Origin of the sequence: Mycolicibacterium gilvum (genome assembly GCF_900454025.1) — a bacterium.
GTDB classification, from domain to species: domain Bacteria; phylum Actinomycetota; class Actinomycetes; order Mycobacteriales; family Mycobacteriaceae; genus Mycobacterium; species Mycobacterium gilvum.
Genome location: NZ_UGQM01000001.1, coordinates 2,697,730 through 2,928,415 on the forward strand (window position 1 = coordinate 2,697,730; position 230,686 = coordinate 2,928,415).

General features: G+C 68.0%; 217 protein-coding genes, 2 tRNA genes, 3 rRNA genes and 2 pseudogenes (2 of these 224 running past the window's edge). 154 read left to right on the plus strand and 70 right to left on the minus strand.

Features of this window, described 5'->3' with window-relative positions; genetic code table 11:
* Positions 1-1,324 carry the 5' portion of an HNH endonuclease signature motif containing protein gene (locus tag DYE23_RS12855; protein ID WP_115328950.1) on the minus strand. The gene continues 368 nt to the left of window position 1, outside the view, so the window shows 1,324 of its 1,692 coding nt (coding positions 1-1,324); its start codon is at positions 1,322-1,324; its stop codon lies beyond the left edge, outside the window.
* Between the two features lie 161 nt (positions 1,325-1,485).
* Between DYE23_RS12855 and DYE23_RS12860 the strand changes: the two genes are divergently transcribed.
* Entirely contained in the window at positions 1,486-1,890 is a 405-nt protein-coding gene (locus DYE23_RS12860) for a DUF6632 domain-containing protein (RefSeq protein ID WP_115327345.1), read from the plus strand.
* Here the strand turns inward: DYE23_RS12860 and pgl are convergent.
* Genes pgl through tkt form a run of 5 tightly spaced genes read right to left on the minus strand, consistent with a single transcriptional unit; the run spans position 1,858 to position 8,294 of the window.
* A complete protein-coding gene (gene pgl / locus DYE23_RS12865; RefSeq protein WP_011894551.1) occupies positions 1,858-2,589 on the minus strand; it encodes a 6-phosphogluconolactonase in 732 nt (243 codons plus the stop codon). The genes DYE23_RS12860 and pgl overlap by 33 nt on opposite strands.
* Positions 2,586-3,494: a glucose-6-phosphate dehydrogenase assembly protein OpcA gene (gene opcA, locus DYE23_RS12870; RefSeq protein WP_011894550.1), complete on the minus strand. Its 909-nt coding sequence runs from the start codon at positions 3,492-3,494 to the stop codon at positions 2,586-2,588. The genes pgl and opcA overlap by 4 nt, the downstream gene beginning before the upstream one ends.
* Positions 3,491-5,032, minus strand: coding sequence for a glucose-6-phosphate dehydrogenase (gene zwf / locus DYE23_RS12875; RefSeq protein WP_011894549.1), 1,542 nt, complete (start codon positions 5,030-5,032; stop codon positions 3,491-3,493). Before zwf ends, opcA begins: the two co-directional genes overlap by 4 nt.
* 42 nt (positions 5,033-5,074) lie before the next feature.
* On the minus strand, positions 5,075-6,190 hold the full coding sequence (gene tal / locus DYE23_RS12880) for a transaldolase (RefSeq protein ID WP_011894548.1): 1,116 nt from the start codon (positions 6,188-6,190) through the stop codon (positions 5,075-5,077).
* A gap of 10 nt (positions 6,191-6,200) precedes the next feature.
* Positions 6,201-8,294 carry a transketolase gene (gene tkt, locus DYE23_RS12885; RefSeq protein ID WP_011894547.1) on the minus strand — a complete coding sequence of 698 codons (2,094 nt, stop codon included), beginning with the start codon at positions 8,292-8,294 and terminating at the stop codon, positions 6,201-6,203.
* Positions 8,295-8,503: 209 nt separating this feature from the next.
* Here tkt and DYE23_RS12890 point away from each other — a divergent pair, with 209 nt between their 5' ends.
* Together DYE23_RS12890 and DYE23_RS12895 are read left to right on the plus strand one after the other, a co-directional pair.
* Positions 8,504-9,445, plus strand: a complete 942-nt coding sequence (locus DYE23_RS12890) for a heme o synthase (RefSeq protein ID WP_011894546.1) — start codon at positions 8,504-8,506, stop codon at positions 9,443-9,445.
* Positions 9,446-9,452: 7 nt separating this feature from the next.
* Positions 9,453-10,391 carry a DUF1254 domain-containing protein gene (locus tag DYE23_RS12895; RefSeq protein WP_013471833.1) on the plus strand — a complete coding sequence of 313 codons (939 nt, stop codon included), beginning with the start codon at positions 9,453-9,455 and terminating at the stop codon, positions 10,389-10,391.
* Here DYE23_RS12895 and DYE23_RS12900 read toward each other — a convergent pair.
* Positions 10,388-11,374, minus strand: coding sequence for a quinone oxidoreductase family protein (locus tag DYE23_RS12900; protein WP_172527767.1), 987 nt, complete (start codon positions 11,372-11,374; stop codon positions 10,388-10,390). The genes DYE23_RS12895 and DYE23_RS12900 overlap by 4 nt on opposite strands.
* Positions 11,375-11,411: 37 nt before the next feature.
* On the opposite strand from DYE23_RS12900, the gene DYE23_RS12905 reads away from it, so the two are divergent.
* Complete coding sequence (locus tag DYE23_RS12905; protein WP_115327347.1) at positions 11,412-12,350, plus strand: ATP-grasp domain-containing protein; 939 nt, start codon at positions 11,412-11,414, stop codon at positions 12,348-12,350.
* On the opposite strand, the gene DYE23_RS12910 is transcribed toward DYE23_RS12905, so the two are convergent.
* Both DYE23_RS12910 and DYE23_RS12915 read right to left on the minus strand, forming a co-directional pair.
* On the minus strand, positions 12,300-13,256 hold the full coding sequence (locus DYE23_RS12910; protein ID WP_011894541.1) for a COX15/CtaA family protein: 957 nt from the start codon (positions 13,254-13,256) through the stop codon (positions 12,300-12,302). The two genes, DYE23_RS12905 and DYE23_RS12910, sit on opposite strands and share 51 nt — an antisense overlap.
* Positions 13,257-13,281: 25 nt before the next feature.
* Positions 13,282-13,860: a TetR/AcrR family transcriptional regulator gene (locus tag DYE23_RS12915; protein ID WP_172527768.1), complete on the minus strand. Its 579-nt coding sequence runs from the start codon at positions 13,858-13,860 to the stop codon at positions 13,282-13,284.
* Positions 13,861-13,962: 102 nt separating this feature from the next.
* Here DYE23_RS12915 and DYE23_RS12920 point away from each other — a divergent pair, with 102 nt between their 5' ends.
* Positions 13,963-14,649 carry a hypothetical protein gene (locus DYE23_RS12920; RefSeq protein WP_013471829.1) on the plus strand — a complete coding sequence of 229 codons (687 nt, stop codon included), beginning with the start codon at positions 13,963-13,965 and terminating at the stop codon, positions 14,647-14,649.
* Here the strand turns inward: DYE23_RS12920 and DYE23_RS12925 are convergent.
* The 3 genes from DYE23_RS12925 to mptB are packed head-to-tail and all read right to left on the minus strand — an operon-like array spanning position 14,563 to position 17,950.
* Positions 14,563-15,342, minus strand: a complete 780-nt coding sequence (locus DYE23_RS12925) for an ABC transporter permease (RefSeq protein WP_099961411.1) — start codon at positions 15,340-15,342, stop codon at positions 14,563-14,565. The two genes, DYE23_RS12920 and DYE23_RS12925, sit on opposite strands and share 87 nt — an antisense overlap.
* Complete coding sequence (locus DYE23_RS12930; protein ID WP_011894537.1) at positions 15,339-16,298, minus strand: ABC transporter ATP-binding protein; 960 nt, start codon at positions 16,296-16,298, stop codon at positions 15,339-15,341. Before DYE23_RS12930 ends, DYE23_RS12925 begins: the two co-directional genes overlap by 4 nt.
* The gene (gene mptB / locus DYE23_RS12935; RefSeq protein ID WP_115327348.1) at positions 16,295-17,950 is read right to left on the minus strand and encodes a polyprenol phosphomannose-dependent alpha 1,6 mannosyltransferase MptB; all 1,656 of its coding nucleotides are present in this window, start codon (positions 17,948-17,950) and stop codon (positions 16,295-16,297) included. The genes DYE23_RS12930 and mptB overlap by 4 nt, the downstream gene beginning before the upstream one ends.
* 57 nt (positions 17,951-18,007) lie before the next feature.
* Here mptB and DYE23_RS12940 point away from each other — a divergent pair, with 57 nt between their 5' ends.
* The 13 genes from DYE23_RS12940 to DYE23_RS13000 all read left to right on the plus strand — a co-directional run bounded on the left by DYE23_RS12940 (position 18,008) and on the right by DYE23_RS13000 (position 29,523).
* Entirely contained in the window at positions 18,008-18,799 is a 792-nt protein-coding gene (locus DYE23_RS12940; RefSeq protein WP_115327349.1) for a helix-turn-helix transcriptional regulator, read from the plus strand.
* Between the two features lie 75 nt (positions 18,800-18,874).
* Entirely contained in the window at positions 18,875-20,314 is a 1,440-nt protein-coding gene (gene sufB, locus DYE23_RS12945; protein ID WP_011894534.1) for a Fe-S cluster assembly protein SufB, read from the plus strand.
* Positions 20,314-21,513 (plus strand): Fe-S cluster assembly protein SufD, encoded by a 1,200-nt coding sequence (gene sufD, locus DYE23_RS12950; protein ID WP_115327350.1) that lies wholly within the window; start codon positions 20,314-20,316, stop codon positions 21,511-21,513. Before sufB ends, sufD begins: the two co-directional genes overlap by 1 nt.
* Before the next feature lies 1 nt (position 21,514).
* On the plus strand, positions 21,515-22,285 hold the full coding sequence (gene sufC, locus DYE23_RS12955; protein WP_011894532.1) for a Fe-S cluster assembly ATPase SufC: 771 nt from the start codon (positions 21,515-21,517) through the stop codon (positions 22,283-22,285).
* 1 nt (position 22,286) lies between these two features.
* Positions 22,287-23,582: a cysteine desulfurase gene (locus DYE23_RS12960; RefSeq protein WP_115327351.1), complete on the plus strand. Its 1,296-nt coding sequence runs from the start codon at positions 22,287-22,289 to the stop codon at positions 23,580-23,582.
* Positions 23,582-24,049 (plus strand): Fe-S cluster assembly sulfur transfer protein SufU, encoded by a 468-nt coding sequence (gene sufU, locus DYE23_RS12965; protein ID WP_115327352.1) that lies wholly within the window; start codon positions 23,582-23,584, stop codon positions 24,047-24,049. The genes DYE23_RS12960 and sufU overlap by 1 nt, the downstream gene beginning before the upstream one ends.
* Positions 24,046-24,405 (plus strand): metal-sulfur cluster assembly factor, encoded by a 360-nt coding sequence (locus DYE23_RS12970; RefSeq protein WP_011894529.1) that lies wholly within the window; start codon positions 24,046-24,048, stop codon positions 24,403-24,405. The genes sufU and DYE23_RS12970 overlap by 4 nt, the downstream gene beginning before the upstream one ends.
* A 38-nt stretch (positions 24,406-24,443) precedes the next feature.
* Positions 24,444-24,806, plus strand: coding sequence for a PadR family transcriptional regulator (locus DYE23_RS12975; RefSeq protein WP_115327353.1), 363 nt, complete (start codon positions 24,444-24,446; stop codon positions 24,804-24,806).
* Positions 24,806-26,149 carry a permease prefix domain 1-containing protein gene (locus DYE23_RS12980; RefSeq protein WP_115328951.1) on the plus strand — a complete coding sequence of 448 codons (1,344 nt, stop codon included), beginning with the start codon at positions 24,806-24,808 and terminating at the stop codon, positions 26,147-26,149. The genes DYE23_RS12975 and DYE23_RS12980 overlap by 1 nt, the downstream gene beginning before the upstream one ends.
* A 66-nt stretch (positions 26,150-26,215) precedes the next feature.
* Entirely contained in the window at positions 26,216-26,578 is a 363-nt protein-coding gene (gene trxA, locus DYE23_RS12985; protein WP_115327354.1) for a thioredoxin, read from the plus strand.
* 36 nt (positions 26,579-26,614) lie between these two features.
* Complete coding sequence (locus DYE23_RS12990) at positions 26,615-27,475, plus strand: enoyl-CoA hydratase (protein WP_115327355.1); 861 nt, start codon at positions 26,615-26,617, stop codon at positions 27,473-27,475.
* A gap of 113 nt (positions 27,476-27,588) precedes the next feature.
* Positions 27,589-29,217: an ABC-F family ATP-binding cassette domain-containing protein gene (locus DYE23_RS12995; RefSeq protein ID WP_115327356.1), complete on the plus strand. Its 1,629-nt coding sequence runs from the start codon at positions 27,589-27,591 to the stop codon at positions 29,215-29,217.
* Positions 29,218-29,328: 111 nt separating this feature from the next.
* Positions 29,329-29,523, plus strand: a complete 195-nt coding sequence (locus DYE23_RS13000) for a helix-turn-helix domain-containing protein (protein ID WP_115327357.1) — start codon at positions 29,329-29,331, stop codon at positions 29,521-29,523.
* Here the strand turns inward: DYE23_RS13000 and DYE23_RS13005 are convergent.
* Positions 29,520-30,083 carry a TetR/AcrR family transcriptional regulator gene (locus tag DYE23_RS13005; RefSeq protein ID WP_011894523.1) on the minus strand — a complete coding sequence of 188 codons (564 nt, stop codon included), beginning with the start codon at positions 30,081-30,083 and terminating at the stop codon, positions 29,520-29,522. The genes DYE23_RS13000 and DYE23_RS13005 overlap by 4 nt on opposite strands.
* Before the next feature lie 31 nt (positions 30,084-30,114).
* A complete protein-coding gene (locus DYE23_RS13010) occupies positions 30,115-32,940 on the minus strand; it encodes an aconitate hydratase (protein ID WP_115327358.1) in 2,826 nt (941 codons plus the stop codon).
* 162 nt (positions 32,941-33,102) lie between these two features.
* On the opposite strand from DYE23_RS13010, the gene DYE23_RS13015 reads away from it, so the two are divergent.
* The 9 genes from DYE23_RS13015 to DYE23_RS13055 all read left to right on the plus strand — a co-directional run bounded on the left by DYE23_RS13015 (position 33,103) and on the right by DYE23_RS13055 (position 42,039).
* Entirely contained in the window at positions 33,103-33,696 is a 594-nt protein-coding gene (locus tag DYE23_RS13015; protein ID WP_013471825.1) for an Rv1476 family membrane protein, read from the plus strand.
* A gap of 218 nt (positions 33,697-33,914) precedes the next feature.
* Positions 33,915-35,354, plus strand: coding sequence for an NlpC/P60 family peptidoglycan endopeptidase RipA (gene ripA / locus DYE23_RS13020; RefSeq protein ID WP_011894520.1), 1,440 nt, complete (start codon positions 33,915-33,917; stop codon positions 35,352-35,354).
* Positions 35,355-35,365: 11 nt separating this feature from the next.
* Positions 35,366-36,052, plus strand: coding sequence for an NlpC/P60 family peptidoglycan endopeptidase RipB (gene ripB, locus DYE23_RS13025; protein WP_013471824.1), 687 nt, complete (start codon positions 35,366-35,368; stop codon positions 36,050-36,052).
* A 143-nt stretch (positions 36,053-36,195) separates the two neighbouring features.
* Positions 36,196-37,356, plus strand: a complete 1,161-nt coding sequence (gene moxR1, locus DYE23_RS13030; RefSeq protein WP_011894518.1) for a chaperone MoxR1 — start codon at positions 36,196-36,198, stop codon at positions 37,354-37,356.
* 49 nt (positions 37,357-37,405) lie between these two features.
* A complete protein-coding gene (locus DYE23_RS13035) occupies positions 37,406-38,311 on the plus strand; it encodes a DUF58 domain-containing protein (RefSeq protein ID WP_041800157.1) in 906 nt (301 codons plus the stop codon).
* Between the two features lie 59 nt (positions 38,312-38,370).
* Positions 38,371-39,378, plus strand: coding sequence for a VWA domain-containing protein (locus DYE23_RS13040; RefSeq protein WP_011894516.1), 1,008 nt, complete (start codon positions 38,371-38,373; stop codon positions 39,376-39,378).
* 48 nt (positions 39,379-39,426) lie between these two features.
* Positions 39,427-40,185: a 3-oxoacyl-ACP reductase FabG1 gene (fabG1, locus tag DYE23_RS13045; RefSeq protein ID WP_011894515.1), complete on the plus strand. Its 759-nt coding sequence runs from the start codon at positions 39,427-39,429 to the stop codon at positions 40,183-40,185.
* A gap of 18 nt (positions 40,186-40,203) precedes the next feature.
* Positions 40,204-41,010 carry an NADH-dependent enoyl-ACP reductase InhA gene (gene inhA, locus DYE23_RS13050; protein WP_011894514.1) on the plus strand — a complete coding sequence of 269 codons (807 nt, stop codon included), beginning with the start codon at positions 40,204-40,206 and terminating at the stop codon, positions 41,008-41,010.
* A 6-nt stretch (positions 41,011-41,016) separates the two neighbouring features.
* Complete coding sequence (locus DYE23_RS13055) at positions 41,017-42,039, plus strand: ferrochelatase (protein ID WP_011894513.1); 1,023 nt, start codon at positions 41,017-41,019, stop codon at positions 42,037-42,039.
* Position 42,040: 1 nt separating this feature from the next.
* On the opposite strand, the gene DYE23_RS13060 is transcribed toward DYE23_RS13055, so the two are convergent.
* Positions 42,041-42,910 (minus strand): Rv1486c family protein, encoded by an 870-nt coding sequence (locus DYE23_RS13060; RefSeq protein ID WP_011894512.1) that lies wholly within the window; start codon positions 42,908-42,910, stop codon positions 42,041-42,043.
* Positions 42,911-42,969: 59 nt separating this feature from the next.
* Here DYE23_RS13060 and DYE23_RS13065 point away from each other — a divergent pair, with 59 nt between their 5' ends.
* From DYE23_RS13065 to DYE23_RS13075, 3 genes are read left to right on the plus strand one after another with little or no spacing between them, the layout of a single operon-like run.
* Positions 42,970-43,404 carry an NfeD family protein gene (locus tag DYE23_RS13065; protein ID WP_011894511.1) on the plus strand — a complete coding sequence of 145 codons (435 nt, stop codon included), beginning with the start codon at positions 42,970-42,972 and terminating at the stop codon, positions 43,402-43,404.
* A gap of 38 nt (positions 43,405-43,442) precedes the next feature.
* Entirely contained in the window at positions 43,443-44,654 is a 1,212-nt protein-coding gene (locus tag DYE23_RS13070; protein ID WP_011894510.1) for an SPFH domain-containing protein, read from the plus strand.
* Entirely contained in the window at positions 44,651-45,007 is a 357-nt protein-coding gene (locus DYE23_RS13075) for a DoxX family protein (RefSeq protein WP_099961418.1), read from the plus strand. The genes DYE23_RS13070 and DYE23_RS13075 overlap by 4 nt, the downstream gene beginning before the upstream one ends.
* Before the next feature lie 156 nt (positions 45,008-45,163).
* Here the strand turns inward: DYE23_RS13075 and DYE23_RS13080 are convergent, their stop codons facing one another.
* Together DYE23_RS13080 and DYE23_RS13085 are read right to left on the minus strand one after the other, a co-directional pair.
* Positions 45,164-46,711 (minus strand): IS1182-like element ISMgi3 family transposase, encoded by a 1,548-nt coding sequence (locus DYE23_RS13080; protein WP_011892097.1) that lies wholly within the window; start codon positions 46,709-46,711, stop codon positions 45,164-45,166.
* 66 nt (positions 46,712-46,777) lie between these two features.
* Positions 46,778-47,491 carry a TVP38/TMEM64 family protein gene (locus DYE23_RS13085; protein ID WP_041787924.1) on the minus strand — a complete coding sequence of 238 codons (714 nt, stop codon included), beginning with the start codon at positions 47,489-47,491 and terminating at the stop codon, positions 46,778-46,780.
* A 104-nt stretch (positions 47,492-47,595) separates the two neighbouring features.
* Here DYE23_RS13085 and mutA point away from each other — a divergent pair, with 104 nt between their 5' ends.
* From mutA to lipL, 4 genes are read left to right on the plus strand one after another with little or no spacing between them, the layout of a single operon-like run.
* Positions 47,596-49,458, plus strand: a complete 1,863-nt coding sequence (gene mutA / locus DYE23_RS13090; protein ID WP_115327359.1) for a methylmalonyl-CoA mutase small subunit — start codon at positions 47,596-47,598, stop codon at positions 49,456-49,458.
* 1 nt (position 49,459) lies between these two features.
* Positions 49,460-51,718 carry a methylmalonyl-CoA mutase gene (scpA, locus tag DYE23_RS13095; protein ID WP_115327360.1) on the plus strand — a complete coding sequence of 753 codons (2,259 nt, stop codon included), beginning with the start codon at positions 49,460-49,462 and terminating at the stop codon, positions 51,716-51,718.
* Complete coding sequence (meaB, locus tag DYE23_RS13100; RefSeq protein ID WP_011894505.1) at positions 51,719-52,717, plus strand: methylmalonyl Co-A mutase-associated GTPase MeaB; 999 nt, start codon at positions 51,719-51,721, stop codon at positions 52,715-52,717.
* A gap of 51 nt (positions 52,718-52,768) precedes the next feature.
* Positions 52,769-54,061, plus strand: a complete 1,293-nt coding sequence (gene lipL / locus DYE23_RS13105) for an esterase/beta-lactamase LipL (protein ID WP_115327361.1) — start codon at positions 52,769-52,771, stop codon at positions 54,059-54,061.
* Positions 54,062-54,095: 34 nt separating this feature from the next.
* On the opposite strand, the gene DYE23_RS13110 is transcribed toward lipL, so the two are convergent.
* Entirely contained in the window at positions 54,096-54,830 is a 735-nt protein-coding gene (locus DYE23_RS13110) for a hypothetical protein (RefSeq protein ID WP_011894503.1), read from the minus strand.
* Positions 54,831-54,882: 52 nt separating this feature from the next.
* Positions 54,883-55,257 carry a hypothetical protein gene (locus tag DYE23_RS13115; RefSeq protein WP_013471818.1) on the minus strand — a complete coding sequence of 125 codons (375 nt, stop codon included), beginning with the start codon at positions 55,255-55,257 and terminating at the stop codon, positions 54,883-54,885.
* Positions 55,258-55,392: 135 nt separating this feature from the next.
* Between DYE23_RS13115 and DYE23_RS13120 the strand changes: the two genes are divergently transcribed.
* Entirely contained in the window at positions 55,393-56,001 is a 609-nt protein-coding gene (locus DYE23_RS13120; RefSeq protein ID WP_013471817.1) for a hypothetical protein, read from the plus strand.
* A 249-nt stretch (positions 56,002-56,250) separates the two neighbouring features.
* Entirely contained in the window at positions 56,251-59,358 is a 3,108-nt protein-coding gene (ileS, locus tag DYE23_RS13125) for an isoleucine--tRNA ligase (protein WP_115328952.1), read from the plus strand.
* 13 nt (positions 59,359-59,371) lie between these two features.
* Here the strand turns inward: ileS and DYE23_RS13130 are convergent, their stop codons facing one another.
* A complete protein-coding gene (locus tag DYE23_RS13130) occupies positions 59,372-59,605 on the minus strand; it encodes an RNA-binding S4 domain-containing protein (protein ID WP_013471815.1) in 234 nt (77 codons plus the stop codon).
* Positions 59,606-59,643: 38 nt separating this feature from the next.
* Between DYE23_RS13130 and DYE23_RS13135 the strand changes: the two genes are divergently transcribed.
* Positions 59,644-61,011, plus strand: a complete 1,368-nt coding sequence (locus DYE23_RS13135) for a DNA polymerase IV (protein ID WP_115327362.1) — start codon at positions 59,644-59,646, stop codon at positions 61,009-61,011.
* On the opposite strand, the gene DYE23_RS13140 is transcribed toward DYE23_RS13135, so the two are convergent.
* Positions 61,012-61,914, minus strand: coding sequence for an asparaginase (locus DYE23_RS13140; protein ID WP_115327363.1), 903 nt, complete (start codon positions 61,912-61,914; stop codon positions 61,012-61,014). It lies immediately after the preceding gene.
* Between the two features lie 33 nt (positions 61,915-61,947).
* Between DYE23_RS13140 and lspA the strand changes: the two genes are divergently transcribed.
* From lspA to dnaE, 5 genes are all read left to right on the plus strand, one after another.
* Positions 61,948-62,691 (plus strand): signal peptidase II, encoded by a 744-nt coding sequence (gene lspA, locus DYE23_RS13145; RefSeq protein ID WP_435404787.1) that lies wholly within the window; start codon positions 61,948-61,950, stop codon positions 62,689-62,691.
* Positions 62,688-63,617: an RluA family pseudouridine synthase gene (locus DYE23_RS13150; protein WP_011894496.1), complete on the plus strand. Its 930-nt coding sequence runs from the start codon at positions 62,688-62,690 to the stop codon at positions 63,615-63,617. The genes lspA and DYE23_RS13150 overlap by 4 nt, the downstream gene beginning before the upstream one ends.
* Entirely contained in the window at positions 63,614-64,504 is an 891-nt protein-coding gene (rarD, locus tag DYE23_RS13155) for an EamA family transporter RarD (RefSeq protein ID WP_011894495.1), read from the plus strand. Before DYE23_RS13150 ends, rarD begins: the two co-directional genes overlap by 4 nt.
* Positions 64,505-64,567: 63 nt before the next feature.
* Positions 64,568-65,254, plus strand: a complete 687-nt coding sequence (locus tag DYE23_RS13160; RefSeq protein WP_115327365.1) for a TetR/AcrR family transcriptional regulator — start codon at positions 64,568-64,570, stop codon at positions 65,252-65,254.
* Between the two features lie 72 nt (positions 65,255-65,326).
* The gene (dnaE, locus tag DYE23_RS13165) at positions 65,327-68,878 is read left to right on the plus strand and encodes a DNA polymerase III subunit alpha (RefSeq protein ID WP_115327366.1); all 3,552 of its coding nucleotides are present in this window, start codon (positions 65,327-65,329) and stop codon (positions 68,876-68,878) included.
* Positions 68,879-68,900: 22 nt separating this feature from the next.
* Here dnaE and DYE23_RS13170 read toward each other — a convergent pair whose 3' ends face one another.
* A complete protein-coding gene (locus tag DYE23_RS13170; protein ID WP_011894492.1) occupies positions 68,901-69,131 on the minus strand; it encodes a hypothetical protein in 231 nt (76 codons plus the stop codon).
* Positions 69,132-69,269: 138 nt separating this feature from the next.
* On the opposite strand from DYE23_RS13170, the gene ilvA reads away from it, so the two are divergent.
* A complete protein-coding gene (gene ilvA, locus DYE23_RS13175) occupies positions 69,270-70,559 on the plus strand; it encodes a threonine ammonia-lyase IlvA (protein WP_011894491.1) in 1,290 nt (429 codons plus the stop codon).
* Positions 70,560-70,562: 3 nt separating this feature from the next.
* On the opposite strand, the gene treZ is transcribed toward ilvA, so the two are convergent.
* From treZ to sucT, 4 genes are read right to left on the minus strand one after another with little or no spacing between them, the layout of a single operon-like run.
* Entirely contained in the window at positions 70,563-72,296 is a 1,734-nt protein-coding gene (gene treZ, locus DYE23_RS13180; protein WP_011894490.1) for a malto-oligosyltrehalose trehalohydrolase, read from the minus strand.
* Positions 72,296-74,584: a malto-oligosyltrehalose synthase gene (gene treY / locus DYE23_RS13185; protein ID WP_115328953.1), complete on the minus strand. Its 2,289-nt coding sequence runs from the start codon at positions 74,582-74,584 to the stop codon at positions 72,296-72,298. Before treY ends, treZ begins: the two co-directional genes overlap by 1 nt.
* 2 nt (positions 74,585-74,586) lie before the next feature.
* Entirely contained in the window at positions 74,587-76,734 is a 2,148-nt protein-coding gene (glgX, locus tag DYE23_RS13190; RefSeq protein WP_115328954.1) for a glycogen debranching protein GlgX, read from the minus strand.
* Positions 76,734-78,929 carry an acetyltransferase SucT gene (sucT, locus tag DYE23_RS13195; RefSeq protein WP_172527770.1) on the minus strand — a complete coding sequence of 732 codons (2,196 nt, stop codon included), beginning with the start codon at positions 78,927-78,929 and terminating at the stop codon, positions 76,734-76,736. Before sucT ends, glgX begins: the two co-directional genes overlap by 1 nt.
* A gap of 23 nt (positions 78,930-78,952) precedes the next feature.
* Here sucT and DYE23_RS13200 point away from each other — a divergent pair, with 23 nt between their 5' ends.
* From DYE23_RS13200 to DYE23_RS13215, 4 genes are read left to right on the plus strand one after another with little or no spacing between them, the layout of a single operon-like run.
* Entirely contained in the window at positions 78,953-80,254 is a 1,302-nt protein-coding gene (locus DYE23_RS13200; protein WP_115327367.1) for an adenosylmethionine--8-amino-7-oxononanoate transaminase, read from the plus strand.
* A 38-nt stretch (positions 80,255-80,292) separates the two neighbouring features.
* Positions 80,293-81,435, plus strand: coding sequence for an 8-amino-7-oxononanoate synthase (locus DYE23_RS13205; RefSeq protein WP_099961425.1), 1,143 nt, complete (start codon positions 80,293-80,295; stop codon positions 81,433-81,435).
* Positions 81,432-82,112 (plus strand): dethiobiotin synthase, encoded by a 681-nt coding sequence (bioD, locus tag DYE23_RS13210; RefSeq protein WP_115327368.1) that lies wholly within the window; start codon positions 81,432-81,434, stop codon positions 82,110-82,112. The genes DYE23_RS13205 and bioD overlap by 4 nt, the downstream gene beginning before the upstream one ends.
* Positions 82,112-82,636 carry a 2'-5' RNA ligase family protein gene (locus tag DYE23_RS13215; protein ID WP_115327369.1) on the plus strand — a complete coding sequence of 175 codons (525 nt, stop codon included), beginning with the start codon at positions 82,112-82,114 and terminating at the stop codon, positions 82,634-82,636. Before bioD ends, DYE23_RS13215 begins: the two co-directional genes overlap by 1 nt.
* A gap of 9 nt (positions 82,637-82,645) precedes the next feature.
* Here DYE23_RS13215 and DYE23_RS13220 read toward each other — a convergent pair whose 3' ends face one another.
* Positions 82,646-83,218, minus strand: coding sequence for a TetR family transcriptional regulator (locus DYE23_RS13220; RefSeq protein ID WP_115327370.1), 573 nt, complete (start codon positions 83,216-83,218; stop codon positions 82,646-82,648).
* A gap of 99 nt (positions 83,219-83,317) precedes the next feature.
* Between DYE23_RS13220 and bioB the strand changes: the two genes are divergently transcribed.
* The 3 genes from bioB to DYE23_RS13235 are packed head-to-tail and all read left to right on the plus strand — an operon-like array spanning position 83,318 to position 85,268.
* On the plus strand, positions 83,318-84,313 hold the full coding sequence (gene bioB, locus DYE23_RS13225) for a biotin synthase BioB (protein WP_013471805.1): 996 nt from the start codon (positions 83,318-83,320) through the stop codon (positions 84,311-84,313).
* Positions 84,314-84,342: 29 nt separating this feature from the next.
* Positions 84,343-84,579, plus strand: coding sequence for a biotin synthase auxiliary protein BsaP (gene bsaP / locus DYE23_RS13230; RefSeq protein WP_041800782.1), 237 nt, complete (start codon positions 84,343-84,345; stop codon positions 84,577-84,579).
* A gap of 8 nt (positions 84,580-84,587) precedes the next feature.
* Complete coding sequence (locus DYE23_RS13235) at positions 84,588-85,268, plus strand: DUF2567 domain-containing protein (RefSeq protein WP_115328956.1); 681 nt, start codon at positions 84,588-84,590, stop codon at positions 85,266-85,268.
* On the opposite strand, the gene DYE23_RS13240 is transcribed toward DYE23_RS13235, so the two are convergent.
* Together DYE23_RS13240 and DYE23_RS13245 are read right to left on the minus strand one after the other, a co-directional pair.
* Complete coding sequence (locus DYE23_RS13240; protein WP_011894478.1) at positions 85,204-86,556, minus strand: lipase family protein; 1,353 nt, start codon at positions 86,554-86,556, stop codon at positions 85,204-85,206. The genes DYE23_RS13235 and DYE23_RS13240 overlap by 65 nt on opposite strands.
* A gap of 42 nt (positions 86,557-86,598) precedes the next feature.
* Positions 86,599-87,276 (minus strand): NUDIX hydrolase, encoded by a 678-nt coding sequence (locus DYE23_RS13245; RefSeq protein ID WP_174905248.1) that lies wholly within the window; start codon positions 87,274-87,276, stop codon positions 86,599-86,601.
* Between the two features lie 74 nt (positions 87,277-87,350).
* Between DYE23_RS13245 and nadA the strand changes: the two genes are divergently transcribed.
* The 4 genes from nadA to DYE23_RS13265 are packed head-to-tail and all read left to right on the plus strand — an operon-like array spanning position 87,351 to position 91,260.
* Positions 87,351-88,394 (plus strand): quinolinate synthase NadA, encoded by a 1,044-nt coding sequence (nadA, locus tag DYE23_RS13250; protein WP_115327371.1) that lies wholly within the window; start codon positions 87,351-87,353, stop codon positions 88,392-88,394.
* The gene (locus DYE23_RS13255) at positions 88,391-89,950 is read left to right on the plus strand and encodes an L-aspartate oxidase (protein WP_115327372.1); all 1,560 of its coding nucleotides are present in this window, start codon (positions 88,391-88,393) and stop codon (positions 89,948-89,950) included. The genes nadA and DYE23_RS13255 overlap by 4 nt, the downstream gene beginning before the upstream one ends.
* Positions 89,950-90,807 (plus strand): carboxylating nicotinate-nucleotide diphosphorylase, encoded by an 858-nt coding sequence (nadC, locus tag DYE23_RS13260; protein WP_115328957.1) that lies wholly within the window; start codon positions 89,950-89,952, stop codon positions 90,805-90,807. The genes DYE23_RS13255 and nadC overlap by 1 nt, the downstream gene beginning before the upstream one ends.
* A gap of 3 nt (positions 90,808-90,810) precedes the next feature.
* Complete coding sequence (locus tag DYE23_RS13265; RefSeq protein ID WP_115327373.1) at positions 90,811-91,260, plus strand: hypothetical protein; 450 nt, start codon at positions 90,811-90,813, stop codon at positions 91,258-91,260.
* On the opposite strand, the gene DYE23_RS13270 is transcribed toward DYE23_RS13265, so the two are convergent.
* Both DYE23_RS13270 and DYE23_RS13275 read right to left on the minus strand, forming a co-directional pair.
* Positions 91,257-91,895: a LysE family transporter gene (locus tag DYE23_RS13270; protein WP_115327374.1), complete on the minus strand. Its 639-nt coding sequence runs from the start codon at positions 91,893-91,895 to the stop codon at positions 91,257-91,259. The genes DYE23_RS13265 and DYE23_RS13270 overlap by 4 nt on opposite strands.
* A gap of 23 nt (positions 91,896-91,918) precedes the next feature.
* Complete coding sequence (locus DYE23_RS13275; RefSeq protein WP_011894471.1) at positions 91,919-92,302, minus strand: nitroreductase family deazaflavin-dependent oxidoreductase; 384 nt, start codon at positions 92,300-92,302, stop codon at positions 91,919-91,921.
* A gap of 35 nt (positions 92,303-92,337) precedes the next feature.
* On the opposite strand from DYE23_RS13275, the gene hisD reads away from it, so the two are divergent.
* From hisD to hisI, 8 genes are read left to right on the plus strand one after another with little or no spacing between them, the layout of a single operon-like run.
* On the plus strand, positions 92,338-93,696 hold the full coding sequence (hisD, locus tag DYE23_RS13280) for a histidinol dehydrogenase (protein ID WP_013471797.1): 1,359 nt from the start codon (positions 92,338-92,340) through the stop codon (positions 93,694-93,696).
* Positions 93,693-94,826 (plus strand): histidinol-phosphate transaminase, encoded by a 1,134-nt coding sequence (locus tag DYE23_RS13285; RefSeq protein ID WP_115327375.1) that lies wholly within the window; start codon positions 93,693-93,695, stop codon positions 94,824-94,826. The genes hisD and DYE23_RS13285 overlap by 4 nt, the downstream gene beginning before the upstream one ends.
* A complete protein-coding gene (gene hisB / locus DYE23_RS13290; RefSeq protein WP_115327376.1) occupies positions 94,823-95,431 on the plus strand; it encodes an imidazoleglycerol-phosphate dehydratase HisB in 609 nt (202 codons plus the stop codon). The genes DYE23_RS13285 and hisB overlap by 4 nt, the downstream gene beginning before the upstream one ends.
* The gene (gene hisH / locus DYE23_RS13295) at positions 95,428-96,048 is read left to right on the plus strand and encodes an imidazole glycerol phosphate synthase subunit HisH (protein ID WP_115327377.1); all 621 of its coding nucleotides are present in this window, start codon (positions 95,428-95,430) and stop codon (positions 96,046-96,048) included. Before hisB ends, hisH begins: the two co-directional genes overlap by 4 nt.
* A gap of 5 nt (positions 96,049-96,053) precedes the next feature.
* Complete coding sequence (gene priA / locus DYE23_RS13300) at positions 96,054-96,809, plus strand: bifunctional 1-(5-phosphoribosyl)-5-((5-phosphoribosylamino)methylideneamino)imidazole-4-carboxamide isomerase/phosphoribosylanthranilate isomerase PriA (protein ID WP_013471796.1); 756 nt, start codon at positions 96,054-96,056, stop codon at positions 96,807-96,809.
* On the plus strand, positions 96,806-97,624 hold the full coding sequence (locus tag DYE23_RS13305) for an inositol monophosphatase family protein (RefSeq protein WP_011894465.1): 819 nt from the start codon (positions 96,806-96,808) through the stop codon (positions 97,622-97,624). Before priA ends, DYE23_RS13305 begins: the two co-directional genes overlap by 4 nt.
* Positions 97,621-98,406, plus strand: coding sequence for an imidazole glycerol phosphate synthase subunit HisF (gene hisF, locus DYE23_RS13310; protein ID WP_011894464.1), 786 nt, complete (start codon positions 97,621-97,623; stop codon positions 98,404-98,406). Before DYE23_RS13305 ends, hisF begins: the two co-directional genes overlap by 4 nt.
* Entirely contained in the window at positions 98,403-98,750 is a 348-nt protein-coding gene (gene hisI, locus DYE23_RS13315) for a phosphoribosyl-AMP cyclohydrolase (RefSeq protein WP_011894463.1), read from the plus strand. The genes hisF and hisI overlap by 4 nt, the downstream gene beginning before the upstream one ends.
* Before the next feature lie 89 nt (positions 98,751-98,839).
* Here the strand turns inward: hisI and DYE23_RS13320 are convergent, their stop codons facing one another.
* Together DYE23_RS13320 and DYE23_RS13325 are read right to left on the minus strand one after the other, a co-directional pair.
* Positions 98,840-99,634 (minus strand): ABC transporter ATP-binding protein, encoded by a 795-nt coding sequence (locus DYE23_RS13320; RefSeq protein WP_011894462.1) that lies wholly within the window; start codon positions 99,632-99,634, stop codon positions 98,840-98,842.
* Entirely contained in the window at positions 99,631-100,086 is a 456-nt protein-coding gene (locus DYE23_RS13325) for a peroxiredoxin (RefSeq protein ID WP_172527771.1), read from the minus strand. The genes DYE23_RS13320 and DYE23_RS13325 overlap by 4 nt, the downstream gene beginning before the upstream one ends.
* A 32-nt stretch (positions 100,087-100,118) precedes the next feature.
* Here DYE23_RS13325 and DYE23_RS13330 point away from each other — a divergent pair, with 32 nt between their 5' ends.
* The 13 genes from DYE23_RS13330 to DYE23_RS13390 all read left to right on the plus strand — a co-directional run bounded on the left by DYE23_RS13330 (position 100,119) and on the right by DYE23_RS13390 (position 118,531).
* Positions 100,119-101,645: an anthranilate synthase component I gene (locus DYE23_RS13330; protein WP_011894460.1), complete on the plus strand. Its 1,527-nt coding sequence runs from the start codon at positions 100,119-100,121 to the stop codon at positions 101,643-101,645.
* A complete protein-coding gene (locus DYE23_RS13335; RefSeq protein ID WP_115327378.1) occupies positions 101,642-102,223 on the plus strand; it encodes a TIGR02234 family membrane protein in 582 nt (193 codons plus the stop codon). Before DYE23_RS13330 ends, DYE23_RS13335 begins: the two co-directional genes overlap by 4 nt.
* Positions 102,224-102,295: 72 nt before the next feature.
* Complete coding sequence (gene trpC / locus DYE23_RS13340; RefSeq protein WP_011894458.1) at positions 102,296-103,114, plus strand: indole-3-glycerol phosphate synthase TrpC; 819 nt, start codon at positions 102,296-102,298, stop codon at positions 103,112-103,114.
* Positions 103,115-104,377: a tryptophan synthase subunit beta gene (gene trpB, locus DYE23_RS13345; protein ID WP_011894457.1), complete on the plus strand. Its 1,263-nt coding sequence runs from the start codon at positions 103,115-103,117 to the stop codon at positions 104,375-104,377.
* A complete protein-coding gene (gene trpA / locus DYE23_RS13350; protein ID WP_011894456.1) occupies positions 104,374-105,162 on the plus strand; it encodes a tryptophan synthase subunit alpha in 789 nt (262 codons plus the stop codon). Before trpB ends, trpA begins: the two co-directional genes overlap by 4 nt.
* The gene (lgt, locus tag DYE23_RS13355) at positions 105,159-107,681 is read left to right on the plus strand and encodes a prolipoprotein diacylglyceryl transferase (RefSeq protein ID WP_115327379.1); all 2,523 of its coding nucleotides are present in this window, start codon (positions 105,159-105,161) and stop codon (positions 107,679-107,681) included. Before trpA ends, lgt begins: the two co-directional genes overlap by 4 nt.
* Before the next feature lie 66 nt (positions 107,682-107,747).
* Entirely contained in the window at positions 107,748-109,172 is a 1,425-nt protein-coding gene (locus DYE23_RS13360; RefSeq protein ID WP_115327380.1) for an HNH endonuclease signature motif containing protein, read from the plus strand.
* Between the two features lie 27 nt (positions 109,173-109,199).
* On the plus strand, positions 109,200-109,685 hold the full coding sequence (locus DYE23_RS13365) for a TM2 domain-containing protein (RefSeq protein WP_011894453.1): 486 nt from the start codon (positions 109,200-109,202) through the stop codon (positions 109,683-109,685).
* A complete protein-coding gene (locus DYE23_RS13370) occupies positions 109,675-110,085 on the plus strand; it encodes a DUF2752 domain-containing protein (protein ID WP_115327381.1) in 411 nt (136 codons plus the stop codon). The genes DYE23_RS13365 and DYE23_RS13370 overlap by 11 nt, the downstream gene beginning before the upstream one ends.
* 77 nt (positions 110,086-110,162) lie before the next feature.
* Positions 110,163-114,707, plus strand: a complete 4,545-nt coding sequence (gene gltB / locus DYE23_RS13375; protein WP_115327382.1) for a glutamate synthase large subunit — start codon at positions 110,163-110,165, stop codon at positions 114,705-114,707.
* Complete coding sequence (locus DYE23_RS13380; protein WP_115327383.1) at positions 114,700-116,208, plus strand: glutamate synthase subunit beta; 1,509 nt, start codon at positions 114,700-114,702, stop codon at positions 116,206-116,208. Before gltB ends, DYE23_RS13380 begins: the two co-directional genes overlap by 8 nt.
* Before the next feature lie 27 nt (positions 116,209-116,235).
* On the plus strand, positions 116,236-117,654 hold the full coding sequence (gene pyk / locus DYE23_RS13385; protein WP_115327384.1) for a pyruvate kinase: 1,419 nt from the start codon (positions 116,236-116,238) through the stop codon (positions 117,652-117,654).
* A 16-nt stretch (positions 117,655-117,670) separates the two neighbouring features.
* Entirely contained in the window at positions 117,671-118,531 is an 861-nt protein-coding gene (locus DYE23_RS13390; protein WP_011894448.1) for an acyl-CoA thioesterase II, read from the plus strand.
* Between the two features lie 4 nt (positions 118,532-118,535).
* Here the strand turns inward: DYE23_RS13390 and DYE23_RS13395 are convergent, their stop codons facing one another.
* The 6 genes from DYE23_RS13395 to DYE23_RS13420 all read right to left on the minus strand — a co-directional run bounded on the left by DYE23_RS13395 (position 118,536) and on the right by DYE23_RS13420 (position 125,341).
* The gene (locus DYE23_RS13395; protein ID WP_011894447.1) at positions 118,536-119,033 is read right to left on the minus strand and encodes a DUF4190 domain-containing protein; all 498 of its coding nucleotides are present in this window, start codon (positions 119,031-119,033) and stop codon (positions 118,536-118,538) included.
* A complete protein-coding gene (locus DYE23_RS13400; RefSeq protein ID WP_115328958.1) occupies positions 119,030-120,514 on the minus strand; it encodes an ATP-binding cassette domain-containing protein in 1,485 nt (494 codons plus the stop codon). The genes DYE23_RS13395 and DYE23_RS13400 overlap by 4 nt, the downstream gene beginning before the upstream one ends.
* Positions 120,501-122,063 (minus strand): thiol reductant ABC exporter subunit CydD, encoded by a 1,563-nt coding sequence (cydD, locus tag DYE23_RS13405; protein WP_115327385.1) that lies wholly within the window; start codon positions 122,061-122,063, stop codon positions 120,501-120,503. The genes DYE23_RS13400 and cydD overlap by 14 nt, the downstream gene beginning before the upstream one ends.
* A 53-nt stretch (positions 122,064-122,116) precedes the next feature.
* Positions 122,117-123,157 carry a cytochrome d ubiquinol oxidase subunit II gene (gene cydB, locus DYE23_RS13410; protein ID WP_011894444.1) on the minus strand — a complete coding sequence of 347 codons (1,041 nt, stop codon included), beginning with the start codon at positions 123,155-123,157 and terminating at the stop codon, positions 122,117-122,119.
* A 9-nt stretch (positions 123,158-123,166) separates the two neighbouring features.
* A complete protein-coding gene (locus DYE23_RS13415) occupies positions 123,167-124,657 on the minus strand; it encodes a cytochrome ubiquinol oxidase subunit I (protein WP_011894443.1) in 1,491 nt (496 codons plus the stop codon).
* Positions 124,658-124,747: 90 nt separating this feature from the next.
* Entirely contained in the window at positions 124,748-125,341 is a 594-nt protein-coding gene (locus DYE23_RS13420; RefSeq protein WP_041787916.1) for an HdeD family acid-resistance protein, read from the minus strand.
* Positions 125,342-125,540: 199 nt separating this feature from the next.
* Between DYE23_RS13420 and DYE23_RS13425 the strand changes: the two genes are divergently transcribed.
* The 7 genes from DYE23_RS13425 to DYE23_RS13455 are packed head-to-tail and all read left to right on the plus strand — an operon-like array spanning position 125,541 to position 132,316.
* Positions 125,541-126,461 carry an ABC transporter substrate-binding protein gene (locus DYE23_RS13425; protein ID WP_011894441.1) on the plus strand — a complete coding sequence of 307 codons (921 nt, stop codon included), beginning with the start codon at positions 125,541-125,543 and terminating at the stop codon, positions 126,459-126,461.
* 11 nt (positions 126,462-126,472) lie between these two features.
* Positions 126,473-127,405, plus strand: a complete 933-nt coding sequence (locus DYE23_RS13430; RefSeq protein WP_011894440.1) for an amino acid ABC transporter permease — start codon at positions 126,473-126,475, stop codon at positions 127,403-127,405.
* Positions 127,402-128,184 (plus strand): amino acid ABC transporter ATP-binding protein, encoded by a 783-nt coding sequence (locus DYE23_RS13435; protein WP_011894439.1) that lies wholly within the window; start codon positions 127,402-127,404, stop codon positions 128,182-128,184. The genes DYE23_RS13430 and DYE23_RS13435 overlap by 4 nt, the downstream gene beginning before the upstream one ends.
* Before the next feature lie 20 nt (positions 128,185-128,204).
* Positions 128,205-129,296, plus strand: coding sequence for a MacS family sensor histidine kinase (gene macS / locus DYE23_RS13440; protein ID WP_013471784.1), 1,092 nt, complete (start codon positions 128,205-128,207; stop codon positions 129,294-129,296).
* Positions 129,272-129,925 carry a response regulator gene (locus DYE23_RS13445; RefSeq protein WP_115327386.1) on the plus strand — a complete coding sequence of 218 codons (654 nt, stop codon included), beginning with the start codon at positions 129,272-129,274 and terminating at the stop codon, positions 129,923-129,925. The genes macS and DYE23_RS13445 overlap by 25 nt, the downstream gene beginning before the upstream one ends.
* A 44-nt stretch (positions 129,926-129,969) precedes the next feature.
* Positions 129,970-131,775, plus strand: coding sequence for a DUF2339 domain-containing protein (locus DYE23_RS13450; protein ID WP_115328959.1), 1,806 nt, complete (start codon positions 129,970-129,972; stop codon positions 131,773-131,775).
* A 43-nt stretch (positions 131,776-131,818) separates the two neighbouring features.
* Complete coding sequence (locus DYE23_RS13455; protein WP_172527772.1) at positions 131,819-132,316, plus strand: Dps family protein; 498 nt, start codon at positions 131,819-131,821, stop codon at positions 132,314-132,316.
* On the opposite strand, the gene DYE23_RS13460 is transcribed toward DYE23_RS13455, so the two are convergent.
* Positions 132,291-133,565, minus strand: coding sequence for an adenylate/guanylate cyclase domain-containing protein (locus DYE23_RS13460; RefSeq protein WP_172527773.1), 1,275 nt, complete (start codon positions 133,563-133,565; stop codon positions 132,291-132,293). The two genes, DYE23_RS13455 and DYE23_RS13460, sit on opposite strands and share 26 nt — an antisense overlap.
* A gap of 26 nt (positions 133,566-133,591) precedes the next feature.
* A tRNA-Leu gene (locus tag DYE23_RS13465) sits at positions 133,592-133,665 on the minus strand.
* An 89-nt stretch (positions 133,666-133,754) separates the two neighbouring features.
* Between DYE23_RS13465 and DYE23_RS13470 the strand changes: the two genes are divergently transcribed.
* The 6 genes from DYE23_RS13470 (at position 133,755) to DYE23_RS13495 (ending at position 139,647) form a co-directional block, all read left to right on the plus strand.
* Complete coding sequence (locus tag DYE23_RS13470) at positions 133,755-134,396, plus strand: two-component system response regulator PdtaR (RefSeq protein WP_041788585.1); 642 nt, start codon at positions 133,755-133,757, stop codon at positions 134,394-134,396.
* 214 nt (positions 134,397-134,610) lie between these two features.
* On the plus strand, positions 134,611-135,822 hold the full coding sequence (locus DYE23_RS13475) for a branched-chain amino acid ABC transporter substrate-binding protein (protein WP_011894432.1): 1,212 nt from the start codon (positions 134,611-134,613) through the stop codon (positions 135,820-135,822).
* Between the two features lie 97 nt (positions 135,823-135,919).
* Positions 135,920-136,930 (plus strand): branched-chain amino acid ABC transporter permease, encoded by a 1,011-nt coding sequence (locus DYE23_RS13480; protein WP_011894431.1) that lies wholly within the window; start codon positions 135,920-135,922, stop codon positions 136,928-136,930.
* The gene (locus tag DYE23_RS13485) at positions 136,927-138,072 is read left to right on the plus strand and encodes a branched-chain amino acid ABC transporter permease (RefSeq protein WP_011894430.1); all 1,146 of its coding nucleotides are present in this window, start codon (positions 136,927-136,929) and stop codon (positions 138,070-138,072) included. Before DYE23_RS13480 ends, DYE23_RS13485 begins: the two co-directional genes overlap by 4 nt.
* On the plus strand, positions 138,069-138,920 hold the full coding sequence (locus tag DYE23_RS13490; RefSeq protein ID WP_115327388.1) for an ABC transporter ATP-binding protein: 852 nt from the start codon (positions 138,069-138,071) through the stop codon (positions 138,918-138,920). The genes DYE23_RS13485 and DYE23_RS13490 overlap by 4 nt, the downstream gene beginning before the upstream one ends.
* Complete coding sequence (locus DYE23_RS13495) at positions 138,904-139,647, plus strand: ABC transporter ATP-binding protein (RefSeq protein ID WP_013471780.1); 744 nt, start codon at positions 138,904-138,906, stop codon at positions 139,645-139,647. The genes DYE23_RS13490 and DYE23_RS13495 overlap by 17 nt, the downstream gene beginning before the upstream one ends.
* A 99-nt stretch (positions 139,648-139,746) precedes the next feature.
* Here DYE23_RS13495 and DYE23_RS13500 read toward each other — a convergent pair whose 3' ends face one another.
* The 4 genes from DYE23_RS13500 to DYE23_RS13515 form a co-directional block, all read right to left on the minus strand.
* Positions 139,747-139,974 (minus strand): DUF167 domain-containing protein, encoded by a 228-nt coding sequence (locus DYE23_RS13500; RefSeq protein WP_011894427.1) that lies wholly within the window; start codon positions 139,972-139,974, stop codon positions 139,747-139,749.
* A gap of 76 nt (positions 139,975-140,050) precedes the next feature.
* Positions 140,051-141,250 carry a lipid-transfer protein gene (locus DYE23_RS13505; protein ID WP_115327389.1) on the minus strand — a complete coding sequence of 400 codons (1,200 nt, stop codon included), beginning with the start codon at positions 141,248-141,250 and terminating at the stop codon, positions 140,051-140,053.
* Complete coding sequence (locus DYE23_RS13510) at positions 141,247-141,684, minus strand: Zn-ribbon domain-containing OB-fold protein (RefSeq protein ID WP_115327390.1); 438 nt, start codon at positions 141,682-141,684, stop codon at positions 141,247-141,249. Before DYE23_RS13510 ends, DYE23_RS13505 begins: the two co-directional genes overlap by 4 nt.
* Positions 141,685-141,745: 61 nt before the next feature.
* Positions 141,746-142,423 carry an alpha/beta fold hydrolase gene (locus tag DYE23_RS13515; RefSeq protein WP_013471777.1) on the minus strand — a complete coding sequence of 226 codons (678 nt, stop codon included), beginning with the start codon at positions 142,421-142,423 and terminating at the stop codon, positions 141,746-141,748.
* Between the two features lie 70 nt (positions 142,424-142,493).
* Between DYE23_RS13515 and DYE23_RS13520 the strand changes: the two genes are divergently transcribed.
* The 3 genes from DYE23_RS13520 (at position 142,494) to DYE23_RS13530 (ending at position 147,032) form a co-directional block, all read left to right on the plus strand.
* On the plus strand, positions 142,494-143,405 hold the full coding sequence (locus tag DYE23_RS13520; protein WP_011894423.1) for a LysR family transcriptional regulator: 912 nt from the start codon (positions 142,494-142,496) through the stop codon (positions 143,403-143,405).
* A 9-nt stretch (positions 143,406-143,414) separates the two neighbouring features.
* Positions 143,415-146,141, plus strand: coding sequence for a DNA polymerase I (gene polA / locus DYE23_RS13525; protein WP_115327391.1), 2,727 nt, complete (start codon positions 143,415-143,417; stop codon positions 146,139-146,141).
* 81 nt (positions 146,142-146,222) lie between these two features.
* Complete coding sequence (locus DYE23_RS13530; RefSeq protein ID WP_115327392.1) at positions 146,223-147,032, plus strand: acyl-CoA thioesterase; 810 nt, start codon at positions 146,223-146,225, stop codon at positions 147,030-147,032.
* Positions 147,033-147,036: 4 nt separating this feature from the next.
* On the opposite strand, the pseudogene DYE23_RS13535 reads toward DYE23_RS13530, so the two are convergent.
* Positions 147,037-148,235, minus strand: a pseudogene (locus tag DYE23_RS13535) (PrsW family intramembrane metalloprotease).
* Between the two features lie 153 nt (positions 148,236-148,388).
* Here DYE23_RS13535 and rpsA point away from each other — a divergent pair.
* The 3 genes from rpsA to coaE all read left to right on the plus strand — a co-directional run bounded on the left by rpsA (position 148,389) and on the right by coaE (position 152,432).
* Positions 148,389-149,834 carry a 30S ribosomal protein S1 gene (rpsA, locus tag DYE23_RS13540; RefSeq protein WP_011894419.1) on the plus strand — a complete coding sequence of 482 codons (1,446 nt, stop codon included), beginning with the start codon at positions 148,389-148,391 and terminating at the stop codon, positions 149,832-149,834.
* Between the two features lie 114 nt (positions 149,835-149,948).
* Positions 149,949-151,175 carry a zinc metallochaperone AztD gene (gene aztD, locus DYE23_RS13545; RefSeq protein WP_013471774.1) on the plus strand — a complete coding sequence of 409 codons (1,227 nt, stop codon included), beginning with the start codon at positions 149,949-149,951 and terminating at the stop codon, positions 151,173-151,175.
* Between the two features lie 24 nt (positions 151,176-151,199).
* Positions 151,200-152,432, plus strand: coding sequence for a dephospho-CoA kinase (coaE, locus tag DYE23_RS13550; RefSeq protein ID WP_115327393.1), 1,233 nt, complete (start codon positions 151,200-151,202; stop codon positions 152,430-152,432).
* On the opposite strand, the gene DYE23_RS13555 is transcribed toward coaE, so the two are convergent.
* Entirely contained in the window at positions 152,429-152,974 is a 546-nt protein-coding gene (locus tag DYE23_RS13555; protein WP_115327394.1) for a hypothetical protein, read from the minus strand. The two genes, coaE and DYE23_RS13555, sit on opposite strands and share 4 nt — an antisense overlap.
* Positions 152,975-152,983: 9 nt before the next feature.
* The gene (locus DYE23_RS13560; protein ID WP_178061081.1) at positions 152,984-153,490 is read right to left on the minus strand and encodes a ribonuclease FAU-1 family protein; all 507 of its coding nucleotides are present in this window, start codon (positions 153,488-153,490) and stop codon (positions 152,984-152,986) included.
* Positions 153,491-153,589: 99 nt separating this feature from the next.
* On the opposite strand from DYE23_RS13560, the gene uvrB reads away from it, so the two are divergent.
* A complete protein-coding gene (gene uvrB, locus DYE23_RS13565) occupies positions 153,590-155,749 on the plus strand; it encodes an excinuclease ABC subunit UvrB (protein WP_011894414.1) in 2,160 nt (719 codons plus the stop codon).
* Positions 155,750-155,873: 124 nt separating this feature from the next.
* Positions 155,874-155,944 (plus strand) — tRNA-Cys (locus DYE23_RS13570).
* 79 nt (positions 155,945-156,023) lie between these two features.
* On the opposite strand, the gene DYE23_RS13575 is transcribed toward DYE23_RS13570, so the two are convergent.
* Positions 156,024-156,500, minus strand: coding sequence for a hypothetical protein (locus DYE23_RS13575; RefSeq protein ID WP_115328962.1), 477 nt, complete (start codon positions 156,498-156,500; stop codon positions 156,024-156,026).
* A gap of 430 nt (positions 156,501-156,930) precedes the next feature.
* On the opposite strand from DYE23_RS13575, the gene DYE23_RS13580 reads away from it, so the two are divergent.
* The 4 genes from DYE23_RS13580 to DYE23_RS13595 all read left to right on the plus strand — a co-directional run bounded on the left by DYE23_RS13580 (position 156,931) and on the right by DYE23_RS13595 (position 159,258).
* Positions 156,931-157,257, plus strand: a complete 327-nt coding sequence (locus DYE23_RS13580; RefSeq protein ID WP_115327395.1) for a DMT family transporter — start codon at positions 156,931-156,933, stop codon at positions 157,255-157,257.
* Positions 157,254-157,577, plus strand: a complete 324-nt coding sequence (locus tag DYE23_RS13585; protein ID WP_011894411.1) for a DMT family transporter — start codon at positions 157,254-157,256, stop codon at positions 157,575-157,577. The genes DYE23_RS13580 and DYE23_RS13585 overlap by 4 nt, the downstream gene beginning before the upstream one ends.
* Before the next feature lie 183 nt (positions 157,578-157,760).
* Positions 157,761-158,399, plus strand: coding sequence for a cutinase family protein (locus tag DYE23_RS13590; RefSeq protein WP_011894410.1), 639 nt, complete (start codon positions 157,761-157,763; stop codon positions 158,397-158,399).
* A 415-nt stretch (positions 158,400-158,814) separates the two neighbouring features.
* The gene (locus tag DYE23_RS13595) at positions 158,815-159,258 is read left to right on the plus strand and encodes a universal stress protein (protein ID WP_011894409.1); all 444 of its coding nucleotides are present in this window, start codon (positions 158,815-158,817) and stop codon (positions 159,256-159,258) included.
* Positions 159,259-159,317: 59 nt separating this feature from the next.
* Here DYE23_RS13595 and DYE23_RS13600 read toward each other — a convergent pair whose 3' ends face one another.
* Complete coding sequence (locus tag DYE23_RS13600; protein ID WP_115327396.1) at positions 159,318-160,220, minus strand: fructose bisphosphate aldolase; 903 nt, start codon at positions 160,218-160,220, stop codon at positions 159,318-159,320.
* Positions 160,221-160,256: 36 nt separating this feature from the next.
* A pseudogene (locus DYE23_RS31395) lies at positions 160,257-160,442 on the minus strand (MBL fold metallo-hydrolase); the annotation flags it as partial.
* Between the two features lie 15 nt (positions 160,443-160,457).
* Here DYE23_RS31395 and DYE23_RS13610 point away from each other — a divergent pair.
* Entirely contained in the window at positions 160,458-161,894 is a 1,437-nt protein-coding gene (locus DYE23_RS13610) for a recombinase family protein (protein ID WP_115327397.1), read from the plus strand.
* A 5-nt stretch (positions 161,895-161,899) separates the two neighbouring features.
* Here DYE23_RS13610 and DYE23_RS30625 read toward each other — a convergent pair whose 3' ends face one another.
* A complete protein-coding gene (locus DYE23_RS30625) occupies positions 161,900-162,112 on the minus strand; it encodes a hypothetical protein (protein WP_147292283.1) in 213 nt (70 codons plus the stop codon).
* A gap of 227 nt (positions 162,113-162,339) precedes the next feature.
* Here DYE23_RS30625 and DYE23_RS13615 point away from each other — a divergent pair, with 227 nt between their 5' ends.
* The 13 genes from DYE23_RS13615 (at position 162,340) to DYE23_RS13670 (ending at position 168,999) form a co-directional block, all read left to right on the plus strand.
* Positions 162,340-162,612, plus strand: coding sequence for a hypothetical protein (locus DYE23_RS13615; protein WP_172527674.1), 273 nt, complete (start codon positions 162,340-162,342; stop codon positions 162,610-162,612).
* Complete coding sequence (locus DYE23_RS31940) at positions 162,612-162,881, plus strand: DUF6011 domain-containing protein (protein ID WP_353961808.1); 270 nt, start codon at positions 162,612-162,614, stop codon at positions 162,879-162,881. Before DYE23_RS13615 ends, DYE23_RS31940 begins: the two co-directional genes overlap by 1 nt.
* Entirely contained in the window at positions 162,878-163,609 is a 732-nt protein-coding gene (locus DYE23_RS13620; RefSeq protein WP_115327398.1) for a hypothetical protein, read from the plus strand. The genes DYE23_RS31940 and DYE23_RS13620 overlap by 4 nt, the downstream gene beginning before the upstream one ends.
* On the plus strand, positions 163,606-163,956 hold the full coding sequence (locus tag DYE23_RS13625) for a DUF2742 domain-containing protein (protein WP_115327399.1): 351 nt from the start codon (positions 163,606-163,608) through the stop codon (positions 163,954-163,956). Before DYE23_RS13620 ends, DYE23_RS13625 begins: the two co-directional genes overlap by 4 nt.
* The gene (locus DYE23_RS13630; protein WP_115327400.1) at positions 163,953-165,314 is read left to right on the plus strand and encodes a DUF3631 domain-containing protein; all 1,362 of its coding nucleotides are present in this window, start codon (positions 163,953-163,955) and stop codon (positions 165,312-165,314) included. The genes DYE23_RS13625 and DYE23_RS13630 overlap by 4 nt, the downstream gene beginning before the upstream one ends.
* Positions 165,311-165,586, plus strand: a complete 276-nt coding sequence (locus tag DYE23_RS13635; protein ID WP_115327401.1) for a hypothetical protein — start codon at positions 165,311-165,313, stop codon at positions 165,584-165,586. Before DYE23_RS13630 ends, DYE23_RS13635 begins: the two co-directional genes overlap by 4 nt.
* Positions 165,583-165,870: a hypothetical protein gene (locus DYE23_RS13640; RefSeq protein WP_115327402.1), complete on the plus strand. Its 288-nt coding sequence runs from the start codon at positions 165,583-165,585 to the stop codon at positions 165,868-165,870. Before DYE23_RS13635 ends, DYE23_RS13640 begins: the two co-directional genes overlap by 4 nt.
* A gap of 181 nt (positions 165,871-166,051) precedes the next feature.
* A complete protein-coding gene (locus tag DYE23_RS13645) occupies positions 166,052-166,288 on the plus strand; it encodes a hypothetical protein (RefSeq protein ID WP_115327403.1) in 237 nt (78 codons plus the stop codon).
* A complete protein-coding gene (locus tag DYE23_RS13650; protein WP_115327404.1) occupies positions 166,281-166,760 on the plus strand; it encodes a hypothetical protein in 480 nt (159 codons plus the stop codon). Before DYE23_RS13645 ends, DYE23_RS13650 begins: the two co-directional genes overlap by 8 nt.
* Positions 166,761-166,920: 160 nt before the next feature.
* Positions 166,921-167,769, plus strand: coding sequence for a phage major capsid protein (locus DYE23_RS13655; RefSeq protein ID WP_115327405.1), 849 nt, complete (start codon positions 166,921-166,923; stop codon positions 167,767-167,769).
* A gap of 123 nt (positions 167,770-167,892) precedes the next feature.
* On the plus strand, positions 167,893-168,078 hold the full coding sequence (locus DYE23_RS13660) for a hypothetical protein (protein ID WP_115327406.1): 186 nt from the start codon (positions 167,893-167,895) through the stop codon (positions 168,076-168,078).
* 148 nt (positions 168,079-168,226) lie between these two features.
* Entirely contained in the window at positions 168,227-168,586 is a 360-nt protein-coding gene (locus DYE23_RS13665; RefSeq protein ID WP_115327407.1) for a hypothetical protein, read from the plus strand.
* Positions 168,586-168,999, plus strand: coding sequence for a hypothetical protein (locus DYE23_RS13670; protein WP_115327408.1), 414 nt, complete (start codon positions 168,586-168,588; stop codon positions 168,997-168,999). Before DYE23_RS13665 ends, DYE23_RS13670 begins: the two co-directional genes overlap by 1 nt.
* Before the next feature lie 112 nt (positions 169,000-169,111).
* Here the strand turns inward: DYE23_RS13670 and DYE23_RS30630 are convergent, their stop codons facing one another.
* The 4 genes from DYE23_RS30630 to DYE23_RS13685 are packed head-to-tail and all read right to left on the minus strand — an operon-like array spanning position 169,112 to position 170,545.
* Positions 169,112-169,354, minus strand: coding sequence for a hypothetical protein (locus DYE23_RS30630; protein WP_147292281.1), 243 nt, complete (start codon positions 169,352-169,354; stop codon positions 169,112-169,114).
* Positions 169,351-169,563, minus strand: a complete 213-nt coding sequence (locus DYE23_RS13675; RefSeq protein ID WP_115327409.1) for a hypothetical protein — start codon at positions 169,561-169,563, stop codon at positions 169,351-169,353. Before DYE23_RS13675 ends, DYE23_RS30630 begins: the two co-directional genes overlap by 4 nt.
* Positions 169,560-169,811, minus strand: coding sequence for a hypothetical protein (locus tag DYE23_RS13680; protein WP_115327410.1), 252 nt, complete (start codon positions 169,809-169,811; stop codon positions 169,560-169,562). Before DYE23_RS13680 ends, DYE23_RS13675 begins: the two co-directional genes overlap by 4 nt.
* A gap of 56 nt (positions 169,812-169,867) precedes the next feature.
* Positions 169,868-170,545 (minus strand): MBL fold metallo-hydrolase, encoded by a 678-nt coding sequence (locus DYE23_RS13685; RefSeq protein WP_115327411.1) that lies wholly within the window; start codon positions 170,543-170,545, stop codon positions 169,868-169,870.
* Between the two features lie 175 nt (positions 170,546-170,720).
* On the opposite strand from DYE23_RS13685, the gene uvrA reads away from it, so the two are divergent.
* On the plus strand, positions 170,721-173,624 hold the full coding sequence (gene uvrA / locus DYE23_RS13690; RefSeq protein WP_115327412.1) for an excinuclease ABC subunit UvrA: 2,904 nt from the start codon (positions 170,721-170,723) through the stop codon (positions 173,622-173,624).
* Here the strand turns inward: uvrA and DYE23_RS13695 are convergent.
* The 5 genes from DYE23_RS13695 to DYE23_RS13715 all read right to left on the minus strand — a co-directional run bounded on the left by DYE23_RS13695 (position 173,614) and on the right by DYE23_RS13715 (position 180,328).
* Positions 173,614-174,840 (minus strand): winged helix DNA-binding domain-containing protein, encoded by a 1,227-nt coding sequence (locus tag DYE23_RS13695; protein ID WP_115327413.1) that lies wholly within the window; start codon positions 174,838-174,840, stop codon positions 173,614-173,616. The two genes, uvrA and DYE23_RS13695, sit on opposite strands and share 11 nt — an antisense overlap.
* Before the next feature lie 47 nt (positions 174,841-174,887).
* Complete coding sequence (locus DYE23_RS13700) at positions 174,888-175,184, minus strand: hypothetical protein (RefSeq protein WP_011894404.1); 297 nt, start codon at positions 175,182-175,184, stop codon at positions 174,888-174,890.
* 9 nt (positions 175,185-175,193) lie between these two features.
* Positions 175,194-176,534, minus strand: a complete 1,341-nt coding sequence (locus tag DYE23_RS13705; protein WP_115327414.1) for an alpha/beta hydrolase — start codon at positions 176,532-176,534, stop codon at positions 175,194-175,196.
* Between the two features lie 64 nt (positions 176,535-176,598).
* Complete coding sequence (lysX, locus tag DYE23_RS13710) at positions 176,599-179,904, minus strand: bifunctional lysylphosphatidylglycerol synthetase/lysine--tRNA ligase LysX (RefSeq protein WP_115327415.1); 3,306 nt, start codon at positions 179,902-179,904, stop codon at positions 176,599-176,601.
* A 61-nt stretch (positions 179,905-179,965) separates the two neighbouring features.
* Positions 179,966-180,328, minus strand: a complete 363-nt coding sequence (locus DYE23_RS13715) for a DUF1844 domain-containing protein (protein ID WP_011894401.1) — start codon at positions 180,326-180,328, stop codon at positions 179,966-179,968.
* A gap of 228 nt (positions 180,329-180,556) precedes the next feature.
* Here DYE23_RS13715 and infC point away from each other — a divergent pair, with 228 nt between their 5' ends.
* The 4 genes from infC to DYE23_RS13735 are packed head-to-tail and all read left to right on the plus strand — an operon-like array spanning position 180,557 to position 182,596.
* Positions 180,557-181,168, plus strand: coding sequence for a translation initiation factor IF-3 (infC, locus tag DYE23_RS13720; RefSeq protein ID WP_013471760.1), 612 nt, complete (start codon positions 180,557-180,559; stop codon positions 181,166-181,168).
* A 7-nt stretch (positions 181,169-181,175) separates the two neighbouring features.
* Complete coding sequence (rpmI, locus tag DYE23_RS13725; RefSeq protein ID WP_011894399.1) at positions 181,176-181,370, plus strand: 50S ribosomal protein L35; 195 nt, start codon at positions 181,176-181,178, stop codon at positions 181,368-181,370.
* A 54-nt stretch (positions 181,371-181,424) separates the two neighbouring features.
* The gene (gene rplT / locus DYE23_RS13730) at positions 181,425-181,814 is read left to right on the plus strand and encodes a 50S ribosomal protein L20 (RefSeq protein ID WP_011894398.1); all 390 of its coding nucleotides are present in this window, start codon (positions 181,425-181,427) and stop codon (positions 181,812-181,814) included.
* Between the two features lie 23 nt (positions 181,815-181,837).
* Positions 181,838-182,596 carry a TrmH family RNA methyltransferase gene (locus tag DYE23_RS13735; protein WP_099961445.1) on the plus strand — a complete coding sequence of 253 codons (759 nt, stop codon included), beginning with the start codon at positions 181,838-181,840 and terminating at the stop codon, positions 182,594-182,596.
* Here DYE23_RS13735 and DYE23_RS13740 read toward each other — a convergent pair.
* The 3 genes from DYE23_RS13740 to DYE23_RS13750 form a co-directional block, all read right to left on the minus strand.
* Positions 182,583-183,362, minus strand: a complete 780-nt coding sequence (locus DYE23_RS13740) for an SDR family NAD(P)-dependent oxidoreductase (protein ID WP_115327416.1) — start codon at positions 183,360-183,362, stop codon at positions 182,583-182,585. The two genes, DYE23_RS13735 and DYE23_RS13740, sit on opposite strands and share 14 nt — an antisense overlap.
* An 82-nt stretch (positions 183,363-183,444) precedes the next feature.
* On the minus strand, positions 183,445-184,686 hold the full coding sequence (locus tag DYE23_RS13745) for an acyl-CoA dehydrogenase family protein (protein WP_115327417.1): 1,242 nt from the start codon (positions 184,684-184,686) through the stop codon (positions 183,445-183,447).
* Between the two features lie 4 nt (positions 184,687-184,690).
* On the minus strand, positions 184,691-185,758 hold the full coding sequence (locus tag DYE23_RS13750; protein ID WP_099961447.1) for an oxygenase MpaB family protein: 1,068 nt from the start codon (positions 185,756-185,758) through the stop codon (positions 184,691-184,693).
* A 158-nt stretch (positions 185,759-185,916) separates the two neighbouring features.
* Between DYE23_RS13750 and DYE23_RS13755 the strand changes: the two genes are divergently transcribed.
* Positions 185,917-186,789: an adenylate/guanylate cyclase domain-containing protein gene (locus DYE23_RS13755; protein ID WP_013471755.1), complete on the plus strand. Its 873-nt coding sequence runs from the start codon at positions 185,917-185,919 to the stop codon at positions 186,787-186,789.
* A gap of 6 nt (positions 186,790-186,795) precedes the next feature.
* On the opposite strand, the gene DYE23_RS13760 is transcribed toward DYE23_RS13755, so the two are convergent.
* Entirely contained in the window at positions 186,796-187,683 is an 888-nt protein-coding gene (locus DYE23_RS13760) for a bestrophin family protein (RefSeq protein WP_115327419.1), read from the minus strand.
* Between the two features lie 135 nt (positions 187,684-187,818).
* Between DYE23_RS13760 and pheS the strand changes: the two genes are divergently transcribed.
* Positions 187,819-188,862 carry a phenylalanine--tRNA ligase subunit alpha gene (gene pheS / locus DYE23_RS13765; RefSeq protein ID WP_115327420.1) on the plus strand — a complete coding sequence of 348 codons (1,044 nt, stop codon included), beginning with the start codon at positions 187,819-187,821 and terminating at the stop codon, positions 188,860-188,862.
* Positions 188,862-191,360 carry a phenylalanine--tRNA ligase subunit beta gene (gene pheT / locus DYE23_RS13770; protein ID WP_115327421.1) on the plus strand — a complete coding sequence of 833 codons (2,499 nt, stop codon included), beginning with the start codon at positions 188,862-188,864 and terminating at the stop codon, positions 191,358-191,360. The genes pheS and pheT overlap by 1 nt, the downstream gene beginning before the upstream one ends.
* Here the strand turns inward: pheT and lhgO are convergent.
* Positions 191,348-192,568, minus strand: coding sequence for an L-2-hydroxyglutarate dehydrogenase (lhgO, locus tag DYE23_RS13775; RefSeq protein ID WP_115327422.1), 1,221 nt, complete (start codon positions 192,566-192,568; stop codon positions 191,348-191,350). The two genes, pheT and lhgO, sit on opposite strands and share 13 nt — an antisense overlap.
* Before the next feature lie 60 nt (positions 192,569-192,628).
* On the opposite strand from lhgO, the gene argC reads away from it, so the two are divergent.
* The 11 genes from argC to DYE23_RS13830 are packed head-to-tail and all read left to right on the plus strand — an operon-like array spanning position 192,629 to position 202,689.
* Positions 192,629-193,663 (plus strand): N-acetyl-gamma-glutamyl-phosphate reductase, encoded by a 1,035-nt coding sequence (gene argC / locus DYE23_RS13780; RefSeq protein ID WP_081437673.1) that lies wholly within the window; start codon positions 192,629-192,631, stop codon positions 193,661-193,663.
* Between the two features lie 5 nt (positions 193,664-193,668).
* Positions 193,669-194,856, plus strand: coding sequence for a bifunctional glutamate N-acetyltransferase/amino-acid acetyltransferase ArgJ (gene argJ / locus DYE23_RS13785; protein ID WP_115328963.1), 1,188 nt, complete (start codon positions 193,669-193,671; stop codon positions 194,854-194,856).
* Positions 194,853-195,725, plus strand: coding sequence for an acetylglutamate kinase (gene argB / locus DYE23_RS13790; protein ID WP_011894386.1), 873 nt, complete (start codon positions 194,853-194,855; stop codon positions 195,723-195,725). Before argJ ends, argB begins: the two co-directional genes overlap by 4 nt.
* The gene (locus DYE23_RS13795) at positions 195,722-196,909 is read left to right on the plus strand and encodes an acetylornithine transaminase (RefSeq protein ID WP_011894385.1); all 1,188 of its coding nucleotides are present in this window, start codon (positions 195,722-195,724) and stop codon (positions 196,907-196,909) included. Before argB ends, DYE23_RS13795 begins: the two co-directional genes overlap by 4 nt.
* Positions 196,906-197,829, plus strand: coding sequence for an ornithine carbamoyltransferase (gene argF, locus DYE23_RS13800; RefSeq protein WP_011894384.1), 924 nt, complete (start codon positions 196,906-196,908; stop codon positions 197,827-197,829). The genes DYE23_RS13795 and argF overlap by 4 nt, the downstream gene beginning before the upstream one ends.
* Positions 197,830-197,857: 28 nt before the next feature.
* Positions 197,858-198,343, plus strand: coding sequence for an arginine repressor (locus tag DYE23_RS13805; RefSeq protein ID WP_011894383.1), 486 nt, complete (start codon positions 197,858-197,860; stop codon positions 198,341-198,343).
* Positions 198,344-198,369: 26 nt separating this feature from the next.
* Entirely contained in the window at positions 198,370-199,572 is a 1,203-nt protein-coding gene (locus DYE23_RS13810; protein ID WP_011894382.1) for an argininosuccinate synthase, read from the plus strand.
* A gap of 4 nt (positions 199,573-199,576) precedes the next feature.
* Positions 199,577-200,989, plus strand: coding sequence for an argininosuccinate lyase (argH, locus tag DYE23_RS13815; RefSeq protein WP_115327423.1), 1,413 nt, complete (start codon positions 199,577-199,579; stop codon positions 200,987-200,989).
* A gap of 22 nt (positions 200,990-201,011) precedes the next feature.
* On the plus strand, positions 201,012-201,632 hold the full coding sequence (locus DYE23_RS13820; RefSeq protein WP_115327424.1) for a hypothetical protein: 621 nt from the start codon (positions 201,012-201,014) through the stop codon (positions 201,630-201,632).
* Positions 201,632-202,186 carry a DUF4352 domain-containing protein gene (locus tag DYE23_RS13825; protein ID WP_011894379.1) on the plus strand — a complete coding sequence of 185 codons (555 nt, stop codon included), beginning with the start codon at positions 201,632-201,634 and terminating at the stop codon, positions 202,184-202,186. Before DYE23_RS13820 ends, DYE23_RS13825 begins: the two co-directional genes overlap by 1 nt.
* On the plus strand, positions 202,183-202,689 hold the full coding sequence (locus DYE23_RS13830) for a hypothetical protein (protein WP_011894378.1): 507 nt from the start codon (positions 202,183-202,185) through the stop codon (positions 202,687-202,689). The genes DYE23_RS13825 and DYE23_RS13830 overlap by 4 nt, the downstream gene beginning before the upstream one ends.
* Here DYE23_RS13830 and DYE23_RS13835 read toward each other — a convergent pair.
* Together DYE23_RS13835 and DYE23_RS13840 are read right to left on the minus strand one after the other, a co-directional pair.
* A complete protein-coding gene (locus DYE23_RS13835) occupies positions 202,646-203,941 on the minus strand; it encodes a hypothetical protein (RefSeq protein WP_011894377.1) in 1,296 nt (431 codons plus the stop codon). The genes DYE23_RS13830 and DYE23_RS13835 overlap by 44 nt on opposite strands.
* Positions 203,938-205,701 (minus strand): ABC-F family ATP-binding cassette domain-containing protein, encoded by a 1,764-nt coding sequence (locus DYE23_RS13840; protein WP_115327425.1) that lies wholly within the window; start codon positions 205,699-205,701, stop codon positions 203,938-203,940. Before DYE23_RS13840 ends, DYE23_RS13835 begins: the two co-directional genes overlap by 4 nt.
* A gap of 100 nt (positions 205,702-205,801) precedes the next feature.
* Between DYE23_RS13840 and DYE23_RS13845 the strand changes: the two genes are divergently transcribed.
* The 14 genes from DYE23_RS13845 (at position 205,802) to recN (ending at position 222,894) form a co-directional block, all read left to right on the plus strand.
* Positions 205,802-208,768 (plus strand): acyl-CoA synthetase, encoded by a 2,967-nt coding sequence (locus DYE23_RS13845; protein ID WP_115327426.1) that lies wholly within the window; start codon positions 205,802-205,804, stop codon positions 208,766-208,768.
* Between the two features lie 64 nt (positions 208,769-208,832).
* Complete coding sequence (locus DYE23_RS13850; RefSeq protein ID WP_011894374.1) at positions 208,833-209,369, plus strand: hypothetical protein; 537 nt, start codon at positions 208,833-208,835, stop codon at positions 209,367-209,369.
* A gap of 4 nt (positions 209,370-209,373) precedes the next feature.
* Positions 209,374-209,580, plus strand: a complete 207-nt coding sequence (locus DYE23_RS13855; protein ID WP_011894373.1) for a Trm112 family protein — start codon at positions 209,374-209,376, stop codon at positions 209,578-209,580.
* 14 nt (positions 209,581-209,594) lie between these two features.
* Complete coding sequence (locus DYE23_RS13860; protein ID WP_115327427.1) at positions 209,595-210,203, plus strand: DNA-3-methyladenine glycosylase; 609 nt, start codon at positions 209,595-209,597, stop codon at positions 210,201-210,203.
* 18 nt (positions 210,204-210,221) lie between these two features.
* Entirely contained in the window at positions 210,222-211,499 is a 1,278-nt protein-coding gene (gene tyrS, locus DYE23_RS13865; RefSeq protein ID WP_099961453.1) for a tyrosine--tRNA ligase, read from the plus strand.
* Positions 211,500-211,899: 400 nt separating this feature from the next.
* Positions 211,900-213,419, plus strand: a 16S ribosomal RNA gene (locus DYE23_RS13870).
* 426 nt (positions 213,420-213,845) lie between these two features.
* Positions 213,846-216,968, plus strand: a 23S ribosomal RNA gene (locus tag DYE23_RS13875).
* 116 nt (positions 216,969-217,084) lie between these two features.
* A 5S ribosomal RNA gene (gene rrf / locus DYE23_RS13880) occupies positions 217,085-217,197 on the plus strand.
* The 16S, 23S and 5S rRNA genes sit together here, the layout of an rRNA operon.
* 136 nt (positions 217,198-217,333) lie before the next feature.
* On the plus strand, positions 217,334-218,161 hold the full coding sequence (locus DYE23_RS13885) for a tetratricopeptide repeat protein (RefSeq protein ID WP_115327428.1): 828 nt from the start codon (positions 217,334-217,336) through the stop codon (positions 218,159-218,161).
* 1 nt (position 218,162) lies between these two features.
* Positions 218,163-219,176 (plus strand): HAD-IIA family hydrolase, encoded by a 1,014-nt coding sequence (locus DYE23_RS13890; protein ID WP_115327429.1) that lies wholly within the window; start codon positions 218,163-218,165, stop codon positions 219,174-219,176.
* 13 nt (positions 219,177-219,189) lie between these two features.
* Positions 219,190-219,345 carry a hypothetical protein gene (locus DYE23_RS30870; RefSeq protein ID WP_011894368.1) on the plus strand — a complete coding sequence of 52 codons (156 nt, stop codon included), beginning with the start codon at positions 219,190-219,192 and terminating at the stop codon, positions 219,343-219,345.
* A 5-nt stretch (positions 219,346-219,350) separates the two neighbouring features.
* Positions 219,351-220,157 carry a TlyA family RNA methyltransferase gene (locus DYE23_RS13895; protein WP_011894367.1) on the plus strand — a complete coding sequence of 269 codons (807 nt, stop codon included), beginning with the start codon at positions 219,351-219,353 and terminating at the stop codon, positions 220,155-220,157.
* A complete protein-coding gene (locus tag DYE23_RS13900; protein WP_115327430.1) occupies positions 220,154-221,098 on the plus strand; it encodes an NAD kinase in 945 nt (314 codons plus the stop codon). The genes DYE23_RS13895 and DYE23_RS13900 overlap by 4 nt, the downstream gene beginning before the upstream one ends.
* Positions 221,098-222,894, plus strand: a complete 1,797-nt coding sequence (recN, locus tag DYE23_RS13905) for a DNA repair protein RecN (RefSeq protein ID WP_115327431.1) — start codon at positions 221,098-221,100, stop codon at positions 222,892-222,894. The genes DYE23_RS13900 and recN overlap by 1 nt, the downstream gene beginning before the upstream one ends.
* Positions 222,895-222,896: 2 nt before the next feature.
* On the opposite strand, the gene DYE23_RS13910 is transcribed toward recN, so the two are convergent.
* Positions 222,897-223,484 carry a TetR/AcrR family transcriptional regulator gene (locus tag DYE23_RS13910; RefSeq protein WP_011894364.1) on the minus strand — a complete coding sequence of 196 codons (588 nt, stop codon included), beginning with the start codon at positions 223,482-223,484 and terminating at the stop codon, positions 222,897-222,899.
* Between the two features lie 31 nt (positions 223,485-223,515).
* Between DYE23_RS13910 and DYE23_RS13915 the strand changes: the two genes are divergently transcribed.
* The 6 genes from DYE23_RS13915 to xerD all read left to right on the plus strand — a co-directional run bounded on the left by DYE23_RS13915 (position 223,516) and on the right by xerD (position 229,611).
* The gene (locus tag DYE23_RS13915; RefSeq protein ID WP_115327432.1) at positions 223,516-223,899 is read left to right on the plus strand and encodes a VOC family protein; all 384 of its coding nucleotides are present in this window, start codon (positions 223,516-223,518) and stop codon (positions 223,897-223,899) included.
* Between the two features lie 92 nt (positions 223,900-223,991).
* A complete protein-coding gene (gene steA / locus DYE23_RS13920; RefSeq protein ID WP_011894362.1) occupies positions 223,992-225,176 on the plus strand; it encodes a putative cytokinetic ring protein SteA in 1,185 nt (394 codons plus the stop codon).
* A gap of 10 nt (positions 225,177-225,186) precedes the next feature.
* Positions 225,187-226,128 (plus strand): copper transporter, encoded by a 942-nt coding sequence (locus DYE23_RS13925; protein ID WP_011894361.1) that lies wholly within the window; start codon positions 225,187-225,189, stop codon positions 226,126-226,128.
* Between the two features lie 138 nt (positions 226,129-226,266).
* On the plus strand, positions 226,267-228,024 hold the full coding sequence (pyrG, locus tag DYE23_RS13930; protein ID WP_099961752.1) for a CTP synthase: 1,758 nt from the start codon (positions 226,267-226,269) through the stop codon (positions 228,022-228,024).
* Positions 228,017-228,652: an NUDIX domain-containing protein gene (locus DYE23_RS13935; protein ID WP_011894359.1), complete on the plus strand. Its 636-nt coding sequence runs from the start codon at positions 228,017-228,019 to the stop codon at positions 228,650-228,652. Before pyrG ends, DYE23_RS13935 begins: the two co-directional genes overlap by 8 nt.
* Positions 228,649-229,611 carry a site-specific tyrosine recombinase XerD gene (gene xerD, locus DYE23_RS13940; protein WP_013471744.1) on the plus strand — a complete coding sequence of 321 codons (963 nt, stop codon included), beginning with the start codon at positions 228,649-228,651 and terminating at the stop codon, positions 229,609-229,611. The genes DYE23_RS13935 and xerD overlap by 4 nt, the downstream gene beginning before the upstream one ends.
* Here the strand turns inward: xerD and DYE23_RS13945 are convergent.
* Entirely contained in the window at positions 229,608-230,345 is a 738-nt protein-coding gene (locus DYE23_RS13945) for an O-methyltransferase (RefSeq protein ID WP_115327433.1), read from the minus strand. The two genes, xerD and DYE23_RS13945, sit on opposite strands and share 4 nt — an antisense overlap.
* 124 nt (positions 230,346-230,469) lie before the next feature.
* Between DYE23_RS13945 and DYE23_RS13950 the strand changes: the two genes are divergently transcribed.
* Positions 230,470-230,686, plus strand: the 5' portion of a protein-coding gene (locus tag DYE23_RS13950) for a ParA family protein (RefSeq protein ID WP_115327434.1). 695 nt of this gene lie beyond the right edge of the window; 217 of the gene's 912 nt are visible here — the first part of the coding sequence; the start codon lies at positions 230,470-230,472; its stop codon lies off the right edge, out of view.

The window sequence follows — 230,686 nt, forward strand, 5'->3', positions numbered from 1 at the left end:
CGGGGAGGAACGTTTTGATCAAATGGTGAAGCCGGCAATAACACTTGGTGTTGGCCGGGTGTGTCGGGCCGGTGGGCCAGGGTTGGGTGTGGTCGATGTCGGCGTGGGTGGCGGGGCGGTCGCAGCCGGGGAATCGGCAGGTGATGTCGCGGGCGTGTACGAAGCGTTGTAGGGCTGCTGAGGGGCGGTAGCGGGGTTCGTCGCCAAGGTTGGCGGCGGTGACGAGTCGCACGGTGGCGCCGCGGGCGATCAGTTCGGCCAGCAGGGGTGCGGGCACGATGCCGCCGCCGGCGATGACGGCCGGTCGATCCCCCACGGGGGCAGCAGGATCGGCGGGGCCGGGCGCTGCGGGTTGGGTCCGGGCGGGTCCAGTGGCGGCGGGTCCTTCAACCTCAACCTCGGCTAGGGCTTCGGCTTCGGCTTGAGTGTGTTCGGCGTGGGTGGCCGGTGGGGTGTCGCCATGGAAGTCGGGGTCGGGTTCGGCGTGGAGGCTGTCGGGGTCGGCCAGGACGTGGACGGTGATGCTGGTGGCGCGGCCGTCGTCGATTTTGGCGGGGCAGTCGGGGTTGTCGCAGGCGCAGGCCAGAAAGGTGGAGCCGGCCATGACGGCGCCGAGGGCGTCGGCGCGGCGTTGGTCCATGGTGCGGGGGTCATCGGGGCACACGGTGGCGATCATGACCGCGAGGCGTTGGCGGGTCAGGGCGGCGTCGGTGGCGCTGAGGCGTCCGTGCACGGCCACGGTGCCGGTCGCGGGGTCCCCGGCGGTGTCGGCGCGGGTGGCGGTCTCGACGGCGAAGTAGCGGCCGCGCATCGCGTTGCGGGTGCGTCGCACGGCGTCGGGGTCGTAGCGGTGGACCCAGACGTCGATGGCGGCGGCGAGCTTTTTCTGGGTCAGTGGTCCCCAGGTGTGGGCGCGTTGGGCGATCGCGGTGTCGATCGCGGGCAGCGCGGCCGGGGTGACCAGGGCGGTGCGCCAGGCGATGACGGTGATCATGGTGGGGGCGAGGTCACCGGCGAGGAATCGTGCCCCGGTGTTGGGGAGTCGGTCGCGCAGGGTGGTCGCCAGGTCGATCAGGGCCAGGGCGTGGCCGTGGCTGATGGTCAGTGCGCAGCAGATGTGTGCGGCGGCGGCGTCGGTGTCATCGACGGCGTCGCGTTCGTGGAGCTGGCCTTCGGTGGCGCGGCGGTGCAGTTCGGCGATCGCGGCCAGTTTGCGGGCCTCAGCTGCTGCCGAGGCGGCTGCCCAGCGGTTGATCGCGTGGGCGAGGTCGGTGTCGCTGGCAGCGGCCAGCGTGGCCGGCTCGGGCAGCGATCCATCGAACATGTGTTCCATTCTGCCCGCTGCCTGTAGCGGCCAACAGGGCAGATTTCAAACGCTGTGGATCAAAACGGATCTGGGGATAAACCGGCGTCGACCTGCCGTTCTGCGGTAGAAACCGCCGGGGCGGCCTTACTGTATTCGGGTCCGAACCAGGGGAGAGCGCCATGACCGCCACAACGAGTTACCGGCTTCTTCAGATCGCACTGGTCGTGTTCGGTGCGGTGATGCTCCTGCTCTACCCGTTGGCCGCCGTCTGGCCGTCCGGGTGGGCGTGGCATGACGGCGCGCCGCACGAGTCCCAGTACTTCATGATGATCGTCGGCATCTATGCGGTGCTGGGGGCGAGCCTGTGCAACGCCGCCCGCCGACCTGAGGCGAATGTGAGCCTGATCTGGTTCACCGTGTGGTCGAGCGTCGTGCACGCCGCGATCATGGCCGTGCAGTCGATGAGCGACACCCACCACCACGGACATCTGTGGGGCGACGTCCCGGCGCTTCTGCTCGCTGCCGGAGTCCTCGCGTTTCTCGTCCGCAGATCAGAGCTTGGACGCCGCGGCTTCGTCGAGTAGCCACACCGTGGCCTCGGTGCCGACGGCGCCGGCAGCGGGAATGTCGACCGGCTGAGCGCCGCCGATCGCCGCGGCCACCGCATCGGCCTTGCCCTCACCGGAGACCACCAGCCACACCTCGCGCGAGCGCTGAACGGCGGGGAGTGTCAGCGTGATTCGTCGCGGGGGTGGTTTGGGGCAGTCGGTCACGCCGACCACGAACCGCTTCGATTCCTTGACCGCGTCGGTGTCGGGGAACAGCGAGTTGACGTGTCCCTCCGGCCCCATCCCGAGGAGGTGGACGTCGAACGCCGGGGTCGGATCGGGACCCGCTTCGGCGAGCACCTGCGCATACGCCTCCGCGGCGGCATCGATGGCGTCGCCGAACTCGCCGTCGCTGGGCGCCATCACGTGCACGTTCGCCTCGGGGATGCCGACATGGTCGAGCAGCGCCTCGCGTGCCTGCTTCTCGTTACGCTCGTCATCATCGGCTGGAACGAAACGCTCGTCGCCCCAATAGATGTGGACCTTCGACCAGTCGATCTCGTCGCCGCGCTCGCCGACGCGTCTGAGCAGCCCGATTCCGGTGCCGCCCCCGGTCAGTGCGATTGCTGCGACGTCCCGCGCGGCGATCGCGGCCTTGATCGCCTCGACCAGCCTGTCGCCGGTCGCGGCCACCAACGCTTCGGTGTCGGGGTAGGTTTCGATGTTCATCGTCATTGATAGATCACCTTGTCGAGGCCTGTCAGTGCTTCCCGGTAGATCTCGTCGGCATCGAGCCTGCGCAACTCCTCGGCGAGGCAGTCGGGAATGTCACGCCGCGCCAACGGGATCAGTGCCACAGGCCGGGAGGTGCGACTCAGTGTCGCGGTCAGCCCCTCCTGCGGTCGGCTCAGCGTCACCGTCTCGCTGGCTCGATGGAGTTCGACCTTGAGTGTGCCCACCACGCGCGTCACCTCGCCGTCGATGCGGCTCGCCAGCCATCCGGCCAGAATGTCCAGCGCCGGTTCGGCTTTGAGCCCTGACACCACGGCGCGCTCGATCGGCTCGTGGGGCGGCTCGTCGATCGCCGACGCGAGCAGCGCACGCCAGTAGGTGATGCGGCTCCACGCGATATCGGTGTCGCCGGGGGAGTAGCCGGGCAACCTGCTCTTGATCGCGGCGAGCGGATCGGAGGCGAGAGTGGCGTCGGTGATTCGCCGAATCGCCAGCTTGCCCACCGGATCCTCGGCCGGTGTCTCCGGAGCCGACGCCGGCCACCACGCCACCACGGGGGTGTCGGGCAGAAGGAACGGCAGCACCACACTGTCGGCGTGGTCGGCGAGCTCGCCGTACAGGCGCAGCACCACGACCTCACCCGCACCTGCGTCGCGCCCGACGCGTAGTTCGGCGTCGAGTCGCGCCGCGGCGGAGCGGTCTGCCTGGAGAGCGACGATCACCCGGCACGGATGCTCCCGGCTCGCGAAGTTCGCCGCCTCGATGGCGCTGGCGAGGTTCTCCTCGCAGTCGGGAGTGATCACCAGCGTCAGCACCCGGCCCAGCGTGAGCGCGCCGCCCTCTTCGCGCAGGCCCGTGATCTTCTTGTTGATCTCGTTGGTGGTGGTGTCGGACAGCTCGACGATCACGGCCGCCTCCATTCCCTGTCCAGGCGCCGCACCATGTCGTTCGCCGACGGCGGACCCCACGTGCCGGACACGTACGGATCGAGCGGCGCCGACGCGTCGTCGTTCTGAGCCCAGTTCTCCAGCACCGGATCCAGGATCTCCCAGGACAATTCGACTTCGGCATTCACCGGGAACAACGAGGGTTCACCGAGTAGCACATCGAGGATCAGCCGCTCGTAGGCCTCCGGGGAGTCCTCGGCGAACGCCGAGCCGTACGAGAAGTCCATGTTGACGTCCCGCACCTCCATCGCGCTGCCGGGCACCTTGGAACCGAACCGCATCGTGATGCCCTCGTCGGGTTGGATCCGCAACACCAGCGCGTTCTTGCCGAGTTCCTCGGTCATCGTCGCGTCGAACGGCAGATGCGGTGCCCGCTTGAACACCAGCGCGACCTCGGTGACCCTGCGCGCCAGACGTTTTCCGGTGCGCAGGAAGAACGGGACACCTGCCCAGCGTCGGGTGTCCACCTCCAGGGTGATCGCGGCGAAGGTCTCGGTGACCGAATCGGTCGCGAAGCCGTCTTCCTCCAGCAGGCCGGGAACACGCTCGCTGCCCTGCCAGCCCGCTGCGTACTGCCCGCGCGCGGTGGTCTGATCCAGCGGTCCCAGCGGCCGCGTCGCGCCGAGCACCTTGATCTTCTCGGCCTGCAGCTCATGCGGGCTGAAGTTGACCGGCTCCTCCATCGCGGTGAGGGCGAGGAGCTGGATGAGGTGGTTCTGGATGACGTCGCGGGCCGCGCCGATCCCGTCGTAATACCCTGCGCGACCGCCCAATCCGATGTCCTCGGCCATCGTGATCTGTACGTGGTCGACGTAATGCGAATTCCAGATGGGCTCGTAGAGTTCGTTGGCGAAGCGCAGCGCCAGGATGTTCTGGACCGTCTCCTTGCCGAGGTAGTGGTCGATGCGGAACACCGACTCCTCGGGGAAGACGCTGTTGACGACGTTGTTGAGCTCACGGGCGCTGTCGAGGTCGTGCCCGAAGGGCTTCTCGATGACGACGCGGCTCCAGCTGTGGTCCTTCTGCCGGGCCAGCCCGGACTTCTGCAGTTGTTCACAGACCACCGGAAACGCGTTCGGTGGGATCGACAGGTAGAACGCGTGGTTGCCGCCGGTGCCGCGCTCCACATCCAACGTGTTGAGGGTCTCGGCGAGCCGGGCGAAGCTGTCGTCGTCGTCGAACGTGCCCTGGACGAACCGGAAACCCTCGGCGAGGCGGTCCCACACCTCCTGGCGGAACGGCGTGCGTGCGTGCTTCTTGACCGCCTCGTACACCACCTGGCCGAAATCCTCGTCGGCCCAGTCCCTTCGTGCGAAGCCGACCAGGGCGAACGACGGCGGCAGCAGCCCCCGGTTGGCCAGGTCGTAGATGGCCGGCATCAGCTTCTTGCGGGCCAGATCGCCGGTGACACCGAAGATGATGACGCTGCACGGCCCGGCGATGCGCGGCATGCGTTTGTCACGCTTGTCCCGCAACGGGTTACGCCACGGCTCGGTCATCGTCGTGTGCTCTTCGCGCAAGCGCTCATCGCGGCCGGCCGGTCACTTCTTGTCGTCGAGTTGACCCTGCGTGGCCTCCAGCAGCTCCTGCCATGACTTCTCGAACTTCTCGACGCCCTCGTTCTCCAGGACCAGGAACACGTCGGTCAGATCGATTCCCAGGGCAGCCAGTTGATCGAAGATCTCCTGCGACTCGCCGGCACGCCCGGTGACCGTGTCGCCGGTGACCACGCCGTGATCGGCGACCGCGTCGAGCGTCTTCTCCGGCATGGTGTTCACCGTGTCGGGCGCGACGAGCTCGGTCACGTAGAGCGTGTCGGAGTAGTCCGGGTTCTTCACCCCGGTCGACGCCCACAGCGGCCGCTGCACGCGAGCGCCCGCATCCTTGAGCGCAGCGAAGCGCTCGCCACCGAGGAAGATCTCCTCGTAGGCGGCGTAGGCTAGCCGGGCGTTCGCGACACCCGCCTTGCCGCGCAGCGCGAGCGCCTCCTCCGAACCGATCTTCTCCAGTCGGTTGTCGATCTCGGTGTCCACCCGCGACACGAAGAACGAAGCGACGGAATGGATTCGCGACAGGTCGTGGCCGGCTTCCTTGGCCTTCTCCAGACCCTGCAGGTAGGCGTCCATCACCAGGCGGTACCGCTCGACCGAGAAGATCAGTGTCACGTTGACCGAAATGCCTTCGGCGAGAACCGAAGCGATGGCGGGAACGCCGGCCTCGGTGGCTGGGATCTTGATCAGCAGGTTCGGCCGGTCGACGATCTTCCACAGCTCGATCGCCTGCAGGATCGTCTTGTCGGTGTCGTGCGCCAGACGCGGGTCGACCTCGATGGACACCCGGCCGTCCACGCCGCCGGACTGCTCGTAGATCTTGGCGAACACGTCGCAGGCATTGCGGACGTCGTCGGTGGTCACGGTGCGGATGGTCGCGTCTACGTCGGCGCCGCGTTCGGCGAGTTCACGGATCTGGTCGTCGTAGGCCTCGCCCGCCGACAGTGCGGCCTGGAAGATCGACGGGTTCGTCGTCACCCCGACGATGCTCTTCGTGTCGATGAGCTCCTGCAGGTTTCCGGTCTGCAGCCGCTCCCTCGACAGGTCGTCGAGCCACACGGACACACCGGCTTCGGACAGTGCCGCAAGATTCGGGTTCTGGGTCATGATCGTTACCTCAATTTTCAATCGTGCGTTCTGCCGCGGCCACCACTGCCTCCGGGGTGAAACCGAACTCGCGGAACAACGTCTTGTCGTCCGCGGACTCGCCGTAGTGCTCGATCGAGATGATCTCGCCGGTGTCGCCGACGAGCTTGTACCAACTCTGCGCCACGCCGGCCTCGATCGCGACCCGGGCCGACACACCCGGCGGTAGCACGCTGTCGCGGTACTCCTTGGGCTGCGACTCGAACCACTCGACGCACGGCATCGAGACCACGGCTGCGTTGATGTCCTTGTCGGCCAGGAGTTTCTTCGCCTCGACGGCCAGCTGCAGTTCAGAACCGGTCGCAATCAGGATGACGTCGGCATCATCGGCGGGATTTCCGCCGCCGAGCACGTAACCGCCGCGGCTCACTCCCTCGGCGTCCGTGCCCTCCAACACGGGGATACCTTGCCTCGTCAGGATGAAACCGACCGGGCCGCTCCCGTTGCCGCGGGCGATGATGCTCTTCCACGCGTAGGCGGTCTCGTTCGGATCGCCGGGCCGCACCACCGACAGGTTCGGGATCGCCCGCAACGCGGCCAGATGCTCGATCGGCTGATGCGTGGGTCCGTCCTCGCCCAGGCCGATCGAGTCGTGCGTCCAGATGTAGATGGTGTCGATGTCCATCAACGAGGCCAGACGCACCGCCGGCCGCATGTAGTCGGAGAACTGCAGGAACGTGCCGCCGAACGCCCGGGTGGGGCCGTGCAGCACGATACCCGACAGGATCGAGCCCATCGCGTGCTCGCGGATGCCGAAGTGCAGCACCCGGCCGTACCAGTCGGCGCTGAAGTCGTCGGTCGAGATCGACGGCGGGCCAAAGGATTTCACGCCCTTGATGGTGGTGTTGTTGCTGCCCGCGAGATCGGCCGAGCCGCCCCACAGCTCGGGCAACTTCGGTGCGACGTCGTTGAGTACCTGACCGAACGCGGCGCGCGTCGCGACCGCCTTGGAACCCGGCTCCCAGTAGGTGATGTCGGCATCCCAGCCGTCGGGCAGCTCCTCGGCGGTCAGCCGGTCGAGCAGCTTCTTGCGCTCGGGCTCGCGCTGCGCCCATGCATCGAATTCCTGCTGCCAGGCCTCGTGGGCCTCCTTGCCGCGGGCGACCAGGCCGCGGGTGTGGGTGATGACGTCCTCGCTGACCTCGAACGTCTTGTCGGGGTCGAAGCCCAGGATCTTCTTGACCTCGGCCACCTCGTCGTCACCGAGTGCCGATCCGTGCACGCCGCCGGTGTTCATCTTGTTCGGCGCCGGATAGCCGATGATCGTGCGCACCGAGATCAGCGACGGCTTGTCGGTGACGGCTTTCGCTGCCTGCACCGCTTCTTCTATGCCGACGACGTTCTCGCCGCCCTCGACCTCCTGGACGTGCCAGCCGTAGGCGCGGTACCGGGCTGCGACGTCCTCCGACAGTGCGATGTCGGTGTCGTGCTCGATCGAGATGTGGTTCTTGTCGTAGAAAACGATCAGGTTGCCCAGCTGCTGGGTTCCCGCCAGCGACGAGGCCTCGCTGGTGACGCCCTCCTCGATGTCGCCGTCGGAGGCGATGACGAAGATGTGGTGGTCGAACGGGCTCTCACCGGGCGCGGTGTCCGGGTCGAACAGCCCGCGCTCGTAGCGCGCCGCCATCGCCATACCGACCGCGGAGGCCAGACCCTGTCCGAGCGGGCCGGTGGTGATCTCGACCCCCGGGGTGTGGCGGAACTCCGGATGGCCGGGCGTCTTGGACTTGAAGGTGCGCAGGGCCTCGATGTCGGAGAGCTCCAGACCGAACCCGCCGAGGTAGAGCTGGATGTAGAGAGTGAGGCTGGAGTGGCCACACGACAGCACGAAACGGTCGCGCCCCAGCCAGTGCACGTCGCTCGGATCGTGCCGCATCTGCCGCTGGAACAACGTGTAGGCCAGCGGAGCGAGGCTCATCGCCGTGCCTGGGTGTCCGTTGCCGACCTTCTGGACGGCGTCGGCGGCCAGAATCCGGACGGTGTCGACGGCCCGCGAATCGAGGTCCGTCCAGTCGTCCGGGTGGTTGGGCCGGGTGAGGGAGTTGATCTCTTCGATCGTGGTCACGAGTCGCGCTCCTAAGCTCAGCGGGCAGTGTTGTTCCGACTGTCGATCCGCATCAACCACCCTAGTGGGGAACGGGTCGCAGACGCAGAGGTCATCCCTGAACCACCTGCGAATCGACCCGTAATTTCGGACACCGACCGTAGCGGTCTACCATCCTCTGTAGTAGATGCCCTCCGGGGCTGTGGTGCCGGCGTTGAGGAGTTGGTTGCGTGAGGATCCGCGAGGGCCACCTCATCAACGACTCCGCCGAAGGCCCGATCGGGCTGCGCACCCGGCTGATGGGCTACATCGGCCTGACCAAGCCCCGCGTCATCGAGCTGCTGCTGGTCACCACGATCCCCGCGATGCTGCTGGCCGACCGCGGCACCGTCGACCCGCTGCTGATCATCAACACGCTCGTCGGCGGACTGCTGGCCGCCGCCGGCGCGAACACTCTGAACTGCGTCGCCGACGCCGACATCGACAAGAAGATGAAGCGCACCGAGCGTCGCGCACTGGCCCGCGCCACCGTGCCGCGCAGCCACGCGCTGATCTTCGGTCTGACGCTGTCGGTCGCGTCGTTCTTCTGGCTGTGGTCGACGACCAACATGCTCTCGGCACACCTGGCCGGGGCCACGATCGCGTTCTACGTCCTCGTCTACACCCTGCTGCTCAAGCGCCGTACCTCACAGAACGTCGTGTGGGGCGGCGCCGCCGGCTGCATGCCGGTGATGATCGGCTGGTCCGCGGTGACCGGAACCATCCAGTGGCCCGCTCTGGTGATGTTCCTGATCATCTTCTTCTGGACACCCCCGCACACCTGGGCGCTGGCCATGCGGTACAAGGAGGACTACGAAGCGGCCGGCGTGCCGATGCTCCCCGTGGTCGCCACCGAACAGCAGGTCACCAAGCAGATCCTGGTGTACACCTGGCTGACCGTCCTCGCGACGTTGGCGCTGGCGCTGACCACCGGATGGCTCTACGCCTCGGTCGCGATCCTGGCCGGCACCTGGTTCCTGGTGATGGCACACCAGCTCTACGCCGGGGTCAAGCGCGGCGAGGCCGTCAAGCCGCTGCGACTGTTCCTGCAGTCCAACAACTACCTGGCGGTGGTCTTCGTCGCGCTGGCCGTCGACTCGGCGCTGGCGCTGCCCACCCTGCTGCACGTCTGACACCCCGGTGCACGTCTCGCCGGACAACTTCATCCGCGCCGAGACCGACCTGTATTTCGGCAACATCGTCGGTGATGGCGCGCTCGGAGAGTTCACCCACTTCCGCGATTTCGGTCCGCTCGACAACCAGCTCGTGGTGCGCCAGAACCGCGACACCCTCTACTCGGCCGGCGTCTTCGACCTCGACGCTGGGCCGGTGACCGTCACGCTGCCCGATGCCGGCGCACGGTTCCGCTCCCTGCAGATCATCACCGAGGACCATTACGTGCCGAGAGTGATCTACACGCCGGGCCGCCACACCTTCGACCGGGCCGGCATCGGCACCCGCTACGTGATGCTCGCGCTGCGCACGCTCGTCGACCCGAACGATCCCGCCGATCTGGCCGCCGTGCACGCGCTGCAGGACGGTGTCGTCGTCGATCAGGCCGGAGTCGGCAGCTTCGAGGTGCCCGAGTGGGATCCCGGGAGTCAGAAGCAGGTTCGTGACGCCCTGGCCGCACTGTTCGCGACGCTGCCCGACACCCGCGGCATGTTCGGGGCCGCCGGCGAGGTCGATCCCGTTCGCCGGCTGATCGGCGCCGCGGCGGCCTGGGGCGGGAATCCCGAGCGCGACGCGTTGTATCTGACGGTCGATCCCGCTGCTGACGACGGCCGGACCCCGCACCGGCTCACCGTCGGTGACGTTCCGGTGGATGGCTTCTGGTCGGTCACGGTGTACAACGCCGAGGGCTACTTCACGCCCAATCCGGCCGGTGCGTACTCGGTGAACAGCGTGACCGCGGTCAAGGATGCCGACGGTTCCGTCACGGTGCGCTTCGGTGGACCTGCGGGCGAACCCAACCACCTGCCGATCACCCCGGGCTGGAACTACCTGGTGCGCCTGTACCGACCCCGGGCCGAGATCCTCGACGGCTCGTGGACGTTCCCGGTGGCCGAACCGGGCTAGGGGATCAGCACGACCGAACCGACCGTCCTGCGGCCCTGCAGGTCGCGGTGCGCCTGCTCGGCTTCCCGCAGCGCGTAGCGGTTGCTCACGGTGACGGTCAGTGCGCCGTCGGCGATCGCGGTGAGGAGTTCGCCTGCCCGCCAGGAGAATTCGTCCGGTGTGCGGGTGTGGTGGGCGAGGTTGGGCCGGGTCAGGAACACCGAGCCGGCGGTGTTGAGCCGCTGCGGATCGATCGGCGGCACCGGCCCGCTGGCAGCGCCGAACAACGCCAGCGTGCCCCGCATCGCCAGGCTGGCGAGGCTTGCCTCGAAGGTCGACGCGCCGACCCCGTCGTACACCGCGGCGACACCGTCGCCGTCGGTCAGTTCCCGGATCCGGTCACCGAAGGCCGCGGCGCCCCCCGCGTCCTGGCTTGGGTAGTCGAGCACCTCGACCGCACCGGCACGCCGGGACAGCTCGGCCTTGTCCGGCGTGGACACCGTGGTGATCACCGATGCGGCCAGGCTGGTCGCCCACTGCGTCAGCAACAGGCCGACGCCGCCGGCGCCCGCGTGGACGAGGATGGCGTCGCCCTGCTGCACCGGATAGGTCGACTTGAGCAGATAGTGCGCGGTCATGCCCTTCAGCAGGGCGGACGCGGCCACCTCCGGGGCGACGGCATCGGGTACGTAGGCGACGAAATCCGCAGGCGCCACACAGTATTCGGCGTAGGCGCCCTGCGACTGCGTGGTGACCACCCGGTCGCCGACGTTGAGGGCGGCGACGTCCTCGCCGACCTCCTCGATGACTCCGCACACCTCCGAGCCCGCGATGAACGGCGTCTCGCGGGGATAGAGCCCGGACCGGAAATACGTGTCGATGAAGTTGACACCGATCGCCTCGGCTTTGATGAGCACCTGCCCGGGGCCGGGCGAGGGACGCGATGTCTCGACGAAGGACAGGACCTCGGGTCCGCCGGTCTCGGCGACTTCGATGGCGTACATGTCCACCATCTTGCCCCCTCGATAGAATCGGCCCCTGATGAAGCTGGTCCGCCCCGACGTCTTTCACCCCCGCATCGTGCTGGCCGGGTGCAGGGCGCTGCCCGAGGGAGACGGCGACGACGACGGACTCGTCGAGGCGCTGTGGGCGCGCGGACTGCATGCCCGCTGGCTGGCGTGGGACGATCCCGAGACGCTCGGCGCCGACCTGGTGATTCTGCGGGCCACCTGGGATTACACCGAGCGTCCCGAGCAGTTTCTGGCGTGGGCGCACCGGGTGTCGCATCTGCTCAACCCGGTCGAGGTCGTCGGGTGGAACACCGACAAGCGGTATCTCTCCGACCTGGCGGCCGCAGGGGTGCCCGTCGTCCCCAGCGCGTTCTTCGAGCCGGGGGAGCAGGTGCGCATCCCGGACGGCGAGGTCGTCGTCAAACCGGCTGTGGGCGCCGGTTCGGTCGGGGCCGAGCGTTTTTCGGATCCCACGCACGCGCATGCGCACGCAGCCGCGCTGCAGGCCGCCGGACGCACGGCGCTGGTGCAGCCCTATGACGCGCGCATCGGCGACGGCGAGACCGCCCTGGTGTTCCTCGCCGGTGAGCAGTCCCACGCGTTCACCAAGGGCCCGATGCTGCCGCCGCCGGGCGAGACACCGGCGTTCGACGCGTCCGGAACCTATGCCGAGGAACGTCTGGCGCCCGCCGACCCCGACTTCGAACTGTGGGACCTCGGACACAGGGCACTGGGCGCGGCAGCCGACCATCTCGGGCTGCAGACGTCGGACTTTCTGTATGCGCGGGTCGACGTCGTCGGCGGGCCGGACGATCCGCGACTGCTGGAGCTCGAGCTCGTCGAGCCGTCTCTGGGGTGGCGTCAACTACCCGACGGCGACAGGGCCCGTCAGCAGCGCCGGTTCGCGCTCGCGGTCGAGTCAGCGCTGGAGCGGTTCGGGCTGGGTCCGTTCGCGCATCGACGCCCATAGTGCGGCGGTCGCCGCGGTACAGGCGGCCGCACCGGCGACGTGCAGGGCGACCAACGCCTCCGGGACACCGGTGAAGAACTGCACCGCACCGAGGGTGCCCTGGGCGGCGACCAGGACGACGACGACGCCGAGCCTCTTCCTCACCGCGGGTGACGACTTCACGGCGAGCAGGCCGAATCCGAGGCCGACCAGAAGCGCGAGGTAGGCGACCAGTAGCGACGAATGCATGTGCACCAGCGTGGTGATCTCGATCTCCAGGCGCGGCACCGGCCGATCCGGGCTCTTGTCGCCGGCGTGCGGTCCGGCGCCGGTGACCATCGTGCCGGTGACCAGCACCGCGGCCAGCGTGACGGCGGACAGGACGGTCAACTGCCGCAACGGCTTCGGCGCCCGGGGTTCGGGCACCCCGTCATCGGGCTCGCCGATCTTGACGAACAGCAGCACCGCCAGCCACACCATCGCCATCGACACGAGCAGGTGGATCGCGACGGTCCACCACAGCAGACCTGTGAGCACCGTGATGCCGCCGATGATCGCCTGGGCCACCGTGGAGGCCGGCATCAGCCAGGCGTAGAACAGCACCTCCCGACGGCGTCGCGCCCGCGTGACCGCGATGACCGCCGCCGCCGCCGTCAACACCACGAGGAAGGTCAGCAGCCGGTTGCCGAACTCGACGGCCTGGTGGATGCCGGCGACCTCGGCGTGCGGGACGGGGGTGAAACTGCCGGGGAAGCACTGGGGCCAGGTCGGGCATCCCAGCCCCGAGGCGGTGACGCGCACGATCGCTCCGGTGACGGCGATCCCGCCCTGGGTCAGGATCACGGCCGCGGCGATGACGCGTTGCGTCCGCAGACTCGGCTCGGGGAACAGATCGACGAGCCTCAGGAAAAGGCGTCCTACGGGCACGCCATCGATGGTAGAGGCTCGATAACTACTGGTCGTAGTAGGGGCGTGTGACGGGGATGAGCACCTCGTCGACCAGCTGGGTGACCAGCTCGTCGGTGATCGGGTCACCGGTGATCAGCAGCCGGTGCCACAGCACGCTCTGCCCGAGTTCGCGAACGAGCTCCACCGGGACGTCGGGGCGCACCTCGCCGCGCTCCACGGCACGCCCGATCAGCGTGGTCATCTCGGCCTTGCGCATACCGAGCACGTCGGAGCGGAACGTCGACTCCAGGTCGGGATCCGATGCCACCGCGACGATCACCGACCGCATCAGCGGACCGGTGTCGCCGGTGAACAGCTGGGCCCAGGCGCGCAGCACCGCGAGGAGATCACCGCGGAACGTGCCGGTGTCCGGACGCGGAAACGACGTTGACGCGACGGCCATCAGCGTGTCCCGGAGCAATGCGCGCCGATCGGGCCAGCGCCGGTAGAGCACCGGTTTGCTGGTGCCGGCGGCCACCGCCACGGCGTCCATCGTCACCGCCTCGGGTCCGTGCCCGGCGAGCAGGTCCAGGACCGCCGACCGGATCGCGGCGTCGAGCTCGGCACCCCGTCGTCTCGTCATCATCCGGCCTCCCTCGCCCCGTCCATTTGAGAAACGCTTGCGTATCTTAACGGACAGTTCTAGAGTTCAGATAAGAAACTACTTCGTATCTTGGAGGTCCACATGTCTCTACCCGTGCTGTATCCGCTGCGTTCTGTCGACACGGCCGCCGTGCATTACGTGGACTGCCCGCACGGCAGGCGGCGCATCACGATCGATCACCGCCCTCTGGCGGGCGTGACGCCGGCGATGCTTCTCGACTGGTTCACCCACCTGGGCGGCACGATGCAGTACGGCGGCCACGTCGTCGACCGCTATCACGCCTGGCATCCGGTCGACCACATCCGGTGGGAGTTGGCCCGCCCCGCTCCAGGTGGCGGCGCCGCCGAAGGTGCGCGGTTCCACATGGTCGAGGCGTTCGGCGCCCGCCCCGAATTCCTGGTCGACGAGATCGCCCGCGTCGAGAAGCTCGACGAGACCGGGATCAGGCTCGTGCTGCGGATCGGCGGTGTGCCGGTGTTCCAGCTCGAACACACCTGGTCCGCCTGCGCCGACGGGGCCCACTACGTCACGGTCATGGATCTGGGAGTCCGCTCCCGGGCCCTGGCGCCGGTCAACCGCATCATGCGTCGGCGGTTCCCCGAGGAGAAAGCCCGCGCGTGGGTCAGACACAACATCGAGGAGGTCGGGCAGCTCGAACATCTGCTGCCTCGGCTGGCGGGGTCAGACGAAGCGGAACCAACGCAGCGCGCAGAGTGCGGCCACGGCGCCCCACGCGGCGAGGACCAGCAGGTCGAACCAGTCCACTGACAGCGTCATCGCCTGAACCAGTGCTTCGGTCAGAGCCCCCGACGGAGTCAGGCGCGCGACCCACTGCACCGCGGCCGGCACCATCCCGCGCTCGAGGACCAGCGCGCCGAGGCCGGCGAACACGAACCACAGCAGGTTGGCCAGCGCCAGTACGATCTCCGCGCGCAGCGTGCCGCCGAGAAGCAGGCCGAGCGCGGCGAACACGGCGGTGCCGAGCGCGATGATCAGCGCACCGAGGGCGAGACCCGCCAGTGGGGGGCGCCAGCCCAGCGCAAAACCGATGGCGCCGAACAGGACCGACTGCAGGGAGACCACCGTCACGACGGCCAGCGACTTGCCGGCGATGACACCCCAGACCGGTAGGGCGGTGGCGCCCAAGCGCTTGAGTGCGCCGTAGCGGCGATCGAAGGCGACCGCGATCGCCTGACCGGTGAACGCGGTCGAGATCACCGCCAGCGCCATGATGGCCGGGACGAAGGTCGCGGCCCGATTGGGCCCGAACGACCCGAGCGGGAGCAGTATCAGTCCGATCAGCAGCGTGATCGGGATGAACATCGTCAGCAGGAGTTGCTCGCCGTTGCGCAGCAGCAGCCGCAGTTCCAGGGCGAACTGCGCGGCCAGCATCTTCGGCACCTTCGCCGGACGCGGATCGGGAGTGAACGTCCCTGGTGCGAACCGATTTTCGACGCTCATTTGCGGAGCTCCCGTCCCGTCAGGTCGAGGAAGACGTCTTCGAGGCTGCGCTGTTCGACCCGCATGTCCGTGGCGAGCACATCCAGGCGGGCGCACCACGCGGTGACGGTCGCGAGCACCTGCGGATCGATATGGCCCTCGACGAGGTACTCGCCCGCCGTCGGCTCGGTCGCCCGGTACCCCTCGGGCAACGCCGCGACGAGCAGGGACAGGTCGAGCATCTTCGGCGCCCGGAACCGAAGCTGGTTCTCGGCGCCGTTGCGCATCAGTTCGGCGGGTGTGCCGGTGGCCACCGCGGCGCCGTTGTCGATGATCAGGATCCGGTCGGCCAGTTCCTCTGCCTCGCTGAGCTGATGGGTGGTCAGCACGACGGTCACCCCGTCGCGGCGCAGCGCGTCGATGAGTTCCCACACGACGATCCGCGCGTGCGCGTCCATACCCGCGGTCGGCTCGTCGAGAAAGACCAGCTCCGGACGTCCGACGACGGCGCAGGCGAGCGCGAGGCGCTGCTGCTGCCCACCCGAGAGCCGCCGGTAGGTGGTCCGCGCGGCATCGGTCAGCCCGAGCGTGTCGAGCAGCCATGTCGGATCCAGCGGGTCGGCCGCGTATGCGGCGACGAGGTCGAGCATCTCGCCCGCCCGCGCGGCCGGGTAGGCGCCGCCCCCTTGCAGCATCACACCGGTGCGGGCCCGGACCTCGGCGTTGTCGACGATCGGATCGAGGCCCAGGATGCGCAGCGAACCGGCGTCGGGCTTGATGAAGCCCTCGCACATCTCGACCGTGGTCGTCTTGCCCGCCCCGTTCGGGCCCAGCAGCGCGAACACCTCGGCCCTCTCCACGACGAGGTCGAGGCCGGCCACGGCGGTCGTCGATCCGTATCGCTTGCTGACCCCGCGCAGCACGACGGGAGCCGACGGGGAGCCGTCAGGCACGGCGCCCGGTGAAACGGAGGTCACGGGGACTCAGCGTAGGCGTCGGACTTCTCACGACTGTCTTCGGGCAGCGGCCGCCACGGCAGGTATCGGTAGGTCAACGCGACCAGCATCACCAGGATCAGGAAGCTCGCCGCGGTCGCGAGGGCGATCTGGAACAGCGCGAACCGGTCGCCGTTGGCGGTCGGCCCGAAGATCCCGACGACCAGGGTGACGACGATCGCGGCGATGCGGAACCGGGGACGGGTGGCCCAGGCCGCCAGTGGGATGATCGCCCACAGCACGTACCACGGCTGGACCACCGGGAACAGCAACAGCGTCGCACCGAGGGCGACCCCGAGGCCGCCGACGGGGTGCAGACGTCCGCGGAGCACCGCGAACAGCAGCCACAGCACGATCACCGCGATCAGGCTCACGCCGATCGCGCGGGTCAGGGCGAGCACGGCGGTCGTGTGGTCGCCGAGTCCGAGCAGGATGCCGACCTGGCCGGTGCCCAGCGCCAGCAGTGTGGGCGGCGACATCCAGCTGCGCACGACGTTCGCGGTGCCCAGGGTGAACAGCCAACCGAAGCCCAGTCCGCTGGCCCAGCCGATCAGGGCCATCACCGCCAGCGCCACGGCGCCCAGGGCTCCACTGGCCAGCAGGAACGCCCCGACGTTGCCGCCCCATCGGTAGGCGAGGGCCATCGCGACGAACCCGAGCGCCAACAACGACGGCAGCTTGACCTGCGACGACATGGTGATCAACACCGTGCCCGCGAACAGCATCGCCAGCGGATACCAGCGAAGCCACTGGTGGCGGTCGCGCGGCCGCACGAGTGGCCGGGGGATCAGCGGGGCGGCGGCGTCGATGCCGCGCAACGCGAACTCGGTGCCGGCCAGCATCAGCCCGAGCATCAGCGCCTCATTGTGGATTCCGGCCACCAGGTGCATGAACAGCAGCGGATTGGCCGCGCCGAGCCACAGCGCACTCACCTCGGCCACCCCGCACCGGCGGGCCAACCGCGGGGTGGCCCACACGATCAGTGCGACGCCGAGGAGTACGACGAGCCGGTGGAACAGCACCGCCTCGACGATGTTCTCGCCGGTGATCCGCGAGATTCCGCGCCCGATCCACAGGAACAGCGGGCCGTACGGCGCCGGGGTCTCCCGCCACATGCTGGGCACCGACAACGTGAAGACGTGGTCGAGTCCGAGGCCAGTCGCCGGACCCACCTCGTACGGGTCGTTGCCCTGCAGGGAGATCTCACTCTGCGCCAGGTATGAGTAGACGTCCTTGCTGTACATGGGTGGCGCGATCAGCAGCGGCAGCACCCACAGCATCAGGGTCCGGTCGAGCTGGCTGCGGGACATCTTGCGCTGACCGAGCGCGAACCGGCCCAGCATCAACCAGGCCAGCGCCATCATGACGGCACCCGTCGTCGTCATCGTCAGCGACACCGTCGCGATGCGCGACGGCAGGTTGAGCAGCCGCACGCCGAACGTCGGATCCTGCACCACCGGGCGGGCCCCGGCGCCGAGCGCCCCGATCGCCATCAACACGGTGCCGGTCGCGCCGAACAACCGGGTGCGGCGCATCGCGACCAGTTCGGCGGCGGTCAGCGGGCTGCCGACGGTCCGCTCATCGCCGTGCAGGCCGGCGATCGACGAGCTGAGGGAGAGCTGGCGGGCTGCCACCCAGGCAGCGTAGCGGGCGGATAATCGGGCTTATTCCGGAGAACTGGGCCCGCCGGTGTGAGAAGTCCGACCCTGCCGATAAGGGTGCCCTTGCTGGACCGGGTTTCCGAATTGCGTCACACTGGTGTTGTGAAATTCCGTTCGCAGAGCTCGGAGGCGCCGACGTCGGCGCCTCTGCACCCTGTGGACGGCGACCATCACGGCGATACCCGCAGTGCCATCGTCCGGTTGCTTCTCGAATCGGGCCCGGTGACCGCAGGGCACATCGGGCAGCAACTCGGCTTGTCGGCGGCAGGCGTCCGCAGGCATCTCGATGCGCTGATCGAAGCCGGCGACGCCCAGGCCAACGCTGCTGCGGCCTGGCAGCAGGAAGGCCGTGGCAGGCCCGCCAAGCGCTACCGGCTGACCGCGGCCGGCCGGGCGAAACTCGAACACACCTACGACGACCTCGCCTCGGCGGCCATGCGTCAGCTGCGCGAGATCGGTGGCGACGACGCCGTCCGCACCTTCGCGCGCCGCCGCATCGACACGATCCTCGCGGGTGTGGAGCCCGTCGACGACGCGTCCCGCGGGGAGGAGATCGAGGCCGCCGCCGACAGGATCGCCGACGCGCTGACCGGCGCCGGATACGCGACGACGACCACGCGCGTGCGCGGTCCGCTGAGCGGGGTGCAGATCTGTCAGCACCACTGTCCGGTCTCACACGTCGCCGAACAGTTCCCGGAGTTGTGCGAGGCCGAGCAGCAGGCGATGTCCGACGTCCTCGGAACCCACGTGCAGCGTCTGGCGACCATCGTCAACGGAGACTGCGCATGCACCACTCACGTCCCGCTCGTGCCGGAGCGATAGCGACCCGAACACAGCAAACCTCCGGCGCACAGCCCGCCGCCGGAGCCACTACCAGAGCAAAAGGAGTGTGTCGCAATGACACTCACACCGGAGGTCAAGCCCGAGGCGCTGACCCAGGAAGAGACCATCGCGTCCCTGGGCAAGTACGGCTACGGCTGGGCTGACTCCGATGTCGCAGGAGCCAGCGCACAGCGGGGGCTGTCCGAGGCGGTGGTCCGCGACATCTCGGCCAAGAAGAGCGAGCCCGAGTGGATGCTCGACATCCGACTCAAGGCGCTGCGCACCTTCGACAAGAAGCCGATGCCGAACTGGGGCTCCGACCTCGACGGCATCGACTTCGACAACATCAAGTACTTCGTGCGCTCCAGCGAGAAGCAGGCCGCCACGTGGGACGACCTGCCCGAGGACATCCGTAACACCTACGACAAGCTGGGCATCCCCGAGGCCGAGAAGCAGCGCCTGGTCTCCGGCGTGGCTGCGCAGTACGAGTCCGAGGTCGTCTACCACTCGATCCGCGAGGATCTGGAGGCCCAGGGCGTCATCTTCCTCGACACCGACACCGCGCTCAAAGAGCATCCGGAGCTGTTCAGGGAGTACTTCGGCACGGTGATCCCGGCCGGCGACAACAAGTTCTCCGCGCTGAACACCGCGGTGTGGTCGGGTGGCTCGTTCATCTACGTGCCGAAGGGCGTGCACGTCGACATCCCGCTGCAGGCCTACTTCCGAATCAACACCGAGAACATGGGCCAGTTCGAGCGCACGCTGATCATCGTCGACGAAGACGCCTACGTGCACTACGTCGAGGGCTGCACGGCGCCGATCTACAAGTCGGACTCGCTGCACAGCGCGGTCGTCGAGATCATCGTCAAGCCGGGCGGCCGCTGCCGCTACACGACCATCCAGAACTGGTCGAACAACGTCTTCAACCTGGTCACCAAGCGGGCCCGCGCCGAGGCCGGCGCGACCATGGAGTGGGTCGACGGCAACATCGGCTCCAAGGTCACGATGAAGTACCCGGCCGTGTGGATGACCGGCGAGCACGCCAAGGGCGAAGTCCTCTCGGTCGCGTTCGCCGGCGAGGGCCAGCACCAGGACACCGGCGCCAAGATGCTGCACCTGGCGCCCAACACCTCGAGCAACATCGTCTCCAAGTCGGTCGCCCGCGGCGGTGGACGTGCGTCCTACCGCGGCCTGGTCCAGGTCAACAAGGGGGCGCATGGGTCGCGCTCCTCGGTGAAATGCGATGCGCTGCTGGTCGACACGATCAGCCGCTCCGACACCTATCCGTACGTCGACATCCGCGAGGACGACGTCACGATGGGCCACGAGGCGACGGTGTCCAAGGTCAGCGAGGATCAGATGTTCTATCTGATGAGCCGCGGACTGACCGAGGACGAGGCGATGGCGATGGTCGTGCGCGGCTTCGTCGAGCCGATCGCCAAGGAGCTGCCGATGGAGTACGCGCTGGAGCTCAACCGGCTGATCGAGCTGCAGATGGAAGGGGCTGTCGGTTAGTGAGTCGCGATCTGACATCCGCAGTCGAAGGTTCCGTGAAATCGGGCTCGGTCCTGAACCTGAACAAGGGTGAGCTGTTCTCGTCCTTCGACGTCAATGCGTTCGAGGTACCCGGTGGCCGCGACGAACTGTGGCGGTTCACCCCGCTGAAGCGTCTGCGCGGCCTGCACGACGGATCCGCGACGCCCAGTGGCACCGCCGGCATCACCGTCACCGAGCGTGAGGGCGTGACGGTCGAGACCGTCGCGCGTGGCGACGCGCGCCTGGGCCAGGCCGGCGTGCCCTCGGACCGTGTTGCGGCGCAGGCATTCTCGTCGTTCGAGTCGGCGACCGTCGTGACCGTCGCCCGGGACACCGAGGTGGCCGAACCGATCGAGATCGTGATCGAGGGACCCGGTGAGGACGCAGTGGCCTACGGGCATCTGCAGATCCGCGTCGAGGAACTGTCGCGCGCTATCGTCGTGGTGGATTTGCGTGGCAGCGGCGTCTACGCCGACAACGTCGAGATCATCGTCGGCGACTCCGCCGGTCTCGGGCTGATCTGGATCGCCGACTGGGCCGACGACACCGTGCATGTCAGCTCGCACCACGCGAAGCTGGGTAGGGACGCCGTGCTCGGACACGTCAACGTCACGCTCGGCGGCGACGTCGTGCGCACGACGGCCACTGTGCGTTACACCGGCCCGGGTGGCGAGGCCAAGATGCTCGGCACCTACTTCGCCGACGACGGCCAGCATTTCGAGTCCCGGCTCCTCGTCGACCACTCGCAGCCCAACTGCAAGTCCGACGTGCTGTACAAGGGTGCGCTGCAAGGGGATCCGGACTCACGTAAACCCGACGCGCACACCGTGTGGGTGGGCGACGTGCTGATCCGCGCCGAGGCGACCGGTACCGACACCTTCGAGGTGAACCGCAACCTGGTTCTCACCGACGGCGCGCGTGCCGACTCGGTGCCCAACCTGGAGATCGAGACCGGCGAGATCGTCGGGGCCGGACATGCCAGTGCCACCGGCCGATTCGACGACGAGCAATTGTTCTATCTACGGGCCCGGGGCATTCCCGAGGCCCAGGCGCGCCGCCTTGTGGTGCGCGGCTTCTTCAACGAGATCATCGCGAAGATCGCCGTCCCCGCCGTGCGCGAGCGCCTGACCGATGCCATCGAACGAGAACTAGCAATCACCGAAGCGAGTGCGAACTGACATGACGACACTGGAAATCAAAGACCTGCACGCGTCGGTCTTCACCCCCGAGGGCGAGGAAGTCCCGATCCTCAAGGGCGTGAATCTGACGGTGAAGTCGGGCGAGACCCACGCCGTGATGGGCCCCAACGGATCCGGCAAGTCGACGCTGTCCTACGCGATCGCCGGCCATCCCAAGTACACCGTCACCTCGGGGTCGATCACCCTCGACGGCGCCGACGTGCTGGAGATGAGCATCGACGAGCGGGCGCGCGCCGGACTGTTCCTGGCGATGCAGTACCCCGTCGAGGTGCCCGGCGTGTCGATGTCGAACTTCCTGCGCACCGCGGCGACCGCGGTGCGCGGGGAAGCGCCCAAGTTGCGGCACTGGGTCAAGGAGGTCAAGGCCGCGATGAGCGACCTGGACATCGACCCGACGTTCGGCGAGCGCAGCGTCAACGAAGGTTTCTCCGGCGGCGAGAAGAAGCGCCACGAGATTCTGCAGCTGGGCCTGCTCAAGCCGAAGATCGCCATCCTCGACGAGACCGACTCCGGTCTGGATGTCGACGCGCTGCGCATCGTCAGCGAAGGCGTGAACCGGTTCAAGGAAGCTGAGAACGCCGGTGTCCTGCTGATCACGCACTACACCCGCATCCTGCGCTACATCCAGCCGCAGTTCGTCCACGTCTTCTACGACGGCCGGATCATCGAGTCGGGCGGGCCGGAGTTGGCCGACGAACTCGAAGAGAACGGTTACGAGCGCTTCACCCAGGCTGCCGCCGCAGGGGCGTGACATGACCACCGCACGCACGTTGGACCTCACGGTGCTCAATAGGGTCCGGGCGGATTTTCCGATCCTGAGCCGCGTGATGCGGGGCGGGCAGCAGTTGGCCTACCTCGATTCGGGGGCGACGTCGCAGAAACCCTTGGCGGTGCTCGACGCCGAACGTGACTTCCTGCTGCACTCCAACGGTGCCGTCCACCGGGGCGCACACCAGCTGATGGAGGAGTCCACGGACGCCTACGAGCATGGCCGCGAGGCCATCGCGTCGTTCGTGGGTGCCGACTCCGACGAGCTGGTGTTCACCAAGAACGCGACAGAGGCCATCAACCTGGTGGCATATGCGCTGGGGGACAAGCGGTTCGAGAACGCCATCGGGCCCGGCGACGTGATCGTCACGACCGAGCTCGAGCACCACGCGAACCTGGTTCCGTGGCAGGAACTCGCGCTGCGCACGGGCGCCACGTTGCGCTGGTACGGAGTGACCGATGACGGGCGCATCGACCTCGACTCGCTCGATCTCGATGAGCGCGTGAAGGTCGTTGCCTTCAGCCATCATTCGAATGTGACCGGCGCGATCGCCCCCGTGTCGGAGCTGGTGGCGCGCGCGAGGGCCGTCGGTGCCCTCGTGGTGCTCGACGCCTGCCAGTCGGTGCCGCATCAGCCGGTCGACTTCCATGCCCTCGACGTCGACTTCGCCGCGTTCTCGGGGCACAAGATGCTGGGGCCGACGGGCATCGGTGTGCTCTACGGGCGCCGCGCGCTGCTGAACGCACTGCCTCCGTTTCTGACCGGCGGCTCGATGATCGAGACCGTCACGATGGAGGCGACGACGTTCGCACCCGCACCGCAACGGTTCGAGGCGGGCACTCCGATGACCTCACAGGTCGTCGGGTTGGGTGCCGCGGCACGGTATCTCGACGCCCTGGGGATGCCCGCGGTCGAAGAGCATGAGCGGGAACTCGTCGCCGCGGCCCTCGCAGGCCTCTCGGAGGTGCCGGGCGTGCGCGTCATCGGTCCGGCGTCCATGGACGATCGCGGCTCGCCGGTGTCGTTCGTGGTCGACGGTGTGCACGCCCACGACGTCGGGCAGGTGCTCGACGACGACGGGGTCGCGGTGCGGGTGGGCCACCACTGCGCATGGCCGCTGCATCGCAGGTTCGGTATCGCCGCGACGGCGCGCGCGTCGTTCGCGGTGTACAACACCGTCGACGAGGTGGACCGCCTGGTGGCCGGGGTACGTCGCGCCGTCGAGTTCTTCGGTTCGGCGGGCAGGAGCGGAGCGACCCGGGGATCAGGCAGGGACTAGTGCGGCTGGAACAGATCTATCAGGAAACGATCCTGGATCACTACAAGCATCCGCATCACCGGGGTCTGCGTGAGCCGTTCGCGGCCGAGGTGCACCACGTCAATCCGACGTGTGGTGACGAGGTGACGCTGCGGGTGGCGCTGTCCGACGACGGCGAGACCGTCACCGACATCTCCTACGACGGGCAGGGCTGTTCGATCAGCCAGGCGTCGACGTCGGTGCTGACCGACCAGGTGATCGGCCAGACGGTCGGGGATGCGCTCAAGACGGTGGCGGCGTTCACCGAGATGGTGTCGTCACGCGGAAAGATCGACGGCGACGAGGATGTGCTCGGTGACGGCATCGCGTTTGCCGGTGTGTCGAAGTACCCGGCGCGGGTGAAGTGCGCGCTGCTGGGATGGACAGCGTTCAAAGCCGCGCTGGCGGAGGCCCACGGGCCCGAGAATTCTGAAGGAGAATCGACATGAGTGACGTTTCCCACGAGGGTGCAGCACCGAACGATGAAGTGATCGCCGACCTGGAGGAGGCGATGCGGGACGTCGTCGACCCGGAGTTGGGTATCAACGTCGTCGACCTGGGCCTTGTCTACGGAATCGGACTGGAGAACAGCGAGGCGGGGCCGGTCGCGCTGATCGACATGACCCTGACGTCGGCGGCGTGCCCCCTTACCGATGTCATCGAGGATCAGTCGCGCTCGGCTCTCGTCGGCGCGGGGCTGGTGAACGAGATCAAGATCAACTGGGTGTGGAACCCGCCGTGGGGTCCGGACAAGATCACCGAGGACGGCCGCGAGCAGCTGCGGGCGTTGGGTTTCACCGTCTGACGCTCATCCGTACATAGCAGTGCTAGGGTAGCGCTGCTATGTATATCGACAAGGATCTCGTGGCGGCGTCGGCGACGCCGCTGGTGCTCGGCATCCTCGCCGAGGGCGAGTCCTATGGCTATGCCATTCTTCAGCGGGTCGAGGATCTGTCCGGCGGCGAGATCCAGTGGAGCGACGGCATGCTGTACCCGCTGCTGCACCGGCTGGAGCGGTTGGGCCTGGTGACGTCGTCGTGGGGACGTTCGGACAGTGGGCGGCGCCGCAAGCACTACGCGATCACCGACGCAGGCCGCGACACCCTCGCCGTGCGCCGTTCCCAGTGGGAGGCGATGGCGGGCATGCTGGACCAGGTGTGGCGCAGCGCTCAGCGGCCCCCGTCTGCGGCCACCGGGTGGGCGTGATGACCGCCGAGAACCCCACGGTGGAATCGCAGATCGGTCAGTGGCGCGGCTACATCGAACGTCGTGCCGCCATCTCCACGGCAGATGTCGACGAGATGGAAGATCATCTCCGCGACCAGATCTCGGACCTCAACGCCGCAGGCCTCCACGATGACGAAGCGTTCCTGGTCGCCGTCAAACGGATGGGCGACCTCGACAGCATCTCCCGGGAGTTCGCGCGCGAGCATTCCGAGCGGTTGTGGAAACAACTGGTCCTGCTGCCCACCGACGCCGAGGGCGGCGGAGCATCCCGCCGCGAGCTTGCCGTGGTGGTCGGGGCCGCCGTCGGGGCCGCGATGGCGACCAAGGCCGGATCATCGCTACTCGGTGACGAATTCGCCCGCTACGCAGCGGTATTCGTGCTGCCGTTCCTGGTCGGCTATTTCGCCTGGAAGCGGCGGATGGCCCTGCGCGTCACCGCCGTGTTGGGTGCGGTGTTCGTTGCCGCGGCGGTTCTGCAGTCGGTCTACCCTTTCGACTCCGGGGGTGCCACCGAGGCGATCGCAGCGATCCACACGCCGATCGTGTTGTGGTTCGTCGTCGGCGTGGCCTACGCCGGTGGTCGCTGGCGCGACGCCCGCCGGCGGATGGACTTCATCCGGTTCACCGGCGAATGGGTGGTCTACCTGACGCTGCTCGGGCTCGGCGGCGGCGTGCTGACGGCGTTGACGGTCGGCGCCTTCGACGCGCTGGGCAGCGACATCGAGTCGGTGGTGGAGGACTGGATCGTCCCGTGCGTGGCGCCTGCGGGCGTTCTCGTCGCGGCATGGCTGGTCGAGGCCAAGCAGAGCGTGGTGGAGAACATCGCTCCGGTGCTGACCCGCGTGTTCACTCCGCTGACCACGGTGATGCTGCTGGCCCTGCTGGGCGCGTTCGCGGTGTCCGGGCGATTCGTCGACGTCGACCGCACCCTGCTGATCCTGATGGACGTCATTTTGGTGCTGGTCCTCGGGCTGCTGCTCTATGCGGTCTCGGCGCGCGACCCGCACCTGCGGCCGGACTTCTTCGACCGCATGCAGCTGATGCTCGTCCTCAGCGCGCTGGCCGTCGACGTGCTGATGCTGATCGCGATGCTGACCCGTATCGCGGAGTTCGGCACGAGCGCGAACAAGGTCACCGCGCTGGGCCTCAACCTCGTGTTGCTGACCAACCTCGCGTGGTCGGCCCACCTGCTGGGCGGGTTCCTGCGCCGCCGTCGCGACTTCGCGGCGATCGAACGGTGGCAGACCGGTTATCTCCCGGTGTTCGGTGTGTGGGCCGCCCTGGTCGCCGTCACAGTTCCCCCGGCATTCGACTTCGTCTAGCGCAACGTGGGTTCGCAGAGGGCCCCGACGGGGAACATCGACACAAACACCGACGTTAGGACAGGCATGGCCACCAAAGACATCACCGCAGAAGAGTTCAACGACACCATCAACGACAACGACATCGTGCTGGTGGATTTCTGGGCGTCGTGGTGCGGGCCGTGCAAGGCCTTCGCGCCGACCTTCGCCGCATCGTCGGAGAAGCACCCCGACGTGGTGTACGCCAAGGTCGACACCGAGGCCGAGCAGCAGCTCGCCGCGGCCGCCGACATCCGCTCGATCCCCACGCTGATGGCGTTCAAGAAGGGCAAACTGGTGTTCAACCAGGCGGGCGCCCTGCCGCCGGCCGCGCTGGAGGACCTCATTCAGCAGGTCAAGGACTTCGACATCGACGCCGCGATCGCCGCGCAGGGGGACGGCCAGTCCTGACGGCACTGTCCACAGGCGGCGCGCTACCGTGCATCCGTGACCAACGTCTCTGCGACCAACGGATCTGGGACCAACGGCTCTGGGACCAACGGGTACGTCCTCGTCGACCGTCCGCGGCCCCACGTCGCCCTCGTGACGCTGAACCGGCCCGAGCGGATGAACTCGATGGCGTTCGACGTGATGGTCCCGTTGAAGGCCGCCCTCGACGAGCTCACCTACGACAACGACGTCCGGGCCGTGGTGCTCACCGGCGCCGGGCACGGTTTCTCGTCCGGGGCTGACCACAAGTCGGCCGGATCGGTTCCGCACGTCGACGGCCTGACCCGTCCGGCTTTCGGGCTGCGGTCGATGGAGGTCCTCGACGACGTCATCCTGGCGCTGCGCAAGCTGCACCAACCGGTGATCGCGGCGGTCAACGGCGCCGCCATCGGGGGCGGGCTGTGCCTTGCGCTGGCCGCCGACATCCGAGTCGCCTCTACGTCGGCGTACTTCCGTGCCGCCGGCATCAACAACGGCCTCACCGCCAGTGAGCTCGGACTGAGCTATCTGCTGCCGCGCGCGATCGGGTCGTCGCGCGCCTTCGAGATCATGCTGACCGGCCGCGACGTCGACGCCGAGGAAGCCGAACGGATCGGGCTCGTGTCGCGGCGTGTGGCCGACGAGGACCTGCTGGAGACCTGCTACGAGCTCGCCGAACGGATCGCCGGATTCTCCCGGCCCGGCACCGAGCTGACCAAACGGACGCTGTGGAGCGGCCTGGACGCCGGATCCCTTGAGGCCCACATGCAGGCCGAGGGGCTCGGGCAGCTCTACATCCGGTTGCTGACCGACAACTTCGAAGAGGCTGTCGCCGCCCGCCGGGAGAAGCGGGCACCCCGGTTCAGCGACGACAGGTAGCTGATATCGATTGGCCTCCGGCCGGTCGTTGCCATTAGCCTTGCCGAAGGCCATGTACGGCGCGGGCCCGATGTGTCGGCCCCTGCCCCCATTTCATTTTCAGGAGCATCAGCGTGATCACCGCAACGGACCTTGAGGTCCGCGCTGGAGCGCGCACGCTGCTCTCCGTCGAAGGCTCGGCGTTGCGGGTGCAGCCGGGGGACCGAATCGGGCTCGTCGGGCGCAACGGCGCCGGCAAGACGACCACCATGCGCATCCTCGCCGGGGAGGGCGAGCCGTATGCGGGCTCGGTCACACGCACCGGTGAAATCGGTTATCTGCCACAGGATCCCAAAGAGGGTGACTTGGACATGCTGGCCCGCGACCGCGTGCTCTCGGCGCGTGGCCTCGACACGCTGCTGTCGGATCTGGAGAAGCAGCAGGCGCTGATGGCCGAGGTCGCCGACGACGCGGCCCGCGACAAGGCGGTGCGCCGCTACGGACAGCTCGAAGAGCGCTTCGCCGCACTCGGCGGGTACGCCGCCGAGAGCGAGGCCGGACGGATCTGCGCCAGCCTCGGGCTGCCCGATCGCGTCCTGACCCAGCCGCTGCGCACCCTCTCAGGCGGCCAGCGCCGCCGGGTGGAGCTGGCCCGGATCCTGTTCGCCGCCTCCGAGGGTGGCGGCGGAGATGCCACCACCCTTCTGCTCGACGAGCCCACCAACCACCTCGACGCCGACTCGATCGGTTGGCTGCGCGCCTTCCTGCAGAACCACAACGGGGGCCTGGTGGTCATCAGCCACGACGTCGAGCTGCTCGCCGACGTGGTGAACCGGGTCTGGTTCCTCGACGCGGTCCGCGGGGAGGCCGACGTCTACAACATGGGCTGGCAGAAGTATCTCGACGCCCGCGCGACCGACGAGCAGCGCCGCCGGCGGGAACGCGCGAACGCCGAGAAGAAGGCCGGTGCGTTGCGCGCGCAGGCGGCCAAGATGGGTGCCAAGGCGACGAAAGCCGTTGCCGCGCAGAACATGTTGCGTCGGGCCGAGCGGATGATGGCCGAGCTCGACGCCGAGCGGGTCGCCGACAAGGTGGCGCGGATCAAGTTCCCGACACCGGCGCCGTGCGGGAAAACCCCGTTGATCGCCAAGGGGTTGACCAAGACCTACGGTTCGCTGGAGATCTTCACCGGTCTCGACCTGGCCATCGACCGTGGCTCGCGGGTCGTCGTGCTGGGTCTCAACGGTGCGGGCAAGACCACACTGCTGCGGCTGCTCGCCGGTGTGGAGACCGCCGATGCGGGCGGGCTCGAACCCGGCCACGGTCTCAAGATCGGGTACTTCGCCCAGGAGCACGACACGCTCGACACCATGAGGACGGTGTGGGAGAACATCCGCTCGGCCGCACCTGACACCGGGGAGCAGGACCTGCGCGGCCTGCTCGGTGCGTTCATGTTCACCGGACCGCAGCTCGAACAGCCTGCGGGCACCCTGTCGGGCGGCGAGAAGACGCGGCTGGCACTCGCCGGCCTCGTCGCGTCCACGGCCAACGTGCTGCTGCTCGACGAGCCGACGAACAATCTCGACCCCGCGTCGCGTGAACAGGTGCTCGACGCGCTGCGCAGCTATGCCGGTGCGGTGGTGCTGGTGACCCACGACCCGGGCGCTGCCGAGGCCCTGGATCCGCAGCGGGTGCTGCTGCTGCCCGACGGCACCGAGGACTTCTGGTCCGACGACTATCGCGACCTGATCGAACTGGCCTGACGCGCCGACGCCGCCCGGTGGCGGCCGTCGTCATATTTGATCGGTGTCAACAGTTGCTGTGCGGGGTAAACCGGAGTCACATCCGAGCACACCAGCCGGGAGGCGCCGAAGATGAAGAACAATGGCAAGTCCAGGGATCAACTGATGTCCGAGCTGCGCAATGCCTATGAACGCGGCGCGAGCATCCGTTCGCTGGTGGCGTCCACGGGTCATTCCTACGGGTCGATCCACTCCCTGCTGCGCGAGGCGGGGGTGACGATGCGCAGCCGCGGCGGCCCGAACCACCGCGGCCGGCGCACCGCCTAGGGCTGCCGCACCGACGCCTCGACGAGATCGAGTACCGCACTGAGCTTTTCGGGATCGTCCCCGGACGCCAGGCGTGCCACCAGGCCGTCGAGCACCAACTCGAGATAAGTCCGCAACACTTCGCCGTCGACGTCGTCGCGCAGCCGGCCCGCCTGTTTCTGGCGTCGTAGCCGTTCCGTCGTCGCCGCCGACAACTCGGCAGAACGCTCGGCCCAGCCCTGACTGAAGGCCGGATCGTTGCGCAACTTGCGTGCGATCTCCAACCGCGTTGCCAGCCAATCGAACTGGTCGGGCGCGGCGAGCATGTCACGCATCACCTGGATCAGCCCCTCGCGCGCGGCGACGTCGGCCATCCGTTCGGCATCCTCGCGGGCCAGTTCGAAGAACAGCGTGTCCTTGTCCCTGAAGTGGTGGAAGATCGCGCCGCGCGACAGCCCGATGGTCTGTTCGAGCCGCCGCACGGTCGCGCTCTCGTACCCGTACTCCGCGAAACATCTGCGCGCCCCGTCGAGGATCTGGCGGCGGCGCGCCGCCAGATGATCGTCGGTCACCCGGGGCATGGGCAGGGTCCTACGCGTCGTGCGCGCCTGGTCACGACTTCAGCATGTTGCGCAGCACGTACTGCAGGATGCCGCCGTTTCGGTAATAGTCGGCCTCGCCGGGGGTGTCGATGCGCACGACCGCATCGAACTCGACCTTCCCGCCGTCGGGCTTGGTGGCCGTGACCTTGACCGTCTTGGGCGTCTTGCCGTTGTTGAGCTCCTCGATACCGGTGATGTCGAACGTCTCCGTGCCGTCGAGCTTCAGCGACGCCGCCGACTCACCCTCGGGGAACTGCAACGGGATGACACCCATGCCGATCAGGTTCGACCGGTGGATGCGCTCGAAGGACTCGGTGATCACCGCGCGCACACCCAGCAGGCTGGTGCCCTTGGCCGCCCAGTCGCGGGAGGACCCGGACCCGTACTCCTTGCCGCCCAGCACCACCAGAGGGATGTTCTGCTCGGCGTAGTTCTGCGCGGCGTCGTAGATGAACGCCTGCTCGCCCTCCTTGGTGAAGTCCCGGGTGTAGCCGCCCGAGACGTCGTCGAGCAGCTGATTCTTCAGCCGGATGTTGGCGAAGGTGCCGCGGATCATCACCTCGTGGTTACCGCGACGAGAGCCGTAGGAGTTGTAGTCCTTGCGTTCCACGCCGTGGGACTCCAGGTACTCGGCGGCCGGGGTGCCCGGCTTGATCGCACCGGCGGGGGAGATGTGGTCGGTGGTGACCGAATCTCCGAGCAGGGCAAGCACTCTGGCGCCCGAGATGTCGGTGACGGGCTGCGGCTCGGCGGGCATGCCCTCGAAGTACGGAGGCTTGCGGACGTAGGTCGAATCCTGATCCCACTCGAAGGTGTTACCGCTGGGGGTGGGCAGGTTGCGCCACCTCTCGTCACCCTTGAACACGTCGGCGTAGTTCTTGGTGAACATCTCCTGGCTGATGGCCTCGGCGATGGTGTCGCTGATGTCCTTCTGCGACGGCCAGATGTCCTTGAGGAACACCGGGTTACCGTCGGAGTCGTTGCCCAGGCTGTCGCTCTCGAAGTCGAAGTCCATGCTGCCGGCCAACGCGTAGGCGATCACCAGCGGCGGGGAGGCCAGGTAGTTCATCTTCACGTCGGGGTTGATGCGGCCTTCGAAGTTGCGGTTGCCCGACAGCACCGCGGTCACCGACAGGTCGTTGTCGTTGATCGCCTTGCTGACCTCCTCCGGCAGCGGTCCGCTGTTGCCGATGCAGGTGGTGCAGCCGTACCCGACGAGGAAGAAGCCGAGCTTCTCCAGGTAGGGCCACAGCCCGGCCTTGTTGTAGTAGTCCGTCACCACCTGAGAGCCGGGTGCCATGGTGGTCTTCACCCACGGCTTGCGTGCCAGGCCCTTGTCGACGGCGTTCTTGGCCAGCAGGGCCGCCCCGATCATCACCTCGGGGTTGGAGGTGTTGGTGCAGGAGGTGATCGCCGCGATCACGACGGCGCCGTGGTCGAGGACGAACTCGCCGTGCTCGTCGGACTTGACGGTGACGGGCTTGGTGGGACGGCCGTCGGCACCGTTGGCCGCCGAGTGCATGTTCACCGCGCCGTCATCGGCGAACTGCAACGTCGCGGGGTCGCTGGCCGGGAAGGTGTCGTCGATCGTGTCGTCGAGCTTGGTCTCCGGCGCCGGGTGGTTGTTCTCGACGTAGTTGTGGATGTCCTTGCGGAACGCGTTCTTCGCATCGTCGAGCGCAATGCGGTCCTGCGGACGCTTCGGCCCGGCGATCGAGGGCACCACGTCGGCGAGGTCGAGTTCGAGGTACTCGGAGAACTTCGGCTCGCGGGACGGGTCGTGCCACATGCCCTGCTCTTTGGCGTACGCCTCGACCAGCGCGAGCTGCTCCTCGCTGCGCCCCGTCAACCGCAGGTACTCGATGGTGACGTCGTCGATCGGGAAAATCGCTGCGGTGGAACCGAATTCGGGGCTCATGTTGCCCAGGGTGGCGCGGTTGGCCAACGGCACCTCGGCCACGCCGTCGCCGTAGAACTCGACGAACTTGCCGACCACGCCGTGCTGGCGCAGCATCTCGGTCACGGTCAGCACCACGTCGGTGGCTGTCACACCCGGTCGGCGCTCACCGGTGATCTTGAAGCCGACCACGCGGGGGATCAGCATCGACACGGGCTGGCCGAGCATCGCGGCCTCGGCCTCGATGCCTCCGACGCCCCAGCCGAGCACGCCCAGGCCGTTCTCCATCGTGGTGTGGCTGTCGGTGCCCACGCAGGTGTCGGGGTAGGCCACGGTGTTTCCTTCAGCGTCACTACGAGCCATGACGACGCTGGCCAGGTACTCGATGTTGACCTGGTGCACGATGCCGGTGCCGGGCGGGACGACCTTGAAGTCGTCGAACGCACCCTGGCCCCAGCGCAGGAACTGGTAGCGCTCGCCGTTGCGCTCGTATTCGATCTCCACGTTGCGCTCGAACGCGTCGGCGCGGCCGAACAGGTCGGCGATCACGGAGTGGTCGATGACCAGATCGGCGGGCGCGAGGGGATTGACCTGCTGCGGGTCGCCGCCGAGCTCGCCGACGGCCTCGCGCATGGTGGCCAGGTCGACGATGCAGGGCACGCCGGTGAAGTCCTGCATGATCACGCGGGCCGGGGTGAACTGGATCTCCACGCTCGGGTCGGCCGACGGGTCCCACTTCGCGATGGCCTCGATGTGGTCCTTGGTGATGTTCGCCCCGTCCTCGGTGCGGAGCAGGTTCTCGGCAAGCACCTTGAGGCTGTAGGGAAGTTTCTCGGTTCCGGGGACCGCGTCGAGGCGGTAGATCTCGTAGCTGTTGTCTCCGACCTTCAGCGTGTCCTTCGCCCCGAACGAGTTCAGGGATGAATTCTTGCTGCTCACATCAACTCCCGGATTCAAATCATGGCCGCGACGGGCTGTGCCGCGGTGTTGGTAACCCTAACAGTACGCTTGTCCTGTATGTAATCCCAGGGCGGTATCAGTCTTGTCTCATGACCGGCGTGCTGCCACCCCGGTCGGATACCCATCGCGTACCTTGCTGATGTGTCCGGACTGACGTTCGTCCCTATTGCGCCCACCTACATCCCGCCGGAGCTGTGCCAGTCGGTCGGGGTGGCGATGGAACCCGGCAAGCCCACGCCGGATGCCTGCATGGACATCGTGCGCACGAATGTGGCCGAGTCCGGCGTCAGCGTGCCGATCGGCACCGACCCCGCGGTCGAGCAGCAACTGGTCGATGTCGTCGCGGGCGCCCGCGCGGACGGGATCGACCTCAAGATCGTGGTGATCGACGCCAACCCGCCCATCCACAGCCCGTTGCGTGACATCGCCACCGAGGTCGGCGAGGCGAACCCGGGTTCGACGGTGCTCGCGATCAGCCCGTCGTTCGCCGGCACCTACAGCTCGGAGTTCGACCGCGTCACCCTCGAAGCGGGCGAGGATGTGGCCAAGACCGGCAATCCCGTGCAGTCGTCGCAGAATTTCGTATCCGAGTTGACGACGTCGCACTTTCCGTGGACGCCATTCACGATTGTCCTCGTTATCGCGGTCATTCTCGCGGTGGCCGGAACCCGCGTCCTGCAGAAATGGGGCAAACGGTCCGCCACGACCGAAATGGCTCAGAGCAGCAGAGACTGACCCCTCCATCACTAACCGGCAAATTCAAAGATCACTATTTGATAACGCCATTCGCAATTACATTGTTGTAATTTGTTGCTAAAGTTTCTTTAGCGTCAGATGTGACGTACGGTGCAATCGGTGCCTGTTGTTGCGGTTGTGTCCCATGTGACTCCTGTGCTTCGGCGCCGTACCTGTGCCGACACGTCCCGCGTGGAGCCTGAGGAGACTTGAGTCGAATGAGACGCACCCCTGGCGGCGCCTCCGCTTCGCGGCTGTGCGCCGCGTCCCTGGCCTTCGGCATGGTGCTGACGGTGCCGAACCTGGCACCCCACCTCGCCCTCGCCCAGCCGGCCCAGGCCGACGGGATCGCGCGGTTGGTGACCGACGTCGCGAACGTCAACCAGCAACTCCAAGATCTCGGCGCGCAGATCCAGATGCAGCAGGAGAGCGTCAACAAGGCGATCCTGGACGTGCAGACGGCCCGCGACGACGCCGCCGCCGCTCAACTAGACGTCGACGCGTCCGCGCAGCGCGTCAAAGACGCCAACGCCGCCATCGCGGCCGCCCAGGCGCGGTTCGACAAGTTCGCCGCCGCGATGTACGTGCGCGGCCCGTCGAGCTCGTATCTGACCGCGTCGGATCCGACCGACATCCTGCACACCGCCGCGGCCGGCCAGAGCCTGTCGATCAGCTCGCAGAAGGTGATGGCCGATCTGCAGCGGGCCCGCACCGAGCAGGTCAACAAGGAATCGGCCGCGCGCCTGGCCAAGCAGAAGGCCGACGACGCCGTCAAGGCCGCCGAGACCAGCCAACAGGACGCCGTGTCCGCGCTGACGAAGGCCCAGGAGACGTTCAAGGCCCAGCAGACCGAGCTGGACCGGCTGACCGCCGAACGGGCACAGGCGCAGGCCCGGCTGCAGCAGGCCAGATCGCTGGCCGCACCGTCCTCGCCCGCACCGTCCTCGCCCGCGCCGGCCGCTGCACCCACCGGCGCCGCGACGGGTGCCGGCGCGCCCGCACCCGGCGGGTCGGGCTCCAGCTGGGATGTCGACCCGGCCACCGGCAACCGCGAGACGGCCTGGGACATGACGCTGCCCCAGATCCCGAGCGCGTTCGTCAGCGGCGACCCGATCCAGATCATCAACGCGGTACTCAAGATCATCACCACGTCGGTGGAGATCACCCAGAACCTGGGACGCAAATTCCTGCAGAGCATCGGGCTGCTCCCGACGCCGACCGGTATCACCAACGGCGCCATCCCGGCGCTGCACGGCCGCAACGCCACCGAGTACGTCATCAAGCGAGGCATGTCGCAGATGGGCGTGCCGTACTCGTGGGGCGGCGGCAACGCCGCCGGGCCGAGCCGCGGGATCGACTCCGGCGCAGGGACGGTCGGCTTCGACTGCTCGGGCCTGATGCTCTACATGTTCGCCGGTGTCGGTATCAAGCTCGACCATTACTCGGGGTCGCAGTACAACGCCGGCCGCAAGGTGCCCTCGTCGCAGATGCGGCGCGGCGACATGATCTTCTACGGCCCCAACGCCAGCCAGCACGTCGCGATGTACCTCGGTGACGGTCAGATGCTGGAGGCCCCCTACACCGGCTCGGTCGTCAAGATCTCGCCCGTCCGCACCAGCGGTATGACCCCGTACGTAACCCGAATGATCGAGTGGTGACCCGAGTGCCGATGGCCCTACGTCGTGTCCTGGTCGCACTGCTCGCGGCCGCCGCGCTGCTGGCGGGGGCCATGGCCCCGGCGTCGGCGCAACCCGGCGGGGGAGCGTGGGATCCGCTGCTGCCGATGCGGCCCAGCGCGGGCGCCCCGGGTGACGCGCTGGCGATCGCGAACGCGTCACTGCAGGTGACCGCGCAGGCCACCCAGGCGACCATGGACATGGGACGGAAGTTCCTGCAGACCCTCGGCCTCGTGCCGGCCGACGCGCCCACCGTCGCGCCCGGATCGGTGCGCGGCCCGGCGGCCGTCGAGTACGTCATCAAGCGCGGCGCCGCCCGGCTTGGCACCCCGTACTCCTGGGGCGGCGGCAAGCCCACCGGCCCGAGCCTCGGGGTGGAACGCGGCGCCAACACCGTCGGGTTCGACTGCTCCGGCTTCACCCAGTACTCGTTCGCCGGTGTCGGCGTGCTGATCCCGAAGTATTCGGGCGACCAGTTCAACACCGGCCGTCGGGTGCCGGTCCAGCAGGCCAAACGCGGTGACCTCCTGTTCTGGGGTCCCGGCGGCAGCCAGCACGTCGCGATCTACCTGGGCAACGGGCAGATGCTGGAATCCGGCGGCACCGCCGACAAGGTCGTCGTCAGCAAGGTCCGGATGTCGGGCCTGCAGCCCACCGTGCAGCGCATCATCGAATCCTGAGTGTGGCCTGAGTTATTCCTGAGGAGACCGGGCGACGTCGACGGATCCCGGACCGCCTGGAATAGTTGACGGCGAGCGCGCGGACCACACGGGTCCCGCGCCGCCAAGACCAGCATGTTCGGCGCCTGTGGAAGGAATTGTTGATGACCTCACCGAGTGGACCGCCGCAGGGCGCTGGAGGATATCCCGGACAGGGCCCCGCACAGGGATACTCCGCAGGCGCCCACGCCGCCGGGAACTCGGCGCCGGGATCCGCGCAGACCAACGGCGGCCTGCAGAACGAGGTCCACACGCTGGAGCGGGCCATCTTCGAGGTCAAGCGGATCATCGTCGGCCAGGACCAGCTGGTCGAGCGCATGCTCGTCGGCCTGCTGGCCAAGGGGCACGTCCTGCTCGAAGGCGTCCCCGGCGTCGCCAAGACGCTGGCCGTCGAGACGTTCGCGAAGGTCGTCGGCGGCACCTTCGCCCGTATCCAGTTCACCCCCGACCTGGTGCCCACCGACATCGTCGGCACCCGGATCTACCGCCAGGGCAAGGAGGAGTTCGACATCGAACTCGGCCCCGTCGTGGTGAACTTCCTGCTCGCCGACGAGATCAACCGCGCGCCGGCGAAGGTGCAGTCCGCACTTCTGGAGATCATGGCCGAGCGCAAGATCTCCATCGGCGGAAAGACCTTCCCGCTGCCGAGCCCGTTCCTGGTGATGGCGACCCAGAACCCGATCGAGCAGGAGGGCGTCTACCAGCTTCCCGAGGCCCAGCGCGACCGCTTCCTGTTCAAGCTCAACGTGGACTACCCCTCACCCGAGGAAGAGCGCGAGATCATCTACCGGATGGGCGTCAAGCCGCCGGAGCCCAAGGGCATTCTGACCACCGCGGATCTGCTGCGCCTGCAGGACGTTGCCGCCAACAACTTCGTCCATCACGCGCTGGTGGACTACGTGGTGCGCATCGTGACCGCGACGCGTGAGCCGGAGAAGTTCGGCATGCCCGACGCCAAGGCCTGGATCGCCTACGGTGCGTCCCCGCGTGCATCGCTGGGCATCATCGCCGCCTCCCGTGCGCTGGCACTGGTCCGCGGCCGCGACTACGTGATCCCGCAGGACGTCGTCGAGGTCATCCCGGACGTGCTGCGGCACCGCTTGGTGCTGACCTACGACGCGCTTGCCGACGAGATCTCCGCCGAGACGGTGGTCAACCGGATCCTGCAGACGGTGGCGCTGCCTCAGGTGAACGCGATTCCGCAGCAAGGACATTCGGTGCCGCCGGTGGTTCCGGCCGCCGCGGCAGCCGCTAGCGGTCGCTGACCTGGTGGCCTCTCCGTCCAGGTCCAGCCGCTCCGTCGACATCCCGTCGATGAAGCGGGGCGAGATCCGTGACCCGGCGCTGTCGGCCGCGTTGCGCAAGCTCGAGTTGACCGTGCGCCGCAAGCTCGACGGCGTGCTGCACGGCGACCACCTCGGGCTGCTACCCGGTCCGGGTTCGGAACCGGGGGAGTCGAGGGTCTATCAGCCCGGCGACGACGTGCGCCGGATGGACTGGTCGGTCACCGCCCGCACCACCCATCCGCACGTCCGCCAGATGATCGCCGACCGTGAGCTCGAGACGTGGCTGGTGGTCGACATGTCGGCCAGTCTCGACTTCGGCACGGCGGGATGCGAGAAGCGCGACCTCGCCGTCGCGGCGGCCGCGTCGATCGCGTTCCTCAACAGCGGCGGCGGCAACCGCATCGGCGCCATCATCGCCAACGGCGAGACCGTGCGGCGGGTGCCCGCGCTGTCCGGACGGATGCACGAGCAGGAACTCCTGCGGACGATCGCGACGATGCCGAAGGCGGCACCCGGCGTCCGCGGCGACCTCGCCGCGGCCATCGACGCGCTGCGCAGGCCGGAACGCCGGCGCGGCATGGCGGTGATCATCAGCGACTTCCTCGGACCGATCAACTGGATGCGGCCGCTGCGCGCGATCGCGGGCAGGCACGAGGTGCTCGGCATCGAGATCATCGACCCGCGCGACGTCGAGTTGCCCGTGGTCGGAGACGTCGTGCTGCAGGACACGGAGACCGGACGCACCCGCGAGTTCACCATCGACGAGCAGTTGCGCAGCGACTTCGAGAAGGCCGCCGCCGCGCACCGCGCCGACGTCGCCCGCACTCTGCGCCGCTGCGATGCCCCTCTGCTGACCCTGCGCACCGATCGCGACTGGATCGCCGATGTGGTGCGGTTCGTCGCCAGTAGGCGCCGCGGCGCGCTGGCCCGCTAGAAACCCGGCCCGCTGGAAACCTGGCCCGCAATAAACAACGACGAAATGGCAAGTAGCGCATGACTTTACCGTTGCTCGGACCGATGTCGCTGTCGGGGTTCGAACACCCGTGGTTCTTCCTGTTCTTCTTCGTCGTCATCGGGCTGGTCGCGCTGTACATCGTCGTGCAGCTCGCCCGCCAGAAGCGGATGCTGCGGTTCGCGAACATGGAGCTGCTGGAGAGTGTGGCCCCCAAGCAGCCGAGCCGGATGCGCCACCTACCGGCGGTGCTGATGATCCTGTCGCTGGTGTCGTTCACCATCGCGATGGCGGGGCCCACCCACGACGTCCGGATCCCGCGCAACCGCGCGGTCGTGATGCTCGTCATCGACGTGTCCCAGTCGATGCGCGCCACCGACGTCGCCCCGAACCGGTTGACCGCCGCGCAGGAGGCCGCCAAGCAGTTCGCCGACCAGCTGACCCCCGGCATCAACCTCGGGCTGATCGCCTACGCGGGTACCGCCACGGTGCTGGTCTCGCCGACGACGAACCGCGAGTCGACGAAGACGGCGATCGACAAGCTGCAGCTCGCCGACCGAACCGCGACGGGTGAGGGCATCTTCACCGCGCTGCAGGCCATCGCGACCGTCGGCGCGGTCATCGGCGGCGGCGACGAACCGCCACCGGCGCGGGTGGTGCTGATGTCCGACGGCAAGGAGACTGTCCCGTCCAACCCGGACAATCCGAAGGGCGCCTACACCGCGGCCCGTACCGCCAAGGACCAGGGGGTGCCGATCTCGACGGTGTCGTTCGGCACGCCGTATGGCTACGTCGAGATCAACGAGCAGCGCCAACCCGTCCCGGTGGACGACGAGATGCTCAAGAAGATCGCCGACCTGTCCGGCGGCGAGGCGTTCACCGCGTCCAGCCTGGAGCAGCTCAAGCAGGTGTTCACCAACCTGCAGGAGCAGATCGGCTACGAGACCATCAAGGGCGACGCCAGCGTCGGATGGCTGCGACTCGGCGCGGGTGTGCTGGCGCTGGCCGCACTGGGCGCGCTGCTGATCAACCGCCGACTGCCGAACTAGGGTTAAGGCGATTTCTTAAGAATGGCGCACACCCACTAAGTTGACGGGATGACCTCGACCGAGAACACCGCCGGCGAATCCGTGGCCGGACGTCCCGCTTTCGTGTCCCGCTCGGTGCTCGTCACCGGCGGCAACCGCGGCATCGGTCTGGCCATCGCGCAGCGGCTCGCCGCCGACGGCCACAAGGTCGCCGTCACCCACCGCGGCTCCGGGGCACCGGACGGGCTGTTCGGTGTCGTGTGCGACGTCACCGACAACGACGCCGTCGACCGCGCGTTCAAAGAGGTCGAAGAGCATCAGGGCCCCGTCGAGGTGCTGGTCTCCAACGCCGGCATCTCCAAGGACGCGTTCCTGATGCGGATGACCGAGGATCGGTTCACCGACGTCATCGACGCGAACCTCACCGGCGCGTTCCGGGTGGCGCAGCGCGCCTCGCGCAGCATGCAGCGCAAGCGTTTCGGCCGGATCATCTTCATCGGCTCGGTGTCGGGGATGTGGGGAATCGGCAACCAGGCCAACTACGCGGCCGCAAAAGCCGGCCTGATCGGGATGGCCCGCTCGATCTCGCGCGAGCTGTCCAAGGCGGGTGTCACCGCGAACGTCGTGGCACCGGGCTACATCGACACCGAGATGACCCGCGCGCTCGACGAGCGCATCCAGGCCGGGGCGCTCGAGTTCATCCCGGCCAAACGGGTCGGCACCGCCGACGAGGTCGCCGGCGCGGTCAGCTTCCTGGCCTCCGAGGACGCGAGCTACATCGCCGGGGCCGTCATCCCCGTCGACGGCGGCATGGGCATGGGCCACTAGTAGATAAGGACTTTCACTGTGACACTTCTTCAAGGCAAGCGGATCCTCGTCACCGGGATCATCACCGACTCCTCGATTGCGTTCCACATCGCCAAGGTCGCCCAGGAGGCGGGTGCCGAGCTGGTGCTGACCGGGTTCGACCGGATGAAGCTGATCCAGCGCATCGCCGACCGGTTGCCGGAGAAGGCGCCGCTGCTGGAACTCGACGTGCAGAACTCCGAGCACCTCGACTCGCTGGCCGACCGCGTCTCCGAGGTCATCGGCGAGGGCAACAAACTCGACGGTGTGGTGCACTCGATCGGCTTCATGCCGCAGACCGGCATGGGCATCAACCCGTTCTTCGACGCCCCGTACGAGGACGTCGCCAAGGGCATCCACATCTCGGCCTACTCGTACGCGTCGCTGGCCAAGGCCGTGCTGCCGATCATGAACCCCGGCGGCGGCATCGTCGGCATGGATTTCGATCCCACCCGCGCCATGCCCGCCTACAACTGGATGACGGTGGCCAAGAGCGCGCTGGAGTCGGTGAACCGGTTCGTCGCCCGCGAAGCCGGCAAGGTCGGGGTGCGCTCCAATCTCGTTGCGGCGGGACCGATCCGGACCCTGGCGATGAGCGCGATCGTCGGCGGCGCACTGGGCGACGAAGCAGGCGCCCAGATGCAACTGCTCGAAGAGGGCTGGGATCAGCGGGCTCCGCTGGGCTGGAACATGAAGGATCCGACGCCGGTGGCGAAGACGGTCTGCGCGCTGCTGTCGGACTGGCTTCCGGCCACCACGGGCACCGTGATCTTCGCCGACGGTGGAGCGAGTACCCAGCTCCTGTGACGTGCCATGACCTTTGATGCGCTGCTTCTCCTGTCATTCGGGGGCCCGGAGGGTCCCGAACAGGTCATGCCGTTCCTTGAGAACGTCACGAGAGGTCGCGGAATACCCAGGGAGAGACTGGAATCGGTCGCCGAGCACTACCTGCATTTCGGGGGAGTGTCACCGATCAACGGGATCAACCGCGACCTGATCACCGCGATCGAGGCCGAGCTGAGCCGTCGCGGCATGCAGCTGCCGGTCTACTTCGGCAACCGCAACTGGGAGCCGTTCGTCGAGGACACGGTTGCTGCGATGCGCGACAACGGTATTCGCCGGGCCGCGGTGTTCTCGACCTCGGCGTGGGGCGGATACTCGGGGTGCACGCAGTACCAGGAGGACATCGCGCGCGGCCGCAACGCCGCGGGCCCCGATGCGCCCGAACTGGTGAAGCTGCGGCAGTACTTCGATCACCCGTTGCTGGTCGAGATGTTCGCCGACGCGATCGCTGACGCGCGCGACACCCTTCCCGAACCGTTGCGTGCCGACGCGCGACTGGTTTTCACCGCGCACTCGATCCCGCTGCGTGCCGCGTCACGCTGCGGACCGGACCTCTACGAGCGCCAGGTCGGCTATGCCGCCGGCCTCGTCGCCGGGGCCGCCGGATACCGGGACTACGACCAGGTCTGGCAGTCGCGATCGGGGCCGCCGCAGGTGCCGTGGCTGGAGCCCGATGTCGGCGATCACCTCGCGGCGCTGGCCGAGGCGGGGACGAAGGCCGTCATCGTGTGTCCGATCGGATTCGTGTCCGACCACATCGAGGTGGTGTGGGACCTCGACAGCGAGCTCGCCGAACAGGCCGCGGAGGCGGGCGTTGCGCTGGCGCGGGCGTCGACCCCCAATGCTCAGCCGCGTTTCGCGCAGCTGGCGGTGGACCTGATCGACGAGGTGATCGCCGGCCGACCGCCGCAGCGAGTCCCCGGTGAGAACCCGGTCCCGGGCTACGGCAGCAGCGTCAACGGAGCGCTGTGCACCGAATTGTGCGGCGCGTGAGCTAGTTCTGCCAGGCCGAGTGCAGGATCGCGTCCACCGCGGCCAGGCGCGCGGAGCGGACCACCGAGATCAGCGGCCGCAGTGCGTCTCCGGCGATCTGCACCTCCGACGAACTCTGCAGCCCACTCGGGATCAGCCCGCTGCTGACCGTGATGATCGCGTCGACGTGCGCGGCGTTCTCCAGCACGCGCACGGCGCGCGGCGGGGCATGGTCGGGAACCCGGTGCATGCTGAGCGAATCCAGCACCTGCTCGACGAGCCGGCGAGGATCGGCGATCTCGCCACCCGAAGCGCCGGCACGCAGCGCGCCGAGCGTGTCGGCCGCCGACCGCACCGCGTCCCGGAGCTGATACTCCGATTCGCCGAGGTCGAAGTGGCCCGGGGGCGGAACCGCGGAGAACGAGTACACGGTCCAGGACAGCCCGGTCACCTCGGCCTCGTACTCGAAATCCGCCTCGAGGCCCGGGGAGTCCGGAAAACTGTCTTCGTACTCGAAATCGGGCACCAGCCCGATGGCGCCGTCGAGACCCCCGACCACGACCGCCTCGCCGGCGGCGATCGCGTCGCGGCCGAACTGGGTGCCGGCGGGCAGACCCCGCACATCGCCGGGTACCGGCAGCGCCAGCGAGATCGTCGGTCGGTTCGCGCCGCGCGCCGAGGCGGTGCGCAGCGTCTGCAGCAGCGATACCGACGCCGCGTCGTCGAGATCCGGCCACGACAACCCGGTGCGCTCCGCGGCGGCCGAATCGTAGGCCGTCACCGAATGCCTTGGAGTCCACAGCGATAACGCATCCAGGACATCGTCGGGCGCGGCCGCGCCTGCCAGCCAGGCGTTGGCCCACACCGATAGCGAAACACTCGGGCACCACATGATGGCTGCAGTGTAGTTGTAACCGGCTCATCCAGGCGGCTGCGCGCTAGGGTGGCAGCATGCCTGTCCCGCTGATCTGGCTGATCGCAGCGCTGGTGCTGGCCGGCGCCGAGGCGCTGACCGGCGACCTGTTCCTGCTGATGCTCTCCGGCGGGGCGCTCGCCGCAGCCGGATCGAGTTTCCTTCTCGACTGGCCGATCTGGGCGGACGGCATCGTCTTTCTGATCGTCTCGGTGCTGCTCCTGGTCGGGGTGCGTCCGGCGCTCAAACGCCGGATGCAGTCGGGTACGGGTCTTCCGGAACCGGTCAAGGCGCTCGAAGGCAGGAGCGCCCTGGTTCTCGACCGGGTGGCCCATCACGAAGGACAGGTGAAGCTGGACGGTGAGGTCTGGACGGCGCGGCCTTACAACGAGAACGACGTGTACGAACCCGGCGACCACGTGACCGTCGTCCAGATCGACGGCGCCACCGCGGTCGTGTCCAAGATCGTGTGACCCGCGATCGTGTGATCTAGAGCTGGAAGGAGTCCCACGTGGACGGTGCCCTCGCAGGATTGGTTCTACTGGCGGTCCTGGTCGTGTTCGCCGCCGTCATCGTCGCGAAGTCGGTGGCGCTGATACCGCAGGCCGAGGCGGCGGTCATCGAGCGGCTGGGCCGCTACAGCAAGACCGTCTCCGGGCAGCTCACGCTGCTGCTGCCTTTCGTCGACAAGATCCGCGCCCGGGTCGACCTCCGGGAACGCGTCGTATCGTTCCCTCCTCAGCCCGTGATCACCGAGGACAACCTGACGGTCAACATCGACACCGTCGTCTACTTCCAGGTCACCAACCCGCAGGCCGCGGTCTACCAGATCAGCAACTACATCGTCGGTGTCGAGCAGTTGACCACCACCACACTGCGCAACGTCGTCGGCGGTATGACCCTGGAACAGACGCTGACCTCCCGCGACTCGATCAACGGACAACTGCGCGGCGTCCTCGACGAAGCCACCAACCGCTGGGGCCTGCGGGTGGCCCGCGTCGAGCTGCGCAGCATCGACCCGCCGCCGTCGATCCAGGATTCGATGGAGAAGCAGATGCGGGCCGACCGCGAGAAGCGCGCGATGATCCTGACCGCCGAAGGCAGTCGAGAGGCGGCGATCAAACAGGCCGAGGGCCAGAAGCAGGCGCAGATCCTGGCCGCCGAGGGCGCCAAGCAGGCCTCGATCCTCGCTGCCGAGGGTGACCGGCAGTCCCGGATGCTGCGGGCCCAGGGTGAACGCGCGGCCGCCTACCTGCAGGCGCAAGGTCAGGCCAAAGCCATCGAGAAGACCTTCGCCGCGATCAAGGCCGGCCGGCCGACTCCCGAGATGCTCGCCTACCAGTACCTGCAGACGCTCCCGCAGATGGCCAAGGGGGAAGCCAACAAGGTCTGGCTGGTGCCCAGCGACTTCGGCTCGGCGCTGCAGGGTTTCACCAAGTTGCTCGGAGCGCCGGGGGAGGACGGGGTGTTCCGGTACACGCCGTCACCCGTCGACGACGCCGGCACCCGGCCAGAGGACGACTCCGACGAGGTCGCCGACTGGTTCTCCACCGAAACCGACCCGGTGATCGCCCAGGCGGTCGCCAAGGCCGAGGCCGAGGCCCGCGCGCCCGTCCCGGGGGCCCTCGACGGACCCAAGCAGTATCCGCCGCTGTCGCAGCAGGTTCAGCCGACGGCGACGGACTACGCACAGCAACCGCGACACGGCAGCCCGGACCAGTGAGCGCGCTGACGGCGCGTCGCACCTACGCCGCGCTCGCCGCGGTCCAGGCCGCCGACGCCGCCGCCTGCGTCGGACCGGTCGCGCCGGTCGCCGAGGCGCTGGAGGCCGTCGGACTCCCGAAGCGGCTCTGGCCGGTGCTGCCCGTGGTGAAGGCCGCCTCTGCGCTGGGGCTGCTGTCGGTGTACCGCTTCCCGCGACTGGCCCGGGTCACGACGCTGATGCTGACGGTCTACTTCATGCTGGCGGCGGGCTCGCACATCCGCGCCCGGGACTGGAGTCCCGGGTTGGTCGCGGCGTCGTCCTTCCTCGCTCTCTACGGGGCGATGACGGTCACGGGGCCCGAGACGAGCTAGGAGACTGCTGAATTAGGTGTGTTGGGGGCGGGTGCCTCAGAGCGCTCTGTGGGCCGTGGTTGAGTCAAACCCGGGAGTCGACAGTTACGAGTGTCACCGCGGCCGTGTTGAGGGTGCATGTGGTGCCCGGTGAGCCAAGACCCGGCTGTGCCGGGGTCAGGCGATGGCCCAGCCAGCGCCGGTGTGGGTCAATCCCAGGGTGATTAGGCGATGTAAGTTCACCGCGGCGGCGCGATGATGCAGCCATTGATCGTTGCGGGTGACCCCGCGGTAGCGGACTTTGCGGTTGCCGCGTGTCAGCCAGGCGATGGTGCGTTCCACCATCGGGCGGTGTTGACGATATTCGTTGAGCCACCGTGGTTTTTGTGACCTCTTACGGGCAGCGCGTTGAAGTGCGTCGTGGGGCCCGATTTTCAGGCTTCTGCCGTCGATGCTGGTGGTGCACTGTGGGCGTAGCGCGCAGCCCCGGCACGCGGCCCCGAAGGTGGCGTTGCCGCGTGCGCTGATGCTCCGAGCCACTCCCGCTGGGCAGGTCACGCGATGGCCGCGGTGATCAACAGTGAAGTCATCGATGGTGAACCCGCCGGGCACAGCGGCGCGCAGGGGTGCGGGTTTGACCCGATCGCGATGACGTGACTTCCTGAGTTGAGCGCGGAAATCCCCACTGCCATAGGCCGAATCAGCCAGCACTGTCACTGGTGCACTTTCACCAGCCAGCAACTGCGGAGCCACTGCCGCGTCGTGGGTGCCGGCACCACCGGCTTTGGTCAAGGCGCAGTCGGTAATCAGGCCAGTATCGGGCTCGACCGCAATATGGGCTTTGAATCCGTCTTGGCGGCGGTGCACGCTTTTATGCGCGTGGCGGGCATCGGGATCGACGGTGGAAATCACCCGATCCTGGGCGACTCGCTGGGCGATACGCCACCGCCCATCGGTGCCATCAGAATCGTCAACAGGTTCGACGTCTTGGCCGGCGATCAACGCCAACAACGCCACCGCCTCAGCGGCGCGGACGCCGAGTTCCTGGTCAGGCAGATGACCCAGCAGCCGATGGGCATCGGTGACCAAAGCGTTGACCAACATTTCCCGGGCCGCAGCGTCATCCCAGGTGATGGCCGGTTTACCCGGGTCGTCGTAGTCGTGGGCGCTGCACTGGGACGCCACCACCTCGCCCGCTCCGGGGACCTCTCGTCGCACTCTGCGGATCGCGCCGATCAACTGGGTCACGGTGTCTTGGGTAGCTACGGCGTCGTCGAGGATCGTGGAGTCCAAGGCCCGCCGCGTCTTGCCGGTCAGTGCCCCGGTGGCGGCCACGACCGTCTTGACCGCCTCGAAGATCCGGTTCGGGCGATCCGAGGCAGCCAACCGGCGCCGCCAGTACGTCAGCGTCGTGGAATGAAACGCTCCAGCGGTGATCGGGAGCCCACAGGCGGCTTTCCACCGCAGGTCGAAGGTGACTGCATCGACGGTCTCGTTATCCGAGAGCCCGTGCAAGGCCTGCAATGTGATCACCGAAGCCATCACTTCGGCAGGCACGCTGGGACGGCCCCGCCGCGACGGGAACAGATCGGCGAACATCTCCTCGGGAAACAACTGCCTGCGGTACGCCGCCAGGAAGGCAAACACGCTGTCAGACTTCAGAAGATGCCCGGCAACCGACTCCGCATCCAAGAACTCACGCTGATCATCAGAGCGACCCTGCACCCATCAATCATCCCCAAAAACCCCAGGACAACCCCACCCGCCACGCGGGAATAATTCAGCAGTCTCCTAGGGGCGCGCGTCGGCGGCACCGGCGCGCCGGTGCGACCGGATCTCCAGCGCCAGTACCGCGAGTCCCACCAGTGCCGTGCACAGCGACACCACCAGCAGCATCGGGCTCACCCGGCCGGTCAGCGCATCACCGAGGATCACGACCGCGGCGGTACCCGGCAGCACGCCGAACAGTGTCGCCAACGTGTACGGCAGCACGCGCACCGAGGAGGCGCCTGCGGCGTAGTTGAGCACCGAGAAGGGCAGCGCGAAGATCAGCCGCGCCGACAGCACCACCGGCCAGCCGCGCTCGCGCAGCCGCTGATCGATCGCGTCGACGCGGGGGTGCTCGACGAGCTTGTGCACCTGCCAGCCCGCCGTGCGCACCAGCAGCAGCGCGATGACCGCGCTCAGCGTGCTCGCGGCCACGGCGATCGGCACGCCCAGGGCGGGACCGAACAGCAGCCCGGCAGCCAGCGTGAAAGCCGTACGCGGGAAAGGGAACACGGTGACCACGACATGGGCGACGAAGAACACCAGCGGGAACCACGGTCCGGCCGAGGTGGCCCAGTCGCGCACCTGCAGCGCGGTCGGCAGCGGCACGAAGTACGCGACTGCGACGAGAATCACAATGGTCGCCGCCATCGCGAGGAGGCGGGTCCGAGGAAGCGTGGCCAGGGTGGCCGCGACGGCAGACGCAGCGTCACGAACCGTGCTGACTACGGATTTCACGGTTACCAAGGGTACGGCGCGCACGCAAACGGGCCGGTTGCCGGCGTGGACCGGTGGGCGGACCGCCCGACGGCGGTGTGACGGCCATCATTTAGCCTGATGGCGTGCAGAAACCCAGTGCCGGCTCTGCCGGAGGTGTGGTCGACTCCGATCTGGACCGATGGCGCTCCGCTGTAGCCGCCGTCCTGGCCAAGACCACGAAGAAGGATTCCGCCGATCTGGGCCCCGAGCCCGAGCGGCTGCTGGAATCGGACACCTATGACGGCTTCCCGATCCGGCCGCTCTACACCAGTCGCGACGACGTCGGTGAAGCCGCGCTGCCCGGCAGCTGGCCGTTCGTGCGCGGCGGCGACGCCCTGCGCGATGTGAAGGCCGGCTGGAAGGTCGCCGACGTCTATCCCGTGGACGGGGCTGCCACCGACGAGGCGAACGGCTCCATCCTGCTCGGGCTCACCGAGGGCATCAGTGCGCTGGTGCTGCGGACCGGCGCGGACGCCGTGGCGCCGACCGAACTGGACCGTCTTCTCGACGGGGTGTACCTCGACCTCGTGCCGATCGTGCTGGAGGCCGATGGGCCGGCCTACGGTCCCTCGACGTCTGCTCTTCTCGGGTTGTTGACGGATTTCGACGAGGACCAGCGGTCGCGCATCTCCATCGATCTCGGGGCAGACCCGCTCGGCGCGCCGCTGGCCGGCCGGCCGGCGCCGTGTCTGGAGGAGGTCGTCGGCACTGCCAAGACATTGCTCGACCACGACGGGCACGTGCGGGCGATCACCGTGGACGGCCCGACATTCCACAATCTCGGCGCGAATGCGTCGTGGGAGTTGGGCGCGGCCGTCGCTGCGGGCGTCGCCTACCTGCGGCACCTCGTCGACGCCGGGCTGCCCACCGCTGCGGCGCTACGCCAGATCAGCTTCCGGTTCGCAGTCGATGACGACCAGTTCTCGTCGATCGCCAAACTGCGTGCGGCACGCCAACTGTGGGCCCGCATCGCCGAGGTGGTCGGGGAGCCCGACGCCGGTGCGGCGACCGTGCACGCCACCACCTCGCTACCGATGATGACCCGGCGCGATCCGTGGGTGAACATGCTGCGCACCACGGTCGCGGCGTTCGCCGCGGGCGTGGGCGGCGCCGACATCGTCTCGGTCCACCCGTTCGATGTTGCGATCGACGGCGGATTCCCCGGAACCGCACGCAGTTTCGCGCGGCGGATCGCCCGCAACACCCAGCTGCTGTTGCTCGAGGAGTCGCACATCGGCCGCGTCCTCGACCCGGCCGGCGGCTCGTGGTTCGTCGAAGACCTCACCCGCGAGCTCGCCGGGCAGGCGTGGGGGCACTTCCAGGAGATCGAGGCCAAGGGCGGATTCGAGGCGGCGCGCGAGCACATCGCCGCGCAGATCGCCGAGGTCGCGCAGCGCCGGGCCGCCGACATCGCCCACCGGCGTACCGCGCTCACCGGGGTCAACGAGTTCCCGAACCTGTCGGAAGTACCGCTGCCGCAGGGTGATCCGCTGCCGGGCGTCGTCCGCTACGCGTCGGACTTCGAAGCGCTGCGGGACCGCTCCGATGTGTTCCTCGAGCGGAACGGCGCGCGTCCGAAAGCGCTGCTGTTGCCGCTGGGCCCGCTGGCCGAGCACAACATCCGGACCACCTTCGCCTCGAACCTGCTGGCCTCCGGTGGGATCGAGGCCGTCAACCCGGGACCACTGGATGCGTCGGGGGTCGCCGCGGCGGTCTCCGAAGCCGGGGTGGCAGAGATCGCGGTCATCTGCGGGACCGACAAGCGCTACGCCGACGAGGTCTCGGCCGTCGTCGAGGCGGCCCGGGCCGCCGGTGTGCGGCACGTCCTGCTGGCGGGGCCCGAGAAGTCCGTCGCCGCTGCGGAATCCAAGCCCGACGGTCACCTGACCGCGAAGATCGATGCGGTCGAGGCCTTGTCGGACCTGCTGACCCGATTGGGGGCATGACATGACCGTCACCGAACCGCGCAAGTCGATCGACAGCTTCGCCGAGGTGCCTCTGCTCGGAGACGGCGCCGCCGCGGCGCCGACACAGGCCGAGGCCGCCGAACAGGTCACCGCTGCGGCCGCCGCCCACGGCTATGCGGCAGACCAGTCGGACTGGACGACCCCCGAGGGCATCGACGTCAAGCCCGTCTTCGTCGCGGCCGACCGCGACGACGTCGTCGGTGCGGGATATCCCCTCGACAGCCTGCCCGGTGAGCCGCCGTTCGTGCGCGGCCCGTACCCGACGATGTACGTCAACCAGCCGTGGACCATCCGTCAGTACGCCGGATTCTCGACGGCCGCGGAATCCAATGCCTTCTACCGGCGCAATCTCGCGGCCGGGCAGAAGGGTCTATCGGTCGCCTTCGACCTCGCCACCCACCGCGGCTACGACTCCGACCATCCGCGCGTCGCCGGCGACGTCGGTATGGCAGGGGTGGCCATCGACTCGATCCTGGACATGCGCCAACTGTTCGACGGCATCGATCTGTCGTCGGTGTCGGTGTCGATGACGATGAACGGCGCGGTGTTGCCGATCCTCGCGCTCTATGTGGTGGCGGCCGAGGAGCAGGGCGTGCCGCCGGAGAAGCTGGCCGGGACCATCCAGAACGACATCCTCAAAGAGTTCATGGTCCGCAACACCTACATCTATCCGCCGAAGCCGTCGATGCGCATCATCTCGGACATCTTCGGCTACACCAGCGCGAAGATGCCCAAGTTCAACAGCATCTCGATCTCCGGCTACCACATCCAGGAAGCCGGGGCGACGGCCGATCTGGAACTGGGGTACACGCTGGCCGACGGTGTCGAGTACATCAAGGCCGGCCTCGACGCCGGACTGGACATCGACAAGTTCGCGCCGCGGCTGTCCTTCTTCTGGGGGATCGGCATGAACTTCTTCATGGAGGTCGCCAAGCTGCGGGCCGGCCGGCTGCTGTGGAGCGAGCTGGTCGCCGAATTCGACCCCAAGAGCTCCAAATCGCTGTCATTGCGCACCCATTCGCAGACCTCGGGGTGGTCGCTGACCGCCCAGGACGCCTTCAACAACGTCGCCCGCACCTGCATCGAGGCGATGGCCGCGACCCAGGGGCACACCCAGTCACTGCACACCAACGCCCTCGACGAAGCGCTGGCGCTGCCGACCGATTTCTCGGCGCGCATCGCCCGCAACACCCAGCTGCTGCTGCAGCAGGAATCCGGCACGACGCGTCCGATCGACCCGTGGGGCGGTTCGTACTACGTCGAGTGGCTGACCTACCAGCTGGCCGAGAAGGCCCGCGGCCACATCCGTGAGATCGCCGAGCACGGCGGTATGGCGCAGGCCATCTCCGACGGCATCCCGAAGCTGCGTATCGAGGAGGCTGCCGCGCGGACCCAGGCCCGGATCGATTCCGGTCAGCAGCCGGTGATCGGGGTGAACAAGTACCAGGTCGACGAGGACCACGAGATCGAGGTCCTCAAGGTCGAGAACAGCCGGGTGCGCGCCGAGCAGCTCGCCAAGCTCGAGCGGCTGCGCCGGGAACGGGACGAGACTGCGACGCAGGCCGCGCTGGCCGAACTGACCCGTGCCGCAGCGGCTTCCGGGGTCGCGGGGGAGGACGGGCTGGGTAACAACCTGCTGGCACTGGCCATCGACGCCGCTCGCGCGAAGGCCACCGTCGGCGAGATCTCCGATGCGCTGGAGAAGGTCTACGGCCGGCATCAGGCCGAGATCCGCACCATCGCCGGGGTGTACCGAGATGAGGTGGGCATGGCCAGCAACGTCAGCGGCGCGACCGAGCTGGTCGAGAAGTTCGCCGAGGCCGACGGCCGCCGCCCGAGGATCCTCGTCGCGAAAATGGGCCAGGACGGTCACGACCGCGGGCAGAAGGTCATCGCGACGGCGTTCGCCGACATCGGCTTCGACGTCGACGTCGGCTCGCTGTTCTCGACGCCCGACGAGGTGGCGCGTCAGGCCGCCGACAACGACGTCCACGTGGTCGGGGTGTCCTCGCTCGCCGCCGGGCACCTGACCCTGGTGCCGGCGTTGCGCGACGCTCTCGCCGAAGTCGGCAGGCCCGACATCATGATCGTCGTCGGCGGGGTGATCCCGCCGGGTGACTTCGACGAGCTCTACGAGGCCGGCGCCACGGCGATCTTCCCGCCTGGCACCGTGATCGCCGATGCCGCGATCGGTCTGCTGAACAAGCTCGCCGAGCGCCTCGGCTACAGCCTGAGCTAGATGAGCCCGTCGATCGACGAACTGGCCGCGGCGGTGCGTGGCGGCGACAGGTCCGCGCTCGCGCGCTCGATCACCCTCGTCGAGTCGACGCGGGCCGACCACCGGCTGCGCGCCCAGGAGCTGCTGCTCGAGCTGACGCCGACGAGTTCGGATGCGGCCACCCGTGTCGGGATCACCGGCGTTCCAGGGGTGGGCAAGTCGACGACCATCGAGGCGCTCGGGATCCATCTGATCGAACGGGGGCACCGCGTCGCGGTTCTCGCGGTGGACCCGTCCTCGACACGCACCGGCGGGTCGATCCTCGGCGACAAGACCCGGATGGCGAAACTGGCGGTCCATCCCGACGCCTACATCCGGCCCTCGCCGACGTCGGGGACCCTCGGCGGGGTGGCCAAAGCGACGCGCGAGACGATCGTTTTGCTGGAGGCGGCGGGCTATGACGTCGTCCTCGTCGAGACCGTCGGTGTCGGCCAGTCCGAGGTGACGGTTGCCAACATGGTCGACACCTTCGTGTTCCTGACCCTGGCGCGCACCGGTGACCAACTGCAGGGCATCAAGAAGGGCGTCCTCGAGCTCGCCGATGTCATCGTGGTCAACAAGGCCGACGGCGAGCACGCGGTGGAGGCCAAAGCGGCCGCGCGTGAACTCTCCGGCGCCATCCGTCTGATCTACCCACGTGAAACCCTTTGGCGCCCACCGGTTCTCACAATGAGTGCCCTCACCGGCGCCGGACTCTCGGAACTGTGGGAGACCGTTCTCAAGCACCGCAAGGTGCTCACCGAGGCCGGCGAGTTCGAGGCACGACGCCGCACTCAGCAGGTCGAATGGACCTGGTCGATGGTGCGGGACACCGTGCTGGACCGGGTGATGTCGAGCCCGTCGGTGCGGGCGATCCGAGGGGACGTGGAGCGTCGGGTCCGCGAGGGCGAACTGACGCCGGCGCTTGCTGCGCAGCAGATCCTCGACGCCGCCGCCGACACTGCCGGCACCCGCAGCTAACAAATCGGTAACAGCGAGATTGTTTGCCCTGGGGCGGGGTAAATTCAAACTGTGACGGGCGTCAACTCCCGGGAGCGCGATGAGGCGCTCTCACACGGCCACGGTGGGCATCTGCCCCGCGGCGTCCAAGGCGCTGCCGATCCCAACTTCACCTGTGCGGTCCGCGCGTTCGCGCAGATGTTCCCGCACCGCAGGTTCGGCGGCGGCGCACTGGCGGTGTACCTCAACGGTGAGCCCGTCGTCGACGTCTGGACCGGCTGGGCCGACCGCAGGGGCAAGCGCCGCTGGACGGCCGACACCGCACCGATGGTCTTCTCGGCGACCAAGGGTGTGGCCGCCACCGTCATCCACCGCCTCGCCGATCGCGGCCTGATCGATTACGACGCCCCGGTCGCCGAGTACTGGCGCGAGTTCGGCGTCAACGGCAAGTCGACGATCACGGTGCGCGAGTTGATGCGGCATCGCGCCGGCCTGTCGCAACTCAACGGCGCGGCGAAGACCGACCTGATGGACCACCTCGTGATGGAGGAGCGGCTCGCGGCCGCGCCGGCGAGCTGGCTCGTCGGACGCCCGGCCTATCACGCCTTCACGTTCGGCTGGCTGCTCTCGGGTCTGGCCCGGTCGGTCACCGGGACGGGTATGCGCGAACTCATCCGTACCGAGGTGGCCGCACCGCTCAACACCGACGGCATCCACCTGGGGCGCCCGCCGGTGCAGGCGCCGACCCAGCCGGCGCGCATCATCGGCCCGCAGACCCGTCTGCAGAACCCGATCTTCAACGCCGTCGCGCCACACATCGCCGCGCTGCCGTTCTCGGCGGGGTTCGGGGCGATGTATTTCCCGGGTGTGAAGAGCTTCGTGCAGGGCGACACGCCGCTGCTCGACGGCGAGATTCCGGCCGCGAACGGCGTCGCCACGGCCCGTGCGCTGGCGCGTATGTACGGCGCGATCGCCAACGAAGGCCGAATCGACGGCCTGCAGTATCTGTCGCGGGAGACGACCGCGGCCCTCGCCGGACGGCGGAGCCTGCGGTTGGACCACAGCATGGTGATGCCGCTGTCGTTCCATCTCGGATACCACGGTCTACCGATCCCCGGTCTCCTTCCCGGTTTCGGCCATGTGGGCCTCGGGGGTTCGCTGGGGTGGGCCGATCCGGAGACCGGCCTGGCGTTCGGATTCGTCCACAATCGTTTGCTGACACCGATGGTGGTCAGTGATCAGGCCGGCTTCGTCGCGACGGCTGCGCTACTTCGCCGCGGAGCCTCCCAGGCCCGGAAGAACGGTTATCGCCGGGTGCGTGAGTACGGCTCCCCGTTCAGCGGCGTCGCCGCCGCCGCGGTGTAACCGGTCGCCTCGTTCGACGAGGGCGCCGGTCGGACTACCTGGCGGCGTTCGAGAACCACTTCGTCTTGATCCGCCACGAATGCGCCGAGGTCAGTGCGAAGCCCGCACCGCAGGCACACGCAAAAATCCAGACCAGAGTGCTTCCCTGTACTGTCTGCAGGGCTGGGACGAACGCGGTGATGACGCGGACCAGACAGGCGAGGATGCCCATCACCGACGCGAAGAGATACACATTGGCGATCGGGCGCGACCGGGGATCGGTGCGCAGTATCAGCAGTGCCCGCGAGCCGTAGCCGAGAAGGTAGATCAACATCCCGCACAGCATCAGCCAGTACAGGTTGAGCCACAGATCGGTCGGCACGTCGAAGAAGTCGGGGCGGTAGATCGCGGCGCCGTTGCCGAGCCAGAAGGCGGCGAGTAGTAGCGGGATGCACAGGGTCGCGGGCAGTTCGACGTGTCGCCGGAACCGTTGCTGCATTGCGTCGTCCCGCTCAAGTCTGCCGACCGTGTTGTACACAACGGCCGACGCGGCGACGATGTAGCAATCGTGCCCGAGGTAGTCCTCCAGGTTCCACTTGCCGGTCATCGAGTACAGCCACGGGCCGAGCGTCTGCGACGCCAGCGGCGACATCAGCAATACCGCCGCACCTTGTAATGCGATATTCAGTGTCGCGGCGACTTCCCAGCGACACGACCATGTGACGCGACGAATCCACAGGCTCCACGCGATACACAGAAGTGTGATCACGATGAGTGAGGCCAGTGCCATGGAATTTCGCTTTCAGGCGGACGATTTCAGCAAATTGTGTGCCGGCGAGCGGCTACAGCGGGGGAGCATCCAGGCGGGGCGTCAGATCAGCCAACCTTGTGCGTTGCGTTGTACCAGCCTTTACAGAGGTCTCGGGTAGTGTAACGACCGCGTGGGCTGCGGATCCCGTCGCCTCGACGTACTGCCACACCTCCTGCCGACTCATCAGGCCGAATTGAATTTGTAAATCCGGATAGCTAAGCGAAAAGCGGTCGGCCACGAGGCGAAGTTCCTCGGCATTCGGATAATCCGCTTCTTTAATTCGGCGGTAATAAGTGCTGCTGGAAATTCCGAGTGCGTCAAATATATCTTTGGTGTCGATTTCTCCGTCCAGGAGATAGTCGAGCAGCGCTTTGAGCTGTCTGCCGTTCTCATCCGTGCGGGGCATGGGAACACCATATCGCCTGATCCCCGCTGTGGGCACACCCTCCCGGCAAATAATCGACCGACCCCTTAGCGACCCAGTCGTCACAGTTTTGGGAGCTTTCTCCCAATTTTGGGACATTCGCTGTACGGTAAGGCCATGGTCGCTCCATACATCACGGGTGAGGTCAAACAACGGCCTCTCCGCTCCGCGCCGGCAGCGCTGGATGTCTTCGATCACTCTTCGATCGACGCGTTGCCTCATCAGCTAGAGAAGTTCAGCACCACTCCGTCGTCTGAACTGACCGAGGAAGTCGAAGCATCCGCCGAATGGCTCGGAGTTCCCATCGAGGAGATCCTGCTCGCCGCCTTGGGCCGCACGCTGGGCAGGACCCGTGGCGAGGGAAACATCACCATCGACGTCACCGGTGGCAACCGTTGGCTCAGTCAGCCCGCGGCCATCTTCTGCTCGGCTGACCCGGCGCTTTCTCCCACCGACATCCTGCAGAGCGCCCACACCGCACTCGTGTCCTCACCGCGCCGCAGCGCGGAGCCCGCGGACGTGTTGTTGAACGTCTCCGTCGGGTCTCTTCTCGACGCGCCCGCCGGACGCGCACTGGAGCTCCGGGTGCAACGCCTCGACGGCGGACTGCAGATCGACTGGTGGTACGACGCGCAGCGCTTCGACCCGTACTCGATCGAAGAGATGGCCGAGCAGTTCCCCCAGGCCGTCATCGACATCACCTCGGACGCGTCCGCGCCCCTGTGACCGGGCGCCGCTAAGCTGTCTCCATCGGCGTCGATCCGGCCATCACCGGGGAGCCTTCGGAAGAACAGCCGCGACGTCATCGTCGAGCCGATCGTGGCCCAGTAGAACCGAACGGTCGGGCCCGTCACCGCCCTGATTTGAGCGGCGCACGATCTCTGTGCGCAAGCGGGGTGGTACCGCGGCGCTCGCGCACCGGCGCGACGTTCGTCCCCGTGCCTGGTTGTTCGAATGGCACAGGAGACGCACGACGTGACCGCATATCCCAAACCCACTTCCGGCGCTCCGAAGTTTCCGGGGCTCGAAGCCGAGGTGCTGCAGTACTGGGACAGCGACGACACCTTCCGCGCGAGCATCGCGCAGCGCGACGGTGCCCCGGAGTTCGTCTTCTACGACGGCCCGCCGTTCGCCAACGGCCTCCCGCACTACGGTCATCTGCTGACGGGCTACGTCAAGGACATCGTCCCGCGCTACCGCACGATGCGGGGCTACAAGGTCGAGCGCCGGTTCGGGTGGGACACCCACGGTCTGCCCGCCGAGCTCGAGGTGCAGCGCCAACTCGGCATCACCGACAAGGCGCAGATCGAACAGATGGGCATCGAGAAGTTCAACGACGCCTGCCGCGCCTCGGTGCTCAAGTACACCGACGAGTGGCGTGACTATGTGACACGCCAGGCGCGCTGGGTCGACTTCGACAACGATTACAAGACCCTCGACATCGGCTTCATGGAGTCGGTGATCTGGGTGTTCAAGCAGCTCTGGGACAAGGGGCTCGCCTACGAGGGCAACCGCGTCCTGCCGTACTGCTGGAACGACGAGACGCCGCTGTCCAGCCACGAACTCCGGATGGACGACGACGTCTACCAGAACCGGCAGGACCCGGCGCTCACGGTGGGCTTCCGGATCAGTTCCGGCGAGCTTGAGGGCGCCTACCTCCTGGTCTGGACGACGACCCCGTGGACGCTGCCGTCCAACCAGGCGGTCGCGGTCAATCCCGACGTCACGTATGTAGTCGTGGAGTCCGACGGTCGGCGCTACGTGTTGGCCGAGGCGCGGCTGGCCGCATACGCCCGCGAGTTCGGCGAGGAGCCGGCCGTGGTCGCGACCTATCGGGGGGCCGACCTGCTCGACGTGGGCTACGTGCCGCCGTTCCCGTATTTCATGGACTCGCCCAACGCCTTTCGGGTGCTTCCAGCCGAGTTCGTCAGTACCGAGGACGGCACCGGCCTGGTGCACATGTCGCCGGCGTACGGCGAGGACGACATGGCCACCGCCCAGGCCGGCGGCATCGACGCAGTGACACCGGTCGACGCGAAAGGACGGTTTGACGCGAGTGTGCCGGACTACGCCGGCCAGCACGTCTTCGACGCCAACCCGCAGATCATCCGCGACCTGAAGAACGGCACCGGGGCTGCGGCGACCAACGGGGCGGTGCTGCTGCGGCACGACAGCTACGAGCACTCCTACCCGCACTGCTGGCGCTGCCGCAACCCGTTGATCTACCGCGCCGTGTCGTCGTGGTTCGTCAAGGTGACCCAGTTCCGCGACCGGATGGTCGAGCTGAACCAGGAGATCACCTGGTATCCCGAGCACGTCAAGGACGGGCAGTTCGGTAAGTGGCTGCAGGGCGCGCGCGACTGGTCGATCTCGCGGAACCGGTACTGGGGCACCCCGATTCCGGTGTGGAAGTCCGACGATCCCGCCTACCCCCGCATCGATGTCTACGGCAGCCTCGACGAGCTGGAACGTGATTTCGGGGTGCGGCCGGACAATCTGCACCGGCCGTTCATCGACGAGCTCACCCGCCCCAATCCCGACGACCCGACCGGCAGATCCACGATGCGCCGCATCGAGGACGTGCTCGACGTGTGGTTCGACTCGGGGTCGATGCCGTACGGGCAGGTGCACTATCCGTTCGAGAACCAGCAGTGGTTCGAGTCGCACTACCCGGGCGACTTCATCGTCGAGTACATCGGCCAGACCCGCGGCTGGTTCTACACGCTGCACGTGCTGGCCACCGCGCTGTTCGACCGGCCGGCCTTCCGCACGTGCGTGTCGCACGGCATCGTGTTGGGCAACGACGGCCAGAAGATGAGCAAGTCGCTGCGCAACTACCCCGACGTCTCCGAGGTGTTCGACCGTGACGGCTCCGACGCGATGCGCTGGTTCCTGATGGCGTCGCCGATCCTGCGCGGCGGCAATCTGATCGTCACCGAGCAGGGCATCCGCGAGGGCGTGCGCCAGGTGCTGCTACCGCTGTGGAACGCCTACACCTTCCTGGCGCTGTACGCACCGGAGAAGGGGACGTGGCGCACCGACTCGACCCACGTCCTGGACCGCTACATCCTGGCCAAGCTCGCACAGCTGCGCGACGATCTGACCGCGTCGCTGGATGTCTGCGACATCTCGCAGGCCTGCGATCAGCTGCGCCAGTTCACCGAGGCGCTGACGAACTGGTATGTGCGCCGGTCACGTTCGCGGTTCTGGGACGAGGACGCCGACGCGATCGACACACTGCACACCGTGCTGGAGGTGACCGGACGGCTGGCGGCGCCGCTGCTGCCGCTGATCACCGAGGTGATCTGGCGTGGTGTCACAGGGGAGAGGTCGGTGCACCTGACCGACTGGCCCGAGGCGGGAGTGCTGCCCGCGGACCCGCGGCTGGTCGCCGACATGGACCTGGTGCGCGATGTCGCCTCGGCGGGGTCGTCTCTGCGCAAGGCCCAGAAGCTGCGTGTCCGGCTGCCGCTGCTGAAGCTGACCGTCGCGGTGCAGGATCCGGGACGCCTTGAGCCGTACCGGGATCTGATCGCCGACGAGCTCAACGTCAAGGCGGTGGAGCTGACCGATGACATCGCCGCGCACGGGCGGTTCGAGCTGGCGGTCAACGCGCGCGTCGCGGGACCGCGCATCGGCAGGGACGTGCAGGCCGCGATCAAGGCCGTCAAGGCCGGCGAGGCCGTCGTCAACGATGACGGCACGCTCACCGCCGGTCCTGCGGTGCTGCTCCCCGAGGAGTTCAGCTCCAAGCTGGTGGCCGCCGACGAGGCGTTCACCGCGGCACTACCCGGCGGCGCCGGGCTGGTGGTCCTCGACGGCACGGTCACCCCGGAGCTGGAGGCCGAGGGCTGGGCCAAGGACCGGATCAGGGAGCTGCAGGAACTGCGCAAGTCGACGGGGCTCGACGTCTCCGACCGGATCTCGGTGGTGATGTCGGTGCCCTCGACCCATCAGCAGTGGGCGCAGACCCATCGTGACCTGATCGCGGGGGAGATCCTCGCGACCAGCTTCGAGTTCGGTGAGCCCGACGGGGCGACGGAGATCGGCGACGGCGTGCGGGTGGCGATCGCCAAGGCGTGACCCCCGGTTCGGTTCAGCTCCGTGCGACGCGCGCGCGGTGGCCGGCGAGCCCGACGACGTCGCCGGGGTGCAGCTGCCGGCCGCGACGACGCTCGACCTCGCCGTTCACGGTGACCTCGCCGTCGGCGATCACCGTCTTGGCGTCCGCGCCGGAGTCGATCAGGTTCGCCAGCTTGAGGAACTGGCCGAGCCGGATCGTGTCGTCGCGGATCGCGACCTCGGACGGTTCGCCGCTCGGGTGTGCCATGGCGGCCACGGTATCGGCACGCCCTAGCATCGGCAGGCGTGGCCGCTCGATGGGTCCTTCACCTGGACATGGACGCGTTCTTCGCGTCGGTGGAGCAGCTGACCCGTCCGACGCTGCGGGGCCGGCCGGTTCTGGTCGGCGGTCTCGGGGGCCGCGGCGTGGTGGCCGGAGCGAGCTACGAGTCCCGGGTCTTCGGCGCGCGGTCGGCGATGCCGATGCATCAGGCCCGTCGCCTCGTCGGTGCCGGCGCGGTGGTCCTGCCGCCGCGCGGTGTGGTCTACGGGTTGGCGAGCCGACGGGTGTTCGAGACGGTGCGTGCGAGAGTGCCGGTGCTCGAACAGCTTTCCTTCGACGAGGCGTTCGGTGAGCCTGTCGCACTCGCCGGCGCGTCGGCCGGTGAGGTGGCGGATTTCTGTCAGGCGTTACGTGCCGAGGTGACGGCGGTGACCGGGCTGGTCGCCTCGGTCGGCGCCGGGTCGGGCAAGCAGATCGCCAAGATCGCGTCGGGACTCGCGAAGCCCGACGGCGTGACGGTGATCGCGCACGCTGACGAGCGGGCGCTGCTCGACGACCTTCCGGTCCGGCGGTTGTGGGGCATCGGCCCGGTGGCCGAGGAGAAACTGCACCGCCTGGGCATCGACACCATCGGCGGGTTCGCGGCGCTGTCGGACACCGAGGTGGCCAACATCCTGGGTCCGACCGTCGGGCCCGCGCTGCACCGGCTGGCCCGCGGGATCGACGACCGGCCGGTCACCGAGAACGCGCCGGCCAAACAGATCAGCGCGGAGTCGACGTTCCCCGAGGACCTCACGACGCTGCGGCAGCTCCGGGATGCGGCGGCCCCGATCGGGGAGCACGCCCACCGCAGGTTGCTCAAGGACGGCCGCGGGGCGCGCACAGTGACGGTCAAGCTGAAGAAATCCGACATGAGCACGCTGACCAGATCGGCGAGGCTGCCGTACGCGACGACCGACGCGGGCACGCTGATCGCGACCGCGCACCGGCTCCTCCTCGATCCTGTGGACATCGGCCCGATCCGCCTCGTCGGTATCGGCTTCTCGGGCCTGTCGGACATCCAGCAGGAGTCGCTGTTCCCGGAGCTGGAATCGGCGACGACCGAGGAGCTGACCAGCCTGGGCCCGTTGTCCTCCCCGCTGTCGTCCGCGACGCCCCACGTCGAACCCGCATGGCGCGTCGGTGACGACGTCTCCCACACGGAGTTCGGGCACGGCTGGGTGCAGGGCGCCGGGCACGGCGTCATGACGGTGCGGTTCGAGACCCGCGGCACGGGGCCCGGCCCCGCGCGCACGTTCCGTGAGGACGACCCCGCCCTGTCACGTGCCAACCCGGTCGACAGCCTGGACTGGCCGGACTACGTCGCCGAGATGACCCGGTCCGACACCTGATCAGCCCCACCGCGTGAAGGTGTCGCCGATCGGTGCGCCGGTGGCCAGCGCAGCCATCAGCAGCACCCGCGCCTGCGGTGGGCGCAGGCTCGGGGCGACCACTGCTCCGGCGTCGACCAGGTCGCGGCCCGGTCCGTACCCGGGCCGCACCGGCCCGCCGGGGACGCGGGTCGACACCACCACGGCCACCCCGGCGCGGCAGTGCCGCCGCACCCCGTCGATCAGCTCGCGCCCCGCGTTGCCGGAACCCATGGCCTGCAGCACGATTCCGCGCGCCCCCGCCGCCACGCACGCGTCCAGCGCCGCCGTGTCGGCCCCCGGGTAGGCGGCGACGATGTCGACCCGCGGTGCGCTCGCGGCGTCGACGCGGCCGAGGTAGGGGCGCGTCCGGTGGCCGGTGAGGTGCCGTCCGGCGAAGCTCTGGGGGTCGGTGGTCGCGACCTTGTGCACACCGAGCGCCTCGAACACCGCGCCGGCGAAGCTGACCACGACGCCGGCGCCGCGCAGTTCGGGAAGTGCGGCCAGCGTCAGCGCGTCGCGCAGGTTCGCGGGGCCGTCGGCGTCGGGGTCATCGGCGCTGCGTTGCGCGCCGGTGAGCACCACCGGCGGCGCCCCGTCGTAGGTGAGCTCCAGCCACAGCGCGGTCTCCTCCATCGTGTCGGTGCCGTGCAGCACGACGATCCCGTCGGTGGTTTCCGCGCTCGCGGCCTGCCGCACGGCGGCGGAGATCAGATCCCAGTCGGACGGGGTCAGCGCGGAACTGTCGACCGACAGCGCGTCGACGACCTCGACGTCGAGGCCCGCGGTGAGGTCGGCTCCGGACCGGGTGGGACGTTTCACGCCGTCGGCATCGGAGCTGGTCGAGATCGTGCCCCCGGTGGCGATGACGACGAGGCGGCCCATGGCCGGCATTCTTCCCCACCACGCTTTGCGATGATGGTGGGCGTGACGGATGAATCTTCGAGCCCGGTCGAACCCACGACGGGTGAGGGCACGGCCGAGCCGGGTGAGGGCGTGCAGCCGCCGGTACGGCGCCGGCTCCGCCTGCTGCTCGGGGTCGCGGCGGTGGTGCTCGTGGCCGACATCGTCACCAAGGTGCTCGCGGTCAAGCTGCTGACCCCCGGCCAGCCGGTCTCGATCATCGGCGACACGGTGACGTGGACGCTGGTGCGTAACTCGGGGGCGGCGTTCTCGATGGCCACCGGCTACACGTGGGTGCTGACCCTGGTCGCGACGGGCGTCGTGATCGGCATCGTGTGGATGGGGCGCCGGCTGGTGTCGCCGTGGTGGGCGCTGGGCCTCGGCATGATCCTCGGCGGCGCGCTGGGCAATCTGGTGGACCGGTTCTTCCGCTCACCCGGACCGCTGCGCGGGCACGTCGTCGACTTCCTGTCGATCGGGTGGTGGCCGGTGTTCAACGTGGCCGATCCGGCGGTGGTCGGCGGCGCGATCCTGCTGGTGGTGTTGTCGTTGTTCGGGTTCGACTTCGACACCGTCGGGAGGCGCCAGCCGGACGACGCAGACGATACCGTCGGGAGGCGCCAGCCGGACGACGCAGACGACACCGTCGGGAGGCGCCAGCCGGACGACGCAGACGACACCGTCGGGAGGCGCCAGCCGGACGACGCAGACGACACCGTCGGGAGGCGCCAGCCGGACGCCGAGTCCGGGCAAGGATGACGACCCGGTCGATGCCGGTGCCCGACGGCCTGGCCGGCATGCGGGTGGACGCCGGGCTGGCCCGTCTGCTGGGGCTCTCGCGCACGGCGGCCGCCGCGATCGCCGAGGAGGGTGGCGTCGACATCGACGGCGCCCCGGCCGCGAAGTCGGACAAGCTCGTCGCCGGAGCCTGGCTGGAGGTCCGGCTGCCCCCGCCGCCGGCCCCGGTGGAGAACACTCCGGTCGACATCGAGGGTATGGGCATCCTCTACAGCGACGATGACATCGTCGCGGTCGACAAACCCCCGGGGGTGGCCGCGCACGCGACCGTCGGCTGGCACGGTCCGACCGTTCTCGGCGGGTTGGCCGCTGCCGGCTTCCGGATCAGCACGTCGGGCATCCACGAACGACAGGGCATCGTGCACCGACTCGACGTCGGCACGTCCGGGGTGATGGTGGTCGCGCTGTCCGAGCGGGCCTACACGGTGCTCAAGCGTGCTTTCAAGCAGCGCACCGTCGAGAAGCGGTATCACGCGCTCGTGCAGGGACATCCGGATCCGTCCAGCGGCACCATCGACGCGCCGATCGGCCGGCATCGCGGTCACGACTGGAAGTTCGCCGTCGTCGAGGACGGCAGGCACAGCATCACGCACTACGACACGCTGGAGGCCCACCAGGCGGCGAGCCTGCTCGACATCGAGCTGGAAACCGGCCGCACCCACCAGATCCGGGTCCACTTCGCGGCGCTGCACCATCCCTGTTGTGGGGACCTGACCTACGGGGCCGACCCCACGCTGGCCAAGAAGCTCGGGCTCGAACGTCAGTGGCTGCACGCCCGCTCGCTGGCCTTCGCCCATCCCGCCGACGGGCGCCGGGTCGAGTTCACCAGCCCGTACCCGGCGGATCTGCAGCACGCGCTGGACGTGCTGCGCCGGCACGACCGGTGAGGACGGGCCTGTTCTTCGGGGCCGGTGCCTATGTGATGTGGGGGCTGTTCCCCGCCTTCTTCCCACTGCTCAAGCCCGCCGGTGCGCTCGAGATCCTCGCGCACCGCATCATCTGGAGCTTCGTGCTGATGGTCGTGGTGGTGGCCGCGGTGCGCCGGATGCGCGACATCGCCGCGATCAGCGGCCGGACCTGGCTGCTGCTGACCGCGGCGTCGGCACTGATCGCGGCCAACTGGCTGATCTACGTGTACGCGGTGAACAACGGACACGTCGTCGACGCCGCGCTGGGCTATTTCATCAATCCGCTGGTGTCGATCGCGCTGGGGCTGGTGATCTTCCGGGAGAAGCTGAACCGCTGGCAGGGTTCCGCGCTGGCGATCGCGGTGGTCGCGGTGGTGGTCCTGACGATTCAGCTCGGGGAGCCGCCCGTGGTCGGCCTCGGTCTGGCGTTGTCGTTCGGTCTGTACGGATTGGTCAAGAAGCTCGTGCCGACCGATCCGCGCGTCAGTGTCGGGATCGAGGCGGCGATCGCGACGCCGTTCGCGGTCGCCTACCTCGTGGCACTCCAGAGCGGCGGGGGCGGCACGCTGACCGGTCACGGCGGCGGGCATGTCGCGCTGCTGATCCTGGCGGGTGTGCTCACCGCGCTTCCGCTGTTGTTGTTCGCCAGGGCGGCGCAACTGCTTCCGATGGTCACGCTGGGTTTGCTGTTCTACGTGACGCCGACGATGCAGCTCACGTGGGGGGTGCTGGTGGGCGGGGAGCCGATGCCGCCGATGCGGTGGTTCGGTTTCGCGTTGATCTGGGTCGCGCTGGCGGTGTTCACCGTCGACGCGGTGCGCCGCGCGCGGGCTGATCGGCGTGTCTCCGCGACGCCGGTGGCCTAGCGCCTGACGGTCTTTGCGCGCGGGGTTGTTGACCCGTCAGTAGCTATGTCCTAACGTTTGCCCGTGGAGAATGAGACGCTCTCGGTATCCGCGGGTCGCAAACGCGGTCGTCCGGTGGGCGCCGACTCCGAGCAGACGCGCAGGACCGTGCTGGCCGCGGCGCGGGACATCATCGCCGAGCGCGGCTATCAGGCGACGACGTTCCAGCAGATCGCGCAGCGGGCGGGAGTGAGCCGCCCGACGCTGCACTACTACTTCGCGACACGGGAAGACCTCTACGACGCACTGCTCGCCGATGTGTGCGAGCGTCTCGGCCGGTGCGCCGCGGCGGCCGCCGGGCAGGACTCGCTGCGGGGGCAACTGGCCGCGTTCATGGCGGAGATGAACCGGCTGGCAGTCGCCGAGCCGGCGATGATGAAGCTGGTGGTGACCGCGCGGATCGATCACCACGGTGCCCGCATCGGCACCGGTGAGGGCCGCGGGGCGGCCACCGACATCGTCTCGACCGTGCACGACTTCTACGACGCCGTCGTCCTCGCAGCCGCCGCCAGGGGCGAACTGCCTGCCGGACACGATCCCCATGCGGTGGCCGACATGCTCGCGGCGGTCTTCTGGGGGCTCGGCTTCCATGCGCGCATGCTCACGGCGGACATCGGCGTCGACGGCGTCCCCGAAGTTGCCAGGCAATTGCTGTCCGTGCTCGACAGCGGATTGCTGGACGGTGCCCTCCGGGCGCCTGCCGACGCGTGATCTGACCAACGCGAGACACGTCGCCGCGACACGCCGAGCGGTGTCGGTGCGCGGCCATAGACTGGCGACCCTATGAGCGGGTCATTCGTGCATCTCCACAACCACACCGAGTACTCGATGCTGGACGGCGCCGCGAAGGTGAAGCCGATGCTGGCCGAGGCGCAGCGGCTGGAGATGCCCGCGATCGGGATGACCGACCACGGAAACATGTTCGGCGCCAGCGAGTTCTACAACGCCGCCACCGACACCGGGATCAAGCCGATCATCGGCATCGAGGCCTACATCGCGCCCGCGTCGCGGTTCGACACCAAGCGGGTGCTGTGGGGCGACCCGGGTCAGAAGAGTGACGACGTGTCGGGCAGCGGCTCCTACACGCACATGACGATGGTCGCCGAGAACGCGACCGGGTTGCGCAACCTGTTCAAGCTGTCGTCGCTGGCGTCGTTCGAGGGTCAGCTCGGCAAGTGGTCCCGGATGGACGCCGAGATCATCGCCGAGCACGCCGAGGGCATCATCGCCACCACCGGTTGCCCGTCGGGGGAAGTACAGACGCGGCTGCGACTGGGCCACGACCGCGAGGCTCTCGAGGCCGCCGCCCGATGGCGCGAGATCTTCGGCCCGGAGAACTTCTTCCTGGAGTTGATGGATCACGGCCTCGACATCGAGCGCCGGGTCCGCGAGGGCCTGCTGGAGATCGGTCAGAAGCTCGGCATCCCGCCGCTGGCCACCAACGACTGCCACTACGTCACCCGCGACGCGTCCCAGAACCATGAGGCGCTGCTGTGCATCCAGACCGGCAAGACGCTGTCGGATCCCAACCGCTTCAAGTTCGACGGCGACGGCTACTACCTGAAGTCCGCGGCGGAGATGCGCGCGCTGTGGGACGGCCAGGTGCCGGGTGCGTGCGATTCGACGCTGCTGATCGCCGAACGGGTGCAGCCCTACACCGACGTGTGGGCGCCGAAGGACCGGATGCCGGTCTTCCCGGTGCCCGAGGGGCACGATCAGGGGTCGTGGCTCACCCACGAGGTGATGGCGGGGCTGGAGCGCCGCTTCAGCGCCGCGGCGGGCGGGCAGGTGCCGCCGGAGTACATCGAGCGCGCCGACTACGAGATCAAGGTCATCTGCGACAAGGGTTTCCCGGCCTACTTCCTCATCGTGGCCGATCTGATCAACTACGCGAAGTCCGTCGGCATCCGGGTCGGGCCGGGCCGCGGTTCGGCGGCGGGCTCGCTGGTCGCGTACGCGATGGGCATCACCAACATCGACCCGATTCCGCACGGGCTGCTGTTCGAGCGCTTCCTGAACCCCGAACGCCCGTCGGCTCCCGACATCGACATCGACTTCGACGACCGTCGCCGCGGTGAGATGCTGCGCTACGCCGCCAACAAGTGGGGCAGCGACCGGGTGGCCCAGGTCATCACGTTCGGCACCATCAAAACGAAAGCCGCGCTGAAGGATTCGGCCCGCGTGCACTACGGGCAGCCGGGCTTCGCGATCGCCGACCGGATCACCAAGGCGCTACCGCCGCCGATCATGGCCAAGGACATCCCGGTCTCGGGCATCACCGACCCCACGCACGAGCGGTACAAGGAGGCCGCCGAGGTCCGCGCGTTGATCGACACCGATCCCGACGTGCGCACCATCTACGAGACCGCCCGGGGTCTCGAAGGCCTCGTCCGCAACGCCGGTGTGCACGCCTGCGCGGTGATCATGAGCTCCGAGCCGCTCATCGACGCGATCCCGCTGTGGAAGCGCCCGCAGGACGGTGCGGTGATCACCGGGTGGGACTACCCGTCGTGTGAGGCCATCGGTCTGTTGAAGATGGACTTCCTCGGGCTGCGGAACCTGACGATCATCGGGGACTGCATCGAGAACATCAAGGCCAACAGAGGCGTCGACGTCGACCTGGAGTCGCTGGCGCTCGACGACCCGAAGGCCTACGAGCTGCTGGGCCGCGGCGACACGCTCGGGGTGTTCCAGCTCGACGGCAGCGCGATGCGGGATCTGCTGCGCCGGATGCAGCCGACCGAGTTCAACGACATCGTCGCCGTGCTGGCGCTGTACCGGCCCGGTCCGATGGGCATGAACGCCCACAACGACTACGCCGACCGCAAGAACGGCCGCCAGCCGATCAAGCCGATCCACCCCGAGCTCGAAGAACCGCTCAAGGACATCCTGGCCGAGACCTACGGCCTGATCGTCTACCAAGAGCAGATCATGTTCATCGCGCAGAAGGTTGCCTCGTACTCGATGGGCAAGGCCGATGCGCTGCGTAAAGCCATGGGCAAGAAGAAGCTCGAGGTGCTCGAGGCCGAGTACAAGGGCTTCAAGGAGGGCATGACGGCCAACGGGTTCTCCGAGGGCGCGGTGAAGGCCCTGTGGGACACCATCCTTCCGTTCGCCGGCTACGCGTTCAACAAGTCGCATGCGGCGGGCTACGGTCTCGTGTCGTACTGGACGGCCTATCTGAAGGCGAACTATCAGGCCGAGTACATGGCGGGCCTGCTCACCTCGGTCGGAGACGACAAGGACAAGGCGGCCATCTACCTGGCGGACTGCCGGCGTCTCGGCATCACGGTGCTGCCGCCCGACGTCAACGAATCCGTGCAGAACTTCGCCTCGGTCGGTAACGACATCCGCTTCGGCCTGGGCGCTGTGCGCAACGTCGGGGCCAATGTCGTTGCCTCCCTTGTGAGTACACGTGAGGAGAAGGGTAAGTACACCGACTTCTCCGACTACCTCAACAAGATCGACATCACCGCCTGCACCAAGAAGGTGACGGAGTCGCTGATCAAGGCGGGTGCGTTCGACTCGCTCGGTCATCCCCGCAAAGGCCTGTTCCTGGTGCACACCGACGCCGTCGACTCGGTGCTCGGCACCAAGAAGGCCGAGGCGATGGGGCAGTTCGACCTCTTCGGCGGGGGTGATGATGACGGGGATACCGGTGACTCTGCGTTCACGATCAAGGTGCCCGACGAGGAGTGGGAGGACAAGCACAAGCTGGCCCTCGAGCGCGAGATGCTCGGGCTCTACGTGTCCGGCCATCCGCTCAACGGCATCGCCCATCTGCTGACCGCGCAGGTCGACACCCAGATCCCGGCGATCCTGGAGGGTGCGATCCCCAACGACGCGCAGGTGCGCGTCGGCGGCATCCTGGCCTCGGTCAACCGCCGCGTGAACAAGAACGGCCTGCCCTGGGCGTCGGCGCAGATCGAGGATCTCTCCGGTGGCATCGAGGTGCTGTTCTTCCCGCAGACGTACTCGATGTTCGGCGCCGAGATCGCCGATGACGTGGTGGTGCTGGTCGGCGCGAAGGTGGCCAAACGCGACGACCGGATCTCGCTGATCGCCAACGAACTGATCGTGCCGGATTTCACCAGTGCCCAGGTGAATCGGCCGGTGGCGGTGAGCCTGCCGACGCGCCAGTGCACCGTGGACAAGGTGACGGCGCTCAAGCAGGTGCTGGCACGCCATCCGGGTACCGCTCAGGTCCACCTGCGGTTGATCAGCGGGGAGCGGATCACGACGCTGGAGCTGGACCAGTCGCTGCGGGTCACACCGTCGTCGGCGTTGATGGGTGATCTGAAGGAGCTTCTGGGGCCGGGCTGCCTGGGAGGCTGAACCGGCTCAGCGGGGAATGTCTCTACCGTGACGAGCGGTGGAAAGCGCCGAGCGCGAGCCACAACGCCGTCGTGACACCGGCGGCCGACAGCACGGCAGGGCCTGCGGAAGCCGTCACGACACCCACGGTGACCAGCACAAATGCGCCGATCAGCAGGGCAAACACCTTGTAGGCGGGCCAGGGCACCCCGGCGATCGAGATCGTCGACGCCGGCCTGGCCTGCGCGTCCTGGAAGCGCTCGGCGGTCGTCATGGATTCACGATAGCTCTCAGTAAAGTTTTCGGCCACCCGAAACACGGGTTACGGACTGACCTATTTCGTTAGTTCGACTATTCGGTTGGCGACGGAACTCATTTTTGAAGAGCCGGTCCGCGGTGGCACCATTGTCGGGTGTCCGCCGAGCTGAGCCAGAGTCCCCGGATAGATCCCGCGACGCCGCTGCGCGCCGCGGACATCGACGAGGCCGCCCAGCGAATCTCGGGGCTGGTGAGCCGGACCCCGCTGCAGTTCTGTGACCGCCTCTCGGAGATCACCGGCGCGACGGTGTACCTGAAGCGCGAGGACCTGCAGGCCGTGCGGTCCTACAAGTTGCGCGGCGCCTACAACCTGCTGATGCAGCTCACCCCCGAGGAGAAGGCGGCGGGTGTCGTCTGCTCGTCGGCGGGCAACCACGCGCAGGGCTTCGCGCTGGCGTGCCGCTCGATGGGCATCCACGGCCGCGTCTATGTTCCGGCGAAGACCCCGAGGCAGAAGCGCGACAGGATCCGCTACCACGGCGGCGACTTCATCGAGTTGATCGTCGGCGGCAAGACCTACGACATGGCGGCGCAGGCGGCCCTCGACGACGTGGCCCGTACCGGCGCGACCCTCGTTCCGCCCTACGACGACCTGCGCACCATGGCCGGGCAGGGCACCATCGCGGTCGAGATCCTCGACGAGCTCGGAAGTGAGCCCGACCTGGTCGTCGTCCCGGTCGGCGGCGGCGGCTGCATCAGCGGCATGACGACCTATCTCGCGGAGCGGACGGCGACCACCTCGGTGCTCGGCGTCGAGCCGGCCGGCGCCGCGTCGTTCGTGGCCGCACTCGCCAACGGCACGCCGGTGACGCTGGAGCACGTCGACCAGTTCGTCGACGGCGCCGCCGTCGCCCGGGCCGGCGCCAAACCGTTCGAGGCGTTGAGGGCGGCGGGGGACATGGTGTCGATGACGACCGTCGACGAGGGCGCGGTGTGCACCGCGATGCTCGGTCTGTATCAGAACGAGGGGATCATCGCCGAGCCCGCCGGCGCGCTGTCGGTGGCCGCGTTGCTCGACGCCGACATCGAACCCGGGTCCACCGTGGTGTGCCTGATCTCGGGTGGCAACAACGATGTCTCCCGGTACGGCGAGGTGCTCGAGCGTTCCCTGGTGCACCTGGGTCTCAAGCACTACTTCCTCGTCGACTTCCCGCAGGAACCCGGGGCGCTGCGCAGGTTCCTCGACGAGGTCCTCGGCCCCAACGACGACATCACGCTGTTCGAGTACGTCAAACGCAACAACCGCGAGACCGGCGAGGCACTGGTCGGCATCGAGATGGCCAACGCCTCCGATCTCGACGGTCTGCTCGCACGCATGCAATCCTCGGAGTGCCATATCGAGCTGCTCGAACCGGGCTCGCCGACCTACCGCTACCTGACCTGACCGCTAGCCGGTGCGGCGCAGCACCGCGACGCTGTGACCGCCCAGACGTGCGGTCTCGTTCCCGACCGTCGGTTCGTCCCAGGCCAGCACGACGTCTCCGGCGACCGGGACGTCGACGGGTTCGGCGCCGAGATTGCACGCGATCGACAGCCCGCCGCGATGCATCACCAGCCAGCGCGCGTCCTCGTCGTAGTCGACGCGCAGGTGGTCCAGCCACGGGTCGGCCATGTCGGATTCGCTGCGTCGCAAGGTGATCAGATCCCGGTAGAAACCCAGCAGCCGGGCGTGGTCACCGCCGTCCTTCTCGTCCCAGTGCAGCTTGGACCGTTCGAAGGTCGCCGGATCTTGGGGATCCGGGATCTCGTCGGCGTCCCATCCGTGCTCGGCGAACTCCCGTTTGCGTCCCTCGGCGGTGGCGCGGGCCAGCTCCGGCTCGGGATGGGAGCTGAAGAACTGGAACGGCGACGACGACGCCCACTCCTCGCCCATGAAAAGCATTGCGGTATACGGCGATCCGAGCGCCAGCGCAGCCTTGACGGCCAGCTGTCCGGTGGTCAGGTTCTGCGAGGGGCGGTCGCCGATCGCCCGGTTGCCGACCTGGTCGTGGGTCAGGGTGTAGGCCAGCAGCCTGGTGGCGGGGATCGTCGCCGTGTCCAGGGGACGGCCGTGGCGCCGGCCCCGGAACGTCGAGAACGTTCCGGCGTGGAAGTAGCCGTGGCGCAGGGTGTCCGCCAGCGTGGCCACCGCCCCGAAATCCCCGTAATAGCCCTGGCGCTCGCCGGACACGGCCGAGTGGATCGCGTGATGGATGTCGTCGTCCCACTGGGCCGTCATTCCCAGGCCGCCCTGGTCGCGCGGGGTGATCAACCGGGGATCGTTCATGTCGCTTTCGGCGACCAGCGACAGCGGCCGCCCGAGCTCTGTTGCCAGGGAATCGGTTTCGGCCGACAACTCCTCCAGGATGTGCACCGCGGTGGTGTCCACCAGCGCATGCACCGCGTCCAGGCGCAGCCCGTCGGCGTGGAAGTCGCGCATCCAGCGCAACGCGCAGTCGAGGATGTAGCGGCGCACCTCGTCGGCTCCGGCATCGGCGATGTTGATCGACTCACCCCACGGGTTCGATCCACTCGACAGGTACGGACCGAACTTCGGCAGGTAGTTGCCGGACGGGCCGAGGTGGTTGAAGACCGCGTCGATCAGCACGCCGAGACCACGGGCGTGGCAGGCATCGACGAAGCGGACCAGTCCGTCGGGGCCGCCGTACGGTTCGTGCACCGCGTACCAGAGCACGCCGTCGTAGCCCCAGCCGTGGGTGCCGCTGAACGCGTTGACCGGCATCACCTCGACGAAGTCGACCCCGAGATCGACCAGGTAGTCCAGCTTTTCGATGGCTGAGTCGAACGTGCCACCGGGGGTGAAGGTGCCGATGTGCAGCTCGTAGATGACCGCGCCCTCGATCGAGCGACCCTGCCATCCGGCGTCGGTCCAGCCGTCCGACGGCGGGCTCCACAACTGCGAGCGTTCGTGGACGCCGTCGGGCTGCCGCGCCGAGCGCGGATCGGGCAACACTGCCGGGTCGTCGTCGAGCAGGAACCCGTAGCGGGCCTGCGGGGCCGCGTCGACGGTGGCCCGCCACCAGCCGTCCTCGTCCCGCGTCATCGGATGAGCGGTTCCGTCGACGTCCAGGCGGACCCGCTGCGGCAGCGGTGCCCACACCGCGAACTCGTGGTCGGTCATCAGGTCCTCACCAGCAGTGCGACGGGAAGGTCGGCGAACAGGTCGGCCGCAGGCACGGCACCGGTGTGGGTAACGCCTGTCAGCCGGTCGGTCCACGTGCCGTCGGGAAGCGTCAGGGTCGTCGCGCCCCAACCGGTTTCGGCCAGTCTCACCGTCCATCGGCTCGCTGCGACGAGGACATCCTCCCCGCGCAGATAGGCCACCAGGTGCGTGGCGTGCTCGCCGCTCGCCGACAACGGGCGGTGCCCACCGGACAGGAACGTATCGGGCCGCTCCGCGCGCGCCTGCAACGCCGCGCGCACGACGCGCATCTTCGGGTGGTCGAGGCTCTGCAGCGCCTTCCTGCGCGCCCCGTAGTCGACCGGCCGACGATTGTCCGGGTCGACCAGGCTGTCCTCCCAGAGTTCGGTGCCCTGGTAGATGTCCGGGACGCCGGGCGCGGTCAGCGCGATCAGCTTCTGGCCGAGGGCGTCACTGCGTCCGTGCGGATCGAGGCGGGCGACCAACGCGCTGAGCTCGACGCCGACCGGTCCGTCGATGATCGAGTCGAGCCAGGTGTGAACCGCCCCCTCGAATGCCTCGTCGGGGTCGTTCCACGTGGTGTGCAGTGCCGCCTCGCGGATCGCCTTCTCGGCATAGCCGTGCAGGCGCTGCCGATGCTCGTCGGTCACCGCGCCATCGGCCGGCCATACTCCGAAGATGTTCTGCCACAGGAACAATCCGGTCGACCGGTCAGGGGACGGTGTGCCCGACTCCCAGCCCTGCACCATCTCCGCCCACAGCGACGGCACCTGCGACAGCACGCCGATGCGGGCCCGCACGTCCTCACCGCGTTTGGTGTCGTGGGTGGTCAGCGTCGTCATCGCGTCCGGCCACAGGTGTGCCCGCACGGCGGCGCGCTGGTGGAACTCGGCGGCGCTGACCCCGAAACGTTCGGGCTCCCCACCGACCTCGTTGAGCGACACCAGCCGGGCATCGCGGTAGAACAGGCAGTCCTCCATCGACTTCGCCGTCGCCGCACCGCACAGCTGCTGGAGCCGGACCGACACCTCGACGCTGACCTCCAGTGCCGTGGCCAGAAGCGCGAGAGGCTCGGCGAGGTCCGGGTTCTCGGCCACGGTGTCGGACATCGCGACGGGCAGCACCGCCGACAACGCCTGATAGTCGGACCGGTACACACCGATGTGGCTCAGCAGCGCTGCGATCGAGGACCCGAGCAGTTCGTGATCGGATCCGGTGGCGGCGATCACGGCGCGGCACAGCCGGGCGAGCTCGCTGGACAGTGTCGTCGTGACGGCCTCGACCTTCAGGCGGCGTGCTTCACGCTCGGCGTCGGACGGTGTCGCGCCCGCGGCTTCGACGAGTTCGGTGAGGGACCGGAGTCCGGTGGGGTCGACGAACAGACCACCGTTCTCCCGCAACGCATCGTACCCGGTGGTCCCGGCCACGGGCAGCGTGGTGTCCAGGGCCTCGTCGACCGCGAGGATCTTCTCGATCACGATCCACGCATCCGGCCCGGTGAGCTCGCGCAACCAGACGAGATAGCCTGCGGGATCGGATAATCCGTCGGGATGGTCGATGCGGATTCCGTCGACGAGACCCTCGTCGAACCATCGCTTCACCTCGGCGTGGGAGGCGTCGAACACCGCACGGTCCTCCTGGCGGATGCCTGCCAGTGACGTGATGGAGAAGAAGCGGCGGTAGCCACAGACGTTGTGGCGCCAGCCGATCAGCTTGTAGTGCTGGCGGTCGTGCACCTGCGCGCCGGTGCCGTCCCCGGTGCCCGGTGCGATCGGCCATGTCCGGTCTCCGAGCCGGAGCACGTCGCCGTCGACCTCGAGATCGGCGACGTCGTCGTCGGAACCCAGGACCGGCAACACGATTCGGCCGTCGGGGTCCAGGGTCCAGTCGACATCGAAATAAGAGCAGTACGTCGAACTCCGGCCGTGGGTGAGCAGGTCCCACCACCACGCGTTCTGGGTCGGGTCGTCGACGCCCACGTGATTCGGCACGATGTCGACGATCAGTCCCAGGCCGGCCGCGCGCGCCGTCGCCGCCAGTCGCGCAAAGCCTTCCGGGCCACCGAGTTCGGCGGAGATCGTGGTCGGGTCGGTGACGTCGTAGCCGTGGCTGGAGCCGACACCCGCGGTCAGGATGGGGGACAGGTAGAGGTGGGAGACCCCGAGGTCTGCCAGATAGTCGACGAGCTTCTCGGCGTCGGCGAAGGTGAACGCCTCGCCGCTGGCCGGGCCGCGCATCTGCAGGCGGTAGGTCGAGAGCACGGTCATGGTCACGCCGTCTTACGGAGTACGAGAAGCGAGCGCGGGTCGACCGAGATGGTCTGTCCGGCAACCACTGTGAGTGTGCTCTCGCCTTGTCGATCCGCGGTGTCGATCGCGCCGGCCCATTCGTTGGCGTAGTCGCCGTCCGGTGCCACGAACTCCAGCGGTTCGTCGTGGGCGTTGAAGCACAGCAGGAACGAATCGTCGGAGACGCGCTGCCCCCGCTCGTCGGGCGCGGGTATCGCCTCGCCGTTGAGGAAGACCGAGACACAGTCGAATCCCGACCCCCAGTCCTCGGAGGTCATCTCGCGTCCGGACGGGTTGAACCACGCGATGTCGCGGATCTGCTCACCGGTTCGCAACGGCTTCCCCTCGAAGAAGCGCCGGCGCCGGAACACCGGGTGCTTCTTGCGGAAGGACACCACCTTGCGGGTGAATTCCACGAGATCGGCGTTCTTTTCGCACAGCGACCAGTCCATCCAGGACAGCTCGGAGTCCTGGCAGTACACGTTGTTGTTGCCCTGCTGGGTGCGTCCCATCTCGTCGCCGTGCGCGATCATCGGGGTGCCCTGCGACAGCATCAGCGTGGCCAGGATGTTGCGCATCTGCTTGGCGCGCAACGCGGTGATGTCGGGGTCGTCGGTGGGTCCCTCGACTCCGCAGTTCCACGACCGGTTGTGGCTCTCGCCGTCCCGGTTGTCCTCGCCGTTGGCCTCGTTGTGTTTCTCGTTGTAGGAGACCAGGTCGTTGAGGGTGAAGCCGTCGTGGCACGTGACGAAGTTGATGCTGGCGCTGGGCCGTCGTCCCGTCGCCTCGTACAGATCCGACGACCCGGTCAAGCGGGACGCGAACTCACCTAGGGTTGCGGGCTCGCCCCGCCAGTAATCACGCACAGTGTCGCGATACTTCCCATTCCACTCGGTCCACAAACCTGGGAAATTGCCGACCTGATAACCACCTTCGCCGATGTCCCACGGTTCGGCGATCAGCTTCACCTGGCTGATGACGGGATCCTGCTGGATGATGTCGAAGAACGCGGACAACCGGTCGACGTCGTAGAACTCCCGGGCCAGCGTCGAGGCCAGGTCGAAGCGGAATCCGTCGACGTGCATGTCGAGCACCCAGTACCGCAGCGAGTCCATGATCAGCTGCAGGGTGTGGGGGTGGCGGGCGTTGAGGCTGTTGCCGGTTCCGGTGAAGTCCTTGTAGTAACGCAGGTCACCGTCGAGCAGCCGGTAGTACGCCGCGTTGTCTATTCCGCGGAAGTTCACGGTGGGTCCGAGATGGTTGCCCTCGGCGGTGTGGTTGTAGACCACATCCAGGATCACCTCGATCCCGGCCTCGTGGAATGCGCGCACCATCGTCTTGAACTCGGCGACCGCCCCGCCCGCGCTGCGGGTGGCGGCGTACTGGTTGTGCGGTGCGAAGAACCCGAAGGTGTTGTAGCCCCAGTAATTTCGCAGCCCGAGGTCGAGAAGGCGATGGTCGTGCATGAACTGATGGACGGGCATCAGCTCGATGGCCGTGACGTTCAGCGACTTCAGGTGGTCGATGATCACCGGGTGCCCGAGCCCGGCGTAGGTGCCGCGAAGCTCCTCCGGCACCCCCGGGTGGGTCTGCGTCATGCCCTTGACGTGCGCTTCGTAGATGACGGTCTCGTGGTAGGAGGTGCGCGGCGCGCGGTCGGAACCCCACTGGAAGAACGGGTTGATCACGACGCTGGTCATCGTGTGACCGAGCGAGTCGACGCGCGGCGGCACCCCGCCGGTGGCGAGGTCGTCGGCCTCCAGATCGTAGGAGTACAGGGCCTGGCCGAATTCGAAGTCGCCGTGGAAGGACTTGCCGTACGGGTCGAGCAACAGCTTGCTGGCGTCGCATCGATGTCCGGCGGCGGGGTCCCAGGGTCCGTGCACGCGGAACCCGTAGCGTTGTCCCGGGGTGATCGTCGGCAGGTAGCAGTGCCACACGAACCCGTCGACCTCGTCGAGGTCGATCCGCTCCTCGCGCCCGTCCTTGCCGATCAGGCACAACTCCACGCGCTCGGCGACCTCGGAGAAGACCGAGAAGTTCGTGCCCGCACCGTCATAGGTCGCACCGAGGGGGTACGGGGTTCCGGGCCAGACGGTGGGAACGGATGCCGGCTGGGCCGAGGACATCAGCTCGTCCACCAACCGGTGGCGGCGCCGATCTGGCGGCCGAGCTCACTGGTCATCGTGCGCATGTACGTCGACGAGATGTGATGAGCATCGTGATACATCAACACGTTTCCCTCCACAGCCCGGCAGTAGTCCTCGCGACACACCGCATCGCTCATGTCGAGCGGTTTGAGCAGCGGGAACCGTGTGACGTAGTCGAGCGTCGGGTTCCGGTCCGACAGTACTTTGGACCGTTCGATCCCGCAGGAGACGGGATCGCCGCCGTCGGCGAGGCAGTCGGACGGGAAGAACGGCTCGCCGTCCTCGTCGACCATCCACGGGGTGTCCCGCATCGCGAGCACCGGGATGCCGTGCTTCGAGAATTCCTTCCAGATGCCGAGATAACTCGACGGCATCACATCGCCGGGTCGGATGTTCCAGGGCCGGGTCGAGGTGGTGAACACGAAATCCGGTTTGTCGGCGATGATCCTCGGCAGCACGCGGTCGTTCCACTGCCGGCATTTGGGATACGGGTCGTTGTTGCCCATCACCAGCGGCACCTTCTCGGTGGTGAGCGGACAGCCCATCTTGAGGTAGGTGACGACCCTGAAATGGTGCATACGGCCGAGCAGATCGAGTGCGGTGATCCAGTGCTCGGCGTGCGAACCGCCGGCCAGCGCGATGGTCCGGGTCGCCGACTTGTCGCCGTAGGTGCAGTTGATGATCCCGATGTTGTCGAAGTCGCTGATGCAGCCGTCGATGGTGGACTCGGGGATGTCGTCCTTGGCTTCGAGCACCGTCGGACGCATTGGCACACTGGGCACCTTCGCGTCGTTGATCAGTGCCCGGGCGCCCGGGTAGTCCCGCAGTGGCAGCGTGGCCAGTTCGCCTCCGTTGGCGCGCAGGTCGGTGAGGTGTTCACGCCACGTGAACGACGTCGCCATCAGCGCCACACCGAGCAGCGCGACGGTCGAGCCGAGCACGATGGTCGGCCTGCGCAGAAGCCGCAGGGCCGTCGGGGACTTCGGTGCCGCCACCGCGGGTGCGTGCCCCGCGCGCAGGGGCTCCTCGACATAGCGGGTGGTCAGCCACGCGAGTATGCCGGACACCAGCAGGATCGCCGCACCCTCGACGAAGTTCACGCGGGTGCCGCCGGTGTAGGCGAGGTAGAAGATCAGCAACGGCCAGTGCCACAGATACAGCGAGTACGCCATCGCGCCCAGCGCCACGAACGGCCGGGTGGCCATCAATCGGTTGGGTGCGGGGATGCGGCCGCGCGTGTGCGGGTCGGCGTAGCGGTTGGCGGCCGAGAGGATGAACAGCAGGGTCGCGCCGACCGGGACCAGCGCCCACGGTCCGGGGAATTCGTGCACGCCGTCGATCAACGCCCCGCAGGACAGAATGGCGGCGAGCGCGACCACCGCGAGCACCGTGCGCAGCCACATCGGACAGCGCACATAGGGCACCAGCGCGCCCACCAGTGCACCGAGCAGCAGTTCCCACGCCCGGGCGAAGCTGTCGTAGTACGCGGTGGTCTGGTCGGTGTTGTGGGCGATGACCGCGTAGACGAACGACGCGACCGTCAGACCGGTGAGCAGCACGACGAACGCGGCGCGCGCGTGCCTGCCGAAGACGCGGCGGAAGACGAACGCGCACAGCAGGATCAGTGCCAGGAACGCGATGTAGAACTGACCCTGGACCGACATGGACCAGATGTGTTGCAACGGGCTGACGGTCTCGGCCGCGCGGAGGTAATCCGCGGCGGTGCGCGCGAGCTCCCAGTTCTGGTAGTAGCCGAGGCTGGCCAGGGACTGGTCTGCGAACGTCTCCCAGCGGGTCTCGGGCTGGATCAGGATCGTCAGTACCGCCGAGACGGCGAGCACCACCACGAGGGCGGGCAGCAGCCGCCGGACGAGCCGGGTGACCTCGGGTACCGGGCGCAGGGGCGCGCCGGGGGTGATCGCGTTGCGCAGGAGCCGTCCGCCGAAGAAGAATCCGGACAGCACCAGGAAGACGTCCACGCCGCCGGACACCCGTCCGAACCACACGTGGAACACCGCGACCAGCGCGATCGCGACGCCGCGAAGGCCGTCGAGGTCGTGGCGGTAGAAGCCTGAGCTGCGCGTTCCCATGCCGGAGGCCGGCGGTGCCGGGACAGGCGGGGTCAGGCCCGAAGCGGCAGGTCGGGCCGGCCGGGCGGGGGCGAGGGTCATCATGGTCGACGGTTAATCTACCGAAGGTGTCTGCGTTGAGGCCTGCCGAGATCAGCGCGATCGACGCCGCGCACATCTGGCACCCGTACAGCCCCATCGGCGACGGCGCCCTGGCTCCCGTGGTGGCGGTCGGCGCGCACGGGGCCCGGCTCACGCTCGTCCACGACGGCCGCGAGGTCGAGGTGCTCGACGCGATGGCCTCCTGGTGGACCGCCGTCCACGGCCACGGGCACCCGGTGCTGGACGCGGCGATCACCCGCCAGCTCGCCACGATGAACCACGTCATGTTCGGCGGGCTGACCCATGAGCCGGCGGCCCGGCTGGCCCAGCTGCTCGTCGAGGTGACGCCCGAGGCTCTGCAGACCGTGTTCTTCAGCGACTCCGGGTCGGTGTCGGTCGAGGTCGCGGTCAAGATGGCGCTGCAGTTCTGGCGCAGCAGCGGCCACCGCGCGAAGAGCCGCCTGATGACCTGGCGCGGCGGGTATCACGGCGACACCTTCACGCCGATGAGCGTGTGCGATCCGCAGGGCGGGATGCACGAGTTGTGGAGCGGGCGGAATTCCCTGCTCGCCGACCAGGTCTTCGCCGACCCGGTGCCCGCGGAGTACGACGCGGAGTACGTGCGTTCTTTCGGCGATCTCCTCGCCGCCCACGCGGACGAGCTCGCTGCGGTGATCGTCGAACCGGTGGTCCAGGGGGCAGGCGGGATGCGCTTTCACGACCCCCGGTACCTGCGTGACCTGCGACGGCTCTGCGACGAGCACGCGGTGCTGCTGATCTTCGACGAGATCGCCACCGGCTTCGGCAGGACCGGCGCGATGTTCGCCGCCGACCATGCCGGGGTGTGCCCCGACATCATGTGCGTCGGCAAGGCCCTGACGGGCGGGTACCTGACGTTGGCCGCAACTCTGTGTACCCGCGACGTGGCCGCGACGATCAGCAGCAATGAGCCCGGGGCCCTGATGCACGGCCCGACGTTCATGGCCAACGCGCTGGCCTGCGCGGTCAGCGTGGCGTCGGTGGAACTCCTGCTCGCTTCGGACTGGGAAGCGCAGGTGAGCTCGATCGAGGCCGGTCTGCGTGCCGGCCTCGAACCGGCGCGGGCGCTGCCGAACGTGGTCGACGTGCGGGTGCTCGGTGCGATCGGGGTGATCGAACTGGATGGGACCGTGGACCTCGGCATCGCCACCCCGGTGGCGATCGACCACGGCGTCTGGTTGCGGCCGTTCCGCAATCTGATCTACGTGATGCCGCCCTATATCTGTACGCCCGCCGAGATCGCGACGATCACCTCGGCGATGATCGAGGTCGCGCGTGCTCTAACCTGAACGGTGTTCAAGACTCACACTGAGCACCCAGGAGCACCGTGACCCGCGCCGGACTGTCCCCGCTGGCCTGGCTCGACGAGGTCGAGACCCAGCGCCGCGCCGCCGGGCTGCGCCGCTCGTTGCGCGCCCGCCCTCCGGTCGGCACCGTGCTGGACCTGGCCTCCAACGACTACCTCGGCCTGTCGCAGCACCCCCGTGTGATCGACGGCGGAGTCGCCGCGCTGCGCACCTGGGGCGCCGGCGCGACCGGATCACGACTGGTCACCGGCAACACCGAACTGCACGAACAGTTCGAGGACGCGCTGGCGTCGTTCGTCGGCGCCGATTCGGCGTTGGTGTTCTCGTCGGGCTACACCGCCAACCTCGGGGCGGTTGTCGCGCTGTCGGGTCCCGGCTCGCTGCTGGTCTCCGACGCCTACACCCATGCGTCGCTCGTGGACGCCTGCCGGCTCTCGCGGGCCCGGGTCGTCGTCACGCCGCACAACGATGTCGCCGCCGTCGCGCGCGCGCTGGCCACCCGGGACGAAGAGCGCGCCGTCGTCGTCACCGATTCGGTGTTCAGTGCCGACGGCGATCTCGCGCCCCTGCGCGAGCTGCACGACGCGTGCCGTCGGCACGGCGCGCTGATGATCGTCGACGAGGCCCACGGTCTGGGCGTGCGCGGCGACCGTGGCCGGGGCCTGCTCGACGAAGTGGGGCTCGCGGGCGCTCCCGACGTGGTCATGACGACCACGCTGTCCAAGGCGCTCGGAAGTCAGGGCGGCGTGGTGCTGGGCCCGGCGGCGGTGCGCGATCACCTGATCGACGCCGCCCGCCCCTTCATCTTCGACACGGGCCTCGCACCCGCCGCGGTCGGCGCCGCACACGCCGCGCTGCAGGTGCTCGTCGAGGAGCCGTGGCGGGCGCAGCGCGTCCTCGACCACGCCGCCACGCTGGCGCAGATCTGCGGTGTCGCCGACGTGCCGTCCTCGGCGGTGGTGTCGGTGATCCTCGGTGAACCCGAGGTCGCGCTCGCCGCGGCGACGGGCTGCCTCGAACGCGGGGTCCGGGTCGGTTGCTTCCGGCCGCCCACGGTGCCCGCGGGCACGTCACGGCTGCGGCTGACAGCCCGGGCATCGCTGTCCGACGACGAGATGGCACTCGCCCGTGAGGTTCTCACCGACGTACTGTCGCGCGCATGAGCATCCTGGTGGTGACCGGCACCGGCACCGGTATCGGCAAGACCGTCGTCACCGCCGCGCTGGCCTGTCACGCCCGGCTGGCCGGCCTCGACGTCGCGGTGTGCAAGCCGATCCAGACCGGCACCCAGGACGGTGACGACGACCTCGCGGTGGTGGCCCGGCTGGCCGGCGTCGAGGACCTGCACTCGCTGGCGAAGTTCCCCGAGCCGCTGGCACCGCTGGCCGCGGCTCACCGCGCCGGCGCCGACCTTCCGTCCCGTGCCGCACTCGACGACCTGATCGCCGCCGTCGACCGGCCGGGCCGGCTCACGCTCGTCGAAGGCGCCGGGGGACTGCTGGTCGAGATCGGCCGCGGCGGCGTCACCCTTCGTGATCTCGCCGAGGATCTGCGTGCCCCGGTGCTGACCGTCGTCGCGCCGGGACTCGGCACCCTCAACCACACCGTGCTGACGCTGGAGGCGCTGGCGCACAGGGACGTCCGCAGTGAGGGACTGGTGATCGGCTCGTGGCCCGCCCAGCCCGGCGTCGCGGAGATCGACAACCGCGACGCCCTCGCGCGGCTGGGGCCGGTGCGGGCCGCGCTGCCCGCAGGCGCCGGGACTCTGAGCGGCACGGATTTCGAGCGGCTCAGTGTGCAGGCGTTCGACGAGGCGTGGGTGCGGGGCCTGGTGGGCTGATGGTCCATTCGGTCGAGTTGCTGTTCGACGACGACACCGAGGCCGCCGTGCGGGGGGCGTGGGAGGACCTGGCGCAGGCGGGGATTCGCAGCCTGGCCGCCCACACGGCGGAGAGCAACCGCCCGCATGTCACCGTCTCGGTGGGCGACGAGCTCACCGGCGACGTGGATGCCGCGTTGCGGCCGGTGCTGGACCGGTTGCCGCTGCGCTGCGTGCTCGGCGCACCGTTGCTGTTCGGCGCCGGACGCGCGGTCACCCTGGTGCGGCTTGTGGTGCCGTCGGCCGAGCTGCTCGACCTGCACGCCGAGGTGCACCGGATCTGCCTGCCGTACATGTCGAAAGGCTCACTGCCGCACTCGGTCCCGGGGCAGTGGACGCCGCATGTGACACTCGCGCGCCGCGTCCCCTCCGGCCGGTTGCCCGCGGCGCTGGCGCTGCCGGCGGTGACGCGCGACCTCGCTGCCACCGCGGTGGGACTGCGGCACTGGGACGGCAACGCCAAGATCGTGCACCCGATCGGCTGACTTCGGCCTTCAGGAGCCGGTGCGACTGTGCGCGGCGATCCCGTCGGTGAGCAGCCGCAGACCGAACGCGAACCGCGCGTTCGGATCCTCGGTCCAGACGGTCTTGTCGACCTCGGCGCCCGCCGCGTCCCACTGCAGCCGGGACTGTTCGTCGGCGGTGAAACCGAGCACGTAGTAGATCACCGTGCGGGCCACCAGATCGGTGTGCTCGGGTGCCACGCCGGCATCGCCCGCCGCGGCGGCCAGCCGGGCCAGGACCGCGGTCATCACCTCGGACTGTCCCGCGGCCAGGCTCGCCGACACCAGCTCCGCACCGTCGGTATGTGACAGCAGCGCATCCCGCAACTGCGCGCACGTCGTGCGCACCCGTTCCGGCCAGTTGCCCGACGCCGGGGTCAGCGGCTGCAGGATCCGGTCGGCGACGGCACCGAGCAGCTGCTGCTTGTTCGCGAAATGCCAGTACAGCGCGCCCGCAGACACGTTCAGTTCACGGGCCAGGCGCCGCATGGACAGGTCGGCGATCCCGTAATCGTCCAGCAGGGACGTCGCCACATCGACCACGTCGCGTTTGGAGAGCTGCACACCTCTACCCTAACCTGAACGGTGTTCAAGAGTCGGCTCGGCCGACGTGTTCAAGAGTCGGCTCGGCCGACGTGTTCAAGAGTCGGCGAGGGAGACGGTGTGAGCGACATTCTGGCAGTGGCACGGGAACAGGTGCTCGAGCGCGGCGTGGGTCTCGACCAGGACCAGACCCTGCAGGTGCTGCAGCTGCCCGACGATCGGCTCGACGAACTCCTGGCGCTGGCCCACGAGGTCCGGATGGCGCACTGCGGCCCCGACGTCGAGGTCGAAGGCATCATCAGCCTCAAGACCGGCGGCTGCCCCGAGGACTGCCACTTCTGTTCGCAGTCAGGTCTTTTCGCGTCCCCGGTGCGCAGCGCGTGGCTCGACGTCCCGAGCCTGGTCGAAGCCGCCAAGCAGACCGCCAAGACCGGCGCGACCGAATTCTGCATCGTCGCCGCGGTGCGCGGGCCCGACGAGAGGCTGCTCGCGCAGGTCGCCGCCGGTATCGAGGCGATCCGCAACGAGGTCGACATCCAGATCGCCTGCTCGCTCGGCATGCTCACCCAGGACCAGGTCGAGCGGCTCTCGGCGATGGGTGTCCATCGCTACAACCACAACCTGGAGACCGCCCGATCGTTCTTCACCAACGTCGTCACCACACATTCGTGGGAAGAGCGTTGGGAGACACTGCAAATGGTGCGTGAGGCCGGTATGGAGGTCTGCTGCGGCGGGATCCTGGGCATGGGGGAGAGCCTCGAACAGCGCGCCGAGTTCGCTGCGAACCTCGCCGAGCTGGACCCGCACGAGGTGCCGCTGAACTTCCTCAACCCCCGCCCAGGCACACCGTTCGGCGACCTCGAGGTACTGCCGGCCACCGAGGCGCTCAAGGCGGTCGCCGCGTTCCGGCTCGCGTTGCCGCGCACGATGCTGCGTTTCGCCGGCGGACGCGAGATCACCCTCGGCGACCTCGGCGCCAAACAGGGCATCCTGGGCGGCATCAACGCCGTGATCGTCGGCAACTACCTGACCACGCTGGGCCGCCCGGCCGAGGCGGATCTGCAGCTGCTCGACGACCTGCAGATGCCGATCAAGGCCCTGAACGCGACGCTGTAGTCCGACGGCAGGGTAGAACCGATCAGGTGATGGTCACCGACAGCCCAGAGCTGCCCGCGCCCGTCGGCGCGGGCGCCTACAACGTCTACACCGGAGATCAGGCGGGCAGTGCGGTCCCGACCGCGGCCCAGCTGGGCCTCGAGCCGCCGCGGTTCTGCGCGGCCTGCGGACGGCGGATGATCGTGCAGGTGCGGCCCGACGGCTGGTGGGCGAAATGCTCCCGGCACGGCCTCGTCGATTCCACCGATCTGGACCTGTTCCGGTGACCGCGCCGATGCAGGCTCCGCGCGTGTCCCGCACGAGGGCGGCGCTGACCGTGGTGGCCGGGCTCGCAGCAGCCGGGGCGGTCGTCGGGGCGGCATGGGCATGGCTCGCCCCGCCGATCAAGGGCGTCATCGCGCTGACGCGCACCGGAGACCGCATCAAGGCGAGCATCGGCGCCGAGGCCGACAACTGGTTCACCTCCGCATTCCTGTTCGCGGGCATGCTCTCGGTGCTGGCGGTGGTCGCCGCAGTCGCGGTGTGGCAGTGGAGGTCTCACCGCGGGCCGGTGATGGCCGGGGCGCTCGCTGCGGGCTCGGTCGCGGCCGCCGCGAGCGCGGGGGGTGTCGGGGCGGCGCTCGCCCGGCTTCGCCACGGCGTCGTCGACGTCGCCGGCGCCCCGGTATCGGACGCGCAACGGGTGCACTACATCAGCGAGGCGCCGTCGGTGTTCTTCGGTCACTCGCCGTTTCAGATCGCGACCACGCTGCTGCTGCCGGCCGCGGTCGCCGCGACCGTGTATCTGCTTGCCGCAGTGGCGTGTACGCGCGACGACCTCGGAGGGTGGCCGCGGGTCGACTACTACGGACCTCCCGCAGGACTTCCCTCAGGACCTCCGGTGGGCCCGCCTACAGGTCGAATTGGGACAGCGGCTGGCGTTCCACCCGGCGTCCCAGGACCACCTTCGCCGTGATCTTGCCGAGGGTGAGCATGCCGCGGTAGGTCGACGGGTTCAGCAGTGTCGGCCACTTCGTCCGCGCGATGTGCGCGCTGATCGGCCTGCCCGCGAAGCGGTCTCTGAGCCAGCGCAAGGTCATCGGCGCCGACATCGGATGCAGCAACAGGTGTTCGCTGAACATGTCGCGGTGGTAGGTGACGCTGGCGCCGCCCGCGGTGTAGGTCTCGGTGAGCTCGTCGATGTCGTCGACGGAGATGATCCGGTCGTGGACGGCCTGCACGATCAACACCGGGACCTTGGGGGCGGACGTCCCGAGCTTGATGCTGTCGAAGACGTGCTGCACCTCGGGCGTCAGCAGGATCTCCTCCAGCGGCCGGTCGACCCAGTGGGCCATGTCCTTGCCGACCAGGCTGAGCATGGCGTGCGCGGTGGTCATCTTCTCGATCCGCGCGAGCATCGCCTTGCCCTCGACCGTGGCGTGCTGCTGGATGATCCGGTTCAGGTCGGGATAGACGTGGGTCAGCGCCGCCACCACCATCGCCGGCAGGCCCGAGTAGATGCTGCCGTTGAGGCGGCGGAACGCATGTCCGAGATCGCCGACGGGTGACCCCAGCACCGCGCCGACGACGTTGAGCTCCGGCGCGTAGCTGTCGTGGACCTCGGCGGCCCACGCCGAGGCCAGCCCGCCGCCGGAGTAGCCCCACAGGCCGACAGGGGCGTCCTCGGCCAGGCCCAGCGGGCGATGGTTGACCGCTGCGCGGATTCCGTCGAGAACGTGGTAGCCCGGTTCGAAGGGGGCGCCCCACATGCCGGTGGTGCCCTCGTGGTCGGGGACCGACACCGCCCAGCCCTCGGCCAGCGCGGCGGCGATGAGCAGGAATTCGAACTGTGCGACCGCGCCGAGTGCCTTGGCGCCGCGGCGCAGCGCGTAGGACGGGAAACAGCGGCCTGCCACGGCGTCGATCGCGCACTGGTAGGACACGATCGGCAGGGGGCGGCGGTCGGTCCGCTCTGTCGGCGCCAGCACGGTGGTGACGGTGGCCTGCGGTTGTCCGTAGAGGTCGGTGGTCCGGTACAGCAGCTGTGTGGCGCTGAATTTCTGCGGGATCAGGCCGAGAAACGCCAGCTCGACGTCGCGGGAGCGGAGCACGGTGCCGGGCCGGGCATGCTCGTAGCCCTCCGGGGGCTCGTAGAACGGGTCGTCGGCCGGGATGACCGGGCGCGTCCTGGGCCTGAGCTCTTCGTGTCGGGGCTGGCCGATCCATTCGGCACCCGTCGACCGTGCAACATTGCCCAAGTCCATCAGGGCATTGTTACTTAAGAGGGCTTTAAGAATCCAGTCGACTCACCCGGGCGGGCGCAATGCGGCGAATTCGTCGGTCACCCGGTATGCGGCTTCGGTGAAGCGATACAGGGCGGCGGGCCGACCCCCGCTGCGGCCCGACCTGGCCGTCGTGCCGGTACGCGTGATGACGTGGCGACGTTCGAGCACGCGCTGCAGGTTCGTCGCATCGACCGGGTGGCCGAGCGCGGCGCTGTAGATGTCGCGCAACGCCGACAGCGCGAATTCGTTGGGGGCCAGGGCGAAACCGATGTTGGTGTAGGAGAGCTTGGCCTCCAACCGGGTGCGGGCGTGCTCGACCATCGGTCCGTGATCGAACGCCATCGGGGGCAGATCGCTGACCGGATGCCAGCGGGTGTCGGGCGGCAGCTCCGGGGTCGCGGGGGAGGGGACGAGCCCCAGGAAGGTCGATGCGATGGTGCGGGGTCCGGGTACCCGGTGCGGATCGGAGAAGATGGCGAGTTGCTCCAGATGGGCGAGTTCGCGCAGGTCGACCTTCTCGGCGAGTTGGCGGCGCACCGAGCTCGTCAGATCCTCATCAGCACCCAGGCCGCCGCCCGGCAGAGCCCATTTCTCCTTCTCCGGCTCCAGCGCGCGCTGCCACAACAGCACGTGAAGTGCGGGTTTCCGCTTGGCGGTGGGTGATTCCGCGCGCCGCACCTGGAACACGACGGCGAGCACCTCGTGGTCGGTGCTAGTATGTGCCATGTTTTCGATTGTAAGTCGAAAACCTCGAGGAAGCGAAGGAGACGGCGATGACGGTTCTCGCTGGGACATTTGACGCCGCACTGGCAGACCGTGTCGTCGACGGCCCGGGTGGCTTCTCCGGCGTCGACGGCGACGCGGCGTGGGCCGACGAGGTCCGCCGCCTGCTGAAACTGCGCGGGGCGACGCTGCTGGCGCACAACTACCAGTTGCCCGAGATCCAGGACGTGGCCGATCACGTCGGGGACTCCCTGGCGCTGTCGCGGATCGCCGCCGAGGTTCCCGAGGACGCCATCGTGTTCGCCGGCGTGCACTTCATGGCCGAGACGGCGAAGATCCTCTCGCCCGAGAAGACGGTCCTCATCCCCGATCAGCGGGCGGGGTGCTCGCTGGCCGACTCCATCACCGCGGACGAACTGCGGGCGTGGAAGGCCGAGCATCCCGGCGCGGTCGTCGTCTCCTACGTCAACACCACCGCCGCGGTGAAGGCGGAGACCGACATCTGCTGCACCTCGTCGAACGCCGTCGAGGTCGTCGCATCCATCCCCGCGGACCGCGAGGTGCTGTTCTGCCCGGACCAGTTCCTGGGCGCCCACGTCCGCCGGATCACCGGACGCACGAACCTGCACGTCTGGGCGGGCGAATGCCACGTGCACGCCGGCATCAACGGCGACGAGCTGGCCGACCAGGCCAGGGCGCATCCCGACGCCGAACTGTACGTCCACCCCGAATGCGGCTGCGCCACCTCGGCCCTCTACCTGGCCGGTGAAGGTGCGTTCCCCGAAGACCGGGTGAAGATCCTATCCACCGGCGGCATGCTCGACGCCGCCCGCGAGACCGGAGCACGCCAGGTGCTGGTCGCCACCGAGGTCGGGATGCTGCACCAGTTGCGCAGGGCCGCACCCGATGTCGACTTCCGGGCGGTCAACGACCGAGCGTCGTGCCGGTACATGAAGATGATCACCCCGGCCGCGATGCTGCGCTGCCTCGTCGAGGGCGCCGACGAAGTGCACGTCGACCCGGACATGGCCGCGAAGGCCCGGTTGAGCGTGCAGCGGATGATCGAGATCGGGCAGCCCGGCGGCGGAGAATGACCGGGTGCGGCGGCGCAGGCGGGTGGCGCCGGCGCGCTGACGTCGTGATCGTCGGCACCGGCGTCGCGGGGCTGGCCGCCGCGCTCGCCGCGCACCGCCGCGGCCTGCGGGTGGTGCTGCTGAGCAAGGCCGCCGAGACCGCCACGTTCTACGCCCAGGGCGGTATCGCGGTCGTCCTTCCCGACGTGCTGCGCGACGGCGGCGACTCCGTCGACGCCCACGTGGCCGACACCCTCGCCGCCGGCGCAGGCCTGTGCGATCCCGCCGCCGTGCGCTCGATCGTCGCCGACGGCTTCGACGCCGTCACCGAATTGGTCGCCGCCGGAGCGCGATTCGACGAATCCGAGCCGGGCCGCTGGGCGCTGACCCGGGAGGGCGGGCACAGCCGGCGCCGCATCATCCACGCCGGGGGCGACGCCACCGGTGCCGAGGTGCAGAAGGCGCTCGACCTCGCGGCGGCGTCGCTGGACATCCGCCGCAACCACGTGGCGCTCGATCTGATCCTCGACGGCGGCGCGGTCGCCGGCGTCACCGTCCTCAGCGACGACGGTGTCGGCGCGGTGTACGCACCGTCGGTGATCCTGGCGACCGGTGGTCTCGGGCACCTCTACTCGGCCACGACCAATCCGGACGGTTCGACCGGCGACGGTGTGGCGCTCGCGATCTGGGCCGGGCTGCCGGTCGCCGACCTCGAGTTCATCCAGTTCCACCCGACGATGCTGTACGCGGGCGCCGGGATCGGGCGCCGACCGCTGATCACCGAGGCGCTGCGCGGTGAGGGCGCGAAACTCGTCGACCGCCAAGGGCGTTCGGTGACCGACGGCGTTCACCCGATGGGTGATCTGGCGCCGCGCGACGTGGTGGCCGCGGCGATCGAGGCGCGGCTGTCCGAGACGGGGGACGAGTGCGTCTACCTCGACGCCCGCGGCATCGCCGACTTCCCGACGCGTTTCCCGACGGTCACCGCGTCCTGCCTGGAAGCCGGCATCGATCCTGTGCGCCAGCCGATTCCGGTGGTGCCCGGTGCGCATTACAGCTGCGGCGGCGTGGTGACCGACGTCGACGGACGTACCGGTATCTCCGGGCTGTTCGCCGCCGGCGAGGTGGCGCGCACCGGTATGCACGGGGCCAACCGGTTGGCGTCCAACAGCCTGCTCGAAGGACTGGTGGTCGGACGGCGGGCCGGAACCGCGGCCGCCGAGCACGCCACGGTCGCTGGTCCGACGCGGATCGTCGATCCCGGACCGCAGGTCCGTCCCGCGCTGCCGCGTGCGGAACTGCAGGCGGCGATGACGCGGTACGCCTCGGTGGTGCGCACCGCCGACGGCCTGCACCGGATCCGGGATCTGGTCGGTACCGCCCCGGTGCGAAACCTCAGGAACCGCAACGACTTCGAGGATGCCGCCCTGACCGCGGTCGCCTCCGCGGTTGCCGACGCCGCGCTCGCGCGCACCGAGACCCGGGGCTGTCACCACCGCTCCGACCATCCATTGACCGATCCCGCGCAGGCCGTCAGCATCGCTTCCGGCCTCGCCCCAGCCACGGTGGGATGCTGATGACGTTCAGCGACTACGAACGCGCCGAAGCCCGGGCGGTGATCGCCCGCGCCCTGGAGGAGGACCTCCGGTACGGACCGGATGTCACGACGACGGCGACCGTCGGTGCCGACGCGTCGACGACCGGGTTGATGGTGCCGCGGGAGCCGGGCGTCCTCGCCGGCGGTGAGCTGGCGGTCATGGTGCTCGACGAGGTGATCGGGTCGGGCGCATACAGCGTCGAACAGTTGATCCCCGACGGCACCAGGATGGATGCCGGCACGGTGGCGTTGGCGGTCAAGGCGCCGACCCGCGGCCTGCTCACCGCCGAGCGCACGATGCTCAACCTGGTGTGTCACCTGTCCGGTATCGCGACCGCGACCGCGGCGTGGGTCGATGCCGTCTCCGGGACCGGGGCCCAGATCCGGGACACCCGCAAGACGCTGCCCGGTCTGCGTGCGCTGCAGAAGTACGCGGTCCGGGTCGGTGGCGGGGTCAACCACCGGATGGGCCTGGGCGACGCCGCGCTGATCAAGGACAACCACGTCGCGGCCGCCGGCTCGGTGGTGGCCGCGCTGCGCGAAGTACGGGCTGTGGCACCCGATCTGCCGTGTGAGGTCGAGGTCGACTCGCTCGAGCAACTCGACGAGGTTCTCACCGAGGGTGTGGAACTGGTGCTGCTCGACAACTTCCCGGTGTGGCAGACCCAGATCGCGGTACAGCGCCGCGACGCGCGGTCACCTCAGACCAAGCTCGAATCCTCCGGCGGCCTCGCACTGGAGAATGCCGCCGAGTACGCCGGCACCGGGGTGGACTACCTCGCCGTCGGTGCCCTGACCCACTCCGTGCGGGTGCTGGATCTCGGACTGGACCTCTAGCCCGTGAAGGCCGTGACCCTGGCGGCGGCGGTGCTGGCGCTCGGCATCGCCGTCTTCGCGCTGATCCGGACATTCGACGCCGAGCCCGACTACACCGAGGCCCAACGCGGTGACGCGAAAGCCGCGGTGTGCGCGGCGTTCGAGACCGTCCGCACCGGCGTCGCGACCAACACCAACGTGACGCCCCCGGGCGGGTCGGGAGACATCACCGGCGCGCTCGCGGTCGCGGCCAACGCCCGCGTCGCGCTGTTCGACGGCGGTCAGTACCTGCTGGCGAAGCTGGATCCGGCGACCCCGACCGATCTGGCCGCCGAGGTCCGCAGGTTCGCCAACCAGTTGATGGACATCGGGGCCGCGGCCACCGCCGGTGTTCCGAACACCGACGAGGTGCAGGCGGGCCGGCTCCAGGATGCCGAGGCCGTGAGCTCCGCCATCAGCGAACGCTGCGCTTAGGCGGCGGCCGGCCCGCGGCGCACCAGGGCCAGCACCACCGCGGCGGTCGCGAACAGCCCTGAGAAGACCCGGTTGAGCGTCGTCTGCTGTCTCGGCGTGCGCAGCCAGGTCAGCAGACGCACCGACAGCGCGGTGTAGAAGCCCATCACGACCATGTCGACCGCGACCATCGTCACGGCGATCGCCAGGTACTGGGCCAGAAGCGGCGCGGCCGGGTTCACGAACTGCGGCATCACCGCGAGGAAGAACAGCAGCCCCTTCGGATTGGTGGCATTGACCAGGAAGCCGCGCACCATCAGCGACACGCGGCCGCCGTCCATCCCGCGGTCCACCTGGCTGTGCAGGTCGACCGCGACGCTGCGCCACTGCCGCCACGCCAGGTAGGCGAGATAGGCGACGCCGAGCCACTTGATGACGGTGAACGCCAGCACCGAGTTCGCGACCGCCGCGCCGAGCCCGACGGCCACCAGGGTCAGCTGCAGCATCAGCCCGGCCTCCAGGCCGACGATGCTCCAGTACCCGCGTTTGACGCCGTGGGTGAGGCCGGTCGCCATCGACTGGATCGCCCCGGCGCCGGGCGACACCGCGATCACGACGGCTGCGCCGAAGAAGGCCAGCCACATCTGCCAGGTCATGGCGATGAGTGTTTCAGGTGAGGTCAAGCGATATCGGCGACGAACACCGCGATCTTCTTCGCCTGGCGGCGTGCGATCGCGGGAAGCGCGGTGACCCCGTCGCCGTTGGGCTCGATGCGCGGATTCACGATGTGCACTTGGTCACGGAAGAGTTGCACGTCGGCCTCGCCCGCGGCGAGGACGTTCTTGACCCAGTCGGTCTTGCCGTGCCCGAGGACGATCGCGAGCCGGCCATCCCCGCGGTACGCGGTCACGATGGTCTGATAGTCGCGTCCGGACGTCCGACCTCGGTGTTTGATGACCGAAATGCCGGGGACCTTGCCGGCCAGCGGCTTGATCACCGGGTTCATGTATTTGATCTGGATCCGGTCGAGCCACTCAGGGAACATCCGCGGCAAGTCGGACACGACGCCTCCAAATGGATTTGGCCTGCTCTGGGACAATGGACAGCGTGAATGTATCGCCAGCGCTCCTGCGGCGCATCGATCTGCGCGACACGGCGCTGTCGGCGGCCCGGCTGCGCACCGCGCTGCCTCGCGGCGGCGTCGACGTCGACGCCGTGGTGCCGAAGGTGCGACCCATCGTCGACGCGGTGGCCGCGCGCGGCGCCGACGCGGCGCTCGAGTACGGCGCCTCGTTCGACGGCGTGCGGCCCGACAGGGTTCGGGTGCCGTCGAACAAGCTGACCGAGGCGCTGGACACGCTCGACGACGACGTGCGCACCGCGCTCGAGGTCGCGATCGAGCGGACCCGCATCGTGCACGCCGACCAGCGCCGCACCGACACCACGACCACGCTGGCTCCGGGTGCGACGGTGACGGAGCGGTGGGTGCCCGTCGAGCGGGTCGGCCTGTACGTGCCGGGGGGCAATGCCGTCTACCCGTCCAGCGTCGTGATGAACGTCGTGCCCGCCCAGACCGCGGGCGTGGACTCGCTGGTGATCGCGAGCCCCCCGCAGAAGACGAACCCGGACCGGTTCGCCGGTCTGCCGCACCCGACCATCCTCGCCGCCGCCGCGCTGCTCGGCGTGGACGAGGTGTGGGCGGTCGGCGGCGCGCAGGCGGTCGCCCTGTTGGCCTACGGCGGCACCGACACCGACGGCGAGACCGAGCTGGCGCCGGTCGACATGATCACCGGTCCCGGCAACATCTACGTGACCGCCGCCAAGCGCATCTGCCGGTCGCAGGTCGGTATCGACGCCGAGGCGGGTCCGACCGAGATCGCGATCCTCGCCGATCACACCGCCGACCCGGTCCACGTCGCGGCCGATCTGATCAGCCAGGCCGAGCACGACGAGATGGCGGCCAGCGTCCTTGTCACCGACAGCACCGATCTCGCCGACGCCACCGACCGCGAGCTCGCGCTGCAACTGGAGACCACGGTGCACCGGGAGCGCGTCACCGCGGCGCTGCGCGGCCGGCAGTCGGCGATCGTGCTGGTCGACGACGTCGATGCCGGTGTGCGCACCGTGAACGCGTACGCCGCCGAGCACCTCGAGATCCAGACCGCCGACGCGGCTCAGGTGGCGAACCGGATCCGTTCGGCGGGCGCCATTTTCGTGGGTCCGTATTCGCCGGTGAGCCTCGGCGACTACTGCGCCGGGTCCAATCACGTGCTGCCCACCGCCGGCTGCGCACGCCACTCCAGTGGGCTGTCGGTGCAGACGTTCCTGCGCGGTATCCATGTCGTGGACTACACCGAGGCGGCCCTCAAGGACGTCTCGGGCTATGTGATCACGCTGGCCAACGCCGAGAACCTGCCGAGCCACGGGGAGGCCGTCCGGCGGAGGTTCGAGTCGTGACCGTTTTCGAAGCGGGCGGCCCGGGCTTCGGGGTCACCCTCGACGATCTGCCGCTGCGCGACGACCTACGGGGCAAGTCTCCCTACGGCGCACCGCAACTCGTGGTGCCGGTGCGGCTGAACACCAACGAGAATCCGCATCCGCCGACACAGGCGCTGATCGACGACGTCGCCCGGTCCGTGCGCGAGGTCGCGGGGGAGCTGCACCGCTATCCCGACCGGGACGCGGTTGCGCTGCGCACCGATCTGGCCGCATACCTCACCGCGCAGACCGGCAACCCGGTCGGCGTCGAGAATGTCTGGGCGGCAAACGGTTCCAACGAGATCCTGCAGCAGCTGTTGCAGGCGTTCGGCGGTCCGGGCCGTAGCGCCCTCGGTTTCGTGCCGTCCTATTCGATGCACCCGATCATCGCCGACGGCACCCAGACCCGATGGCTGGCGGCCAACCGGGCCGACGATTTCAGCCTCGACGCCGCCGCCGCGGCGACGGCGATCAAGGAGCACGCCCCCGACGTAGTGTTCGTGACGAGCCCGAACAACCCGACGGGGCAGAGCGTTTCGCTCGACGATCTGCGGGTTCTGCTCGACGCGCTGTCGTCGCAGAGCGGTGGCATCATGATCGTCGACGAGGCCTACGGCGAGTTCTCGTCGCAGCCCAGTGCGATCGCGCTGCTCGCGCAGTATCCGACGAGGCTCGTGGTCAGTCGCACGATGAGCAAGGCGTTCGCGTTCGCGGGCGGCCGGCTCGGCTACCTGGTCGCCGCACCCGCCGTCATCGACGCGATGCTGCTCGTCCGGCTGCCCTACCACCTGTCCTCGGTCACCCAGGCCGCCGCCCGCGCGGCGTTGCGCCATGCCGAGGAGACCCTGTCGAGCGTGGCAACCCTGGTCGCCGAGCGTGAACGCGTGTCGACCGCACTGACAGAACTGGGTTTCCGGGTGATCCCGAGCGATTCGAACTTCGTCCTGTTCGGCGAATTCGCCGACGCACCCGCGACGTGGCAGCGCTACCTCGACGAGGGCGTGTTGATCCGCGACGTCGGGATACCCGGATACCTGCGCACCACCATCGGCCTGGCCGACGAGAACGACGCGCTGCTGGCAGCCAGCGTCCGAATAGGAGCACCATGAGTCGTTTCGCGAAAGTCGAACGCAAGACCAAAGAGTCCGACATCGTCGTCGAGCTCGAACTCGACGGCACCGGACAGGTCAGCATCGACACCGGTGTGCCGTTCTTCGACCACATGCTGACCTCGCTCGGAACCCACGCCAGCTTCGACCTCACGGTGAAGGCGGTCGGCGACATCGAGATCGAGGGCCACCACACCATCGAGGACACGTCGATCGTGCTCGGCCAGGCGCTCGCGAAAGCGCTGGGTGACAAGAAGGGCATCCGCCGATTCGGCGACGCGTTCATCCCGATGGACGAATGCCTCGCGCACGCCGCGGTCGACGTCTCCGGCCGGCCGTACTTCGTGCACACCGGAGAGCCGGACTACATGGTGCAGTTCACGATCGCCGGGTCCGCGGCGCCGTATCACACGGTGGTCAACCGGCACGTGTTCGAGTCGCTGGCCTACAACGCCCGGATCGCCCTGCATGTCCGCACCCTCTACGGGCGCGACCCGCACCACATCACCGAGGCCGAGTACAAGGCCGTTGCGCGGGCACTTCGCCAGGCCGTCGAGTACGACCCGCGTGTGACCGGCGTTCCCTCCACCAAAGGCACTCTGTGACAAAGAAACTGGTCGTGCTCGATTACGGGTCGGGCAACCTGCGCTCGGCGCAGCGCGCACTGGAGCGTGTCGGCGCCGAGGTCGAGGTCACGGCCGACCCGGACGCCGCCGCCAACGCCGACGGGCTCGTCGTACCCGGGGTGGGCGCGTTCGAGGCGTGCATGACGGGGCTGCGCGGTATCGGCGGGGAGAAGATCATCGCCGACCGCCTGGCCGCGGGCCGGCCGGTGCTCGGTGTGTGCGTGGGCATGCAGATCCTGTTCGCGCGCGGCGTCGAGTTCGGGGTGGAGTCCACCGGGTGCGGCCAGTGGCCGGGCGCGGTGGTGCGACTCGATGCGCCGGTGGTGCCGCACATGGGCTGGAACGTCGTCGACGCACCGGCCTCCAGCGTGCTGTTCAAGGGCATGGACGCCGAGACCCGCTTCTACTTCGTGCACTCCTACGCCGCCCAGCAGTGGGAGGGTGATCCGTCGGCGCTGCTGACGTGGGCCACCCACCATGTGCCGTTTCTGGCCGCGGTCGAGAACGGACCGCTCTCGGCGACTCAGTTCCATCCCGAGAAGAGCGGCGACGCCGGCGCCGAATTACTGTCGAACTGGGTCGGGGCGCTAAGTTGACCAGCGTGAATCCCGTGAATGCCTCTTCGAAGCTCATCCTGCTGCCCGCGGTCGACGTGGTCGAGGGTCGCGCCGTGCGACTCGTGCAGGGGCAGGCCGGCAGCGAGACCGAGTACGGGTCGGCGCTGGACGCGGCGATGCAATGGCAGAGCGACGGCGCCGAGTGGATCCATCTGGTCGATCTGGACGCCGCGTTCGGGCGAGGATCGAACCGTGAGCTGCTCGCCGATGTGGTCGGCCGTCTCGACGTGGCCGTGGAGTTGTCCGGCGGTATCCGCGACGACGAGTCGCTGGCCGCGGCGCTGGCGACCGGCTGCGCGCGGGTGAACCTCGGCACCGCCGCGCTGGAGAATCCGCAGTGGTGCGCGAAGGTCGTCGCCGAGCACGGCGAGAAGGTCGCCGTCGGGCTCGACGTCAAGATCGAAGACGGTCAGTACCGGTTGCGGGGCCGGGGCTGGGAGACCGACGGCGGCGATCTGTGGACCGTGCTGGAACGTCTTGACGGCGAAGGGTGTTCGCGTTTCGTGGTCACCGACGTGACCAAGGACGGAACCCTCAACGGACCCAACCTGGATCTGCTGGCCCAGGTGTGCGAGCGCACCGACGCCCCCGTCATCGCATCCGGCGGAGTGTCGAGTCTCGACGACCTGCGCGCGATCGCCACCCTGACCGATCGTGGGGTCGAGGGTGCGATCGTCGGAAAGGCGTTGTACGCGGGGCGGTTCACCCTGCCGCAGGCACTCGACGCGGTCCGGACGTGACGCTCGACCGTTCGCAGCTGGTCGATCTGCTCACCACGGCGGCCGGTGTGCTCGACGGTGCGTCTGCCCAGTTCATCGACGGCCACCGGGCTGACTCGGCGGTGGCCAAGAAGGGCAACGACTTCGCCACCGAGGTCGACCTGGCGATCGAGCGGCGCGTGGTGGCCGAGCTGAACCGACTGACCGGCATCGGGGTGCACGGCGAGGAGTTCGGCGGTGAATCGCTGGAATCCGAGCAGGTCTGGGTGCTCGATCCGATCGACGGCACGTTCAACTACGCGGCCGGGTTGCCGACGGCCGCGATACTGCTGGGTCTTCTGATCGACGGCGAACCGGTGCTCGGGCTGACGTGGCTGCCGTTCATGGACCTGCGTTACACGGCGATCCTCGGCGAGCAGGTGCGGTGCAACGGCGCGCCACTGCCCGGGTTGGAACCGGTGAGCCTGGCCGAATCGATCGTCGGCACAGGCACGTTCAACATCGACTCGCGCGGACGCTATCCCGGCCGCTACCGCGTCAAGGTCCTGGAGAATCTCAGCCGGGAGTGCTCGCGGATGCGCATGCACGGCGCCACCGGGGTCGACTTCGCCTACGTCGCCGCCGGAGTCCTGGGCGGGGCGATCAGCTTCGGCCACCACATCTGGGATCACGCCGCCGGGGTGGCGCTGGTGCGCGCCGCCGGGGGAGTCGTCACCGATCTGGACGGTGAACCGTGGACCGCGTCCTCACCGTCGGCGCTGGCCGCCGCACCCGGTGTGCACGAGGAGATTCTGCAGCTCCTGCGCGCGGCCGGTGATCCGAAGGACTACCTGTGAAGCCGGCGAGTGATGTCGCCACCCGGGTGATCCCGTGTCTGGACGTCGACGACGGCCGCGTGGTCAAGGGCGTGAACTTCGCGAATCTGCGTGACGCCGGGGATCCGGTCGAGCTGGCCGCCGCCTACGACGCCGAGGGCGCCGACGAGCTGACCTTCCTCGACGTCACCGCATCGTCCTCAGGCCGGTCCACGATGCTGGAGGTGGTGCGGCGCACCGCCGAGCAGGTCTTCATCCCGCTGACCGTCGGCGGCGGTGTGCGGTCGATCGCCGACGTCGACGTGCTGCTGCGTGCCGGCGCCGACAAGGTGTCGGTGAACACCGCCGCGATCGCGCGTCCGGAGTTGCTCGCCGAGTTGTCGCGGCAGTTCGGCTCGCAGTGCATCGTGCTGTCGGTCGACGCCCGCACCGTCCCGGAGGGATCCACGCCGACCACGTCGGGGTGGGAGGTCACCACGCACGGCGGTCGGCGCGGCACCGGCATCGACGCGGTCGAATGGGCTTCCCAGGGCGCCGAACTCGGCGTCGGCGAGATCCTGCTGAATTCGATGGACGCCGACGGGACGAAGGCGGGCTTCGATCTGAAGATGCTGCGTGCGGTGCGCGGCGCGGTGACCGTTCCGGTGATCGCGAGCGGGGGCGCAGGAGCGGTGGAGCACTTCGCGCCGGCCGTCTTCGCCGGTGCGGACGCGGTGCTGGCGGCGAGCGTGTTCCATTTCGGTGACCTGACCATCGGTGAGGTGAAGGCGGCGATGAAGGCCGAAGGGATTGTGGTGCGGTGAGTCTGGATCCCACGATCGCGGCCCGTCTGAAGCGCAATGCCGACGGTCTGTTCACCGCGGTGGTGCAGGAGCGCGGGTCGGGTGATGTCCTGATGGTCGCGTGGATGGACGACGATGCGCTGGCCCGCACCCTGGAAACCCGTGAGGCGACGTACTTCTCGCGCTCGCGCGGCGAGCAGTGGATCAAGGGCAGGACTTCAGGGCACACGCAGCACGTGCACTCGGTGCGGCTGGACTGTGACGGTGACACCGTGCTGCTCGTGGTCGACCAGGTCGGCGGCGCGTGCCACACCGGCGATCACTCGTGCTTCGACGCCGATCTGTTGCTCGACCCCGAGGCTTAGCCCTCCCGGCGGGGCGTCGAGTCTGAACATATCGGCGAGAATTGAGCCGCCGATGAGTAACAGCCTCAGAGTCGGCGAGCGGTCAGCACCTAGATGATGCGTGACGCCTTGGCCCGCGCGGTCCAGCGGCCTTCGTCGTAGCCGACCACCACGGGATGCGCGAACGCCTCCGACACCGTCTCGGTGGTGATGGTCTCGCGGGCCGGGCCACTGGCCACGGTGCGGCCGTCGGCGATCAGCAGCGCATGGGTCGTCGAGGTCGGCAGTTCCTCGAGATGGTGCGTCACCAGGATGGACGCCACTTCGGGGTGGGTCTGGTCCAGGGAGTCGATGGTCTCCAGAAGCTGTTCGCGCGCAGCCACATCGAGCCCGGTGGACGGCTCGTCGAGCAGCAGTAGGCGAGGCTCGGCGATCAGTGCGCGGGCGATCAGGGTGCGGCCGCGCTCACCCTGGGACAGCGTCGGCCACACGTCGTCGGCCTTGTGGGACAACCCGACTGCGGAGATCATCGCGTCGGCGCGTGCGTTCTCCTCGTCGGAGGCCGTCCACCGCATCGGAGTGTCGATCGTCGCGGTGATCCCGGTCATCACGACCTCGCGGACCGTCAGCGAGTACTGCAGCTGATGGCGCGGATTCACGTGGCCGATGGAGTGCCGCAGCCGGGACAGATCCACCCGACCCATCTGCTCACCGAGGATCCGCACCGTGCCCGACGTCGGGAACAGGACCGCGGCGCAGAATCCCAGCAGCGTGCTCTTGCCCGCGCCGTTGGGACCGAGCAGCGCCCAGTGCTCACCCGCGCCGACGGTCAGCGAGATGCCGTCGATGATGCGTGTGCCGTTGCGGCGGAACGTCACATCGGAGAGTTCCAGAACTGCGGTCACCGCGCGCGCAGCACCTCGAGCGCCTTGTCGGCGTGGGTGTCCATGCTGAACTCGCTGGCGATGACCTCGAGCACGGTGCGGTCGGTGTCGATGACGAACGTGGTCCGTTTCACCGGCATGAACTTGCCGAGCAGTCCGCGCTTGACGCCGAACTGGGCGGCGACCGTGCCCTCGGTGTCCGAGAGTAGGGGATAGTCGAAGTTCTGCTTGTCGGCGAACTGTGCCTGCTTGTCGACGGGGTCGGCGCTGATGCCGACCCGGGTGGCACCCACCGCGGCGAACTCGGCGGCGAGGTCGCGGAAGTGGCAGGCCTCCTTGGTGCACCCCGGGGTCATCGCCGCCGGGTAGAAGAACAGCACGACGGGGCCGTCGGCCAGAAGCCCGGTCAACGTCCTGGTGGTCCCCGTCTGGTCCGGGAGTTCGAACTCGGTCACGCGATCGCCACGATTCACGATCTCCACGGTACTTCTGAGACGATTACCGGGTGCAGACGACCGCCGATCTCTCCGTGACGACGTCGCGTGAGGACTTCCGGACGCTGGCCGCCGAGCACCGCGTGGTCCCGGTGACCCGCAAGGTGCTCGCCGACAGCGAGACGCCGCTGTCGGCGTATCGCAAGCTCGCCGCCAACCGGCCCGGAACCTTCCTGCTGGAGTCGGCGGAGAACGGCCGGTCGTGGTCGCGATGGTCGTTCATCGGCGCGGGCGCCCCGTCGGCGTTGACGGTCCGCGACGGCGAGGCCGTCTGGCTCGGGGTCATCCCGCAGGACGCGCCCGCCGGGGGTGACCCGCTGCAGGCGCTCAGGACCACGCTGACGCTGCTGGAGACCGCCGCACTGCCCGGCCTGCCGCCGCTGTCCTCGGGTCTGGTCGGTTTCTTCGCCTACGACCTGGTCCGCCGGCTGGAACGGCTGCCGGAGCTGACCGTCGACGACCTCGGCCTGCCGGACATGATGCTGCTGCTGGCCACCGACATCGCGGCGGTCGACCACCACGAGGGCACGATCACGTTGATCGCGAACGCGGTCAACTGGAACGGCACCGACGAACGCGTCGACGAGGCCTACGACGACGCGGTGGCGCGTCTGGACGTGATGACCGCGGCGCTCGCCGAGCCGCTGGCGTCGACGGTCGCGACGTTCCGCAGGCCCGCGCCGCAGCCCCGTGCGCAGCTCAGCGTCGACGAGTACACCGCGATCGTCGACAAACTGGTCGGCGACATCGAGGCCGGTGAGGCCTTCCAGGTGGTGCCGTCGCAACGGTTCGAAATGGACACTGCCGCAGACCCGCTCGATGTGTACCGGATGCTGCGGGTCACCAACCCGAGCCCGTACATGTACCTGCTCAATGTGCCGGATCACGATGGGGGACTGGACTTCTCGATCGTCGGATCGAGCCCCGAAGCGCTCGTCACCGTCAAGGACGGGCGCGCGACGACCCACCCGATCGCCGGTACCCGGTGGCGCGGCGACACCGAAGAGGAGGACATCCTCCTGGAGAAGGAGTTGCTCTCCGACGAGAAAGAACGCGCCGAGCATCTGATGCTCGTCGATCTCGGCCGCAACGATCTGGGCCGGGTCTGCCGGCCGGGCACCGTCAAGGTTGAGGACTACAGCCACATCGAGCGCTACAGCCACGTCATGCACCTGGTGTCGACGGTGACCGGGCTGCTCGCCGACGGCAGGTCCGCCCTCGACGCGGTGACGGCGTGCTTCCCGGCGGGAACGTTGTCGGGGGCGCCGAAGGTGCGGGCCATGGAGCTCATCGAGGAGGTCGAGAAAACCCGTCGCGGCCTGTACGGCGGCGTGCTCGGCTATCTCGACTTCGCGGGCAACGCCGACTTCGCGATCGCGATCCGGACGGCCCTGATGCGCGACGGCACGGCCTATGTGCAGGCCGGCGGCGGCGTCGTCGCCGACTCTAACGGCCCGTACGAATACAACGAGTCCGCCAACAAGGCGCGTGCGGTGCTGGCCGCGATCGCCGCGGCGGAGACGCTGAGCGAGCCGTGATCCGGATCGCGCAGCTCCTTCTGATCCTCGCCGCGGCGGGGCTCTGGGCGGCGTCGCGGATGACGTGGGTGCAGATCAGTTCCTTCGACGGTCTCGGGCAGCCGAAGACCACGGACCTGTCCGGAGCCACCTGGTCGACCGCGCTCGTTCCGCTGGCGCTGCTGATCCTGGCGGCGGCGGTCGCGGCGCTGGCCGTGCGCGGGTGGCCGTTGCGGATCCTGGCGGTGCTGGTGGCCGCCGCGAGCGCCGGCATGGGTTATCTGGCGATCAGCCTGTGGGTGGTCGCCGATGTGGCTGTGCGCGCCGCACGGTTGGCCGAGGTGCCGGTGGCCGATCTGCTCGACACGCAGCGCGACTACGTCGGCGCGGTGATCACCCTGATCGCGGCCGCGTTGTCGCTGGTGGGTGCCGTCGTGATGATGCGGTCGGCCGCGCGCGGGCGCGCCGAGACCGCGCGCTACACCCGCCGACCCGCCGCCGAGGCACCGACCGAGGCGTCGGCGATGTCGGAGCGGATGATCTGGGATGCGCTCGATGAGGGACGCGATCCGACCAATCCCGACAACAAGGGGCGGTGACAACTCATGGCGCGGTGGCGACTACCCTTCGGGGTGCATCGAAAGGCCGTCTGGGGAAGGGAAGGGGCGCCCATGGGTTCGGCGACCGTCCTCGATTCCATCCTCGAGGGAGTGCGCGCTGACGTCGCTGCCCGCGAGGCTGTCGTCAGCTTGGCCGAGGTCAAAGCGAGAGCTGAGCGCGCGCCTGCGCCGCTCGACGTCATGGCCGCGCTTCGCGCGCCGGGCATCGCGGTGATCGCCGAGGTGAAGCGGGCCAGCCCGTCACGCGGCGAGCTGGCGTCGATCGCCGATCCCGCCGAACTGGCCAGCGCCTACGAGAGCGGCGGAGCGCGCGCGATCAGCGTGCTGACCGAGCAGCGCCGCTTCAACGGATCGCTCGACGACCTGGACGCGGTCCGCGCGGCGGTGTCGATTCCGGTGCTGCGCAAGGACTTCATCGTCCGGCCCTACCAGATCCACGAGGCGCGGGCGCACGGCGCCGATCTGCTGCTGCTCATCGTGGCGGCGCTGGAGCAGCCCGCCCTGGAGTCGCTGCTGGAACGCACCGAGTCTCTCGGGATGACCGCGCTGGTCGAGGTGCACACCGAGGAAGAGGCGGATCGCGCACTGCAGGCGGGTGCCTCGCTCATCGGCGTGAACGCTCGCAACCTCAAGACCCTTGAGGTCGACAGGGACTGCTTCGCGCGCATCGCGCCGGGTCTGCCCACCAACGTGATCAAGATCGCCGAGTCGGGCGTGCGCGGTACCGCCGACCTGCTCGCCTACGCCGGGGCCGGCGCCGACGGTGTTCTCGTCGGCGAGGGCCTGGTGACCAGCGGCGACCCGCGCAGCGCGGTGGCCGACCTGGTGACCGCCGGTACCCATCCGTCCTGCCCGAAACCCGCTCGCTAAGTGGTCGATTTCGCCGGCCCCGACCTGCCGCGCGCCAGCGCCGCGGTCGCTGAGCCCACCCCGCACGACCCCGACGCCCGAGGCCACTTCGGCGCCTACGGCGGACGGTTGGTTCCCGAGGCGCTGATGGCGGTTATCGAGGAGGTGACCGCGGCGTATGAGAAGGCACGCAGCGACCAGACGTTCCTCGATGAACTCGACCGCCTGCAACGCCACTACACCGGCCGCCCGTCACCGCTCTACGAAGCCGAACGGCTCAGCGAGCACGCGGGCGGTGCGCGGATCTTCCTGAAACGAGAAGACCTCAACCACACCGGATCTCACAAGATCAACAACGTGCTGGGGCAGGCGCTGCTGGCCAAGCAGATGGGCAAGACCCGGGTCATCGCCGAGACCGGTGCCGGGCAGCACGGCGTGGCGACCGCGACCGCGTGCGCGCTGCTGGGCCTGGAATGTGTCATCTACATGGGCGCGGTGGACACCGCCCGACAGGCGCTGAACGTGGCCAGGATGCGTCTGCTCGGAGCCTCGGTGGTGTCCGTCGAGTCGGGCTCGAAGACGTTGAAGGACGCCATCAACGAGACGTTCCGGGACTGGGTCGCCGACGCCGACAACACGTACTACTGCTTCGGCACGGCGGCCGGACCGCACCCGTTCCCGATGATGGTGCGCGACTTCCAGCGCGTCATCGGGATGGAAGCCCGTGCGCAGATGCTCGATCAGGCGGGACGCCTGCCCGACGCCGTCGTCGCCTGTGTCGGAGGCGGATCGAACGCGATCGGGATCTTCCACGCGTTCATCGACGACCCGGGCGTCGACCTGATCGGGTACGAGGCGGCGGGCGACGGCGTCGAAACCGGACGTCACGCCGCGACGTTCACCGGCGGATCGCCCGGCGCGTTCCAGGGCTCGTTCTCGTACCTGTTGCAGGACGAGGACGGACAGACCATCGAATCCCATTCGATCTCAGCAGGTTTGGACTATCCCGGTGTCGGGCCGGAGCACGCGCTGCTCAAGGACGTGGGTCGTGCGCGGTATCTTCCGATCACCGACAGCGAGGCGATGGACGCGCTGTCGCTGTTGAGCCGTACCGAAGGCATCATCCCGGCCATCGAGTCCGCGCATGCGATCGCCGGAGCGCTCAAGCTCGGCGTCGAGCGGGGCCCCGGAACGGTGATCTTGGTCAACCTGTCTGGTCGGGGCGACAAGGACGTCGAGACGGCGGCGAAGTGGTTCGGTCTGATGGAGGACGGGGCACGATGAGCCGGCTGGCCGGGCTGTTCGACTCCTGCCGTGCCGAGGGCCGTTCGGGGCTGATCGGCTATCTGCCCACCGGGTTTCCGGATGTCGACACGTCGATCCAGGCGATGGTCGCGCTGGTCGAGTCTGGCTGCGACATCGTCGAGGTGGGTGTCGCATACTCGGACCCCGGCATGGACGGTCCGGTCATCGCGGCGGCGACCGAAGTCGCGCTGCGCGGCGGCGTCCGGGTGCACGACGCGTTCCGCGCTGTCGAGGCGATCAGCAATGCCGGCGGCAAGGCGGTCGTAATGACGTACTGGAATCCGGTGTTGCGCAAGGGAGTCGACACGTTCGCCCGTGACCTGGCGTCGGCAGGCGGGCTCGGGTTGATCACGCCGGACCTGATCCCCGACGAGGCCGACGACTGGTTCGCCGCCTCCGAGGCACACGATCTGGACCGGATCTTCCTGGTGGCCCCGTCGTCGACGCCGGAGCGTCTCGCCGAGACGGTGCAGGCGTCCCGCGGATTCGTCTACGCGGCGTCCACGATGGGCGTCACCGGCGCACGCGACGCGGTGTCCAACGCCGCGCCGGAGCTCGTCGCGCGCGTGAAGGCCATCTCGGACATCCCGGTCGGTGTGGGGCTGGGCGTGCGCTCCCGTGAGCAGGCAGCAGAGATCGGCGCCTACGCCGACGGCGTCATCGTCGGATCGGCACTGGTGTCGGCGCTCAAGGAGGGCATCCCCGCGGTGCGCTCGCTGACAGCGGAACTTGCAGACGGCGTACGGCAGAGGATCACTGCGTGACGACGACGGTACTGGCCTACATCCCGAGTCCACCTCAGGGCGTTTGGTACCTCGGCCCGTTCCCGCTCCGCGCCTACGCGCTGTGCATCATCGTCGGCATCGTCGCCGCACTGGTGATCGGCGACCGCCGCTGGGTCGCACGTGGCGGGGAACCCGGCGTCATCTACGACATCGCGTTGTGGGCGGTGCCTTTCGGCCTCATCGGCGGCCGGCTCTACCACGTCATCACGGACTGGCCCACCTACTTCGGTGAGGGTGGCGCCGGTCCCGCTGCGGCCCTGCGGATCTGGGACGGCGGACTCGGCATCTGGGGAGCGGTCGCGCTCGGCGCCGTCGGCGCCTGGATCGCGTGTCGCCGCCGGGGGATACCGCTGCCTGCTTTCGGGGACGCGATCGCCCCGGGAATCGTTCTGGCCCAGGCCATCGGCCGGCTCGGCAACTACTTCAACCAGGAACTCTACGGCCGGGAGACCACTGTCCCGTGGGGTCTGGAGATCTACGAGCGTCGCAATTCCGCGGGCGTGCTCGACTCCCTCAACGGCATCTCGACCGGTGAGTTGATCGGGGTCGTTCACCCGACGTTCCTGTACGAGTTGCTGTGGAACCTGCTGGTTTTCGCGGTGCTGATCCTGGTGGATCGTCGGTTCAAGATCGGTCACGGCCGGTTGTTCGCGCTGTATGTCGCGGGCTACTGCGCGGGACGTTTCTGGATTGAGCTGATGCGCAGTGACACGGCGACGCTGCTGGCCGGAATTCGGGTCAACACCTTCACGGCCACCTTCGTGTTCGTCGCCGCCGTGGTCTACGTCATCGTGGCGCCGAAGGGCAGGGAAGCTCCCGAGTCGCTGCGCGGAAATCAGGACGCCGAGTCCGACGTCGAGGACCTCGCCAAAGATGTGGCTCTGGCATCCGCGGTCGGAGTCGTCGCAGCAGCGACGGTCGCCGGCGAGGATGAGAAGCGGGATGGCGGCGGATCGCCGCCCGGTGGGCTGGGTTCGGTCGAAGGCGATGAAGCGCTGGAAGCGGCCGGGGGTGCATCGGCCGCCAATGAGTCCGCCGTCGAAGGGGCGGCCGACGCGGCGGACCTCGTCGCATTGCTCGAAGCCTCGGAGGATGTCGAGGTCGCGGACGGCGCAGTCGAACCCCAAGAAGTCGACGCACCTCCGGTACCCGATGAGGCCGGTGGTCTCGGCGCGGTCGAAGGTGAGGAGGCGGCCGAAGCTGCCGCCGGCGCCGGTGCTGCCCGCGCGTCGGTATCAGATGATGCGGAGGCGTTGACCGACGCCGATGCCGATGCCGATGCCGAAACCGCGGCCGTCGAGGATGCGCCGGAGGTTCACGAGGCTGCGGTCGAGGGTGAGGCCGAGGCTGAGGAGCTGGCTGCTGAGGCTGAGGTTGCCGAAGTTGATGCGGACGCTTTGACCGACGTCGATGCCGAGACCGAGGCTGCGGGTCTGGGTTCGGTCGATGGCGATGAGGTGGCTGCGGCCGTCGAGGATGCGCCGGAGGTTCACGAGGCTGCGGTCGAGGGTGAGGCCGAGGCCGAGGAGCTGGCTGCTGAGGCAGAGGTTGAGGCCGTCGCCGCTGAGGTTGCCGAAGTTGATGCCGACGCTTTGAACGACGCCGACGACGATGTGGATGCCGAGACCGAGGCTGCGGTCGAAGGTGAGGCCGAGGCCGAAGAACTGGCTCCCGAGGCTGACGCGGAAGCTCAAGTGGCCGCCGAGGTTGCCGAGGTTGATGCGGAGACTTTGACCGGCGCCGACGAAGATGTGGACGCCGAGGCCTTGACCGATGCCGACGCCGAGGCTGCGGGTCTGGGTTCGGTGGATGGTGATGAGGTGGCTGCGGCGGTTGAGGATGCGCCGGAGGTTCACGAGGCTGCGGTCGAAGGTGAGGCCGAAGCCGAGGAGCTGGCTGCCGATGCTGACGCTGAGGCTTTGAACGACGCCGACGCCGAGGCCGAGGCTTTGACCGACGCCGAGACCGAGGCTGCGGGTGTGGGTTCGGTGGATGGTGATGAGGTGGCTGCGGCGGTTGAGGATGCGCCGGAGGTTCATGAGGCTGCGGTCGAAGGTGAGGCCGAGGCTGAAGAACTGGCTGCCGATGCTGACGCTGAGGCCGTCGCTGAGGTTGCCGAGATTGATGCTGAGGCTTTGAACGACGCCGACGCCGACGCCGACGCCGATGCCGATGCCGACGCCGATACCGACGCCGATACCGATGCCGAGACCGAGGCTGCTGGTCTGGGCTCGATGGATGGTGATGAGGTGGCCGCGGCGGTTGAGGATGCGCCGGAGGCTCACGAGGCTGTCGAGGGTGTTGCCGAAGTTGATGCTGAGGCGTTGACCGATGCTGAGCCGGAGGAGTCGGACGCCGAGGGCGAACCCGAAGGCCCGGCGTTGCCGACGTCTGAACATTCTCCTTACACGGTGGTCACCGAGTCGTCGTCTGAGCCTGCTCAGTCGGGACCCGCAGGCCTTGTGCGCCAATGGATTCGTCGGCGCCGTAACCGCTGATCCAAGTCTGCAGCCCGCACCCCGACGGACCCATTGTTGTCGGTAGCTTCCGGCATAATAGAACACATGTTCGAAGCGGCGGGTCCGGCAGACCTCGTGGACGCGATGACGTCTGCTGCGCGGTGCGAATCGCGCGCTGCTGCCGAGCGTCTCGCGGCCGTCGCATCGCTGTACCGCGTGCGCAAGAGCATGTACGTCGAGGCGGGTCTGTGGCGTACCGACGTGTTCGAGGCTGTTGCCGCCGAAGTGTCGGCGGCGCAGAACATCAGCCGTTGGCGTGCCGGAAGCCAAGTACGAATGGCGGTGTCGCTGTATGAACGCCTGCCTCAGGTCGCGGAGGTGTTCTACCGGGGCGACATCGACCAGCGCATGGCGCAGCTGACCCTGTCGCGCACCGAAACCGTCGACGACGCGATCATCGCCGAGCTCGATGCGGCGTTGGCCCGACGCATCGTCAAGTGGATGCGGTTTTCGAAAGACAAGCTGAGAGATCGCCTGGATCAGTGGGTGGCCAAATTCGACCCCGCAGGCGTGCGCGTACCTCCGGCCGCCAAAGACAACCGGTATTTCGATGTGACGCCGGACGTACCCGGCATGGCCTTCGCCGGAGGCGTGCTGACGGCACGAGATGCGGCGGCGCTGGACCAGCGCCTGGAGGCCATGGCGGACACGGTGTGCGCCAACGACCCTCGGACCTGGAACCAGCGCCGCGCCGATGCTGCCGGCGCTCTGGGCCGCGGGGAGGCGACGCTGGCCTGCCAGTGCGGCGGTGATGATTGCCCCGCCGCCGCGTTGCGTGAGTCGGCAGCCAAGGTGGTCATCCACATCCTGGCCGAGCAGGCGACGGTCGAGGGCCGCAGTGACGACCCGGGCTACCTGTCGGGTTTCGGCGTATTGCCGGCCGAGGAGGTTCGCGCGGCGGCCAGGACGGCGAAGCTGGTCCCTGTCAGCCAGCCCGGTACCGAACCCGAGACCGGGTACAAGCCGTCGGCGAAGCTACGTGACTATCTGCGCTGGCGGGATCTGACGTGCCGCTTCCCGGGTTGCGACGCCCCGGTGGAAGGCTGCGATGTCGACCACACGACGCCGTGGCCGTTCGGAGTCACCCATGCGTCGGGGACCAAGCATTACTGCAGGACACATCATTTGATCAAGACTTTCTACGGCGGACCGTCCGGCTGGCGTGATGCGCAGAGCCCCGATGGCACCGTCGTGGTGATCGCCCCGACGGGACACGTGTACAGCACCGAGGCACACGGTGCCGGTCTGTTCCCGAAGCTCGCCGAACCGACGGCGCCGCTGCCGCCGCCGACCTCGACGCAGGAACCGTCGGACAAGTCGGCGATGATGCCGCGACGCAAGCGAACCCGCGAACAGGACCGCCGCGCCCGGATTGAGCGTGAACGGCGGCAGCGCATCGAGCTCGACGCCGAGGAAGAACGTCAGCGCCAGGCCTGGCTCGCCGAAACCCACGAACCGCCACCCTTCTGAAGCTTCTGTTCTGGCATTCTGGGAGGCATGACCGAGCCCCCGTTCAGTGGCAACGAAGGCGCAGATAAGTATCCGCCTCCGCCGCAGCAACCGGGCTACGTGCCGCCCGGCTCCCAGTATGTGCCGCCCCCGCCGGGTGCCTACCCCCCGTCGGGGGCTTACCCGCCACCGGTGCAGGGCGGCTACCCCGGTGGATATCCGGGCAGCTACGTCGACCCGATGGCGCCCTATGGTCGGCATCCTCTGACCGGTGAACCGCTGTCGGACAAGTCGAAGACCGTCGCCGGCCTCCTCCAACTCCTCGGCATCTTCGGCTTCCTTGGGATCGGCCGCATGTACATCGGTCAGGTCGGTTTCGGGGTCGCTCAGCTGGTCGGATGCCTGGTGCTCGGTGCCGTCACCTGCGGTGTGGGATTCATCGTCCCCGTGATCTGGGGGATCGTCGACGCGGTCCTGATGTTCACCGACAAGGTGCGCGATCCGCAGGGGCGTCCACTGCGCGATGGCACCTAGCCCGGCGCTGAGCACCCGGACGCGGTGGGCGCTCGGGTCGGCGGCAGGCGCGGTGGGAATCGGTGCATTCGCCTACATCGGCCTCGGCGACCCGCACCGCCCGGGCTTCTTCCCGCCGTGCCCGTTTCTCGAGATGACCGGCTGGCTGTGCCCGGGGTGCGGCGGCCTGCGCATGACCCACGACCTTCTCCACGGCGACATCGCAGCCGCATTCGTGGACAACGCCTTCATCCTCATCGGAGTGCCGCTGCTGATCGTCTGGGCGTTGATCCGTCGTCGCCAGTCCCTGCGGGTGTTCACCGTGTCCGCCTTCGCTGTGATCTTCGCCGCTGTGATCGGGTGGACGATCGTCCGTAACCTACCCGGATTCCCGCTGGTCCCGACCCTTCTCACCGGGTGATCGCCGACCTGCGCTGATACACTCGACCAACGGGCCGGTGCAGTCCCTGACGACGATATTCAGGACTGCGGAGGCCCATGTCCACGCTTTTTTCAGCGCTGCCCCAACCCCAGGGTCTCTACGACCCCGCCAACGAGTCGGACTCCTGCGGCGTGGCGATGGTCGTCGACATCCAGGGCAGAAGCTCGCATTCCATCGTCACCGACGGGCTCATCGCACTGGAGCATCTGGAGCACCGCGGTGCCGCCGGCGCGGAACCCAACAGCGGTGACGGAGCAGGGATCCTGATCCAACTTCCGGTGGATCTGCTGCGCGACGTCGCCGACTTCGATCTGCCCCCTGCCACCGGCGACGGCAACACCTTCGCCGCCGGCATCTGCTACCTGCCCCAGGACCCGGTGCAGCGCGACGCCGCCCGCGCAGCCGTCGAAACCATTGCCGCCGAGGAGAATCTCGACGTCCTGGGCTGGCGCGAGGTTCCCGTCGATCCCGCGGGCGCCGAGATCGGCAGGACCGCACTGGACTGCATGCCCCACATGGCCCAGCTGTTCGTCGCCGCCCCCGAACGTGACGGAAAACGGCCGGGCGGAATCGAACTCGACCGACGGGTCTATCCGCTGCGCAAGCGTGCCGAACAAACCGGGGTCTATTTCCCGTCACTGTCCAGTCGCACCATGGTGTACAAGGGCATGCTCACGACAATGCAGCTCCCGCAGTACTTTCCCGACCTGCGCGACGAACGCTGCATCAGCGCCATCGCCATCGTGCACAGTCGCTTCTCCACCAACACTTTTCCGTCCTGGCCGCTGGCACACCCGTTCCGGTTCGTCGCCCACAACGGGGAGATCAACACCGTGCGCGGCAACCGCAACCGCATGCATGCCCGAGAGGCGATGCTAGCCAGTGCCCACATCCCCGGTGACCTGAGTCGGCTTTCACCGATCTGCACGCCCGACGCGTCGGACTCGGCCTCCTTCGATGAGGTCCTCGAACTCCTGCATCTCGGCGGACGCAGTCTGCCCCACGCCGTCCTGATGATGATCCCGGAGGCGTGGGAGAACAGCACCACGATGGAGCCCGATGAGCGGGCCTTCTGGCAGTTCCACGCCTCGTTGATGGAACCGTGGGACGGACCTGCGTGCGTCACCTTCACCGACGGGACCCTCGTCGGAGCCGTCCTGGACCGCAATGGTTTACGTCCGGGCCGATGGTGGCGCACCCTGGACGACCGCCTCATCCTCGCCAGCGAGAGCGGCGTTCTCGACGTCCCGTCATCCGAGATCGTCGCGAAGGGCCGGCTGCAGCCGGGCAAGATGCTGTTGGTCGACACCGCGGCGGGCCGGATCGTCTCGGACGACGAGATCAAACAGGAACTCTCGGCCGCGCAACCCTACGGTGAATGGCTGCATTCAGGGTTGCTCGAGCTCACCACCCTGCCCGACCGCGGGCACATCCAGCCCAACCACGAGTCGGTCGTGCGACGTCAGGTCAGCTTCGGATACACCGAGGAGGAACTGCGTATTCTCCTCGCGCCGATGGCGGCGTCCGGCGCTGAACCCCTCGGTTCCATGGGCACCGACACCCCCGCAGCGGTGCTGTCCCAGCGGTCCAAGCTGCTCTACGACTACTTCGTCGAACTCTTCGCCCAGGTGACCAACCCGCCGTTGGACGCCATCCGCGAAGAGATCGTCACCTCGATGGCGCGCGTCATGGGTCCAGAGCAGAACCTCCTCGAGCCCGGCGCCGCGTCCTGTCGCCAGATCAAGCTGCCGTGGCCGGTTCTCGACAACGACGAGCTCGGCAAGATCGTCCACATCAACGACGACGGTGAACACCCCGGGCTGCGCACCGCCGTCCTGCGTGCCCTCTACGACGTCGAGCGTGGCGGTGAAGGTCTCGCCGACGCCCTGGAGGACCTCCGTCTGCGCGCCTGCGAGGCGATCGCCAAAGGCGCACGCACACTGGTCATCTCGGACCGCGACTCCGACCACACCAAAGCTCCCGTCCCGTCGCTGCTCGCCGTCTCGGCGGTCCACCATCACCTCGTCGGGACCAAGCAGCGCACGTCGGTCGCCCTCGTCGTGGAAAGCGGCGACGCGCGCGAGGTGCACCACATCGCGATGCTGATCGGTTTCGGCGCCGCAGCGGTCAACCCGTACCTCGCGTTCGAGTCCATCGAGGACCTCATTCGCGAGGGTGAGCTGACCGGCATCGAACCCTCGACCGCGGTGCGCAACTACCTCAAGGCGCTCGGCAAGGGCGTCATGAAGGTGATGAGCAAGATGGGGATCTCCACGGTCGCCTCCTACACCGCCGCCCAGGCTTTCGAGGCCATCGGCATCGACCGCGACGTCATCGACGAGTACTTCACCGGAACCCCGACCCAGCTCGGCGGCATCGGTCTCGACGTCATCGCCGAAGAGGTCAAGCTCAGGCATCGGCGCGCATATCCCGAGAACCCCACCGAGCGGGTGCACCGACGGCTGGAGGTCGGCGGCGAGTACGCGTTCCGTCGCGAGGGCGAGCTCCACCTCTTCACGCCGGAAGTCGTTTTCCTGCTGCAACATTCGACCCGCACCGGACGCTACGAGGTCTTCAAGCAGTACTCCGACGAGGTCGACCGCCTCGGCCGGGACGGGGGAGCGCTGCGCGGGCTGTTCGACTTCAAGAAGGGACTGCGAGAGCCCGTCCCGCTCGACGAGGTCGAGTCCGCCGACGAGATCGTCAAGCGGTTCAACACCGGCGCGATGAGCTACGGCTCGATCTCGGCGGAGGCCCACGAGACGATGGCCATCGCGATGAACGCTCTCGGCGGCCGCTCCAACAGCGGCGAGGGCGGCGAGGACGTCGACCGGCTCTACGACCCGAAGCGTCGCAGCGCCGTCAAGCAGGTCGCGTCGGGGCGGTTCGGTGTCACCAGCGACTATCTGGTCAATGCCACCGACATCCAGATCAAGATGGCCCAGGGTGCCAAACCCGGTGAGGGAGGCCAGCTTCCGGGGTACAAGGTCTATCCCAACATCGCCAAGACCCGGCATTCCACCCCGGGTGTCGGGTTGATCTCCCCGCCGCCGCACCACGACATCTACTCGATCGAGGATCTCGCCCAGCTGATCCACGATCTCAAGAACGCCAACGCCGATGCGCGTATCCACGTCAAGCTGGTCAGCTCCGTGGGCGTCGGCACCGTGGCCGCTGGTGTGTCGAAAGCGCACGCCGACGTCGTGCTCATCTCCGGGTATGACGGCGGCACCGGCGCCGCACCACTGACGAGCCTCAAACATGCGGGCGCGCCGTGGGAGATCGGGTTGGCCGACACTCAGCAGACGCTGGTGCTCAACGGACTTCGCGACCGCATCACGGTACAGTGCGACGGCGGGATGCGCACCGCCCGCGACGTCATGGTCGCGATGCTGCTCGGCGCCGAGGAATACGGTTTCGCGACAGCGCCGCTGGTCGTCTCGGGCTGCATCATGATGCGGGTCTGCCATCTCGACACCTGCCCGGTCGGTGTCGCGACGCAGAACCCGCAACTGCGGGCCCGCTTCAACGGTAAGCCCGAGTTCGTGGAGAACTTCTTCCGGTTCATCGCCGAGGACATCCGGAAGTATCTGGCCGAGCTCGGATTCCGCTCGATCGACGAGGCGGTGGGGCACGCCGAGATGCTCGACACCGCCGCCGGGGTTGCGCACTGGAAGAGTCGGGGCCTCGACCTGAGCCCCCTGTTCGCGGTGCCGGACACGGCCACCCAACGCCGCCGGACCCGCGACCAGGACCACGGCCTCGACCAGGCACTCGACCGCACGCTGATCCAGCTTGCCGAGGGTGCACTGGAGGACGCGCACCCGGTCCGCCTCGAGCTCCCGGTGCGGAACGTCAACCGCACGGTCGGCACGCTGCTCGGCAGCGAGGTGACCCGGCGCTACGGCGCACAGGGCCTGCCCGAGGACACCATCCACATCGCCCTGACCGGCTCGGCCGGTCAGTCGCTCGGCGCGTTCCTGCCCCCGGGCATCACGCTGGAGCTGGTCGGCGACGCCAACGACTATGTGGGCAAGGGACTTTCCGGCGGCAAGATCATCGTCAAACCCCAGGACGATGTGCTGTTCCTGGCCGAGGACAACGTGATCGCCGGCAACACGCTGCTCTTCGGCGCCACCTCCGGCGAGCTCTACCTGCGCGGTCGGGTGGGGGAGCGTTTCGCGGCGCGCAACTCCGGCGCGCTGACCGTCGTCGAGGGCGTCGGAGACCACGCCTGCGAGTACATGACGGGCGGCCGCGTGGTGGTGCTGGGCAAGGTCGGCCGCAACATGGCCGCGGGAATGTCGGGCGGCATCGCGTTCGTGCTCGGCCTGGATCCGCGGCGGGTGAACACCGCGATGGTGGAGTTGCAGCGCCTCGAACCCGAAGACCTCGCGTGGCTGCACGGCGTGGTCGGTCAGCACGCCCGCTACACGGGCAGCACGGTCGCGACCTCGCTGCTGTCCGACTGGCCCAGGCGCAGTGCGCAATTCACCAAGATCATGCCGCGTGACTACCAGCGCGTGCTCCAGGCGACCCGGATGGCCAAGGCCGAGGGACGCGACGTCGACTCAGCGATCATGGAGGCCAGTCGTGGCTGACCCGCACGGATTCCTCGAGGTGGCCAAGGTGGACGCCGCCAAACGTCCCGTCGACGAGCGGATCGGCGACTGGCGCGAGGTCTACGAAACGCAGGACCCCCACCAGCGGGCAGGTGAGGTGTCCCAGCAGGCCCGCCGGTGCATGGACTGCGGAATCCCGTTCTGCCACTCGGGAACCGCCGGATGCCCGCTGGGCAACCTGATCCCGGAGTGGAACGACCTGGTGCGGCGCGGACGATGGGATGCCGCCAGCGACCGGTTGCACGCGACGAACAACTTCCCCGAGTTCACCGGCCGCCTGTGCCCGGCCCCGTGCGAGGCGGCCTGCGTGCTGTCGATCTCCGAAGAGCAGACCGGCGGCAGCGTCACCATCAAACGGATCGAACAGACCATCGCCGACCAGGCCTGGATGGACGGGTTGGTCGAACCCCAGCCGCCCGCCATCGCCACCGGTAGGAAGGTCGCCGTCGTCGGAAGCGGTCCCGCCGGTCTCGCGGCCGCGCAGCAACTGACCCGCGCCGGGCACGATGTCACCGTCTACGAACGGGATGACCGTATCGGCGGCCTGATGCGCTACGGCATCCCCGAGTACAAGTTGGAGAAGGACACCCTCAACCAGCGGCTCGCCCAGATGCGGGCCGAGGGAACACGATTCGTCACCGAATGCGAGGTGGGGGTGGATCTGCCCATCGAGCAGCTCCGCGCCCAGCACGATGCGGTGGTGCTCGCCGTCGGGGCGCTGCGGGCCAGGGACAACCAAGTGGAGGGGCGCGACCTCGACGGCGTGCACCTGGCGATGGAACATCTCGTGCCCGCCAACAGGGAGTGCGAGGGAGACGGACTCAGCGAGCTCAGCGCCGCCGGCAAGCACGTCGTCATCATCGGTGGCGGCGACACGGGCGCGGACTGCCTCGGTACCGCGCACCGCCAGGGCGCCGCGTCGGTGACCCAGCTGGACTACAACCCGGAACCCCCCGAATCGCGCGACGACACCCGTTCGCCGTGGCCGACATGGCCGATCATGCTGCGCACCAAGCTCTCACCGGCGCACGCCGAAGGCGGCCGGCGGCGCTATCAGGTCGCCGTGCAGCGCTTCCTCGGCGACGACCGCGGCAACCTGCGCGCGCTGGAGATCGCGGAGGTCAAGGTCGAGCGCGACGACTCCGGCCGCAGGCACATCGTGCCGGTCGGGGAGTCGCTGCAGATCCCGTGCGATCTGGCGCTGCTGGCCATCGGCTTCGACGGTGTCGAGCACATGCCTCTGCTCGACAAGCTGGGTCTGTCACTCAACCGGCGCGGCACCCTGGCGTGCGGTTCGGACTGGCAGACCGACGCGCCCGGCGTGTTCGTGTGTGGCGACGCACACCGGGGCGCGTCGCTGATCGTGTGGGCGATCGCCGAAGGGCGCAGCGCTGCCCACGCCGTCGATGCGTATCTGATGGGCGAGTCCGATCTGCCCGCCCCGGTCCGGCCGGGAGCGCTACCGCTGGCCGTCGTCTGAATCGATTAACGACTATGCTCAGGTGTCGTGACTCGACGCGGAAAAATCGTCTGTACGCTCGGCCCGGCCACCGCCTCGGACGAAGCGGTCAGGCAGTTGGTCGAGTCCGGAACGGACGTCGCGAGGCTCAACTTCAGCCACGGTGACTACCCCGACCACGAGGCCAATTACAAGCGGGTCCGGGCCGCGTCCGACGCGACCGGCCGCGCCGTCGGAATCCTCGCGGACCTGCAGGGACCGAAGATCAGACTGGGTCGGTTCGCCGACGGCCCGACCGTCTGGCGCAACGGTGAGACGATCCGGATCACCGTCGACGACTTCGAGGGCACCCACGACCGGGTGTCGACGACCTACAAGCGGCTGGCGCAGGACGCCACGCCCGGCGACCGCGTCCTCGTCGACGACGGCAACGTGGGTCTGGTCGTCGAGCACATCGACGGCAATGACGTCGTCTGCACGGTCACCGAGGGCGGCAAGGTCAGCAACAACAAGGGCATGTCGCTGCCCGGCATGAACGTGTCGGCGCCGGCGCTGTCGGAGAAGGACATCGACGACCTGGAGTTCGCGCTGCGCCTGGGCGTCGACCTGGTGGCGCTGTCGTTCGTGCGTTCACCCGCCGACGTCGAACTCGTCCACGAGATCATGGACCGCGTCGGGCGCCGCGTCCCGGTCATCGCGAAGCTGGAGAAGCCGGAGGCGATCGACAACCTCGAGGCGATCGTGCTGGCCTTCGACGCGATCATGGTCGCCCGCGGTGACCTGGGTGTCGAGCTGCCGCTCGAAGAGGTGCCGCTGGTGCAGAAGCGTGCGATCCAGATGGCAAGGGAGAACGCCAAACCCGTCATCGTGGCCACGCAGATGCTGGAGTCGATGATCGAGAACTCGCGACCCACCCGGGCGGAGGCCTCCGACGTCGCCAACGCGGTGCTCGACGGGGCGGACGCGGTGATGCTGTCCGGGGAGACCTCGGTGGGCAAGTTCCCGTTCGAGACGGTCCGCACGATGGCCCGCATCGTCAGCGCCGTCGAGGACAACTCGGTCGCCGTGCCTGCGCTGACCCACACGCCACGCACCAAACGCGGGGTGATCTCCTACGCCGCGCGCGACATCGGCGAACGTCTCGACGCCAAGGCGTTGGTCGCGTTCACCCAGTCCGGCGACACGGTGCGCCGTCTGGCCCGTCTGCACACCCCGCTGCCGGTGCTGGCGTTCACCTCGCTCCCCGAGGTGCGCAGCCAGCTGGCGCTGACGTGGGGCACCGAGACGTTCATCGTCCCGCACATCGACACCACCGACGGGATGATCCGGCAGGTCGACCAGTCGATGCTCAACCTCGGCCGCTACAAGCGGGGCGACCTGGTGGTCATCGTCGCGGGTGCGCCTCCCGGCACAGTAGGCTCCACCAATCTGATCCACGTCCACCGCATCGGGGAGGACGACGTCTAGCTGGAGGAGCAACCGGGTGTCGCGTCACGCAGACTTCGACGAGCTGCTCGCGATCCTCCACCTCGATCGGGTCGACGAGAACACGTTCATCGGCAGGCACCCCAGCAAGAACCCGGTCCGGACGTTCGGCGGTCAGATGATGGCGCAGGCGTTCGTCGCGGCCGGCCGCAGCCTGAACCACCCGACTCCGCCCAGCGCGCTGTCGGCCCATTTCATCGCCGGCGGCGACCCGGAGCAGGATCTGGAGTTCCACGTCGTGCGGCTGCGCGACGAGCGCCGGTTCGCCAACCGCCGCGTCGACGTCATGCAGAACGGTCAGCTGCTCACGACGGTGCTGGTGTCCTATCTGGCCGGCGGCAAGGGACTCGAACACGGCGTCGAACCGCCGCAGATCGACGACCCCGAGGCGGTGCTGCCGATCGACGAGTTGCTGCGCGGCTACGAGAAGATCGTGCCGCACTTCGCCGATGCGCTGCGCCCGATCGAATGGCGTTACACCAACGATCCCGCGTGGATCATGCGCGACAAGGGCGGCACCCTCGGCCACAACCGGGTGTGGATGACCGCTCAGGGCCCGATGCCCGACGACCAGGTCCTGCACGGCGCCGCGCTGGTGTACTCGTCGGACACCACGGTGCTCGATTCGATCATCACCACCCACGGACTTTCCTGGGGCCACGACCGGATCTTCGCCGTCACCACCAACCACACCGTCTGGTTCCACCGCCCCATCCGGTTCGACGAGTGGGTGCTCTACTCGACGACGTCGCCGGTGGCCGCGGATTCACGGGGGCTCGGTACCGGGCACTTCTTCGACCGGTCCGGTCAGCCGCTGGCGACCGTCGTGCAGGAAGGCATCGTCAAGCACTTCCCGTGACGGTCTAGGGAGTGGGCGTGACGGTGATGCTGAACTCGTTTTCGACCCGCTGGGTGAACTCGTTGGCGCACTGTTCGACCGCCGCCTGATCGGATCCGGCGCGGTTGAGGCAGTCGATGTAGTCGTTGCCGCCGACATCCTGGAACAGCTGCCAGCCGAAGATCGCCGTGATGATGATCGCGGCGATCGCGACGACGATGCTCAATGCGCCGAGCACGATGCCGGCCAGCGCGACCCCGCCGTTGTTGGCCTCGCCGCGCTTGACCCGGCCGCGGCCCAGGAAGCCGAGGACGACGGCGACGACGCCGAGGATCACGCCGCCGTAGAGGGTGAACATCGAGATGATCGCGACGACCAGGGATGCGGTCCCGAGTCCGTTCTTCGGGGCCACCGGATACGGCTGGGGCGAATACGGGCCGGGGTAGCCGCCGTAGGGCTGCGGGGGGTAGCCGCCCGGGTAGGTGCCGGGGGGTGGAGGCGGTGGCAGCGGCGGTTCGCTCATGTGGGGGAGATTACCTTCACATCGAGGGGTTCCGGCAGGTGATGAGTGGCGACGACGACAGTTCTCTCCGGACCGAACAACGCTCCCGGCGTGAGGAGTCCGGTCAGGATGGCATCGGCATCCGACGCGTCGAGATGTTCGGTCGGCTCGTCGAGAAGCACCGTCTGCGCGTTCGACACCAGCGCGCGGGCCAGAAGCAGTCGGCGTCGCTGACCGGCCGAGACCGCCGCGGCGCCGCCGACCAGCACCGTCGACAGGCCGTCGGACAGTCCGGCGAGCCATCGGCCGAGACCGCAGCGGCGCAGTGCGTCGAGGAGTTCGTCGTCGGTGGCGTCCCCGCGCGCGACGAGCAGGTTGTCGCGGACCGTGGTCGAGAACAGATGGGCGTCCTCGGCGAAGAACATTCCGGGGGTCTGCATGAGCAGCGTGGTCTTGCCGCAACCGCTGGGTCCGACGACCGCGACGCGGTCCCCGGGTTCGAGCACCGGCGGGGTCACGACCGGACGGCGGTCGTCGGCTTCGTCGTTCCCGGGGTCGGTGAGGGAGAGTAGCCGCTGCGCGGCGATGCGCCCGCGGGTCAGCGCGACCGCGGCACCGGGTAGCGCGGCGGTGCCCTCGAATGCCGCCAGTGGCACCAGCATCAGGATCGCGACGGTCGTGGGGGCGACGGTGGAGGCCAGCGCGATACCGGCGAGCACGGCGCCCACCACGCTCACGCCGAGCGCCGCGGTCGGAACCGCGGCCGCCACGGCGGCCGGTGCGGCGGCACGGTCGAGTGCGTGCCCCCAGCGGCGTTGCTCGGCGCCCGCGGTCGCGAGCACCTGGTCGAGACGTCCGCTGACGCGGAGCTCGGGGGCGTGCTCAAGTGCCAGCATCACCGCGGTATCGCGGTGCGCATGATGTTCGGCGGCAACGGTTTCGGTCGCGGTGACGGCCCGTGCGGCGAGAACCGGAGCGACGACGCCGGCGACCGCCATGCTCAGTGCGAGCACGACGGCAGCGGCCGGGGAGATCACCGCGATCGTGGTGACGGCGGCGATCGCGAGGACAGCCGCGACGCCGATGGGCACCACCGCACGGACGATGACGTCGGCCAGGTCGTCGACCCCCTGCCCGACGCGGGACACCAGATCGCCGCTACTGCGCCGCATCACCGCATCCGGCGGGCCACCGGCCAGCCTGGTGAAGATCTGCTCTCGGGCGGTGCCCGCCGCGCGCAGGGCCGTGTCGTGCGACGCCAGGCGTTCGCAGTATCCGAGAAGGCCCCGGGAGATGCCGAGGGCACGCACGGTCACCGCGGCGACGGTCAGATGCAGCACCGGCGGCATCTGCCAGGCGCGGGTGATCAGCCACGCCGACACCGCGGTCAGCGCGAGGGCACTGCCGAGCGACAGTGCCCCGAGCAGCACGGCGAGCGCGACGCGGGGCAGTCGGGGCCGCAGCAGCGGCCAAGCCGCCAGCAGGGGTTCACGACCGGACACGGGCACCGCCCATGTCGACGACCACGTCGCCGATCGCCAGCACGGGGTCGCGGTGGCCGACCACGATCACGGTCGCACCGTCGGCCGCACGGCGGGCGATCGCGGCGAGCACCCGAGCTTCGGTGGGTCCGTCGAGGTGCGCGGTGGGTTCGTCGAACAGCAACACCGCAGCGGGGGAGCCGAGCACCCGGGCCAGACCGAGGCGCTGTCGCTGGCCCAGGGACAGACCGACGCCGCCGCGACCGATCACGGTGTCCGCGCCGTCGGGCAGCGTGGCGAGGACTTCATCGAAACAGGCTGCCCGGCATGCTGATTCGAGGTCCGGAAGAGGACCGAAGAGTTCGAGGTTGTCGCGCACCGTACCCGGGATCAGCACCGGGCGCTGGGCGAGCCACGCCACCCGGGTCCACCACTGCCGCAGATCCAGCTCGGCGACCTCGACACCGTCGACCCTGATTCGGCCGGCGGGTGGCGGTCCGAGTCCGAGGATCGCCTGCAGCAGTGTCGACTTGCCGGCGCCGTTGGGGCCGGTGAGCACAGTGACGCGACCGGGTTCGGCAGTGAGCGCCGGATCGTCGACCTCCACGGTCACCGGGTGATCCGGGATGGCGTGGGTCCCCGCGGGAGACGCCGGGGCGTCGTCGAGGAAGCGGAAGGCCGCCTCCACCGCGGTCTTGCCGTCCTGGGCCGAGTGGAATGCGGCCCCGACGCGGCGCAGCGGCCAGAAGGCTTCGGGGGCGAGCAGCAACGCGGTCAGGCCCGCCGTCAGTGTCATGTCACCGAAGACCAGCCGCATCCCGACGCCGACCGCGACCAGGGCCACCCCGAGGGTCGCGAGGAGCTCGAGCACCAGCGCGGACAGGAAAGCTATCCGCATGGTGGCCATCGCCGAACGGCGATGCGCAGCACTGAGTTCGGCGATGCGGGTGGCCGCGCCGCGGGTACGGTCCAGTGCCCGCAGGGTCGGCAGGCCTGCCACCAGATCGAGCAGCCGCGACTGCAGCGTCGTCATCGCCGACAGCGCCGCCTCGGACCGGTCGGCGGTGGCCATCCCGATCAGGATCATGAAGATCGGGATCAGCGGTAGGGCGATCGCGACGATGACCGCCGAACGCCAGTCGTACCAGGCGATCACGGCCGCGGTGGTCGGCGTCAGCAACACCGCCAGCAGCAGCGACGGCAGATACGCGGTGAAGTACACCCGCAGACCGTCCAGGCCGCGGGTGATCACCACCGCGGCCTCGTCCCGGCGGGTGGCGAGTTCGCGGGGTGGGAGGGACGTCGCGGCGCGCAGCACCTGGTCCGTCAGATCGGCGATGACCGCGCTGGCGCCGTGCTGCGCGACGCGGCCCTGCTGCCAGTGCGCGAGCACGCGAACGGTCCACATCGACACCAGGATCGCCAGGGGGGCGGCCAACGCCTCGACGCTGCGGGACACGGGGTCGGTCACCACCCGCGCGACGAGGGACGCGAGCACCACCGCGGACGCGATCGTGCACGCCGCGATCAGCACCCCGTACGCCGTGGTGGCGGCCAGGAATCGGCGCATCGCCGCGGACGCCTGCCACAGCCGCGGGTCGATCGGAGCGCGAGTGGCGTCCGTCAGGACACCCGCCTGGTCAAGCCGATCGATTCCGGAATCGACTCCGCGGTCACCCGTTTGCGGAACACCCAGTACGACCACGCCTGGTAGCCGAGCACGAGCGGCAGCAGCGCCAGCGACGCCCAGGTCATGATGCGCAGGGTGTAGGGCGTCGACGAACCGTTGTAGATCGTCACGCTCCACTCCGGATTCAGCGTCGAGGGCAGCAGGTTCGGATACATCGAACCGAAGATCAACACGGCGACCGCGGCGATGACGACCACCATCGACACGAAGGCGATGCCCTCACGCGTCTGGCCCCACATCAGCGCGACCGCGGCGAGCAGCGCGACGACCGCGGCGGCCAACGCGATCCACGTCCACGGACGGCCGTAGGCGAGCTGCGTCCACAGGCCGAACCCGCCGGCGAGCACGATCACCGGAACCGACAGCGCCTTTCCGACCCGGAAGGCGTCCTCACGCAACACACCGGACGTCTTGAGCGCGAGATACACCGAGCCGTAGAACAGGAACAGCGAGCCCGTCGCCAGCCCGCCCAGGAGCGTGTACGGGCTCAGCACGTCGCCGAACGCGATGTCGGTGCGGCCCTCGGCGTCGATCGGCAAGCCGCGCAACAGGATCGCGAACGCCACACCCCACAGCACCGCGGGCAGCCACGATCCCGCGGCGATGCCGTAGTCGGCCCATCGGCGCCACTGCGGATCGTTGATCTTGCCTCGCCATTCGATGCCGACGATGCGCAGGATCATGCCGAACAGGATGGCCAGCAGCGGCAGGTACAGCGCCGAGAACAGGGTGGCGTACCAGACAGGAAACGCGGCGAACATCGCCGCCCCGGCGGTGATCAGCCACACCTCGTTGGCGTCCCACACGGGACCGATCGTGTTGAGCACCGCACGTCGCCGGTTGTCTGGGTCGCCCGGTCCGAGCGTGCCCATCGGCGCCATCAGCATCCCGACGCCGAAGTCGAATCCCTCGAGGACGAGGAAGCCGAGGAACAACACGGCGATCAGGAGAAACCACACTTCCTGCAGTCCCATGACCCTCTCCTAGTACGCGAACGACAGCGGTGCGACGTCGTCCTTGTCGGGCGGGCTCGGCGGCGCGGGTTCGGAATCGTGCTCCAGCGGACCCTCCACGACATAGCGCCGCATCAGGTAGAACCAGGCCACCGCGAGCGCCCCGTAGAGCAGCGTGAAGACCGTCAGCGACACCCACACCGTGCCCGCGGCGTGGTTGGACACCCCTTCCTGCACCGTCATCCGCACCAGCGGGTCCCCGGTCGGATTCGGCACCACGACCCAGGGCTGTCGGCCCATCTCGGTGAACACCCAGCCCGCGGAGTTCGCCAGGAACGGCGTCGGGATCGTCAGGATCCCGAACCGCCCGTACCACCGCTGATCGGGGATGCGTCCGCGCCGGGTGAGCCACAAAGTCACCAGTGCGAACGCGACAGGGACGAGCAGAAGGCCGATCATCGCGCGGAACGACCAGTAGGTGACGAACAGATTCGGGCGGTAGTCGCCCGGTCCGAACTTCTCCTGGTACTGCTCCTGCAGATCCTGTACGCCTTCCAGCGTCACGCCCGAGAACTTGCTCTCGGCCAGGAACGGCAGCACATAGGGCACCTCGATCAGGTGCGTGACGCTGTCGCAGTTGTTGTGCGTGCCGACGGTCAGGATCGAGAAATCCGGGTCGGTTTCGGTGTGGCACAACGATTCCGCGGACGCCATCTTCATCGGCTGCTGGACGAACATCAACTTGCCCTGGATGTCGCCGGTGAAGAACAGCCCGCCGGCGGCCACCAGCGCGACGAAGCTGCCCAGGATCGCGGCGGGCCGGAACATCGAGTGGGCCACAAGAGATGAGGTGGGCGCGACATCCGGATCGGCCATGTCGCGGTCGCGCCGGCGCTCACGCACCATCAGCCACGCGGACACCCCCGCGACGAACGCGCCGGCGGTGAGCAGCGCGCCGGCGATGGCGTGCAGCGACGCCCAGATCGCGGTGTTGTTGGTCAGCAGCGCGCCGAAGTCGACGAGTTCGGCGCGACCGGACTCGGGGTTGTATCGGGCGCCCACCGGATGCTGCATGAACGAGTTGGCCGCGATGATGAAGTAGGCCGACGCGTTCACCCCGAACGCGACGATCCAGATGCAGGCCAGGTGGACGGCGCGGGGCAGTCGGCTCCAGCCGAAGATCCACAGCCCGATGAATGTGGATTCGAAGAAGAAGGCGATCAGCCCTTCGAACGCCAGTGGAGCGCCGAAGATGTCGCCGACGAACTTGGAGTACTCGCTCCAGTTCATGCCGAACTGGAACTCCTGCACGATTCCGGTGGCCACCCCGATCGCGAAGTTGATCAGGAAGAGCTTGCCGAAGAACTTCGTGAGGCGGTACCAGGCGGTGTTGCCGGTGAAGTGCCAGATCGTCTGCATCACGGCGATCAGCGGCGCGAGGCCGATGGTCAGCGGGACGAAGATGAAGTGGTAGACGGTCGTGATGCCGAACTGCCACCGCGACACATCGAGCGCGTCCATACCCGACTCCCAGCTCCGGCGGAGCGACCTGCTCCGTCTACGACGAAGTGTAGTAGCTCCTCAGGCCCGTGGCGCCAGGGACTTTTGGCCTCATTGGGGCGCCGGCGCCTGTGATTCCTGCCTCAGCGCAGCGAGATCCCGGCTCGCCGACCGGATTCCGAACGCCGAGATGACCTCGAACACACCGAGAACCACCAGCCAGATCCCGACCACCATCGTCAGGGTCTCGATCGAGTCGAACGGTGCGGCCAGCATGATCACGCCCGCGATCAAGCTGATGACGCCGATGAAGATCTCCCAACCCCGGCCGGGCAGGTGCGGGTCGCTGATCGCCGACACCGCGGTGGCCACACCGCGGAAGATGAAACCGATGCCGATCCAAATGGCCAGCAGAAGAACGGCATTGCCGAAGTTGCGGATGCACATCACCGCCAGGATGAGCGCGGCCGCACCGCTGAGGAAGAGCAGTACCCGACCGCTTGCCGAGACGTGCAGAGCAAACGCGAAGACCACCTGGGTGATGCCCGTGACCAACAGATACGCGGCGAAGAACACCGCGGCGACGAACACGCTGATCGCGGGCCAGAACCACACCAGCGCGCCGAGGATGATCGCAAGGATTCCCGACAGCAGCGCCGTCTTCCACAGATGCTGCAACATGCTTGGGGGAGCGGCAGTTTCCATGCGCGCAGTGTGACACACCGGCGACACGGGCTGTCCGATTTCGCAGTACGGCTGTGATGTCTCAATCGTGTCGTTAATGTCTCGTTACCGGCGCTGCGCGCCGAATCATCGGTCGTTAACGTTCTCGCCTGGGAGAGACCCGGTGAGGGGACTCAGGCGGAGACGCGGACGACCCGAGGAAGAAAGTTGAGGCAAGCCAGTGTTGGGTGGAATCCAAGGCCGCCAGACCAGGTTGTGGCGTGTGGTCGCGGTGTTCGCCGCGACGGGCGCGATGGCGCTGTCCGGTTGTTCGAGCAGTTCGGAATCGCCGAGCGACGAGGGATCCCCGACCGCGGTCGCACCTGCGGAGAAGGTCGACGCGATCGCTAACACCGTGCCGGAGTCGATCAAATCGACCGGCACGCTCGTCGTCGGCGTCAACGTCCCGTACGCGCCGAACGAGTTCAAGGACCCCGAGGGCAAGCTCGTCGGCTTCGACGTCGACCTGATGAACGCCATCGCCGGCACCCTCGGGCTGACCCCCGAATACAAGGAAGCCGACTTCGCGAAGATCATCCCGTCGATCCAGGGCGGAACGTTCGACGTCGGCATGTCGTCGTTCACCGACAGCAAGGAACGCGAGGAGCAGGTCGACTTCGTCACCTACTTCTCCGCCGGCACCGCCTGGGCCCAGCCCGCCGGCGGTGACATCAACCCCGAGGACGCGTGCGGCAAGAAGGTCGCCGTCCAGGCGACCACGGTCCAGGAGACCGACGAGTTGCCCGCCCGCAGCAAGAAGTGCGTCGACGAAGGCAAGCCGGCGATCGAGATCATCCCGTTCGACTCACAGGACGCCGCCACCAACGCCGTCGTGCTGGGTCAGGCCGATGCGATGTCCGCGGACTCACCGGTGACCCTGTACGCGATCAAGCAGACCAACGGCAAGCTCGAGCAGGCCGGCGAGACGTTCGACTCGGCCCCGTACGGGTGGCCGGTCGAGAAGGGATCGCCGCTGGCGCAGTCGCTGCTGCAGGCGCTGCAGCACCTGATCGACAACGGCAAATACCAGGAGATCGCCGCCAACTGGGGACTCGAAGAAGGAATGATCGACAAGCCGGTGATCAACGGCGCGATCTCCTAGGGGATTCCACCTTGACGAACGAGGCCGGCTCGCCGCCCACCTCCGGCACACCTCAGTCCATCGACGCCGTCCCGCTGCGGCATCCGTGGCGGTGGGTGGCGGCAGCCGTCATCATCGTTCTCGTCGGCCTGTTCCTGTGGGGTGCGGCGACCAACGACGCCTACGGGTGGTCGACCTATGCCGAGTATCTGTTCAACGAACGCATCCTGCTGGGGGTGTTCAACACCATTCAGCTGACCGTCTACTCGATGGTCATCGGCATCGTGCTCGGCGTGATCCTGACCATCATGCGGCTGTCGTCGAACCCGGTGCTGTCGTCGGTGGCCTGGGTGTTCCTCTGGATCTTCCGGGGCACGCCGGTGTACGTGCAGTTGGCGTTCTGGGGCCTGATGCCCACGATCTACCAGAACATCCAGCTGGGCGTCCCGTTCGGACCGTCGCTGCTGCACTTCGATCTGCAGGACCTGTCGTTCCCGTTCGCGCTCGCGGTGATCGGGCTGGCGCTCAACGAGGCCGCGTACATGGCCGAGATCGTGCGGGCAGGTATCACGTCGGTCCCCGAGGGCCAGTTGGAGGCGTCGACCGCGCTCGGCATGTCCTGGGGCAGGGCGATGCGCCGCACCGTGTTGCCGCAGGCCATGAGGGTGATCATCCCGCCGACCGGCAACGAGGTGATCAGCCTGCTCAAGACGACGTCGCTGGTGACCGCGGTGCCGTACGCGTTCGACCTGTACAGCATCGCGACGCGGGAGATCGCCGCCCGCATCTTCGAACCCGTTCCGTTGCTGCTGGTCGCCGCGACCTGGTACCTGGTGATCACCAGCATCCTGATGGTCGGCCAGTTTTACCTGGAGCGGTACTTCTCCCGGGGCGTCTCACGTCAGCTGACCTCGAAGCAGCTCGAGGCGTTGGCGAAGGCGCAGCTAGGCTCGGCGGTGCCATGACGACCTCCGAGAACTCCGCGCACCCGATGGTCAAGGCGGAACTGGTCTGCAAGGACTTCGGGGCGCTGAAGGTCCTCAAGGGCATCACGCTGGAGGTCCAGAAGGGACAGGTGCTGGTACTCGTCGGGCCGTCGGGTTCCGGCAAGTCCACGCTTCTTCGCTGCATCAACCATCTGGAGACGGTCAGCGCCGGGCGTCTCTACGTCGACGGCACCCTGGTCGGCTATCACGAACGCGGCGGCAAGCTCTACGAGATGAAGCCCCGCGACGTCGCCCGGCAACGCCGGGACGTCGGCATGGTGTTCCAGCACTTCAACCTGTTCCCGCACCGCACCGCGCTGGGCAACGTGGTCGAGGCGCCGATCCAGGTCAAGGGTGTGAAGAAGGACGAGGCCGTCACGCGCGGTCGGGAACTGCTCGCGCAGGTCGGACTCGCCGACAAGGCCGACGCGTACCCGGCGCAGCTCTCGGGCGGTCAGCAGCAGCGGGTGGCGATCGCGCGGGCGCTGGCCATGGATCCCAAGCTGATGCTGTTCGACGAGCCGACCTCGGCGCTCGACCCCGAACTCGTCGGCGAAGTCCTGGCGGTGATGAAAAAGCTTGCCGCGCAAGGCATGACGATGGTGGTCGTGACCCACGAGATGGGTTTCGCCCGCGAGGTCGCCGACGAACTGGTGTTCATGGACGAGGGTGTCGTCGTCGAGCGGGGCAATCCCCGCGAGGTGATGAGCAACCCGCAGCACGAACGGACGAAAGCGTTTCTCTCCAAGGTGATGTAACCCGCGACCCGGCCACGCCGTTGTGGCGGGCCGCTCAGGTGTTCCGTCTGCTCAGTTGCGTGTACGCGTTCGGATTCCAGCTGGCCGTCAACGCCGATCTCGAGTCGCCGGTCGCCGGCTGGGTGCTGTTCGGGGCCCTCCTCGCGTGGAGCCTGGCCTGCGCCGTGGCGTATCTGCAGGGCTTCGGACGGCGGCTGTCCTGGGTGCTCGCCGAGGTCGCCGTCGTGATCGCCCTGGTGCTCTCAACCGAGTTCCTGGCCTCCGATCAGTGGGCGCTGGACAACCAGTCCTGGCCCACCACGCTGTGGGCGACCAACGCGACGATCTCGGCGGCGATCCTGTCCGGTCCGGTCGCCGGGATGCTCGCCGGCCTGGCGGTGGTGGCGGCCGGCGCCGCGCTGAAGGGGTACGTCAGCATCGACCTGGGCCGCAACGCCACGATCGTGATCGAGCTCGCCGTCGGTCTGGCCGTCGGCATGGCCGCCCAGACCGCGCGGCGCGCCCACGCGGAACTGGAACGCGCGACCCGGCTCGCGGCGTCCCTGGAGGAGCGCGAGCGGATCTCCCGGCAGGTGCACGACGGCGCCATCCAGGTGCTCGCGCTGGTGGCGCGCAGGGGCCGCGAGATCGGCGGAGACACCGCGCAACTGGCCGAACTCGCCGGTGAGCAGGAGCGCGCGCTGCGCCGGCTGGTGAGCGCCGCCGACACCCCGCATCGCGCAGGCGCGACCGCCGACCTCGGCGCGATGTTGCGCAGCCGGGCCTCCGATCGGGTGTCGGTCAGCGTGCCGGCCGAGCCGGTGCTGCTGGACTCGGCTGTCGCGACGGAGTTCTTCGCCGCGGTGACCAACGCTCTCGACAACGCCGAGGCGCATGCCGGACCGCACGCCCGCGTCTATGTTCTTCTGGAGGACCTCGGTGACTCGGTCACGGTGAGCGTGCGTGACGACGGAGTCGGGATCCCCGAGGGCCGGCTGGAGGCCGCGGTGGGCGAGGGGCGCGTCGGGGTGGCGAAATCGATTGTCGGGCGGATGAATTGGTTGGGCGGTCGGGCCGAACTCACGACCGGCCCGGGAGTGGGGACGGAATGGGAATTGACCGTACCTCGGTGATGGTCGTCGACGATCACCCCATCTGGCGCGACGCGGTTGCCCGTGATCTCGCCGACGACGGCTTCGACGTGGTCGCCACCGCTGACGGCGTGGCCTCGGCGAAGCGCCGCGCTGCGGTGGTGCGGCCGGACGTGGTGGTGATGGACATGCGGTTGGGCGACGGCGACGGCGCCCAGGCGACCACGGAGGTGCTGGCGGTGTCGCCGTCGTCGCGGATCCTGGTGCTCTCGGCGTCCGACGAGCGCGACGACGTGCTGGAAGCGGTGAAGGCGGGTGCCACCGGCTACCTGGTCAAGAGCGCGTCGAAACAGGAGCTCGGTGACGCGGTGCGCGCCACCGCCCAGGGTCGCGCGGTCTTCACTCCCGGGCTGGCAGGCCTGGTGCTGGGGGAGTTCCGCCGCATCGAGCAGAGCTCGCCGGCGGGTGCGGACGGGCCCACCCTGACCGAGCGCGAGACGGAGATCCTGCGCTACGTCGCAAAGGGGTTGACCGCCAAGCAGATTGCCTCGCGGCTGTCGTTGAGCCACCGCACGGTCGAGAACCATGTGCAGGCGACGTTCCGCAAACTGCAGGTCGGTAACCGTGTTGAGTTGGCCCGCTACGCGATCGACCACGGACTGGACGAGTAGTAGTACTCATCCGTCGGCTGCGTTCGTCGGCGACGATGGCGGACATGACCGAACCGCACTCCGCCGTCATCGCCCGGCTCTCCGCGGATTTCGCCGCGATCTCCCACCAACTCACTCGCGTCTCCGGCGATCTCGCCGCGCTCGACCGGATCCTCACCGACCGGGCGCCGGCCGCTGCGGCGCCTCGGCCGGCGCCCCAGCCCGCTGCGTACTGGCCGCAGTATCCGCCGCAGCCCGCCCCGTTCCGGCCGTGGCCACCGGCGCCGGCACCGGCACCGGCACCGACGCTGACACCGGCACCGCGCAAGGAACGTTCGGAGGGTTGGATCGGCAAGCTGCTGGCCGTCGCCGGTGTCGCCGTCACCCTGATCGGCGTGGTCCTGCTTCTGGTGCTCGCCGCGCAGGCCGGCATCCTGCGCCCCGAGTTCCGGGTCTCGGCCGGCGGCGCGCTGGCCGCCGCGCTGGTGGGTGCGGGATGGTGGCTCAACACCCGGCCAGGCGGCAGGGTCGGGGCTATCGCGCTGGTGGCGACCGGTGTCGCCGCGGCCTACATGGACGTCATCGCGGTCACGACGATCTACGACTGGGTGCCGGCGCCGGCCGGACTCGTGCTGGCCGCGGTGATCGCCGGCGCGGGGCTGACGCTGGCCCGCAGATGGGACTCCGAGCATCTCGGGCTCCTGGTGCTGGTGCCGCTGATCGTCTTGGCCCCGATCGTCACGGACGGGGTGTCCCTGCTGCTGGTCGGGTTCATGCTGGCGCTGGCGGCGGTGTCGCTACCGGTGCAGCTCGGCAAGGACTGGATCTGGCTGCATGCCGCGCGGATCGCGGCGGCCGTGCTGCCGCTGCTGGTGGCGCTGGCGGCCCGTCACATCGACTCGCGAGAGGACCTCTGGCTGGCCGGCGCATGCGGCATCGCCGCGGTCATCGCGTTGACCGCCGCGCTGATCCTGTTGCCCGGGACCGGGAATCGGGTCGTGATGGCCCTGTTGACGGTGGCCGGGATCGTGCCGGTGTTGTGCGTGAACCTCGCGGTGGACCGCGTCGTCGCCGCGTTGATGGCCGCCGCACTGGCCGCTGCGTTGCTCGCGGTGGCCCTGCTCGCTGACCGCCTTCCGGGGGTCGACGGAGTCGTTCGTCGCGTGTTCGCCGTGACATCGGCGATCGCTGCGCTGATCGCGGTGACGACCGCGTTCGACGGCAGGGTCGGCGGACCCGTGCTGCTGGCGATGGCGGTCGTGGTCGCCGTCGCGGTGGGACGGGATGCCGTCGGTCGTTGGGTGGCAATCGGATTCGCCGTCATCGGCGCCGCCGCCCACCTGAGCTACGCACCGCTCGCCGTACTGCTCCAACCGGTCGAGGTCAGCACCGCCACCGGGATCTCGACCCTGGTCTCCAGCCTGCTGCTGGCCACCGCCGCGGTCACGATCGTGTGGATGTGGGATCGCACCGAGAGCGCGCTGTGGGTCGGTGCGGCGGTGGTGACGGTCTACGCCGTCACGTCGTGCACGGTGACCGCGGGCATGCTCGTCATCGGGGGTGACGGCGGGTTCTACGCCGGTCACATGGTCGCGACGATCCTCTGGATCGCGATGGCCGCCGTGCTGTTCTGGTATGCCGCACGGTTGCCGCGCGAGGACCGGTCGGTGCCCCTGGGCGGCGGTCTGGGTCTGGTGGCGGCCGCGATGGCCAAGCTGTTCCTGTTCGACCTGGGGACTCTCGACGGCATCTTCCGGGTCGTCGTGTTCATCGTCGTCGGACTGACCCTGCTCGGCATCGGCGCGGGGTATGCCCGCTTGCTCGAGCGCCAGGACAAGCAGGCCGCGACCAGGACATCTGACACCACATGAGCTAATCTGGACTAAGTCCAGATAAGGAGGCGTTGAAGTGATCATGGGAACAACATCGAAAACACGTCGTACCGAAGCCGAGGTCACCTCGTTCCAGGCATCACCCGAACTGAGCGCATCGCTACAGCAGGTGCTCGTCGACCTCATCGAACTGCACCTCCAGGGCAAGCAGGCGCACTGGAACGTGGTGGGCACGAACTTCCGTGACCTACACCTGCAGCTCGACGAGATCGTCGACGCCGCCCGGGAGGGCAGCGACACGATCGCCGAGCGGATGCGGGCTCTCGACGCGGTGCCCGACGGTCGCTCCGACACCGTCGTCGCCACGACCACCCTGCCGGAGTTCCCGGCCTATGAGCGCAACACCGGCGAGGTCATCGACCTCATGACGACGCGTCTCTACGCGGCGGTCGGAACGATGCGCGCCGCGCGCGGCCGGGCCGACGACGAGGATCCGATCACCGCGGACATCCTGCACCAGTTGATCGAGGGGCTCGAGAAGCAGGCGTGGCTGCTCAAGGCGGAGAACTGGAAGGTGTGACGGCCCGGGCCCGGTGACCGACGAGGTACCAGGTGTGCATCGGGCCCTTGCCCTTGACGTCGATCAGCCCCCGCTCCTCCAGGACGAACGCATGCCGGAGGCGCTGGTAGACGTTGTCGGGCACCTGGATCCGGCCCTCCTCGTCGGTCGTCTCCATGCGGGACGCGACGTTGACCGCGTCGCCCCAGACGTCGTAGAAGAACTTCTTCGCTCCGACGACGCCGGCGACGACGGGACCCATTGCCATGCCGATGCGCAACGGGACGTCGCGTCCGCGTGGATCTTTCAGGTCGGCGACCGCCTCGGACATGTCGAGGGCCAGCGTTGCGAGGGCTTCGAGATGGTCGGGGCGGGGCGTCGGCACCCCGCTGACGACCATGTAGGAGTCCCCACTGGTCTTGACCTTCTCCAGTCCGTGCCGGTCGACGAGGGCGTCGAGGTCGGTGTAGAGGAGATCGAGAAACCGCACCAACTCGGCCGGCGCGGTGTCGCTCGCGCGCTTGGTGTAGCCCGCGATGTCGGCGAACAGGATCGACGCGTCGTCGTACTTGTCGGCGATCACGGTGCGCGTCGGCTCCTTGAGTCGTTCGGCGATGGTCGCGGGAAGTATGTTGGCCAGCAGGCGTTCTGAGCGTTCGTACTCGTTCTCCATGGCCGACTCCGCGCGTTCGATCTCACGCAGCGTGTACCAGATCGTCGCGACGATCATCACCGCCGACGAGGTGACCGCGCTGATGAAGCCGGCGGTGAGCGTCCACGAAGGACCGAGGCCACGGTCTTCGGGCACGGTCAACTCAAGAACGACGGTGATCACCACGCCGACGCCGGCGATGACCGCCGCCAACGCGACGCGCTCGATGCCGAGGACGAGCAGCACCAGAGACGCCGCGACCAGGAAGTAGAACTGCATCCCCGACCCCGTGCCGATCGTGTAACAGAAGAACGTCACCGACATGTAGGCGAATGTCACGAAGGTCAGTGGCGCCAGCAATTCGCCCAGAGGGCACAGCCGGGGGATCCACAGGAACACGAGGGCGCACAGGACGTTGACGGCGCCCAACCACCACAGGGAACCGCCGAGGGTCAGCTGAAACGCCCCGAACGCCGCGGACACCGCCGCGGCGATCCAGCCGGCGATCATCAGGACGCTCTGACGCCGCCCCACCCGGTCGTCACGGTGTCGGGTCGGAGACCAGCCGCGCTCGTCCAGGGCGACATCAGGCACGCACACCGGACGAACGTTGAGCACTCCGAAAGGCTATCGCCGATCATCGGTGCCCTCGGTGAGATTCGAACTCACACTGGACGGGTTTTGAATCCGTTTCCTCTGCCAGTTGGGATACGAGGGCGTCGCGGCCACGGTAGGTGGCACGGCCTATCACCATAGAGGATGGCCCCGCGCTCGCCCATATCGCCCGCGGGCTTCACAATGTTCTCCATGTCATCCGCTTCTGCGTCACCGTCGGACGCCGCCGCCACACCACATCGGGTCCTGATCGCCGAGGACGAGGCCCTGATCCGGATGGACCTGGCGGAGATGCTGCGCGAGGAGGGCTACGAGATCGTCGGTGAGGCCGGCGACGGTCAGGAAGCGGTCGACCTGGCCGAGTCGCTGCGCCCCGACCTGGTGATCATGGACGTCAAGATGCCGCGCCGCGACGGCATCGACGCCGCGTCGGAGATCGCGAGCAAGCGCATCGCGCCGATCGTCATCCTCACCGCGTTCAGCCAGCGCGAACTGGTCGAGCGGGCCCGCGACGCCGGCGCGATGGCCTATCTGGTCAAGCCGTTCAGCATCACCGACCTGATCCCGGCGATCGAGGTCGCGGTGAGCCGCTTCAGCGAGATCGCGGAGCTCGAGAAAGAGGTGGCGACGCTGTCGGACCGGCTCGAGACACGCAAGCTGGTCGAGCGCGCCAAGGGTTTGCTCCAGGCCAAGCAGGGGATGACCGAGCCGGAAGCCTTCAAGTGGATCCAGCGCGCGGCGATGGACCGGCGCACCACGATGAAGCGCGTGGCCGAGGTCGTCCTCGAGACCCTCGATCCCCCCGCGGCCTCGCCGGAGCCGGAGGCGACGTAGCGGGGCCGAACCCCCGCCGCCGGTTAAGTCTGCGTTTCCGGCACCGACTTTTTCCGTGTGACCTGGTTTATCCACGCGACGCGTTTTCCAACAGCACGCGTCAGCGCGGTGTGGCGGTTATGGTCGTCGGCGAAGCATCGCCGACGTGATCGGTCCCGGTAACCGGACGGACACCCGAAGATGCCAGAGCAGAACACTGAACCGGAGGTGGGACGTGCGCGGTCGCGTGGCACGCAAGGCATTTGCTCTCGGGGGTGCGGGTCTGATTGCGCTGGCAGTTGCCGGCTGTAATCAGGGCTCACCGGAAGAGGATGCGGCGCAGACGAATCTGAAGATCGTCGAGAAGGTGCAGATCGACGAGGGCGGCGCCGAGGTCGCCGCCAGCACGGGCGCCGCACCCGCGGACCCCGCAGGCGACGGCAACGCCACCTGCCCGCCGGTGTCGATCGCGATGGCCGGCGCCCTCAACGGCCCCGACGCGGCCCTCGGCATCAACATCAAGAACGGTGTGCAGCTGGCGATCGACAAGCACAACGAGGCCAACCCGGGCTGCCAGGTGCAGCTCAAGCCGTTCGACACCGAAGGCGACCCGCAGAAGGCCAGCGCCATCGCACCGCAGATCGTCGACGACCAGTACACGATCGGCCTCGTCGGACCCGCCTTCTCGGGCGAGACCAAGGCCACCGGCGGCGTCTTCGACCAGGCCGGACTGGTCGCGACCACCGCGTCGGCCACCAACGTGACCCTGTCGGAGAACGGCTGGAAGACCTTCTTCCGCGGGCTGGCCAACGACGGCGTTCAGGGCCCGTCGGTCGCCAACTACCTGAAGAACACGCTGGGACACCAGAAGGTCTGCGTGGTCGACGACAGCACCGACTACGGTCTCGGACTCGGACAGGCCGTCCGCGAGACCCTCGGCCCCGTCGCCGACTCGGCCTGCAACATCTCGGTGAAGAAGGGCGACAAGGACTTCTCCGCCGCGGTGACCCAGATCAAGGGCGCCGCACCGGATTCCGTGTTCTTCAGCGGCTACTACGCCGAGGCGGCGCCGTTCGTGCAGCAGCTGCGCGACGGCGGCTTCGAGGGCACCTTCGCCAGCGCCGACGGCACGAAGGACCCCGAGTTCGTCAAGCAGGCCGGTGAATCCTCCAAGGGCGCCGTGCTGGCATGCCCCTGCGGCCCGGCCACCGGCGCGTTCGCCGAGGAGTACACCGCGAAGTTCAACCAGGAGCCCGGCACCTACAGCGCCGAGGGTTACGACCTGGGCACGATCCTGCTCAAGGGCATCGACTCCGGGGCGATCACCCGGCCGGCGTTGCTCGACTTCGTCCGCAACTACCAGGGGCAGGGTGTGGCGCGCGAATACCAGTGGACACCGGAGGGTGAGCTCACCACCACCCTCATCTGGATCTACGACGTCCAGTAACGACTAGAGCGAAACGCGTCCGAGAGTTGTTGGCTCGGACGCGTTTTCGCTCAGTCCACACTATTTCTCCGGTCCAGCTGAGGAGCTCCCCACGCCGATGAACCTGGCCGCAAACATCAACTTCAATGTCGGTGCGCTGGTCGACAGCTTCTGGCAGTTGACGATCGACGGCCTGTCGTGGGGAGCGATCTACGCCCTGGTCGCCGTCGGGTACACGCTGGTGTTCGGCGTGCTGCGATTGATCAACTTCGCACACTCCGAGATCTTCATGCTCGGCATGTTCGGGGCGTACTTCGCTCTCGACGTGATCCTCGGCTTCACCCCGAGCGGTAACGCCTACAGCAAGGGCGTCGGCCTGACGATCCTGTACCTGGGCGTGGCCATGCTGTTCGCGATGGCCGTCTCCGGCAGCGCCGCAATCGGTTTGGAGTTCATCGCGTACCGCCCGCTGCGTAAACGCAACGCGCGGGCGCTGACGTTCCTGATCACCGCGATCGGGATGTCGTTCGTGCTGCAGCAGTTCGTGCTGTTCATCCTGCCCAAGATCATCCCCGGCTACGGCGGGCCCAACGCGCAGCAGCCGATCGTGTTGGTGCAACCGAGGACCCAGTTCGAGTTCTTCGGCGTGGCCATCTCCAACATCACCCTGGTGATCATCAGCGCCGCGCTGGTGCTGGCGGTGCTCACCGACGTCGCGATCAACCGCACCAAGTTCGGCCGCGGGATCCGCGCCGTCGCGCAGGACCCGACGACCGCCACGTTGATGGGCGTCTCCCGGGAACGCATCATCATGACGACGTTCCTCATCGGCGGCCTGCTCGCCGGCGCCGCCGCGCTGCTCTACACGCTGAAGGTGCCGCAGGGAATCATCTACTCGGGCGGATTCCTGCTGGGCATCAAGGCATTCTCCGCCGCGGTGCTCGGCGGGATCGGCAACCTGCGGGGCGCGCTGCTGGGGGGTCTGCTGCTCGGGGTCATGGAGAACTACGGGCAGGCGGTCTTCGGGACACAGTGGCGTGACGTCGTGGCGTTCGTGTTGTTGGTCCTGGTGCTGCTGGTCCGGCCCACCGGAATACTCGGTGAAAGCCTCGGGAAGGCACGCGTATGACGCGAGTGATGGAGTGGTGGGACGGCCTCACCCGAGCGCAGAAATGGGTGTTCGGGATCGTCCTGTTCGCCGGCATTGCGCTGTCCCCGTTGTTCAAGCCGGGATTCATCGACACACCGGGAATCAGCTTCGGCGGCACCATGGCCCAGTTCGCGATGGTGGCGATCATCGCGATCGGTCTCAATGTCGTCGTCGGCCAGGCCGGCCTGCTGGATCTGGGCTACGTCGGGTTTTACGCCGTCGGCGCGTACACCGTGGCTCTGCTGACCAGCCCGGAGAGTCCGTGGAACCAGATGAGTCCCAAGGGGATTCTCACCACCCCGTGGGCGTGGCTGGCGTGCGTGCCGTTGGCGATGGCCGTCACCGCGTTGAGCGGGTTGATCCTCGGCACACCCACGCTGCGGTTGCGCGGCGACTACCTGGCGATCGTCACCCTCGGGTTCGGCGAGATCATCCGGCTGCTCGCCGACAACCTCGCCGACGTCACCAACGGCCCGCGCGGCCTCAACGAAGTCGCGTTTCCGCACTTCCTGGAGAGCGAACAACACCCCGAAGGCGTGTTCTCCGTGTCGAATTCCGGCGGCGACGCGAACTACGGCGCCTGGTGGTTCTGGCTCGGGCTCATCCTGATCGTGGGCATCCTGTTACTCGTCGGGAATCTCGAGCGCAGCCGGGTCGGGCGCGCCTGGATCGCCGTGCGCGAAGACGAGGACGCCGCGGAGGTCATGGGCGTCAACGCATTCAAGTTCAAGCTGTGGGCGTTCACGATCGGCGCCGCCATCGGCGGACTGTCGGGCGCGCTGTACGCCGGCCAGGTGCAGTACGTCGCGCCGCCGACGTTCAACATCATCAACTCGATGCTGTTCCTGTGCGCGGTGGTGCTCGGCGGTCAGGGCAACAAGCTGGGCGTGATCCTGGGCGCGTTCATCATCGTCTATCTGCCCAACAGACTCCTCGGTGTGCACTTCCTCGGCATCGACATGGGCAATCTGAAGTACCTGTTCTTCGGCCTGGCGCTGGTGGTGCTGATGATCTTCCGGCCGCAGGGGCTGTTCCCGGCGCGTCAGCACCTGCTCACCTACGCCAGAGCGGCACGCAAGCTGTTGCGGGCCAAGCCGACCGACACGGAGCCGGCGAAATGACCGAGCCAGAGGCCTTCGAGGACGCCGTCGCCGAGATCGCCGGTGTGCACCGTGAGATCCGGGCCGACGAGGGCGAGGTCCTGCTACAGACCAATGAGCTGACCGTGAAGTTCGGCGGGCTGACCGCGCTGGACGCGGTGACGTTCAACATCCGTCGCGGCGAGATCCTCGGTCTGATCGGGCCGAACGGTGCGGGTAAGACGACATGCTTCAACGCGATCACCGGCGTCTACCGCCCGACATCGGGTTTGGTGACGTTCGACGGCTCGACGATCGGCAGGATCAAGCGCCACCAGATCACCCGGTTGGGAATCGCGCGCACCTTCCAGAACATCCGGCTCTTCGGTGAGATGACCGCGCTGGAGAACGTGATGGTGGGCACCGACGCGCGGCACCACACCTCGGTGCCGGGGGCGCTGATCCGGTCGCCTCGACACCGCCGCGAGGAGCGCTCGGCGATCGAGAGATCCGCGGCTCTGCTGCATTTCGTGGGAATCGCGCACCGCGGCGAAGAGAAGGCCAAGAACCTCTCCTACGGCGACCAGCGCAGGCTGGAGATCGCCCGGGCGCTGGCCACCGAACCGAAGCTGCTGTGCCTCGACGAGCCGGCTGCGGGTTTCAACCCGAGCGAGAAGTCGGCCCTGATCGACCTGATCCGCAAGATCCGCGACGACGGATACACCGTGCTGCTGATCGAACACGACATGCGTCTGGTGATGGGGGTGACGGACCGGATCGTGGTGCTCGAGTTCGGCCGCAAGATCGCCGACGGCCTGCCATCCGAGATCCGCGAGGACCCGAAGGTGATCGCCGCTTACCTGGGAGTGCCCGATGACGAACTCGCCTGACCCGCGCCCGGTGCTGCTGGAGGTCCGCGACGCCGTCGTGCACTACGGCCGGATCAAGGCACTGCACTCGGTGTCGCTGACCGTCCACGAGGGCGAACTCGTCACACTCCTGGGCTCCAACGGCGCCGGCAAGACCACCATGATGCGTGCGATCTCGGGTCTGCTGCCGTTGACGTCGGGCTCGGTGTGGTTCGAGGGCAAGGACATCAGCCGGGTCAAGGCGCACAAGCGGGTGACCGACGGACTGATCCAGGCTCCCGAGGGGCGCGGTGTCTTCCCGGGAATGACCATCATCGACAACCTCGAGATGGGCTGCTACGGAAGGAAGTTCGCCACCAAGGCCGAACATGACGAAAAGCTGGACTGGGTGCTGGAGACCTTCCCGCGCCTCGCCGAGCGGCGCAGTCAGGTGGGCGGCACCCTCTCCGGCGGCGAACAGCAGATGCTCGCGATCGGTAGGGCGTTGATGGCCCGGCCCAAGGTGCTTCTGCTCGACGAGCCGTCGATGGGCCTGGCGCCGATGGTGATCTCACAGATCTTCAAGATCATCGCCGAGATCAACGCCACCGGCACCACCGTGCTGCTGGTGGAGCAGAACGCCCAGCAGGCGCTGAGCCGCTCCGACCGGGCCTACATCCTGGAGACCGGCGAGGTCACCCGCACCGGAAACGCCCGGGAGTTGTTGGCAGACGACAGCATCCGCGCGGCCTACCTCGGCGTCGCGTAGCACCGCGAGCGCGCGGGTCTGAACGTCGACGCGCCGGGCTTCTCTGGCAGTGCGCGCGCGCTCGTCGGCGGTGAAACCCGCGTGCAGGTCTTCCGTGCGTCAGCCGATTCGAAACCGCTTGTGCCGGGACGTCGCTCCGGATACCAGCTCGATGCGGCTGCGCGGCACCCCGAGGTGTTCGGCGAGCAGCTTCGTGACCGCCTCGTTGGCCTTGCCGTCGACAGCACGCTCCTGCACGTACAGCGTCAACGCCCCGTCCTCGCCGGCCTCGACGAGCGGACCTTTGCGACTGCCGGGCTTCACGCGTACCGAGATGAGCTCAGCCATGAGCCGTGAGCGCGCGTTGGATGCTCGTCTTTTGCGGTGTGTTGGTGTGCAGACATGCGCGCTCGCGGTGGGGGTGTTAGCGGGCGAGGATGACGGAGCTGCCGTGGCCGAAGAGGCCTTGGTTGGCGGTGATGCCGACGGTGGCGTTTTCGACTTGGCGGCCGGTGGCTTGGCCGCGGAGTTGCCAGGTGAGTTCGCAGACTTGGGCGATGGCTTGGGCGGGGATGGCTTCGCCGAAGGAGGCCAGGCCGCCGGAGGGGTTGACCGGGATGCGGCCGCCGAGGGTGGTGGCTCCGGAGCGCAGCAGGTGTTCGGCGTCGCCGCGGGGGCACAGGCCGAGGTGTTCGTACCAGTCCAGCTCGAGGGCGGTGGACAGGTCGTAGACCTCGGCCAGGGAGAGGTCTTGGGGGGCGATGCCGGCTTCGGTGTAGGCGGCGTCGAGGATCTGGTCTTTGAAGACGCGGTCGGGGCCGGGGACCACGGCGGTGGAGTCGGTGGCGATGTCGGGCAGTTCGGGCAGGTGTTGGGGGTATTGGGGGGATTGCAGGCTGATCGCGCGCACGCTGGGGACGCCGGCGGCCGAGCCGAGGTGTTTTTCGGTGAAGGCTTTGGAGGCCACGATGAGGGCGGCGGCGCCGTCGCTGGTGGCGCAGATGTCGAGCAGGCGTAGCGGGTCGGAGACGACGGGGGAGGCGTGGACGTCGTCGAGGGTGGCTTCTTTGCGGTAGCGGGCGTTGGGGTTGGCCAGGCCGTGGCGGGCGTTTTTGACTTTGACGGTGGCGAAGTCGTCGGTGGTGGCGCCGTAGAGGTCCATGCGGCGCCGCGCCAGCAGGGCGAAGTAGACGGTGTTGGTGGCGCCGATGAGGTGGAAGCGTTGCCAGTCGGGGTCGTTTTTGCGTTCGCCGCCGACGGGGGCGAAGAAGCCTTTGGGGGTGGTGTCGGCGCCGATGACCAGGGCGACGTCGCACAGCCCGGCCAGGATGTGGGCGCGCGCACTTTGTAGTGCTTGGCTGCCCGAGGCGCAGGCGGCGTAGCTGGAGGTGACGGGGATGCCGTTCCAGCCGAGTTTCTGGGCGAAGGTGGCCCCGGCGACGAAGCCGGGGTAGCCGTTGCGGATGGTGTCGGCGCCGGCGACGAGTTGGATGTGTTGCCAGTCCAGGCCGGCGTCGGCGAGGGCGGCCCGGGCGGCGACGACGCCGTATTCGGTGAAGTCGCGGCCCCATTTGCCCCAGGGGTGCATGCCCGCGCCGAGGATGTACACCGGATCCGGGCTCATTTCGCGATCCTCCAGGCATGGGTGGTGCGGGTGACGCCGTCGTCGTCGACGTAGAGCGTCATGGTGGTCAGTTCCATCTCCATGCCGACGTGCAGATCGGCGGCCAGGGTGCCCTCGACGACTTTGCCGAGCACGATCAGGCCTTCGTCGGCCAACTCGACGGCGGCCACGGCGAACGGTTCGAACGGGTCCGGGGACGGATAGGGCGGGGGTGGGGCGTAGCGGTTCTCGGTGTAGGACCACAGCGTGCCGCGCCGCGATAGCGGCACCAACGCCAACTCGTCACTGACACACCCGGGGTTGGGGCAGTTGGTGGTCCGCGGCGGGAACACCAACGTTCCACACCCGGTGCACTTCCCACCGATCAAATGCGTCTCACCGGACTCGTTGGTGGTGAACCACCCGTCGACCGCGGGCTGCACAGAAGCTGACACGCCGGTCAGCGTACCGAGTCCGGCGACAAAATTGAAACGTGTTCCAGTTCGGCGTCAGTGCTCACCGTTCGGCCGTTGCCAGCAGTATCCCGAGGAGTTCGTCCGGGCAGTCGCGCATCAGGTTGTGTCTGCCGTCGAGTTCGTACGTGACCCAGGACGGATCGTCGCGCACCCGCTCGAAAGACGACTGCAGCGGCGACTCGCCCGGCCACTCGCGGGCATACACGTAGACCCGGCGCCGAAAGCGGCTCAGGTCGCCTGTGAGGCGCAGTCCCTGCAGGACGGTGGCCAGCGGGTGCGCGGTCGCCCGCGGATCGAAGAACGGCATCGGGGGAACGCCGAACCCTGTGTCGTCGACGTCGACGTACCACTGCCGCTCCTCGTCGTTGACCAGGTCCCAGCACGCCTCCCCGTCCCGGGGCACGACCGCGTCCACGAACACGAGCGAGTCGACGCGATCGGGAATCCGGTCGGCGACACCGGTGATCACCATGCCTCCGTAGCTGTGCGCGACGAGCACGAGGTCGCCGGCTGCGGCGGCGTCGCTGTCGATCACGGCGAGTACGTCGGCGATGTGGGTGTCCAGGTTGACCCCGCCCGGCATCAGATGTGACCGCTCGGCCACGCCCGTCAGAGTCACGGCCAGGACACGGTGTCCGCGTTGTCGCAGCGACTCGGAGAGCTGATCGAAACACCATGCCCCATGGCACATTCCAGGAATCAGCACGTAGGTCGTCATACGACCAGCCTGTCCGCCGGCTGGGCATAAGTCCAAGACATTCCCGTGCTCGGATCTATAATCAAAGCTTATGGAATTGCGGCAGCTGGAGTATTTCGTCGCGATCGTCGAAGAGGGCGGTTTCACCCGTGCGGCGTCGCGCGAGCGTGTCGCGCAGCCCGCGGTCAGCGCCCAGATCCGCCGACTGGAACGTTCGGTGGGTCAGCCACTGCTCACTCGCACCAGCCGCGAGGTGCGCCTGACCCGGGCGGGGGAGGCGCTCCTGCCGCACGCGCGAGCGGCGCTGGCGGCGGTGCGGGACGGCCGGGCCGCGGTCGACGACGTCGCGGGCCTGCTGCGGGGCTCCGTTGCGATCGGCACGGTGACGCTCCATCCGATGAACGTGGCCCACCTGATCGCCGAATTCCACGCAGACCATCCCGATGTCGAGATCACGCTGGGCACAGCCACTTCCGACGTGCTGATCGCCGAGCTCGGCGACGGCCGTCTGGACCTGGCGATCGTGTCCATCGCGGTCGACGAGGACCTTCCCGGACTCGAGGTCGCGGTGATCACCGACGAGGCGGTCGAGGCGGCGGTCGCCGACGGGCACCCGCTGGCGCACCGCAGATCACTGTCGCTCGAACAGCTCAGCCGACACCCGCTGATCTCGCTGCCGGCGGGCACCGGCCTGCGGACACGTCTGGACACCGCCTGCGCCGCGGCGGGTCTGCGTCCCCGGATCGCGTTCGAGGCGACCAGCCCGGCCGAGCTGGCCGAGCTCGCCCGTCACGGGCTGGGAGTGGCGATCCTGCCGCAGTCGATGGCCCGCGGCGGCAGCGGGTTGCACGCGCTGCGCCTCGCGCCGGAACTGCGCGGGAGGCTGGTCTGGGCGTGGCGCGCCGACGGCGCCAATCCCGCGGCGCGGGTGCTCGGCGAGCGCGCGCGGGCGATGGCCGTCAGCCCGGGTAGCGGCGCACCGGCTGTCGTACCCGGTGCCTAGAGTGAACGCGTGAGCCCAGCCAAGACCGCCTCGAAGAAGGCCGCCACACCGGCCGCCGACGACACGCCGACGCTGATGCTGCTCGACGGCAACTCGCTGGCCTTCCGGGCGTTCTACGCGCTGCCTGCGGAGAACTTCAAGACCCAGGGCGGGCTGACCACCAACGCCGTGTACGGCTTCACCGCGATGCTCATCAACCTCATCCGCGACGAGCAGCCCAGCCACATCGCGGCCGCGTTCGATGTCTCCCGCCAGACCTTCCGCAAGGAGAAGTACCCCGAGTACAAGGAAGGCCGGTCGGCGACGCCCGACGAGTTCCGCGGCCAGATCGACATCACCAAAGAGGTCCTCGGTGCGCTCGGCATCACGGTGCTCGCCGAGGCCGGCTTCGAGGCCGACGACATCATCGCCACGCTGGCGACGCAGGCCGAGGGCGAGGGGCACCGCGTCCTGGTGGTCACCGGTGATCGCGACGCGCTGCAACTGGTCAGCGACGACGTCACCGTGCTTTACCCCCGCAAGGGAGTCAGCGAGCTGACCCGCTTCACGCCGGAGGCGGTTCAGGAGAAGTACGGGCTCACGCCCGCGCAGTACCCGGATTTCGCCGCGCTGCGCGGCGACCCCAGCGACAACCTGCCGGGCATCCCGGGCGTGGGGGAGAAGACCGCCACCAAGTGGATCGCCGAATACGGGTCGTTGCAGGGGCTGGTCGACAACGTCGACAAGGTCAAGGGCAAGGTCGGCGATGCGTTGCGCGCGCACCTGTCCTCGGTGGTGCTCAACCGTGAGCTCACCGAGCTGGTGAAAGACGTGCCGCTCGCCCAGACCCCGGACACGCTACGCATGCAGCCCTGGGATCGCGACCACATCCACCGGCTCTTCGACGATCTCGAGTTCCGTGTCCTGCGTGACCGGCTCTTCGACACCCTCGCCTCCGCCGATCCGGAGGTCGAGGAAGGCTTCGACGTCCAGGGCGAGGCGCTGCAGGCCGGGACGCTGGCGCCGTGGCTGGCCGAGAACAGCGACGGTAGACGGTTCGGGCTGGCCGTCGTCGGCAACCATCTCGCCTTCGACAGCGACGCGACCGCGCTGACCATCGTGGCCTCCGGCGGCGAGGGCCGCTACATCGACACCACCGGGCTCGATCCCGACGACGAGAAGGCGCTGGCCTCCTGGCTGGCCGACCCGCACGTGCCCAAGGCGCTGCATGAGGCCAAGCTTGCGATCCACGATCTGCAGGGCAGGGGCTGGACGCTGGTCGGCGTCACCTCCGACACCGCGCTGGCCGCGTACCTGGTCCGCCCGGGACAGCGCAGCTTCGCCCTCGACGACCTGTCGCTGCGCTACCTCAAGCGCGAACTACGCGCCGACAACCCTGAGCAGCAACAACTTTCGCTCCTCGATGACAGTGACGGCGTCGACGACCAGGCCGTGCAGACGCTGCTGTTGCGTGCCAGCGCGGTGGTCGACCTCGCCGACGCCCTCGACGAGGAACTCTCGCGCATCGACTCCTCGGCGTTGCTGGGCAACATGGAACTCCCGGTGCAGCGGGTGCTGGCAGAGCTCGAAACCGCAGGCATCGCCGTCGATCTGGAGATGCTCTCCGGCCTGCAGAGCGAGTTCGCGGACCAGATCCGCGACGCCGCCGAGGCGGCCTACGCCGTGATCGGCAAGCAGATCAACCTCGGCTCCCCGAAACAGCTGCAGGTGGTCCTGTTCGACGAGCTCGAGATGCCGAAGACCAAACGCACCAAGACCGGCTACACCACCGACGCGGATGCGCTGCAGAGTCTCTTCGACAAGACCGGACATCCGTTCCTGCAGCATCTGCTGGCCCACCGCGACGCGACGCGGCTGAAGGTGACGGTCGACGGCCTGCTCAACGCGGTGGCCTCCGACGGGCGGATCCATACGACGTTCAACCAGACGATCGCGGCGACGGGCCGGTTGTCGTCCACCGAGCCGAACCTGCAGAACATCCCGATCCGCACCGAAGCCGGCCGCCGGATCCGCGACGCGTTCGTGGTGGGTGACGGCTACGGCGAGTTGATGACCGCCGATTACAGCCAGATCGAGATGCGCATCATGGCGCACCTGTCCCGTGACGAGGGCCTGATCGAGGCGTTCAACACCGGCGAGGATCTGCACTCGTTCGTCGCGTCGCGGGCCTTCTCGGTGCCGATCGACGAGGTCACCGCCGAACTGCGGCGGCGGGTCAAGGCGATGTCCTACGGCCTGGCCTACGGGCTCAGCGCCTACGGGTTGTCCCAGCAGCTCAAGATCTCGACCGAAGAGGCCAAAGAGCAGATGGAGCAGTACTTCGCGCGATTCGGCGGGGTGCGCGACTATCTGCGCGACGTCGTCGACCAGGCCCGTAAAGACGGTTACACGTCGACGGTGTTCGGTCGCAGGCGTTACCTCCCCGAACTCGACAGCAGCAACCGGCAGGTGCGGGAGGCCGCCGAACGGGCAGCGCTCAACGCGCCGATCCAGGGCAGTGCCGCCGACATCATCAAGGTCGCGATGATCAACGTCGACCAGGCGATCAAGGACGCGGGGCTGAAGTCCCGCACGCTGCTGCAGGTGCACGACGAACTCCTCTTCGAAGTCGCCGACGGCGAGCGTGACACCCTCGACGCCCTGGTGCGCGAGCATATGGGCTCCGCATACGCCCTCGACGTGCCGTTGGAGGTGTCTGTCGGCTTCGGGCGCAGTTGGGACGCGGCCGCGCACTGATTCGGGCGATCCGTCACCCGACGTGATCCCCAACGGCGGGTTATGTAGGGTTGCATACATAGATCGCCGAGAGGACCGTGTATGCCCAGCCATCCGTTCGACGACGCCATCGCGTTGGAACCCACCGAGTCCCGGGGGATGTCACGAGGGCGGACGAGTCCGGACTGGGCGAACATGGTCGGGCCGTTCGGCGGGATCACCGCCGCCGTACTGCTGCGCGCCGTCGCGGTCCACCCCGACCGGGTCGGGGATCCTGTGGCGCTGACGGTCAACTACACCGCCCCCGTCCTGGACGGAACGTTCGACGTCCACCCCAGGGCCGTGCGAACGAACCGCACGAACCAGCACTGGGTGGTGGACTTGTCGCAGCAGGGCGAGGTGAAGACGAATGCGACGGCGGTGTTTGGTCTGCGTCGAGACACGTGGTCGGACACCGAACCGTCGATGCCGGCGGCCCCGGCCCCCGAGGACATCGCACCCACCGGACTGCCCGATGCGGTGGTCTGGGCCGCCAACTACGACATGCGCTATGTCGACGGTGGCGTACCGCGTCCCGGGGATGGGCCCGCGTCGTCGTCGACGACCACCTTGTGGACGCGTGACCGCTCGGGACGCGCCCTCGACTTCCCGGCGCTCGCCGCGATCAGCGACATCTTCTATCCCCGGGTGTTCCTGCGCCGAGGCGCCATGTCACCGGCCGGAACGATCTCGCTGACCACGTACTTCCATGTCGACGACGACGAACTCGCCTCGGCCCGAGACGATTTCGTGTTCTGCCGGGCGCACGCGAACAGGTTCGCGCGCGGCTACTTCGACCAGTCCGCCGAGATCTGGAGCCGGTCGGGGAACCTGCTCGCATCCACCCATCAACTCGTCTACTACAGGGCCTGAACCGTCAAGGCCTGGGCGCGTTCGGGGCGTGCGTCCAGAATCCCGCCATCTGCTGCAGCGCCGGAGAAGCGGACCTGGCCGCGTACACGGCGTAGGTCTCCTCCTGCAAGAGAGCGACGACCCGAGCGTCGCCGAAGCCCGGTCGATGCGGTCACGGACGAACGCCAGCTCGGTCACCTGGTGGGCGAATCGGCGCACCGACTTCCCGGCCTCCTTGCCGCCGAGTCGCGTCGCCTCCGCGACCGCGTACTTGCGGGTCTGCATCGACCCCAGCCACGTCGCCTCGCTCGGAGTGATCACCGACGCGGCGACCATTCCGGGAAGCTTGGCGGCCACGATGCGCTGCTCGCGGCGGCGGCTGTGCACGGCCAGCGCGATGGTCAACGCGAACACGGGGACCATCCAGAACACGTAGGTGCCGAAGTAGGCGCCCGCTCCCAGCAGCGACGAGCCGTTCCACATCGCGTGCAGAAGCACCGCGCCCGCATAGCCGAGCAGCAGACAGCCGGCCTTCGCCGCACCGGTGCGCCTGTGCAGGGCGAACCACACGCCGAGCGCGAACATCGTGGTGAACAGCGAGTGAGCGAACGGCCCCATGACCAGTCGCAGCGCCGCGGTGAACAGCGACTCGGCCAGGGACTCGCCGTTGGCGATGTAGAGGATGTCCTCCAGCCAGGCGAACCCGGCGCCGACCAGGCCGGCGTACACCAGGCAGTCGGTCAGGGAATTCAGTTCCCTGCGGCGCGCGCCGGTCATCATCAACAGCAGGAACAGGCCCTTGGCGGCTTCCTCGGTCATCGGCGCACCGACGACCAGGGTGAATGCGCTCACGTCGGCGGCGTCCGGATCGAGGCCGGGATTGAGCCAGGTGTCAAGGACGACCTGCAGGATCGCCGAGACCACCACTGCCACCGAGGTGCCCCAGATGAACGCGAAGATGAGCAGCCGTGGCGGCTCGGGTTCCCACCGGTCCAGCCACAGATAGGCGAGCACGACGACCGCCATTGCGACGCTGGACAGCACGAAGCCGACCGCGGTTCCGACCGGGTTGGCCAACGTCAGCACGATGACGATCAGGCCGGCGACCGTCCCCAGGGCGATGAGGACGCCCAACGGGGCCCCGACTGTGCGGATGCGGCGGGCGAACGGCGCGCCGTGATGGTGGAATTGATGAGGACCCCCGGGAGCGCCTGCGATGGACACGCCTGCAGATTAGCCGTTGGGGGGAGGCGGGTTTGTCCTGCATGGACACAGTCGAGTAGCCTTGACGAGTACCTGTGTGTGCAGTTCGCGGGTGCGATGAAAAGAATCCAGTAAGTGTCCCTACGATTAAACCTGTCCGGAGCAACCCACCACATGCCAAGTCCCTCCGTCACGTCTCCGCAAGTTGCCGTCAACGACATCGGCTCCGCGGAGGATTTTCTCGCCGCCATCGACAAGACCATCAAATACTTCAACGATGGCGACATCGTCGAAGGGACCATCGTCAAGGTTGACCGCGACGAAGTCTTGCTCGACATCGGCTACAAGACCGAAGGCGTCATCCCTTCCCGCGAACTCTCGATCAAGCACGACGTCGACCCCAATGAGGTTGTGTCCGTCGGCGACGAGGTCGAAGCGCTGGTCCTCACCAAAGAGGACAAAGAAGGCCGCCTCATCCTGTCCAAGAAGCGCGCACAGTACGAGCGCGCCTGGGGCACCATCGAAGAGCTCAAGGAAAAGGACGAGGCCGTCAAGGGCACCGTCATCGAGGTCGTCAAGGGCGGCCTGATCCTCGACATCGGCCTGCGCGGCTTCCTGCCCGCATCGTTGGTCGAGATGCGTCGTGTCCGCGATCTGCAGCCGTACATCGGCAAGGAGATCGAGGCCAAGATCATCGAGCTCGACAAGAACCGCAACAACGTGGTGCTCTCGCGCCGTGCCTGGCTGGAGCAGACCCAGTCCGAGGTGCGCAGCGAATTCCTCAACCAGCTCACCAAGGGCGCCATCCGCAAGGGTGTCGTGTCGTCGATCGTCAACTTCGGCGCGTTCGTCGATCTCGGCGGCGTCGACGGCCTGGTGCACGTCTCCGAGCTGTCCTGGAAGCACATCGACCACCCGTCCGAGGTCGTCCAGGTGGGCGACGAGGTCACCGTCGAGGTGCTCGACGTCGACATGGACCGCGAGCGGGTTTCGCTGTCGCTCAAGGCAACTCAGGAAGACCCGTGGCGTCACTTCGCCCGCACCCACGCGATCGGCCAGATCGTGCCGGGCAAGGTCACCAAGCTGGTGCCGTTCGGTGCGTTCGTCCGTGTCGAAGAGGGCATCGAGGGTCTGGTGCACATCTCCGAGCTGTCCGAGCGCCACGTCGAGGTTCCGGACCAGGTGGTCCAGGTCGGCGACGACGCGATGGTCAAGGTCATCGACATCGACCTGGAGCGTCGCCGCATCTCGCTGAGCCTCAAGCAGGCCAACGAGGACTACTCCGAGGAGTTCGAGGCCTGGAAGTACGGCATGGCCGACAGCTACGACGACCAGGGCAACTACATCTTCCCCGAGGGCTTCGACGCCGACACCAACGAGTGGCTCGAAGGCTTCGAGAAGCAGCGTGACGAGTGGGAGGCCCGGTACGCCGAGGCCGAGCGTCGCCACAAGATGCACACCGCGCAGATGGAGAAGTTCGCCGCTGCCGAGGCCGAGGAAGCCGCCAAGCCGGCGTCGTCCAACGGTTCCTCGCGCTCTGAGGAGTCCTCGGGCGGTGGATCGCTGGCCAGCGATGCACAGTTGGCTGCGCTGCGCGAGAAGCTCGCAGGCAACGCCTAAACAGTCCCGACCGAAGGCCCCGGCTCATGACGAGTCGGGGCCTTCGTCGTTGCGCGCTCATGTGCACATATCGCTTTTTGACAATGATTTTCATTAGAGGGTTGGATCATCGTCGTGACGACGACAACCCGACTCCTTACCCTCTTCTCTGCCGCTCTGCTCGGCGCCGGCTGCGCGGCCACCGAGACCGCGCCGACCGACAGTGCAGCCCCGACGAGCGCCGAGGCCGCACCGACGGAGGAATCCTCGGCGACGCCGCGCCTGGCGCTGAGCTACGACGGCGGGGTACTGGTCCTCGATGCCGGCACGCTGCACCAGGTCGCCGACATCCCGGTCGACGGGTTCGTCCGGCTCAATTCGGCCGCCGACGGACGGCACGTGCTGGTGTCGCAGACCGACGGCTTCGCGGTCCTCGATCTGGGGACCTGGACGGACTCCCACGGCGATCACGGACATCACTACACCGCTCCGCCGGCGATGACCGACCTGCGATTCGGCGGTGCCGAGCCCGGCCATGTCGTCGCGCACGACGAGCGGCTGACCCTGTTCAGCGACGGCACCGGAGCCGTCGACGTGGTCGACCCGCACGAACTGCTCGACGGTGAGGGCGTTGCGACAACGGTCGTCACGACGACGCCTCACCACGGTGTCGCGGTGGCGCGGAAGGACGGCACCGTGGTGCTCAGCGTCGGTGACGAGGACGGGCGCAGCGGACTGGAGATCCGGGATGCCGCGGGCGGCCGGATCGCCGTCAACGACCAGTGCCCGGGACTGCACGGCGAAGCGGCTGCCGCCGGAGGCGCGCTGACGTTCGGCTGTGAGGACGGCCTGTTGATCGTGCGTGGCAACGACATTCAGAAGATCCCGAGCCCCGACCCGTACGGACGAATCGGAAACCAGGCGGGTAGTGAGGAGTCGGTCGTGGTGCTCGGCGATTACAAGACCGATCCGGATGCCGAACTCGAACGGCCACAACGCTTCACGTTGACCGACACCCGCACGGGGGCGCTGCGGGTGGTCCCGCTGGACGCCAGCTACAGCTTCCGCTCGCTGGACCGTGGGCCACGCGGCGAAGCGGTCATCCTGGGCACCGACGGTGCGTTGCACGTGTTCGACCCCGTCAGCGCCCAGCGCCTCGCCCACGTGCCCGTCGTCGAGCCGTGGACCGAGCCGGATGAATGGCAGTCGCCGATGCCGAACCTGCATGTGCAGGGCGACGTGGCCTACGTCAGCGATCCCGGCACTCGGCGCGTGGTGGCGGTCAACCTCTCCGACGGCGCCGTCCTCGCCGAGACCACCCTGGCCCATCCGACGATCGAACTGACTGGTGTCGAGGGCTGAGCGGGCGGCTGACACACTGGTGCGGTGCTGCGCATTGGATTGACCGGAGGAATCGGAGCGGGCAAGTCGACGGTGTCGGCGACGTTCAGTGAGCTGGGGGCCGTCGTCGTCGACGGCGATGTGATCGCCCGCGAGGTGGTCGAACCGGGCACCGAGGGGCTAGCGAAGCTCGTCGAGGCCTTCGGCGACGGGATCCTGCGGTCCGACGGCTCCCTCGACCGCCCGGCGCTGGCGGCGATCGCGTTCAGTGACGACGAAAAGCGTACGACGCTGAACGGGATCGTGCATCCTCTTGTGGCGCAACGGCGTTCGGATCTCATCGCCGCTGCACGCGAGGCCGCGGAGAATCCGGTGATCGTCGAGGACATCCCGCTGCTCGTGGAATCCCAGATGGCCCCGATGTTTCCGCTCGTGATCATCGTCCACGCCGACCCCGAAGTGAGGGTCAAGCGGCTCATCGAGCATCGCAACTTCTCGGAGGAGGATGCCCGCGCACGCATCGCGGCGCAGGCTACCGAGGAGCAGCGCCGCGCGGTTGCCGATGTGTGGCTGGACAATTCGGGCAGCGCCGGCGAGCTGGTCGAGAAGGCACGCGACCTGTGGCACGGGAGGATCCGCCCGTTCGCCCACAACCTCGCGGCGGGGGAACCCGCGCGCACGGACGCCCGCCCGGTGCCGGCGGATCCGCAGTGGGCCGCACAGGCTCAGCGGATCCTGGCCCGCCTGCGCACCGCGTGCGGGCACCGCGCGGTGCGGGTCGACCACATCGGCTCGACGGCTGTCCCGGATCTGGACGCCAAGGACGTCATCGACGTCCAGGTCACGGTCGAGTCGCTCGATGTCGCCGACGAACTGACCGACGCGCTGCAGGCGGCCGGCTACGTCCGGACCCAGATCACAGGGGATGTGGCCAAGCCGGATGCCCGCAGCACCGCGTCGCCGTTCGACCACTCCGACGACGCCGCGCACTGGGCGAAGAGACTGTTCTGCTCGGCGGATCCTGGACGTCCGACGAACGTGCACGTGCGTGTCGACGGATGGCCGAATCAGCAGTTCGCTCTGCTGTTCGTCGACTGGCTCACCAACAATCCGGCGGTGCGCACCGAGTACGCCGACCTCAAACGGCGGGTGGCTGCCGAGGATCATCCGACGACCGGCGCGCACGCCAACGCCAAGGAGCCGTGGTTTCTCGACGCCTACCGCAGGGCATGGCAGTGGGCCGACACCACCGGGTGGCGGCCGGCCGGACCTCGCTAGGTCGGCGGCGCCGGCGGTGGCGGCTGGTCGGGTGGAGGTGCGAGCGAATCGGTGGCCATAGGACCGGGCGCGGCGCCCACCGGCGCCTCGCACGTCAGAGCACCGTAGTCGGGGTCTTCACGCTGGGGCAGCACCCGCGGTGCGATGAAGTCGTCGGCCTGGGCCACGAGCTTGTCGTCGATCAGGATCTCGCAGTGCAGGTTCGCCGAATACGGCCACTCGATGGACACCCGCATGTTCGCGACCTGGGATTCGGGCAGGACGGTCATCGCCTCGAACACCCGACCGGGGACCATCGTCGGGTTCGCCCCCTGGATCTTGTCGCCTTCGGCCCGGTAGGTGATCGACGCGCCGCGCGACACCCCGTCGACGCGGGCGCGGTAGGTGATGTTGCGCAGGATTTCGGGCGCCTGCGCCTCGACCTCGGGTTGCGGGTCGGGCTGGGCCGGGGCGGGGGCGGCAGAGGCCAGCAGACCCGCGGCGCCCAGCACCGCGGCACCGAGCGTCGCTCCGGCGGTACGCACACGTCTCGTCGCACTCACAGCAGGAGTCTATGTGTCTCGCCACGTCAGGACCATGCCGTTGCTCGCAAGCCACCTGTGCAGGTCGTAGTCGTGGCGGGCCAGCGCGTCCACGGTGTCCACCGCAACGTGCACCGCGCGCCGGCCCGCGTCGTGGGAAAGCAGTCCGGCGCCGACCGCGGCGAGTAGCTCATCGACATCGGTGAGCTGCACTCCGTGGCCTGTGCGCAGCACCAGATCGAGATAGTGGTCCTCGCCGGACCAGCGGTCTCCGTCGCGGGTGTAGTCACCGACGTCGAGGTAGAAGTCCTGGTCGCGTTCGTGGCCGGGATTGAAGTGGAACACCGTCACACGCAGGTGCAGAGCGGGCAGCAGCCAGGATTCGAGGTAATGGAACTGGGCACGGCCCGGTGTGGGCCGTGCCATGTAGAGCCCCCAGGGCCGCACCTCGTAGATGTCGACGGCGCGCTCGATGCCCTTCGGATCGGTGTTGGTGCGTGCCGCGACGTCGAAGGTCTCGCGTTTGGGCGGATGGATGTGCGCGGGAGGGTCGATGAGCCCAGGATAAGGCCTGGCAGAGGGGTGCGGGGCACGTGCGGAACAGAACATGTCGGCGCCGGGTTCTACCCTGTGAACATGGCTTTCGCGACCGAACATCCCGTGCTCGCGCACTCGGAGTACCGCCCCGTCGACGACGTGGTCCGCAGTGGCGCGCGCTTCGAGGTGGTCAGTGAGTACGAGCCCGCCGGCGACCAGCCCGCGGCGATCGAGGAGCTGGAGCGGCGCATCCGGGCGGGGGAGAAGGACGTGGTGCTGCTGGGCGCCACCGGTACCGGTAAGTCGGCGACCACGGCGTGGCTGATCGAGCGGCTGCAACGACCGACGCTGGTGATGGCGCCGAACAAGACGCTGGCCGCGCAGCTGGCCAACGAGTTGCGCGAGATGTTGCCGAACAACGCCGTCGAATATTTCGTGTCGTACTACGACTACTACCAACCTGAGGCCTACATCGCCCAGACGGACACCTATATCGAGAAGGACAGCTCGATCAACGACGATGTCGAGCGCCTGAGGCACTCGGCGACGTCGAACCTGTTGTCGCGCAGGGACGTCGTGGTGGTCGCCTCGGTCTCGTGCATCTACGGTCTGGGCACCCCGCAGTCCTATATGGACCGCTCCGTCGAGCTCAAGGTCGGCGACGAGGTGCCCCGCGACAGCCTGCTGCGGCTGCTGGTCGATGTGCAGTACACCCGCAACGACATGTCCTTCACGCGAGGGACGTTCCGGGTCCGCGGCGACACCGTCGAGATCATCCCGTCGTACGAGGAGCTCGCGGTCCGCATCGAGTTCTTCGGCGACGAGATCGAGGAGCTCTACTATTTGCACCCGCTGACCGGCGACATCATCCGCAAGGTCGACTCGCTGCGGATCTTCCCGGCCACCCACTACGTCGCGGGGCCCGAACGGATGGCGGCGGCGATCTCGACGATCGAGGCCGAACTCGAAGCGCGGCTGGCCGAACTGGAGGGCCAGGGCAAACTGCTGGAGGCGCAGCGGCTGCGCATGCGCACCAACTACGACATCGAGATGATGCGTCAGGTCGGGTTCTGCTCCGGCATCGAGAACTACTCGCGCCACATCGACGGCAGGCCGGCCGGTTCAGCCCCCGCGACCCTGCTGGACTACTTCCCCGAGGACTTCCTCCTCGTCATCGACGAGTCGCACGTGACCGTTCCCCAGATCGGAGGGATGTACGAGGGCGACATGTCCCGGAAGCGGAACCTGGTGGACTTCGGTTTCCGGCTGCCGTCGGCGGTCGACAACCGTCCGCTGACCTGGGAGGAGTTCGCCGACCGGATCGGACAGACGGTGTACCTGTCGGCGACGCCGGGCAACTTCGAGCTGGCTCAGACCGGCGGCGAGTTCGTCGAGCAGGTGATCCGCCCGACGGGCCTGGTCGATCCGCAGGTGATCGTGAAACCGACGAAGGGCCAGATCGACGATCTGATCGGTGAGATCCGCAAACGCACCGAGCGTGACGAACGCGTGCTGGTCACGACACTGACGAAGAAGATGGCCGAGGACCTCACCGACTACCTGCTGGAGATGGGGATCAGAGTCCGCTACCTGCACTCCGAGGTCGACACGCTCCGTCGCGTCGAGCTGCTGCGCCAGCTGCGGCTGGGGGAGTACGACGTGCTCATCGGCATCAACCTGCTGCGGGAGGGTCTCGATCTGCCCGAGGTGTCGCTGGTTGCGATTCTCGACGCCGACAAGGAAGGCTTCCTGCGGTCGCCTCGAAGCCTGATCCAGACCATCGGTCGCGCCGCGCGCAACGTCTCGGGCGAGGTGCACATGTACGCCGACAAGATCACCGACTCGATGAAGCAGGCCATCGACGAGACCGAGCGGCGTCGCGCCAAACAGATCGCCTACAACACCGAGCGTGGGATCGATCCGCAGCCGTTGCGCAAGAAGATCGCCGACATTCTCGACCAGGTGTACCGCGAGGCCGACGACACCGAAGCGGTGGAGATCGGCGGCTCCGGCCGCAACGCGTCGCGTGGCCGTCGCGCGCCGGGCGAGCCGGGCCGCGCGGTCAGCGCCGGGGTGTACGAGGGCCGCGACACGAAGAACATGCCGCGCGCCGAGCTGGCCGATCTGATCAAGGACCTGACCGCGCAGATGATGGCCGCCGCGCGCGATCTGCAGTTCGAGCTCGCCGCCCGGATCCGCGACGAGATCCAGGACCTGAAGAAGGAACTCCGCGGCATGGATGCCGCCGGGCTCAAATGAGGTGACCGACAAAATGGCGTCGGTGCGCCGTGGGCTTGCCGCGCCCGCGGGCCCGGACGGTTAACGATCAGGCCGATCGGAAACCTGGCCCGTTCGGTCGGGGTCCGGCAGGGTGGCGTGCAGTGCGGGTGTGGCTGAGTGGCTAGGCACCGGCCTGCAAAGCCGTTCACACGGGTTCGAATCCCGTCACTCGCTCGCACGATCGACGCGCACGAAAGGGCCGTCCCACCCGATGGATGGGACGGCCCTTCGCTGTGTCTACGAGCCGCGTCGATTACAAGCGGACGAACACGCCGGTGTCGCCGTTCCACACGCCCCACGCACTGAGGTCGGGGTTCCAGACGACTGCCAGGCCCTCGGCCCAATCCGGCAGCTCAGGCTGCAGCGGCGCGCCTTCGGGCGGCAGCACCGGGGTGATCACCCACACGGGGGTCTCCGGCAGCGTGATGACGTTCTGCGGCATCGGCCCGCCGTGTCCCGGAGGCGGCAGGTAGCCGAGTCCCGGAGGCAGCGGCGTGCCCGGGTCCCCTGCGTTGACGCCCGGTCCCGTCACCACGTCGGGACGGTCGGGTCCGCTGTTGCCGTTCGGGCCGCCGGGGCCATTGCCATTGCCGTTGCCGTTGCCCTGGCCGTTCGAGTTGCCGGGGTTGGCCGGCGGTTCTGCGTGGGCGAGGCCCGCCGCCATGCCGAGGCCTCCCAAGCCGAGCAGGCCGGCCGTCGCGATGCCCGCGGTCAGTTTCTTGATCTCCATCATGTACCTCCTGGATGTTTCTTCCGCTATCACCGTCGATGGTGACAACCGGAAGGGTGTCTCACTCATGGCCGTTGCCGCGCTGGTGTGCGCTGCAGGCCGTGACCCCCGTCGCCGAGAACTATGGCCGTTGATCATGGCTGCTAAACCCGACGAGACCAGGTGATTCAGAGAATCCCGAGAAATCCCAGGTGAAGACCCTTCGGTCGAATTCGCCGAAAGTTGGGTTTGCTGTGAATCCCCGGACATCTGTAACAGATCATGTCCAGCAATCGATAAGGCGGGATCCTCCAGCACCGGAACGGCTCCGAGAGCAGCTTCACCAACCGGAAGCTAGAGTTCGCCAAGTGCCCGGCCTGATGTCTCACTTCCCAAACGAACGGCCGCAGGTTCTTTCGGTTTCCCTGCAACTCCTCGGGGAGGATCCGCGGTGACGTGGGTGTTCTTGATTCTGGCGATATCCAGCGAAGTCGCCGCGACACTGTCCCTCAAAGGCTCCGAGACGGTGCCCGCGTTGTACGCCGTGGTCGTCCTGGGGTACCTCGCCTCGTTCGTCTTCCTGGCCCTCGTCCTCCGCCGGGGTATGGGGCTCGGCGTCGCGTACGGAATCTGGGGCGCTTCCGGTGTCGCGATGACGGCGCTGCTGTCGGCGGTCCTGTTCGGTGAGGAATTGACCGCGCTGATGATCGCCGGCCTCGGGTGCATCATCGCGGGCGTGGCGCTGGTCGAGACCGGATCCCGGGTGGACGCCGAATGATCGAGTACGTCCTGTTGATCGCCGCCATCGGGTGTGAGGTCAGCGCGACACTCGCTCTGCGAGTTGCGGCGCGGGGAAGAACGTCGTTCTACGGCATCGTCCTCATCGGATATGTCGCGGCCTTCACCCTGCTGTGGGCCTCGTTGCGACACGGCATGCCACTCGGGGTGGCCTACGGCATCTGGGCCGCCGCGGGTGTCGCTTTGACCGCGGCGTTCTCGCGCCTGCTGTTCGATGAGCCCCTGACCCGAAAGATGCTGGGCGGCATCGCACTGATCATGGTCGGTGTGCTTCTCGTCGAGATCGGCGCGTCGCACTGACGGCTCGCGGCGTACACGAATGCGCGGGATTATCCACACGTCGCTGGGGCTGTACCCGTTGACGCAACACGGATGCATCTCCGTTCGATCACCGTTGTGTCGCGACAACGCCCAACTTTGCTGAAACTGTGTCAGCGTTGACGCGTGCTCGCACGCCAGGTGGCCCGTGTCCTAGGTGGAGCGGTGGTGACAGGGTGGGCTCTGTCGTTGTCCATCGCCAGTGCTCCCGTTGCTGTCGCTGCATCATGCCCGGATGTCGAGGTGGTTTTCGCCCGCGGCACAGCGGACAAACCGGGTGTCGGCTTCACCGGTAGGCAGTTCGTCACGGCGCTGAAGAAGAGGCTTCCGGGTAAGACCGTGTCCGTCTACGCCGTCAACTATCCGGCGAGTTGGAACTTCTCGAAGTCCACCAGTGAGGGTGCGGTCGACGCCAACAAGCATGTGCAGTACGTCGCCGCGGTCTGCCCGCGCACCAAGATCGTGCTCGGCGGTATGTCCCAGGGCGCCGGGGTCATCGACCTCATCACCGTCGGCAACCGCATCATCTGGTTCTTCAAGCCGGCGCCGCTACCGGACAAGATGGTCAACCACGTCGCCGCGATCGCGGTGTTCGGCAACCCTTCCCGCGACATCTCGTCGCTCGGGCCACTCACGAAGATCAGCCCGCTGTACGGTTCCAAGGCCATCGACCTGTGCGCCACGGGTGACCCGTACTGCTCGTCGGGCAACAACTTCTTCGCGCACTTCGCCTATCCGTGGAACGGGATGGTCAACGAGGCCGCCACCTTCGCGGCCGGACGCGTCCTGGGCACGCAGAACTGACCCACTCCTGCCGCGTCCATCGGGAACGAAATGCCCTGTCGCCCAAACGGAACCGAAAGTCGGGCGGCACCGAGCCGGCGACGGCGGCACCGTTGCCGATTCCCGCTGTCCCGGTCGGACACATTGCGCTTCGGCGCCTTTCTGCTGCCGGCAACACTGCCGATGCCGCGAGATCCGGTGTGTGACCGGCATCGCCGGGCGGACACAGCCGTGAAGGCCCGCCAGTCCTTTTGGCGCAGCAGCATTTTGCGGTGTGTACCCGCCGTCACGCAGACGCGGTCAAGGTGATGTTGCCTGCTCCGACGGCATCGAATGCAGGGCGAATGCGTCCGATGTGTGGTGAATCGCACCCATGTTCGGGTCCGGGCGGGTTACTGTCTCCGTTGGCGTTGCAACCGACACTGGGAGGATATTGATGACCGGCTATCAAACGGTGGTGGTTGGTACGGACGGATCTGATTCGTCGTTACGTGCCGTGGACCGCGCCGGTCAGATCGCTGCCGGCGCGCACGCGAGGCTCATCGTCGCGACCGCCTACTTCCCGCAGAGCGAGGACGCCCGGGCGGCCGATGTGCTCAAGGACGAGGGCTACAAGATGTCCGGCAACGCGCCGATCTACGCGATCCTGCGTGAGGCCAAGGAGCGCGCCAAGGCCGCCGGCGCGGAGAACATCGAGGAGAAGGCCGTCGTGGGCGCGCCCGTCGATGCGCTCGTCGAGCTGGCCGAGGAAGTGAACGCCGATCTGCTCGTCGTCGGCAACGTCGGCCTGAGCACGATCGCCGGCCGTCTGCTGGGATCCGTGCCCGCCAACGTGGCGCGTCGGTCCAAGTCCGATGTGCTGATCGTGCACACGTCCTGACCGAGGTCTGACACGAAAAAACCCTGGGCCGACAACAGTCGACCCAGGGTTTTTCGGTGTCAGGAGTTGGACGCCTTGGCGATCGCGGTGATCGCGGAATCCAGCGCCGCGTTGAACTCGTCGTCGCTCTGCTGGGCCGTCAAGCCCTCGGTCAGCGCACGCGAGAAGCTTGCGATGACACCCTGGTTCGCCGCGAGCTTGGCGCAGGCGTCCTCGCGGTTGTAGCCGCCCGACAGCGCGACCACGCGCAGTACCTTCGGATGCTCGACGAGCTCACGGTAGTGGTTGTCGACGTCGGGGAGCGTCAGCTTGAGCATCACGGCCTGGTCGTCGCCGAGGGAGTCGAGCTGGGAGAGGATGGCGGCCTTGAGCTGCTCCTCGGCCTTGGCCTTCTCGGGGCTGTGGATGTCGACCTCGGGCTCGATGATCGGGACGAGCCCGGCCGCGAGGATCTGCTTCCCGACCTCGAACTGCTGGGCGACGACCTCGTCCAGACCGGCACCGGGCAGCTTGATCACCGAGCGCATCTTGGTGCCGAACACGCCCTTGTCCCGGGCGCGGGCGAGGAGCTCGTCCAGCCCCGGGATCGGCTTCATGACCTGCGCGCCGTCCTTCTCCTCGGCCAGGCCCTTGTCGACCTTGAGGAACGGAACGATCTGCTTGACGTTCCACAGGTAGTCGGCCGTGTCACGACCCTCGATCTGGCGGTCCATGGTGTCCTCGAAGAGGATTGCCCCGAGGATGCGCTCGCCGTCGAAGCTCGGGCTGGTGATGATGCGGGTGCGCATCTGATGCACCATGTCGAACATTGCCGTGTTGTCGATTTCCCCAGCGTCGCCGGAGTACGCGTCCTCGGCGATCCCGTAGAGCTTCAACGCCTTGGGCGTGCTGCCGCCGCTCTGGTCGAGCGCGGCGATGAAGCCGGCGCCACTCTTGGCCTTGTTGAACTGATCGCTGTTCATGATCCCTTTCCTGATTTTCTTTCCATTAACGGCGGGTCACCAACCGCGCTCGCGCCACTCGCCGAGATGCGGACGTTCGGTCCCGAGCGTCGTATCGTCGCCGTGCCCCGGATACACGACGGTCTGATCGGGGAAGACGTCGAACACCCTGCTGCTGACGTCGCCGAGCAGCTGTTCGAAGTCCCCCTCCTTCCAGGTCTTTCCGACGCCGCCGGGAAATACCGTAGGCTCTTAGACGTGAATACGTCAACGGTTGAGAGAGTCGCGCTGTATGCGCGTATCTCCCAAGACCAGAGCGGTAAAGCTGTGGGCGTCACCGATCAACTAGAGCACGCGCGAACCTTCGCCGCGGCACGCGGGTATCAGATCGTCGCCGAACACTCCGACAACGACATCAGCGCCTTTCGCGGGAAGCAACGCCCGGCATATCAGAAGGTGCTTCAGTTGGCCCGCGAGCACAAGATTGACCGCGTCATCGTCTACCACCTCACCCGTATGACCAGGAACCGGCGTGAGCGCGCCGAGTTCATTGACGCTTTCCATTCCTGCAAGGTCAACGTGTCCGAGGCGCAGGGCGGCGATTACGACCTGTCAACGGCCGCCGGCAGGACATGGGTCGACATTCAGGGCGCCCTGGCGACGTGGGAGAGCGAAATCAAGTCTGAGCGCATAACGGCATCAGCCGCACGCAGAGCGCGGGCGGGACGACCGTCCGGTGATCTCGGATATGGCTGGACCAAGAACGGCACCGGAGCAACCGCGACGTGGACCGAGCACCCGCACGAGGCCGAGGTTGTCCGCGAGATCGTTGACCGGCTACTGGGCGGCGACACGCTGCGCGGTATCACCGATAGCCTGAACGGCCGAGGGGAGCCGGCCCCGAAGTCGGCGCGGTGGGGCAAGACGTCGGTCAAGAAGCTCGCGTTGCGGGAGTCCAACATCGCCGAGCGCGTGCACCATCGGGGTCAGCCCGACGAGGAACGCTTTCCCGGGTGCTGGCCCGCCATCGTGGACAAGGCGAAGCACGAAAAGGTGGTGGCCCTACTCGCAGCACCGACTCGGCGAACCAACGGGACGGCACGTCCAGGTGCCCGACGGCATCTCCTGTCGTGGGGCCTCGGGGAGTGCGGCGTCTGCGGTGGCACGTTGCGTGCCGTCACCAGACACGGCAAGTACGGTCGGCCGCTAGATCTCTACGTGTGCGACGACAGGGGGTGTGTGGGCCGCTCTGAACCATCGGTGGACGCGCTGGTCAGAGATCTCGTGATCGGCCGTCTGTCGATGCCTGACGCGCTCGATTGGTTGCTCGGTGACGACGAGGAGGCCCGCCGCTGGTCTGAGCGGGTCGATGAACTCAAGCGCCGTCTCGATGAGGCTGCGGACGCTTTCGCCGAGGGGGCGATCACCGGCGAACAGTTGCGCCGCATCACTGCGCGCTTGCAACCCGACCTCGACGACGCCGAGTCCCACCGGGCCGATTCTGTCGTGTCGCTGGACCTCGACGCCATACGTCCGCTCGCAGGGCCGGCAGCCCGGGAACGCTGGGACGAAATGACCGTGGCGCAGCGGCGTGCCGTCATCGAAGCGTTGGGAATACGCGTCCTGATCGATCGAACCCGGCCCGGCCCGGGATTTGATCCAGACAGCGTGCGGATTAAATGGGGGAGTAGATGAGTGGATCACGCACGTTTCGCATCATTTGCACGGGAAAAGGAACCCACGGCCAGATCGATTGGCCCGAACTCGATGTCGGTGAAGATGGCGCGATTAAAGAAAGGCGCTTCCGGACGGCCCCGGTGCCGAAAGAAATACGTGGGAAGACCGTTGCGGTCGATGGCGATTCGACTCCAGCGATCGTGAGCCGCAAGATGCCCGTCCAGGCTGACCAGCATCGCTCCGAGGATGGCACGTGGCGGTGGCGGTGTCCCCGGTGCGGCCTCGACCGGCCACTGTTCGAAACGAACTTGCTGCGGTGGATGAACGCCGCCTCACCTTCGAATGTGCTCGACATATCCCACTTACCTAGGTAGCTTGCACTCAAGCGGTTTCGTGGACGCTTTGAACTCCACGGGCAGGCCCCGCCACAAGCCGGGCGTATTTCTGCTGCCCGGAGGAATTAATGACATCGCGTGCACTCGATGCGCGAAACAGGCTGGCAAGCGTTGTTCGACACCATCCGGCGGATCAACCGCGGATCAATGAAGCGCGCGCCGCCCTCGCTGAAGCGAAATTGGCCGACTTCATCGAAAGGGTTCTCGGTGAAGCCCCGCCGTTGACTGACGAGCAACGTGTACGTCTGACGGAGTTGCTGCGTCCTACGGCGAGGCGAACCACCCGCCGGAAGGCCCTCGCCGAGCGCCTCGCCGAACTGGACGGCGGTGACGCGGCCTGATGTCCCAGACACGAAAAAGGCCGGCGGGCAACCGGCCTTCTCCAAACACCACCAACGGATACTCCGATTCTAGCCTGCATCGGGCCGAGGACGGCTACACAGCACCAACGGCCGAGGACTGCCGCGAGGCCGAGTTACTGGCCGAGATCAGGAAGCTCGGCTACACCGTTGCAGTCCGATGCACTGCCTGCAATCACCCGCTGATCACAGGTGCGTCGGTGGCCCGGCATATGGGTCCGAAGTGCGCCGCGAAGGCGGTGGGCAAGTGAGCGACGAACTCGTTCTACCTACCGCTGACGCCGAGCGTCTGGACCGCCGAATCCGTTTGTTGACCAACAGCATCGGTGACAGTCTGTCGAAGCTGTACGACCTGATCGAGCAGGCCAAGGCAGGCCAGATCCATCTGGCACTCGGGTATGCGTCGTGGACTGCCTACGTCGCCGATGCCTGCAGAATCAACGTGAAGATCGGACGCGAGCAGCGCCGCAAGATCGTCGGGTGGCTATCCGGTGAGGGAATGTCGCAACGGGCTATTGCCGATGTCGTCGGATCGAGCGTCGCCACCGTGAACGCCGATCTAGGTGTTCAGAATCGAACACCTGAACCGCGGCCAGACGACCTCGTCAATGAAGACGTTGTTGATCCGCAAGAGATCGAACACGGACTGAACCTGCTTGTCGATGACGGTCTGATGTCAGCGGCGGACGCTGAACAGATCGCTCGCGGTGTCGCTGAGATTAAGTCGACCGGCTGCGACGGCAAGCAGTACCCGGCTCGGCGTCAACCCGATGTCACACCGCGACGTCGACCAATTGCAGACGAGTTCAGCCACGAGATTCTGAAGTGGCATCCGCGAGTTGACCGTATCGCCAAGCTCGCAGCCGATGATCGGGTTGCCCGCAATGTCGATGCGCTCGCCGGGTATCGCAATGACCTGATTCGGTTCCGCGACACTATCGACGCCGCTATCGACCAGCTCGGGGCGGTGACCGCATGACGTACGAGTCTGCATCGCAACAGGTGTCGTGGTCCGACGTGCACGCGTTCGTGTTGCCGAAGCTCAAGAAGGCCGGCGACTGGCCGATGGCCGGATCGCCGGAATGGTGTCTGCTTGACGACCATCATCCGGTGAAGTGGGCTGCGGTTTTGGACGCGGGCCAGCACTGGATTCTGCGGGTCGAAGGCTGGCAGACAGCGGATTGTGACGCATCGGCGGCGATCTCGGCGGGTGCGGATTGGGCCGCGACTTCCCGCCTGGTGACTCAACACAATTCCTATTTCGCAGCACGTCCGTGGACCGCGCGTCAGACATTTCTCCCGAAGGTTGGGGGGTGGCTGCAATGACCGTCGACCGTTCCGACGAGCTTGTTGAGTGGTACGCCGAGGACAACCCTGATGGCGCCCAGCTCCTCGATGACGTCGAGGCATGGTTCCGAAGGTTCATCTGCGTGACAGATGATGGAGACTTGGCGCTGCTCGCGGTATGGACTGTCCACACCCACCTTGTGACAGAGTTGCGGACAACGCCACGGCTGCAACTGGATTCGACAGTTCCCGAGTCTGGCAAGACGACAGTGCTGGACCATCTATACCGGTTGTGTTGGCGGGCAATCTTGGTCGCCAGCCCGCCGTCGCCTGCCCTGATACCTCGGCTCTTGGACCAGGAAATCCGAACCGTCGAAATCGACGAGGTTGACCGGGTGCTGCGCCCGGACGGCCCTGCCACGCCGGATCTGTTGTCCATCATCAATAGCGGCTATCGGCTCGGCGCCACCCGACCCGCGCTGGTACCTGTGAAAGGAGGGGGCTGGGAAGCCAAAGAGATGTCGACCTTCGGGCCCGTCGTGCTATCCGGCAACGCGCCGAATCTGCCAGATGACACCCGCTCACGGATCATTCGCATCTTGCTGATGCCCGACTACGGCAATGTCACCGAGGATTCGGACTGGGAGCTGATCGAGGATGAGGCTCAGCGGCTCCATGACCGTATCGCCGCGTTCGCCGATGCGGTGCGGGAACTGGTAGCGGGCCTGGCAGTGGAGCTGCCCGATGGTTGCGTACGCCGCGCGAAAGAGAAGTGGCGCCCACTCAAGCGTGTCGCGGTCGCTGCTGGTGGAGACTGGCCCGCCGTGGTCGACAGCCTTATCAAGCGAGGACTCGCCGAAGACCAGGCCGAGCGCGACGCGGGGCTACGCGCACTGCCGCCCGGCATGGTGCTGCTCGCTGACCTCCGCAAGGTCTGGCCGGACCGCGATGACCTCGTGCCCACCGGCGAGTTGATCAATTTGCTGGTGCAACACAACCCCGACTACTGGGGTCCATCGAGCCCGTACGGCAAGTCGATCACGCCGACCCGGTTGGGCAAGTTGTTGACCCAAGCAGCCAAGGTCACGTCTCAGCGTCCTGGTGGACGTGGCCCGCGTGGCTACCTGCGCAAACAGCTCACCCCGGTATGGGAGCGTCTGCGCTTGCAAAGCTCAGACACACCCCCCGGTGCGCCCGGTGCACCCGGTTATCTTGGCGAACCCGGTGCGGAGATGCACCGGGATAACCGGGATAACCAACTGCACCGGGTTGAACCGGGTGCCCCACCGAAGCCAATTCCGCCACCGATCATCACCGGCCCCGGCCGCTGCACCGAATGCGGCTTCCACATCCAAACCCAAGGGCACCGCGACGGCTGCCCGGCAGGTGTCCAATGAGCGCCGCACATGACTGGTGGATGAGCCTGTCGCAGCAGGAGCGCGACCACCTCAACGACATCGCGCAGAAAGTTCCGCTGGATCTTCTCGTCTACCCGTACTGGGACGCCGAGGCTGCCGCCGAGATCCTGGCATGGCTGCAACTGGAGAACGACATCCTGCAAGCACATGGCGACTGGCTGTCGCGCACCAAAGCCAGATTCGAGCGCAACGGCTGGCCCTGGACTACCGGAGAACTCATGCGACGAGCACACCTATGGGAGCACGAATGAGCCATCACCCGGCCGACTTGTTCGCCGCGCTGCTCGGCGCGCCGTCGCTACCCGGCGCCCGCTGCCGAGGCAAGCCGCACCTGTTCGACGAGGCTGCCGCCGATGAATCCGACGACGTTGTTACCCAACGCCACTCGCAGGCACTCGGATTGTGCCGCCTGTGCCCGGCGCTCGCGTCCTGCGAAACGTGGTTCGACGGCTTGCCGAAGGCCAAGCGTCCACCCGGTGTGGTCGCGGGCAGGCTCAACCCCCAAAAGGCAGGAAGGCCAAGGAAAACCGCATGAACCACCCCGACGATTCCTTCAAGACAACACGTACGCCCACCCGCCGCCGCACCACACGCCTATGCCTGCTCTGCCAGAAATGGGCCACAAGACACCCCAGCGGCCTATGTCGGGAATGCCGACCAGTCGCCGGGGACGCAGTAACCCAATTCAGCGCCACAATTGAAAGGAACACCACGCCATGAGCGAAGAACACGACCTGTCCGAGGGATTCCCTGAATACCAACGGCCACCCAGAGACATCGTCCCCCACACCCCGGACCCGGACGCTCCACCATTGCCGACCGGCCCCGGCCACACCGTCACCGTCACCGAATTTGACGAGAACGGCGTCACCTCCACCGAATCCGAAGCGTTCATCACCCGCGCCATCACCAACCTCGACGACCTCTACCGAAGGAACGACACCGATGACTGACAACACCCCCGAAACCCCCGACACCACCACCCCCGAGGAATCCACCCCCGAGGGCACCGACACGGAAACCGCGACGGAGGAGCCCGACCAGGACTCCACCGACGCCACCCCCGACGCCGTCAAAGAAGCCCGAAAGTACCGGCGCCGAGCACAAACCGCCGAAGCCGAACGCGACACCCTCAAAGCCCGACTCGAGATCCTGCAACGCGGCGAAGTCGAACGCCTCGTCGCCGACCGCCTCGCCGACCCCGCCGACGTCTGGCGCGACGGAGCCACCCTCGACACCCTCCTCGACGACGACGGCAACATCGACCCGAAGCGGGTGGACGAGCTGACCAAGGGGCTCTTGGCCGCGCACGCACACTGGGGAATAACCCGACACAAGCCGGCAGGTTTCCAATCCGGCGCTGCTGCACAAACATTCCCGCGCCGCGATTCATTCACAGCAGCATTCGCCCCGAAGGAACGCTAAACTGATGGTGCGCTCGGGCATCCGGGCCGGGAGCCCACCCCGAGCGCACCGTCACCCCAGCGGGGGAACCAGGCGCAGCCTAGCAGGCCGCCAGGACAACCAATCCTCCATCGCAGCAACCTGTTTCGCGGGTGCTGCCAACACTGGGAAGTGACACACAATGGCAATGGAAACAACCACCACCAGCGCCTACGCTTGGCGCCCCGACGACACCACTTTCGTCCCCGGCGACGTCGTGCCCGAAGCGCTGATCTTGCGCACCAGCACCGTCGCAGGCAGCATCGAAGGTGACAAGCCGTCCCTGCACGTCGCCTTTGTCTCCGACGACGCCGCCGAGTTCGTCGCCGAGGGAAGCCCCCAGGACGACGCAGACCCGACGCTGGCAGAGGTCCTGGTACATACCGCCAAGATCTCCCAGATCGTCCCCCTGAGTAACGAACAGTGGCGACAGGAGGGCACCGCCTCGCAGATTGCGCAGTCAGTCTCGCGTGCCATCGTCAAGCGCGCCGATCAGGCATACCTCGCCCAGGTCGCACCCACCCCGCCCGCGGTCCATCCGCCCGCCGGCCTCATCAACATCGACGGCCTAACCGAAGGCAACGACCTCGTCGGGGATCTCGACTCCCTCGTCGATCTCATCGCCGAACTCGAAGCCGAAGGCTCCACGCCTTCGCACATCATCGTCGACCCGCTCGGCTGGGCATCGATCCGCAAATTCAAAACCGGCGCCTCCTATAACTCCAGCCTCTTGGGCGCAGGCACCACCGACGCCGTCCCCATGCTGCTCTCGCTGCCCGTCCTCGTGAACCGCTGGGCACCGGCCTTCTCCGGCATCGTCGTCGACCGCAGCGCCGTCGTCTCCGCAGTCGGACCCGTCAAGGTCGCCACCAGTGAGCACGCCCTGTTCCGGCAGGACGGCATCCTCGTGCGCGCTAACTGGCGCATCGGCTGGAATGTCGTCCGCCCCGAACGCTGCGGCACCTTCGGAATCGTCCAGCCGGGCAGCTAACACCAACGTGGGCGCGCGCCGCAGGTGCCTCCTTCACCCAGCGAGCAGCGCACCCGCAACGCCTGCGGTCCCGGGTTTACATGGCGGCTCGGGACCGCAGGCAACCACCACCGAGGACACCGAATGACCAGAGCCACCGACAAAGCCAACCGCCGCGCCAACCGACAATGGCGCGCCGAAATCCTCGCCCGCGACAACTTCCGATGCCAAATCGGCAAACCCGGCTGCGCGACCATCGGCAACCACATCCACCCACGCAGACACGTCGCCGCCTGCCAGTCCTGCCTCAACAACCCGAGGGCCGCGTGACCCACCCGGGGAGGGGCCTCGACGAATCCCTCGATCCAAGCCCGGTTGACATAGTGGCTGCCTGTCTCCGCAATGCGCGCCAATCCCAGGGCTGGGCGACCCAAAACCCGATTCCACCAGCAATTTTGGCTTGAAAGGGCTATCCGAAATGACCCCGAAATTGACCGCCGGACGCCGGTTGCGTCAGGACATGGATGCGGCGCTGAAACGCGCCGGGGAGGACATCGGCCAGACCCTTGAGTGGGCCGAGACCGAGGACATGATGCTGGCGCGGGCAGCAGGATGTGCTGACCGGGCCGAGGAACTCCAGAAGGCGTATGACACCGAGCTGGCCGGGCAAGGTCGGGCCACTGTGCTGACGCGGTTGTCGGCCGAGATCCGCGCTCTGGACAAGCAGGCGGTGGATCTGGTGCGTACTGTGCATGTTGGCGTGGGCGTGCCGAAATCTGTGACTCATCAGAAGGCGGCGCGCAGCCGGTGGGACCGCCAGCCCGGTCGGGGTGCGTGATGGCTCGGATCGCGGCTGTGGTCGCCGCGCAGTATTCCGGGCTGTATGAGTGGCTGCGGGAGCGGGAAGAGGCCCGGGTGGTCCGCTGGGCGCGCAATGACGGCACCCCGTTCCCGTACCCGAAGCATCGGACGGAGGCGTTCCGCGCCGGGGAGCCTGTGCAGGTGCCGGGGTGGATGCTGCCGCGCCAGGTCCGCCAGAGCGCCGAGTACCTGAAGCATCATCGGCGGGTGTCTTCGTCGGGTGTGACGGTGTGGATCGCGCAGACCGCGACGGTGTTCCCGGATAACCGGGTGGTGTACCGGCCCCGCACGGCGCGGGAGCTGCTCGACGACCACGGGATGCTCAACGGCGAAGACGCCCATCCCGAGTGGGGACGTTACTTGCGATCCCTGACGCCGAGCGACGGTTAGCGGCTGACCATTTCCACGTAGGCGGCGACGATCGCGGGGAGACGGAACTTTTCGGTGTGGTTGTCTTGTACGACAGCCACGATAAGCCCGTCGGCTGTGCCGTCACCGGCGCTCATCGGTCACCCTTGCCGACGAGAGTTAAGCGCGTCGGCCGCTCACGCAGCGCTAGGACTCGGGCATGGGCAGGAGTGAGCGTTGCGATAACCGCCATCATCTCGTCGGTAGAGAGGTCGTCCGGGCTGACACGGTTCAATATCGCCTTCAGTAGCCACACCACATGTGCCCGGACGCCGTCGTCGTCTGCGGACACCGTTGCTATTACGGGGCGGTCCGAGCCCCCGTCGCGGTCACTCATCGCTTGCCATCCCTTACAACGCTGAGTGCTACCACACGACAGCCGACACGCGCTTGTCGGCGCTCGTTGACTGTCCGCAGGATGGCGACGAGGGCGGCGAGGTCCCCGCCGGTCAGGTCGTCGTAGCGGAGGGTTGTCAGCATGGCGTTCGCTTCGTGCGCCAGGTCGAGACGGGCAAGCGCGAACACGTCATCGGCTTGGGCGCTCATCGCTGTACCCACCCGTCGACCTCGGCGGCGGCTACGAGCAGCGCAGAGGCAAGCTCTCGCGCCTGGTCGGAGTTCAACGGCAAATCGTGGTCAATCTGATCGAGGATGATGCCTGAGTCTGCTGTGTGCACGATGGCCGGGTGGTCGGTGATCCGGTGGACCGCCGAGCAGTAGCGGGTGTGGCGGCCTATACCTCCGCAGCAGGTGCGGGCCGCGGAATCGACGGGGTAGGGGTTGGTGACGGTCATGGCTGGGTTGTCCAATCCGGTAGTGGTGTCATTACCGGGCGGCCACCTTTAGAAACTCACCAGCCGCGTTCGCGCCACTCCGCGAGATGGGGACGCTCGACGCCGAGCGTGGTGTCGTCGCCATGACCGGGGTAAACGACTGTGCTATCCCCGAACTCGGCGAACACCCTGGCTTCTAGATCCCCCATGAGTGAATTGAACTCGTCTGGGCGTGTTGTCCGTCCAGGACCGCCCGGGAACAGGCAGTCGCCGGTGAACAGATGCACCCGGTCATCGGTGGCCGGCCCGCCGAGCGCGAGTGCCACCGAACCGGGGGTGTGCCCGCGCAGGTGGATGACGTCGAAGTTCAGCGCGCCGACGGTGACGGTGTCACCACCGGACAGCAGCCGGTCCGGTGTGACGGGCAGCGGGCCCGCGTCGAGGCTGTGCGCGGCCGTCGGGGCGCCGGTCGCAGCGACGACCTCTTCGAGCGCCAGCCAGTGGTCCTGGTGCTGGTGGCTGGTGACGATCAACGACAGAGTCGGGGCATACCGCTCGATCAGCTCGAGCAGGAGAGCGGCATCGTTGGCGGCGTCGATGAGTAACGTCTCACCGGTCTGGGAACAGGTGACGAGGTAAGCGTTGTTGTCCATGGGACCCACCGAGGCCTTGACGATCGAGGCGCCGGGCAGGACACGACGGGCCGCAGTCCGCGGTTCGACGTGACCTGTGTAGTTGTCGTCGGCGGCTGTCATGGCCCTCACGTTACTTCCCTGCTGAACGGCGTCGGCGGGGCCTGGGAGAAACCTGTGGCCAATCTCGCCCGGGGACTTGTCGGTGGGCACACCTAGCATGGGTCTGTACTGCGCCCACCGGCCGGCGATCGGACGGAATGCGGGCGTACGACCGGAGAAATCAGAAGGGGCATCGGTGGCTGACCGCCTAGTTGTCAAGGGTGCCCGGGAGCACAATCTGCGTGGCGTCGACCTGGATCTGCCGCGCGACGCGATGATCGTGTTCACCGGGTTGTCGGGGTCGGGCAAGTCGTCGCTGGCGTTCGACACGATCTTCGCCGAGGGGCAGCGCCGCTACGTCGAGTCGCTCTCGGCGTACGCGCGGCAGTTCCTCGGTCAGATGGACAAGCCTGACGTCGACTTCATCGAAGGCCTGTCTCCCGCGGTGTCCATCGACCAGAAGTCCACCAACCGCAACCCGCGGTCGACGGTGGGCACGATCACCGAGGTGTACGACTACCTGCGCCTGCTCTACGCGCGCGCCGGCACCCCGCACTGCCCGGTCTGCGGGGAGCGCATCGCCAAGCAGACGCCCCAGCAGATCGTCGACCAGGTGCTCGCCATGGACGAGGGGCTGCGGTTCCAGGTGCTGGCCCCGGTCGTCCGTACCCGCAAGGGCGAGTTCGCCGACCTGTTCGACAAGCTCAACACCCAGGGTTACAGCCGGGTGCGCGTCGACGGCGTGGTGTATCCGCTGACCGATCCGCCCAAGCTGAAGAAGCAGGAGAAACACGACATCGAGGTCGTCGTCGACCGGTTGACGGTCAAGGCGTCGTCCAAGCAGCGGCTGACCGACTCGATCGAGACCGCGCTGAACCTCGCCGACGGCATCGTCGTGTTGGAGTTCGTGGACAGGGAAGACGACCACCCGCACCGCGAACAGCGCTTCTCCGAGAAGCTGGCCTGCCCCAACGGCCACCCGCTGGCCGTCGACGACCTGGAACCGCGGTCGTTCTCGTTCAACTCGCCCTACGGCGCCTGCCCGGAGTGCCTCGGTCTGGGCATTCGCAAGGAGGTCGACCCCGACCTGGTCGTGCCCGACCCGGACCTGACGCTCGCCGAGGGCGCCATCGCCCCGTGGTCGATGGGCAACACCGCCGACTACTTCACCCGGATGCTGTCCGGACTCGGTGACCAGCTGGGTTTCGACGTGAACACGCCGTGGAAGAAGCTGCCCGCCAAGGCGCGCAAGGCGATTCTCGAAGGCTGCGACGAGCAGGTGCACGTGCGGTACAAGAACCGCTACGGGCGCACGCGGTCCTACTATGCGGACTTCGAGGGTGTGATGGCGTTCCTGCAACGCCGCATGGAACAGACCGACTCCGAGCAGACCAAGGAACGCCTCGAGGGCTTCATGCGCGACGTTCCCTGCCCCGAATGCGACGGCACGCGTCTCAAGCCCGAAATCCTCGCGGTGACGATGACGGCGGGAACCTTCGGCGCGAAGTCCATCGCCGAGGTCTCCGAACTGTCGATCGCCGACTGTGCGGCATTCCTCAACGCGCTGACCCTCGGAACCCGCGAGGCGGCGATCGCCGGGCAGGTGCTCAAGGAGATCCAGTCCCGGCTGGGCTTCCTGCTCGACGTCGGTTTGGACTATCTGTCGCTGTCGCGCGCGGCGGGCACCCTGTCGGGAGGCGAGGCGCAGCGCATCCGGCTGGCCACCCAGATCGGGTCGGGCCTGGTCGGCGTGCTCTACGTCCTCGACGAGCCGTCGATCGGTCTGCACCAGCGCGACAACCGCCGCCTGATCGACACCCTGGTGCGGCTGCGCGACCTGGGCAACACCCTGATCGTCGTGGAGCACGACCTCGACACCATCGCTCACGCCGACTGGGTCGTCGACATCGGTCCCGCGGCGGGCGAGCACGGCGGTCAGATCGTGCACAGCGGCACCTACGCCGAACTGTTGACGAATCCCGAATCGATCACCGGCGCCTATCTTTCCGGCAAGGAGGAGATCGAGGTCCCGACGATGCGCCGCGTCGTCGACAAGAAGCGGCAGCTCACCGTGGTCGGGGCGCGTGAGCACAACCTGCGCGAGATCGACGTGTCGTTCCCGCTCGGTGTGCTGACATCGGTCACGGGCGTGTCGGGGTCGGGCAAGTCCACCCTCGTCAACGACATCCTCGCCTCCGTGCTCGCCAACAAGCTCAACGGCGCCCGCCTGGTGCCGGGCAGGCACACGCGCATCAACGGACTCGACCACCTCGACAAGCTCGTCCGGGTCGACCAGTCGCCGATCGGGCGGACCCCCCGGTCCAATCCGGCCACCTACACCGGCGTGTTCGACAAGATCCGGACGCTGTTCGCCGCGACCACCGAAGCGAAGGTCCGCGGCTACCAGCCGGGCCGGTTCTCGTTCAACGTCAAAGGTGGCCGCTGCGAAGCGTGTTCGGGTGACGGCACCATCAAGATCGAGATGAACTTCCTGCCCGACGTCTATGTGCCGTGCGAAGTGTGCCAGGGCGCGCGCTACAACCGCGAGACCCTCGAAGTGCACTACAAGGGCAAGACCATCGCCGAGGTGCTCGACATGTCGATCGAGGAGGCCGCCGAGTTCTTCGCGCCGATCAGCTCGATCCACCGCTACCTCAAGACCCTCGTCGACGTGGGTCTGGGGTACGTCCGGCTGGGCCAGCCGGCACCGACGTTGTCCGGCGGCGAGGCGCAGCGGGTCAAGCTCGCCTCCGAACTGCAGAAGCGGTCCACCGGGCGGACCATCTACATCCTCGACGAGCCGACCACCGGTCTGCATTTCGAGGACATCCGCAAGCTGCTGACCGTCATCAACGGCCTTGTGGACAAAGGCAATACGGTCATCGTGATCGAGCACAACCTCGACGTGATCAAGACCTCGGACTGGATCATCGACATGGGGCCCGAGGGCGGGTCCGGCGGCGGCACGGTGGTGGCAACGGGTGCTCCCGAGGACGTCGCGATGAACCCGGACAGCTACACGGGACACTTCCTGGCCGAGACGCTCGGGATGAACAGGCCGAAGCCCAAGGCCCGCGCCCGGCGCAAGGTCAGCGCCTGACGTTTCCGGCCTTGCTCAGCGGTGACGGGAACCGCGGATTGACGCGGGTGCCGCCGAGCCACGCGGTGAGTTCGTCGGCGCGTGCGGCGAGCAGGCCGGCAGTCCGGCGGCCCACGTCTTCGAGCAGCATCAGTTCGACGCGCCCGCCGCTGTCCTGCCGCCACGCACCGACGACCCTGCCGTCGACCCAGACGGTCGGGCCGGCGTTGCCGTTGCGGTCGAAGATCTCGGAGCGGTGCGCCCCGAGATACCAGTCCCGCTCGTACCACCCCATCGCGGTCACGTCGAGACCCGGCAGCAGTGCGCACCACGGATCCACGGCGGGCTCGGGCTCGTCGTCGCCGGGCAGCACGTAGCCGACCGAGGTTTCTGTGCCCCCTGAGCCCCCTGAGCCCCCTGTGCCTCCTGAGCCCTCCATGGCAACCTCGACCGCGTCGATGTCGGCCAGCGCTTGCCGTGCCCACCCGAGCGTGTTTCCGAACCACCATTTGACGTCGGTCACGGTTGCGGGACCGAACGCATACAACCACCGCCCGACCATGTCCGCGCGGGCCTGCTCCGCATCGACCGGAGGGGCCGGCGGCAACCACCGGTCAACGGCCGCCCACCGCGGACGGGACGTCGTCCAACCACCGTCGTTGGGGCCGCGGACGATTCGCCCTTGCGCGGACAGCACCGTCAGCACCCGAGGGGCCAGGTGGCCCTCGCCACCGTACGGTTTCCCCGGCGCCGGATCGTAGGTTCCCGTCAGCTCGGGGAGTGCTTCGCGCAGCTCGCGAGCGGTGGTCGGCCCCCGCTCCTGCAGATGCCGTAGCACCGCCGCGGACGCAGTCTCCAGCCACGCCCGCCCGTCCGGCGCGACCTGCGCGCCGATGACATCAGCCGCCAGCCTGCGGGCCTCGTTGACCGCCACCCGGTCACTGGCCGCCGCCTGGATCGCCGCGAGGTCCTCGTGCCGCACCACCCACAGGGTGCGCCGCATCGCCAGATGCTTGACCAGTGAACGCTTTTCGTACAGTGCCGCATCGAGATCGGCGACGGTGAAGCCGGGCAGGCGGGCCCACAGCGACAGGGGAGGGGTGGCCGGATCGGTGGCGTGCAGGGCGACCAGGCGTGCCGTCACCGCGTCGACGGAATCGGCCCGATGATCCCCGGAGATCAGATGATGCCGCCTCGCCAGCCGGGCGCGCCGCTCGTCGATCGTGAAAAACCTCATCGATGCCGAACCGTACCTCCACCGACCGACACCACGGCCGGGTCCGACTACGGTCCCTCGTCGGCCTTCTCGGACATCGAAGCCCTGATCTGCGCGAGACGTTCGGCGGCGGCCCGCTGCCGTGCGTCGTACTGCGCCTCGATCGTGCGCCCCTCGGTGGTCTCCGACGCGAGTTCGGCCGAACCGATCGACGTCGTGTAGCGGTTCTCGATCTTCTCCCGCACAGATTCGAAGGTCGGCACACCATCGGCGGTGTAGCCCGTCTCGACCGGGGCGGGTGGCGCGGATTCGGCGGGCAGGATCTCGCCGACGATCTCGGGCTCGTCGCTGGGTTGGTCCGGCATGCCTCCAAACTACCCGTGGACGGTTCCCGGGAAGCCGGTCTGCGGGACACCCGGGGTACCGACCCGTGCCGCCAGCCACGGCAGCGCGGTCGCGAACGCGGTCGATGCGAAAGGCCAGTCGTGGTTGCCCGGCCGGCTCACCACCGCACACGCGGTACCGGACCGACTGCCCACCCCGCACAGGGACGCGGCGGAGACGGCCTGTTCATTGGGTGTCGCGGCGCCGGGGACAGCGTTCACGGCGAACCAGCCCTCGACTCCTCGGTACGGACCGTGCCGCTCCATCACCGCCGTCGGGTCGAACGCCGCGTACGCGGCGCTGTCACCCCCGAAAAGCCGCTGCACGGTCTCGTTCCGCGTTCCGGCGTTGGGTGCCGCATCACCCGCGATGTCGACGAAAGTACTGAAAATGTCGGGATGCATGACGGTCAGGTCGACGGCGCAGGTCCCTCCCATCGACCAGCCGACGACACCCCACCCGGCGGCCGCCGGGCTCACGCCGTACTGCGATTTCAGATACGGCACAACATCTTTGACGAGGTGGTCGGCGGCGTTGCCGCGGGGGCCGTTCACGCACTCGGTGTCGTTGTCGAATGTCCCTCCGGGGTCGACGAACACGGCCACCGGCGCGTAGCCGCGGTGAGCGCGGGCGAACTCGTCGAGGATCTTGACGGCCTCGCCGGCACGCAACCAGTCGGCCGGGGTGTTGAACTCGCCGCCGATCATCATCACGACCGGCAACGCCGGCGGCGGATCGCTCGCGAACCAGGCGGGCGGCACGTATACGAACTCCTGCCGGTGAGTGAATCCCGAAGCCGTGGACGGGATCTGCACCGGGACGACGCTCCCTTTGATCGGTACCGCGTGCTGCTTCTGCAGCGCCGCGACGACCACCTGGTCGGTCTGGTCGGGGACCGGACCGGCTGTGAGTTGATTCCACGCGGTGTCGACGGTGGGGAAGTAGCCGACCCACAGGTTCAGCACCAGGGCCGCGGCCAGTGCGCACAGCGGCACCGCCAGCGCGGACGCCGTCCTGCGCCACCGTCGCGCTCCCCGCCAGCCCGCGACCAGCACACCGAACGCCGTGCCGCTCAACGCGATCCACACCCACAGCGTGGGCGGTGCCGGATTGGATTCGTCGGCGACACCCGCGGACCGGATGTAACAGTAGGTCGTGAAGGCCAGCCCACCGCCGATCGATGCCGCCCACGGCACCCACACCCGCCGCCACCGCCGGGTACGCCATCCGACGGCGGCGATCATCGAGGCCGCGGCGAGGATCTGCACCGAGACCGGCACCCACCCGTGCATCAGCGACAGATCGTGGCGTGCGAGGTACGGCAGTGTCACGGCTCCCAGGTTGGCCTCCGAAGCTGCCCGCCGGCTGTGAAACGCCTTCCGGTCGGATCCGTGACTACCTCGGTTTCGCGAGCGGGAACGGCAGCGTCTCGCGGATGCTGCGCCCGGTGATCAGCATGACCACCCGATCGACACCCATTCCGAGGCCTCCGGTCGGCGGCATCGCGTACTCCATCGCCTGCAGGAAGTCCTCGTCGAGCTCCATCGCCTCCGGGTCGCCGCCTGCGGCCAGCAGCGACTGCTCCTGCAACCTGCGGCGCTGCTCCACAGGGTCGGTCAGTTCGCTGTAGGCGGTGCCGAGCTCGACCCCCCACGCGACGAGGTCCCAGCGTTCGGCGACCCCCGGGATGCTGCGGTGCGGCCGGGTCAGCGGCGACACGGACGTCGGGAAGTCCTTGTAGAAGGTGGGTTCGGTGGTCTGGTCCTCGACGAGGTGCTCGTACATCTCGAGGACCACCGCGCCGGCGTCCCAGTGCGTCAGGTAGGGGATGCCGGCCTTGTCGCAGAGGCGGCGCAGCGTCGCCAGGTCGGTGTCGACGTCGATGTGCTCGCCGAGTGCCTCCGACACCGCGCCGTGAACCGTCTTGACCGCCCATCGGCCGGAGATGTCGACCGGTTCGAGGACCCCGTCCTCGCGCGGACGGAAGAACACGTGGGAGCCGTTGGCGGCCATGGCCGCGTTCTGGATCAGCTCGCGGCACCCGTCGATCCACACGGTGTAGTCCGCGTGCGCCTGGTAGGCCTCCAGCAGGGTGAATTCGGGATTGTGGCTGAAGTCGACCCCCTCGTTCCGGAACGCCCGGCCCAGCTCGAAGACCCGCTCGACGCCCCCGACACAGAGCCTCTTCAGATACAACTCGGGTGCGATCCGCAGATACAGGTCCAGGTCGTAGGCGTTGATGTGGGTCAGGAACGGACGCGCGTTGGCGCCGCCGTGGATCTGCTGCAGGATCGGCGTCTCGACCTCGAGAAAGCCTTTGCCGACCAGGGTTTCGCGGATGGCGTGCAGAATGGCGCTGCGGGCCTTGATGAGTTCGCGGGCGTCGGTGTTGACCGCGAGGTCGACGTAGCGGGCGCGCACCCGCGCCTCCTGGTCGGTCAACCCCTTCCACTTGTCGGGCAGCGGCCGCAGGCACTTGCCGATCAACCGCCACCGGGTCACCAGCACCGACCACGAACCCGACCGGGTGTGGCCCATCGTGCCGGTCACCTCGATCAGGTCGCCGAGGTCGACGGTGCGGGTGAAGTCGGTGGTGGTTCCGTCGAGCAGCGCCGAATTGTCCAGCGCCACCTGGGTTTCGGCGGACCAGTCGCGTAGCTGACCGAAGAGCACACCACCGTAGTCGCGGGCCCGCAGAACCCGGCCGGACACCGTGACCTCGGTGCCTTCCTCGGCGGCGATCGCCTCGGCGATGGTGTGGCTGGGCGGGCTGCCCACGGGGTAGGCGTCGACGCCCCGGTCCTGCAGGGCGCTGAGCTTCGCCATCCGCACCCGGACCTGCTCGGGCAGGCGCGGGGCGGCGTCGTCGTCGGCCCCGTCGCCCACGGGCCCGATGCGGTCGGGTGCCGTTCCGTCGCTGTGCAGGCGTCCGGTGGCGATCAGGTCGCCCGGTGCGGCGATGTGGTGCCCCGTGTGGGGTTGATCGTGGCGCCGCGAGAAGGGAAGCACCAGAAAGCCTTCGGCGATGACCGAGGCGACCCCGACCCTGGGCACCAGCCGGGCGTCCTCGTAACACGCGTAGCGGGGCACCCACTCGGGCCGGTACTTCATGTTGGAGCGGTACAGCGTCTCCAGCTGCCACCAGCGGGAGAAGAAGACGAGCAGCCACCGCCACAGCCGGGCCACCGGGCCGGCCCCGAGTTGTGCGCCCTGCTCGAACGCCGAGCGGAACATCGCGAAGTTCAGCGAGATCCGGCTGATGCCGATGCTCTCGGATTGCAGGCACAGCTCGCTGACCATCAATTCGATGGTGCCGTTGGGGGATTGGGGGGCACGTCGCATCAGGTCCAGTGACACACCGTTGCTGCCCCACGGCACCAGCGACAGCATCGCGACGACCTGGGTCCCGTTCTGTACGGCCTCCACCAGGAGGCAGTCGGCGTCGGCGGGGTCACCGAGCCGGCCCAGCGCCATCGAGAATCCGCGCTCGTCCTCGGTGTCACGCCAGGCGTCGGCGTGCGCGATCACCTCGGCCATCTCGTCGGGTGACAACTCGCGGTGTCTGCGGAAGCGCACGGCGACGCCGGCGCGTCGAGCGCGGGTGACGGCTTGGCGCACCGCGCGCATCTCGGGTCCGGAGAGACGGAAATCGTCCGGATGCAGGATCGCTTCGTCGCCGAGTTGCAGCGCGTGCAGGCCCGCCTGGCGGAACGCCTGTGCGCCGGTCGCGCTGGCGCCCATGACACCCGGCGCCCACCCGTAGGTCTCACACAACGTCAGCCACGCCTCGATGGCCTGCGGCCACGCCTTCGGGTCGCCGACCGGGTCGCCGCTGGCCAGGCACACGCCGACCTCGACCCGGTAGGTGATCGCGGCCCGTCCGTTCGGGGCGAAGACCACCGCCTTGTCGCGACGCGTCGCGAAATAGCCCAGCGAATCGTTCTTCCCGTACAGCTCCAGCAGACCGCGGATGGCGGATTCGTCCTCACCGGTCAGCGCGTTGTCCGCACGCTGTGACTGGAACAGCACGACCGCCGCGATCATCAGGGCCATCGCGCCGAACAGGCCGAGGAGGGCGTTGACCAGCACGTGCGGGTGGCCGGAGAACGCGCCGGCATCCGCCCCCGCGAAGGCGCCGACCCGGTTGAGCGCGTACCAGAAGCGATCAGGCCGGGCCAGGGTGCCGGGGAACAATTCGAGCAGACCCCAGCCGATCAGCGTGCCGACGGCCAGGCCCGCGACCAGGGTGACTGCCGCCTTGACGAGCGCGCCCGGGCGCACCCGGGCCCAGAATTCCCTGCGGGCCAACAGCAGAGACGCGATGGCGGCGAGGTGGAAGCCCAGGCCGATGATCTCGCCGACGTCCTCGAACCACCGGTCACCGTCGAGCAGTCCGGTGACGTTCCAGACGGCCGCGGCCACCATGTAGCCGGTCAGGATCCACCAGGCGATGCGTTTGCGGGCAGCGAGCGCGGCCGCGAGCAGCGCCAGCACGAACGCCCACGCGAAGCTCGTGTCCGGGAAGTTGAAGATGTAGTCGTCGACGAACTCGCGGGGAACGCGGATGATCGAGCGGACCAGCGGTGACACGCTCGCCAGCAGGGACAACGTGGCGATCACACCCACGATCCAGCCGGCCGCCGCGGGCACCCACCGGTGACTGGACTCGGGATGCGCCCTGACGAGGCGGGTTGCGGTCATAGGCCGGGAGGATATTCGCTCACCAGCCCCTCCGCGGGGATGTCGGGGGCGCGCCGACCGGCTACCAGACAGGCCCGGTGTATTTCTCGCCGGGACCGTGCCCGGGCTCGTCCGGGGCCGCACTGGCTTCCCGGAACGCCAGCTGCAGGCTCTTGAGCCCGTCGCGCACCGGTCCGGCATGCAGACCGAGGTATTCCGCGGATGCGGTGACGAGCCCGGCCAGGGCGGTGATCAGGCGGCGGGCCTCGTCGAGATCGCGGTAAGGGCTCTCATCGGGATCGGTGTCCGACAACCCCAGCTTCTCCGCGGCCGCGCTCATCAGCATCACCGCCGCCCGGGTGATGACCTCGACGGCCGGTATCTCGGCCAGTTCGCGCACGGGTGCCGAGTCGTCAGTTCCGGGGATGTCAGGACTATCCGTCATGGCTGCTAGACTTGCACGCGCGACCGTCCCGGCTTACGCCAGGACAGCAAAGTGGAGTCCCACTCCCACCGCCGGCCGACGATCACTCGAAGGCACTGCGGTCCGGTCACAGGCATCATAGATGCCTGTCCTGGTCGGCTTTGGGCCCTGCGACGAGCAGGGCTCATCTGTTCTACGAACAGTGCGCCGACGGCGTGAGGGACTCCTGAGGACAACCTAGGAGGCCCCATCAGCACTGAGACCCGCGTCAACGAGCGCATCCGCGTACCTGAAGTCCGCCTGATCGGACCGGGCGGCGAGCAGGTAGGCATCGTGCGCATCGAAGATGCACTCCGCGTCGCCGCGGATGCTGATCTCGACCTTGTCGAAGTGGCCCCGGATGCCAAGCCTCCGGTGTGCAAGATCATGGACTACGGCAAGTTCAAGTACGAGACGGCACAGAAGGCGCGCGAGTCTCGCAAGAACCAGCAGCAGACCGTCGTCAAGGAACAGAAGCTGCGTCCCAAGATCGACCCCCACGATTACGAGACCAAGAAGGGTCACGTCATCCGCTTCCTGGAGGCAGGGTCGAAGGTCAAGGTGACGATCATGTTCCGCGGACGCGAGCAGTCGCGGCCCGAACTGGGTTTCCGCCTCCTGCAGCGCCTGGGCGCCGACGTGGCCGACTACGGCTTCGTCGAGACGTCCGCGAAGCAGGACGGCCGCAACATGACGATGGTGCTGGCCCCGCACCGCGGCGCGAAGACTCGTGCCAAGGCGGCGCACGATGCAGACGCCCCGGCAGCGCAGCGCGGCACCGCGCAGGCTGCCGATGCACCGACCGACACACCACAGAACTGAGGACACCATGCCCAAGGCGAAGACCCACAGCGGCGCTTCGAAGCGGTTCCGTAAGACCGGAACCGGCAAGATCGTGCGCCAGAAGGCCAACCGCAGGCACCTGCTCGAGCACAAGGCCACCAAGCGCACCCGTCGTCTCGACGGCCGCACCGTGGTTGCTCCCAATGACGTCAAGCGCGTCACGAAGATGCTCAACGGCTAGAGGCCGTCACCGCATCCAGAACTTGACCTGACCCGACCGAGATAGGACTACCCCATGGCACGCGTGAAGCGCGCACTCAACGCGCAGAAGAAGCGGCGCACAGTACTGAAGGCCTCGAAGGGCTACCGCGGCCAGCGGTCGCGCCTGTACCGCAAGGCCAAGGAGCAGCAGCTCCATTCGCTGACCTACGCCTACCGTGACCGCAAGGCGCGCAAGGGCGACTTCCGCAAGTTGTGGATCACCCGCATCAACGCCGCGGCCCGCCTCAACGGCATCACCTACAACCGGCTGATCCAGGGTCTGAAGGCTGCCGGTGTCGAGGTCGACCGCAAGAACCTCGCCGAGATCGCGGTCAGCGACGCCGCCGCGTTCGCCGCGCTGGCCGAGGTCGCCAAGGCCGCGCTGCCCGCAGACGTGAACGCCCCGTCGGGCGAGGCTGCCTGACCCTCACCGAGCGTTCTGCCCGGGTGGCGGCAGCGGTCAAACTGCACCGCCACACCGGGCGCCGCCGCGCCGCACGCTTCCTCGCCGAAGGTCCCAACCTCGTCGAGGCCGCGTTGCGGCGCGGACTCGTTTCCGAGGTGTTCGCCACCGAGAGCGCGGCGGACAGATTCGGCCCGCTCCTGGCGGGCGCGCCCGTTCATCTGGTCACGGAGAAAGCCGCAAAAGCGTTGTCCGACACCGTGACCCCCGTCGGTCTGGTCGCGGTGTGCACCCTTCCCGAGGTCGATCTCGCCGAGGTCCTGACCGGCGAGCCGACCCTGGTGGCGGTCCCGGTCGGCATCTCGGAGCCCGGCAATGCCGGCACGGTGATCCGCGTCGCCGACGCGATGGGCGCCGACGCGGTGGTGCTCGCCGGTGACAGCGTCGACCCGTACAACGGCAAATGCCTGCGGGCGTCGGCGGGCAGCATCTTCTCGATCCCGGTGATCAGTCACCACGATGCCGCCGATGTCGTCACGCAGCTCAAAGACGCCGGGCTGCAGGTGCTTGCGACCGTGCTCGGTGGTTCGGTTTCCCTCGACGAGGTGGATCTGTCCGGTCCGACCGCATGGTTGTTCGGCCCGGAGGCCCACGGTCTCCCCGCCGAGGTCGCGGCGCTCGCGACGGCCGGTGTCGAGATCCCGATGACCGGGGGCGCCGAAAGCCTCAATGTCGCGTCGGCGGCGGCGATCTGTCTGTACCAGAGCGCCGCGGCGCACCGTCGCGCTGCTAGCTCGACCTGAGCATGCGCTCCGAGACCGCCAACAGCAGCTTGCGCGGCGCGATCCGGTAACCGGAGGCCAACAATGCGTTTCGCAACCCGGAGACGACCGTCGGGTCGGACTTGTCGAGCGCGGCGAAAGCGGTGTCGACCACCTGCTCGGCGGTCTGCCTTCCGTCGGTGAGGAACTTCTCGCCGGTCCGGTCGAAGAACTCCGTCTCCGTCGCGCCGGGGCACAGCGCCAGAATCCTGACGCCGGTTCCGCGGCATTCCTGCCACAACGCCTCGGTGTAGGACAGCACGAAGGCTTTGGTGGCGCCGTAGACAGCCATGCCGGGCGTCGGCTGGAACGCCGCCGTGGACGCCACGTTCAATACGACGCCGTGCCGCCGCTCGACCATCCCGGGCAGGAAGCGCGCGGTCAGATCGACCAATGTGCCGCAGTTCAATTGGATCTGGGCGGTATTGGCTTCCGGCTCCTGGTCGACGAACTTCCCGTGCAGACCGATGCCGGCGTTGTTGATCAGGACGTCGACGCTCCGGCCGAGCTTGCGCACGCCGCCCTCGACCTCGGCGCCCGACCCGGCGCCCGAGAGATCGGCGGTGAGGACGTCGACGACGATCCCGGGGTGCCGGGCGACGAGTGTCCGACGCAGCGCCTCCAGCCTCTCGGCGCGGCGGGCGACGAGGATCAGGTTGGCTCCTCGTCGGGCGAGCTGCACGGCGAATTCCTCGCCGATGCCGCCGCTCGCCCCGGTGACCAGTGCGGTGACGTTGCTGAACTCCACGGGCGCTCCTCGGTCGGACCTGACCAAGGCTAGCCCGTCGCCCCGCCGGCGGGCGCGATCTCGCGAAACGGCCCGGCGCCGGTCAGCTGCTCAGCAGCCCCCTGGCCACGTGCGTGATCTGAACCTCGTTGCTGCCGGCGTAGATCATCAGCGACTTGGCGTCGCGGGCCAGCTGCTCGACGCGGTACTCCGTCATGTAGCCGTTGCCGCCGAAGAGCTGGATGGCGTCCATCGCGACATCGGTGGCGGCCTGCGAGCAGTACCACTTGATCGCCGACGCCTCCGCCAGCGAGATCGGCGCACCGCTCTGCGAGGACTCGATCACACGGAACAACATGTTGCGCACGTTCATCCGTGCCACTTCCATGGTGGCGAGTTTGAGCTGGATGAGCTGGAACTGGCCGATCTCCTGACCCCACAGCTTGCGGGTCTTGGCGTAGTCGACACTGAGTCGCAGGCACTCCTCGATCACGCCGAGGGCCATCGCGGCCACGCCGACGCGTTCGGCCGAGAAGCTCGACCGGGCGCTGTCCCGGCCGTCTCCCGCCTCATTGTTCTCGGTCTCGCCCAGCAGGCGGTCGCGGCCCAGTCGCACGTTGTTGAAGAACAGTTCACCGGTGCGCGACGAGTGAATGCCCATCTTGCGGAACGGCTTCGACTGCACGAAGCCTTCCATGCCCTTGTCGAGCACGAACGTCAGTACCTTGCGGTCACGCTTGTCCACACCTGGCTCGTCGAGCTTGGCGTACACCACGACCACGTCGGCATCCGGCCCGTTGGTGATGAACGTCTTCTGTCCGTTGAGGATGTAGTCGCCTGAACCATCCGCGGCACGGGCTACCCAGGACTTCATGCCGCCGAAAGCGTCGGAACCCGAGTCGGGTTCGGTGATCGCCCACGCGCCGATCTTCTCGTAGGTGACCAGTCCGGGCAGCCACCGCTCCTGCTGCGCCAGCGTGCCGCGGCCCTGGATGGTCGGGACCGTCAGGCCCAGGCTCACACCCATGCCGGTCACCAGACCCATCGACACCCGGCACAGCTCCGAGATCAGGACGAAACCCATCCCGGCGGAGCCGCCGCCGAACATGCCGCCGCCCCCGGACTTCGACGGCTTCTCGCCACCCTCGCGCATCCGCGCCAGACGTTTGTCGAGGGCCTCCTTGGCCATCGCGTCAATGCCGAACGTCGCGAACAACTTTCGGACTATCGGATAGGGCTCCATGTCGCCGCTCTCGAGCTCGTCGAGGTGCGGGCGAATCTCCTTGTCGACGAACTCGCGAACGGCGTCGCGCACGGCAATGTCGACGTCTGACCAATCAAGCATGTGCCTAGGCTGCCTTACCGGTTCCGCGCGCCGGACGCCGCCCCGCCAAAGAGAACGTCGAGTGCACCAACGACCCCACCCGATCGAGCAGGGTCTTGCGCGGCGGCAGGTAGTGCATCGGCATGCTGCGGCGCTCGCGCGGCGGCGCCATGAACGCAGGCGCCTCGACCAGCGGGGCGTCGGCGGGAACCTTGCCCTCGGCCCGGCGGTAGGCCGCGACCGCCCGCGGATGCAGCCGGATCTCGTCGGGCACCGCGACGAAGGCCAGCTCGACCATCTTGCCGAAGAGCCGCAACACGATCTCGTCGCCGGGAGTCCAACGCATTCCGGCGCGTTCGCGCACCACGGGATCGAACACCCCGGCGGCGATCCAGCGTTGCGCGCCGATCATCGGTTTGAACATCTGGTCCCACACCGGGGTCGGCATCAGCACGAACCACGGCTTGGGGATCCGCATCGACAGGATGTCGAGGGTGGCGCTGTTGATCTCCAGCTCCTCACGGCACTTGCGGTCCCAGTACTCGCAGAACGCCTGCCACGACTCGGGCACCGGCGCCATGCTCATGCCGTACATCCGGTACCACTGCACGTGCTCGTCGAAAAGCTGCTCCTTCTCGGCCTCGGTCAGTCCGCCGCAGAAGTACTCGGCGGTCTTGATGATCAACATGAAGAACGTCGCGTGCGCCCAGTAGAACGTCTCGGGGTTCAGCGCGTGATAGCGCCTTCCGTCGGCGTCGACGCCCTTGATGGTCTTGTGGTAGCCACGGATCTGGGCACCGGTCTGTGCCGCGCGGTCCCCGTCGTAGACGACCCCCATGATCGGGTAGACCGAGCGTGCGACGCGCTGCAACGGTTCCCGCATCAGGATGGAATGGTCCTCCACGCCGGCGCCGAGCTGCGGGTACATGTTCTGGATCGCGCCGATCCACACCCCGAGGATGCCGGTGCGCACGTCCCCGAAGTACTTCCACGTGAGCGAGTCGGGTCCGAGCGGGAACGCTCCGGGAGCCTGCGGCTGCGCAGCACCCTCCGGGGTCTCCGACCCTTCCGGACTCAGAGAATCGTTTGCCATCGCCTTTGATCGCACCCTCCCAAGATAGGCGTTGACAACGCCCGTTGTCCACGGATCCGCGGTCCGTCCGGCGGGTGTTACGCAGACTCCACCACGGTGCCATCCCGCCGTGACCTGCCGGTTTATTGCCGCGAAGTCCCTCGTTTAGGCTTGTCGGCGTGGACGAGGACCCGCCGGGTGATCCAGGAGGCGGCCAGTTTGCAGGGCCGAGGGGTTGGTTCAGAGACATCAACCACCACGACGGTGTCATCGCCTTCCTCCGTCGCACCCGACGCGCGCTGCCCGGGGACCCCGATTTCGGGGATCCGCTGTCGGTCAGCGGCGTCGGAGGTCCGCGCGCCGCCGCCCGTGCGGCCGACCGCTTGCTGGAGCGGGACGCCGCGACGCGCGAGGTCAGTCTCGGAGCGCTGCAGGTGTGGCAGGCGCTGACCGAGCGGGTCTCCGGCCGTCCGGCCAATCCCGAAGTCACGCTGGTGTTCACCGATCTCGTCGGGTTCTCGGCGTGGTCTCTGCGGTCCGGTGACGACGCGACACTGCGACTGCTGCGCCGCGTCGCGCAGGTCGTCGAGCCGCCGCTGCTGCAATCGGGCGGGCACATCGTCAAGCGGATGGGTGACGGGCTGATGGCGGTGTTCGCGGACCCGACCACCGCGGTGCGCTCTGCCATCGCCGCGCGCGAGGCCGTGAAAACCGTTGACGTCGACGGCTACACGCCGCGGATGCGGGTCGGCATCCACACCGGGCGGCCACAGCGCATCGGTTCGGACTGGCTCGGCATCGACGTCAACCTCGCCGCGAGAGTGATGGAGCGTGCCACCCGCGGTGAGCTCGTGATCTCCGAGGCGACGCTGCAACGCATCCCGGACGAGGACTTCGACGTGCTACCGGTGACGGCGAAGAAACTCCGCCGGCAGGTGTTCGCCGCCAGGGCCGACGGCGTGCCCGACGACTTCACCATGTACCGGCTGCGCACCCGCCGGCCCGTTCGGGGACACGAGGACGACCACGACGAGGTACCGGGCGAGGAATAGGGCGGCCTACATCCAGACGGTCGCCGTCGCGGGTTCCCTCGGTCGGGCCAGCGGGTGGCCGCCGCCGAGCAGGTTGCCGGTGACCGTGCTGCAGAAGCGGAACATCGGCAGGTCGAACACGGTGTTTCCCATCGGGACCTCGATGAAATGCCCGAGCCGCTCGGCGATGACGAACACGCTCATCACCGCCAGGCCCAACACGATGCTGGCGATGCTGTCGCTGCTGCCGTCGATCCGGTTGAAGACCATGAGTCCGAAGAACCAGGCGAGCACCCGGATGAACAGGTCGTAGTGGATCGGGATGGGCTGGTTGCGAATTCGTTCCAGTCCGCTCTGGGCGCCGACCAGCGCCGTGTTGAGCGCCATCAACATCGAACGTCCCTGGTTGTCGAGCTCGTGATGTCGCGACAGGGTCTGGATGTCTCGTGGCTGACGGTTCAACAGCGACGTCGCACCGTCCTGGCGAGGATCTTCCGGTGTCAGTTCGGCGACGGCGGCCGGCGGATCGACACCACGGAGTTCGCAGGCCAGTTGCCACGCGTGCCGAACCTGACGCCGACGCATCCGGTCGTGCACCGCGGCGAGCGATTCGGCGCCGGTGTCGACGCTGCTGAGGGCGTTGTCCAACGCCCGGCAGTTGATCACGATGCTGCCCCACAGCGTCCGGGCTTCCCACCAGCGGTTGTATGCGGTGGTGTTGCGGAAGCCGATGAAGATCGTCGCGCTGATTCCCAGGACGGACAGCACGGCGACGGCGTTCTCCTCCTGGATTGCGTCCGGAATCGGCACCAGTACCGCCGCCGCCACCACCAGGGCGGCCACGTCGAAGCGCAGCGCCCAGCACACCCGGCCCGCAACCTTCAACGGCCCGGTGCGGCCGACCGATCGGATCATGGTCTCTTCCGTTGCGTCGACGGGTGGCGTCCGCTACCGGCAGCGGGACGCCCGGATCGGTACCGCGCGAGGGTATCTCCGCCGTGCGGCAAATGCAGGCGAAGTGGGCGCGAACGCATCCCCTAGGATGGCCGGGTGGCTGAGCAGCCAGTAGACCTATCAGACCGAGCGCTGGCCGACGCCGTCAGCGCAGTCCGCCGTGCCTTCGACGGGGCTTCGACCCTGGAGGACCTCGCGAAGGCCAAGACCGAGTACCTCGGGGACCGATCGCCGATCGCACTGGCGCGCCAGGCGCTGGGATCGCTTCCCAAGACCGAGCGCGCCGATGCCGGCAAGCGGGTCAACGTGGCGCGCACCGAGGCGCAGACGGCCTACGACGAGCGCCTCGCCGTGCTGCGGGCCGAGCGTGACGCCGCGGTGCTGGTCGCCGAGCGCATCGACGTCACGCTGCCGTCGACGCGCCAGCCCGTCGGCGCACGGCATCCGATCACGATCCTCGCCGAACGCGTCGCCGACACCTTCGTCGCGATGGGCTGGGAACTGGCCGAAGGGCCCGAGGTCGAAACCGAACAGTTCAACTTCGACGCACTCAACTTCCCGCCCGACCATCCGGCGCGCAGCGAGCAGGACACCTTCCAGGTCGCGCCGGACGGCTCGCGGCAGGTGCTGCGCACCCACACCTCCCCGGTACAGATCCGTGCGCTGCTCGAGCGGGAGCTGCCGGTCTACATCGTGTCGATCGGGCGCACGTTCCGCACCGACGAACTCGACGCCACCCACACCCCGGTCTTCCACCAGGTGGAAGGTCTGGCGGTGGACAAGGGGCTGACGATGGCCAACCTGCGCGGCACCCTCGACGCATTCGCGCGTTCGGAGTTCGGCCCGCAGGGACGGACCCGGTTCCGGCCGCACTTCTTCCCGTTCACCGAACCCTCGGCGGAGGTCGACATCTGGTTCCCCGACAAGAAGGGCGGACCCGGCTGGGTGGAGTGGGGCGGCTGCGGCATGGTCAACCCGAATGTGCTGCGCGCCTGCGGTATCGATCCCGAGGTGTACTCCGGCTTCGCGTTCGGTATGGGCCTGGAGCGGACGCTGCAGTTCCGCAACGGCATCCCGGACATGCGCGACATGGTCGAAGGCGACGTCCGGTTCTCGCTGCCGTTCGGGGTGGGCGCCTGATGCGCATTCCGTACAGCTGGCTCCGCGACACCGTGCAGGCCGGCGCACCGGGCTGGGACGTGTCTCCCGAAGAGCTCGAGCAGGCGTTCATCCGCATCGGTCACGAGGTCGAGGAGATCATCCCGGCCGGTCCCGTCACGGGTCCCCTGACCGTCGGTCGCGTCGTCGAGATCGAGGAGCTGACCGAGTTCAAGAAGCCCATCAGGGCGGTCAAGGTCGACGTCGGCTCCGAGAACGTGGCCGGCGCACCTCGCGACATCGTCTGTGGGGCAACGAACTTCGCTGTCGGCGACCTGGTCGTCGTGGCGCTGCCTGGCGCGGTGCTGCCCGGAGACTTCGCGATCGCCACCCGCAAGACCTACGGCCGCACCTCCGACGGCATGATCTGCTCGGTCTCCGAACTCAACCTCGGGTCCGACCATTCCGGCATCCTCGTCCTGCCGCCCGGGACCGCGGAACCGGGTACCCCGGCCGCCGGCGTGCTCGGCCTCGACGATGTGGTGTTCCACCTCGCCATCACCCCGGACCGCGGCTACTGCCTGTCGGTGCGCGGACTCGCCCGCGAGATCGCCAACGCCTTCGATCTGGACTACACAGACCCCGCTGACGTCGCGCCCCTGCCCGCCGAGGGGGAGGCGCTGCCGGTGACGATCGACCCGGGCACCGGTGTCCAGCGTTTCGGGCTGCGCCCGGTGACCGGGATCGACCCGAAAGCCGTGTCGCCGTGGTGGCTTCAGCGCCGACTTCTGCTCAGCGGCATCCGGGCGATCTCGCCGGCGGTCGATGTGACCAACTACGTCATGCTGGAGCTCGGCCATCCGATGCACGCCCATGACCGCAGCCTCATCACCGGCGGTTTCCGCGTCCGATTCGCCGAGCCGGCCGAGACCGTGGTGACGCTCGACGATGTCGAGCGCACACTCGACACCGTCGACGTGCTGATCGTCGACGACGCCGCCACCGCCGCGATCGGCGGCGTGATGGGTGCGGGGACCACCGAGGTCCGCGACAGCACCACCGACGTGCTGCTCGAAGCCGCGGTGTGGGATCCGGCCGCGGTGTCGCGCACGCAGCGGCGCCTCCGACTGCACAGCGAGGCGGGACGGCGTTACGAGCGCACGGTGGATCCGGCGATCTCGGTGGCCGCCCTGGACCGCTGCGCGACGCTGCTCGCCGATATCGCCGGTGGCACAGTCCAACCCACGCTGACCGACTGGCGGGGCGACCCGCCTCGAGACGACTGGTCTCCCGCGCCGGTGTCGATGCCCGTGGATCTGCCCGACCGCACGGCGGGCGTCGAATATCCGCAGGGCGCGGCGCAGAAGCGGCTGACGCAGATCGGCGCGGACGTCGTCGTCCAGGGGGAGCTCCTCACCGCGACGCCGCCGAGCTGGCGGCCCGACATCCGCCAGCCCGCGGATCTCGTCGAAGAGGTGATGCGCCTCGAGGGTCTCGACGTCATCCCGTCGGTGCTGCCGACAGCGCCTGCCGGTCGCGGCCTGACCGCGACACAGAAGCGCCGCCGTGCGATCGGGAAGTCGTTGGCGCTCAGCGGCTTCGTCGAGATCCTGCCAACCCCGTTCCTGCCTGCCGGAATCTTCGATCAGTGGGGTCTGGACGCCGACGACCGGCGACGCGACACCACCACGGTGCTCAATCCGCTCGAAGCGGACCGCCCGAGCCTGGCGACGACGTTGCTCCCAGGGCTGCTGGAGGCGTTGGCCCGCAACGTGTCCCGCGGTGCCGTCGACGTCGCGCTGTTCGCGATCCAGCAGGTGGTGGAGCCGACGTCGGAAACCCGTGCCGTGGAGCGCATCCCGAACGACCGTCGGCCGACCGACGACGAGATCGCGGTGCTCGACGCGTCTCTGCCGCATCAGCCTCAGCACGTCGCAGCCGTGTTGACCGGCCTCCGGGAGCCTGCGGGTCCCTGGGGGGCGGGACGCCGGGTCGAGGCGGCCGACGCATTCGAGGCCGTGCGGGTGATCGGCCGTGCGGTCGGGGTGGACTTCACCCTGCGTGCCGACCAGACGCTGCCCTGGCACCCGGGACGTTGTGCGGCGGTGCTCATCGGCGACGTGGTGGTCGGCCATGCCGGCCAGCTGCATCCCGCCGTCGTCGAACGTTCGGGTCTGCCGAAGGGGACCTGCGCGGTCGAGATCGATCTCGACGCGGTGCCGCTCACCGAAACCCTTCCCGCCCCGCGGGTTTCGCCGTTCCCAGCGGTTTTCCAGGACGTCGCGCTGATCGTCGGGGATGACGTGTCGGCCCAGAGCGTCGTCGACGCCGTGCGTGCCGGCGCCGGTGAACTCCTGGAGGACGTCCGGATCTTCGACGTCTACACCGGACCACAGATCGGGGACGGCCGGCGCTCGCTGGCGCTGGCGCTGCGCTTCCGCGCGTCCGACCGAACCCTGACCGAGGAAGAGGCCAGCGCCGCACGCGACGCCGCGGTGGCGTTGGCCGAGGAACGCGTCGGCGCGGTTCAGCGTCGCTGATCGTCCTCGCCGAGCACTGCCGTCACGACATGCTCGGCGATGGCCAGCGCGGAGGTCGCCGCGGGTGACGGCGCGTTGCGCAGTACCACGATCCGGTCGCGGACGCTGATCCGGAAGTCGTCCACGAGTCCACCGTCGGGGTCGAGGGCCTGGGCGCGGACACCCGCCCTGGCGGGCACGACGTCGTCGTCTCCGAGTTCGGGGACGTAGGCGCGCGCCGCGGCGACGAATCGCCGTCTGCTCAGCGATCCGTACATCTCGGTGATGCCGGTGCGCCAGTGCCGGCGCGCGAAGCGCCAGAACGCGGGCGTACGGGCCACCCCCGCCAGATCCGACGCCGAGACGTCCCTCCAGGTGTAGCCCTCTCGGGCGAGGGCCAGGACGGCGTTGGGTCCGATCAGCACCTCGCCGTCCACGCGCGGCGTCAGGTGCACCCCGAGAAACGGGTAGCGCGGATCGGGCACGGGGTAGACGAGTCCGTTGACGAGTCCACGACGCTCGGGTCTGAGCGCGTAGTACTCGCCGCGGAACGGCATGATCACCGGCTCGGGCCCGTCACCGGCCATCTCGGCCAGCCGGTCGGACTGCAGCCCGCCGCACGCGACCACCCGGTCGAACGGCCGCTCGGCGACCCCGTCCGGGGTCTGCGTGCGCACGACCACCTCCGTGGCGTGCAGTCGCATCCCGGTGACTTCACGGCCCAGCAGGATCTCCGCGCCGACGGCGCGCGCATCATCGGCCAGGGATCGGGTGACCGCGGCGAAATCGACGATCGACGTCGACGGTGAGTGCAGCCCGGCGACACCGCGGACGTGCGGTTCGATCTCTCGCAGCTCCGCCGGGCCGATGACGCGGACACCGGGCACCCCGTTGGCCCGGGCGCGGTCCTCGATGCCGGTGAGCCGGGCGCGCTCGTGCTCGTCGCGTGCGACGAGCACCTTGCCGCAGGCGATCCGTTCGATCGCGTGCTCGGCGCAGTACTGCTCGAGCAGGCCGACACCACGCCGGCACAGGACCGCCTTGGCCGAGCCGGGCTCGTAGTACAGCCCCGCGTGCACCACGCCGCTGTTGCACCCGGTCTGGTGCGAGGCGAGCCGGTCTTCCTTCTCGAAGACCGTCACCGCGGCCTCCGGGCTGCGCCGGGTCAGCTCCCGGGCCACCGCGACGCCGAGGATGCCGCCGCCGACCACGGCGACCCGTTCAACCATGTGAAGAACCCTCCAATAAATGAGTTTGCATCTCTATGCATAACCATGCATCATCGTGGGATGACTACCGTCGCAGTCGCCGGTGCCAGCGGTTACGCCGGCGGAGAGATCCTCCGTCTGCTCCTCGGCCATCCTGCCTATACCGACGGCCGGCTGACCATCGGGGCCCTGACCGCGGCCGCCAGTGCCGGAACATCCCTCGCCGAGCACCATCCGCATCTGCTTCCGCTCGCCGACCGGACGCTGGAGCCGACCGAGATCGGCGTGCTCGCCGGCCATGACGTGGTGTTCCTCGGTCTGCCGCACGGGCATTCGGCGGCGCTGGCCGAGCAACTGGGGCCCGACACCCTGATCATCGACTGCGGTGCCGATTTCCGGTTGACCGACGCCGGCGACTGGCAGCGGTTCTACGGCTCCGAGCACGCGGGCAGCTGGCCCTACGGGCTTCCCGAACTGCCGGGCGGCCGCGAACGGCTGCGCGACACCAAGCGCGTCGCGGTACCCGGGTGTTACCCGACTGCCGCGCTGCTCGCGCTGTGGCCGGCGCTCGCGGCGGGTCTCGTCGAGCCCGCCGTCACCATCGTCGCGGTCAGCGGGACGTCGGGGGCGGGGCGCGCCGCCAAGGTGGACCTGCTCGGGGCCGAGGTCATCGGTTCGGCGCGCGCCTACAACATCGGCGGCAAGCACCGGCACACCCCCGAGATCGCGCAGGGGCTGCGCGCTGTGTCGGGCTCGGCGGTGACGGTGTCGTTCACCCCGGTGCTGATCCCGACCTCGCGGGGGATCCTGGCGACCTGCACGGCGCGCACCGATGCGCCGGTGTCGGAGATCCGGGCCGCCTACGAGAAGGCCTACGCCGATGAACCGTTCGTGTACCTGCTCCCGGACGGGCGGCTGCCGAAGACCGGGGCCGTGGCCGGCAGCAATGCGGCCCAGCTCGCCATCGCGGTCGACGAGGACGCGTCGACGTTCCTCGCGATCGCCGCGATCGACAACCTCGTGAAAGGAACCGGAGGAGCCGCCGTGCAGTCGATGAACCTCGCCCTGGGCTGGCCCGAGGCAGAAGGCCTCTCGACCGTGGGGCTGGCGCCGTGACGCGGATGCTGCGCACCCAGGGCGTCACCGCCCCGGCCGGCTTCCGCGCGGCCGGGATCGCCGCGGGCATCAAGGCGTCCGGCAAGCTCGATCTGGCCCTGGTGTTCAACGAGGGACCCGACCACTCCGCCGCCGCAGTGTTCACCCGCAACAAAATCAAAGCCGCGCCGGTGCTGTGGACGCAGCAGGTGCTCACCACCGGCCGGTTGCGCGCGGTGATCCTCAATTCCGGAGGGGCCAACGCGTGCACCGGGCCCGGCGGGTTCCAGGACACCCACGCGACCGCCGAGGCCGTCGCCGCCGCACTGTCGGCCTGGGGGACCGAGACCGGTGCCATCGAGGTCGCCGTCTGCTCGACGGGGCTGATCGGCGACCGGCTCCCGATGGACAAGGTGTCGGCGGGGGTGCGGGAGATCGTGCAGGAGATGGCCGGCGGCCTCAGCGGCGGGGAAGAGGCCGCGCGGGCGATCATGACCACCGACACCGTCCCCAAACAGGTTGCGCTGCACCACGCAGACAACTGGACGGTGGGCGGGATGGCCAAGGGTGCGGGCATGCTCGCCCCGTCGCTGGCGACCATGTTGTGCGTCATCACCACCGACGCCGCGGCCGGCCCGGAGGCGCTGCAGTCCGCGCTGAGGAACGCGGCGGCACGCACCTTCGACCGCCTCGACGTCGACGGCAGCTGCTCCACCAACGACACGGTGCTGCTGCTGTCCTCGGGCGCCAGCGAGGTGACCCCGAGTCAGGCCGCGCTCGACGAGGCGGTGCTGCGGGTGTGCGACGACCTCTGCGCGCAGTTGCAGGCCGACGCCGAAGGCGTCACCAAGAGGGTGCTGATCACCGTGACCGGCGCCGAGAGCGAGGACGACGCGGTGACCGCCGCCCGGGTCATCGCCCGCGACAGCCTGGTCAAGACCGCGTTGTTCGGCTCGGATCCGAACTGGGGCCGGGTGCTCGCCGCCGTCGGGATGGCGCCGGTCAAACTCGATGCCGATCGGATCACCGTGTCGTTCAACGGTTCTCCGGTCTGTGTGGACAGTGTCGGCGCCCCCGGCGCCCGCGACGTCGATCTGTCGGGTGAGGAGATCGACGTGGTGGTCGATCTCGGCGTCGGTTCCGGAACCGCGTCGATCCGCACCACCGACCTGTCCCACGCGTACGTCGAAGAGAACTCGGCGTACAGCTCATGAGCCTGACGACACCCGACAAGGCACAGGTGCTCGCCGACGCGTTGCCGTGGCTCACGGCGCTGAACGGCAAGATCGTCGTGGTCAAGTACGGCGGGAACGCGATGACCGACGACCGGCTCAAGGCCGCGTTCGCTGCCGACATGGTGTTCCTGCGCAACTGCGGGATCCATCCGGTCGTCGTGCACGGCGGCGGGCCCCAGATCTCGGCGATGCTCAAGAAGCTCGGCATCGCAGGCGATTTCAAGGGCGGATTCCGCGTGACCACCCCCGAGGTCCTCGAGGTCGCACGGATGGTGTTGTTCGGGCAGGTCGGCCGTGAGCTGGTCAACCTCATCAACGCCTACGGTCCTTACGCCGTCGGAATCACCGGCGAGGACGCCCATCTGTTCACCGCGGTGCGCCGCACCGTGATGGTCGACGGTGTCGCCACCGACATCGGCCTGGTCGGCGACGTGGAGCGGGTCAACACCGATGCCGTGCTCGACCTGATCGACGCCGGGCGGATTCCCGTCGTGTCGACCATCGCCCCCGACACCGCGGGTCTGGTCTACAACATCAACGCCGACACCGCGGCTGCGGCGCTGGCCGAGGCGCTGGGGGCCGAGAAGCTGCTGATGCTCACCGACGTCGAAGGCCTCTACACCGACTGGCCTGATCGCGGATCGCTGGTCAACCAGATCAATTCCGACGCGCTCGCCGAACTGCTCCCCACCCTGGAGGAGGGCATGGTGCCCAAGATCGAGGCGTGCCTGCGCGCCATCGACGGCGGGGTGCCCAGCGCCCACGTCATCGACGGCCGCGTGGAGCACTGCGTGCTCGTCGAACTGTTCACCAACGAGGGCGCAGGGACGAAGGTGGTCAGGTCATGACCGGCGAGCACCGGCCCGGACTGCTGGACCGCTGGTCGGCGGTCATGATGAACAACTACGGCACCCCGCCGCTGGCACTGGCGAGCGGGCAGGGCGCCGTCGTCACCGATGCCGACGGCAAGTCCTACATCGACCTGCTCGGCGGCATCGCGGTCAACGTGCTCGGCCACCGGCATCCCGCGGTGATCGAGGCCGTGACCCGTCAGATGAACACGCTCGGACACACCTCCAACCTCTATGCCACCGAACCCGGTGTCGCCTTGGCCGAAGCGCTCGTCGACCTGCTCGGTGTGCCCGCGAAGGTCTTCTTCTGCAATTCCGGCACCGAGGCCAATGAGGTCGCCTTCAAGATCACCCGGTTGACCGGCCGCACGAAACTCGTTGCTGCGCAGGGAGCCTTCCACGGACGCACGATGGGGTCGCTGGCGTTGACCGGGCAGCCCGCCAAACAGGCGCCGTTCGAACCGCTGCCCGGCGACGTCACCCACGTGCCCTACGGGGATGTCGACGCGCTGCGCGCCGTCGTCGATTCGGAGACCGCCGCGGTGTTCCTCGAACCGATCATGGGAGAGGGCGGCGTCGTCGTCCCGCCCGCCGGCTATCTGGTGGCGGCACGCGAGATCACCGCCGAACACGGCGCGCTGCTGATCCTCGACGAGGTCCAGACCGGCGTCGGCCGCACCGGAGCCTTCTTCGCCCACCGGCACGACGGCATCACCCCCGACGTCGTCACGCTCGCCAAGGGACTCGGCGGCGGGCTGCCGATCGGCGCCTGCCTGGCGATCGGGGACACCGCCGAGTTGCTCACCCCCGGGCTGCACGGCAGCACCTTCGGCGGCAACCCGGTGTGCACGGCGGCGGCGCTGGCAGTGCTCAAGGTGCTCGCCGACGACGGCCTCGTCGAACGCGCCGACATTCTCGGCAAGACCATCGCCCACGGCATCGAGGCGTTGAACCATCCACTGGTCGACCACGTCCGGGGACTGGGGCTGCTGCGCGGCATCGTGCTGACCGCCGACGCCGCCAAGTCGGTCGAGGCCGAGGCCCGCGATGCCGGATTCCTCGTCAACGCGGCAGCGGCCGACGTGATCAGATTGGCTCCGCCACTGGTGATCACCGACGCCGAGGTCGAATCGTTCCTCGCGGCCTTGCCGCGCATCCTCGACAAGGCGGCACAATCATGACCCGGCATTTCCTGCGCGACGACGACCTGACCCCCGAGGAGCAGGCCGAGGTGCTCGCGCTCGCGGCCGCGCTCAAGAAGGACCCATTCAGCCGGCGGCCCCTCGAAGGGCCGCGCGGCGTCGCGGTGATCTTCGAGAAGAACTCCACGCGCACCCGGTTCTCGTTCGAGATGGGGATCGCCCAGCTCGGCGGTCACGCCGTGGTCGTCGACGGCCGCAGCACGCAGCTGGGCCGGGAGGAGACGCTCGAGGACACCGGCGCGGTCCTGTCGCGCTACGTCGACGCGATCGTGTGGCGGACCTTCGCACAGGAGCGGCTCACCGCGATGGCCAGCGGCGCTTCCGTTCCGATCGTCAACGCGCTGTCCGACGAGTTCCACCCGTGTCAGGTGCTGGCGGACCTGCAGACGCTGATCGAGCGCAAGGGATCGTTGAAGGGCCTGCGGCTGGCCTATTTCGGCGACGGAGCCAACAACATGGCGCACTCGCTGATGCTGGGCGGTGTCACCGCGGGCGTCGACGTCACGATCGCCGCGCCGCGCGGCTTCGAACCGCATCCGATGTTCATCGCCGCTGCCGAGACACGCGCACACCAGACCGGAGCCACGGTCGCGGTCATCGACGATCCGCTGCGCGCCGCCGACGGTGCGGATGTGCTGGTGACCGACACCTGGACCTCGATGGGGCAGGAGAACGACGGACTCGACCGTGTCCGGCCGTTCCGTCCGTTCCAGGTCAACGCCGACCTGCTCGGCCGCGCTGATTCGGAAGCGGTGGTGTTGCACTGTCTTCCGGCGCACCGCGGACACGAGATCACCGACGAGGTGATCGACGGCCCGCGCAGCGCGGTGTGGGACGAGGCGGAGAACCGGCTGCACGCGCAGAAGGCGCTGCTCGTCTGGCTGCTGGAACGCTCGTGACCGCCCGCATGAACACCCGAGTCCTGCCGTGACAGCGGCGACCACCCGCGCCGGCCGCCAGGCGAGGATCGTCTCGCTGCTGTCGGCCCAGTCGGTGCACAGCCAGACCGAACTCGCGGCGCTGCTCGCCGACGAGGGGATCGACGTCACGCAGGCGACGTTGTCGCGCGATCTGGAAGAACTCGGCGCGGTGAAGCTGCGCGGCGCCGACGGCGGTGTGGGCGTGTACGTCGTGCCGGAGGACGGCAGTCCGGTGCGCGGGGTGGCGGGCGGTACCGAACGGGTGACGCGGCTTCTCGGGGACCTGCTGGTGTCCACCGACGCCAGCGGTAATCTCGCCGTGCTGCGCACCCCGCCGGGCGCCGCGCACTACCTCGCGAGTGCCATGGATCGGGCCGCGCTGCCGTATGTGGTCGGCACGGTGGCCGGAGACGACACGATCCTGGTGATCGCGCGCGAGCCGATGACCGGCGCCGAACTGGCCGTCACCATCGAGAATCTCGCCAAGACCTAATAGCAGTGACAAGAAGGAGTTTCGTTATGTCCGAGCGCGTCATCCTGGCCTACTCCGGAGGCCTGGACACCTCGGTGGCCATCAGCTGGATCGGTAAGGAGACCGGTAAAGAGGTCGTCGCCGTGGCCATCGACCTGGGTCAGGGCGGTGAGGACATGGAGGTCGTGCGCCAGCGTGCGATCGACTGCGGCGCCGTCGAGGCCGTCGTGGTCGACGCGCGCGACGAGTTCGCCGAGCAGTACTGCCTGCCGGCGATCCAGTCCAACGCGCTCTACATGGACCGCTACCCGCTGGTGTCGGCGCTGAGCCGGCCGCTGATCGTCAAGCACCTCGTCGACGCCGCCCGGGAGCACGGCGGTGGCATCGTGGCCCACGGCTGCACCGGCAAGGGCAACGACCAGGTCCGCTTCGAGGTCGGATTCGCCTCGCTGGCACCGGATCTCAAAGTCCTCGCCCCGGTCCGCGACTACGCGTGGACCCGGGAGAAGGCCATCGCGTTCGCCGAGGAGAACGCGATCCCGATCAACGTCACCAAGCGCTCCCCGTTCTCGATCGACCAGAACGTCTGGGGTCGCGCCGTCGAGACCGGCTTCCTCGAGCATCTGTGGAACGCCCCGACCAAGGACGTCTACGACTACACCGAGGACCCGACGGTCAACTGGAGCAGCCCCGACGAGGTCGTCGTCGGCTTCGAGAAGGGTGTTCCGGTCTCGATCGACGGGAACCCGGTGACCGTCCTGCAGGCCATCGAGCAGCTCAACGAGCGTGCCGGCGCGCAGGGCGTCGGCCGGCTCGACGTCGTCGAGGATCGTCTGGTCGGCATCAAGAGCCGCGAGATCTACGAGGCCCCCGGCGCGATGGTGCTCATCACCGCCCACACCGAGCTCGAGCACGTCACCCTGGAGCGTGAACTGGGCCGGTACAAGCGCCTGACCGACCAGAAGTGGGGTGAGCTGGTCTACGACGGACTGTGGTTCTCACCGCTGAAGTCGGCGCTGGAGTCGTTCGTCGCCAACACCCAGGAGCATGTCAGCGGAGAGATCCGGCTGGTGCTGCACGGCGGGCACATCGCGGTCAACGGTCGGCGCAGCTCGGAATCGCTGTACGACTTCAACCTCGCCACCTACGACGAGGGTGACACCTTCGACCAGTCGTCGGCGAAGGGCTTCGTTCACGTGCACGGTCTGTCGTCGAGCCTGTCCGCACGCCGGGACCTGGCGGGGAAGTGACTCCATGAGCACCAACGAGGGTTCGCTGTGGGGCGGGCGTTTCGCCGACGGACCCGCGGACGCCCTTGCCGCGCTGAGCAAGTCGACACACTTCGACTGGGTGCTCGCACCGTATGACGTGGTGGCGTCGAAAGCGCATGCCCGCGTGCTGTTCCGCGCGGGACTGCTGACCGAGGAGCAGCGCGACGGCCTGCTCGCCGGGCTGGACAGCCTGGGGTCCGACGTCGCCGACGGCAGCTTCGGTCCGCTGGTCTCCGACGAGGACGTGCACGGGGCGCTCGAGCGCGGTCTGATCGACCGCGTCGGCCCCGAGCTCGGAGGCCGGCTCCGGGCGGGCCGCTCGCGTAACGACCAGGTGGCCACGCTGTTCCGGCTGTGGCTGCGCGACGCGGTCCGCCGCGTCGCCGACGGCGTGCTGGAGGTGGTGGGCGCCCTGACGACGCAGGCCGCGGCGCATCCGACCGCGATCATGCCGGGCAAGACCCACCTGCAGTCCGCGCAGCCGGTGTTGCTGGCCCACCATCTGCTCGCCCACGCGCATCCGCTGCTGCGCGACGTCGACCGGCTCGCCGATTTCGACAAGCGGGCCGCGGTGTCGCCGTACGGATCCGGGGCGCTGGCCGGCTCGTCGCTGGGCCTTGATCCCGACGCGATCGCCGAGGAGCTCGGCTTCGCCGCCGCCGCCGACAACTCGATCGACGCCACCGCGTCGCGGGACTTCGCCGCGGAGGCGGCGTTCGTGTTCTCGATGATCGGGGTCGATCTGTCCCGGCTGGCCGAGGACGTCATCCTGTGGAGCACCACGGAATTCGGCTACGTCGAGCTGCACGACGCGTGGTCGACGGGCAGCTCGATCATGCCGCAGAAGAAGAACCCCGACATCGCCGAGCTGGCGCGCGGCAAGTCCGGCCGGTTGATCGGCAACCTGACCGGTCTGCTCGCGACGCTCAAGGCGCAGCCGCTGGCGTACAACCGGGATCTGCAGGAGGACAAGGAGCCGGTTTTCGACTCCGTGGCCCAGCTGGAGCTGCTGCTGCCCGCGATGGCGGGCCTGGTCGCCACCCTGCGCTTCGACGTCGACCGGATGGCCGAGCTCGCGCCGCTGGGCTACACCCTGGCCACCGACGTCGCGGAGTGGCTGGTGCGGCGCGGTGTGCCGTTCCGGGTGGCCCATGAGGCCGCCGGTGCCGCGGTGCGCGCCGCGGAGGCCCGCGGCGTCGGGCTCAAGGAACTCGAAGACGCGGAGCTCGCGGGGATCCATCCCGAGTTGACGGCGGAGGTCCGCGACGTGCTGAGCACCGAGGGCTCGGTCAATTCCCGGGATGCCCGGGGCGGCACCGCCCCGATTCAGGTCGCCAGGCAGCTGGGCGCCGTGCGCGATACCGCGGACGAGCTTCGCCGGAGGCTGCGTCGATAACGGGTCGTTAGGATCCTCCGGTATGGGGGTCCCCTCCGCAGACCAGGCCACCGCCGGCGGTGTAGGCAGCCGCGTGCGGCGCTGGGTGTCGGAACGCGGTCTGCGGCAGTGGTGGAAGGTGGGCGTCGCGGCGATCCTGGCTGTCGCCGCGTTGTTCGGCGGCCTCGACACCGTCGACACCGACCGGACCTCCTTCGCCCCGGGCGAGGAGTTCGACGACGGCCAGTTCACGCTGACCGCCGACCGGGCCACCGTCGTCCCCGAATTACGTGCAGGCCCAGTCGTTCTCGGGAAGACACAACCCGGGCGCAGATATCTCGGGCTGGTTTCGACGATGCGCAACGACGGCACGGTTCCCGGCCGGCTCGCCGACGAGTTCGACCTGCGCGACCAGCCCGACGCGACGTTCGTCGGGGTGAGGCGGGTGGCCGACGGTTCCCCGATCATCTGGCTCGGTCCGGGGCTGCAGGAGAAGCTGGCCTTCGTCTGGGAACTACCCGACAATGCGCTGGCAACAGGTGATGTCGTCACGTTGCGGGTGTCGCGCAAGCAGTTCCAGGAAGGCTTCGTCACCTACGGTGAGCGCTGGGTCTCCGTCGATGGTTACGGCGAGGTGGCCCTGCCGGTGAAGGTCGCGACGTGATGACGCGCGCGGCGGTCCTGCGGGCGCTCGCCGCCACGACGGCCGTCGCGGCGTCTGCGTTCCTGTGGCACAACCTTCCGGTGCCCACCCAGGTGTGGGCGCCGTTCGACGTCGACGGCGCGGCGGGACAGACGGTCACCGGTCGGTCGCTGTCGGTGACCGTGACCGGGGCCAGGCTGGCGCCGACTGCGCTGCAGCGCGGCAAGCCGGTGGTAGAGGCCGCAGGGCAGTGGCTGGTCGTCGACGCCGCAGTCGACGCCACGACGATGTTCGTCAAACCGGTGACCGAGTTGCGGGTCGGCCCGGACACCTACGTGCCGACCGACAGATTCTGGACCGCACAGCTCGGCGGCGAGGTCGCCCCGGGTATCACCCAGAACGGCTCGTGGGTGTTCGACGTGGCTCCCGACCGGCTGGAGGCCGTGACGGAGGTGTCGTTGCAGGTGTGGCAGGGCGACAGCAGGCTCGACTCCCGCGTCGTGGTCACGATCCCGCTGTCTGACGTGGTGCGCGACGATCCCGTGGTGATCCGCCCGATGGAGTCGGCCGCGTGAGCCGGTCACTGCCGCTGTGGCAGCGCAACGTGATCGGGGGCGTCGTGGCCGCGGCCGGGGTGTCGGTGCTCGCCGGCACGACGTGGTGGTCGCCGTGGACGGCGTACCTCGCCACCGTGGATCCCCGGCACGTCGTCGCCGCGGGGGAGTCAGCGGTCATCGACGGTCGACGCTGGTCGATCGGCGACATCCGGCATCTCGGCGACGGCGTACCGCCCGGCGCGACGCCGCTCCCCGACGGGACCGTGCTCACGCTCGTCACCGTCGACCGCGACGGTCCGCCCGTCGACGGGATGTGCGTCGCGGTCCTCACCGACGGTGAACATCGCTGGCGCGGACAGACTCCGGTCGACTTCGCGGTCACGCCGGCCTCCGGGTCGAGCTTCAACTGCGCCCGGCCCGGCCCGCTGCAGTGGGCCTTCAACGTCCCCGGCGATGTCGTACCGACCGCACTGGACGTCACGACAGCGGACGGACAGATCCTGGTTCGGCTCGATCTGTAGGGACACGCTGCAGGCAGTAGCCGAGCGTGGCGGCGATCAGGCAGATGCGCAGAGGCTCCACGATCAGATGTGAGATGAGGGCGAGCACATCGGCCGCGCCCGCCCAGAACTGCTGGGGATGGGGCCCCAGCACCCAGGCCATGCCCCGGAACAGGTACCCCGGTCCCAGTTGAGGACGGTAGAAGCTTCCCGACATGTCCAGCCACGCCAGTCCGAGATAGGCCAGCACGTACAGCGACAACGCGACGATCCCGCCGTGCAGCAGGATGCGGCCCGAATCGACGATGGGTTTGAACTTGCCCAGTTGCGATTCGGCGTAATCGCCGACCTCACGGCGGATCTTGCGAGGTACCCGCTGCCACCTGCTGTGCAGTTGTTTCTGCCGTTCCGCCGTGCGGTCGACCACCCGCCACGCACGTTCGCCGGCGACCCGCCGGGCCGCGGCGCGCCAGGGCGCCGTCACCGACACGCCATAGACGATGCCGGCCACCGCGAGCCACACCAGCGGAACCGCGGCTCCGCCGAACACGGTCCGCAGGGCCCACATCACCGTGTCCCACGCGCTCTCCAACGGACCGAAGTGGGAGAACACGGCCTCACGGGTGTCGTTGAACCACACCACGATCCGGCGCTGCGCCAACCATCCGCCCGGATTGAGCACGAACGTCAGGCCCTGGTTCACCGAGAGCGACAGCACCAGGAACACCCACAGCGCGTCGACATAGATCCGGACACCGAAGACCCAACCGGGCAGGGCGTCCTTGAACCAGGACAGCGCGTAGCGCACCACCAGCGCCGCGCCGATCACCACCCAGGTGGCCGCCGACACCGGCAGCGACTCCGGATTCAGTTCGGCGGCACCGGGTGTCATCATCGCGTCGCCGATCCGGTAGTCCAGAGCACGGGCCTCGAAAGCCAGCCAGTCCTCGCTGAACATCTGCCAGGCGAGGTAGATCGCGAAGAACGGCACGATCACCGTCGCGAACAGATCGACCTGACGGGCGGAGCGCGCCGGCAGCGCTGCGAGCGCGGGGACACCGTGCCTGACGATGAAGAACATCGCCACGAACGACCCCAGCCGGGCGATACCCGCGAACGGCATGATCAGCGACGCCCACAGGCTGTTGTCCCAACCCAGCCAGGCGGCCAGTTCGATCGCCGCGAGGCGGCCCAGCATGCCGAGCAGGTAACAGGCCGCCAGCTGCGGCCAGTACCTCAGGAACAGCACGAAGGGCGCCAGCAGCTGGGTCATCCGCTCTCCTCGGCGACGGCCAGCCATGCCTCCTCCAGCGAGGTCTTGCGGTCCAGCAGGTCGCTCAACTCCGCATTGAGCTCCCCGGCCCGCACATGGTCGGCGGCGGCCTCGGCCATCGACTCGTGCAGTGCGGCGATCCGGTCGTCGAGCTTGGTCAGCTGACCCTCGATGCGCGCCATCTCCTTGCCGGTGCGACGGTCCCGGGCCGCGGCAGTCTCGCCGCGGTCCGGTTCGGGTTTCGACGGCGCCGGCGTCCCGGCCGCGGCCCGGCCGGCCAGGTACTGCTCGATGCCGCCGGGCAGCATGTCGCAGCGGCCGCCTCCGGTCAGCGCATAGGTGACGTCACTGACCCGTTCGAGGAAGTACCGGTCGTGGGTCACGACGATCAGCGTGCCGGGCCACCCGTCGAGATAGTCCTCGATCACCGTCAGGGTGTCGATGTCGAGATCGTTGGTCGGCTCGTCGAGGAGCAGCACGTTCGGCTCGTCGAGAAGCAGCCGCAGGAACTGCAGTCTGCGCCGCTCACCGCCGGAGAGCTCACCGATCCGGGTGGTCAGCTTGTCGCCGACGAAGCCGAAGTCCTTCAGCAGCGTGTCCGCGCTGATCTCCCCGCCGCCGGCCAGCTCGGTGACGCGGCGGCGGTCCTCGACCGCGTCGAGCACGCGCTGTGATCCGTCGAGATCCTTCAACGCCTGGCTCAGGTGCCCGATGCGCAGGGTCTTGCCGCGTTTGACCGTCCCCGCAGTGGGGCTCAACTCACCGGTCAGCAGCCGCAGCACCGACGTCTTGCCGGTGCCGTTGACGCCGACCAGTCCGATGCGCGCCCCCGGGCCGATCGACCAGTCGACGCCGTCGAGGAGTACACGTGGGGGATCGCCGACCTCGAGCCGCACCCGATGCAGATCGAACACGTCTTTGCCGAGCCGGGTCGTGGCGAACCGTTGCAGCACAAGGGAATCGCGCGGCGGTGGCTCGTTGGCGATCAGATCGTTGGCGGCCTGGATGCGGAACTTCGGCTTCGACGTCCGGGCCGGCGGGCCGCGGCGCAGCCACGCCAGTTCCTTGCGCATCAGGTTGCGGCGCCGGGTCTCGGTCCCCGCGGCCACCCGGGCCCGTTCGGCCCTGGCCAGCACGTAGGCGGCATACCCGCCTTCGTAGGCGTCGACGACACCGTCGTGCACCTCCCACATCCCGGTGCAGACGGCATCCAGGAACCAGCGATCGTGGCTGACGACGACGAGTGCGCGGGCGGGCCGGGCGGTCAGGTGTCCGGCCAGCCACCCGATCACCTCGACGTCGAGATGGTTGGTCGGCTCGTCGAGAACCAGCACGTCGTGTCCGGCCAGCAGCACCTCGGCCAGTGCCACCCGGCGACGCTCGCCGCCGGACAACGTCGCCACCGGGGCGTCCAGGCTCACCCCGGACAGCAGATGCTCGACCACGGCGCGGGTGTCGGAGTCGGCGGCCCAGATGTGGTCGGGTCTGCCACCCACGATGACGTCGCGCACCGTGGAGCCGCTCTCGAAGTCGTCGGCCTGGCGCAGATAACCCACCGACAGGCCGGAGGTGTGCGTGGCACGGCCCGAGTCCGGCTCCTGCACTCCGGTGAGGATCTTCAGCAGCGTCGTCTTGCCGTCACCGTTGCGGCCCACGACGCCGATCACGTCGCCTTCCTCCACGCCCAGGCTGACAGCGTCGAGCAACGTGCGGGTCCCGTAGCCCACGGTGACCTTTTCGAGGTTGATCAGGTTTGCCATCAGGCGCCGATGATAGGCGGGGGTTGTGCCATCATCGTGATCACGATGCAGTCGCGGGGATTCGGCTGATCGCAACGGGAGATAGGAGCGTGACTCGGTGGTGGACCTCTCCGCGATCACCAGACCGGTCGGACGATTGGTCGCGACCGCACAGAACGGTCTGGAGGTCCTGCGGTACGGAGGGCTGGAGACCGGCGCGGTCCCGTCGCCGTTCCAGATCATCGAGAGCGTCCCGATGTACCGGCTGCGGCGCTATTTCCCGCCCGACTCCCGGCCCGGCGCCAAGACACCCGGCGCCCCGGTGCTGATGGTCCACCCGATGATGATGTCGGCCGACATGTGGGACGTCACCCGCGACGACGGCGCCGTCGGCATCCTGCACCGCGCCGGACTGGACCCGTGGGTCATCGACTTCGGATCGCCCGACAAGATCGAGGGCGGCATGCAGCGCAACCTCGCCGACCACGTCGTGGCGCTGAGCGAGGCGATCGACACCGTGAAGACGGTGACGGGCCGCGACGTCCATCTCGCGGGGTACTCCCAAGGCGGCATGTTTGCCTACCAGACCGCGGCGTACCGCCGGTCCAAGGACCTGGCCAGCATCGCCGCGTTCGGCGCACCGGTCGACACCCTGGCCGCCCTGCCGATGAACCTGCCGCCGAGTCTCGCGCCGCTGGCCGCCGACTTCATGGCCGACCACGTGTTCAGCCGGATCGACATCCCGGGATGGTTGGCGCGCACCGGTTTTCAGATGCTCGACCCGATCAAGACCGCCCAGTCGCGCATCGACTTCCTCCGCCAGTTACACGACCGCGAGGCGCTGCTGCCGCGTGAACAGCAGCGCCGGTTCCTGGCGTCCGACGGCTGGATCGCGTGGTCGGGTCCGGCGATCTCGGAGCTGCTCAAACAGTTCATCGCCCACAACCGGATGATGACCGGCGGCTTCGCGATCCGCGGCGACCTCGTCACGCTGTCCGACATCGACGTCCCGGTGCTGGCCGTGATCGGTGAGGTCGACGACATCGGCCAGCCGGCCGCGGTACGCGGCATCAAGAGGGCCGCACCCAAAGCAGACGTCTACGAGTTCCTCATCCGCGCAGGGCATTTCGGCCTCGTTGTCGGCTCGAAGGCGAGCACCGAGACCTGGCCCGCGGTGGCGGAGTGGGTGCGCTGGCTCGACGGCGGCGGGTCGATGCCCGACGGGGTGTCCCCGATGGCGCTGCAACCGGCCGAGCCGACCGAGAGCGGCGTCACACTGGCGTCGCGCCTCGCGCACAGTGCGACGGCCGCCACCGAGATGGCTTTCAGCCTCGCCCGGTCGGCCGCCGACGCACTGGTGACGGCGAACAAGTCCGCCCGCACGCTGGCCGTCGAAACCGCCCGCACCCTGCCGCGGCTGGCGCGGCTGGGCCAGGTCAACGACCACACCCGGATCTCGCTGGGCCGCATCATGAGTGAGCAGGCGCGGGATCTGCCCCACGGCGAGGCGCTGCTGTTCGACGGTCGCGTGCACACCTTCGAGGCCGTCGACCGGCGCATCAACAACGTCGTGCGCGGACTCATCGACGTCGGTGTGCGGCAGGGTGCCCGCGTCGGGCTGCTGATGGAGACCCGGCCGAGCGCGCTGGTCGCGATCGCGGCGCTGTCACGGCTCGGCGCCGTGGCGGTCCTGATGCCGCCGGACTCCGACCTGGCAGAGGCCGCCCGGCTCGGCGGTGTCACCGAGATCATCGCCGACCCGAGCAACCTCGCGGCGGCCGGCGCGTTGGACATGCGCGTCCTGGTCCTCGGCGGCGGAGAGTCCCGCGATCTGGATGTGCCCGACTCCGGCCAGATCATCGACATGGAGAAGATCGACCCCGACGCCGTCGAGCTGCCGGGGTGGTACCGGCCCAACCCCGGCCTCGCCCGCGACCTGGCGTTCATCGGGTTCAGCACCGTCAGCGGCGAACTCGTCGCCCGCCAGATCACCAACTACCGATGGGCGCTGTCGGCCTTCGGCACCGCATCGGCGGCCAACCTCAGCCGCAGCGACACGGTGTACTGCCTGACGCCGCTGCACCACCAGTCCGGCCTGCTGGTCAGCCTCGGCGGCGCCGTCGTGGGGGGTTCCCGCATCGCCCTGTCGAGGGAGCTGCGCCCGGACAGGTTCGTGCAGGAGATCCGGCAGTACGGCGTCACCGTCGTGTCCTACACATGGGCGATGCTGCGCGAGGTCATCGACGATCCCGGATTCTCCTTGCGTGGAAGCCATCCGGTCCGGCTCTTCATCGGCGCCGGCATGCCGGCCGGTCTCTGGAAGCGGGTCGTCGACGTGTTCGCCCCCGCCAACGTCGTCGAGTTCTTCGCCACCACCGACGGGCAGGCCGTCCTGGCCAACGTCAAGGGCGCCAAGATCGGCAGCAAGGGCAGACCACTGCCCGGCGGCGGCGAGATCGCGCTGGCCGCCTACGACCCGGAGGACAACCTGATCCTCGAGGACGAGCGTGGCTTCGTGCGCCGGGCCGAGGTCAACGAGGTCGGTGTGCTGCTGGCGCACCCGCGGGGACCGGTCGACCCGTTGGCGTCGGTCAAGCGCGGGGTGTTCGCGCCGGCCGACACCTGGGTGTCCACCGAGTACCTGTTCCGCCGCGACGAGGACGGTGATTACTGGCTCGTCGACAACCGCGCCGCGGTGATCCACACCCCGCGCGGCGTCGTGTACGCGGCCACCGTCAACGACGCCGTGGGCAGGCTGGGAGCGGTGGACATGGCCGTGACGTACGGGGTGGAGAGCGACGGCCGGACCCTCGCGGTGACCGCGCTGTCGCTGCGGCCCGGCGGCAGTGTGCCGTCCGCCGATCTGTCGGAGGCGCTCGCCGACATTCCCGTCGGCACCGGCCCCGACATCGTACACGTCGTCACCGACATGACACTGACGACCACCTTCCGGCCGCTCGCCGGCCCGCTGCAGAAACAGGGCGTGCCCAAGCCGTCGCGTAACGCCTGGTACCTGGACCCCGATACCCATCGGTACAAGCGGCTGACCGCTGCTGTGCGGAGCGAGCTCGGGGGCACTCAGCAGTGATGCCCGCCGCGCGGCACACTGTTAGGCTCGCCGAATCGGCAGGCCCCAACGCGCTGGAGGACTCATGACTTCGCACCACAGCACCGACGGCCGGTCGCTGTCCCGGCTGGCGACCGGTGCCCTCCTCGGCGCCGCCCTGGCGTTCGGGACGGTCACCGGTGTGGCCCCGATCGCGTCGGCGCAGCCGACCACCCAGGCCGAACAGCCCCCGGCCCCGCGGATCTCGCCGGACCAGCTCCTGATGATGATCTCGAACGAGTACCAGACGGGGGCCAGCGGCGGGCAGGTCTCCAAGCTGATCGAACAGGTGATGACGCTGCGCCAGCGTGGGATCCGTCCGTCGATGGCCAACGCGCAGGCACTCAAGGCCGGCCTCGATGCCCGTCCCAACCAGAAGCCCCTGATCGAGGCACTGCAGTCGACGCTGGTCTACCAGCGCAAGGTGATGGCGCAGTCCGCCACCCAGATGCCGTCGGGCGGCGGCGCCCCGCCGGTCGCCACCCCGGGCAGCCCGCAGGTCGGCATGGGCGGACCGGCATGGGGGCCGAACAACCCGATGCAGCGCGACGGCAACAACATCTTCCCGATGCCCGGTCGCTGAGCGAATGGCACTCGACGACACCCTGCTCGCCATCCTCGTCTGTCCGCAGGACCGCGGACCGCTGCTGCTTGTCGACGGATGCCTCTACAACCCGCGGCTGAAGCGCAAGTACCGCATCGACGACGGGATCCCGGTTCTGCTCGTCGACGAAGCCGTCCCGGTCGACGACGACGAGCACCGACGGCTCGTCGCTGCCGCGGAGCAGGGCTGATCAGGTAGGCCGAACTGCGGAATTCTCTCGACGTCGACCCGCTGAGCGCCGCGCGACTTCTGCTGGGTTCCGAACTGACCGGCCGTGGCGTGACCGCGGTGATCGTCGAGGTCGAGGCGTACGGAGGTCCGGACGACGGGCCGTGGCCCGACCCGGCCGCCCATTCGTTCCGCGGTCCCGGGCTACGCAACTCGGTGATGTTCGGCCCGCCGGGTCGGCTCTACACGTATCGCAGTCACGGCATCCACGTCTGCGCGAACGTCGTCTGCGCCGCCGACGGGGTGGCCGCGGCGGTCCTGCTGCGCGCCGCGATCGTCGACACCGGTCACGAGTCGGCCTGGGCGCGGCGCGGGCCGGCGGTGCGGGAGTCCGCGCTGGCACGCGGGCCGGGCAATCTGTGCTCGGCACTCGGGATCACGATGGACGACAACGGGACAGACCTGTTCGATCCGTCGTCACCGATCCGTCTGGAGCTCGGTGAACTCCGGGTCGGTGACACCGGTCCACGAGTGGGTGTCAGCAAGGCCGCGGACCGGCCGTGGCGGATGTGGCTGCCCGGGCACCGCGAAGTCTCGGCGTATCGCCGCAGCCCGCGGGCACCGGCTCCGGGGGAGAGCGACTAGTACGGAAAGATCGGGGCCATGAGCACGCCGGACATCCTGGACGATTTGGAATGGCGGGGACTGATAGCACAGTCCACCGACCGCGAGGCACTCGGCGAGATGCTGGCCGCCGGCCCTGCCACGGTCTACTCCGGCTTCGATCCGACAGCGCCGAGTCTGCACGCCGGTCATCTGATTCCGCTGCTGACCCTGCGCCGCTTCCAACAGGCCGGACACCGCCCGATCGTGCTCGCTGGCGGCGCCACCGGCATGATCGGCGACCCGCGCGATGTGGGCGAACGCACTCTCAACACCGCCGACACCGTCGCGGACTGGGCCGACCGGATCCGGGGACAACTGGAGCGCTTCGTCGAGTTCGACGACTCGGAGACCGGCGCGATCGTCGCCGACAATCTGACGTGGACTTCCGAGCTGTCGGCGATCGAGTTCCTGCGTGACGTCGGCAAGCACTTCTCGGTGAATGTGATGTTGGACAGGGACACCGTGCGGCGCCGGCTCGAGGGTGACGGTATCTCCTACACCGAGTTCAGCTACATGCTGCTGCAGGCCAACGACTACGTCGAACTGCATCAGCGGTACGGCTGCACACTGCAGGTCGGTGGGTCCGACCAGTGGGGGAACATCATCGCGGGCGTGCGACTGGTGCGGCAGAAGGCGGGCGCCACCGTGCACGCGATGACCACGCCGCTGGTGACGGACTCCGAAGGCAAGAAGTTCGGGAAGTCCACCGGTGGGGGAAGCCTGTGGCTGGATCCCGAGATGACCAGTCCGTACGCCTGGTACCAGTACTTCATCAACACCGCCGACGCCGACGTCGTCCCGTACCTGCGGTGGTTCACCTTCCTGACCGCCGAGGAACTGGCGGAGTTGGAGCTGGCGACGGCGGAACGTCCGCACGAACGGGCGGCCCAGCGCCGGCTCGCCCGGGAACTGACCAATCTCGTTCACGGCGAGGCAGCGACGGCGGCCGTCGAACTCGCCAGCCAGGCCTTGTTCGGCCGCGGCGAGTTGGCGGATCTCGACGAGAACACTTTGGCCGGGGCCGTCCGGGAGGCGGCGGTGGCGCAGCTCGATCCCGGGGGACCCGATTCGATCGTCGATCTGCTGGTCGCGACCGGGCTGTCGGCGAGCAAGGGTGCGGCGCGGCGGACGGTCGCCGAGGGTGGCGTGTACGTCAACAACGCGAAGGTGACGGCCGACGACTGGGTGCCCCAGCCGTCGGACTTCCTGCACGGGCGGTGGCTGGTGCTGCGGCGGGGCAAGAGGAATATCGCCGGCGTCGAACGCGTTGGATGAGGAGACGCTCTGGCAGCTGTGTCGAACGGCGGTCGAAAAACCGGCTCTAGCAGGCGATTTGACTCAGAGTTATCCCTGACGTAACTTATCCAAGTCGCTGCGACACGGGCCCAAAACCCGGAGAGCGCGGCGGCCTCCAGAGGGAAGTCCGCTTCGGTGGATGTCCTCATCTGTCCGCACAGAGACGAACGGCTTTTGGCCGGGGGTTTCTTGCGCGGCCGGTCTGGGGTCTGTTGTTTGAGAACTCAATAGTGTGTTTGGTGGTTTTTGTTTGTTGTTTTTTTGATCTGCCTCTTTTTCCCGTTTAGGGGTGGGTTGTTTTGATGCCATTTTTTGGTGTCTTGTTTGATGATCGGATTTCTCTGATTGTGAATTCACCTGTCTGTGGATGGGTTGTTTTTGTTTGGAGAGTTTGATTCTGGCTCAGGACGAACGCTGGCGGCGTGCTTAACACATGCAAGTCGAACGGAAAGGCCCTTCGGGGTACTCGAGTGGCGAACGGGTGAGTAACACGTGGGTGATCTGCCCTGCACTTTGGGATAAGCCTGGGAAACTGGGTCTAATACCGAATAGGACCGCATGCTTCATGGTGTGTGGTGGAAAGCTTTTGCGGTGTGGGATGGGCCCGCGGCCTATCAGCTTGTTGGTGAGGTAATGGCTTACCAAGGCGACGACGGGTAGCCGGCCTGAGAGGGTGACCGGCCACACTGGGACTGAGATACGGCCCAGACTCCTACGGGAGGCAGCAGTGGGGAATATTGCACAATGGGCGCAAGCCTGATGCAGCGACGCCGCGTGAGGGATGACGGCCTTCGGGTTGTAAACCTCTTTCGCCAGGGACGAAGCGCAAGTGACGGTACCTGGAGAAGAAGGACCGGCCAACTACGTGCCAGCAGCCGCGGTAATACGTAGGGTCCGAGCGTTGTCCGGAATTACTGGGCGTAAAGAGCTCGTAGGTGGTTTGTCGCGTTGTTCGTGAAAACTCACAGCTTAACTGTGGGCGTGCGGGCGATACGGGCAGACTTGAGTACTGCAGGGGAGACTGGAATTCCTGGTGTAGCGGTGGAATGCGCAGATATCAGGAGGAACACCGGTGGCGAAGGCGGGTCTCTGGGCAGTAACTGACGCTGAGGAGCGAAAGCGTGGGGAGCGAACAGGATTAGATACCCTGGTAGTCCACGCCGTAAACGGTGGGTACTAGGTGTGGGTTTCCTTCCTTGGGATCCGTGCCGTAGCTAACGCATTAAGTACCCCGCCTGGGGAGTACGGCCGCAAGGCTAAAACTCAAAGAAATTGACGGGGGCCCGCACAAGCGGCGGAGCATGTGGATTAATTCGATGCAACGCGAAGAACCTTACCTGGGTTTGACATGCACAGGACGCCGGCAGAGATGTCGGTTCCCTTGTGGCCTGTGTGCAGGTGGTGCATGGCTGTCGTCAGCTCGTGTCGTGAGATGTTGGGTTAAGTCCCGCAACGAGCGCAACCCTTGTCTCATGTTGCCAGCACGTTATGGTGGGGACTCGTGAGAGACTGCCGGGGTCAACTCGGAGGAAGGTGGGGATGACGTCAAGTCATCATGCCCCTTATGTCCAGGGCTTCACACATGCTACAATGGCCGGTACAAAGGGCTGCGATGCCGTGAGGTGGAGCGAATCCTTTCAAAGCCGGTCTCAGTTCGGATCGGGGTCTGCAACTCGACCCCGTGAAGTCGGAGTCGCTAGTAATCGCAGATCAGCAACGCTGCGGTGAATACGTTCCCGGGCCTTGTACACACCGCCCGTCACGTCATGAAAGTCGGTAACACCCGAAGCCGGTGGCCTAACCCCTTGTGGGAGGGAGCCGTCGAAGGTGGGATCGGCGATTGGGACGAAGTCGTAACAAGGTAGCCGTACCGGAAGGTGCGGCTGGATCACCTCCTTTCTAAGGAGCACCACGAGAATCAGGCCCGCCCACATCGTGTGGGGGTTCGGTGATCTGATCGATTCGTGAAGATGGCCTGGTCTCTGTAGTGGAGTCAGGTCTGGTGCAACAACAAACATTAAGTGCTGCAACGGGATTCCGGTTTTCCGGGGTTGTGGTGCGAAGTCATCAGACACACTATTGGGCTTTGAGACAACAGGCCTGTGCCCCTTTTTGTGGGGGTGGCTCCGCGTTGGCGGGTCGGTGTGTTGTTGCCCTGCTTTGGTGGTGGGGTGTGGTGTTTGATTTGTGGATAGTGGTTGCGAGCATCGAAAGATGGTGCACAGGCTTTCGGGTGTGTGTGCTTCTTTTATGTAATGCAAATTTTTCTGATACCCGCATGCTCCCGGAAGGGTGTGTGTGGGTGACTCATTTTTTGGTTTTGTGTTGTAAGTGTTTAAGGGCGCATGGTGGATGCCTTGGCACTGGGAGCCGATGAAGGACGTGGGAGGCTGCGATATGCCTCGGGGAGCTGCCAACCGAGCGTGGATCCGAGGATGTCCGAATGGGGAAACCCGGCACGAGTGATGTCGTGTCACCCAACGCTGAATATATAGGCGTTGGGGGGGAACGCGGGGAAGTGAAACATCTCAGTACCCGTAGGAAGAGAAAACAAAAGTGATTCCGTGAGTAGTGGCGAGCGAAAGCGGAGGATGGCTAAACCGTGTGCATGTGATACCCGGCGGGGGTTGTGTGTGCGGTGTTGTGGGGCGTTTCTTCTTCAGTCCGCCGGCTGGAGCGAAAGTGATCAACTGTGGTGTTAGGTGAAGTGGCTTGGGATGGCCTGCCGGAGAGGGTGAGAGCCCCGTAATTGAAAACATCACAGCTTTCGTGGAACTGTCCCCGAGTAGCAGCGGGCCCGTGGAATCTGCTGTGAATCTGCCGGGACCACCCGGTAAGCCTGAATACTTCCCAGTGACCGATAGCGGATTAGTACCGTGAGGGAATGGTGAAAAGTACCCCGGGAGGGGAGTGAAATAGTACCTGAAACCGTGCGCTTACAATCCGTCAGAGCCCTCCTTCGTGGTGGGGTGATGGCGTGCCTTTTGAAGAATGAGCCTGCGAGTCAGGGACATGTCGCGAGGTTAACCCGGGTGGGGTAGCCGTAGCGAAAGCGAGTCTGAATAGGGCGTATCCACACAACAGTGTGTGGTGTAGTGGTGTGTTCTGGACCCGAAGCGGAGTGATCTACCCATGGCCAGGGTGAAGCGCGGGTAAGACCGCGTGGAGGCCCGAACCCACTTAGGTTGAAGACTGAGGGGATGAGTTGTGGGTAGGGGTGAAAGGCCAATCAAACTCCGTGATAGCTGGTTCTCCCCGAAATGCATTTAGGTGCAGCGTCGCAGTGTTCGTGTCGGAGGTAGAGCTACTGGATGGCCGATGGGCCTCACAAGGTTACTGACGTCAGCCAAACTCCGAATGCCGACACGGTGTAATGCGGCAGTGAGACGGCGGGGGATAAGCTCCGTGCGTCGAGAGGGAAACAGCCCAGATCGCCGGCTAAGGCCCCTAAGCGTGTGCTAAGTGGAAAAGGATGTGCAGTCGCGAAGACAACCAGGAGGTTGGCTTAGAAGCAGCCACCCTTGAAAGAGTGCGTAATAGCTCACTGGTCAAGTGATTGTGCGCCGATAATGTAGCGGGGCTCAAGCACACCGCCGAAGCCGCGGCAGCATACTTTTGTGTGCTGGGTAGGGGAGCGTCCTGCATCCGGTGAAGCCGCAGAGTGATCTAGTGGTGGAGGGTGTGGGAGTGAGAATGCAGGCATGAGTAGCGATAAGGCAAGTGAGAACCTTGCCCGCCGGAAGACCAAGGGTTCCTGGGCCAGGCCAGTCCGCCCAGGGTGAGTCGGGACCTAAGGCGAGGCCGACAGGCGTAGTCGATGGACAACGGGTTGATATTCCCGTACCCGTGTATGAGCGTCCCTGATGAATCAGAGGTACTAAGCGCCCAAAACCACTGTTACCAATCACCTTCGGGTGTGCGGATTGGTGGGGCTGCGCGTGACCTTCTCTGGTAGTAGTCAAGCGATGGGGTGACGCAGGAAGGCAGCCGTACCGGTCAGTGGTAATACCGGGGTAAGCCTGTAGGGAGTTGGATAGGTAAATCCGTCCAACACATATCCTGAGAGGTGATGCATAGCCGATTGAGGCGAATTCGGTGATCCTATGCTGTCGAGAAAAGCCTCTAGCGAGCGCATACACGGCCCGTACCCCAAACCAACACAGGTGGTCAGGTAGAGAATACCGAGGCGTACGAGTGAACTATGGTTAAGGAACTCGGCAAAATGCCCCCGTAACTTCGGGAGAAGGGGGACCCACATACCGTCAACACCCTTGCGGTGGGCAGCGGGCGTGGGTGGCACAAACCAGTGAGAAGCGACTGTTTACTAAAAACACAGGTCCGTGCGAAGTCGCAAGACGATGTATACGGACTGACGCCTGCCCGGTGCTGGAAGGTTAAGAGGACCGGTTAACCCTTCGGGGTGAAGCTGAGAATTTAAGCCCCAGTAAACGGCGGTGGTAACTATAACCATCCTAAGGTAGCGAAATTCCTTGTCGGGTAAGTTCCGACCTGCACGAATGGCGTAACGACTTCTCAACTGTCTCAACCATAGACTCGGCGAAATTGCATTACGAGTAAAGATGCTCGTTACGCGCGGCAGGACGAAAAGACCCCGGGACCTTCACTACAACTTGGTATTGGTGCTCGATACGGTTTGTGTAGGATAGGTGGGAGACTAGGAAGCAGTCACGCCAGTGATTGTGGAGTCATTGTTGAAATACCACTCTGATCGTATTGGGCCTCTAACCTCGGACCGTCTATCCGGTCCAGGGACAGTGCCTGGTGGGTAGTTTAACTGGGGCGGTTGCCTCCTAAAATGTAACGGAGGCGCCCAAAGGTTCCCTCAACCTGGACGGCAATCAGGTGTTGAGTGTAAGTGCACAAGGGAGCTTGACTGCGAGACGGACATGTCAAGCAGGGACGAAAGTCGGGACTAGTGATCCGGCACCTCTGAGTGGAAGGGGTGTCGCTCAACGGATAAAAGGTACCCCGGGGATAACAGGCTGATCTTCCCCAAGAGTCCATATCGACGGGATGGTTTGGCACCTCGATGTCGGCTCGTCGCATCCTGGGGCTGGAGCAGGTCCCAAGGGTTGGGCTGTTCGCCCATTAAAGCGGCACGCGAGCTGGGTTTAGAACGTCGTGAGACAGTTCGGTCTCTATCCGCCGCGCGCGTCAGAAGCTTGAGGAAATCTGTCCCTAGTACGAGAGGACCGGGACGGACGAACCTCTGGTCTACCAGTTGTTCCACCAGGAGCATCGCTGGATAGCCACGTTCGGACAGGATAACCGCTGAAAGCATCTAAGCGGGAAACCCCCTCCAAGACCAGGCTTCTCACCCATTAAGTGGGATAAGGCCCCCCGCAGACCACGGGATCGATAGACCAGACCTAGAAGACCAGCAATGGTCGCAGGGAACTGGCACTAACCGGCCGAAAACTTACAACAACAACAAAACCTCGCAACCACAATCCACAGTCACACGACTGCACCCCACCACCAAAAACAGGGGCTATAAACCTCCCCACACAAAAGGGGATCACTCAAAAACGAGTGAATACAGTTACGGCGGTAATAGCGGCAGGGAAACGCCCGGTCCCATCCCGAACCCGGAAGCTAAGCCTACCAGCGCCGATGATACTACCCACACGGGTGGAAAAGTAGGACACCGCCGAACACACATTGGAATCGCCCCCCACAGAAATGTGGGGGGCGATTTTCTTTTCCGGTTCTTTCGGCGCGCAATTCACGTCACGCTATTTACGAATTGCATTAATTGTGAGTCGGTCGATGGTGGCCGTATCCTTTCTTTCGTGCCCCACGACAATCAGGGCGGCCGCGGCGAACGTCGACCGGACCGCGCCACCACCGGCGGAAGCCAGCGCCCGCGCCGGGACAACCGTTCGGCTCCGCGTACGTCGGGGCCCAACCGCGCGCGTTCCGCTCAACCCCGGCCGGATCGGGTCGATCCTCGTTTCGCCGATGCGCCGCCGATCCCCGCGGAGATCGAAGCCAAGCAGCTCGCACCGGAGATTCGCGGTGAGCTCACCACCCTCGACCGCGCGACCGCCGATGCCGTGGCACGCCACCTCGTGGCCGCCGGAGAACTGCTCGAAGACGATCCGCAGGCGGCGCTGGCCCATGCCCAGGCCGCCCGCGCGCGTTCGGGCCGCATCGCCGCTGTGCGCGAGGCCGTCGGGATCGCCGCCTATCAGTGCGGTGACTGGGCGCAGGCCCTCGCCGAACTGCGGGCCGCCCGTCGAATGGGAAGTCGCTCACCGCTGTTGGCGTTGATCGCCGACTGTGAACGCGGCATCGGGCGTCCCGAGCGCGCGATCGAGCTGGCCAGAGGTGAGGAGGCCGCCGCGCTGACCGGAGAGGACGCCGACGAACTGCGCATCGTCGTCGCCGGCGCCCGGTCCGATCTCGGTCAGCACGAGCAGGCCTTGGCGATCCTGTCGACACCGACGCTCGACCCGTCGAAGTCCGGGCAGACCGCGGCCCGGTTGTTCTACGCCTACGCCGACACGCTCGTGGTGCTCGATCGCCGGGACGAGGCCCTGCAGTGGTTCCTGCACGCCGCGAAGGCCGACGTCGACGGGATCACCGACGCCGAAGAGCGGATCACGGAGCTGTCCTGACGTGAGCACCCTTGCGCAGCAGCATGATTGCCTGCTGCTCGATCTCGACGGCACCGTGTTCCGCGGACATGAGCCGACGCCGGGCGCAGTGGACACGCTGGCGGCCGTCGACTCGAGAATTCTGTTCGTGACCAACAACGCGTCGCGCAGCGCCGGCCAGGTCTCCGACCACCTGTGTGAGCTCGGGTTCAGCGCAGCACCGCCGGACGTCGTGACGAGCGCGCAGAGCGCGGCGCGCCTGCTCGCCGAGCAACTGCCGAGCGGCGCGAAAGTTCTGGTGGTCGGCACCGATTCGCTCGCCGACGAGGTCAGCAATGTCGGACTGGCACCCGTGCGGGAGTACTCCGAGGGTCCGGCGGCGGTGGTGCAGGGGCACAACCCGGAGACCGCCTGGCAGATTCTCGCCGAGGCCGCCCTGGCTATCCGGTCCGGAGCCCTGTGGGTGGCCGCCAACGTCGACAGAACCCTTCCTTCGGAACGAGGTCTGCTGCCGGGAAACGGGTCGATGGTCGCCGCCTTGCGTGCCGCCACCGACTCCGAACCGCAGGTAGCGGGAAAGCCGGCGCCCGCCCTGATGGCAGATGCGCTGTCGCGCGGTGACTTCCAGACCCCGCTGGTGGTGGGCGATCGGCTCGACACCGACATCGCCGGCGCCAACGCGGCGAGACTTCCCAGCCTGATGGTGCTCTGCGGGGTGAACAACGCCGCGGACGCGATCTGGGCGGTCGAGGACGAGCGTCCGGGCTTCCTCGCCGAGGATCTTCGTGCGCTCACCGCCCACGCCGCCGACGTCCTGCGCATCGCACCCGACCCCGCGTGGCGGGTCGACGTCACGGAGAAGGCGGTCACCGTCAGTTCCACCGGGACGACGGCGTCCGATCCGCTGGCGCCGGTCCGCGCGATCGCCGCAGCCGTCTGGGAGTCCGGGATCGGGCGTCGGCCCATCGTGGGCGCCGACGACGCGGCGCGACAGGCCGTCGAACGATGGTCACTCGCGTCGGCTGCCATCGACTAGCGTGAACGTCGTCATGAGCAACGACCCCGACCAGATCCGCGCGCAGATCGCCGAGCTCCTCGGCGAGCGGACCGACCTGTCGGCGTCTGACCTGGACTCCGTCGCCGCGCGCCTCGAAGAGGCGCACGATCTGCTGGTGCGCGCGCTGGAATCCGTCGAGAAGGGCTGACCCGCGTGACGCGTCGCGCGCGTGTGGACGCCGAACTGGTCCGGCGGGGTCTTGCCCGCTCGCGCCAGCAGGCTGCCGAGCTGATCAGTGCCGGCAAGGTCCGCGTCGACGGGATGCCCGCCGCCAAACCCGCGACCGCGGTGTCGGTGACGGCCAATCTGAGTGTCGAGGCCGGTGACGAGGATTCCTGGGTGTCGCGGGGCGCGCACAAGCTCATCGGCGCCCTCGATGTGTTCGGACTGACCGTCGCAGGCCGGCGCTGCCTGGACGCGGGTGCCTCGACCGGAGGGTTCACCGAGGTTCTGCTGAGTCGGGACGTCCGCGAAGTCGTCGCCGTCGATGTCGGTTACGGCCAGTTGGCGTGGAGCGTTCGCACCGACCCGCGGGTGACCGTCATGGAGCGCACCAACGTCCGCGACCTCACCGCGGAGGCGATCGGGGGTCCGGTCGATCTCGTCGTCGCCGACCTGTCGTTCATTTCGCTGGCGACGGTGCTGCCTGCACTGGCCGCATGCGCGTCGCCCGGCGCCGATATCGTTCCCATGGTGAAACCGCAGTTCGAGGTCGGCAAGGATCGGGTGGGTGCCGGCGGGGTGGTGTCGGACCCGCAGTTGCGCGTCGACGCGGTGCTCTCGGTCGCCCGGCGTGCCGCGAGCCTGAACTGGCACGCTGTGGCGGTGACCGCCAGCCCGCTGCCCGGTCCGGCGGGCAACGTGGAGTACTTCCTCCATCTGCGCGCCCGGGCCGACGCCATGTCGCAGGACGCGCTGGAAGGCGCCGTCCGGCGCGCCGTCGACGAAGGGCCTCAATGACCGCCCCCATCACCGACAACAGCCCGGAGCGCACGATCCTGCTGGTCGTGCACACCGGCCGCCCCGAGGCGACGGAGGTCGCCCGCCGGGTGGAGAAGGTGCTCGCCGACCACGGCATCGGCCTGCGCGTGCTGTCGGCCGAAGCGGTGGACCGTGGCCCGCTGCACCTGTCGCCCGACGACATGCGGGCACTGGGCGCCGACATCGAGGTCGTGGACCCCGAAGAGCGGGCGGCCGAAGGATGCGAGCTGGTGCTGGTGCTCGGCGGCGACGGCACGTTCCTGCGGGCCGCCGAACTCGCCCGTAACGCCGAGATCCCGGTGCTCGGCGTCAACCTCGGCAAGATCGGCTTCCTGGCCGAGGCCGAGGCCGAGGCCATCGACACGGTGCTCGACCACATCGTGCGGCGCGACTACCGCGTCGAGGAGCGGATGACGCTGGATGTCGCCGTGCGGGCCAAAGGCGAGATCATCGACCATGGCTGGGCGCTCAACGAGGCCAGTCTGGAGAAGGGTCCGCGACTGGGCGTGCTCGGCGTGGTGGTGGAGGTCGACGGTCGGCCGGTCTCGTCGTTCGGATGTGACGGTGTGCTGGTCTCGACGCCGACGGGGTCGACGGCCTATGCGTTCTCCGCCGGCGGGCCGGTGCTCTGGCCCGACCTGGAGGCGATCATCGTGGTGCCCAACAATGCGCATGCGCTGTTCGCCCGGCCGATGGTGACCAGTCCCGACGCGGCCATCGCGATCGAGATCGAGGCCAGCGGGTACGACGCGCTGGTGTTCTGCGACGGCCGCCGGGAAATGGTGCTGCCCGCAGGTGGACGTCTGGAGGTGACGCGCTGCGCCACCCCGCTGAAGTGGGTGCGGCTGGACAGTGCGCCGTTCACCGACCGCCTGGTGCGCAAGTTCCGGTTGCCGGTCACAGGGTGGCGCGGACAGTAGTGCTAGCCGAGATCCGGATCGAGGCGCTGGGCGCCATCAATGCAGCGACCGCCGAGTTCGACGGCGGTCTGACGGTGCTGACCGGTGAGACCGGCGCCGGCAAGACGATGGTCGTCACCGGCCTGCACCTGCTCGGTGGTGCCCGCGCCGACGCGACGAAGGTGCGCTCCGGCTCCGACCGTGCCGTCGTCGAAGGCCGTTTCACCACAACCGAAGTCGGGGACGCGGTGAGCGCGCGGGTGGACGGCATCCTGGATTCGTCCGGCGCCGAGCGCGACGACGACGGCAGCGTCATCGCCGCCCGCTCGGTGAGCAGGGACGGGCCGTCGCGCGCCTACCTGGGCGGCCGCAGCGTGCCGGCGAAATCGCTGAGCGGCTTCACCAACGAACTGCTGACGCTGCATGGACAGAACGACCAGCTGCGCCTGATGCGGCCCGACGAACAGCGCAACGCCCTGGATCGCTATGCCGACGTGACGCGCCGGCTGGACCGCTACCGGAGCGCGCGCGACGCCTGGCTCGAGGCGCGCCGCGATCTCGAGGACCGCCGGCGCCGCACCCGGGAGTTGGCGCAGGAAGCCGATCGATTGCACTTCGCGCTCAACGAGATCGACGTCGTGGACCCGAAACCGGGGGAGGACGAGGCGCTGGTCGCCGACATCCGCCGGCTCTCGGAACTCGACGCGCTGCGTGATGCGGTGCAGACGGCCCGGGCCGCGCTCGCCGGAGACGGCGACGACAGTGCCCACGACGGTTTCTCCGCGGCCGGCGCCGTCGGGCAGGCGCGGTCGGCGCTGGAGAACACCGACGACGTCGCGCTCAAATCTCTCGCCGAGCAACTCGGCGCGGCACTGACGGTCGTCGTCGACGTGTCCGCCGAGCTCGGGCACTTTCTCGCCGAATTACCCAGTGATACAAGCACATTGGAGACGAAGCTGGCCCGGCAGGCCGAACTGCGCACGCTGACCCGCAAGTACGCCGCGGACATCGACGGTGTGCTGGCCTGGGCGGTGGAGGCGCGCGAACGACTGTCGGCGCTCGATGTGTCCGAGGAGACCCTGACCGGGCTGCAACGCCGGGTCGACGAGCTGCAGTCGGCCGTGGTGGCGGCGGCGCAGGACGTGACCAAGGTGCGCAGCAAGGCCGCCAAGGGGTTGTCGAAGGCGGTCACCGCGGAACTGGCCGGTCTCGCGATGTCGGGGGCGCAGTTCGCGATCACCGTCGCGCCGCTTGCCGCCCGCGCCGACGACAGCGCCCCGTTGGAGTTGCCGTCGGGTGTCACGGTGCACGCCGGTCGGGACGGGGTGGACGCCGTCGAGTTCGGTTTCGCCGCGCACGGCGGGTCTGATCTGCTGCCGCTGAACAAGAGCGCGTCCGGCGGCGAGCTGTCGCGGGTGATGCTGGCCCTCGAGGTGGTGCTGTCGGCGTCGACCGAGGGCACGACCATGGTGTTCGACGAGGTCGACGCCGGTGTCGGCGGCCGTGCGGCCGTGCAGATCGGTCGCCGGCTGGCCCGGCTCGCGCGCACCCACCAGGTCATCGTCGTCACCCATCTGCCTCAGGTGGCGGCGTACGCCGACGTGCACCTGGTGGTCGAAGGCGTCGGCAACGATGGTGCGGGTAGCGGCGACGGCAAGAAGGCCAGAGCGAAGTCCAGCGGTGTGCGGCGCCTCGACGACGACGACCGCGTCGCCGAACTGGCCCGCATGCTCGCCGGCCTCGGGGAGTCCGACAGCGGGCGGGCCCATGCGCGGGATCTGCTGGACGCCGCGCGCAAGGACCGCGCCGCCGAGTGAGATCAACGTCCGAGGACCTCGTCGAGTAGATCTGCGACGAAGTCGGTGTCGGGGGCGTCGGCGGTCATCAGAGCGCGATAGAACACAGCGCCGGACAATGCCGCCGAGGCGATCTCCGGGTCCACCGTCGGCGGGAACTCCCCGGACGCCACTCCTTCGGCGATCGTGGCGGTGAGCCGTTGGCGGCGCTGCGCCGAGAACCGGTGTAGCCGGTCGCGGAAGGCATCGTCGTTGGCGGCGGCGTGGATCAATGCGGGGACGCACGCTGACACCGGTGAGTCGGTGAGCGCCTGCGCGAGGTGGTTCAGCAAGATGTGCGCGCGCCGGCGTGCGGTGGCGGCGCTGTCCTCATGCGCGGGATCCGGCTGGCGACTGAGCCCGGCCAGTGCGTCGGCGATCAATGCCCCTTTGTCGGGCCAGTGCCGGTACACGGTGCTTCTGCCGACCTCGGCGCGGGCCGCGACAGACTCCATCCGGAACCCGGTGTAACCGTGGGCGGCGAATTCGGCGAGTGCGGCGCGCAGGATCACGCGCCTCGAATGCCCGATGCGCGGATCCTCTCTGGCGCTACTTGTCACGTTATGGGACACAGACGTATCATAACCTTCTGGAGGTGCACAGATGGCCGAATTCAGCATGCGCTACATCGTGGTTGACGTGGACGAAGCGGTGAACTTCTACACCCGACATCTGGGCTTCGAACTGGTCATGAAACCTGGGCCGGGGTTCGCCATGTTGCGGCGTGAGGGCGTGCGCTTGCTGGTGAACGCGCCCGAAGGTGGTGGCGGCGCCGGACAGCGACTGTCCGGCGGGGAGTTGCCGCAGCCGGGCGGCTGGAACCGCTTCCAGGTTCGCGTCGACGATCTGGCCGCGGTGGTCGACGCGCTTCGCCGGGCGGGCGTGCCCTTTCGCGGTGAGGTCATCGAGGGGCGCGGGGGTCGGCAGGCGCTCGCAGTGGATCCGTCCAAAAATTTCGTCGAACTCTTCCAGGTCAACCCGGGATGACCCAGTTACAGATGTGACAAAAAGCAACTTCTGAGGCTGGTGTTACGGCGCGCCTCCGACGGAAATGTCGCGTTGCTGGCCAGAATCGGCGCATGAAGATGTCAGCGCTGCTGTCCCGTAATGCCAGCTCACGGCCAGGTATCACCGGCACCGCCCGAGTGGACCGCGACATCGACAGGCTGCTGAGACGGGTCACACCCGGCGACATCGTCGTCCTCGACGCACTCGACCTCGACCGCGTCACCGCCGACGCCCTCGTCGACGCCGGGGTCTCTGCGGTGGTGAACGCATCGCCGTCGATCTCGGGCCGCTACCCGAACCTGGGCCCCGAGGTGCTGGTCGCCAACGGCATCACCCTCGTCGACGAGACGGGTCCGGAGATCTTCAAGAAGGTCAAGGACGGCGCCCGCATCCGGATCAACGAAGGCGGCATCTACTCGGGCGACCGGCGGTTGAGCCTGGGCACCGAGCGCACCGACGCCGACATCCACGAGCTGATGCAGGAGGCCAAGGGCGGCCTGGTCGCACATCTGGAGGCGTTCGCCGGCAACACGATCGAGTTCATCCGCAGCGAGAGCCCGCTGCTGATCGACGGCATCGGCATCCCCGACATCGACGTCGACCTGAACCGGCGCCACGTCGTGATCGTCGCCGAAGAGGACAACGCCGCCGCCGACCTGAAGGCGCTCAAGCCGTTCATCAAGGAGTACCAGCCGGTGCTCGTCGGCGTGGGTCTCGGCGCGGATACCCTCCGCAAAGCCGGCTACCGGCCCGCGCTGATCGTCGGCGACCCCGACAAGATCAGCACCGAGGTGCTGCGCTGCGGCGCCCAGGTGGTGCTGCCCGCCGACGCCGACGGCCACGCAGCGGGGCTGGAACGCATCCAGGACCTCGGAGTCGGTGCGATGACGTTCCCGGCCGCAGGGTCGGCCGCGGATCTGGCGCTGCTGCTGTGCGACCACCACGGGGCCTCGCTGATCGTCACCGTAGGTCACACCGCCAGCATCGAGGAGTTCTTCGACCGCACCCGCCAGCAGAGCAACCCGTCGACCTTCCTGACCCGGATGAAGGTGGGGGAGAAGCTGGTCGACGCGAAAGCCGTTGCGACGCTGTACCGCAGCCGGGTGTCCGGCGGCGCCATCGCGCTGCTCGTGCTCGCGATGCTCATCGCCGTGATCGCCGCGCTGTGGGTGTCGCGCGCGGATGCGGCGGTGCTCGAATGGGTCACCCAGTACTGGAACCAGTTCCTGCTCTGGGCCCAGGGCCTGGTGTCGTAGAGGACCGACGGTGATCTCGCTGCGCTCGCACGCAATCTCGCTCGCTGCGGTCTTCCTCGCGCTGGCCATCGGGGTGGCGCTGGGGTCGGGACTGCTGTCCAACACCGTGCTCTCCGGTCTGCGCGACGACAAGACGGAGATGCAGCAGCAGATCGACACGCTGACCGACAATCGCAACGCGCTGAACGAAAAGCTCAGTGCCGCCGATGATTTCAATGCCCAGATGGCACCCCGCATCCTGCAGGAGAGCCTCGCGAAGAAGTCGGTGGTGATCTTCCGTACCCCCGATTCGGCCGATGACGACGTCGACGGCCTGGTCCGCCTCGTCGGTGACGCCGGTGGTTCGGTGACCGGCACCGTGGGGCTGACCCAGGAGTTCGTCGACGCGAACTCGGCCGAGAAGCTGCTCTCGGTGGTGAACTCGCCGATCGTGCCCGCCGGCGCGCAGTTGAGCACCGCGACCGTCGACCAGGGATTCCAGGCAGGCGACCTGCTGGGAATCTCGCTGCTGATCGACAAGGACCCGAGGGCCACCCCGGTCGGTGACGCCGAGCGTGACACCGTGCTCGCCGCGCTTCGCGACACCGGTTTCCTGACCTACGGCACCGAGCGCATCGGCGCGGCCGACACCGCCCTGATCGTGACCGGCGGCCCCCTCGGTGAGGACGCGGGCAACCAGGGTTCGACGGTCGCGAGGTTCGCCTCCGGTCTGGCACGCCACGGCTCGGGCACCGTGCTCGTCGGACGCGAAGGGTCCGCCACCGGAACCTCGGCGGTGGCGGTCACCCGCTCGGACGCGGCGCTGAAGAACGCCGTCAGCACTGTCGACGACGTCGACAGTGAGTCGGGGCGGATCACGTCGGTCCTCGCGCTCAGCGCTCTGGTCAACGGCGCACGACCCGAGCAGTTCGGCATCGGACAGGGTGCGACCGCGGTCACCGTGCCGCAGTAACCATCGGCGCGTCAGTCACGCCGTGTCGGCGTCGGTGTTAGGGTGAGATTCCGTGGGTCGGCAGGCCCCAAAACGGGTTTTCAGCGCGTTGAGGACCCATACCGAACAAGCCCTGCCCGGTCATCACGGAGGTAGTTCTTGCCCGCTCTACGCAAGCACCCGCACACGGCCACCAAGCACCTCTTCGTCACCGGTGGTGTGGTGTCGTCGCTCGGCAAGGGGCTCACGGCGTCGAGCCTCGGCCAGCTCCTGACCGCGCGGGGCCTGCAGGTCACGATGCAGAAGCTCGACCCCTACCTCAACGTCGACCCGGGCACGATGAACCCGTTCCAGCACGGCGAGGTCTTCGTTACCGAGGACGGAGCCGAGACCGACCTCGACGTCGGTCACTACGAACGCTTCCTCGACCGCAATCTGTCGGGGTCTGCCAATGTCACCACCGGGCAGGTGTATTCGACGGTGATCGCCAAGGAGCGCCGTGGTGAGTACCTCGGCGACACGGTGCAGGTGATCCCGCACATCACCGACGAGATCAAGCGGCGGGTCCTGGAGATGGCCGAGCCCGACGAGGACGGCAACCGGCCTGACGTCGTCATCACCGAGGTCGGCGGCACCGTCGGCGACATCGAGTCGCTGCCGTTCCTGGAGGCGGCCCGGCAGGTGCGCCACGAGGTCGGCCGCGAGAACTGCTTCTTCCTGCACTGCTCGCTGGTGCCGTTCATGGCACCGTCGGGTGAGCTCAAGACCAAGCCGACCCAGCACTCGGTCGCCGCGCTGCGCAGCATCGGTATCCAGCCCGACGCGCTGATCCTGCGCTGCGACCGCGACGTCCCCGAGTCGTTGAAGAACAAGATCGCGTTGATGTGTGACGTCGACATCGACGGTGTCATCTCGACCCCGGATGCCCCGTCGATCTATGACATCCCGAAGGTGCTGCACCGCGAGGAACTCGACGCCTACGTGGTGCGCCGGCTCAATCTCGCGTTCCGCGACGTCGACTGGACCCAGTGGAACGACCTGCTCCACCGCGTCCACGAGCCCCGGGAAACGGTGCGAATCGCGTTGGTGGGCAAGTACATCGACCTTTCCGACGCCTACCTGTCGGTCGCCGAGGCGCTGCGGGCGGGCGGCTTCGCCCATCACGCCAAGGTGGAGATCCGCTGGATTCCGTCCGATGACTGCGAAACCGACGTCGGCGCCGCGACCGCGCTCTCCGATGTCGACGGCGTGCTCATTCCCGGCGGCTTCGGGATCCGCGGCATCGAGGGGAAGGTCGGCGCGATCCGCTACGCGCGCAAGCGGGGCCTGCCTTTGCTCGGGCTGTGCCTGGGGCTGCAGTGCATCGTCATCGAGGCAGCCCGGTCGGTCGGCCTGACCGAGGCCAGCTCCGCGGAGTTCGACCCCGACACCCCCGACCCGGTGATCTCGACGATGGCCGATCAGCGTGACGCGGTCGCCGGCGAGGCCGACCTCGGGGGCACCATGCGGCTGGGGGCGTATCCGGCGGTGCTGCAGAAGAATTCGTTGGTGGCCAAGGCCTACGACGCGACCGAGGTGTCCGAACGGCACCGGCACCGCTACGAGGTCAACAACGCCTACCGGGAGCGGATCGCCGAGAGCGGACTGCAGTTCTCGGGGACCTCACCCGACGGGCACCTCGTCGAGTTCGTCGAATACCCGGCCGACGTGCATCCGTTCCTCGTGGGCACGCAGGCCCACCCCGAGCTCAAGAGCCGGCCGACTCGCCCGCATCCGCTGTTCGTCGCGTTCGTCGGCGCGGCGGTGGAGTACAACAACGGGGAACGCCTGCCCGTAGACATTCCAGCAATTCCGACGGCCGACCATCAATCCAACGGGGCCGAGCACGCCCTCGAGGACGCCCCGGCCCGTGGCTGAGGACGAACCCGGTCTCCACGAGTTCTCCACTGCCGCTTCGGAAACGGTCTACGTCGGCAAGATCCTGGCGCTGCGCGGGGACGAGGTGCGCATGCCCGGCGGCGGCACCGCTCGCCGCGAGGTCGTCGAACACTTCGGTGCGGTCGCCGTGGTCGCGCTCGACGACGAGGGCCGCGTCGTCCTCGTCCACCAGTACCGGCATGCGTTCGGCAGGAGACTGTGGGAACTGCCGGCGGGTCTGCTGGATTCCGCCGGCGAGGATCCGCACGTCACCGCCGCCCGCGAACTCGTCGAAGAGGTCGGTCTGGCGGCCCGCGACTGGTGGACGCTGGTGGACATCGACTCCGCACCGGGATTCTGTGACGAGAGCGTGCGCATCTTCCTGGCGACCGGATTGAGTGACGTCGACCGTCCCGAAGCCCACGACGAGGAAGCGGATCTGGCGGTGCGCCGCGTCGACCTCGCCGAGGCCGTCGCCCGGGTCTTCTCCGGTGACATCGTCAACTCGATCGCGGTCGCGGGAATCCTGGCCGCGCACACCATGACCGGCACCGACGCACTGCGGCCGGTGGATGCGCCGTGGGTGGACCGGCCGCAGGCGCTGGGCCGCCGGTTGGGACATTCGTGACCGACGCGTCGACGGTGGGCGTCGGAGCGGTCCTGGACGGACAGCTCCAGGGCTACCTCGACCACCTCGCGATCGAACGCGGGGTCGCCGCCAACACGCTGAGCTCTTACCGGCGCGACCTGAGGCGCTACGCCGAGCATCTGAAGGCCCGCGGCGTCGGCGATCTGGCCGCGGTGACCGAGACCGACGTCAGTGAGTTCCTGGTGGCGTTGCGCCTCGGCGACCCCGACGGCGGAGTGGTGCCTCTGTCGGCGGTGTCGGCGGCCAGAGCGCTGATCGCGGTGCGGGGGTTGCACCGGTTCGCCGCCGCGGAGGGCATCGCGGCGATCGATGTGGCGCGCGACGTCAAACCCCCGACCCCGAGCCGCCGGCTGCCCAAGAGCCTGAGCATCGACGAGGTGCTGGCGTTGCTGGAGGCCGCCGGCGGAGACAGCGAGGCGGACTCGCCGCTGACGCTGCGCAACCGGGCCCTGCTGGAACTGCTGTATTCGACGGGCGCCCGCATCTCCGAGGCCGTCGGGCTCGACATCGACGACGTTGACACCTCGGCCCGATCGGTGCTGCTGCGCGGCAAGGGGGGAAAGCAGCGACTGATCCCGATCGGGCGTCCCGCTGTGACGGCGCTGGAGACCTACCTGGTTCGTGGCCGTCCCGACCTGGCACGCCGGGGCCGTGGGACGCCGGCGATCTTCCTCAATGCCCGCGGCGGACGCCTGTCACGCCAGAGTGCCTGGCAGGTGCTGCAGGACGCCGCCGGACGCGCCGGGGTGACCGCGACGGTGTCGCCGCACGTGCTGCGGCACTCGTTCGCGACGCATCTGCTCGACGGCGGCGCCGACGTGCGCGTCGTGCAGGAGTTGCTGGGCCACGCCTCGGTCACCACGACGCAGATCTACACGATGGTCACGGTGAACGCCCTGCGCGAGGTGTGGGCCGGCGCGCACCCGCGCGCACGCTAACTGCCGACCAGGTACTCCGACTCCAGCACCAGGTCCGGGAGCAACGACTGGTACTCGACGTGCGTCTTGTGCTCGACGGTGTGCCAGCGGGTGCCCTCGTGCTCGCGCATGTAGCGCCGGTACTCCGGGGCGCCGGGGATCCGCACGTTGTCGGCGACCACGAGCGACCCGCGGTGCAGCCAGCCGCGCTGCTCGATGCTCAGCAGATCGGACAGGTAGGCGCTCTTGTCGTGGTCGATGAACAGCAGGTCGACGCTGCCGGGGCCGACGCCGTGTTCGCCGGCGAGGGTGTCGAGGGTGCGTCCGCCGTCGCCGAGGGTGCCGACGACGCAGGTGACGCGGTCGGCCACCCCGGCGTGGGTCCAGATCCGTCGCGCGACCTCGGCGTTGGCGGCGGAGAACTCGACGGAGAGCACGCGTGACGACGGAGCGGCCCGGGCGATCCGCAGGGCGCTGTACCCGCAGTAGGTGCCCAGTTCCAGAGCCAGGGCCGGGTCCGCCCGACGCACCGCGGCGTCGAGCAGCGCACCCTTTTCGACTCCGACATTGACCAGCACGGCCTTCTGGACGGCGAACGCGTCGATCGCCGAGAGCACTGCATCGATGTCGCCGGGTGCGGCGTGGGTCTCGACGTGGCCGGCGCACGCGCTCTCCCTGCCGTCGCCCATCTGGCCGGTGCGCACGAACGACCGCATACCGAGCGCAAGCCGCGCCCACCGCCGAAAGGCGTTCATGGCGTCAGAATAGACGCCGGATCCGGTCTTGCCTGCGGGTCTGCCTCACCGATCCGTCTCTCACCGTTAAACTTGCCCGGATGTCCGCCATGCCTGCAGGTTGCCTGACCAGCGACGGTCCGGCATGACCGACCCGACGGGCACTCCCGCCCCGGTAGACGCGCCAGCCGCACCGGCGGTGGCCCCGGACCCCGAACCGACACCAGGGCTGACCGGGCGGCTACCCCGGCAGATCCCCGAACCCGCACCCCGCACGTCCCACGGACCGGCCAAGGTCATCGCGATGTGCAACCAGAAGGGCGGCGTCGGCAAGACGACCTCGACGATCAACCTGGGTGCCA

Excerpts from the sequence above, each read along its gene's own strand:
- DYE23_RS12860 (WP_115327345.1), top strand. The coding sequence starts at position 1,486 with ATGACCGCCACAACGAGTTACCGGCTTCTTCAGATCGCACTGGTCGTG.
- pgl (WP_011894551.1), bottom strand. The coding sequence starts at position 2,589 with ATGACGATGAACATCGAAACCTACCCCGACACCGAAGCGTTGGTGGCC.
- zwf (WP_011894549.1), bottom strand. The coding sequence starts at position 5,032 with ATGACCGAGCCGTGGCGTAACCCGTTGCGGGACAAGCGTGACAAACGC.
- tal (WP_011894548.1), bottom strand. The coding sequence starts at position 6,190 with ATGACCCAGAACCCGAATCTTGCGGCACTGTCCGAAGCCGGTGTGTCC.
- DYE23_RS12900 (WP_172527767.1), bottom strand. The coding sequence starts at position 11,374 with ATGTACGCCATCGAAGTCGCCGAGACCGGCGGACCCGAGGTCCTGTCC.
- DYE23_RS12905 (WP_115327347.1), top strand. The coding sequence starts at position 11,412 with ATGAAGCTGGTCCGCCCCGACGTCTTTCACCCCCGCATCGTGCTGGCC.
- DYE23_RS12915 (WP_172527768.1), bottom strand. The coding sequence starts at position 13,860 with ATGACGAGACGACGGGGTGCCGAGCTCGACGCCGCGATCCGGTCGGCG.
- DYE23_RS12920 (WP_013471829.1), top strand. The coding sequence starts at position 13,963 with ATGTCTCTACCCGTGCTGTATCCGCTGCGTTCTGTCGACACGGCCGCC.
- DYE23_RS12925 (WP_099961411.1), bottom strand. The coding sequence starts at position 15,342 with ATGAGCGTCGAAAATCGGTTCGCACCAGGGACGTTCACTCCCGATCCG.
- sufB (WP_011894534.1), top strand. The coding sequence starts at position 18,875 with ATGACACTCACACCGGAGGTCAAGCCCGAGGCGCTGACCCAGGAAGAG.
- sufC (WP_011894532.1), top strand. The coding sequence starts at position 21,515 with ATGACGACACTGGAAATCAAAGACCTGCACGCGTCGGTCTTCACCCCC.
- DYE23_RS12960 (WP_115327351.1), top strand. The coding sequence starts at position 22,287 with ATGACCACCGCACGCACGTTGGACCTCACGGTGCTCAATAGGGTCCGG.
- DYE23_RS12970 (WP_011894529.1), top strand. The coding sequence starts at position 24,046 with ATGAGTGACGTTTCCCACGAGGGTGCAGCACCGAACGATGAAGTGATC.
- DYE23_RS12975 (WP_115327353.1), top strand. The coding sequence starts at position 24,444 with ATGTATATCGACAAGGATCTCGTGGCGGCGTCGGCGACGCCGCTGGTG.
- DYE23_RS12980 (WP_115328951.1), top strand. The coding sequence starts at position 24,806 with ATGACCGCCGAGAACCCCACGGTGGAATCGCAGATCGGTCAGTGGCGC.
- trxA (WP_115327354.1), top strand. The coding sequence starts at position 26,216 with ATGGCCACCAAAGACATCACCGCAGAAGAGTTCAACGACACCATCAAC.
- DYE23_RS13000 (WP_115327357.1), top strand. The coding sequence starts at position 29,329 with ATGAAGAACAATGGCAAGTCCAGGGATCAACTGATGTCCGAGCTGCGC.
- DYE23_RS13005 (WP_011894523.1), bottom strand. The coding sequence starts at position 30,083 with ATGCCCCGGGTGACCGACGATCATCTGGCGGCGCGCCGCCGCCAGATC.
- ripA (WP_011894520.1), top strand. The coding sequence starts at position 33,915 with ATGAGACGCACCCCTGGCGGCGCCTCCGCTTCGCGGCTGTGCGCCGCG.
- ripB (WP_013471824.1), top strand. The coding sequence starts at position 35,366 with ATGGCCCTACGTCGTGTCCTGGTCGCACTGCTCGCGGCCGCCGCGCTG.
- moxR1 (WP_011894518.1), top strand. The coding sequence starts at position 36,196 with ATGACCTCACCGAGTGGACCGCCGCAGGGCGCTGGAGGATATCCCGGA.
- DYE23_RS13035 (WP_041800157.1), top strand. The coding sequence starts at position 37,406 with ATGAAGCGGGGCGAGATCCGTGACCCGGCGCTGTCGGCCGCGTTGCGC.
- DYE23_RS13040 (WP_011894516.1), top strand. The coding sequence starts at position 38,371 with ATGACTTTACCGTTGCTCGGACCGATGTCGCTGTCGGGGTTCGAACAC.
- fabG1 (WP_011894515.1), top strand. The coding sequence starts at position 39,427 with ATGACCTCGACCGAGAACACCGCCGGCGAATCCGTGGCCGGACGTCCC.
- DYE23_RS13055 (WP_011894513.1), top strand. The coding sequence starts at position 41,017 with ATGACCTTTGATGCGCTGCTTCTCCTGTCATTCGGGGGCCCGGAGGGT.
- DYE23_RS13060 (WP_011894512.1), bottom strand. The coding sequence starts at position 42,910 with ATGTGGTGCCCGAGTGTTTCGCTATCGGTGTGGGCCAACGCCTGGCTG.
- DYE23_RS13065 (WP_011894511.1), top strand. The coding sequence starts at position 42,970 with ATGCCTGTCCCGCTGATCTGGCTGATCGCAGCGCTGGTGCTGGCCGGC.
- scpA (WP_115327360.1), top strand. The coding sequence starts at position 49,460 with ATGACCGTCACCGAACCGCGCAAGTCGATCGACAGCTTCGCCGAGGTG.
- meaB (WP_011894505.1), top strand. The coding sequence starts at position 51,719 with ATGAGCCCGTCGATCGACGAACTGGCCGCGGCGGTGCGTGGCGGCGAC.
- DYE23_RS13110 (WP_011894503.1), bottom strand. The coding sequence starts at position 54,830 with ATGGCACTGGCCTCACTCATCGTGATCACACTTCTGTGTATCGCGTGG.
- DYE23_RS13115 (WP_013471818.1), bottom strand. The coding sequence starts at position 55,257 with ATGCCCCGCACGGATGAGAACGGCAGACAGCTCAAAGCGCTGCTCGAC.
- DYE23_RS13120 (WP_013471817.1), top strand. The coding sequence starts at position 55,393 with ATGGTCGCTCCATACATCACGGGTGAGGTCAAACAACGGCCTCTCCGC.
- DYE23_RS13130 (WP_013471815.1), bottom strand. The coding sequence starts at position 59,605 with ATGGCACACCCGAGCGGCGAACCGTCCGAGGTCGCGATCCGCGACGAC.
- DYE23_RS13140 (WP_115327363.1), bottom strand. The coding sequence starts at position 61,914 with ATGGGCCGCCTCGTCGTCATCGCCACCGGGGGCACGATCTCGACCAGC.
- lspA (WP_435404787.1), top strand. The coding sequence starts at position 61,948 with ATGGTGGGCGTGACGGATGAATCTTCGAGCCCGGTCGAACCCACGACG.
- DYE23_RS13150 (WP_011894496.1), top strand. The coding sequence starts at position 62,688 with ATGACGACCCGGTCGATGCCGGTGCCCGACGGCCTGGCCGGCATGCGG.
- dnaE (WP_115327366.1), top strand. The coding sequence starts at position 65,327 with ATGAGCGGGTCATTCGTGCATCTCCACAACCACACCGAGTACTCGATG.
- DYE23_RS13170 (WP_011894492.1), bottom strand. The coding sequence starts at position 69,131 with ATGACGACCGCCGAGCGCTTCCAGGACGCGCAGGCCAGGCCGGCGTCG.
- treZ (WP_011894490.1), bottom strand. The coding sequence starts at position 72,296 with ATGACCGACCACGAGTTCGCGGTGTGGGCACCGCTGCCGCAGCGGGTC.
- treY (WP_115328953.1), bottom strand. The coding sequence starts at position 74,584 with ATGACCGTGCTCTCGACCTACCGCCTGCAGATGCGCGGCCCGGCCAGC.
- glgX (WP_115328954.1), bottom strand. The coding sequence starts at position 76,734 with ATGTCCTCGGCCCAGCCGGCATCCGTTCCCACCGTCTGGCCCGGAACC.
- sucT (WP_172527770.1), bottom strand. The coding sequence starts at position 78,929 with ATGATGACCCTCGCCCCCGCCCGGCCGGCCCGACCTGCCGCTTCGGGC.
- bioD (WP_115327368.1), top strand. The coding sequence starts at position 81,432 with ATGAGCATCCTGGTGGTGACCGGCACCGGCACCGGTATCGGCAAGACC.
- DYE23_RS13215 (WP_115327369.1), top strand. The coding sequence starts at position 82,112 with ATGGTCCATTCGGTCGAGTTGCTGTTCGACGACGACACCGAGGCCGCC.
- bsaP (WP_041800782.1), top strand. The coding sequence starts at position 84,343 with ATGGTCACCGACAGCCCAGAGCTGCCCGCGCCCGTCGGCGCGGGCGCC.
- DYE23_RS13235 (WP_115328956.1), top strand. The coding sequence starts at position 84,588 with ATGCAGGCTCCGCGCGTGTCCCGCACGAGGGCGGCGCTGACCGTGGTG.
- DYE23_RS13240 (WP_011894478.1), bottom strand. The coding sequence starts at position 86,556 with ATGGACTTGGGCAATGTTGCACGGTCGACGGGTGCCGAATGGATCGGC.
- nadA (WP_115327371.1), top strand. The coding sequence starts at position 87,351 with ATGACGGTTCTCGCTGGGACATTTGACGCCGCACTGGCAGACCGTGTC.
- DYE23_RS13255 (WP_115327372.1), top strand. The coding sequence starts at position 88,391 with ATGACCGGGTGCGGCGGCGCAGGCGGGTGGCGCCGGCGCGCTGACGTC.
- nadC (WP_115328957.1), top strand. The coding sequence starts at position 89,950 with ATGACGTTCAGCGACTACGAACGCGCCGAAGCCCGGGCGGTGATCGCC.
- DYE23_RS13270 (WP_115327374.1), bottom strand. The coding sequence starts at position 91,895 with ATGACCTGGCAGATGTGGCTGGCCTTCTTCGGCGCAGCCGTCGTGATC.
- hisD (WP_013471797.1), top strand. The coding sequence starts at position 92,338 with ATGGACAGCGTGAATGTATCGCCAGCGCTCCTGCGGCGCATCGATCTG.
- hisB (WP_115327376.1), top strand. The coding sequence starts at position 94,823 with ATGAGTCGTTTCGCGAAAGTCGAACGCAAGACCAAAGAGTCCGACATC.
- trpC (WP_011894458.1), top strand. The coding sequence starts at position 102,296 with ATGGGTTCGGCGACCGTCCTCGATTCCATCCTCGAGGGAGTGCGCGCT.
- trpA (WP_011894456.1), top strand. The coding sequence starts at position 104,374 with ATGAGCCGGCTGGCCGGGCTGTTCGACTCCTGCCGTGCCGAGGGCCGT.
- DYE23_RS13360 (WP_115327380.1), top strand. The coding sequence starts at position 107,748 with ATGTTCGAAGCGGCGGGTCCGGCAGACCTCGTGGACGCGATGACGTCT.
- DYE23_RS13365 (WP_011894453.1), top strand. The coding sequence starts at position 109,200 with ATGACCGAGCCCCCGTTCAGTGGCAACGAAGGCGCAGATAAGTATCCG.
- DYE23_RS13370 (WP_115327381.1), top strand. The coding sequence starts at position 109,675 with ATGGCACCTAGCCCGGCGCTGAGCACCCGGACGCGGTGGGCGCTCGGG.
- gltB (WP_115327382.1), top strand. The coding sequence starts at position 110,163 with ATGTCCACGCTTTTTTCAGCGCTGCCCCAACCCCAGGGTCTCTACGAC.
- DYE23_RS13395 (WP_011894447.1), bottom strand. The coding sequence starts at position 119,033 with ATGAGCGAACCGCCGCTGCCACCGCCTCCACCCCCCGGCACCTACCCG.
- cydD (WP_115327385.1), bottom strand. The coding sequence starts at position 122,063 with ATGCGCCGATTCCTGGCCGCCACCACGGCGTACGGGGTGCTGATCGCG.
- cydB (WP_011894444.1), bottom strand. The coding sequence starts at position 123,157 with ATGGGACTGCAGGAAGTGTGGTTTCTCCTGATCGCCGTGTTGTTCCTC.
- DYE23_RS13415 (WP_011894443.1), bottom strand. The coding sequence starts at position 124,657 with ATGGACGCGCTCGATGTGTCGCGGTGGCAGTTCGGCATCACGACCGTC.
- DYE23_RS13420 (WP_041787916.1), bottom strand. The coding sequence starts at position 125,341 with ATGGAAACTGCCGCTCCCCCAAGCATGTTGCAGCATCTGTGGAAGACG.
- DYE23_RS13435 (WP_011894439.1), top strand. The coding sequence starts at position 127,402 with ATGACGACCTCCGAGAACTCCGCGCACCCGATGGTCAAGGCGGAACTG.
- DYE23_RS13445 (WP_115327386.1), top strand. The coding sequence starts at position 129,272 with ATGGGAATTGACCGTACCTCGGTGATGGTCGTCGACGATCACCCCATC.
- DYE23_RS13450 (WP_115328959.1), top strand. The coding sequence starts at position 129,970 with ATGACCGAACCGCACTCCGCCGTCATCGCCCGGCTCTCCGCGGATTTC.
- DYE23_RS13455 (WP_172527772.1), top strand. The coding sequence starts at position 131,819 with ATGGGAACAACATCGAAAACACGTCGTACCGAAGCCGAGGTCACCTCG.
- DYE23_RS13470 (WP_041788585.1), top strand. The coding sequence starts at position 133,755 with ATGTCATCCGCTTCTGCGTCACCGTCGGACGCCGCCGCCACACCACAT.
- DYE23_RS13480 (WP_011894431.1), top strand. The coding sequence starts at position 135,920 with ATGAACCTGGCCGCAAACATCAACTTCAATGTCGGTGCGCTGGTCGAC.
- DYE23_RS13485 (WP_011894430.1), top strand. The coding sequence starts at position 136,927 with ATGACGCGAGTGATGGAGTGGTGGGACGGCCTCACCCGAGCGCAGAAA.
- DYE23_RS13490 (WP_115327388.1), top strand. The coding sequence starts at position 138,069 with ATGACCGAGCCAGAGGCCTTCGAGGACGCCGTCGCCGAGATCGCCGGT.
- DYE23_RS13495 (WP_013471780.1), top strand. The coding sequence starts at position 138,904 with ATGACGAACTCGCCTGACCCGCGCCCGGTGCTGCTGGAGGTCCGCGAC.
- DYE23_RS13500 (WP_011894427.1), bottom strand. The coding sequence starts at position 139,974 with ATGGCTGAGCTCATCTCGGTACGCGTGAAGCCCGGCAGTCGCAAAGGT.
- DYE23_RS13505 (WP_115327389.1), bottom strand. The coding sequence starts at position 141,250 with ATGAGCCCGGATCCGGTGTACATCCTCGGCGCGGGCATGCACCCCTGG.
- DYE23_RS13515 (WP_013471777.1), bottom strand. The coding sequence starts at position 142,423 with ATGACGACCTACGTGCTGATTCCTGGAATGTGCCATGGGGCATGGTGT.
- DYE23_RS13520 (WP_011894423.1), top strand. The coding sequence starts at position 142,494 with ATGGAATTGCGGCAGCTGGAGTATTTCGTCGCGATCGTCGAAGAGGGC.
- DYE23_RS13530 (WP_115327392.1), top strand. The coding sequence starts at position 146,223 with ATGCCCAGCCATCCGTTCGACGACGCCATCGCGTTGGAACCCACCGAG.
- rpsA (WP_011894419.1), top strand. The coding sequence starts at position 148,389 with ATGCCAAGTCCCTCCGTCACGTCTCCGCAAGTTGCCGTCAACGACATC.
- uvrB (WP_011894414.1), top strand. The coding sequence starts at position 153,590 with ATGGCTTTCGCGACCGAACATCCCGTGCTCGCGCACTCGGAGTACCGC.
- DYE23_RS13575 (WP_115328962.1), bottom strand. The coding sequence starts at position 156,500 with ATGGAGATCAAGAAACTGACCGCGGGCATCGCGACGGCCGGCCTGCTC.
- DYE23_RS13585 (WP_011894411.1), top strand. The coding sequence starts at position 157,254 with ATGATCGAGTACGTCCTGTTGATCGCCGCCATCGGGTGTGAGGTCAGC.
- DYE23_RS13595 (WP_011894409.1), top strand. The coding sequence starts at position 158,815 with ATGACCGGCTATCAAACGGTGGTGGTTGGTACGGACGGATCTGATTCG.
- DYE23_RS13600 (WP_115327396.1), bottom strand. The coding sequence starts at position 160,220 with ATGAACAGCGATCAGTTCAACAAGGCCAAGAGTGGCGCCGGCTTCATC.
- DYE23_RS30625 (WP_147292283.1), bottom strand. The coding sequence starts at position 162,112 with ATGCTGGTCAGCCTGGACGGGCATCTTGCGGCTCACGATCGCTGGAGT.
- DYE23_RS13615 (WP_172527674.1), top strand. The coding sequence starts at position 162,340 with ATGACATCGCGTGCACTCGATGCGCGAAACAGGCTGGCAAGCGTTGTT.
- DYE23_RS31940 (WP_353961808.1), top strand. The coding sequence starts at position 162,612 with ATGTCCCAGACACGAAAAAGGCCGGCGGGCAACCGGCCTTCTCCAAAC.
- DYE23_RS13625 (WP_115327399.1), top strand. The coding sequence starts at position 163,606 with ATGACGTACGAGTCTGCATCGCAACAGGTGTCGTGGTCCGACGTGCAC.
- DYE23_RS13630 (WP_115327400.1), top strand. The coding sequence starts at position 163,953 with ATGACCGTCGACCGTTCCGACGAGCTTGTTGAGTGGTACGCCGAGGAC.
- DYE23_RS13635 (WP_115327401.1), top strand. The coding sequence starts at position 165,311 with ATGAGCGCCGCACATGACTGGTGGATGAGCCTGTCGCAGCAGGAGCGC.
- DYE23_RS13640 (WP_115327402.1), top strand. The coding sequence starts at position 165,583 with ATGAGCCATCACCCGGCCGACTTGTTCGCCGCGCTGCTCGGCGCGCCG.
- DYE23_RS13645 (WP_115327403.1), top strand. The coding sequence starts at position 166,052 with ATGAGCGAAGAACACGACCTGTCCGAGGGATTCCCTGAATACCAACGG.
- DYE23_RS13650 (WP_115327404.1), top strand. The coding sequence starts at position 166,281 with ATGACTGACAACACCCCCGAAACCCCCGACACCACCACCCCCGAGGAA.
- DYE23_RS13655 (WP_115327405.1), top strand. The coding sequence starts at position 166,921 with ATGGCAATGGAAACAACCACCACCAGCGCCTACGCTTGGCGCCCCGAC.
- DYE23_RS13660 (WP_115327406.1), top strand. The coding sequence starts at position 167,893 with ATGACCAGAGCCACCGACAAAGCCAACCGCCGCGCCAACCGACAATGG.
- DYE23_RS13665 (WP_115327407.1), top strand. The coding sequence starts at position 168,227 with ATGACCCCGAAATTGACCGCCGGACGCCGGTTGCGTCAGGACATGGAT.
- DYE23_RS13670 (WP_115327408.1), top strand. The coding sequence starts at position 168,586 with ATGGCTCGGATCGCGGCTGTGGTCGCCGCGCAGTATTCCGGGCTGTAT.
- DYE23_RS30630 (WP_147292281.1), bottom strand. The coding sequence starts at position 169,354 with ATGAGTGACCGCGACGGGGGCTCGGACCGCCCCGTAATAGCAACGGTG.
- DYE23_RS13675 (WP_115327409.1), bottom strand. The coding sequence starts at position 169,563 with ATGAGCGCCCAAGCCGATGACGTGTTCGCGCTTGCCCGTCTCGACCTG.
- DYE23_RS13680 (WP_115327410.1), bottom strand. The coding sequence starts at position 169,811 with ATGACCGTCACCAACCCCTACCCCGTCGATTCCGCGGCCCGCACCTGC.
- DYE23_RS13685 (WP_115327411.1), bottom strand. The coding sequence starts at position 170,545 with ATGACAGCCGCCGACGACAACTACACAGGTCACGTCGAACCGCGGACT.
- DYE23_RS13695 (WP_115327413.1), bottom strand. The coding sequence starts at position 174,840 with ATGAGGTTTTTCACGATCGACGAGCGGCGCGCCCGGCTGGCGAGGCGG.
- DYE23_RS13700 (WP_011894404.1), bottom strand. The coding sequence starts at position 175,184 with ATGCCGGACCAACCCAGCGACGAGCCCGAGATCGTCGGCGAGATCCTG.
- lysX (WP_115327415.1), bottom strand. The coding sequence starts at position 179,904 with ATGACCGCAACCCGCCTCGTCAGGGCGCATCCCGAGTCCAGTCACCGG.
- DYE23_RS13715 (WP_011894401.1), bottom strand. The coding sequence starts at position 180,328 with ATGACGGATAGTCCTGACATCCCCGGAACTGACGACTCGGCACCCGTG.
- rpmI (WP_011894399.1), top strand. The coding sequence starts at position 181,176 with ATGCCCAAGGCGAAGACCCACAGCGGCGCTTCGAAGCGGTTCCGTAAG.
- rplT (WP_011894398.1), top strand. The coding sequence starts at position 181,425 with ATGGCACGCGTGAAGCGCGCACTCAACGCGCAGAAGAAGCGGCGCACA.
- DYE23_RS13745 (WP_115327417.1), bottom strand. The coding sequence starts at position 184,686 with ATGCTTGATTGGTCAGACGTCGACATTGCCGTGCGCGACGCCGTTCGC.
- DYE23_RS13750 (WP_099961447.1), bottom strand. The coding sequence starts at position 185,758 with ATGGCAAACGATTCTCTGAGTCCGGAAGGGTCGGAGACCCCGGAGGGT.
- DYE23_RS13760 (WP_115327419.1), bottom strand. The coding sequence starts at position 187,683 with ATGATCCGATCGGTCGGCCGCACCGGGCCGTTGAAGGTTGCGGGCCGG.
- pheT (WP_115327421.1), top strand. The coding sequence starts at position 188,862 with ATGCGCATTCCGTACAGCTGGCTCCGCGACACCGTGCAGGCCGGCGCA.
- lhgO (WP_115327422.1), bottom strand. The coding sequence starts at position 192,568 with ATGGTTGAACGGGTCGCCGTGGTCGGCGGCGGCATCCTCGGCGTCGCG.
- argC (WP_081437673.1), top strand. The coding sequence starts at position 192,629 with ATGACTACCGTCGCAGTCGCCGGTGCCAGCGGTTACGCCGGCGGAGAG.
- argJ (WP_115328963.1), top strand. The coding sequence starts at position 193,669 with ATGCTGCGCACCCAGGGCGTCACCGCCCCGGCCGGCTTCCGCGCGGCC.
- argB (WP_011894386.1), top strand. The coding sequence starts at position 194,853 with ATGAGCCTGACGACACCCGACAAGGCACAGGTGCTCGCCGACGCGTTG.
- DYE23_RS13795 (WP_011894385.1), top strand. The coding sequence starts at position 195,722 with ATGACCGGCGAGCACCGGCCCGGACTGCTGGACCGCTGGTCGGCGGTC.
- argF (WP_011894384.1), top strand. The coding sequence starts at position 196,906 with ATGACCCGGCATTTCCTGCGCGACGACGACCTGACCCCCGAGGAGCAG.
- DYE23_RS13810 (WP_011894382.1), top strand. The coding sequence starts at position 198,370 with ATGTCCGAGCGCGTCATCCTGGCCTACTCCGGAGGCCTGGACACCTCG.
- argH (WP_115327423.1), top strand. The coding sequence starts at position 199,577 with ATGAGCACCAACGAGGGTTCGCTGTGGGGCGGGCGTTTCGCCGACGGA.
- DYE23_RS13820 (WP_115327424.1), top strand. The coding sequence starts at position 201,012 with ATGGGGGTCCCCTCCGCAGACCAGGCCACCGCCGGCGGTGTAGGCAGC.
- DYE23_RS13825 (WP_011894379.1), top strand. The coding sequence starts at position 201,632 with ATGACGCGCGCGGCGGTCCTGCGGGCGCTCGCCGCCACGACGGCCGTC.
- DYE23_RS13835 (WP_011894377.1), bottom strand. The coding sequence starts at position 203,941 with ATGACCCAGCTGCTGGCGCCCTTCGTGCTGTTCCTGAGGTACTGGCCG.
- DYE23_RS13840 (WP_115327425.1), bottom strand. The coding sequence starts at position 205,701 with ATGGCAAACCTGATCAACCTCGAAAAGGTCACCGTGGGCTACGGGACC.
- DYE23_RS13850 (WP_011894374.1), top strand. The coding sequence starts at position 208,833 with ATGACTTCGCACCACAGCACCGACGGCCGGTCGCTGTCCCGGCTGGCG.
- DYE23_RS13855 (WP_011894373.1), top strand. The coding sequence starts at position 209,374 with ATGGCACTCGACGACACCCTGCTCGCCATCCTCGTCTGTCCGCAGGAC.
- tyrS (WP_099961453.1), top strand. The coding sequence starts at position 210,222 with ATGAGCACGCCGGACATCCTGGACGATTTGGAATGGCGGGGACTGATA.
- DYE23_RS30870 (WP_011894368.1), top strand. The coding sequence starts at position 219,190 with ATGAGCAACGACCCCGACCAGATCCGCGCGCAGATCGCCGAGCTCCTC.
- DYE23_RS13900 (WP_115327430.1), top strand. The coding sequence starts at position 220,154 with ATGACCGCCCCCATCACCGACAACAGCCCGGAGCGCACGATCCTGCTG.
- DYE23_RS13915 (WP_115327432.1), top strand. The coding sequence starts at position 223,516 with ATGGCCGAATTCAGCATGCGCTACATCGTGGTTGACGTGGACGAAGCG.
- steA (WP_011894362.1), top strand. The coding sequence starts at position 223,992 with ATGAAGATGTCAGCGCTGCTGTCCCGTAATGCCAGCTCACGGCCAGGT.
- DYE23_RS13945 (WP_115327433.1), bottom strand. The coding sequence starts at position 230,345 with ATGAACGCCTTTCGGCGGTGGGCGCGGCTTGCGCTCGGTATGCGGTCG.